The 230,686-nt window shown below is 70.3% G+C and carries 200 protein-coding genes, 6 tRNA genes, 2 pseudogenes and 1 riboswitch (2 of these 209 only partly in view); of the genes and pseudogenes, 111 read left to right on the top strand and 97 right to left on the bottom strand.

The features are described 5' to 3' along the window. Together ACFVWY_RS02055 and ACFVWY_RS02050 are read left to right on the top strand one after the other, a co-directional pair. A protein-coding gene (locus ACFVWY_RS02055) for a YceI family protein (RefSeq protein WP_389866236.1) crosses the window boundary here: on the top strand, positions 1–166 show its final stretch. Its footprint begins 650 nt before the window's first position; 166 of the gene's 816 nt are visible here — the last part of the coding sequence; the start codon falls outside the window, past its left edge; the stop codon is at positions 164–166. Positions 167–237: 71 nt separating this feature from the next. After that, positions 238–708, top strand: coding sequence for a PPOX class F420-dependent oxidoreductase (locus ACFVWY_RS02050; protein WP_389866234.1), 471 nt, complete (start codon positions 238–240; stop codon positions 706–708). A gap of 34 nt (positions 709–742) precedes the next feature. On the opposite strand, the gene ACFVWY_RS02045 is transcribed toward ACFVWY_RS02050, so the two are convergent. Together ACFVWY_RS02045 and ACFVWY_RS02040 are read right to left on the bottom strand one after the other, a co-directional pair. Then, a complete protein-coding gene (locus ACFVWY_RS02045; protein ID WP_389866232.1) occupies positions 743–1,501 on the bottom strand; it encodes a TetR/AcrR family transcriptional regulator in 759 nt (252 codons plus the stop codon). 29 nt (positions 1,502–1,530) lie between these two features. Next, positions 1,531–3,060, bottom strand: coding sequence for an MFS transporter (locus tag ACFVWY_RS02040; RefSeq protein ID WP_389866230.1), 1,530 nt, complete (start codon positions 3,058–3,060; stop codon positions 1,531–1,533). A 160-nt stretch (positions 3,061–3,220) separates the two neighbouring features. On the opposite strand from ACFVWY_RS02040, the gene ACFVWY_RS02035 reads away from it, so the two are divergent. After that, positions 3,221–4,096, top strand: a complete 876-nt coding sequence (locus ACFVWY_RS02035) for an endonuclease/exonuclease/phosphatase family protein (RefSeq protein ID WP_389866228.1) — start codon at positions 3,221–3,223, stop codon at positions 4,094–4,096. Positions 4,097–4,099: 3 nt separating this feature from the next. Here the strand turns inward: ACFVWY_RS02035 and ACFVWY_RS02030 are convergent, their stop codons facing one another. From ACFVWY_RS02030 to ACFVWY_RS02005, 6 genes are all read right to left on the bottom strand, one after another. Continuing rightward, on the bottom strand, positions 4,100–6,232 hold the full coding sequence (locus ACFVWY_RS02030; protein ID WP_389866225.1) for an ArnT family glycosyltransferase: 2,133 nt from the start codon (positions 6,230–6,232) through the stop codon (positions 4,100–4,102). Then, complete coding sequence (locus ACFVWY_RS02025) at positions 6,229–7,665, bottom strand: glycosyltransferase (RefSeq protein WP_389866222.1); 1,437 nt, start codon at positions 7,663–7,665, stop codon at positions 6,229–6,231. The genes ACFVWY_RS02030 and ACFVWY_RS02025 overlap by 4 nt, the downstream gene beginning before the upstream one ends. Before the next feature lie 26 nt (positions 7,666–7,691). Next, the gene (locus ACFVWY_RS02020) at positions 7,692–9,473 is read right to left on the bottom strand and encodes a sensor histidine kinase (RefSeq protein ID WP_389866219.1); all 1,782 of its coding nucleotides are present in this window, start codon (positions 9,471–9,473) and stop codon (positions 7,692–7,694) included. Continuing rightward, the gene (locus tag ACFVWY_RS02015) at positions 9,466–10,206 is read right to left on the bottom strand and encodes a response regulator transcription factor (protein WP_389866216.1); all 741 of its coding nucleotides are present in this window, start codon (positions 10,204–10,206) and stop codon (positions 9,466–9,468) included. The genes ACFVWY_RS02020 and ACFVWY_RS02015 overlap by 8 nt, the downstream gene beginning before the upstream one ends. 157 nt (positions 10,207–10,363) lie before the next feature. Next, positions 10,364–11,266, bottom strand: coding sequence for an amidohydrolase family protein (locus tag ACFVWY_RS02010; RefSeq protein WP_389866213.1), 903 nt, complete (start codon positions 11,264–11,266; stop codon positions 10,364–10,366). Between the two features lie 43 nt (positions 11,267–11,309). Beyond that, the gene (locus ACFVWY_RS02005) at positions 11,310–12,239 is read right to left on the bottom strand and encodes a DUF2797 domain-containing protein (RefSeq protein WP_389866333.1); all 930 of its coding nucleotides are present in this window, start codon (positions 12,237–12,239) and stop codon (positions 11,310–11,312) included. 61 nt (positions 12,240–12,300) lie between these two features. Here ACFVWY_RS02005 and ACFVWY_RS02000 point away from each other — a divergent pair, with 61 nt between their 5' ends. Further along, positions 12,301–12,666 (top strand): hypothetical protein, encoded by a 366-nt coding sequence (locus ACFVWY_RS02000; RefSeq protein WP_389866210.1) that lies wholly within the window; start codon positions 12,301–12,303, stop codon positions 12,664–12,666. A gap of 495 nt (positions 12,667–13,161) precedes the next feature. Further along, the gene (locus tag ACFVWY_RS01995) at positions 13,162–13,863 is read left to right on the top strand and encodes an HNH endonuclease (protein ID WP_389866207.1); all 702 of its coding nucleotides are present in this window, start codon (positions 13,162–13,164) and stop codon (positions 13,861–13,863) included. A 115-nt stretch (positions 13,864–13,978) separates the two neighbouring features. Here ACFVWY_RS01995 and ACFVWY_RS01990 read toward each other — a convergent pair whose 3' ends face one another. Continuing rightward, entirely contained in the window at positions 13,979–14,155 is a 177-nt protein-coding gene (locus ACFVWY_RS01990; protein ID WP_389866205.1) for a hypothetical protein, read from the bottom strand. Positions 14,156–14,509: 354 nt separating this feature from the next. Next, positions 14,510–14,582 (bottom strand) — tRNA-Arg (locus tag ACFVWY_RS01985). A 503-nt stretch (positions 14,583–15,085) separates the two neighbouring features. Between ACFVWY_RS01985 and ACFVWY_RS01980 the strand changes: the two genes are divergently transcribed. Then, positions 15,086–16,483: a hypothetical protein gene (locus tag ACFVWY_RS01980; protein ID WP_389866203.1), complete on the top strand. Its 1,398-nt coding sequence runs from the start codon at positions 15,086–15,088 to the stop codon at positions 16,481–16,483. Between the two features lie 68 nt (positions 16,484–16,551). Here ACFVWY_RS01980 and ACFVWY_RS01975 read toward each other — a convergent pair. Next, positions 16,552–16,642 (bottom strand) — tRNA-Ser (locus ACFVWY_RS01975). A 333-nt stretch (positions 16,643–16,975) separates the two neighbouring features. Here ACFVWY_RS01975 and ACFVWY_RS01970 point away from each other — a divergent pair. Further along, positions 16,976–17,440 carry an SSI family serine proteinase inhibitor gene (locus ACFVWY_RS01970; RefSeq protein ID WP_389866201.1) on the top strand — a complete coding sequence of 155 codons (465 nt, stop codon included), beginning with the start codon at positions 16,976–16,978 and terminating at the stop codon, positions 17,438–17,440. 169 nt (positions 17,441–17,609) lie between these two features. Next, positions 17,610–21,641 (top strand): PAS domain-containing protein, encoded by a 4,032-nt coding sequence (locus ACFVWY_RS01965; RefSeq protein ID WP_389866199.1) that lies wholly within the window; start codon positions 17,610–17,612, stop codon positions 21,639–21,641. A 219-nt stretch (positions 21,642–21,860) separates the two neighbouring features. Here the strand turns inward: ACFVWY_RS01965 and ACFVWY_RS01960 are convergent, their stop codons facing one another. From ACFVWY_RS01960 to ACFVWY_RS01920, 9 genes are all read right to left on the bottom strand, one after another. After that, the gene (locus tag ACFVWY_RS01960; protein WP_389866197.1) at positions 21,861–23,510 is read right to left on the bottom strand and encodes a long-chain fatty acid--CoA ligase; all 1,650 of its coding nucleotides are present in this window, start codon (positions 23,508–23,510) and stop codon (positions 21,861–21,863) included. Between the two features lie 233 nt (positions 23,511–23,743). After that, a complete protein-coding gene (locus ACFVWY_RS01955) occupies positions 23,744–24,358 on the bottom strand; it encodes a SigE family RNA polymerase sigma factor (RefSeq protein WP_389866195.1) in 615 nt (204 codons plus the stop codon). A gap of 436 nt (positions 24,359–24,794) precedes the next feature. Continuing rightward, positions 24,795–25,961: a lipid-transfer protein gene (locus ACFVWY_RS01950; protein WP_389866193.1), complete on the bottom strand. Its 1,167-nt coding sequence runs from the start codon at positions 25,959–25,961 to the stop codon at positions 24,795–24,797. Next, positions 25,958–26,410, bottom strand: coding sequence for a MaoC family dehydratase (locus ACFVWY_RS01945; RefSeq protein WP_389866190.1), 453 nt, complete (start codon positions 26,408–26,410; stop codon positions 25,958–25,960). Before ACFVWY_RS01945 ends, ACFVWY_RS01950 begins: the two co-directional genes overlap by 4 nt. After that, positions 26,407–27,441 carry an acyl-CoA dehydrogenase family protein gene (locus ACFVWY_RS01940; RefSeq protein ID WP_389866187.1) on the bottom strand — a complete coding sequence of 345 codons (1,035 nt, stop codon included), beginning with the start codon at positions 27,439–27,441 and terminating at the stop codon, positions 26,407–26,409. Before ACFVWY_RS01940 ends, ACFVWY_RS01945 begins: the two co-directional genes overlap by 4 nt. Position 27,442: 1 nt before the next feature. Continuing rightward, a complete protein-coding gene (locus ACFVWY_RS01935; RefSeq protein WP_389866330.1) occupies positions 27,443–28,435 on the bottom strand; it encodes a bifunctional MaoC family dehydratase N-terminal/OB-fold nucleic acid binding domain-containing protein in 993 nt (330 codons plus the stop codon). Positions 28,436–28,650: 215 nt separating this feature from the next. Then, positions 28,651–29,862, bottom strand: a complete 1,212-nt coding sequence (locus ACFVWY_RS01930) for an acyl-CoA dehydrogenase family protein (protein ID WP_389866185.1) — start codon at positions 29,860–29,862, stop codon at positions 28,651–28,653. Between the two features lie 275 nt (positions 29,863–30,137). Continuing rightward, a complete protein-coding gene (locus ACFVWY_RS01925) occupies positions 30,138–31,727 on the bottom strand; it encodes an ABC transporter substrate-binding protein (protein WP_389866184.1) in 1,590 nt (529 codons plus the stop codon). 751 nt (positions 31,728–32,478) lie between these two features. Further along, a complete protein-coding gene (locus ACFVWY_RS01920) occupies positions 32,479–33,156 on the bottom strand; it encodes a GAP family protein (RefSeq protein WP_389866182.1) in 678 nt (225 codons plus the stop codon). 491 nt (positions 33,157–33,647) lie between these two features. Here ACFVWY_RS01920 and ACFVWY_RS01915 point away from each other — a divergent pair, with 491 nt between their 5' ends. The 3 genes from ACFVWY_RS01915 (at position 33,648) to ACFVWY_RS01905 (ending at position 36,888) form a co-directional block, all read left to right on the top strand. Beyond that, positions 33,648–34,235, top strand: coding sequence for a hypothetical protein (locus ACFVWY_RS01915; RefSeq protein ID WP_389866179.1), 588 nt, complete (start codon positions 33,648–33,650; stop codon positions 34,233–34,235). Between the two features lie 115 nt (positions 34,236–34,350). Beyond that, positions 34,351–35,703 carry a Dyp-type peroxidase gene (locus ACFVWY_RS01910; protein ID WP_389866177.1) on the top strand — a complete coding sequence of 451 codons (1,353 nt, stop codon included), beginning with the start codon at positions 34,351–34,353 and terminating at the stop codon, positions 35,701–35,703. A 54-nt stretch (positions 35,704–35,757) separates the two neighbouring features. Next, positions 35,758–36,888, top strand: a complete 1,131-nt coding sequence (locus ACFVWY_RS01905; protein ID WP_389866175.1) for a catalase family protein — start codon at positions 35,758–35,760, stop codon at positions 36,886–36,888. Between the two features lie 127 nt (positions 36,889–37,015). On the opposite strand, the gene ACFVWY_RS01900 is transcribed toward ACFVWY_RS01905, so the two are convergent. Together ACFVWY_RS01900 and ACFVWY_RS01895 are read right to left on the bottom strand one after the other, a co-directional pair. Continuing rightward, a tRNA-Ser gene (locus tag ACFVWY_RS01900) sits at positions 37,016–37,102 on the bottom strand. Positions 37,103–37,181: 79 nt separating this feature from the next. Continuing rightward, complete coding sequence (locus ACFVWY_RS01895; protein WP_389866174.1) at positions 37,182–38,648, bottom strand: S1C family serine protease; 1,467 nt, start codon at positions 38,646–38,648, stop codon at positions 37,182–37,184. A 258-nt stretch (positions 38,649–38,906) separates the two neighbouring features. On the opposite strand from ACFVWY_RS01895, the gene ACFVWY_RS01890 reads away from it, so the two are divergent. The 3 genes from ACFVWY_RS01890 (at position 38,907) to ACFVWY_RS01880 (ending at position 41,699) form a co-directional block, all read left to right on the top strand. Continuing rightward, positions 38,907–39,755 (top strand): glycerophosphodiester phosphodiesterase, encoded by an 849-nt coding sequence (locus ACFVWY_RS01890; protein WP_389866172.1) that lies wholly within the window; start codon positions 38,907–38,909, stop codon positions 39,753–39,755. Positions 39,756–39,808: 53 nt separating this feature from the next. Beyond that, a complete protein-coding gene (locus ACFVWY_RS01885; protein ID WP_389866169.1) occupies positions 39,809–40,444 on the top strand; it encodes an ATP-binding protein in 636 nt (211 codons plus the stop codon). Positions 40,445–40,733: 289 nt separating this feature from the next. Then, positions 40,734–41,699, top strand: a complete 966-nt coding sequence (locus ACFVWY_RS01880) for a DUF5926 family protein (protein ID WP_389866167.1) — start codon at positions 40,734–40,736, stop codon at positions 41,697–41,699. An 896-nt stretch (positions 41,700–42,595) separates the two neighbouring features. Here ACFVWY_RS01880 and ACFVWY_RS01875 read toward each other — a convergent pair. After that, complete coding sequence (locus ACFVWY_RS01875) at positions 42,596–43,303, bottom strand: bifunctional DNA primase/polymerase (RefSeq protein WP_389866165.1); 708 nt, start codon at positions 43,301–43,303, stop codon at positions 42,596–42,598. A 621-nt stretch (positions 43,304–43,924) separates the two neighbouring features. Here ACFVWY_RS01875 and ACFVWY_RS01870 point away from each other — a divergent pair. Both ACFVWY_RS01870 and ACFVWY_RS01865 read left to right on the top strand, forming a co-directional pair. Continuing rightward, on the top strand, positions 43,925–45,295 hold the full coding sequence (locus tag ACFVWY_RS01870; RefSeq protein ID WP_389866164.1) for a PP2C family protein-serine/threonine phosphatase: 1,371 nt from the start codon (positions 43,925–43,927) through the stop codon (positions 45,293–45,295). Between the two features lie 130 nt (positions 45,296–45,425). Continuing rightward, positions 45,426–46,889 carry an aminopeptidase P family protein gene (locus ACFVWY_RS01865; protein ID WP_389866163.1) on the top strand — a complete coding sequence of 488 codons (1,464 nt, stop codon included), beginning with the start codon at positions 45,426–45,428 and terminating at the stop codon, positions 46,887–46,889. Positions 46,890–46,923: 34 nt separating this feature from the next. On the opposite strand, the gene ACFVWY_RS01860 is transcribed toward ACFVWY_RS01865, so the two are convergent. Continuing rightward, positions 46,924–47,538, bottom strand: a complete 615-nt coding sequence (locus ACFVWY_RS01860) for an ATP-binding protein (protein ID WP_389866162.1) — start codon at positions 47,536–47,538, stop codon at positions 46,924–46,926. A gap of 264 nt (positions 47,539–47,802) precedes the next feature. On the opposite strand from ACFVWY_RS01860, the gene ACFVWY_RS01855 reads away from it, so the two are divergent. The 9 genes from ACFVWY_RS01855 to ACFVWY_RS01815 all read left to right on the top strand — a co-directional run bounded on the left by ACFVWY_RS01855 (position 47,803) and on the right by ACFVWY_RS01815 (position 57,764). Beyond that, the gene (locus ACFVWY_RS01855) at positions 47,803–48,621 is read left to right on the top strand and encodes a hypothetical protein (protein WP_389866160.1); all 819 of its coding nucleotides are present in this window, start codon (positions 47,803–47,805) and stop codon (positions 48,619–48,621) included. Positions 48,622–48,784: 163 nt separating this feature from the next. Further along, positions 48,785–49,510 (top strand): YcnI family protein, encoded by a 726-nt coding sequence (locus ACFVWY_RS01850; RefSeq protein ID WP_389866159.1) that lies wholly within the window; start codon positions 48,785–48,787, stop codon positions 49,508–49,510. Positions 49,511–49,591: 81 nt separating this feature from the next. Continuing rightward, positions 49,592–50,245, top strand: a complete 654-nt coding sequence (locus ACFVWY_RS01845) for an SCO family protein (RefSeq protein ID WP_389866157.1) — start codon at positions 49,592–49,594, stop codon at positions 50,243–50,245. Beyond that, the gene (locus tag ACFVWY_RS01840; RefSeq protein ID WP_389866154.1) at positions 50,242–50,691 is read left to right on the top strand and encodes a copper chaperone PCu(A)C; all 450 of its coding nucleotides are present in this window, start codon (positions 50,242–50,244) and stop codon (positions 50,689–50,691) included. Before ACFVWY_RS01845 ends, ACFVWY_RS01840 begins: the two co-directional genes overlap by 4 nt. A 14-nt stretch (positions 50,692–50,705) precedes the next feature. Further along, complete coding sequence (locus ACFVWY_RS01835; RefSeq protein WP_389866151.1) at positions 50,706–52,727, top strand: copper resistance CopC/CopD family protein; 2,022 nt, start codon at positions 50,706–50,708, stop codon at positions 52,725–52,727. Positions 52,728–52,852: 125 nt separating this feature from the next. Continuing rightward, complete coding sequence (efeB, locus tag ACFVWY_RS01830; protein ID WP_389866147.1) at positions 52,853–54,133, top strand: iron uptake transporter deferrochelatase/peroxidase subunit; 1,281 nt, start codon at positions 52,853–52,855, stop codon at positions 54,131–54,133. Positions 54,134–54,168: 35 nt separating this feature from the next. After that, entirely contained in the window at positions 54,169–55,104 is a 936-nt protein-coding gene (gene pheA, locus ACFVWY_RS01825; RefSeq protein WP_389866145.1) for a prephenate dehydratase, read from the top strand. Positions 55,105–55,671: 567 nt separating this feature from the next. Continuing rightward, the gene (gene serS, locus ACFVWY_RS01820) at positions 55,672–56,961 is read left to right on the top strand and encodes a serine--tRNA ligase (protein WP_389866143.1); all 1,290 of its coding nucleotides are present in this window, start codon (positions 55,672–55,674) and stop codon (positions 56,959–56,961) included. Beyond that, entirely contained in the window at positions 56,958–57,764 is an 807-nt protein-coding gene (locus ACFVWY_RS01815; protein ID WP_389866140.1) for an HAD family hydrolase, read from the top strand. The genes serS and ACFVWY_RS01815 overlap by 4 nt, the downstream gene beginning before the upstream one ends. 458 nt (positions 57,765–58,222) lie before the next feature. Here ACFVWY_RS01815 and ACFVWY_RS01810 read toward each other — a convergent pair whose 3' ends face one another. The 4 genes and pseudogenes from ACFVWY_RS01810 to ACFVWY_RS01795 all read right to left on the bottom strand — a co-directional run. Beyond that, the gene (locus tag ACFVWY_RS01810) at positions 58,223–58,942 is read right to left on the bottom strand and encodes an ABC transporter permease (RefSeq protein WP_389866137.1); all 720 of its coding nucleotides are present in this window, start codon (positions 58,940–58,942) and stop codon (positions 58,223–58,225) included. 30 nt (positions 58,943–58,972) lie between these two features. Further along, positions 58,973–59,884: an ABC transporter ATP-binding protein gene (locus tag ACFVWY_RS01805; RefSeq protein ID WP_389866135.1), complete on the bottom strand. Its 912-nt coding sequence runs from the start codon at positions 59,882–59,884 to the stop codon at positions 58,973–58,975. After that, on the bottom strand, positions 59,881–60,789 hold the full coding sequence (locus ACFVWY_RS01800) for an ABC transporter permease (protein WP_389866133.1): 909 nt from the start codon (positions 60,787–60,789) through the stop codon (positions 59,881–59,883). The genes ACFVWY_RS01805 and ACFVWY_RS01800 overlap by 4 nt, the downstream gene beginning before the upstream one ends. After that, positions 60,782–61,799: pseudogene (locus tag ACFVWY_RS01795) on the bottom strand (ABC transporter ATP-binding protein); the annotation flags it as partial. The pseudogene ACFVWY_RS01795 and the gene ACFVWY_RS01800, both read right to left, overlap by 8 nt. Positions 61,800–62,083: 284 nt before the next feature. Here ACFVWY_RS01795 and ACFVWY_RS01790 point away from each other — a divergent pair. The 6 genes from ACFVWY_RS01790 to ACFVWY_RS01765 all read left to right on the top strand — a co-directional run bounded on the left by ACFVWY_RS01790 (position 62,084) and on the right by ACFVWY_RS01765 (position 68,459). After that, positions 62,084–62,935, top strand: coding sequence for a M24 family metallopeptidase (locus ACFVWY_RS01790; protein WP_389866130.1), 852 nt, complete (start codon positions 62,084–62,086; stop codon positions 62,933–62,935). Then, positions 62,932–64,701 carry an SDR family oxidoreductase gene (locus ACFVWY_RS01785; RefSeq protein WP_389866128.1) on the top strand — a complete coding sequence of 590 codons (1,770 nt, stop codon included), beginning with the start codon at positions 62,932–62,934 and terminating at the stop codon, positions 64,699–64,701. Before ACFVWY_RS01790 ends, ACFVWY_RS01785 begins: the two co-directional genes overlap by 4 nt. Further along, positions 64,698–65,678 carry a MerR family transcriptional regulator gene (locus ACFVWY_RS01780; protein WP_389866125.1) on the top strand — a complete coding sequence of 327 codons (981 nt, stop codon included), beginning with the start codon at positions 64,698–64,700 and terminating at the stop codon, positions 65,676–65,678. The genes ACFVWY_RS01785 and ACFVWY_RS01780 overlap by 4 nt, the downstream gene beginning before the upstream one ends. A 149-nt stretch (positions 65,679–65,827) precedes the next feature. After that, positions 65,828–66,370, top strand: coding sequence for an RNA 2'-phosphotransferase (locus ACFVWY_RS01775; RefSeq protein ID WP_389866123.1), 543 nt, complete (start codon positions 65,828–65,830; stop codon positions 66,368–66,370). A 125-nt stretch (positions 66,371–66,495) separates the two neighbouring features. Then, positions 66,496–67,395: an LLM class flavin-dependent oxidoreductase gene (locus tag ACFVWY_RS01770; RefSeq protein ID WP_389866121.1), complete on the top strand. Its 900-nt coding sequence runs from the start codon at positions 66,496–66,498 to the stop codon at positions 67,393–67,395. A 197-nt stretch (positions 67,396–67,592) separates the two neighbouring features. Then, positions 67,593–68,459, top strand: coding sequence for an HAD hydrolase family protein (locus tag ACFVWY_RS01765; protein WP_389866118.1), 867 nt, complete (start codon positions 67,593–67,595; stop codon positions 68,457–68,459). Positions 68,460–68,521: 62 nt separating this feature from the next. Here the strand turns inward: ACFVWY_RS01765 and ACFVWY_RS01760 are convergent, their stop codons facing one another. The 5 genes from ACFVWY_RS01760 to hisC all read right to left on the bottom strand — a co-directional run bounded on the left by ACFVWY_RS01760 (position 68,522) and on the right by hisC (position 77,896). Beyond that, complete coding sequence (locus ACFVWY_RS01760; protein WP_389866116.1) at positions 68,522–70,228, bottom strand: GAF domain-containing sensor histidine kinase; 1,707 nt, start codon at positions 70,226–70,228, stop codon at positions 68,522–68,524. A gap of 121 nt (positions 70,229–70,349) precedes the next feature. Further along, positions 70,350–73,883: a thiol reductant ABC exporter subunit CydD gene (gene cydD / locus ACFVWY_RS01755; RefSeq protein WP_389866114.1), complete on the bottom strand. Its 3,534-nt coding sequence runs from the start codon at positions 73,881–73,883 to the stop codon at positions 70,350–70,352. Positions 73,884–74,002: 119 nt separating this feature from the next. Then, complete coding sequence (gene cydB / locus ACFVWY_RS01750; RefSeq protein ID WP_389866112.1) at positions 74,003–75,004, bottom strand: cytochrome d ubiquinol oxidase subunit II; 1,002 nt, start codon at positions 75,002–75,004, stop codon at positions 74,003–74,005. An 18-nt stretch (positions 75,005–75,022) separates the two neighbouring features. Beyond that, positions 75,023–76,531, bottom strand: coding sequence for a cytochrome ubiquinol oxidase subunit I (locus ACFVWY_RS01745; protein ID WP_389866109.1), 1,509 nt, complete (start codon positions 76,529–76,531; stop codon positions 75,023–75,025). 285 nt (positions 76,532–76,816) lie between these two features. Next, positions 76,817–77,896 (bottom strand): histidinol-phosphate transaminase, encoded by a 1,080-nt coding sequence (gene hisC, locus ACFVWY_RS01740; protein ID WP_389866107.1) that lies wholly within the window; start codon positions 77,894–77,896, stop codon positions 76,817–76,819. Positions 77,897–78,266: 370 nt separating this feature from the next. Here hisC and ACFVWY_RS01735 point away from each other — a divergent pair, with 370 nt between their 5' ends. From ACFVWY_RS01735 to ACFVWY_RS01720, 4 genes are all read left to right on the top strand, one after another. Further along, on the top strand, positions 78,267–79,379 hold the full coding sequence (locus tag ACFVWY_RS01735; RefSeq protein ID WP_389866106.1) for a LacI family DNA-binding transcriptional regulator: 1,113 nt from the start codon (positions 78,267–78,269) through the stop codon (positions 79,377–79,379). A gap of 172 nt (positions 79,380–79,551) precedes the next feature. Beyond that, positions 79,552–80,613 carry a metallophosphoesterase gene (locus ACFVWY_RS01730; RefSeq protein ID WP_389866104.1) on the top strand — a complete coding sequence of 354 codons (1,062 nt, stop codon included), beginning with the start codon at positions 79,552–79,554 and terminating at the stop codon, positions 80,611–80,613. A gap of 182 nt (positions 80,614–80,795) precedes the next feature. Further along, complete coding sequence (locus tag ACFVWY_RS01725; protein ID WP_389866101.1) at positions 80,796–81,617, top strand: hypothetical protein; 822 nt, start codon at positions 80,796–80,798, stop codon at positions 81,615–81,617. Positions 81,618–82,208: 591 nt separating this feature from the next. Further along, positions 82,209–83,291: a hypothetical protein gene (locus ACFVWY_RS01720; protein WP_389866099.1), complete on the top strand. Its 1,083-nt coding sequence runs from the start codon at positions 82,209–82,211 to the stop codon at positions 83,289–83,291. A gap of 11 nt (positions 83,292–83,302) precedes the next feature. On the opposite strand, the gene thiC is transcribed toward ACFVWY_RS01720, so the two are convergent. Next, entirely contained in the window at positions 83,303–85,111 is a 1,809-nt protein-coding gene (gene thiC / locus ACFVWY_RS01715) for a phosphomethylpyrimidine synthase ThiC (protein ID WP_389866097.1), read from the bottom strand. Further along, positions 85,104–85,237, bottom strand: a riboswitch (TPP riboswitch). Its footprint overlaps the gene before it by 8 nt. Positions 85,238–85,307: 70 nt before the next feature. Between thiC and ACFVWY_RS01710 the strand changes: the two genes are divergently transcribed. Continuing rightward, positions 85,308–86,693: a YibE/F family protein gene (locus ACFVWY_RS01710; RefSeq protein ID WP_389866094.1), complete on the top strand. Its 1,386-nt coding sequence runs from the start codon at positions 85,308–85,310 to the stop codon at positions 86,691–86,693. 80 nt (positions 86,694–86,773) lie between these two features. Here the strand turns inward: ACFVWY_RS01710 and ACFVWY_RS01705 are convergent, their stop codons facing one another. The 4 genes from ACFVWY_RS01705 to ACFVWY_RS01690 all read right to left on the bottom strand — a co-directional run bounded on the left by ACFVWY_RS01705 (position 86,774) and on the right by ACFVWY_RS01690 (position 89,089). Continuing rightward, positions 86,774–87,211 carry an SsgA family sporulation/cell division regulator gene (locus ACFVWY_RS01705; RefSeq protein ID WP_072488197.1) on the bottom strand — a complete coding sequence of 146 codons (438 nt, stop codon included), beginning with the start codon at positions 87,209–87,211 and terminating at the stop codon, positions 86,774–86,776. Positions 87,212–87,312: 101 nt separating this feature from the next. After that, positions 87,313–88,083, bottom strand: a complete 771-nt coding sequence (locus ACFVWY_RS01700) for an IclR family transcriptional regulator (RefSeq protein ID WP_389866092.1) — start codon at positions 88,081–88,083, stop codon at positions 87,313–87,315. Between the two features lie 245 nt (positions 88,084–88,328). Further along, complete coding sequence (locus ACFVWY_RS01695; protein WP_389866090.1) at positions 88,329–88,547, bottom strand: DUF5326 family protein; 219 nt, start codon at positions 88,545–88,547, stop codon at positions 88,329–88,331. A 224-nt stretch (positions 88,548–88,771) separates the two neighbouring features. Next, positions 88,772–89,089, bottom strand: a complete 318-nt coding sequence (locus ACFVWY_RS01690; protein ID WP_352274014.1) for a cupin domain-containing protein — start codon at positions 89,087–89,089, stop codon at positions 88,772–88,774. A 68-nt stretch (positions 89,090–89,157) separates the two neighbouring features. Between ACFVWY_RS01690 and ACFVWY_RS01685 the strand changes: the two genes are divergently transcribed. After that, a complete protein-coding gene (locus ACFVWY_RS01685) occupies positions 89,158–89,535 on the top strand; it encodes a phage holin family protein (protein WP_389866088.1) in 378 nt (125 codons plus the stop codon). Between the two features lie 75 nt (positions 89,536–89,610). Further along, positions 89,611–90,735, top strand: a complete 1,125-nt coding sequence (locus tag ACFVWY_RS01680; protein ID WP_389866086.1) for a cystathionine gamma-lyase — start codon at positions 89,611–89,613, stop codon at positions 90,733–90,735. 15 nt (positions 90,736–90,750) lie between these two features. Here ACFVWY_RS01680 and ACFVWY_RS01675 read toward each other — a convergent pair whose 3' ends face one another. Further along, positions 90,751–91,362 carry a class I SAM-dependent methyltransferase gene (locus ACFVWY_RS01675; protein WP_389866083.1) on the bottom strand — a complete coding sequence of 204 codons (612 nt, stop codon included), beginning with the start codon at positions 91,360–91,362 and terminating at the stop codon, positions 90,751–90,753. A gap of 220 nt (positions 91,363–91,582) precedes the next feature. On the opposite strand from ACFVWY_RS01675, the pseudogene ACFVWY_RS01670 reads away from it, so the two are divergent. Continuing rightward, positions 91,583–92,475, top strand: a pseudogene (locus tag ACFVWY_RS01670) (LysR family transcriptional regulator). A 63-nt stretch (positions 92,476–92,538) separates the two neighbouring features. After that, entirely contained in the window at positions 92,539–93,018 is a 480-nt protein-coding gene (locus tag ACFVWY_RS01665) for an NUDIX domain-containing protein (RefSeq protein WP_389866080.1), read from the top strand. Between the two features lie 6 nt (positions 93,019–93,024). Here ACFVWY_RS01665 and ACFVWY_RS01660 read toward each other — a convergent pair whose 3' ends face one another. Further along, complete coding sequence (locus tag ACFVWY_RS01660; protein WP_389866078.1) at positions 93,025–94,203, bottom strand: globin domain-containing protein; 1,179 nt, start codon at positions 94,201–94,203, stop codon at positions 93,025–93,027. A gap of 397 nt (positions 94,204–94,600) precedes the next feature. Here ACFVWY_RS01660 and ACFVWY_RS01655 point away from each other — a divergent pair, with 397 nt between their 5' ends. From ACFVWY_RS01655 to ACFVWY_RS01645, 3 genes are all read left to right on the top strand, one after another. Further along, a complete protein-coding gene (locus tag ACFVWY_RS01655; protein WP_389866075.1) occupies positions 94,601–95,473 on the top strand; it encodes a GNAT family N-acetyltransferase in 873 nt (290 codons plus the stop codon). 67 nt (positions 95,474–95,540) lie between these two features. After that, on the top strand, positions 95,541–95,993 hold the full coding sequence (locus ACFVWY_RS01650) for a GNAT family N-acetyltransferase (RefSeq protein ID WP_389866073.1): 453 nt from the start codon (positions 95,541–95,543) through the stop codon (positions 95,991–95,993). A 27-nt stretch (positions 95,994–96,020) separates the two neighbouring features. Then, positions 96,021–97,184, top strand: coding sequence for a winged helix DNA-binding domain-containing protein (locus ACFVWY_RS01645; RefSeq protein WP_389866071.1), 1,164 nt, complete (start codon positions 96,021–96,023; stop codon positions 97,182–97,184). Between the two features lie 77 nt (positions 97,185–97,261). On the opposite strand, the gene ACFVWY_RS01640 is transcribed toward ACFVWY_RS01645, so the two are convergent. Then, positions 97,262–98,650, bottom strand: coding sequence for a serine hydrolase domain-containing protein (locus tag ACFVWY_RS01640; RefSeq protein ID WP_389866069.1), 1,389 nt, complete (start codon positions 98,648–98,650; stop codon positions 97,262–97,264). A 193-nt stretch (positions 98,651–98,843) separates the two neighbouring features. After that, the gene (locus tag ACFVWY_RS01635; protein WP_389866067.1) at positions 98,844–99,884 is read right to left on the bottom strand and encodes a hypothetical protein; all 1,041 of its coding nucleotides are present in this window, start codon (positions 99,882–99,884) and stop codon (positions 98,844–98,846) included. 219 nt (positions 99,885–100,103) lie between these two features. Between ACFVWY_RS01635 and ACFVWY_RS01630 the strand changes: the two genes are divergently transcribed. Continuing rightward, positions 100,104–100,667 (top strand): DUF2087 domain-containing protein, encoded by a 564-nt coding sequence (locus ACFVWY_RS01630; RefSeq protein WP_389866064.1) that lies wholly within the window; start codon positions 100,104–100,106, stop codon positions 100,665–100,667. A 157-nt stretch (positions 100,668–100,824) separates the two neighbouring features. Here ACFVWY_RS01630 and ACFVWY_RS01625 read toward each other — a convergent pair whose 3' ends face one another. Next, on the bottom strand, positions 100,825–101,238 hold the full coding sequence (locus ACFVWY_RS01625) for a DUF4345 domain-containing protein (protein ID WP_389866062.1): 414 nt from the start codon (positions 101,236–101,238) through the stop codon (positions 100,825–100,827). Positions 101,239–101,328: 90 nt separating this feature from the next. Here ACFVWY_RS01625 and ACFVWY_RS01620 point away from each other — a divergent pair, with 90 nt between their 5' ends. Further along, positions 101,329–101,976 (top strand): TetR/AcrR family transcriptional regulator, encoded by a 648-nt coding sequence (locus ACFVWY_RS01620; RefSeq protein WP_389866059.1) that lies wholly within the window; start codon positions 101,329–101,331, stop codon positions 101,974–101,976. A 58-nt stretch (positions 101,977–102,034) separates the two neighbouring features. Here the strand turns inward: ACFVWY_RS01620 and ACFVWY_RS01615 are convergent, their stop codons facing one another. Together ACFVWY_RS01615 and dnaB are read right to left on the bottom strand one after the other, a co-directional pair. Beyond that, positions 102,035–103,237 (bottom strand): NADAR family protein, encoded by a 1,203-nt coding sequence (locus ACFVWY_RS01615; protein WP_389866057.1) that lies wholly within the window; start codon positions 103,235–103,237, stop codon positions 102,035–102,037. A gap of 546 nt (positions 103,238–103,783) precedes the next feature. Then, positions 103,784–105,262, bottom strand: a complete 1,479-nt coding sequence (gene dnaB / locus ACFVWY_RS01610) for a replicative DNA helicase (RefSeq protein WP_389866054.1) — start codon at positions 105,260–105,262, stop codon at positions 103,784–103,786. A 459-nt stretch (positions 105,263–105,721) separates the two neighbouring features. On the opposite strand from dnaB, the gene ACFVWY_RS01605 reads away from it, so the two are divergent. Next, entirely contained in the window at positions 105,722–107,059 is a 1,338-nt protein-coding gene (locus ACFVWY_RS01605) for an MATE family efflux transporter (protein ID WP_389866052.1), read from the top strand. Positions 107,060–107,170: 111 nt separating this feature from the next. Here the strand turns inward: ACFVWY_RS01605 and rplI are convergent, their stop codons facing one another. The 4 genes from rplI to rpsF form a co-directional block, all read right to left on the bottom strand. Beyond that, complete coding sequence (rplI, locus tag ACFVWY_RS01600) at positions 107,171–107,617, bottom strand: 50S ribosomal protein L9 (RefSeq protein ID WP_389866050.1); 447 nt, start codon at positions 107,615–107,617, stop codon at positions 107,171–107,173. A gap of 18 nt (positions 107,618–107,635) precedes the next feature. Then, positions 107,636–107,872 (bottom strand): 30S ribosomal protein S18, encoded by a 237-nt coding sequence (gene rpsR, locus ACFVWY_RS01595; RefSeq protein ID WP_003967857.1) that lies wholly within the window; start codon positions 107,870–107,872, stop codon positions 107,636–107,638. Positions 107,873–107,914: 42 nt separating this feature from the next. After that, complete coding sequence (locus ACFVWY_RS01590) at positions 107,915–108,526, bottom strand: single-stranded DNA-binding protein (protein WP_389866048.1); 612 nt, start codon at positions 108,524–108,526, stop codon at positions 107,915–107,917. Between the two features lie 76 nt (positions 108,527–108,602). Then, entirely contained in the window at positions 108,603–108,893 is a 291-nt protein-coding gene (rpsF, locus tag ACFVWY_RS01585) for a 30S ribosomal protein S6 (protein ID WP_030115097.1), read from the bottom strand. A gap of 275 nt (positions 108,894–109,168) precedes the next feature. Here rpsF and ACFVWY_RS01580 point away from each other — a divergent pair, with 275 nt between their 5' ends. From ACFVWY_RS01580 to ACFVWY_RS01570, 3 genes are all read left to right on the top strand, one after another. Next, positions 109,169–109,483 carry a hypothetical protein gene (locus ACFVWY_RS01580; RefSeq protein ID WP_389866046.1) on the top strand — a complete coding sequence of 105 codons (315 nt, stop codon included), beginning with the start codon at positions 109,169–109,171 and terminating at the stop codon, positions 109,481–109,483. A gap of 159 nt (positions 109,484–109,642) precedes the next feature. Next, entirely contained in the window at positions 109,643–110,761 is a 1,119-nt protein-coding gene (locus ACFVWY_RS01575; RefSeq protein WP_389866043.1) for a lipid II:glycine glycyltransferase FemX, read from the top strand. Between the two features lie 205 nt (positions 110,762–110,966). Beyond that, entirely contained in the window at positions 110,967–111,998 is a 1,032-nt protein-coding gene (locus ACFVWY_RS01570; RefSeq protein ID WP_389866040.1) for an alanine racemase, read from the top strand. A gap of 84 nt (positions 111,999–112,082) precedes the next feature. Here the strand turns inward: ACFVWY_RS01570 and ACFVWY_RS01565 are convergent, their stop codons facing one another. Together ACFVWY_RS01565 and ACFVWY_RS01560 are read right to left on the bottom strand one after the other, a co-directional pair. Next, positions 112,083–113,582 carry a glycosyltransferase family 87 protein gene (locus ACFVWY_RS01565; RefSeq protein WP_389866037.1) on the bottom strand — a complete coding sequence of 500 codons (1,500 nt, stop codon included), beginning with the start codon at positions 113,580–113,582 and terminating at the stop codon, positions 112,083–112,085. A 129-nt stretch (positions 113,583–113,711) separates the two neighbouring features. Then, positions 113,712–116,423 (bottom strand): transglycosylase domain-containing protein, encoded by a 2,712-nt coding sequence (locus tag ACFVWY_RS01560; RefSeq protein ID WP_389866035.1) that lies wholly within the window; start codon positions 116,421–116,423, stop codon positions 113,712–113,714. 410 nt (positions 116,424–116,833) lie between these two features. Between ACFVWY_RS01560 and ACFVWY_RS01555 the strand changes: the two genes are divergently transcribed. From ACFVWY_RS01555 to ACFVWY_RS01545, 3 genes are all read left to right on the top strand, one after another. After that, on the top strand, positions 116,834–117,541 hold the full coding sequence (locus ACFVWY_RS01555) for a helix-turn-helix transcriptional regulator (RefSeq protein WP_389866032.1): 708 nt from the start codon (positions 116,834–116,836) through the stop codon (positions 117,539–117,541). A gap of 61 nt (positions 117,542–117,602) precedes the next feature. Then, positions 117,603–118,685, top strand: coding sequence for an inositol-3-phosphate synthase (locus ACFVWY_RS01550; RefSeq protein ID WP_389866029.1), 1,083 nt, complete (start codon positions 117,603–117,605; stop codon positions 118,683–118,685). 124 nt (positions 118,686–118,809) lie between these two features. Beyond that, the gene (locus tag ACFVWY_RS01545; RefSeq protein WP_389866027.1) at positions 118,810–120,102 is read left to right on the top strand and encodes an MFS transporter; all 1,293 of its coding nucleotides are present in this window, start codon (positions 118,810–118,812) and stop codon (positions 120,100–120,102) included. A gap of 109 nt (positions 120,103–120,211) precedes the next feature. Here the strand turns inward: ACFVWY_RS01545 and ACFVWY_RS01540 are convergent, their stop codons facing one another. Then, on the bottom strand, positions 120,212–121,654 hold the full coding sequence (locus ACFVWY_RS01540; RefSeq protein ID WP_389866024.1) for a CCA tRNA nucleotidyltransferase: 1,443 nt from the start codon (positions 121,652–121,654) through the stop codon (positions 120,212–120,214). Between the two features lie 183 nt (positions 121,655–121,837). On the opposite strand from ACFVWY_RS01540, the gene ACFVWY_RS01535 reads away from it, so the two are divergent. The 7 genes from ACFVWY_RS01535 (at position 121,838) to trxA (ending at position 131,471) form a co-directional block, all read left to right on the top strand. Continuing rightward, a complete protein-coding gene (locus ACFVWY_RS01535; protein ID WP_389866021.1) occupies positions 121,838–124,135 on the top strand; it encodes a DUF6049 family protein in 2,298 nt (765 codons plus the stop codon). A gap of 49 nt (positions 124,136–124,184) precedes the next feature. Continuing rightward, complete coding sequence (murJ, locus tag ACFVWY_RS01530) at positions 124,185–126,368, top strand: murein biosynthesis integral membrane protein MurJ (RefSeq protein ID WP_389866020.1); 2,184 nt, start codon at positions 124,185–124,187, stop codon at positions 126,366–126,368. A gap of 127 nt (positions 126,369–126,495) precedes the next feature. Beyond that, positions 126,496–128,208 (top strand): protein kinase family protein, encoded by a 1,713-nt coding sequence (locus ACFVWY_RS01525; protein ID WP_389866017.1) that lies wholly within the window; start codon positions 126,496–126,498, stop codon positions 128,206–128,208. Between the two features lie 172 nt (positions 128,209–128,380). Further along, positions 128,381–129,085, top strand: a complete 705-nt coding sequence (gene sigM / locus ACFVWY_RS01520) for an RNA polymerase sigma factor SigM (RefSeq protein ID WP_389866015.1) — start codon at positions 128,381–128,383, stop codon at positions 129,083–129,085. Then, on the top strand, positions 129,082–129,996 hold the full coding sequence (locus tag ACFVWY_RS01515) for an anti-sigma factor family protein (protein WP_389866013.1): 915 nt from the start codon (positions 129,082–129,084) through the stop codon (positions 129,994–129,996). Before sigM ends, ACFVWY_RS01515 begins: the two co-directional genes overlap by 4 nt. Positions 129,997–130,129: 133 nt before the next feature. Next, positions 130,130–131,092 carry a thioredoxin-disulfide reductase gene (trxB, locus tag ACFVWY_RS01510; protein WP_389866011.1) on the top strand — a complete coding sequence of 321 codons (963 nt, stop codon included), beginning with the start codon at positions 130,130–130,132 and terminating at the stop codon, positions 131,090–131,092. Positions 131,093–131,138: 46 nt separating this feature from the next. Beyond that, positions 131,139–131,471, top strand: coding sequence for a thioredoxin (gene trxA / locus ACFVWY_RS01505; RefSeq protein ID WP_389866009.1), 333 nt, complete (start codon positions 131,139–131,141; stop codon positions 131,469–131,471). 73 nt (positions 131,472–131,544) lie between these two features. Here the strand turns inward: trxA and ACFVWY_RS01500 are convergent, their stop codons facing one another. From ACFVWY_RS01500 to rpmH, 9 genes are all read right to left on the bottom strand, one after another. Next, on the bottom strand, positions 131,545–132,162 hold the full coding sequence (locus ACFVWY_RS01500; RefSeq protein ID WP_389866007.1) for a GNAT family N-acetyltransferase: 618 nt from the start codon (positions 132,160–132,162) through the stop codon (positions 131,545–131,547). A 226-nt stretch (positions 132,163–132,388) separates the two neighbouring features. Then, complete coding sequence (locus ACFVWY_RS01495) at positions 132,389–133,519, bottom strand: ParB/RepB/Spo0J family partition protein (RefSeq protein ID WP_389866005.1); 1,131 nt, start codon at positions 133,517–133,519, stop codon at positions 132,389–132,391. Continuing rightward, positions 133,516–134,592, bottom strand: a complete 1,077-nt coding sequence (locus ACFVWY_RS01490) for a ParA family protein (RefSeq protein WP_389866327.1) — start codon at positions 134,590–134,592, stop codon at positions 133,516–133,518. Before ACFVWY_RS01490 ends, ACFVWY_RS01495 begins: the two co-directional genes overlap by 4 nt. A gap of 209 nt (positions 134,593–134,801) precedes the next feature. Continuing rightward, entirely contained in the window at positions 134,802–135,518 is a 717-nt protein-coding gene (gene rsmG / locus ACFVWY_RS01485) for a 16S rRNA (guanine(527)-N(7))-methyltransferase RsmG (protein ID WP_389866002.1), read from the bottom strand. 108 nt (positions 135,519–135,626) lie between these two features. Then, a complete protein-coding gene (locus ACFVWY_RS01480; RefSeq protein WP_389866000.1) occupies positions 135,627–136,136 on the bottom strand; it encodes a protein jag in 510 nt (169 codons plus the stop codon). Between the two features lie 14 nt (positions 136,137–136,150). Further along, complete coding sequence (gene yidC / locus ACFVWY_RS01475; protein WP_389865997.1) at positions 136,151–137,413, bottom strand: membrane protein insertase YidC; 1,263 nt, start codon at positions 137,411–137,413, stop codon at positions 136,151–136,153. Positions 137,414–137,416: 3 nt separating this feature from the next. Further along, the gene (yidD, locus tag ACFVWY_RS01470) at positions 137,417–137,776 is read right to left on the bottom strand and encodes a membrane protein insertion efficiency factor YidD (protein WP_389865996.1); all 360 of its coding nucleotides are present in this window, start codon (positions 137,774–137,776) and stop codon (positions 137,417–137,419) included. Beyond that, positions 137,773–138,144, bottom strand: coding sequence for a ribonuclease P protein component (rnpA, locus tag ACFVWY_RS01465; protein ID WP_389865993.1), 372 nt, complete (start codon positions 138,142–138,144; stop codon positions 137,773–137,775). The genes yidD and rnpA overlap by 4 nt, the downstream gene beginning before the upstream one ends. 20 nt (positions 138,145–138,164) lie before the next feature. Continuing rightward, on the bottom strand, positions 138,165–138,302 hold the full coding sequence (gene rpmH / locus ACFVWY_RS01460; protein WP_030930485.1) for a 50S ribosomal protein L34: 138 nt from the start codon (positions 138,300–138,302) through the stop codon (positions 138,165–138,167). Between the two features lie 369 nt (positions 138,303–138,671). Between rpmH and dnaA the strand changes: the two genes are divergently transcribed. The 9 genes from dnaA to ACFVWY_RS01415 all read left to right on the top strand — a co-directional run bounded on the left by dnaA (position 138,672) and on the right by ACFVWY_RS01415 (position 151,569). Beyond that, a complete protein-coding gene (gene dnaA / locus ACFVWY_RS01455) occupies positions 138,672–140,525 on the top strand; it encodes a chromosomal replication initiator protein DnaA (protein ID WP_389865991.1) in 1,854 nt (617 codons plus the stop codon). 1,105 nt (positions 140,526–141,630) lie between these two features. Further along, on the top strand, positions 141,631–142,761 hold the full coding sequence (dnaN, locus tag ACFVWY_RS01450; protein WP_389866324.1) for a DNA polymerase III subunit beta: 1,131 nt from the start codon (positions 141,631–141,633) through the stop codon (positions 142,759–142,761). 152 nt (positions 142,762–142,913) lie between these two features. Beyond that, entirely contained in the window at positions 142,914–143,792 is an 879-nt protein-coding gene (gene gnd / locus ACFVWY_RS01445; protein WP_389865988.1) for a phosphogluconate dehydrogenase (NAD(+)-dependent, decarboxylating), read from the top strand. Between the two features lie 135 nt (positions 143,793–143,927). Continuing rightward, positions 143,928–145,058 (top strand): DNA replication/repair protein RecF, encoded by a 1,131-nt coding sequence (gene recF / locus ACFVWY_RS01440; protein WP_389865985.1) that lies wholly within the window; start codon positions 143,928–143,930, stop codon positions 145,056–145,058. Then, positions 145,055–145,609, top strand: a complete 555-nt coding sequence (locus ACFVWY_RS01435; RefSeq protein WP_389865983.1) for a DUF721 domain-containing protein — start codon at positions 145,055–145,057, stop codon at positions 145,607–145,609. Before recF ends, ACFVWY_RS01435 begins: the two co-directional genes overlap by 4 nt. A gap of 363 nt (positions 145,610–145,972) precedes the next feature. Then, a complete protein-coding gene (gene gyrB / locus ACFVWY_RS01430) occupies positions 145,973–148,033 on the top strand; it encodes a DNA topoisomerase (ATP-hydrolyzing) subunit B (protein ID WP_389865980.1) in 2,061 nt (686 codons plus the stop codon). A gap of 47 nt (positions 148,034–148,080) precedes the next feature. After that, the gene (gene gyrA, locus ACFVWY_RS01425) at positions 148,081–150,711 is read left to right on the top strand and encodes a DNA gyrase subunit A (RefSeq protein ID WP_389865978.1); all 2,631 of its coding nucleotides are present in this window, start codon (positions 148,081–148,083) and stop codon (positions 150,709–150,711) included. Positions 150,712–150,804: 93 nt separating this feature from the next. Beyond that, positions 150,805–151,416 (top strand): DUF3566 domain-containing protein, encoded by a 612-nt coding sequence (locus ACFVWY_RS01420; protein WP_389865977.1) that lies wholly within the window; start codon positions 150,805–150,807, stop codon positions 151,414–151,416. Between the two features lie 76 nt (positions 151,417–151,492). Further along, a tRNA-Ile gene (locus ACFVWY_RS01415) sits at positions 151,493–151,569 on the top strand. Between the two features lie 345 nt (positions 151,570–151,914). Here the strand turns inward: ACFVWY_RS01415 and ACFVWY_RS01410 are convergent. After that, positions 151,915–152,289, bottom strand: a complete 375-nt coding sequence (locus tag ACFVWY_RS01410) for a DUF6344 domain-containing protein (RefSeq protein ID WP_389865974.1) — start codon at positions 152,287–152,289, stop codon at positions 151,915–151,917. 306 nt (positions 152,290–152,595) lie between these two features. Here ACFVWY_RS01410 and ACFVWY_RS01405 point away from each other — a divergent pair, with 306 nt between their 5' ends. Together ACFVWY_RS01405 and ACFVWY_RS01400 are read left to right on the top strand one after the other, a co-directional pair. Then, positions 152,596–152,730 carry a DLW-39 family protein gene (locus tag ACFVWY_RS01405; protein ID WP_003958712.1) on the top strand — a complete coding sequence of 45 codons (135 nt, stop codon included), beginning with the start codon at positions 152,596–152,598 and terminating at the stop codon, positions 152,728–152,730. Between the two features lie 193 nt (positions 152,731–152,923). Beyond that, the gene (locus ACFVWY_RS01400; protein WP_389865972.1) at positions 152,924–154,261 is read left to right on the top strand and encodes a hypothetical protein; all 1,338 of its coding nucleotides are present in this window, start codon (positions 152,924–152,926) and stop codon (positions 154,259–154,261) included. 21 nt (positions 154,262–154,282) lie between these two features. Here ACFVWY_RS01400 and ACFVWY_RS01395 read toward each other — a convergent pair whose 3' ends face one another. Both ACFVWY_RS01395 and ACFVWY_RS01390 read right to left on the bottom strand, forming a co-directional pair. Next, positions 154,283–155,548 (bottom strand): serine/threonine-protein kinase, encoded by a 1,266-nt coding sequence (locus ACFVWY_RS01395; protein ID WP_389865969.1) that lies wholly within the window; start codon positions 155,546–155,548, stop codon positions 154,283–154,285. Positions 155,549–155,608: 60 nt separating this feature from the next. Then, complete coding sequence (locus ACFVWY_RS01390; protein WP_389865967.1) at positions 155,609–156,157, bottom strand: helix-turn-helix domain-containing protein; 549 nt, start codon at positions 156,155–156,157, stop codon at positions 155,609–155,611. 170 nt (positions 156,158–156,327) lie between these two features. Between ACFVWY_RS01390 and ACFVWY_RS01385 the strand changes: the two genes are divergently transcribed. Then, positions 156,328–156,400 (top strand) — tRNA-Ala (locus tag ACFVWY_RS01385). Between the two features lie 275 nt (positions 156,401–156,675). On the opposite strand, the gene ACFVWY_RS01380 is transcribed toward ACFVWY_RS01385, so the two are convergent. Then, positions 156,676–158,076: an NAD(P)-binding domain-containing protein gene (locus tag ACFVWY_RS01380; RefSeq protein WP_389865965.1), complete on the bottom strand. Its 1,401-nt coding sequence runs from the start codon at positions 158,074–158,076 to the stop codon at positions 156,676–156,678. 104 nt (positions 158,077–158,180) lie between these two features. Between ACFVWY_RS01380 and ACFVWY_RS01375 the strand changes: the two genes are divergently transcribed. Continuing rightward, the gene (locus tag ACFVWY_RS01375; protein ID WP_389865962.1) at positions 158,181–158,546 is read left to right on the top strand and encodes an ArsR/SmtB family transcription factor; all 366 of its coding nucleotides are present in this window, start codon (positions 158,181–158,183) and stop codon (positions 158,544–158,546) included. Positions 158,547–158,574: 28 nt separating this feature from the next. Here ACFVWY_RS01375 and ACFVWY_RS01370 read toward each other — a convergent pair whose 3' ends face one another. After that, positions 158,575–158,901: an ArsR/SmtB family transcription factor gene (locus ACFVWY_RS01370; RefSeq protein WP_389865960.1), complete on the bottom strand. Its 327-nt coding sequence runs from the start codon at positions 158,899–158,901 to the stop codon at positions 158,575–158,577. A 63-nt stretch (positions 158,902–158,964) separates the two neighbouring features. Here ACFVWY_RS01370 and ACFVWY_RS01365 point away from each other — a divergent pair, with 63 nt between their 5' ends. Beyond that, complete coding sequence (locus ACFVWY_RS01365) at positions 158,965–160,017, top strand: flavin-containing monooxygenase (protein WP_389865959.1); 1,053 nt, start codon at positions 158,965–158,967, stop codon at positions 160,015–160,017. Positions 160,018–160,024: 7 nt separating this feature from the next. Here the strand turns inward: ACFVWY_RS01365 and ACFVWY_RS01360 are convergent, their stop codons facing one another. The 3 genes from ACFVWY_RS01360 to ACFVWY_RS01350 form a co-directional block, all read right to left on the bottom strand. Continuing rightward, complete coding sequence (locus ACFVWY_RS01360) at positions 160,025–160,387, bottom strand: hypothetical protein (protein ID WP_389865958.1); 363 nt, start codon at positions 160,385–160,387, stop codon at positions 160,025–160,027. A 232-nt stretch (positions 160,388–160,619) separates the two neighbouring features. Next, the gene (arsB, locus tag ACFVWY_RS01355; RefSeq protein ID WP_389865955.1) at positions 160,620–161,732 is read right to left on the bottom strand and encodes an ACR3 family arsenite efflux transporter; all 1,113 of its coding nucleotides are present in this window, start codon (positions 161,730–161,732) and stop codon (positions 160,620–160,622) included. Then, positions 161,729–162,037, bottom strand: coding sequence for an ArsR/SmtB family transcription factor (locus ACFVWY_RS01350; RefSeq protein WP_389865953.1), 309 nt, complete (start codon positions 162,035–162,037; stop codon positions 161,729–161,731). Before ACFVWY_RS01350 ends, arsB begins: the two co-directional genes overlap by 4 nt. A gap of 92 nt (positions 162,038–162,129) precedes the next feature. On the opposite strand from ACFVWY_RS01350, the gene ACFVWY_RS01345 reads away from it, so the two are divergent. The 3 genes from ACFVWY_RS01345 (at position 162,130) to ACFVWY_RS01335 (ending at position 163,572) form a co-directional block, all read left to right on the top strand. Next, positions 162,130–162,552, top strand: a complete 423-nt coding sequence (locus ACFVWY_RS01345; RefSeq protein WP_389865952.1) for an arsenate reductase ArsC — start codon at positions 162,130–162,132, stop codon at positions 162,550–162,552. Further along, positions 162,549–162,695 (top strand): hypothetical protein, encoded by a 147-nt coding sequence (locus ACFVWY_RS01340; protein ID WP_389865950.1) that lies wholly within the window; start codon positions 162,549–162,551, stop codon positions 162,693–162,695. The genes ACFVWY_RS01345 and ACFVWY_RS01340 overlap by 4 nt, the downstream gene beginning before the upstream one ends. Before the next feature lie 661 nt (positions 162,696–163,356). Continuing rightward, positions 163,357–163,572, top strand: a complete 216-nt coding sequence (locus ACFVWY_RS01335; RefSeq protein WP_389865948.1) for a hypothetical protein — start codon at positions 163,357–163,359, stop codon at positions 163,570–163,572. Between the two features lie 55 nt (positions 163,573–163,627). On the opposite strand, the gene ACFVWY_RS01330 is transcribed toward ACFVWY_RS01335, so the two are convergent. Beyond that, on the bottom strand, positions 163,628–164,323 hold the full coding sequence (locus ACFVWY_RS01330; RefSeq protein WP_389865946.1) for a DUF5324 family protein: 696 nt from the start codon (positions 164,321–164,323) through the stop codon (positions 163,628–163,630). A 351-nt stretch (positions 164,324–164,674) separates the two neighbouring features. Between ACFVWY_RS01330 and ACFVWY_RS01325 the strand changes: the two genes are divergently transcribed. Beyond that, positions 164,675–165,202 (top strand): peptidylprolyl isomerase, encoded by a 528-nt coding sequence (locus ACFVWY_RS01325; protein ID WP_389865943.1) that lies wholly within the window; start codon positions 164,675–164,677, stop codon positions 165,200–165,202. 174 nt (positions 165,203–165,376) lie between these two features. After that, the gene (locus ACFVWY_RS01320; protein ID WP_389866322.1) at positions 165,377–166,279 is read left to right on the top strand and encodes a rhomboid family intramembrane serine protease; all 903 of its coding nucleotides are present in this window, start codon (positions 165,377–165,379) and stop codon (positions 166,277–166,279) included. 300 nt (positions 166,280–166,579) lie between these two features. On the opposite strand, the gene crgA is transcribed toward ACFVWY_RS01320, so the two are convergent. After that, positions 166,580–166,834 (bottom strand): cell division protein CrgA, encoded by a 255-nt coding sequence (gene crgA, locus ACFVWY_RS01315; protein WP_093548084.1) that lies wholly within the window; start codon positions 166,832–166,834, stop codon positions 166,580–166,582. Positions 166,835–166,975: 141 nt separating this feature from the next. Between crgA and ACFVWY_RS01310 the strand changes: the two genes are divergently transcribed. The 6 genes from ACFVWY_RS01310 to ACFVWY_RS01285 are packed head-to-tail and all read left to right on the top strand — an operon-like array spanning position 166,976 to position 171,511. Next, the gene (locus ACFVWY_RS01310) at positions 166,976–167,743 is read left to right on the top strand and encodes a DUF881 domain-containing protein (RefSeq protein ID WP_389865940.1); all 768 of its coding nucleotides are present in this window, start codon (positions 166,976–166,978) and stop codon (positions 167,741–167,743) included. Between the two features lie 25 nt (positions 167,744–167,768). After that, positions 167,769–168,473: a class E sortase gene (locus tag ACFVWY_RS01305; RefSeq protein ID WP_389865937.1), complete on the top strand. Its 705-nt coding sequence runs from the start codon at positions 167,769–167,771 to the stop codon at positions 168,471–168,473. 55 nt (positions 168,474–168,528) lie between these two features. Next, entirely contained in the window at positions 168,529–168,711 is a 183-nt protein-coding gene (locus tag ACFVWY_RS01300; RefSeq protein ID WP_389865935.1) for a hypothetical protein, read from the top strand. Beyond that, positions 168,708–169,346: an aminodeoxychorismate/anthranilate synthase component II gene (locus tag ACFVWY_RS01295; protein WP_389865934.1), complete on the top strand. Its 639-nt coding sequence runs from the start codon at positions 168,708–168,710 to the stop codon at positions 169,344–169,346. Before ACFVWY_RS01300 ends, ACFVWY_RS01295 begins: the two co-directional genes overlap by 4 nt. Continuing rightward, on the top strand, positions 169,343–170,749 hold the full coding sequence (locus ACFVWY_RS01290; RefSeq protein ID WP_389865931.1) for a class E sortase: 1,407 nt from the start codon (positions 169,343–169,345) through the stop codon (positions 170,747–170,749). Before ACFVWY_RS01295 ends, ACFVWY_RS01290 begins: the two co-directional genes overlap by 4 nt. A gap of 27 nt (positions 170,750–170,776) precedes the next feature. After that, positions 170,777–171,511 (top strand): class E sortase, encoded by a 735-nt coding sequence (locus tag ACFVWY_RS01285; protein WP_389865929.1) that lies wholly within the window; start codon positions 170,777–170,779, stop codon positions 171,509–171,511. A gap of 138 nt (positions 171,512–171,649) precedes the next feature. On the opposite strand, the gene pknB is transcribed toward ACFVWY_RS01285, so the two are convergent. From pknB to ACFVWY_RS01255, 6 genes are all read right to left on the bottom strand, one after another. After that, on the bottom strand, positions 171,650–173,620 hold the full coding sequence (gene pknB / locus ACFVWY_RS01280) for a Stk1 family PASTA domain-containing Ser/Thr kinase (protein ID WP_389865927.1): 1,971 nt from the start codon (positions 173,618–173,620) through the stop codon (positions 171,650–171,652). Between the two features lie 167 nt (positions 173,621–173,787). Next, complete coding sequence (locus ACFVWY_RS01275; protein WP_389865924.1) at positions 173,788–175,245, bottom strand: peptidoglycan D,D-transpeptidase FtsI family protein; 1,458 nt, start codon at positions 175,243–175,245, stop codon at positions 173,788–173,790. Further along, positions 175,242–176,651: an FtsW/RodA/SpoVE family cell cycle protein gene (locus ACFVWY_RS01270; RefSeq protein WP_389865923.1), complete on the bottom strand. Its 1,410-nt coding sequence runs from the start codon at positions 176,649–176,651 to the stop codon at positions 175,242–175,244. Before ACFVWY_RS01270 ends, ACFVWY_RS01275 begins: the two co-directional genes overlap by 4 nt. Positions 176,652–176,674: 23 nt before the next feature. Next, positions 176,675–178,186, bottom strand: a complete 1,512-nt coding sequence (locus ACFVWY_RS01265; protein WP_389865920.1) for a PP2C family protein-serine/threonine phosphatase — start codon at positions 178,184–178,186, stop codon at positions 176,675–176,677. Positions 178,187–178,315: 129 nt separating this feature from the next. Then, positions 178,316–178,834 carry an FHA domain-containing protein gene (locus ACFVWY_RS01260; RefSeq protein ID WP_389865917.1) on the bottom strand — a complete coding sequence of 173 codons (519 nt, stop codon included), beginning with the start codon at positions 178,832–178,834 and terminating at the stop codon, positions 178,316–178,318. Between the two features lie 10 nt (positions 178,835–178,844). Further along, positions 178,845–179,702 (bottom strand): FhaA domain-containing protein, encoded by an 858-nt coding sequence (locus tag ACFVWY_RS01255; protein WP_389865915.1) that lies wholly within the window; start codon positions 179,700–179,702, stop codon positions 178,845–178,847. Positions 179,703–180,018: 316 nt separating this feature from the next. Between ACFVWY_RS01255 and ACFVWY_RS01250 the strand changes: the two genes are divergently transcribed. Then, positions 180,019–180,101, top strand: a tRNA-Leu gene (locus ACFVWY_RS01250). A gap of 126 nt (positions 180,102–180,227) precedes the next feature. Here the strand turns inward: ACFVWY_RS01250 and ACFVWY_RS01245 are convergent. Then, positions 180,228–180,674 carry a MarR family winged helix-turn-helix transcriptional regulator gene (locus tag ACFVWY_RS01245; protein ID WP_389865913.1) on the bottom strand — a complete coding sequence of 149 codons (447 nt, stop codon included), beginning with the start codon at positions 180,672–180,674 and terminating at the stop codon, positions 180,228–180,230. Positions 180,675–180,760: 86 nt separating this feature from the next. Here ACFVWY_RS01245 and ACFVWY_RS01240 point away from each other — a divergent pair, with 86 nt between their 5' ends. From ACFVWY_RS01240 to ACFVWY_RS01225, 4 genes are all read left to right on the top strand, one after another. Further along, positions 180,761–181,981 (top strand): hypothetical protein, encoded by a 1,221-nt coding sequence (locus tag ACFVWY_RS01240; protein ID WP_389865912.1) that lies wholly within the window; start codon positions 180,761–180,763, stop codon positions 181,979–181,981. 161 nt (positions 181,982–182,142) lie between these two features. Next, positions 182,143–183,594 carry a DUF2252 domain-containing protein gene (locus tag ACFVWY_RS01235; RefSeq protein WP_389865910.1) on the top strand — a complete coding sequence of 484 codons (1,452 nt, stop codon included), beginning with the start codon at positions 182,143–182,145 and terminating at the stop codon, positions 183,592–183,594. A 58-nt stretch (positions 183,595–183,652) separates the two neighbouring features. Then, the gene (locus ACFVWY_RS01230) at positions 183,653–184,615 is read left to right on the top strand and encodes a J domain-containing protein (protein ID WP_389865907.1); all 963 of its coding nucleotides are present in this window, start codon (positions 183,653–183,655) and stop codon (positions 184,613–184,615) included. Positions 184,616–184,661: 46 nt separating this feature from the next. Then, positions 184,662–185,006, top strand: a complete 345-nt coding sequence (locus ACFVWY_RS01225) for a rhodanese-like domain-containing protein (RefSeq protein ID WP_389865904.1) — start codon at positions 184,662–184,664, stop codon at positions 185,004–185,006. A gap of 34 nt (positions 185,007–185,040) precedes the next feature. On the opposite strand, the gene ACFVWY_RS01220 is transcribed toward ACFVWY_RS01225, so the two are convergent. The 6 genes from ACFVWY_RS01220 to paaA all read right to left on the bottom strand — a co-directional run bounded on the left by ACFVWY_RS01220 (position 185,041) and on the right by paaA (position 189,967). Continuing rightward, positions 185,041–186,270, bottom strand: coding sequence for an acyl-CoA dehydrogenase family protein (locus ACFVWY_RS01220; protein ID WP_389865902.1), 1,230 nt, complete (start codon positions 186,268–186,270; stop codon positions 185,041–185,043). Positions 186,271–186,388: 118 nt separating this feature from the next. Then, entirely contained in the window at positions 186,389–187,447 is a 1,059-nt protein-coding gene (locus ACFVWY_RS01215) for a 2Fe-2S iron-sulfur cluster-binding protein (RefSeq protein WP_389865900.1), read from the bottom strand. Continuing rightward, positions 187,448–187,954, bottom strand: coding sequence for a 1,2-phenylacetyl-CoA epoxidase subunit PaaD (gene paaD / locus ACFVWY_RS01210; protein ID WP_389865897.1), 507 nt, complete (start codon positions 187,952–187,954; stop codon positions 187,448–187,450). Continuing rightward, a complete protein-coding gene (gene paaC / locus ACFVWY_RS01205) occupies positions 187,948–188,649 on the bottom strand; it encodes a 1,2-phenylacetyl-CoA epoxidase subunit PaaC (RefSeq protein ID WP_389865894.1) in 702 nt (233 codons plus the stop codon). Before paaC ends, paaD begins: the two co-directional genes overlap by 7 nt. Next, entirely contained in the window at positions 188,646–188,936 is a 291-nt protein-coding gene (gene paaB, locus ACFVWY_RS01200) for a 1,2-phenylacetyl-CoA epoxidase subunit PaaB (protein ID WP_389865891.1), read from the bottom strand. The genes paaC and paaB overlap by 4 nt, the downstream gene beginning before the upstream one ends. Continuing rightward, positions 188,933–189,967, bottom strand: a complete 1,035-nt coding sequence (paaA, locus tag ACFVWY_RS01195; RefSeq protein ID WP_389865889.1) for a 1,2-phenylacetyl-CoA epoxidase subunit PaaA — start codon at positions 189,965–189,967, stop codon at positions 188,933–188,935. The genes paaB and paaA overlap by 4 nt, the downstream gene beginning before the upstream one ends. Before the next feature lie 128 nt (positions 189,968–190,095). Here paaA and ACFVWY_RS01190 point away from each other — a divergent pair, with 128 nt between their 5' ends. The 3 genes from ACFVWY_RS01190 to ACFVWY_RS01180 are packed head-to-tail and all read left to right on the top strand — an operon-like array spanning position 190,096 to position 192,817. Beyond that, positions 190,096–190,857 carry a DUF5819 family protein gene (locus ACFVWY_RS01190; RefSeq protein WP_389865887.1) on the top strand — a complete coding sequence of 254 codons (762 nt, stop codon included), beginning with the start codon at positions 190,096–190,098 and terminating at the stop codon, positions 190,855–190,857. Continuing rightward, positions 190,854–192,104: an HTTM domain-containing protein gene (locus ACFVWY_RS01185; protein WP_389865885.1), complete on the top strand. Its 1,251-nt coding sequence runs from the start codon at positions 190,854–190,856 to the stop codon at positions 192,102–192,104. Before ACFVWY_RS01190 ends, ACFVWY_RS01185 begins: the two co-directional genes overlap by 4 nt. Further along, entirely contained in the window at positions 192,101–192,817 is a 717-nt protein-coding gene (locus ACFVWY_RS01180; RefSeq protein ID WP_389865883.1) for a TrmH family RNA methyltransferase, read from the top strand. Before ACFVWY_RS01185 ends, ACFVWY_RS01180 begins: the two co-directional genes overlap by 4 nt. A 148-nt stretch (positions 192,818–192,965) precedes the next feature. Here the strand turns inward: ACFVWY_RS01180 and paaN are convergent, their stop codons facing one another. After that, complete coding sequence (gene paaN, locus ACFVWY_RS01175; protein ID WP_389865881.1) at positions 192,966–194,666, bottom strand: phenylacetic acid degradation protein PaaN; 1,701 nt, start codon at positions 194,664–194,666, stop codon at positions 192,966–192,968. Positions 194,667–194,789: 123 nt separating this feature from the next. Here paaN and ACFVWY_RS01170 point away from each other — a divergent pair, with 123 nt between their 5' ends. Beyond that, positions 194,790–195,383 carry a TetR/AcrR family transcriptional regulator gene (locus tag ACFVWY_RS01170; RefSeq protein WP_389865878.1) on the top strand — a complete coding sequence of 198 codons (594 nt, stop codon included), beginning with the start codon at positions 194,790–194,792 and terminating at the stop codon, positions 195,381–195,383. 61 nt (positions 195,384–195,444) lie between these two features. Here the strand turns inward: ACFVWY_RS01170 and ACFVWY_RS01165 are convergent, their stop codons facing one another. Further along, positions 195,445–195,951: an Lrp/AsnC family transcriptional regulator gene (locus ACFVWY_RS01165; RefSeq protein ID WP_389865876.1), complete on the bottom strand. Its 507-nt coding sequence runs from the start codon at positions 195,949–195,951 to the stop codon at positions 195,445–195,447. A gap of 262 nt (positions 195,952–196,213) precedes the next feature. On the opposite strand from ACFVWY_RS01165, the gene pdhA (ACFVWY_RS01160) reads away from it, so the two are divergent. The 7 genes from pdhA (ACFVWY_RS01160) to ACFVWY_RS01130 all read left to right on the top strand — a co-directional run bounded on the left by pdhA (ACFVWY_RS01160) (position 196,214) and on the right by ACFVWY_RS01130 (position 204,809). Then, a complete protein-coding gene (pdhA, locus tag ACFVWY_RS01160) occupies positions 196,214–197,362 on the top strand; it encodes a pyruvate dehydrogenase (acetyl-transferring) E1 component subunit alpha (RefSeq protein ID WP_389865874.1) in 1,149 nt (382 codons plus the stop codon). Then, positions 197,359–198,390 (top strand): alpha-ketoacid dehydrogenase subunit beta, encoded by a 1,032-nt coding sequence (locus ACFVWY_RS01155; protein WP_389865871.1) that lies wholly within the window; start codon positions 197,359–197,361, stop codon positions 198,388–198,390. Before pdhA (ACFVWY_RS01160) ends, ACFVWY_RS01155 begins: the two co-directional genes overlap by 4 nt. Further along, positions 198,390–199,838, top strand: a complete 1,449-nt coding sequence (locus ACFVWY_RS01150; protein ID WP_389865869.1) for a dihydrolipoamide acetyltransferase family protein — start codon at positions 198,390–198,392, stop codon at positions 199,836–199,838. Before ACFVWY_RS01155 ends, ACFVWY_RS01150 begins: the two co-directional genes overlap by 1 nt. A 144-nt stretch (positions 199,839–199,982) precedes the next feature. Beyond that, positions 199,983–200,885 carry a DUF6457 domain-containing protein gene (locus ACFVWY_RS01145; protein WP_389865866.1) on the top strand — a complete coding sequence of 301 codons (903 nt, stop codon included), beginning with the start codon at positions 199,983–199,985 and terminating at the stop codon, positions 200,883–200,885. 104 nt (positions 200,886–200,989) lie between these two features. After that, positions 200,990–202,492: a molybdopterin molybdotransferase MoeA gene (locus ACFVWY_RS01140; protein WP_389866319.1), complete on the top strand. Its 1,503-nt coding sequence runs from the start codon at positions 200,990–200,992 to the stop codon at positions 202,490–202,492. Continuing rightward, positions 202,450–203,592: a potassium channel family protein gene (locus tag ACFVWY_RS01135; RefSeq protein ID WP_389865863.1), complete on the top strand. Its 1,143-nt coding sequence runs from the start codon at positions 202,450–202,452 to the stop codon at positions 203,590–203,592. Before ACFVWY_RS01140 ends, ACFVWY_RS01135 begins: the two co-directional genes overlap by 43 nt. A gap of 230 nt (positions 203,593–203,822) precedes the next feature. Further along, a complete protein-coding gene (locus ACFVWY_RS01130; protein ID WP_389865861.1) occupies positions 203,823–204,809 on the top strand; it encodes an NAD(P)H-quinone oxidoreductase in 987 nt (328 codons plus the stop codon). A gap of 374 nt (positions 204,810–205,183) precedes the next feature. On the opposite strand, the gene ACFVWY_RS01125 is transcribed toward ACFVWY_RS01130, so the two are convergent. The 6 genes from ACFVWY_RS01125 to ACFVWY_RS01100 form a co-directional block, all read right to left on the bottom strand. Beyond that, a complete protein-coding gene (locus ACFVWY_RS01125; RefSeq protein WP_389865859.1) occupies positions 205,184–205,732 on the bottom strand; it encodes a bacterial proteasome activator family protein in 549 nt (182 codons plus the stop codon). A gap of 77 nt (positions 205,733–205,809) precedes the next feature. Further along, on the bottom strand, positions 205,810–208,704 hold the full coding sequence (locus ACFVWY_RS01120) for an FtsX-like permease family protein (protein WP_389865856.1): 2,895 nt from the start codon (positions 208,702–208,704) through the stop codon (positions 205,810–205,812). Continuing rightward, entirely contained in the window at positions 208,701–209,480 is a 780-nt protein-coding gene (locus tag ACFVWY_RS01115; RefSeq protein ID WP_389865853.1) for an ABC transporter ATP-binding protein, read from the bottom strand. The genes ACFVWY_RS01120 and ACFVWY_RS01115 overlap by 4 nt, the downstream gene beginning before the upstream one ends. 219 nt (positions 209,481–209,699) lie before the next feature. After that, a complete protein-coding gene (locus ACFVWY_RS01110; protein ID WP_389865850.1) occupies positions 209,700–210,359 on the bottom strand; it encodes a PadR family transcriptional regulator in 660 nt (219 codons plus the stop codon). Positions 210,360–210,442: 83 nt separating this feature from the next. Beyond that, positions 210,443–210,760 carry a hypothetical protein gene (locus ACFVWY_RS01105; protein WP_389865847.1) on the bottom strand — a complete coding sequence of 106 codons (318 nt, stop codon included), beginning with the start codon at positions 210,758–210,760 and terminating at the stop codon, positions 210,443–210,445. 457 nt (positions 210,761–211,217) lie between these two features. Further along, a complete protein-coding gene (locus tag ACFVWY_RS01100; protein ID WP_389865844.1) occupies positions 211,218–212,867 on the bottom strand; it encodes a protein kinase in 1,650 nt (549 codons plus the stop codon). Positions 212,868–213,289: 422 nt separating this feature from the next. Here ACFVWY_RS01100 and ACFVWY_RS01095 point away from each other — a divergent pair, with 422 nt between their 5' ends. Continuing rightward, a complete protein-coding gene (locus ACFVWY_RS01095) occupies positions 213,290–214,933 on the top strand; it encodes a protein kinase (protein ID WP_389865841.1) in 1,644 nt (547 codons plus the stop codon). Positions 214,934–214,977: 44 nt separating this feature from the next. Here ACFVWY_RS01095 and ACFVWY_RS01090 read toward each other — a convergent pair whose 3' ends face one another. From ACFVWY_RS01090 to ACFVWY_RS01080, 3 genes are all read right to left on the bottom strand, one after another. Then, a complete protein-coding gene (locus tag ACFVWY_RS01090; RefSeq protein ID WP_389866317.1) occupies positions 214,978–215,970 on the bottom strand; it encodes a phosphotransferase in 993 nt (330 codons plus the stop codon). 261 nt (positions 215,971–216,231) lie between these two features. Then, positions 216,232–216,660, bottom strand: coding sequence for a pyridoxamine 5'-phosphate oxidase family protein (locus tag ACFVWY_RS01085; RefSeq protein ID WP_389865838.1), 429 nt, complete (start codon positions 216,658–216,660; stop codon positions 216,232–216,234). A gap of 193 nt (positions 216,661–216,853) precedes the next feature. Next, positions 216,854–217,513 carry a response regulator gene (locus ACFVWY_RS01080; RefSeq protein ID WP_389866314.1) on the bottom strand — a complete coding sequence of 220 codons (660 nt, stop codon included), beginning with the start codon at positions 217,511–217,513 and terminating at the stop codon, positions 216,854–216,856. A 340-nt stretch (positions 217,514–217,853) separates the two neighbouring features. On the opposite strand from ACFVWY_RS01080, the gene pdhA (ACFVWY_RS01075) reads away from it, so the two are divergent. The 5 genes from pdhA (ACFVWY_RS01075) (at position 217,854) to ACFVWY_RS01055 (ending at position 225,054) form a co-directional block, all read left to right on the top strand. Next, positions 217,854–219,113, top strand: coding sequence for a pyruvate dehydrogenase (acetyl-transferring) E1 component subunit alpha (gene pdhA, locus ACFVWY_RS01075; RefSeq protein WP_389865835.1), 1,260 nt, complete (start codon positions 217,854–217,856; stop codon positions 219,111–219,113). Between the two features lie 2 nt (positions 219,114–219,115). Then, the gene (locus ACFVWY_RS01070; RefSeq protein ID WP_389865834.1) at positions 219,116–220,096 is read left to right on the top strand and encodes an alpha-ketoacid dehydrogenase subunit beta; all 981 of its coding nucleotides are present in this window, start codon (positions 219,116–219,118) and stop codon (positions 220,094–220,096) included. Between the two features lie 10 nt (positions 220,097–220,106). Next, positions 220,107–221,561 carry a dihydrolipoamide acetyltransferase family protein gene (locus ACFVWY_RS01065; RefSeq protein ID WP_389865831.1) on the top strand — a complete coding sequence of 485 codons (1,455 nt, stop codon included), beginning with the start codon at positions 220,107–220,109 and terminating at the stop codon, positions 221,559–221,561. A 277-nt stretch (positions 221,562–221,838) separates the two neighbouring features. Next, positions 221,839–224,004, top strand: a complete 2,166-nt coding sequence (locus tag ACFVWY_RS01060) for a transporter substrate-binding domain-containing protein (RefSeq protein WP_389865829.1) — start codon at positions 221,839–221,841, stop codon at positions 224,002–224,004. Positions 224,005–224,292: 288 nt separating this feature from the next. Further along, the gene (locus tag ACFVWY_RS01055) at positions 224,293–225,054 is read left to right on the top strand and encodes a hypothetical protein (protein WP_389865827.1); all 762 of its coding nucleotides are present in this window, start codon (positions 224,293–224,295) and stop codon (positions 225,052–225,054) included. 268 nt (positions 225,055–225,322) lie between these two features. Here the strand turns inward: ACFVWY_RS01055 and ACFVWY_RS01050 are convergent, their stop codons facing one another. Beyond that, entirely contained in the window at positions 225,323–225,745 is a 423-nt protein-coding gene (locus ACFVWY_RS01050; RefSeq protein WP_389865824.1) for an ATP-binding protein, read from the bottom strand. Between the two features lie 235 nt (positions 225,746–225,980). Between ACFVWY_RS01050 and ACFVWY_RS01045 the strand changes: the two genes are divergently transcribed. The 3 genes from ACFVWY_RS01045 to ACFVWY_RS01035 all read left to right on the top strand — a co-directional run bounded on the left by ACFVWY_RS01045 (position 225,981) and on the right by ACFVWY_RS01035 (position 228,010). Then, positions 225,981–226,862 (top strand): helix-turn-helix domain-containing protein, encoded by an 882-nt coding sequence (locus ACFVWY_RS01045; protein ID WP_389865822.1) that lies wholly within the window; start codon positions 225,981–225,983, stop codon positions 226,860–226,862. Between the two features lie 5 nt (positions 226,863–226,867). Further along, positions 226,868–227,062: a DUF397 domain-containing protein gene (locus tag ACFVWY_RS01040; RefSeq protein WP_389866311.1), complete on the top strand. Its 195-nt coding sequence runs from the start codon at positions 226,868–226,870 to the stop codon at positions 227,060–227,062. Between the two features lie 114 nt (positions 227,063–227,176). Continuing rightward, entirely contained in the window at positions 227,177–228,010 is an 834-nt protein-coding gene (locus tag ACFVWY_RS01035) for an SDR family oxidoreductase (RefSeq protein ID WP_389865820.1), read from the top strand. Positions 228,011–228,019: 9 nt separating this feature from the next. Here the strand turns inward: ACFVWY_RS01035 and ACFVWY_RS01030 are convergent, their stop codons facing one another. Further along, positions 228,020–228,685, bottom strand: a complete 666-nt coding sequence (locus tag ACFVWY_RS01030; protein ID WP_389865817.1) for a class I SAM-dependent methyltransferase — start codon at positions 228,683–228,685, stop codon at positions 228,020–228,022. Between the two features lie 214 nt (positions 228,686–228,899). Between ACFVWY_RS01030 and ACFVWY_RS01025 the strand changes: the two genes are divergently transcribed. Beyond that, a complete protein-coding gene (locus ACFVWY_RS01025) occupies positions 228,900–229,409 on the top strand; it encodes a DUF1203 domain-containing protein (protein WP_389865815.1) in 510 nt (169 codons plus the stop codon). Between the two features lie 428 nt (positions 229,410–229,837). Continuing rightward, on the top strand, positions 229,838–230,686 hold the 5' portion of the coding sequence (locus tag ACFVWY_RS01020) for an MFS transporter (protein ID WP_389865813.1). The gene runs 444 nt beyond the window's last position; only the first 849 of its 1,293 coding nucleotides appear in the window; its start codon is at positions 229,838–229,840; its stop codon lies beyond the right edge, outside the window.

Here is a 230,686-nt window from a genome sequence, read left to right as displayed (position 1 = left end):
GTGGGGCGGGGTGCGCGCCGCCTTCAGCGCCACGGCGGAGCTGCACCGTGAGGACTTCGCGATGAACTACAACCAGGTGGTGCAGGCGGGCATCGCGGCGATCGGCACGACGCTGCGGGTGGAACTCGACGTCCAGGCCGTGCAGGGCGAGTCGCTGCCGTCGTAGTCGGCGGGGCTCCCGTCGCGGCCGGTGCGCACCGCCTCGTGGTCCGCGGACTCCCGTCGTAGTCTGCGGACATGGCACCCCCTATCGCGACGAACACGGCTGTGGGCCTCGATGAGCTGCTGGCCTTCGTACGCCCCAGGCACCGGGCGGTCCTGCTGACCACCCGGGCCGACGGCCGCCCCCAGGGCTCCCCGCTGACCTGCGGGGTCGACGACGCGGGCCGGATCGTGGTCTCCACGTACCCCGAACGGGCCAAGTCCCGCAACGCCAGGCGGGACGAGCGGGTCAGCGTCATCGTGCTGTCCGACGACTGGAACGGCCCGTGGGTCCAGGTCGACGGTTCGGCCGAGGTGATCGACGTTCCGGAGTCGGTCGAACCGCTCGTCGAGTACTACCGGAACATCTCGGGCGAGCACCCGGACTGGGACGAGTACCGGGCGGCGATGGTGAAGCAGGGCAAGTCGATCATCCGGATCACTCCGGAACGCTGGGGGCCGGTGGCCACGGGCGGCTTCCCGGCCCGGCTGGCGTCCGAGGGCTGAGGACGCGCGGAGAAGCGGGCGGGCGGTGCGGGACTCAGCGGTCCCGCACCGCCTCGATGCCCGCGATCAGCAGCTCCAGGGCGACCTCGAAATCCCGGTCGCGCATCTCCTCGACCGTGCCGCCGCCGCGGGCGTCCATGATCTCCTGCGAGGACTCGACGATCCGGCTGTGCTGCGGCTGGGAACGGATCGTGCTCACCGCCCGCTGGTAGTACTCCTCCTGGCTGAGCCCGGCCGCCGCGCTGCGCTCCGCGAAGTGCCCCTCGACGGTGCCGAACCCGTACACGAACTGGAAGACCGCGGAAAGCGCCCCGGCCTGGTGGTGCGAGGGCAGGCCGGTCGCCCGGATCACGTCCTGGACCGCGTACGACATCAGCATCGCGTGCGGTCCGATGTTGAGGAAGTGCCCGGCGAGCGTCGACACCCAGACGTGCCGCACCAGCAGCGCCCGGTACTCGTCGGCCAGCCCGCGCAGCCGCTCGTGCCAGTGCGCCTCCTCGCGGGGCGGGGTGAACTCGCGGTACACCGCGTCGAGGGCCAGCTCCAGCAGGTCGTCCTTGGTGTCCACGTACCAGTACAGGGACATCGCGGTGACGTCGAGCTCGGCGGCCAGCCTGCGCATGGAGAACTTGGCGAGCCCCTCGGCGTCCAGCAGCCGGACCGAGGTCGTGGTGATCCTCTCCCGGTCCAGCCCGGCCGCCTGATCCGGTTTGCGGGTACGCGACGGGGCCCGCTGCTCCAGCCACACGCTGGTCCTGACGGGCTTCTTCACTCGGTCGGCCGCGGACACCATGACGCACCCTCCTCGTCCTGCCCCTGATGCTATGCCGCCGCCGTCCCACCGGCGGAGTCCGCCCGCACCCGCTCCGTCCGCTGCGCGCGGTGCAGCAGTACGGCGGCGAGCGCCCCGCCGAGCAGCACCGCGACCGCCCCGAAGAGCTGGCTGGTCTCCAGCCCTGAGGCGAAGGCGTCGGTGATCCGTGTCCGCTCCCCGGCGTCGGCGGCCGCGGCGAGCGCGGCGGGCAGCGACGCGGCGCCCACGGCCGTCGGCACCAGCGCCGAGAACCGCGAGCCCAGCACCGCGCCGAGGACCGCGACGCCCAGGCCGTTGCCGAACTCGGCGAGCGTGCCGTTGACCCCGGCGCCCACGCCCGCCTTCTCCGGCGGAATGGCGCTCATGATCGCGTTGGCCATGGCGGGCATGGCGATCGCGATGCCCGCGCCCATCACGACGAGCCCGAGCAGCATGCCCCCGTAACCGTCGCCGCCGAAGAGCGCGATCGCGGCGAGGCCCGCGGCCAGCAGGCTCATCCCGGACACGATGGTGCCCGGCGTGCCCAGCCGGGGCACCAGCCTGGCGCCCAGCCCGGTGAGGTTGAGCGCGACGACGGTCAGTGCCAGTGGCGCGGTACGCAGCCCGGCCTCCAGCGGCCCGTAGCCGAGGACGAACTGGAGCTGCTGGGTGAGCAGGAAGAGCGAGCCGCCCATCCCGAAGGCGACCAGGATCGCGCCCGCGACCGCCCCGACGAACCTCTGGTTCCGGAAGAAGTGCATGTCGAGCATCGGATGCGGGATGCGCAGCTCCCACAGCACGAAGCCGGTGAGAACGGCGGCCCCGGCGACGGCCGTCAGCAGCACCCGGCCGGAGGTCCAGCCGTGCCCGGGTCCGGAGATGATCGCGTACACGACGCAGGTCATGCCGATCGTGGAGAGCAGCGCGCCGAGCAGGTCGGGCCGTTCGCCCGCGGGGTTCTTCGACTCGGGGACGAGCCGGGCCACGGCGACCAGTCCGAGGGCCGCGACCGGGATGTTGATCAGGAAGATCGCGCCCCACCAGAAGTGGTCGAGCATCACGCCGCCGATCAGCGGTCCGACGGCGAAGCCGAGCGAGCTGACGGTCGACCAGATGCCGATCGCCCTGACCCGCTCGCCCTCCTCGAAGATCTGCACGATGACGGCCAGGGTCGTGGTCATCAGCAGCGCCCCGCCGACGCCCATGCCCGCGCGGGCGGCGATCAGCTGCGTGGACGACTGGGCCAGCCCGGCGATCAGCGAGCCGATGCCGAACAGCGCGAGCCCGGCGATCAGCATCTTCTTGCGGCCGTAGCGGTCGGCGGAGCTGCCGGCCGTGAGCAGCAGGCCCGACTGGACCAGCGAGTAGGCGTTGATCATCCACTGCACATCGGCGGTGGAGGCGTCCAGTTCCCGGGTGAGGGAGGGGATCGCCACGTTGAGAACGGTGTTGTCGAGCAGCACGGTGAGCTGGGCGAGGCAGATGACGCCGAGGATCAGCCAGCGCTGCGGATGGCCGGGGGACGAGAGGGTCTTCTGCCCGGCGGCGGTCGCCGTCATACGGTCTCCTGATTCCTGGATTCCCGGCTCCTTATACGGTGTACGAGGAGCAAGCGCTGTACACCGTATAGCTTGCTTCTACGGTGTACAACACCTTTCCGCGCGGTACCGTGCCCGGCACTGATCGACCCTTCCTTCCCTATCCCAGAGCTGGAGTGACATGTCAGTGCGTCGCCGTACGGTGCAAGTGCTCGTCGCGGCCAGCCTGTTGGCGGGGGCGCTCGCGCCCAGCGCGGCGGCCGCCGGAGAGGGGCGCGGGCCGTCTGTTCCGCTCCGCGTGGCCACGTACAACATCCATGCGGGCGCGGGCATGGACAACGTCTTCGATCTCGACCGGCAGGTCGCCGCACTGCGCGCGCTGGACGCCGATGTGATCGGCCTCCAGGAGGTCGACGTGCACTGGGGGGCCCGCAGCGCGTGGCGGGACCTGGCGGCGGAGCTGGCCGGGCGGCTGGGCATGCGGGTGTCGTTCGCGCCGATCTACAGCCTCGGTCCGGCCACCTCCGGGGAGCCCCGGCGGGAGTTCGGGGTCGCGGTGCTGTCGCAGTATCCGATCGTGAGCGCCGAGAACCACGACCTCACCCGGCTCTCCACCCAGGACCCGGATCCGGTCCCGGCGCCCGCGCCCGGCTTCGGCGAGGTGGTCGTACGGGTGCGAGGGCTGCCGGTGCACGTCTACGCGACCCACCTGGACTACCGCGCGGACCCGTCCGTCCGGATCGCCCAGGTCGCCGACACCCGCCGGATCATGGCGCAGGACCGGGTGGAAGGCCGGGGTCCGGAGCGCGGCCCGGTGCGGCAGGTACTGCTCGGCGACTTCAACGCGGCGCCGGACGCACCCGAACTCGCTCCGCTGTGGGAGGAGTTGACGGATGTCGAGCCGGGCGGCCCGACGTTCCCGGCGCAGGACCCGGTGCGGCGGATCGACTACGTGGCGGTGTCGAAGGACACGGTACGGGCGCGCGGCGCGGCGGTGGCCGAGTCGCTCGCCTCGGACCACCGCCCCGTCGTCGCGGATCTGCTGCTGCGGCGCTGAGCGCTACGACCCGCTCTTCGGACTGGTGAGGTCGTAGAAGGTGGCGCCGCCGACGGTGACCTTCTCGAAGTTCTCCGTCACCCAGGAGGAGATCCGCGAGGCGACGCCTTCGCCTCCGTCTCCCCTGCCTCCCATGCCTCCGCCGCCTCCCATGCCGCCCGCGATGAAGTAGTGGACGCGGCCGTCCTCGACGTACTGCCTGAACTGGGCGAGCGTCGGGGACGGGTCGCTTCCGTTGAAGCCGCCGATCGCCATCACCGGCTTCTCGGTGGCGAGTTGGTAGCTCGCGGCGTTCTGGGAACCGATGGCGGCGGCGGCCCAGGTGTAGTCCCCGGCGTCCTTCGTCAGGAGCCGCTCGGCCTCGGCACCGACGGTGGCGCCGTTGAGCAGCCCGCCCATGCCTCCGCCGCCTCCTCCCGGGCCTCGGCCTCCCGCGCCGCCTCCTGCCGGGCCTTCTCCGGAGCTCGCTCCGGGGGCGCCGGGCGGGGTGCCGAACGGCGCCTGGCCCGTGCCGCCGGGCAGGGTGCCCCCCTGCGGCATACCGCCGGGCAGGGTGCCGCCAGGCTGGGTGCCGCCGGGCTGAGTGCCCTGCGTACCACCGCTGGCCTGTCCGGGAGGCCGCGTGCCGTCCCCGCCTCCCGCGAAGCCACCGCGTCCGCCGCGGCCGCCCGGCCCCCCGCCGGGCCCGGACATCCCGCCTCCGGGCGGTCCCGCCGTGACGATCGATCCCTGGTGACCGGTGTTCAGCGTGGTGACGGCGTACGCGGTCGGCCCGGCCAGCGACGCGGCGAGCCCCAGCCCCACCGCGAGGAACGCCGCCCGGCGCCCCAGCAGGGGGACGAGCAGCAGTCCGAGCGCCCCCGCGATGCCCGCGAGAAGCACCGCCCAGCGCAGCCACGGCAGGTAGTCCGGGGTCCGCCCCAGCAGCGCGTACGCCCAGCAGGCCGTCACGGCGACGGCCCCGGCCAGCACGGCCCGCGTCCACCACCGGGCCCGCTCCTCCCACAGCACCGTGGCGCCCATCCCGGCCAGCGCCGCGACGTAGGGCGCCAGGGCGACCGTGTAGTACTGGTGGAAGATGCCCGCCATGAAGCTGAACACGGCCGCGGTCGTCAGCAGCGCCCCGCCCCAGGCGAGGAAGGCCGCGCGGGCGGTGTCCGTCCGGGCCGTCCGCCGGGTCAGCCAGAGGCCCGCGAGCAGCAGGATCAGCGCGGCGGGCAGCAGCCAGGAGATCTGGCCGCCGACCTCGGAGTTGAACATCCGGCCGATGCCCGTCTCGCCCCACTGACCGCCACCGCCCGGTCCGCCCCCGCCGCCGACGCTCCCGGTCTCCTCACCGTTGATCCGGCCCAGCCCGTTGTAGCCGAAGGTCAGCTCCAGGAACGAGTTGTGCTGCGAACCGCCGGTGTACGGACGCGAGGAGGCGGGCCACAGCTCGACGATCGCGACCCACCAGCCACCCGCGACGACGATGACCAGGGCCGACAGCGCGAGCTGACCGAGCCGTCGGCGCACCGGACCGGGCGCGCACACCGCGTACAGCACGGCCAGCGGCGGCAGGACCAGGAACGCCTGGAGGGTCTTGGCCAGGAACGCGAAGCCGACCGCGGCGCCCGCCCACACCAGCCACGTCGTACGCCCGTGCTCCAGCGCGCGCAGCACGCAGTAGACCGTGACGGTCATCAGCAGGGCCAGCAGCGCGTCCGGGTTGTTGAAACGGAACATCAGCGCGGCGACCGGCGTGAGCGCGAGGACGGCCATCGCGATCAGCCCGGCCATCGCGCTGAACCGGCGCCGCACGGCCGCGTAGAGCACTCCGGCGGTGGCGACGCCCATCAGGACCTGAGGGGCCAGGATCGCCCAGGAGTGGAGGCCGAACACCCGCACCGACAGGGCCATCGGCCAGAGGGCGGCCGGGGGCTTGTCGACGGTGATGGCGTTGGCCGCGTCCAGCGATCCGAAGAAGAGGGCCTTCCAGCTGCGGCTGCCGGCCTGCGCGGCGGCGGAGTAGAAGGAGTTGGCGTATCCGGAGGCGCTGAGGTTCCACAGGTACGCCGCCGCGATGACCAGCAGCAGCGCGAGGAAGGCGGGCCGCGCCCAGCGCGGGTCGCCGGGCCGGTGGCCGGTGCGGCTCATCGGTGGGTCTCCCGTTCGTGGTGGAGGGCGTCGGCGGGCGTCCGGCCCCCGGGGGCGGCCCGCCGCTCGGGAAAGACCCAGGCGCGCAGCAGCAGGAACCGCAGCACCGTCGCCGCGAGGTTGGCAGCGATCAGCACGGCGAGCTCCGCCGTGTGCGAGGGCGAGCCGGACGCCGCCCCCAGCGCGGCCAGCGAACCGCTGGTCAGCGCGAGACCGATGGCGAACACGACCAGGCCCTGCGCCTGGTGGCGGACGGCCCCGGCTCTCCCCCGTACGCCGAAGGTGAGCCGCCGGTTGGCCGCCGTATTGGCGACGGCCGACACCAGCAGCGCACCGCCGTTGGCGAGCTGCGGGCCCGCGCCGAGCCGGAAGAGCGAGTACAGGGCGAGGTAGCAGAGGGTGGAGAGCGCGCCGACGACGCAGAAGCCGACGAGCTGCCGGGCCAGTTGGCCGGGCACCCCGCTGACCGCCCGGTCGCGCGGATCGTCGCCGAAGGGCCGCGCCAGCCGGTCCAGCGGCAGCGTGCCGACCGCCAGCGCCCGCCCCACCCGCCACACACCCTTCAGGTCCTCGACGGCCGTCCGCACGATGTGGACGGTGGAGTCGGGGTCGTCGACCCAGTCGACCGGCACTTCGTGGATGCGCAGCCCGGCGCGTTCGGCGAGCACCAGCATCTCGGTGTCGAAGAACCAGCCCGGGTCCTCCACCATCGGCAGCAGCCGCTCCGCGACATCCCGGCGGATCGCCTTGAACCCGCACTGGGCGTCACTGAACCGGGCGGCCAGCGAGGAGCGCAGGATCAGGTTGTAGGAGCGTGAGACGAACTCCCGCTTCGACCCGCGCACCACCCGCGCACCGCGCGACAGCCGCGAGCCGATGGCCAGGTCGGAGTGGCCCGAGATCAGCGGCGCGACCAGGGGCAGCAGCGCGTTGAGGTCGGTGGACAGATCGACGTCCATGTAGGCGAGGACCGGGGCGTCGGAGTCGGACCAGACGGTACGCAGCGCCCGCCCCCGCCCCTTCTGCTCCAGCCGGTACGCACGCACGTGGGGCATCGCCGCCGCGAGCCGGGCCGCCACCCGCGGCGTCCGGTCGGTGCTCGCGTTGTCGGCGACGGTGATCCGGAAGGCGTACGGGAAGGTGCGCGTCAGGTGGTCGTGGAGCCGCCGTACACAGGGTTCGAGGTCCTCCTCCTCGTTGTAGACGGGTATCACCACGTCGAGCACGGGTGCCCCCGCGGCGTCGCGCGCCCGTGCCGCGTCGGCCGCACTGGACGCATCGGCCGCACCGGTCGCACTGGCCGCACCGGTCGCGTCGGCCTTACTGGCCGAACTGGCCGAACTGGCCGAACTGGCCGCATGGGCCGCTCTGGCCGTTCCGAAGAGGAGGTGGTCCCGGGGCGGCAGGGTGCTCCAGGGAGTGTCGGTTCGCATACCGACGACACTCGCCGCCCCCGCTGTCACACCGGTGTGCCGAACCTGTCCCCGGCCTGTGAGTACGGCTCCGGCCGGTGGTCCGCCGCGGACAGGTGGTCCGCCGCGGGCAAGTGGTCCGCCGTGGGCAAGTGGTCCGCCGCGGGCAAGTGGACGGCGAACACCGTGCGCCCCGGCGCCGATTCCACCGCGACCCGCCCGCCGTGCGCGGCGACGACGGCCTGCACGATGGCCAGCCCGAGCCCGGTGGAGGAGCCCGCGCCGCGCGAGCGCGAGGCGTCACCGCGCGCGAACCGTTCGAAGACGTGCGGCAGCAGTCGGGGCGCGATGCCCGGCCCGTCGTCCTCGACCTCCAGGGTCACCCGGGCCCGCGCGGCATCCCGCAGTACCCGGGCGGTGACGGTGGTGCCCGGCGGGGTGTGGGTACGGGCATTCGCCAGCAGGTTGACCAGCACCTGATGGAGGCGGGTGGGATCGCCGTGCACGGTCGCCGGCTCGTCCGGCAGATCGAGCCGCCAGTGATGACGGCCGCCGGACCGCACGGGCAGCGTCCCGGCCCTGGCACCCGCACCGGACTGCACCGGACGCGCTCCGGCATCCGGGCTGCCGGCCCCGGCCGCGGCTCCCGCACCGGCGGCGCGGGCGTCGCTGACGGCGTCGACGACGAGCGGGGACAGATCGGTGTGCTCCCGGCCGAGCGGGCGCCCCGCGTCCAGCCGGGCGAGCAGCAGCAGGTCCTCCACCATGCCCGTCATCCGCTCCGCCTCGGACTCGATCCGCCCCAGCGCGTGCCGGGTGTCGGGCCCGATGTCCTCACCGCCGCGCCGGGTCAGTTCGGCGTAGCCCCGGATCGAGGCGAGCGGGGTGCGCAGCTCGTGGCTGGCGTCCGCGACGAACTGGCGCACCCGCGTCTCGCTCTGCTGCCGTACCGCCAGTGCCGAACCGACGTGGCCCAGCATCCGGTTGAGCGCGGCGCCCACCTGACCCACCTCGGTGCGCGGGTCGGCCAGGGCCTGCGGAACCCGTCCCAGCGGGGCCACCTCGCCGCTGTGCAGCGGGAGTTCGGAGACCACGGTGGCGGTGGCGGCGACGCGGCGGAGCGGCCTCAGGGCGACCCCGACGATCGCCGCGCCCGCGAGACCGGCGGCTACCAGCCCGGCGCCGGTGACGCAGACCTCGACGACGATCAGGGTGGTCAGCGCGGAGCCCACCTCGGCGGCGGGGAGGCCGACGAGCAGGGTGTTGCCCAGCGGGTCCACGACCGCCTCGACCCGGTTGGCGCCGAGCCCTGGCAGGTCGACGCTCCGCGGCCCGGCCCCGTCGCCATCAGGCCCGTCGCCATCGGCCCCGTCGCCGAAGTCCAGCGCTGCGAGGGCGCTCAGCTGGGCGCTGGTCATCGGCTGCCCGCCGCCCTCGTGCCCGGACCCGGTCTCGTCCCCGTCCCCGGACGCCGTGCTGCCCTCCACGACCACCCGCGAGGCGCTGACCGAACCGTCCTCCTCCAGCACCGCCCCGAACGCGCCGACCGGCAGCCCCCGCACGTCGACGAAGGCCAGCGGATCGTGGAGCTGCGGTACGACACCGCCGCCGGGCACCGGCCCCCCGCCCCCGGGCGGCTTCGCGGCCCGTACCGCGACGGTGCGCAGCTGGTCGTCGAGCTTGCCGTACAGATAGCTGCGGTAGGCGATCGTGGTGACCGACCCGATGACCGCGGCGACGACGGCGATCAGCGTGACCGCCGAGACCACCAGCCGGGTCCGCAGCGTCCACGGCCCCCGCCACCGGCGCCCGGCTGCGCGGCTACTCACCGGGCTTGATGAGATACCCCGCCCCGCGCCGGGTGTGGATCATGGGCGACCGGCCCGCGTCGATCTTCTTGCGCAGGTAGGAGATGTACAGCTCGACGACGTTGGCCTGGCCGCCGAAGTCGTAGTTCCACACCCGGTCGAGGATCTGGGCCTTGCTCAGCACCCGGCGCGGATTGCGCATCAGGAAGCGCAGCAGCTCGAATTCGGTCGCGGTGAGGTGGATGGAGACCCCGCCCCGGCCGACCTCGTGGCTGTCCTCGTCGAGGACCAGGTCACCGACGACGAGCGTCGACTCGCCGCGTGCGACCGCCGTGCCGGACCGGCGGATCAGCCCGCGCAGCCGCGCCACGACCTCCTCCAGGCTGAACGGCTTCGTCACGTAGTCGTCGCCGCCCGCCGTGAGCCCCGCGATCCGGTCCTCCACCGCGTCCCGCGCGGTCAGGAACAGCACGGGCACCTCGGCGATCTCCCGCCGCAGCCGGCCCAACACGGCGAGCCCGTCGGTGTCCGGCAGCATCACGTCGAGGATCACCACGTCGGGCCGGAAGTCCCGCGCCATCCGGACCGCGCCCGCGCCGTCCCCGGCGCTGCGCACCTCCCAGCCCTCGTAGCGCAGGGCCATCGACAGCAGCTCGGCGAGCGGTGCCTCGTCATCCACCACCAGCACGCGGACGGGGGTGCGGTCCGCCCTCAGCAGTTCGGTACGCCCCTGGGGCGAGGTCGTCGTCGTCATGCCCCGAGTCTGTGCGGCTCCTCTGAAAGCGCCCTTACCCGTTCCTGTGAATTCCCTGAGAAAACGTTCCTCGGCACAGCCGCCCCGGCCCCAGTCACCTCACCTCACCCCAGCCCGGCCCGGCCCGGCCCGCTCACGCCACCCCAGCCCGGCCCGCTCACGCCACCCCGAACAGCTCCCGCGCGTTCCCGTGACAGACGGCCCGCAGCCAGTCGTCCCCCAGCCCCAGCCGTTCCAGCGCGTGGAGCTGATGCACGTACGGGTACGGGATGTTCGGGAAGTCCGTACCCAGCAGGATCCGGTCCCCGAGTGCCGCGAGCCGCCCCCGCGCGGCCACCGGGAAGGGGCTGAAGTCCTCGGTGAAGTCGGTGAACGCCATCGTCGTGTCGAGCCGCACCTCCGGGTACGTCTCCGCGAGGGCCAGGAACTCCTCGTACTCCGGCATCCCCATGTGCGCCACGATCAGCGGCAGTCGGGGGTGCCGGGCGAGCAGCCGGGCGACCGGCTCGGGGCCGGTGTGCTTGCCGGGCGCCGGGCCCGAACCGCAGTGCATCACCACGGGGATCCCGGCCTCCGCGAGAAGGCCCCAGACCGGTTCGAGGAACGGGTCGTTGGCGTCGTACGCGCCGACCTGGATGTGCGACTTGAAGACCCGCGCCCCCGCCTCGACGGCCTCGCGCACGTACCGCTCGACGCCCTCCTCCGGGAAGAAGGTCGCGGTGTGCAGGCAGTCCGGCACCCGGCGGGCGAAGTCGGCGGCCCAGCCGTTCAGCCAGGCGGCCATCCCGGCCTTGTGCGGGTAGAGCATGGAGGTGAACCGGAGCGCTCCGAACGACCGCAGCAGCGCGAGCCGTTCGTCCTCGTCGCGCCGGTAGGCGATCGGCCACTCCATCCCGGTCAGCGGCCCCGCGGAGTCGAAGTACGCCCAGACCTTGCGCAGCACCCGCTCCGGCATGAAGTGCGTATGGACGTCGATGATCCCGGGCAGTCCCAGCCGCTCCCAGAACCGCACGACGTCACCCGCGTCACCGACATCGCTCACGCCACCGACGTCACTCACGACACCACCCCTTTTCCGGCCGCCCGAATCCACCCCGACGATCTCAGAACAGCCCGCCCTGCACCCCACCACCCCCGAGATCCACGACCGGCACCCCGACCCCGCCCCGCGCGTCCGCCGCCACCAGCTCCCACCCGGTCATCAGCCGGGTGTCCAGCACCACCACTCCGCCCGTCGTCGCCAGGTGCAGATCGGGCCCGGCCGCCGCCACCAGCCGCCCGCCGACCACGCCACCGGCCACCAGCTCGGTGACCGCCCACCGCACCCCACCCGCGCCACCACCGCCACCTGCGCCACCTGCGCCACCGCCCTCCCCCACACCATCTCCGTCACCGAGGCCGAACAGCACGACATGGTCGACCGCCTCGAACGGCAACCGCTCCAACGATTCCGGCCACCCGCCCCCGCCCTCCAGCGCCACCGCCCGCCCGTAGAGCCCGGCGACCTCCCCCGCGCGCTCCGCCGCCCCCGGCAACGCCCCCCGCACCGCCCGCTTCCTCGCGTACGGAATCCGGTCCGGCACCCCGAGCGCCGCCCGCAGCACCTCCTCCGTGCGGCGGCACGCCATCAGCGGCCCCCGCCCCAGCCAGCTGAACACCACGGCCCCCTGCTCCCGCAGCCGCGCCGCGCCCCGCTCCTCCGCGGTGATCCCGACCTTCACCATCCCGGGCCCGAACCAGGCCAGATACACCCGGTATGTCCTCGGGTCGTCCGCGATCGTGTCGGCCGCCACCGAATGCGCCCGGTCCAGCCGCGCGCACTCCGGGCACCGCGCCCCCGTACTGCGCCCCGGCACCACGGCCCCCACCGGACAGACGTTCCCCCGCGCCCCGACACAGCCCCGCTCCCCCACGGCCCGGAACCCGAACTCCGTCCCGTACACCTGCGCGCTCCCCCGCACCTCCCCGCCCCGGCACCAGCCGAGCACGGGCACCCCGTCACCCCACCGCAGCCCGGTGCACCGCCACCCCATACCGAACCCCATATCCCTGAGACCACCGGGCCCTGTCAGCAGCCCCCGCCATCATGGCCCCATGAGCACCCCCGCCCCGACTCCAGGCGATCCGGCCACCACCGGCCCGTCCCCCCGCGCCTGGCACCTCCACCACGGCGACCGCGCCATCGCCCGGCTGGCCGTGACCGGCTCGGACATGCCCTGGACGTACGCGGACGTCGAGGCGCTGCCCGGCTTCGAGGAGTTCCGCCCGCTCTTCGCCGAGCAGGAACGGGCCGTCGACGCGGAGGACTGGGAGCGCGCCGAGTCCGTCTGCCACCAGATACGCGCCGCCCTCACCCTGACGTTCCCGGACGGCGCCCCCGTCCCCGAGTTCCTGCTCAACATCCGCAGCGACGGCACCGCCGACTGGCGCTGGCACCACGAACCCTTCACCGCTCCCTAGGCCGGGCGCCGTAGACCGCGGCGTAGCGCGGGTACGCGCCTTCACAGGGATCCCGGCGGTCGCCTGCGTGACAACCGTCCACCGCGAGGCCGCCACCGACGCGGCCGACCCGCACAGCACGGGACCGGCCCCGGCTTCCGCCGCCTTGCCCCGGGCGGCATGCGGCGCACCCGCCACCAGATCCCGCTACCCGTCCCCGCTGAAGTCGCCCTGCAGGGAAGTGGTGTTGACGGCACCCCGAGAAGGGACACAGGCACGGCACCGGCCCCGGCTGCTCCACGCGACGGAACTCCTGGAGAGCAGAAGCCGGAACCACGAACGAACGACCAGATCCTTCCCCTGAACCCCAGGCACCGCACGACTGCCACGCCGCACGAATGCTGCGCCGAACGCTGCCGCACATCGCGCCGCTGTTGACCGATGATGCGCCACATGCAATCCTTACGTTGCCAGGCGCCCACCACGGGGCATCTGAGCAGGGGAGGAATGAATTAGATGAGCACGGTGCGCAGAACGTCACTGGTGAAGGTGGCCGAGTTCGTGGCTTCCATCGGCATCGATGGCAAGTTCAGCAAACTGGAGTTGTTCCAGGCGGTGCCGGATGTCGCGCAGGCCGATCGCCGCATGCGGGATCTGCGACCGATGGGCTGGAAGATCGACAACTACAAGGTGAACCCGAACCTCAAGCCGGATGAGTACCTCGTCCGGGGCTTCGGAACGCGGGTGGACCTGGGGGAGCTTCCGCCGAAGACAGTCCGGAAGAACGTCACCGGCCCCAAGCGCCGACGCATCCTGGAGCGGGACGGCCACATGTGCCAGGTGTGCGGGATCCGCGCGACACAGGAGTTCCCCGACGCCCCTGGCCGCACCGCGGTTCTGACGATCGGCCACATCATCCCGGTCAACCGCGGCGGCCAGAACAACGACGACAACCTGCGGGTCGAGTGCCAGCGGTGCGGAGATGAGTCCCGCGACATCACGGTGGATCCGCCCACGGGCCAGCAGGTGCTGACCCATGCCACGCGCGGGAGCCTGAAGGACAAGCGGACTCTCTACGGATGGATGCAGGCCGGACGCCGGGCCCCGTCCGACATAGAGAAGGTGTTCCAGGAATGGTCCAGGCTGCCTCACGCGGAGCGCCTGGAGGTCATGACCAAACTCGCCGAGCAGGTCATCAAGGGACTTGAGGGCGAGTAGCGCGTCCGCTCTGGCCCCGGTCGGCACCCGCCGGCCGGGGCCCAGCCGTGCCGGTCGGCCTTCGCGGACCGGCAGCGTCAGCCGTGGCCGCCAGCCCCGCGGCCCGTCAGCGCCGTCACCCCTTCTTCCGGAGCCTCCGCATCTTCGCCTCGGCTTCCTTCTTCTTCCTCTGCTCCACCCCGTACGCGGACCACGCCCCCTGATGCCTGGCACACCGCGAGCTGCCGATGATCGCCTTGCTCTGGCACCGGCCGCCGCTCTGCGTGGGAGCCCCGCACTTCGACTGCGCCATCCCACTCCTCCTGCTCTCCAGCCTGGCTACTGACCGAACGCGGGCATACTCCCAGCACCCACCCCGCGAGGGGAGGCGTAAGCGGAGCGGACAGAAGCACGTGCGCCCCGCGACATCCAGCAGCAGGCGGTACACCTGGCCCCACACCCGGGTACGCCAGAGATCCAGCGTGCGGTTCACGAAACGAGCGAAAGCCAGCGAACCACACCAGAACAACCAAGGCCGCGTCTTCACCACGAAGTGCGCACACCCCTTGAACAGCCGTCACGGACGGCGATCAGCTCAGGCGCCCCGCTTCTCCGCAACCCAATACGGCGAGAGGCCCGGACTTTCGTCCGGGCCTCTCGCTTGCTGTGCACTCGGCAGGATTCGAACCTGCAACCTTCTGATCCGTAGTCAGATGCTCTATCCGTTAAGCTACGAGTGCTTGTGCTTCCCGGTTTTTTTCTTCCCGGTCGGCGTTGCGAGAACAACATTACATGACCTGCGCCGTAGCGCGAAATCCATTAGCCAAACCCGCCCTGACCTGCAGAAATACCGCGATTCGCGCCCGCCTGGCCGAGGGTGTGGGGTGATCGCGGGCGGCGGGGGCGGGCGTCAACTTCGATGGTGATGGTTTCACTCTGCGCAAGGGTGGGGCGCCGGGACGCGGCGGAGCCTTCCGGCCATGACGGGGCAGACGGGAGAGAGTCAGGAGACCCCTGCGGCGCGTGTGGCGCGGGCGGGGCGGCGCGGGCAACAGGGCGGCCGGGGCTGCCCGGAGGCAGGGGATCAAACCTGGCGGGCCAGGTTGGCCGAACCCCGCCTGTCATCACTTTACGTAACCCTTCACCTGCGGTGCGCTACGGGGCGTATCGGCTCCGCCGCGGCGCACGAAGGTGCGGTCGTACGGCGGTGTGCTCCAGCAGCGTCGACGTGAGGGGAAGAACCATGTCCACACCTCCTGCTCCGCTCCGGGTCGCCCTGGCCAACGGCAGCTTCGAACAGCCCGCCGTCAGCGGTGTGGAGATCCTGCCGGACGCCTCACAGACGCAGGCGCCCAAGCGCGTCCCCGGCTGGCTCACCACCGCCACCGACCATCGCATCGAGCTGTGGCGCTCGGGCTTCAACGGCGTGCCGTCGGCCGAGGGCACCCAGTTCGCCGAACTCAACGCCAACCAGGTCTCCACGCTCTACCAGGACCTGCCCACCACGCCCGGTACGAAGCTGTACTGGCGGCTGTACCACCGCGGCCGCCAGGGCGACGACACCATGGCGCTGGACATCGGAGCACCCGGAGCCACGGTGCAGCAGCGACGCTTCACCGACGGCACCACCGCCTGGGGCTACTACACCGGCACGTACACCGTCCCCGCCGGCCAGACGCTGACGCGCTTCGCCTTCCGCTCCGTGTCCGCGGCCGGCGGCAACCAGAGCATCGGCAACTTCCTGGACGGCGTCTTCTTCGGCACCGCCCCCTACGTCGTCCTCACCAAGAACGCCGCCCCGACCGGGCCGCTGGACGTGGGCGACGTCATCACGTACCGGATCAACGCCCGGAACGAAGGCGGCGGTGTGGCCGAGAACCTCGTGCTGAGCGACGCCATTCCGCCGGGGACGACGTACGTGCCCGGTTCGCTGCGCATCGTCGACGGCCCGAACGCCGGGGTGAAGACCGACGCGCGCGACGGCGACCAGGCGTACTACGACGGCCAGGGCGACAAGGCCGTCTTCAGACTCGGCAACACCGCCACCGCCGGGGAGGGAGGAAGTCTGCCCAGCACCGAGACGCTCCCGGCGGGCACCACGGCCGAGTACCGCGTCACCATCGACCGCGCCTCCGGCGGCCGGCAGATCAGGAACACCGCCACCGCCTCCTACGAGAACCGCCTCGGCGACACCCCGGAGCCGCTGACCTCCACGTCCAACGAGCAGGTCACACAGGTCAACCCGGCCGCCGACCTGAGCGTGGCCAAGGCGGCCGACGCCACCACCGTCACCGTGGGCCAGACCGTGACCTACCGGATCACCGTGCACAACGCCGGGCCGAACCGGGCCACCGGCGTCACCGTCGCCGACCGGCTCCCGGACGGCCTCGTCCTCCTGTCCGCCGAGGGCCCCGGCGCCTACGACTCCGCCACCGCGCAGTGGGCCGTGGGCGTCCTGGAGGCGGGCACCCGAGCCACCCTCGTCCTGCGCGCCAAGGCCACCGCGACCGGTTCGGTGACCAACTCCGCCACCGTCCGCGGAAACGAGAAGGACCCCGACCCCGGCAACAACACCGACGCCGTCACCCTCTGCGTCGAACCGGCGCCGACATGCTGCGACCCCTGCGCCACCCGGAAGTAGCCGCGGAAAGGTTCCCGGAAATGACTCAGGGAGTTCGGCCGCAGTGGCCGAACTCCCTGGTCGGAGAGCGGAGGCGGAGGGATTTGAACCCTCGATGGGCTTTAAGACCCAAACCGCATTAGCAGTGCGGCGCCATAGACCGGACTAGGCGACGCCTCCATGCACGCCCCGCGCGAGCGCGAGTGGTGCGTGCAGATGATGACACAGCTAAGCGGTGCGTCACCAATCGGTGCCTACGGTACTAGGCAGACGGGTGCGAGGGCAAAGCGCTTCCGGCCGCGCAACGCCAGGGCGTGCGGAGCGTTAGGGAGGGAGGGCGGGAAAACGGGAGAAACAGGAAGCCTGCTTCCCGCTGCCGCCGCCTCTCTCCCCCGTACGTCCGTCGGCCCGTACGTCCGTCGGACCGGCAGCCCGTACGTCCGGCGGTCCGACGGTCCGCTGGAGTGTCGGATCGCCGGAAGCTCGCCGAAGCTCATGAGCACAGGAGCCCGCATGCCCTCCACGTCACGTAGGCCCAGCGTGAAACGCCTTGCCCCGGCCGCCCTCGTATCCCTCGCCGCCGTCGCCTCCCTCGCCGCGCCGAGCCTCGCCGCGCCGACCGTGGCCGCGCCGACGGACGCGGACGGCGTCCGTACCCGGTTGACGATCATGGTCTCCGGCTCGGGACACGCCGGGGCCGATGGAACTTTCCGGCTGCGATGCGCCCCGGTGGGCGGCGGTCACCCGGCTGCGCGGGCGGCCTGCGGCCGACTGGACGAACTGGCGGACCAGGGCGTGAATCCGTTCGCCCCGGTGCCCGGGGACATGCTGTGCACCCTGCAGTCCGGCGGCCCGGCCACCGCCCGGATCACCGGAATCTGGCGGGGACGGAGCATCGACGCGGCGTTCAACCGGAGCGGCGGCTGCGAAATCTCGCGCTGGAACACGCTGCGCCCGGTGCTCCCCGAAGCGGGATGAAGGGCGGGGTCGTACACCGTATGCACAGAACCTTGGTGAGAGCTCCCCCCTATCCGCAGCCCCTCGCCGCCTCGCTGCCTTTAGACTCCTTCAGTGACAGGCTGCGGCCCGAGGGGCAAGATGGGGCCCGCTGTCAGCAAGGTGCGGTATTCAGGGAGGAAGCGTCGTCGTGAGCAGCAGGCCATCCCGAGGCGCTGCTCGCCTCGCAGCCATACTCGATGCACTCCCTGACGGGCTGCTGCTCGTCAACTGCAACGGCACGGTCGTCAACGCCAACACCATCGCGCTCGAAATGTTCGAGACGCCGGGCACCGCGCTCGTCGGGCGCGGGCTCCTGGATCTGCTGCCGGAGTTCGACTCCAAGCTGATCCCCGGTTCGATGCGGCGGCCCGAGGAGGCGGACGAGCGGGGCCGTACGAAGCCGACCCGGATGACCGCCCGGCGGACCGACGGCGCCGAGTACCCCGCCGAGGTCACCAGCGCCAGCCTGGAGGACGGGCAGGCCGCGTACACCGACTTCCAGAGCGGGTACGGCGGCGGGTACACCGGTGACGAGCTGCTGATGCTCGTCGTGCGGGATCTGTCGGGCACCGTGGACACCGAGGCCGAACTGGCCCGTTCGCAGCGGCAGACCGAGATGATCCTGCGGGCCGCGGCCGAAGGCGTGGTCGGCACGGACACGGACGGCCGGGTCGTGCTGGTCAACCCCGCCGCCGCGCAGATCCTCGGTTTCCGGGCCAGCGACCTGGGCGGCAAGGAACTGCATCCGCTGATCCTGCACTCGCGGGGGGAGGGCGAGCCGTTCCCGTACGAGGAGTCGCCGCTCGCCGACACCTTGCGCTCCGGGCGCAAGCACCGGGTGCGCGGCCAGGTCCTGTGGTCCAAGAGCGGCGCGCAGGTGCCGGTCGACCTGACCACCGCGCCGGTCCGCGACGGCGACCAGCTGGTGGGCGCCGTCATGACGTTCACCGACCGCAGGCCGTACGAGGAGCTCGCCGAGCGCCACGGTGACGAGCTCGCCGAGCTGACCGCGAACCACGCCGCCGAGCTGGCCGAGCTGACGGAGCGGCACAGCGCGGAACTGGCCGACCGGACCGAGCGGTACGCGGCCGAGCTGGAGGCCCAGAGCGACCGGCTGACGGCGCTGACCGCCCGGCACGGCCAGCTCACCGCCGTGCTCGGCGAGTCGCTGCGTGGCCCGCTGGAGGAGTTGCGCGGCGAACTCGCCACGCTCGCCGCGGACCCGGCGGGCCAGCTGTGGCCCGAGGCGAACCAGATCCTGCACCATCTGGCCGCGGGCTACGCCCGGATGACCACCCTGGTCGACAACGTGCTCGGCTACCAGCGCCTCGACGCCGGTTCCGAGCAGCTGGTCAAGACGAACGTGCTGCTCGACTCGGTCGTGACGGCCGGAATTGACGCGGCCGTCGAGCTGATCGGCCCCGGGCGCGCGCAGTTCGCCGTGCACGCGCCGCCGATCGAGGCCGAGGTCGACGCGGGGCGGCTGGTGACCGCGCTCGCCCATCTGGTGGCGGACGTCGCCGGGGTCGACTCGACGGGCAAGGCCCGGGTGGTGCCCGGCGGCGGGTACGTCGACTCCACGGTCGTCGTCGCGGCGGCGCAACGCGGCGAGGTCGTACGCATCGAGGTGCGCGGTCCGTACGCCGGGGGCGACCCGGTGCACGAGCCGATCGTGCGCGGGATCGTGCGGGCGCACGGTGGCGTGCTCCAGACGCATGAGGTGCCAGGGATGAGCGGCAGCGCGTATGTGCTGGAGGTGCCGCTGGGTTCGGGGTCGGGGACCGTGGCAGCCCCCGCGGCCGGACAGCTGCCCGCGGCCGAGCAGTTGCCCGCGGCTGGCTCCGGGGCCGGTCCCGACTCTCTTTCCGAGTTTGTTTCCGGCGCCGTTTCCGAGTCCGCTTCCGAATCTGTTGCCGAGTCCGTTTCCGAGGGCGCGCAGGTGTCCGTTGCCGCGCCCGGCCCGGAGCCGGAGGCCGCGGGGCAGCAGCCGGGAAGCGGGCGGCGGCGGGCGCGCCGGTCGTCCACGGACGCGTTCCTGGAGAGCCCGGTGGGTGGTCCCGCTCCGGGCACCGCGCCGGGGGGCGACCGGGCGGCGGCCGAGCCGACCGGTCGGCGGCGGGCACGTCGCGAGCCCGCCCAGGACGAGCAGGCGCTCCAGACGTCGGCGGGGGCGCAGGACACCCAGGGCGGTTCAGGGCGTCGGCGGGGACGGCCGAGCCCGGCCGAGGCCGGGGCTCAGGCCGGTGCGCCGGTCGGTGCGCCGGTCGGTGCGCAGTCGGCTCCGGGTGCTCAGCACGTGCAGTCGCAGGCAGCCGGGCAGGCGCTGGCGCTGCCCGCCGCCGCCTCGGCACCCGCCCCGTCCGAGGGCTCCGTGGTGACGGCGGCGGAGGGCGCGCAGGGCAATGCCCGGCCGCAGCTCGGTCGGACCGTACCGCCGCAGGGTGTTCCGGTGGACGGACAGGTTCCGGTGCCCGCGGGCGGCCCGCGGGCGCCGCAGGGCGCCGAGGGCCAGCTGGCCCTGCCCGCTGCCCCGTCTGCGCCCTCCTCGGTTCCCACGACCGCCCCCGTTCCGGCGGCCGAGACCGAGACGCCCGCGCGGTTCGCCGACGGCTCCGTACCGCAGGCACCTCAAGCACCCCAGACAGCGCAGGGGCCCCAGGCACCTCAGGGGCGGCGGGCCCGGCGGGCGCTCGCCGCCGACCGGGAGCGGGCTGCCCAGGCCGAGCCCACCGGGCCGCGTACCGCGTTCGCCCTGCCGCCCGCGGAGGCCGACCGGGCCCCCGTCACGGCCGGTGACGCGGACGCCTCGCTGCCCGGCCGCCACGACGCCGCGCGCACCGCGCCCGACGAGGACCACACACCGCCGCAGGCGCACCCCGTGCCGGCCGCGCCGACCGGCCGCCGCCGGGCCCGTACCGCCGCCCCCGCCGAGACGTCCTCCGCACCCGGCAAGGGCGCGGAGCAGCCGTCGTCCGCCGGACCGACCGCGCATGCCACCGGCACCGCGCCCGTCGCGGCCCCCGAGTCCGCGGAGGGCCATCCGCAGGGTGCCGCGCCGGTGCCGGACGCCCGTCGGCAGCCGCTGCCCGCGGAGGCCCTGATGCCGGGCGTGTCCCCGGACTCGACGCAGGGACGCGCGTTCAGCGTGCGGACGCTCGGGCAGGGTGTGCCCTTCGCCCAGCACATCGCGCACCAGCAGAACCAGACGCTCGGCGGTGCCGGGCGGCGCCGCAAGCTCGCCGCCCCGCCCGAGGACGAACGTGCCGGGACGGCCGCCCCGTCGGCGCCCGTGCCGTCCGTCCCGGGGCAGCTGCGTCCCGTGCCGGAGGCCGAGGGGCGGTCGTACGCGATAGGGGCGCCTGACGAGGGCGCCGAGGGTCCGGAGCCGCTGGACGGTCCGGGCGGCGCCGTCGAGGTCGCCAACCGTCCCTCGCCGCAGCCGGTCGACGACGAGCTGCCCCCGGAGCCGCTGGACAACCCGCGTCGGCTGCTGGTCTGGCCCGCGCCCGACGTCTCCACCCAGCAGGCGCTGAGCGACCGCGGCTACCGGCCGGTGATCGTGCACTCGCGCGAGGAGGTGGACGCCCAGATCGCGGCGTTCCCCGCCGCGCTCTTCGTCGATCCGCTGACCGGCCCCATCACCCGCAAGGCCCTCCAGTCGCTGCGCCAGGCGGCGGTGGCGGCGGAGGTCCCCGTGCTGGTGACGGCCGGTCTGGGGCAGGCCTCGCGGGAGGCGGCGTACGGGGCCGACCCGGCCGTGCTCCTCAAGGCGCTCGCCCCGCGCGACAGCGAGCAGCATCCGCCGCGGGTGCTGCTGATCGAGGAGCACGAGGAGATCGCGCTCGCGCTGACGGAGACCCTGGAGCGCCGCGGCATGCAGGTGGCGCGGGCGGCCACGGACAGCGAGGCCGTGTCGCTCGCCGGCCGGACGCGGCCCAACCTGGTGGTGATGGACCTGATGCAGGTGCGCCGCCGCCGGGCCGGGATCATCGACTGGCTGCGCGCGAACGGCCAGTTGAACCGCACTCCGCTGGTCGTCTACACCTCCGCCGACATGACCGGGGCGGAGCTGCCGAAGCTCAGCTCGGGCGAGACGGTCCTCTTCCTGGCCGAGCGGTCCACGAGCGAAGAGGTCCAGTCCCGCATCGTCGATCTGCTCGCGAAGATCGGCACGAACTGACGGGCCGGACGGACTGACCGGACGTACGGACAGGCTGACTGACGGGCTGACTGACGGGCTGGCTGACCGGACGGACTGACTGACGGGCTGACGGGCCGGGCGCACGAACTGCCCGGATGTACGGGCCGGAGGGACAGGCCGGGACGGGCGGGCCCGGAACGAACGGACGCGAGGGCGGTACGGGAGACTCCCGTACCGCCCTCGTCGCTTCAGGACGCGTCAGAGCTGGGTGACGTCCAGCTCACCCTCCGCGTACTGCCTGCGGATCACCTTCTTGTCGAACTTGCCGACGCTGGTCTTGGGCACGGACGGGATGATCGTCCAGCGCTCCGGCAACTGCCACTTGGCGACGCCGGACGCGGCGAGGAAATCTCTCAGCACGGCGTAGTCGACGCCCACGCCGTCCTTGAGGACCACGGTCGCCAGCGGGCGCTCGCCCCACTTCTCGTCCGGGACGGCGACGACCGCCGCCTCGGCCACATCGGGGTGCGCCATCAGCACGTTCTCCAGTTCGACGCTGGAGATCCACTCACCACCGGACTTGATGACGTCCTTGGCCCGGTCGGTGAGCGTGAGGAAGCCGTCCTCGCTGATCACCCCGACATCGCCCGTCTTCAGCCAGCCGTCCGCGCTGAACTTGTCCTCGGGCCGCAGCGGTTCGCCGTCCGGGCCGCCGTGGTAGGCACCGGCGATCCAGTTGCCCCGCACCTCCAGCTCACCGGCCGACGCGTTGTCCCACGGCAGGTGCTCGCCGCCGGGGCCGACCAGCCGCGCCTCGACACCGGCCGGGAAACGGCCCTGGGTGACGCGGTAGGGCCATTCCTCCTCGGCGGTCAGCCCGGCGGGCGGGTGGGCCATCGTGCCGAGCGGCGAGGTCTCCGTCATGCCCCAGGCGTGGCAGAGCCGGACGCCCAGCTTGTCGTACGCCTCCATGAGGGAGGGCGGGCAGGCGGCGCCGCCGATGGTGACACGGGCCATGGAGGTCAGGTCGCGGGGGCGGGCGGTGACCTCGGCGAGCAGCCCCTGCCAGATGGTGGGGACGGCGGCGGCGTGGGTCGGCCGCTCGCGCTCGATCATCTCGGCGAGCGGGGCGGGCTGGAGGAACCGGTCCGGCATGAGCATGTTGACGCCGGACATGAACGTGGCATGCGGCAGACCCCACGCGTTTACGTGGAACTGGGGCACGACCACCAGCGTCGTGTCCTGGTCGGTCAGGCCCATCGACTCGGCCATGTTGACCTGCATGGAGTGCAGGTAGATGGAGCGGTGGGAGTAGACGACGCCCTTGGGGTCGCCGGTGGTGCCGGAGGTGTAGCAGAGCGCGGCGGCCTGGCGTTCGTCCAGCTCGGGCCAGTCGTAGTGGGTGGGACGCCCGGCGATCAGCTCCTCGTAGTCGTGCACCCGGGGCACCGCCCCGTCGAGGAGGGAGCGGTCGCCCGGACCGGCGACGATGACGTGCTCGACCGAGGGCAGCTGGGGCAGGAGCGGGGCGATCAGCGGCAGCAGGGAGCCGTTGACGATGACGACCTTGTCGTCGGCGTGACCGACGATCCAGACCAGCTGCTCGGCCGGGAGCCGGAGGTTGAGCGTGTGCAGCACCGCGCCCATGGAGGGGATCGCGAGGTACGCCTCGACGTGTTCGGCGTTGTTCCACATCAGCGTCGCGACCCGCTGGTCGGCGTCGATGCCGAGCTCGTCGTGGAGCGCGTGTGCGAGCTGGGTCGCCCGTCGGCCGATCTCGGCAAAGCTGCGGCGCTGCGGTTCGGATGCGCCAGTCCAGGTCGTGACCTGGGACTTCCCGTGAATGGTCATCCCGTGGTTGAGAATGCGGGTGACAGTCAGCGGTACGTCCTGCATGGTGCTCAGCACGGCGTCCTCCCGGTGGGCGCTACGCGGCAGTAAGGTTGGCCTGATTCTGCTCACATACCACTCGGTATGTCACTACTTCCGGGAGTACGAATCGGTTTCGTTCGAGTCTTTCGCTCGACGAGACAACCGGTGGGCAACCGGTGGGCGGCCGGTGGGAACAGTGGGACAGCTGGTGGAAACCGTGGGGTATCCGGTGGAAAGCTGCGGACAGCCGGTGGAGCTCCCCGAACGGATCACCGCACCGGAGTCAGCTCCGGGTCCTCCCTGAGCTTGCCGAGCGCCCTGGAGACCGCGCTCTTCACGGTGCCGACGGACACCCCGAGCACCTCGGCCGTCTGGGCCTCGCTCAGGTCCTCGTAGTAGCGCAGCACCACCATCGCGCGCTGCCGGTCCGGCAGCTTGAGCACGGCGCGCCACATCGCGTCGCGCAGCGACTGGTGCTCGGCCGGGTCGGGGCCCTGGGCGGCCTCCTGCTCGGGCAGCTCATCGCAGGCGAACTCGTCGATCTTGCGCTTGCGCCACTGCGAGGTCCGGGTGTTCAGCAGGGCCCGGCGGACGTAGCCGTCGAGCGCCCGGTGGTCCTCGATCCGCTCCCAGGCGACGTAGGTCTTGGTGAGCGCGGTCTGCAGCAGGTCCTCGGCGTCGCTCGGGTTGGCGGTGAGCGAACGCGCGGCGCGCAGCAGCACCGGCCCTCGCGCCCGGACGAAGGAGGTGAACGACGGATACGGGGCGTACGGGGCCCGCGTGGCGTATGCGGCCCGTGCGGTGCGCGGCCCCTGCCCGGGGTACGGCGGGCGCCCGGTGGTGACGGCTCCCCCGGAGCCGCCCGTGCAGACTGGCGTGGTCATGCCTTCCACGCTAGGAGCGGGTGCCGCTACGGGGATCGGCCCCAGGTCCCGAAAGCGCGTCCGCCTCAGGGCGTAGGGGTAGGGCCAGCTCCACCTCCTGTAGGTGGAGTCGTCGTCCGCCCGGCTCAGGGGGCGCGCCAGGCCCGGCGATCCCTCCAGGGGGTGTCCGGCACCAGGCCGGGCACCCCGCCGGAGCGGGCCCGCGGACCACCGGGCGTAGGCCCCGCTGGCCACCGGAGCAGGCGGGGCGATCAGGCCCGAGCCAAGGAGCTGGCTGGGCGATCAGGCCCTCACCGGCAAGCGGGCGAGGCTATCAGCAGCCCGTACCGGCAAGCGGGCGGAGCGACCAGCAACCCGTACCAACGAGCAGGCGGGGCGACCAGCAACCCGTACCGGCAAGCAGGCCGAGCGACCAGCAACCCGTACCCAGTGGCGGTCAGCCGTCCCTGCCGAGGATCAGGCCCGAGGTGGGAACGCCGGTGCCCGCGGTGACCAAGGTCCTCGCGGCGCCCGGCACCTGGTTCACCGACGACCCGCGGATCTGCCGGACCGCCTCCGCGATGCCGTTCATCCCGTGCAGGTACGCCTCCCCCAGCTGCCCCCCGTGCGTGTTCAGGGGCAGCGCGTCGGCCGCGACGAAGTCCGCCGCCTCGCCCGGCCCGCAGAAGCCGAACTCCTCCAGCTGCATCAGGACGAACGGGGTGAAGTGGTCGTAGAGGATGCCCACGTCGATCTCGGAGGGGACGAGACCGGAGGTGCGCCACAGCTGCCGGGCGACCACGCCCATCTCCGGCAGGCCGGTCAGGTCGTCGCGGTAGAAGCTGGTCATCTGCTCCTGCGCCCGCCCGGCGCCCTGTGCGGCCGCCACGATCACGGCGGGCGGGCGGCGCAGGTCCCGGGCCCGTTCGGTGCTGGTGACGACGATCGCCTGCCCGCCGTCGGTCTCCTGGCAGCAGTCCAGCAGCCGCAGCGGTTCGACGATCCACCGCGAGGCGGCGTGGTCGGCCAGGGTGATCGGCTTTCCGTAGAAGTACGCGGCCGGGTTCCGGGCGGCGTGGCGCCGGTCGGTGACCGCGACGTGGCCGAAGACCTCCGGCGTCAGCCCGTAGGCGTGCAGATAGCGCTGGGCGGCCATGGCGACCCAGGAGGCCGGGGTGAGCAGCCCGAAGGGGAGGTTCCAGCCGAGCGCGGCGCCTTCGGCGGTGGGCTCCCGCTGCTGCACGCCGGAGCCGAAACGGCGCCCGGAGCGTTCGTTGAACGCGCGGTAGCAGACCACGACGTCAGCCACCCCGCTCGCCACGGCCATCGCCGCCTGCTGCACGGTGGCGCAGGCCGCGCCACCGCCGTAGTGGACGCGGGAGAAGAACGACAGTTCGCCGATCCCGGCCGCCTGGGCGACGGTGATCTCCGGGCTGGTGTCCATGGTGAAGGTGACCAGCCCGTCCACGTCGGCGGGGGTCAGCCCGGCATCGTCCAGGGCGGCCCGGACCGCCTCGACGGCCAGCTTCAGCTCGCTGCGCCCGGAGTCCTTGGAGAACTCGGTCGCGCCGATCCCCACGACGGCGGCCCGGCCGCCCAGCCGGTCGGCCCCGCGCACGCTCATGCCGCCTCCCGCCCGTCGTCCGCGTGGACGCCGCTCGCGTCCTCCGTCGCGTTCTCCGTTGCGTTCTCCGTCGCGTTCACCGTCACGGTGCCGGTGACATGGCGGCCGATGCCGTTGGTCCCGACGACGGCGATCTCGGCCGTCCCGTCGCCCCCGACCGCGGTGACCGTGCCGCTCAGGACCATGGTGTCGCCGGGATAGTTGGGCGCGCCCAGCCGGATGGCGACCCGGCGGAGCACGGCTCCGGGACCGAGCCGGTCGGTGACGTACCGGCCGACCAGGCCGTTGGTCGTCAGGATGTTCATGAAGATGTCCGGGGAGCCCTTCTCCCGGGCGAGTTCCGCGTCGTGGTGCACGTCCTGGTAGTCGCGGGAGGCGATCGCGCCCGCCACGATCAGGGTGCGGGTCACCGCGATCTCCAGCGGCGCCAGCTCATCACCGGCCTTCACTCCATGCCCTCCTTCACCAGCGACTCACCGAGTTCCTGAAGCACTTCGCCGCCGCAGCCCAGATAGGCGTCGAGCTGCCGGCCCCAGAGGAAGTGGCGGTGCACGGGATGGTCGAGGTCCGCGCCGGTGCCGCCGTGCAGATGCTGTCCGGCGTGCACCACCCGTTTGCCCGCCTCCGACGCCCACCAGGCCGCGGTCAGCGCCCGGTGCGCGTACGGCAGTCCCGCGTCGTGGCGCCAGGCCGCCTCGTACGCGGTGACCCGGATCGCCTCGGTGTCCATATGGGCGTCGGCGGCCCGCAGCAGCACCCCCTGCTTGGTCGCGAGCGGGCGCCCGAACTGCTCCCGGGTGTTCACATGGGCCACGGCACGGGCCAGCGAGCCGGCGCACACCCCCGTCTGCAGCCCGGCGAACGCCGTCCGGCCCACGGCCAGGACCGCCGCGTACGCCCCGGCGCCGCCGAGCCGCTCCCCCACCGCCCCGTCCAGCACCAGCCGCGCCGCCGACCACGGCGCGGTGGTCTCCACCGGCTCGGCCAGCACCCCGGGCCCCCCGGTCCGTACGAGCCACAGCCGCCGCTCCCGGTCCGGTACGAGCACGAGCGACGCGTCCCGCAGCCACGGTACGTACGGCACGCTCCCGCTCAGCCGCCCGTCGCCGTCGGACCGTACGCCGCCGCGCTCCGGGAAGGCCCCGGTGGCGACGGCGGTACCGTCGCGGAGCACGGGCAACAGCCGCTCCCGCTGCTCCGCGCTGCCGTGTCCGGCGACCGCCAGCAGCCCGTAGACGCAGCTCGCCGCGAGCGGCACCTGCGCCGTCGTACGCCCCTGCTCCTCCAGCAGCAGCACCAGGCCGAGCAGCCCGATCTCCTCGACGGCCGCGATCAGTCCGGCCGCGCACAGTTCCTTCCACAGCTCGGCGTCCGTGCCGGTGCCCGCCACCGCCAGCCGTTCGGGCGTCGACAGGTCTCCGAAGATCCGGGCGGCCAGCCTCCGGGCCTCGGCCTGCTCCTCGGTGGGTGCGAAATCCATCTCAGCCCTCGTCTCCCCGGAACACCGGAAGCTCCAGCTCCGGGTCCGTACGCAGGAATGCGAGCCGCACCGGCATGCCGATGCGGACCTTGTCGTACGGCACCCCGACGACGTTGCTGACCATCCGCACCCCTTCGGCCAGCTCGATCAGCGCCACCGCGTACGGACCGCCCTCACCGTCGGGGGCGAAGGCGGGGAACGACGGATGGTGCATCACCACATGGCTGTGGACGGTGCCCTCGCCGCTCGCCTCGACCGTGTCCCACGCCTGGCCGCCACAGGCGTTGCAGCCGGGCAGCCAGGGGAAGCGGAGCGTCCCGCAGTCACCGCACCGCTGGATCAGCAGCCGGTGTTCGGCCACGCCCTGCCAGAAACCGGCGTTGTCCCGGTTGATCACCGGCCGGGGACGCGGATGTACGCGTTCGTCCTGTGGCTGCGCTCGTCGCTTCGGATGCGGACGCGGACGCGGATGGGACGTCGGGTGCGCTTGCGGGCTCGGGCTCAAGCTCGGACTCGGCTTCGGTCTGGCCGCCGGTGCGTACTTGAGGATGCGGAAGCGGTGCGTCCCCGCCAGCTCCCCGTCCGCCCGGACGTCCATGCGCGTGGTGACGAAGTAGCCGGTCCCCAGCCTGGTCGTCTTCCGCTCCGAGACGCCTTCGATGACCGCGTCGAAGGTGATCCGGTCGCCGGGCCGCAGTGGCCTCAGGTACTCCTGCTCGCAGTCGGTCGCGACCACCGAGGTGCACCCGGCCCCGTCGAGCAGCCCGAACAGCTCCTCGTACGCCGCCGACCGGTCGGTGTGCCCCGACAGGCCGCCCATCGTCCACGCCTGGAGCATCGTCGGCGGAGCGACCGCGTCCGGCCCCGCGTACGCCGGGCTGTCATCGCCCATCGCCTCGCACCAGTGCCTGATCATCGGCTCGTTGACCGGGTCCTTGCCGGTTCCCGCGGTCGCCGCGGGCCGCCCCTCGAACGCCTTGAGCCGCCGGTACAGCTCGTCCTGCCCCTGGTTCCCCGTGCCTTTCCCGTTCCCCGCGGCTTCCTGGCTCTCCGGAACGCCCGGATTCCCTCCGGCTTCCTGGTCCCCCGGAGTGCCTGGATTCCCTCCGCCCTCCTGGTCCCCCGGAGTGCCTGGATTCCCTCTGCCTTCCTGGTTCCTCAGGTTCCCCCGGCCCCCCAGGCCCTCCTGGCTTCCTTCCCTCACCACTGTCACCGCCTGCCCCTCGTCAAGCCGAGCCGCATCGTCGCGACGATCTCCCGCTGCACCTCGCTCACCCCGCCGCCGAAGGTGTTGATCTGGGCCGCCCGGTTCATCCGTTCCAGCTCCCCGTCCCCGAACGCCCCCGGCGAACCGCCCCTCAGCAGGCCCGCCTCCCCGGTGATCTCCTGGCACATCCGGTACACCTCCACGGCGCTCTCGGTCCCCGCGAACTTCACCCCGCTCGCCTCGCCCGGGGCCGGTGAACCCGCCCCGACCTCCGCCACCAGCCGCCAGTTGAGCAGCCGGGTCGCCGCCAGCCGGGCGTACGCCTCGGCCAGCCGGGCCCGCACCCACGGCTCGTCGGCCGGGCGCCGACCGGTCCCGGGGTCCGGGGTACGGGCGTGGGCGAGCGCCGCACCGTAGAAGTCCTCGGCCTGCATCCCGATCGCCGCGAGCGCCACCCGCTCGTGGTTCAGCTGGTTGGTGATCAGCCCCCAGCCGCCGTTCTCCGGCCCGACGAGGTGGGTGGCGGGCACCCGGATTCCGTCGTAGTAGGTGGCCGTCGTGGTCAGCCCGCCCACCGTCTCGATGGGGGTCCAGGAGAAGCCCGGGGCGTCGGTCGGCACGAGCACGATCGAGATGCCCCGGTGCTTGGGCGCCTCGGGATCGGTGCGGCAGGCCAGCCAGATCCAGTCGGCGTTCTGGGCGTTGCTGGTGAAGATCTTCTGTCCGTCGATCACCCAGTGACCGCCATCAGCGGGACCGTCGCCGTCGGCGCCGCCCCCTCCCTCACGTACCGCCCTGGTGCGCATCGAGGCGAGGTCCGTACCGGCCTCCGGCTCGCTGTAGCCGATCGCGAAGACCAGCTCACCGCGGAGGATCCTGGGCAGGAAGTACGCCTTCTGCTCCTCGGTCCCGTACTTCATCAGCGTCGGACCGACGGTGTTGAGCGTGACCATCGAGACGGGCGCGCCCGCCCGGTACGCCTCGTCGAAGAAGATGAACTGCTCGTCGGCGCCGCGCCCCTGGCCGCCGTACTCGACCGGCCAGCCGAGCCCGAGCATCCCGTCGGCCCCGATCCTGCGCAGCACCCGCCGCTGTTCGGCGGGGTCCGCGTCCCCCGGGGCCGCGCCCGGGGCCCTCGCGGGCATCACCTCGCTGAAGTACGTGCGGAGTTCGGCGCGCAGCCGCAGCTGGCGCTCCGTCTGGGCGAGGTGCACGGCAGCTGCCTCCCGGACACGGTGCTTGCGGATCAGGGTTTCTGACTGTCCGTCAGATTCACTGCCCCTGTCAAGGTCACCGGCAGCCGCCGGGTCCGGAAACGCGAAACGGCCCGCGCGAGGCGCCGAAGCACCCCGCGCGGGCCGTTACGCACATCCCGGGCCGTTGCGCGCATCCCGGGTCGCTTCACGCACCCCCGGGCCGTTTCACGCACCCCCGGGCCGTTTCACGTTCCCCAGGGCCGGACTATCCGGGCGCGGCGCCCGGACACGGCCTATCCCGCCGTACTGAGCTCCCAGAACCGGAAGACCGTCGATGTATCCAGGCAGTTCTGCAATCCCCGGACGTTGTCCTTGGCGACCGCGTACTGCTTCCCCTGCCAGAGCGGCAGGAGCGGCAGATCCCGGGCCACGGCGTCCTGGAGCTTGATGAACGGCTGCCGCGTGCTGGAACGGTCGGTCATCGACGAGGTCTGCGGGATGATCCGCGCGGTGATGTCAGTGTTGTCGTAATTGTTCGACAGAACGTTGCCGTCGCCGAAGAACGGCTGGGTGAAGTTGTCGGGGTCGGGATAGTCAGGAACCCATCCCTTGACGTAGACACCGTATTTACCCTCGGCGATGCCCTTCTCGTACTCGTCGTACGGAACGGACCTCATATTGGCGTCAAAGAGCCCACTGGCGTTCAGCTGGTCCGCGATGGTCTGGAATTCATCATCGGTGGCCGGACCGTACCGGCTGGGCGTGGACCAGAGGACGAGCCGCACCTTCTCGGTGATTCCGGCGTCCCGCAGGACGTTCTTCGCCTTCTGCGGCTGCGGCTTGTCTCCGTAGGTGTTGAAGAAGGAGTTGCCGTGCCCGGTGATCCCGACCGGGACGATCGAGTAGAGCGGGGTCGCCGTGGACTGATACACCTTGCTGACCAGGGCGTATCGGTCGATGAGGTAGGCGATGGCCTTACGTACGGCGAGCTTGCCGACCACCGGGTCCTCGACGTTGAAGACCATGTGCTGCACTTCCGCACTGCTGCCCTGGACGACGTCGAGGCCGTCCTTCTCGGCGGAGGGCGATGTGTCCAGAGCGGCTATCGTCTTGGCGGTGAGACCGCGGTACGCGATATCGACATCGCCCTTCTCCACGGCCGACTTGAGCGCATTCTGGTCGCCCCGGAAAAGCTTCATCGTGACGCCGGAGTTCTTCACATCGGCGGTACCCTGATACCCCGAGTAGACCGAGAAGTCGGCCTGCGACTTGTCTATGGAATCCAGCTTGTACGGGCCGGAACCCACCATTTTGCCGCCCTTGAGCAGACCGTTCTTGGGATATACCTGGCGGTCCACGATCGACCCGGCTCCCGAGGCTATCTTGCTGGGGAAGGTCGCGTCGGGCACCTTGAGGCGGAATACGACGGTCTTGTCGTCCGGGGTGCTGATCGAGGCGATCGTGGAGAGCAGCGGCGCCGGACCCGCCGGGTCGTTGATCTTGATGGCCCGGTCGAAGGAGTACTTGACGTCTGCCGAGGTGAGGTTGTGGCCGTTGCTGAACTTCAGCCCGTCGCGCAGCGTGCAGGTGTACGTCTTGCTGCCATCGGCGAACCCGCACTCGTCGGCCGCCTCCGGCACCGGGGTGGAGCCCCCGGGCGGGAAGCTCAGCAGGGACTGGAAGACGTTGTTGAAGAGGAGCCAGGAACCAGGGTCGTATCCGGCGGCCGGGTCCGTGGACAGGATGTCGTCGGACATGCCGACCACCATCCGGTCCTTGCTCTCGAACGGCCAGATCTGGTCCTCGGAGCCGCAGCCCGCCAGCAGCACCGCCACCAGTCCACCGGAGATCAACGCGGCCGACCGCCTCGTACGAACCTTCACAGAACGCGCCTCATACTCTCGGCCGGGAGCGTGGGGCCCCGGACAACCGGATCAGGTCAGAACCACTGCGAACGTCGCGACCATCCAGCCCTGTCAGCCCGGCCGGGTGCGGCGGTACGGGTGGACAGCCTGCCCGGACATGGTGTTCACCAGGATTCTTTGCAGTGACCAGCTGCCGAATGACAGCTGATGAACGATGGGATGCAGAACGTGATCGGTCTCGTGGTGCTTTGACAATCTAGTAGGAGGGGGCGTGATCTGATGCCACATCTAGCGACAAGACCGATCACCCTCGGCCGACACCACGACCATAGTTGGCTGATATCGAACGGTCCCCGCCGCACCCCTTGCTCCTCCACGTCCCCCACATCGCTGGTCAGCGAACGGCCCACGATTAAACGTGATATGGGACTCTCCGCAGCAGCGCGACGACGGTCCCCACTCCGTCCGGAATCCTTCCCTCCCGCGCTCCCGCCCGACCCGGCACCACATTCCATGAAACAGCGGGCTATCAGCCCATCCCGCAACCCTCACCAGCGGCAACGCCGCACAGCCACCTCACAGCTCCGGTACGGACGTGGTCATGGCCAGGTTCACCCCGGGACCGGACGGACACGCCTCCGCCAGCCGCACGGGGCCTCCCGGACCGTCCCCGGAGCGAAGGACTGGACCAAGGCCCTCACGGCAATCCGCCCGGCGGGAACCAGACCGGCGCCTCCCCGCCGCAGCGCACCACGCGTGGGATAAACCGTCAGCGGGCGAGGATGGCGATGCCGTCACCGAGCAGTTTCAGCCCGAGGACGAAGAACAGGACCGCCATGATGGCGACGTTGTGCTGAGCTGCCCAGTCCTTCCAGTTGCCGAGGGTGGCCTTCGCTCGCTCGCCCCCGGCCAGGAAGACTCCCAGCGGGGCCAGCAGGCCGAGGGTGGCGATCAGGACGAAGATCGCCAGCGATGCGATCTGCTGCCCGACCGGCAGTCCGGCTGAGCCGATGGAGGCGGCCGCGGCGATGGTGAGAGGGGCGTTCTTGGCGTTGAGCGCGGCCAGGGCCAGTCCGAGCCCGAAGACCTTGACCGGTGCGAGGCGGTCGATCGCACCCATCCACTTCGGCAACTGGGCCTGGGAGGGGTCCTTCGGACGCCGGTGCCACTGCCGGGCGCCGAAGAGGACGAGGAGCACGCCCAGAGCGAGCTTGAGGATTCCCACCCAAGTGGCCGGTTGGTTGTGGGCCGAGGCACCTGCGGGGGAGGCGATGGCCAGCATGACCGCGCCCAGCGCCGAGAGCCCCAGGATCCAGCCGACGGTGAAGAGAGGTCCGTTGAGGCGTCCCCGAGGGGTGGCGAGGATGAGGATGATGGCGATGATCGGGAGCGGGCTTATCGCGACGGCGGCCGCAAAACCCAGCACGTCACCGAGAACTGCGCCCATGGCTGCCTCCAGGTGGGGATCAGGGGCGATCCAGTGGAGCAGAGCGTGCCGCGTTCCGACGCCCCCGCGCCTGGGCGGCGCACCGGGCTGTCGCGTGATCGGCTGCGCCGCTGTCTTCACGGCCACCCGGAAGCGGCTGCCCGGAAGCGGCTGCCCGGCAATGGCGACGCCGACGTACTCGGCATGTCACACCAGTTCCATCCTCCTGCGCCCGGCTGGATCTGTCCTCTGGATCTGTCTTCGGGAGTTTCTCGGGACACGCGAGTCCCCCTGCATGGCCCTGCCCGCACCGGGCTGGCTGGACCCCCGCAGTGCCGGAGCTTCCCGAGAATCGGAGCTTCCCGGGAAGCCGCCCCAGGTGACCACAGTGCCCAGGACCCGGGATGCGAGGCAGCGCGTCCGCGGTGAGGATTGATGTGCGGGGGCGATGGCGCCCCATGTCCGGGGCGCTTGGCGACCCTCGCGTCGATCTGTGGCAGGAGGATCTCGCGATGGCTGCGACAGACGCAACCCAGCCGGCTCACCCTGAGCACCCGGGCATGACGGATGGGGTCAGTAACGAGTTCACCGTTTTCACCAAGATCAAGCCGGGCGAGGCCGATGCGCTGCGTGAGGATCTCACCTGGCTCGGCAACGCGGCGAATGACGAGAATGTCCATGCGGCGCTACGCCAGATCGGCACGCTGCACGACGCACGGCACGTCATTTTCGACAACGACACCAGGTTCATGTTCGCCAGCGTCTTCGACGGCTCGTGGGACACCTACATCGACGACTTCGCCAAGACGGTGGTCGGGGCCCGCTTCGACAAGGTCTTCTCACACAGCGAAGGGTTCCCCGGCATCAAGGATCCGGGGGTCAAGGACTGGTTCCTCGCCCACCAGGAGCCCGCGAAGGTCTTCGTGAGCGCCTATCCCAGCCTGACCGTTCAACAGATCTACAAGGACCAGCGCGTGGACGACGCGTTCCAGGCGGTGCTGGACACCGCCGAATTCCGGGCAATGCTAGACAATCCAGCCAACGCGGAGCTGGTGGGCACGCCAGCCTTCCAGAAGCTGCTGGAGGAAGCCGCGGTCTAGCGGTCGGACGCGGCCAGCCCTCAGGGACTGGCCCGGCATCGGTGGAGGGCGTCGGGCGCGGGTCGGCCTTTGCGGGTCTGCCCACGCAGAGGCCGACAGGGAGGCACAAGCGACCATGAACACGACAGCAGGCGGCAGCGCAGCCGGTGTGCGCGTCGAGATCGACGACGTACAGAGCGGGGCACTGCGTCCACGGCCCGTGCCGTACGAGGGAAAGTTCGTCTTCCTGCGGGTCGATGACCGCCACGCCGGGCGCGCCCTGCTGCGGCGGCTGCTTCCGGTGACGGCGAGCGGTCTGCCCAGCGTGGACCCGGGCCAGGAAGCCTGGGTGGCTGTGGGGCTCACCTACCAGGGACTGAGCGCCCTGGGGGTGCCCCAGGAGTCGCTGGACAGCTTTCCGCGGGCGTTTCGTGAGGGCATGGCCGCTCGGGCGGAGCTGATCGGCGACGTGGGCGAGAGCGCCCCGGCCCACTGGGAGGCACCGTTCGGAACGGGCGACGTTCATATCGCGTTGAGCGCTCTCTCCTCCGATGCGGCGCGGCTGGACGAGGAACTGGAGAGGGCCCGCGTCGCCTACGAGAGCACGCCCGGTGTCCAGGTCATCTGGCAGCAGGACGTTCATCAGCTCCCGACCGGGCGAACCACCTTTGGATTCCGCGACGGCATCAGCCAGCCGAACATCGAGGGCGTCGGGCTGCCCGGCTCGAACCCGCAGGAAGCCCCGGTCAAGGCAGGCGAGTTCATCCTCGGCTACCCCGACGAAACCGGCAGTCTGCCGCCGATGCCCAGCCCTGATGTGCTGGGGCGCAACGGAACCTACGCGGCCGTTCGCAAGATCCACACCAAGGTGGCGGCCTGGCGGCAGCACCTGCGCGCGAACAGCTCCGGTGCCGAGGAGGAGGCACTCCTGGCGGCGAAGATGGTCGGGCGCTGGCCCAGCGGAGCGCCGCTTACGCTGGCGCCGGAGCATGATGATCCGGAACTGGCTGCCGATCCGCTTCGCGTCAACAATTTCCTGTACCGAGAGAACGACGACCGCGGTCTCCGGTGCCCGGCCGGTGCGCACGTCCGGCGCGTCAACCCCCGGGATTCCACCATCATCGGCGACGCGCGGATGCACCGGCTCATCCGCCGCGGCACCACCTACGGCCCGCCGCTGCCCGAGGGTGTGCTGGAGGACGACGGCGCCGACCGGGGCCTGGTCGGAGTCTTCCTGGGGGCCCACCTGGAACGACAGTTCGAATTTATCAAGGCCGAGTGGGTCAACGACGGCAACTTCATCGGATACCCCGGCGAGAAGGACCCGGTGGCCGGGCATCACGGCGGAACCGGCAGCGTCACCATCCCGGAGAGGCCGGTCCGGCGCCGCCTGCGGAATCTGCCGAGCTTCGTGGTCACCCGGGGTGGTGAGTACTGCTTCGTGCCGGGTCTGCGTGCCCTGCGCTGGCTTGCCGAACTGGAGGACTGACGGCAGTTCCTGCCCCCGAGGTCCCACCACGGTCTCCGAGGAAAGGGCGCAGTCATGGCAGCACAGTTCGTCCGCTACACACCTGATGTCGAAGACGACGACCCGGACTTCGACCGCAACCTGCGGACGGTGATCGAGAAGACCGAGCGCTACATCGCCGAGTCGGTCAAGGCCGGTGGCACCGGCCGGGCTCTGCGCGACGCCCATGCCAAGGGCTACGGGCTGGTTCGAGGGGAAGTGGAGATCCTGGACGGGCTTCCGCCCGCGTACGCCCAGGGAATCTACGCGACTCCGGGAACCCACGATGCGCTGATCCGCTTCTCCAACGGCTCACCCCACGCCGGAGCCGACGCGCGACTGGGCGCCGCCACCGGGCTGGCACTGAAGATCTTCGACATCCCCGGTCCGACCCTGCTGGAAGACGAACCGGACACGGGCACCTTCGACTACGCCAACATCAACGGGCCGGTCTTCTTCTGCAACACAGTCGGGCACTACCTGTTCATCCAGGACTTGTTCCTGAACGCACCGGCCTACTTCTCCCAGGGCCGGCCCGGCGCGCATCGTTTCTTCACCGAGTTCGTGACTGGTAAGGGAACGCTGGACCAGGACCACTGGGCGTGGGACGAGTTCCTGGCCTTCCTGCGCCTGTCGAAGACCTCACCGGCACACGTACTGCTGTCGAGCTACTGGACGATGGGCGCGGTCAGGCACGGGGACTACGTGGCCAAGGTACGCATCACCCCCGATCCGTCCTTCGCCGCTGCCGTGGTCCGGCGCGACATCGACCCGTCCTCGGCGGCGGAGGTCTTCCGGCCGGCCCTGGTGGCCGAGCTCCAGGAGCGGCCCTACGCCTTCGACATCCAGGTTCAGCTCTCCACCGACCTGGAGCGCATGCCGGTGGAGGACACCACGGTGGAGTGGCCCGAGCAGCTCTCGCCGCCCGTGACCGTGGCTAGGCTGCGGCTGCCGCAGCAGGACATCTCCGGCCCGGAAAACCTGGAGAAGATGGACGCGCTGTCCTTCACACCCTGGCGGGTCACCGCCGAGCACGCGCCTCTGGGCAACATCATGCGGGCCCGCAAGGAGGTCTACCGGCGATCCTCCATCGAGCGCCACAAGCTCAACCAGCAGCCGCGCACAGAGCCCCGCAGCGCCGACGAAGTACTCGGCCCGGCCCGATGAAGCCGACTGGTGGCCCTGGTCCACGCCTGGTGCACACACCATGGTCCACCGTGAGACAGGACCGCATGCAGAAGGGGTGCCCCTGGCAGGGACACCCCTTCTGTTCAGCGCGTTCGCCGAGCCACTGCGGTGGGTGTGGGATTTGAACCCACGGTGACATCGCTGCCACGACGGTTTTCAAGACCGTTCCCTTAGGCCGCTCGGGCAACCCACCCCTGCTCCCCCACCCGTGGCGGGGGGCCTACAGCGTACCGGCTGATTGAATCCGGTGGGCCATCGCGGCCAGTCGGTCGTCAGCTGTCGCCGCTGCGCTCTCCCAGGGTCACCTGGGCCGTTGCCGTGCGGCCGTCGCGCTTGTAGGTCAGCGTCACGCGGTCGCCGGGCTTGTGGGTCCAGATCTCGCCGATCAGGGTCGGGCCGCTGTCGATCACGGTGTCGTTGAACTTCGTGATGACGTCGCCCGCCTTCAGACCGGCCCGGTCCGCGGGACCGTCCTTCGCCACGGCCTCGGTGCCGCCCGCGCCCCGGTCGGAGATGACCGCGCCGCCGGTCTTCTCGGTCATGGTGACCGTGGCGCCGATCACCGGGTAGACCGGCTTGCCGGTCTTGATCAACTGCCGGGCGACGTTCGTCGCCTGGTTGATCGGGATCGCGAAGCCGAGGCCGATGGAGCCTGCCTGGCTCTGGCCGACGCTGCTGCCGGTCGACTGGATGGCCGAGTTGATCCCGATGACCGCACCGCCCGCGTCGAGCAGCGGGCCACCGGAGTTGCCCGGGTTGATCGAGGCATCGGTCTGCAGGGCGCTCATGTACGAGTTGTTGCCGCTGGAGCCGTCACCGGAGGCGACCGGGCGGTTCTTCGCACTGATGATGCCCGTGGTGACCGTGTTGGACAGGCCGAACGGGGCTCCGATCGCGATCGTGGAATCGCCCACCGCGACATGGTCGGAGTTGCCGAGGGACAGCGGGGCGAGACCCGACGGCGGGTTCTTCAGCTTCAGGACGGCGACGTCGTACCCCTGGGCCCGGCCGATCACCTCGGCGTCGTACTTCCTGCCGTCGGAGAACGTCACCGTGAGCTGGCCGCTGTCCGCGGCGGAGGCCACCACATGGTTGTTGGTGAGGATGTGGCCTTCCTTGTCGTACACGAAGCCGGTGCCCGTGCCTCCCTCGCCGTCACCGCTCTGGGCGTCGATGGTGACCACGCTGGGCAGCGCCTTCGCCGCCACCCCCGCGACCGTGCCGGGGTCGCGCTTCAGGTTCGGGTTGGACGACGCCGACACCGTGGTCGAGCCGGAGGAGTCGCCGTTGCGGTCGGCCGCCCAGAATCCGAGGGCGCCGCCGATGCCACCGGCGATCAGCGCCGCGGCCGCCACCGCCGCCACCAGACCGCTCGCCCCGCGCCGCTTGCGCGGACCCTCCGGGCCGTACGGCTGGGACGGGGCGCCCCAGACCGGGCCGCCGCCACCCGCACCAGGGGCGGCATACGCGGGTACGGCGGGCGGCGGCCAGTTGGCCTCGGCGGCCGACAGGGGAGTGTGCGGCGCCTGGGGCGCCTGGGGCATGTGAGGAGGCGCCGCCGGGGCGGGCGGCGTGTCCTGCGCGCCCGTCGGAGCGGGCGCGGAAACAGGCGCGTGGCCGGGGGCGGGCGCACTCCCGGGCAGTGCCTGAGGAGCGTCGGCCGGCACGGGAGGTGCGGACGGAACGGACGGAACGGCCTCGGCCGCAGTGCCCTCGTTGCCCTCGTTCTCTGTGCTCACAGCTCTTTACTCCTCGGTTCCACATCAATGTTCGGCAAGAGATCCGCTGTGTAGGTGTCAGGTAACAGCTTTTCCCAAGACACGTCAGGCCACTGTAAGCAGGACCTGTGCATCCGCACACCAATCTTTACATCGGGCAAAACGCGCACCAGGCGAAAGACGCACCCCCGCCCCCGCGCGCCGCCCGCCTCGCGGAGTGCGCCCGTCCGCCGTGCGGGGTGCGTACGGACGGCCTCCGCGCGGTGACACGATGACGCGGTGACCCACCCACGGCAGCAATCCACCCACCAGTCCATCCAGGTGATCGCCCATCGGGGCGCCTCCGACGACGCCCCCGAGCACACCCTGGCCGCGTACCGGAAGGCGATCGAGGACGGCGCCGACGCCCTGGAGTGCGATGTACGGCTCACCGCCGACGGCCACCTCGTGTGCGTGCACGACCGTCGGGTGAACCGTACGTCCAACGGCCGCGGCGCCGTCTCCACGCTGGAGCTCGCCGATCTCGCCGCCCTCGACTTCGGGTCCTGGAAGGACCGTGAGGAGTCGGGGGCCCCGGAAGCGGAGTCCCCGGACTGGGATCCGGTGCCCGGGGAGCTCACCTCCGTACTCACCCTGGAACGGCTGCTCGAACTCGTCGTCGAGACCCGGGCCGCCGGGCGCCCGCTCCAGCTGGCCGTCGAGACGAAGCACCCCACCCGCTGGGCGGGCCAGGTGGAGGAGCGGCTGCTGCACCTTCTGAAGCGGTTCGGGCTCGACGACCCGCCGGCCGGCGAACCGTCGCCGGTGCGCGTCATGAGCTTCTCGGCGCGCTCGCTGCACCGCGTCCAGGCCGCGGCCCCCACCCTGCCCACCGTGTACCTGATGCAGTTCGTCTCGCCGCGCATGCGCGACGGCCGGCTGCCCGCCGGGGCGCGGATCGCCGGTCCGGGCGTGCGGATCGTGCGCAACCACCCCGGCTACGTCGAGCGGCTGCACCGCGCGGGTCACCGCGTGCACGTCTGGACGGTGAACGAACCGGAGGACGTCGAACTCTGCGTCAGCCTGGGAGTGGACGCAATCATTACAAACCGCCCGAAACAGGTCCTGTCGCAACTAGGACGCCCTTAGCGTCAGTTACACGGAGTGCACCGGCGCATTCGAACTGTATTCGATCGTTACGAGTGCGTCACCGGCAGACCAATGGCCGGTTTCCGGTCCAGCTCAGGGGGGCATCCACACCGTGGCGTGGGGCAAAGGAGGTCTCGGGGGTGGCGTTGGTGGTGGCACAGAAGGTGCCCACGTCGTCGAGCATGGCCGTACCCCATGGCCCTGCGGGCGTGGGCCAGGCGCGACACCGGATGCGCGAGCAGTTGCGCAGCCACGGGGTGTCGGACGCGGTCGTCGACGATGCGGTACTGATTCTTTCCGAGCTTCTCAGCAATGCCTGTCGGCACGGCAGGCCGCTGGGGCGGCACACGGACGTGGGCGACGGTGACGTGCGTGCCGCCTGGCACGTCGACCGGACCGGCGGGCTGACCGTCGAGGTGACGGACGGCGGTGGCCCGACGCGTCCGGTTCCGGCTACGCCGTCGGTGACGGCGCGTGGCGGCCGGGGGCTCAACATCATCAGCGCGCTCGCCGACGAGTGGGGCGTACGCGACAGCTCGTCCGGCGAAGTGACTGTCTGGGTCCTGGTCAACGAGGAGCACGGGCAGGTGTCCGAAGTGCCGGGCAGATCCGGCGCTCCGGTGCCGTCGGGGCCGGTGCGGTCGCTCGACGTGCTGGGTTTCCCGGACGCCTTCGACGACATGGGCTGAAACGCCTGCGACGACACGGGCTGACGCTCCTGAACGAACGCGGCGCCCGATGAACGTACGCGGTGCCCGGCATCCGGCGCGCCGGGCACGGGGCGGGGGAAGGGGAGCGCGCGTACGGCGGGCGCGGAAGCGGGCGCGTGCGTGGGGCGGCGGCGCGGGCGCGGAGCCCGTACCCGTACGGCGGGTGCGGGGCGGGTGCGGTGGTCGTGGCCGCCTGTGTTCGGCACCCGCCGGGGGCGACTAGGCTCGCGGGCCAGACCGCACTGTCGCAATCGGGAGAAAGCCAACCATGGCCAAGAAGCGCCCCCAGTCCAAGGCCGGGAAGCAGCAGCTCAAGGACGGCGAGATTCCGGTGGTCGGGGCTCGTGAGCCCTGCCCGTGCGGTTCGGGCCGCCGGTACAAGGCATGCCACGGCCGAGCCGCCGCGCAGGCCGTGACCGAGCTCGTCCACCGCCCCTTCGAAGGGCTGGCCGGTGAGTGCGACTGGGTCGCGCTGCGCGAGCTGGTGCCCGCGGCGACGGTCGAGCTGACGCTGAAGGACGGGCTGCCCGAGGGCGTGCCCTCGGTGTCGCTCGCGACCGTGCTGCCGATGGCCTGGCCCGCGCTGCGCCGCGACGACGGCTCGGTGCTGCTCGCCCTGCAGAACGACACCCCCTCCGGCGACCTCAGCCGGGACCTCGCGGACACGCTGCGGCAGGCGCTGGAGGCCGAGCCCGGCTCGCCGGTGGCGGCGCGGCGCGCACCGGCCGACGGGCCGCGACTTCAGGACGTACTCGATACTGACGCGGCGTTCGAGCCCGTCGTCCACGCCGGGTTCGAGTTCTGGGTTCCGGACGCGGAGAACGCCGCCCCCGAGGTGAGCGCCTCCCTGGAGCGCGCGAACGAGGCGGCGATCCCGACGACCCGGCTCACCAGCGTGGACGCGGCGTACTGGTGCGAGACGCCGGAGAAGAACCACCTGCGCTGGGTGATGCCGCACGCCGAGGAGCAGTTGCTCGACGCGCTCGCCCGGCTGCACGCCGCCGGTGCCTCCTCGCTGGGTGAGGGAACCAGGCTGGTCGGCTCCTTCCGGGCGCACGGGCTGATGGTTCCGGTGTGGGACCTGCCGAGCGCGATGGGCGCCGAGGAATGCGAGAAGCCCGCGGCCGAGTTCGCCGAGCGGCTGGCCGGGGCGCTCGCCTCGGACGCGCCGCTCAGCGCCGAGGAGCGCCGGGCCCGTGGCGGTCTCACCAACCGCCAGGTGACACTCAGCTGACGGTGACGGTGCCCCCGGCCTCTCCGGGGGCACCGTCGCGTGACTCGCGTCACAGACCCCCGTACCCACAGGTAAATCCCTGTCCGAATACGCGAGATCGAATTTGCGAACGGCAGATCTCTTGTTACCGTTCTAGAAGCCCGGTCGCTGGTGCATCCCCCGTCGCCAGCGATCGGGCATCCTCATTTCCGGGTACGGCGCACAGCGGCATGACGCAGCGCACGAGCCCGCGCACAAACCCTTACCGCGCACTCCTCCGCCTCGTCGAGCACCGCTCCGAGCGCGCCGGTCGTGGCGACGGCCCCCACCTCACCGCCCGGGGCTCCAGGCACCCCTCTTCCCCCCTCTCCTCCCCTGAACACCCTGTCATCCAGGGGCGATACCGGAACCGCGCACACCGGATCGGCCGTTCCGGACAGCGGATGCGCGTCGGCGAATAACGGACAGCTGTTTTCCGGCACCACTGAGCGGGTCACATACCCGTACCCGGGAGGGGCATTCGGATATCCGGCTCCGGAGTCAATTCACACCCGGAGTTATCGAATGAGCATTCGACAACTCCGGGTGGCGCATTGCGGAAAGATCCACGGAAAGATCCACGGAAAACACATCAGAAGGACTTCTGACACCGGTCTTTGCAGCGGCAGACTTTGCGCGGCGCGATCCAGCCCGGATTCCGGCCAGGATTCCAGCCGTAATCCCCGGTCCAGGGTTCCGGGCCGGAACACGGAGCGGAGAGACGGACCGGGGCTACGGAGCGGAGAGAAGGGCCGGAGGTGCGGACGGGATTACACCCGCCAGCACACCCGCCAGGACACCCGTCAGGTCATCCGTCAGAACACCTGTCGGCACATTTGCTCGGCCTACTTGCTCGGCGCACCTGCTCGGCGCGCCTGTCAGTACGCGAGCCGACTGCCGCCGTCCGGCGCACCGGTGCTCGCCTCGACCAGCGCGTCCAGCACCGTCCCCACGTCCGGCAGCCACGGGGCGGCGGTGACCGCGCTCCTGCTCCGGCTCCAGCCGCGCACCCTCTGCCGGGCCCCCGAGGCCGGAGGCCGCTCCCAGCGCACCTGCCCCGACCCCGCCATGGACGGCGGCAGGAGGATGTAGCCCCCCTCGCCGTGGAAACGCAGCGAGCTGGGCACCCAGTCCTGGGCGTACAACAGCTCGCCCAGGCGTTCGAGGTCGTACGGGGCGACCAGGATCGACCATCGCGTCGGCGTCGCCACCACGGGGCCGAGCCGCACACCCATCCGGTCGAGCGCGGCCAGCGCCCGGACGGCGGCCACGGCCGGCAGGCTCAGCGCGCACGGGGCGCGCCCGCCGGTGGCCAGGATGATCGGGGCGCCCGGCCGGTTGGCCCACCACCAGCGGACCATGCGCTCGTCGGTGGTCGCCGCGAGCAGGCCGGGATCGAAGGGGTGCGCGCCAGGCACGGCGCACTCGGGATCGGGGCAGGCGCAGCCGCGGCCGCCGACCGGCCCTGGCCCCACTCCGGGCAGCACGGGCCACCGCCACACGGTGGCACAGGTCAGGGCCGCGTCGAGCGGGGCGGGCCTTCCCCCGCGCCGGAGCCTGCGTCGCCTTCCGAGGATCTCGCGCATGAGCGCTCGTTCCTTTCCGTTGAACGCCGAGGGTCCACGTCACACCACGTGTGAATCGCTGTACGTGCGCCGTGCTTCACTGTGCGTACGTGCTCTTCAGGTCTGCGGTACGGGTGGTTCGTCGATACCGAGCATGGGCCGAGCAGGTGCGGACGGGCCCGGACGGGACGGTCCGGACACGCAGGGCGAGGAGCGGCGCGTGCATCGCGCCTGCGGTCCCAAGGTACGAACCCCGCCACGTGAGGGTGGGGCATGGCCGTCACCAGAGAGGACGTCAGGGCCGCCTGCTGGGTTCCGGGACGATCAGAACTGTCCCTGGCCTTCATCGATTACGTACCCAGCATGCCCGAAATGACGCTCTCTCCGGGACTTCACCCGAGAACACCTCCTGGTCAAGCACGCCCAGTCGACAGCAAATGGCGAGCGCAAGCTGCGATTTTTAGCCAACTTGATGCTCTCGTGGACACCATATTTCCCGTGGGGACAATGCTGGACATCGCCTCACATGTGCGTGTAGATGTGGTGCTGCGTGTCCATGTGGATGCACAGATAGCGGCGCAGAATGACATGGGGGTTTGCGATGCTATTCGACAGAAAGAACTGGTCGGGAAGCCAGAAGCCATGAGCGCCCCGCATCTTCCGAAAGTGGCTGGAATCGATCCCACTGTTGCGGTTTCGGCACACACTGACGGGCCCCTGGCCGACGTTCCGTCCGCTCCGGGGACCTTCCTCCAGGACCGGCTCGCCGGCTGGATCTCCGATCTCACCACGCTGCACGAGCTCACCGAGCGGCTGGCCAGAACCGGCACCCTCGACGACGCGCTGCACGAACTGCTGGACGCCGGGGCCGCCCTGGTCGGCGCCCGCCGCGGCCTGGCCGTCCTCGAACCCTCCGACCACCGGGGCCCCGTGCGCACCGTCGGCCTCGCGCTCACCCACGCCGAGCTGGGGCTGATCGAGACGGTGCCCCGCGCCGCCACCTCGTACGGCCGCATCCTGGAAGGGCTCCCGGATGCCGAGGCCGCACCGGCCACCCCCGATCTGCTCGGCGACACCGGGCTGGATCCCCGCCGCCGCGAGGTCGCCGCCCTGCTGGGCTACGCCGCGAGCTACGCCGTACCGCTCACCGCCGAGGCGGCCGGGCCGCTCGGTGCCGCGGTCTGGCTGTACGACGAACCCGCCGAACCGCTGGAGCGACGACGGCATCTCGTCGGCCTCTACACGCGGTACGCCGGTGAGCACCTGGCCAGGCTCGTGGAGCTGGAGCGGGCCAGGGCCGATGTCGCCACCGTCACCGAGGAACTGCTGCCCAGCAGGCTGCCCCGGGTCACCGGCGTACAGCTGGCGGCCCGGCACCACCGCGGGCCGCAGGGCGGCGGCGACTGGTACGACGCGCTGGCACTGCCGGAGGGCGCGCTCGGCCTCGCCGTGGGCTCGGTGGAGGGGTCCGGGCCCGGCGCTCTGGCCGCCATGGGACGGCTGCGGGCCGGGCTGCGGGCGTACGCGGTGATGGAGGGCGAGGACCCGGTCGCCGTGCTCTCCGACCTGGAGCTGCTGCTGCGGCTCACCGAACCGGCCCGGACCGCGACCGCGCTGTTCGCCTACTGCGAACCGGCCGGGCGCAAGATCCTGCTGGCGGGCGCGGGCCACACACCACCGCTGGTGATCGGCGACCGGCGCACCGAGTTCGTCGAGACCTCGGTCTCCGCACCGCTGGGCATGCTCGCCTGCTGGGAGGCGCCCAGTGTGGAGATCACCCCGGCACCGGGGGAAACCGTCCTGCTCTGCACGGACGGACTCCTGCGCCGCGGCGGCGAGTCGACGGACCGGGCGTTCGCCCGGTTCCACTCGGCGGGCGCCTCCGTGCCCAAAGCGGTGCGCCACGACGCCGGGGCCGTCGCCGACCACGTGCTGCGCGCCATGCTGCCGGACGGGCTCGACCGCGGCGACGCCACCCAGGACGTGGTCGTCCTGGCCGCCCGCTTCGACTGACCGGCCGGGCAGCCACGGGGCGGGCCGTACGACCGGGCGGAACATGTAACAGGCCCTCCGGCCCTGTGCCCCCTATCTGCACGCCCGTACGATGGTCGGGGTCCAGTGTCGTATCAAGGAGAGACAAATCGTGGCTGAGGAGCTCACCCCGGAGAACCCGGAGACCGAGGAAGAAGAAACGGTCAAGCAGCGGAAGAACGGCCTGTACCCGGGCGTCTCCGACGAACTCGCCGCGAACATGAAGTCGGGATGGGCCGACACCGAGCTGCACGGCCTCGAACCGATCGCCCAGGCCGCGCACACGGCCGACCGCCGCGCCGCGCTCTCCGCGCGGTTCCCCGGTGAGCGGCTGGTCATCCCCGCGGGCAACCTGAAGACCCGTTCCAATGACACCGAGTACGCCTTCCGCGCCTCCACCGAGTACGCGTACCTCACCGGCGACCAGACCCAGGACGGCGTCCTCGTCCTGGAGCCGACCGCGGACGGCCACGAGGCGACCATCCACCTGCTGCCGCGCTCCAACCGCGAGAACGGCGAGTTCTGGCTCGACGGCCAGGGCGAGCTGTGGGTCGGCCGCCGCCACTCGCTGACCGAGGCCGAGCAGCTGCTGGGCATCCCGGCGAAGGACGTGCGCGAGCTGCCCGCCGCGCTGACCGAGGCCACCGGCCCGGTCCGCGCCGTACGCGGCCACGACGCCGGCATCGAGACCGCGCTGGCCGACAAGGTCACCGCGGAGCGCGACGAGGAACTGCGCGTCTACCTCTCCGAGGCCCGGCTGGTGAAGGACGCCTTCGAGATCTCCGAGCTGGAGAAGGCCTGCGACGCCACGGCGCGCGGCTTCGAGGACGTCGTGAAGGTCCTCGACAAGGCCGAGGCGACGAGCGAGCGCTACATCGAGGGCACCTTCTTCCTGCGCGCCCGCATCGAGGGCAACGACATCGGCTACGGCTCGATCTGCGCGGCCGGTCCGCACGCCACCACCCTGCACTGGGTGCGCAACGACGGTCCGGTGCGCTCCGGCGAGCTGCTGCTGCTCGACGCCGGTGTGGAGACCAACGACCTCTACACCGCCGACGTGACCCGCACCCTCCCGGTCAACGGCACGTTCACCCCGCTCCAGCGGAAGATCTACGACGCGGTGTACGAGGCCCAGGAGGCGGGCATCGCCGCCGTGAAGCCCGGCGCCGACTACCGCGACTTCCACGACGCCGCGCAGCGGGTCCTCACCGAGAAGCTCGTCGAGTGGGGCCTGCTGGGCGACCTCTCCGTCGACAAGGTCCTGGAGCTGGGGCTCCAGCGCCGCTGGACGCTGCACGGCACCGGTCACATGCTCGGCATGGACGTCCACGACTGCGCCGCCGCGCGCACCGAGACGTACGTCAACGGCACGCTGGAGCCCGGCGTCTGCCTCACGGTCGAGCCCGGTCTGTACTTCCAGGCCGACGACCTGACCGTGCCCGAGGAGTACCGGGGCATCGGCGTCCGCATCGAGGACGACATCCTCGTCACCGAGGACGGCAACCGGAACCTCTCCGACAAGCTGCCGCGCCGGTCCGACGAGGTCGAGGCCTGGATGGCCAGCCTCAAGGGCTGATCCGGTAAGACCATCACGCGCAGGGGCGCCTTGCTCAGGACACCATGAGCAGGGCGTCCTTCCGCCATTTCAGGATCTTGTCGAAGCTGACGACGGCCCCGCTGCCGGGGCGGTTGCCGAAGTGCACGTGGTCGGCGAGCTGCTCGATCAGGCAGAGTCCCCGCCCGTCCTCGGCGTCGGGCGAGGGGTAGGGGCGGGGGGCGTACGGATCGGTGCCGGGCAGCGGATCGGTGCCGGGCTGCTGGGCGGTGACGGGGAGCGCGCTCCGGGCGGGAAAGCCGGGGCCCGAATCGGCGACCTCGATACGACATCGCTCGCCGTCCAGATAGGCGGTGACCCGGTAGCGGCCGGAGGGGGCCGCCGCCGTTTCTCCCCGGCCCGGACGTTCCTCCTGGAGCCGCTGGTCTCCGATGTCTCCCGGATCGGCCACGGCGCCTTCCGGATCGGCCACGGCTTCCGGGTCCGCCGCGGACCGGTGGGCTCCGCCGTGCTCGACGGCGTTCGCGCAGGCCTCGCTGAGCGCGACCGACAGGTCGAAGGAGATGTCCGGGTCGACCCCCGCGGTCTCCATGGTGCCCAGCAGGAAGCGGCGGGCGAGCGGGACGCTCGCGGCCTCGCGCCGCAGATGGAGGGACCACCAGATGCTCATGCTCCAGCCTCCTGGCTGCGGCTCGACATACCGATACGTATTACCGCGCGGCCTCCTTCGTAAGCGCACCCCGGATGTGAGACCGCTCATTCGGCGGATAGCCAGCTCTCCGTGCGCCCGTGTATGCCGAGGCGGTCGGGCGCGTCGGGCCGAGGGGAGGCGCGTCAGGCACGCGAGGGGCGCGTCGGGGCACGCGGGGGCGGAGACCGGCCCGGCGGACCTGCCGTTCCGGTGGCAGCGGGCCGGTGCGATGATGGCCCCGCCATGTCTATGCCCGTCGCACGCGCCGGAGCCGGTCTGCGGCTCCTGAGGACCGCGGTGTTCGCCGCGGTCTGCGTCGCGCTGTCCGCGGCCGGTCATGCCCTGGCCTCCTGCGCGGCGGTCCCCTGGTGGAGCCTGCTCGCGGGATTCCTGGGGGTGTTCGCGGTGGCGGCTCCGCTCGCCGGGCGCGAGCGGACGTTGCCGTCCATCACGGCCGCGCTGGCGGGCGGACAGATCGCCCTGCACGCCCTGTTCGGCCTGAGCGCCCACGGCACCGCGGCGAACGCCGCGGCGAACGGCGACGACGCGTTGATCCGGTTCGCGGCGCGCCTGGTCTGCGGGGCCGGACCGGCTCAGCTCAACGCGGCCGAGGCGCATCACATCGTCACCACCGCGGGCATCGACCCGGCGTCCGTGATGGCCGACGCACCCTACGACGTGGCCGCCTCGTCCGGGATGGCGGGCATGCCCGGCATGGGCTCCGGCGCCCTCGCTCTGCTGCCCGACCTGCCCATGGTGCTCGGCCATCTGCTGGCCGCCCTGGCCACCGGCTGGCTGCTGCGCCGCGGCGAGATCGCGCTCTTCCGGCTGGTCCGGCTGTCCGCGTACGGTGCGCAGCAGTTCGCGGCCGGGGCCCGGCTGCGTGCGCTGCGCGCGGCGCTCGCCCTCGTCGGCGCCCTGCGGGCCGGGCTGTCCGGCCCGACGGCCGGGCCGCGGTTCGCCCGTACGGCGGTCGATGCCCCGGCACCCGCCACCGGGGATTCCTTGCAGCACCAGGTGATCAGGCGCGGGCCGCCGTCCGCGTACGCGCTCGCAGCCTGACGCGACGCCCTCCGCCCGGCGCCCGGAACGCACCCGTTCCCCAGCGCCCTACCCGCCCGGCGCATGCCTGCCGTCGACGGGGGAGAGGAGAGGTGTCGTGATGCCGCCGCGCATCCGCGCGCCGGACCGCCTTTCCTTCGTGCTCCATGGAGTGATCCCTGTCATGAACGTTTCCCGCATCGCCCTCACCGGCGGCCTCGCCGCGTCCACCGTCCTGCTCCTCGCCGGTACGGCCTCCGCGCACGTCAGCGTGCAGCCGGAGGGCACGGCCGCCAAGGGCGGGTACGCCACCGTCAACGTCAAGGTGCCCAACGAGCGCGACGACGCCGCGACCACCAAGGTCGAGGTCAACTTCCCGACGGACCACCCCCTGGTCTCCGTCATGCCGCAGGCCGTCCCCGGCTGGAGCGCCGAGGTCACCAAGAGCAAGCTGGCGAAGCCGCTGGAGATGCACGGCCAGAAGATCAGCGAGGCCGTCTCGAAGGTGACCTGGACCGCCGAGGGCGCCAAGGACGAGCGCGGTATCCGGCCCGGCTCCTTCCAGCAGTTCCCGCTCTCCCTCGGCCAGCTGCCCGAGAACACCGACCAGCTGGTGCTCAAGGCCATCCAGACCTACGACGACAAGGACGTCGTCCGCTGGATCGAGGAGCAGAAGCCCGGCGCCGAGGAGCCCGAGAGCCCGGCGCCCGTCCTCACGCTGACCGACGCCGAGGGCGGTGCCCACACCGACGACAAGGCCGCCGCGAAGGAGACGAAGGCCGCGTCGGACACCCCGTCGGCCGCCTCGGCCAGTGACACCACGGCCCGGGTCCTCGGCATCGTCGGCATCGTCGTCGGCGTGGCCGGAGTGGCGTTCGGCGTGCTCGCCGGCCGCCGCCGCACCGCCTGATCCACCGCCCCGTCCGCTCCCCTGACCGACCTGCCCGACCTGTCCCACCCCGTCCCACCGATCACCAGGAATCAGCGCTCCATGTACAAGAAGACAGTGCTGGCCGCGGCGTTCGTCGCCGCGGCCGCGCTCACCCTGTCCGCCTGCGGCAGCGGTGACGACAACGCCAAGAAGCCCATCGCCGATGTGTCGGTCCAGCCGAAGACCAAGGCCGCGACCGTCCTGGACCAGCCGTTCACCAAGCCGGATCTCGTCCTCACCGACACCCACGGCAAGAAGTTCGACCTCCGGGAGCGGACCAAGGGCAAGCCGACGCTGATCTACTTCGGCTACACCAACTGCCCGGACGTCTGCCCTCTCATCATGAGCAACATCGCCATCGCCAAGAAGGCGCTGCCCAAGGCCGACCAGGACAAGCTCCAGGTCGTCTTCGTGACCACCGACCCCGAGCGGGACACCCCGTCCTCGCTCGGCAGCTGGCTCAAGGCCCAGGACCCCTCCTTCATCGGCCTCACCGGCTCCTTCCCGGCCATCCAGGCGGGCGCGCGCCAGATCGGCATCGGCATCGACGCGCCGAAGAAGGAGAAGGACGGCACGGTCGTCTCGATGCACGGCTCGCAGGTCGTCGCGTTCTCGCCGAAGACCGACCAGGGCTACCTCATCTACAGCGAGGACACCTCGCCGGACGACTACACCAAGGACCTCCCGAAGATCGTCGCGGGAGCCACCCCGTGAAGCGGCGTGCCGCGCTCGCCGGTGCCGTCGCCCTCACCGCGGGGCTGACGCTGGCGGGCTGCTCGTCCGCGGAGAGCGGACCGGACATCACGGTGAGCGGCGGGTTCATGCCGCAGCCCGTCAGCGACATGGCGGCCGGATTCCTCGTGGTGAAGAACAGCGGCACCACCTCCGACCGGCTCACCTCCGTCACCAGCCCGCTCTCCGACGACGTCACGATCCACGAGACGAAGAACCAGGCCATGCGCATGGTGACGTCCTTCGACGTGCCCGCCGGCGGCGAGCTGAATCTGGAGCGCGGCGGGAACCACATCATGTTCATGAAGCTCAAGCAGCGGCCCAAACAGGGCGAGAAGGTGTCCGTGGAACTGCACTTCGAGAAGGCCGACCCGATAAAGGTCGACCTTCCCGTGAAGGAGACCACCTACAACCCGAAGACGCAGTGAGGGACTGACTCGTCATGACAGCCACCGCCCCGCACTGCGGACCGGTCCGGGCCCAGACCCCGGCCACTCCCGCGACGCGCCGTCCGTTCGCCGTCGCCGCGCTCCTCGCCGTCCTCGCCGGCATGGTGTTCGGCCTGCTGCTGACGGGCGCGGGCCCGGCGTCCGCGCACGCGGCACTGACCGGGAGTGATCCGCAGGACGGGGCGGTGGTCGCCACCGCCCCCGAGCAGGTCACGCTCACCTTCTCCGAGCAGGTCGCCTTCGGCAAGGACTCCATCCGCGTACTGGACCCGGACGGCACACGCGCCGACACCGGCGCCGAACCGCGCGACCTGCAGGACGGCTCCGCCGTGCGGTACGGCGTGGCGCTGCGCACCGGGCTGTCCGACGGGACGTACACGGTCGCCTGGCAGGCCGTGTCCGCGGACAGCCACCCGGTGTCCGGCGCCTTCACCTTCTCCATCGGCGCCCCTTCGCAGACAGCCGCGGCGGTGCCCGGCCAGGAGGCCGGCGGCGGACTCGTCGGCACCCTCTACGGCATCGCGCGCTACGCCGCGTACGCCGGTTTCATCCTGCTCGTCGGCGGCTCCGCCTTCGTACTGGCCTGCTGGCGGGGCGGGGCGGGGGCGCGTCCGCTCCAGCGCCTCGTGGTGCGCGGATGGATGACCCTGACCATCGCCACCCTGGCCATGCTGCTGCTGCGCAGCCCGTACACGGGGTCGGGGAAGCTCGCGGACGCCTTCGACCTCGACGGTCTGAAGGCCGTGCTCGACACCAAGCCCGGTGCCGCACTGGTCTCCAGGCTGCTGCTGCTCGGAGCCTCCGCGCTCTTCATCGCCGTGCTCTTCGGGACCTACGCCCGGCGTGAGGACCAGCGCGAGCAGAAGGACCTCACGTTCGGGCTGGCCATCGGCGGCACGGTGATCGCCGCCGGAATCGCCGGTACGTGGGCGCTCGCCGAGCACGCCTCGGCCGGGCTCCAGCCGGGCATCGCGATGCCGGTCGACGTACTGCACCTCCTGGCCGTCGCCGCCTGGCTCGGCGGTCTCGTGGCCCTGCTGGTCGCGCTGCACCGCACTCCCGGCCTCGACGACGCGGCGGTACGGCGTTTCTCCTCTATGGCGTTCGGCAGCGTGGTCGTACTCGTCGCGACCGGGATCTACCAGTCGTGGCGTCAGGTCGGCACCTGGTCCGCGCTCACCGGCACCGGGTACGGACAGCTGCTGATCGCGAAGGTGGTGCTGGTCGCCGTCATGGTCGCGATCGCCTGGACGTCGCGGCGCTGGACGGCCCGGCTGGGCGGGAGCGAGGGCGGGGGCGCGGAGGACGGCCGTACGACGGCGGCCGAGGCCCCCGAGAGGCCCACGGATCCCGGGCGTCGCGAGACTCCCGGGGCTTTCGGGGAGTCCGGGGTTTCCGGAGCTCGCGAGGCTTCCGGGGGATCCGCGCAGGACGTTGGTCCCGAGCGGGCCGCCCAGCTCGCCCGTCAGCAGGCCGCCGTGGCCACCGCCGAGAAGAAGCGGCGCCGCGACGCCGACCCCGACCGGTCCGGGCTGCGGCGCTCGGTGCTGGCGGAGGCGGGGGTCGCCGTGGTGCTGCTGGCGGTGACGACGGTCCTGACCTCGACCGAGCCCGCGCGTACCGAGGAGGAGGCGTCCCGCGCGTCGACGGCGGCGTCCGCCCCGGTGGCCGAGGGCCCGGTCACCATGAAGGTGCCCTTCGACACCGGCGGTGAGAAGGGCAGCGGAACGGTGCGGCTGGAGATCACCCCGGCCCGTACCGGCGCCAACGAGCTGCACCTGTGGATCGACGGCGCTGACGGGAAGCCCCTGGACGTCCCCGAGGTGAAGGTCTCCCTCACGCTGAAGTCCCAGGACATCGGCCCGCTCCCGGTCGCCTCGGCCCGGCTGGCCGAGGGGCACTGGACCGCCAGCGACGTCCGGATCCCGATGCCGGGCGCCTGGAAGGTCGCGGTGACCGTCCGTACGTCGGACATCGATCAGACGACCGTCGACAAGACCATGAAGATCGGCTGAGCAGGATCGTGAGCACAGACAGCAGCGAGAAGACGCGGAGCGGTACGGCGAACGGCCGTCGCACGGCGGAAGGACGCCGCACGGCGGAAGGGCCTCGCACGCCGGAAGGACGTCGTACGAACGACGTGGACGCGGGCGGGGACGCACGCGTGGGCGGATCCATCTCCCGGCGGCGGCTGATCGGCGGCGCGGGCGCGGCCGGTGCGGCCGGGCTGGTGCTCGGCGCGACGGGCGGTGCGGCCGGTTACGCCGCGACCCGGCCCGACGAGCCCACCGCGCTGACCGCGGTCGGGACCACGCGAGCGATGTTTCACGGGAAACATCAACCGGGGATCACCACTCCGCTTCAGGCCAGCGGCCATCTCATCGCCTTCGACCTGGTGCCCGGCGCCGGGCGCAAGGAGGCCATCGCCCTGATGCGCCGCTGGTCGGAGCTGGCCGGGCGGCTGATGGCCGGGGAGTCCGCCGGGAGCGGCGCGGCGGACGGCCCGGACCACGACACCGGGATCGCGCTGGACGCCGGGCCGTCCTCGCTGACCCTCACCTTCGGTTTCGGCCGGACCTTCTTCGGACGCACCGGGCTGACCGACCGCCGCCCGCCGGGGCTCGACCCGCTGCCGCCGTTCTCCTCCGACCGTCTCGACGCCCGGCGCTCCGAGGGCGACCTCTGGGTCCAGATCGGCGCGGACGACGGGCTCGTGGCCTTCCACGCGCTGCGCGCCGTGCAGCGGGCGTCCGCTCCGGCGGCCAGGGTCCGCTGGCAGATGAACGGCTTCAACCGGTCCCCCGGTGCCACGGCCCGGCCGATGACCGCCCGCAATCTGATGGGCCAGGTCGACGGCACCAACAACCCGAAGCCCGCCGAGAGCGACTTCGACCGCCGCGTCTTCGTCCCCGCCGGGACCGGTACACCGTACGAGTGGCTCGCGGGCGGCTCGTACGCGGTCGTGCGCCGGATCAGGATGCTGCTGGACGACTGGGAGAAACTTCCGGTGGCCCGGCAGGAGCAGGTCATAGGGCGCCGGAAGAAGGACGGTGCCCCGCTCAGCGGCGGCGCCGAGACCACACCGATGGACCTCGACCGGGCGGGCCCGGACGGCAAGCTCCTGATCCCGGACAACGCCCATGCCCGGATCTCCTCGCCCGGGAAGAACAGCGGCGCGGCCATGCTGCGGCGCCCCTTCTCGTACCACGACGGCATCGCGGAGGACGGCACCCCGGACGCCGGTCTGCTGTTCATCTGCTGGCAGGCCGATCCGCTGCGCGGTTTCGTGCCGGTGCAGCGGAAGCTGGACCGGGGCGATGCCCTGTCTCCGTTCATCCGGCACGAGGCGAGCGGCCTGTTCGCGGTGCCGGGCGGTGCGGCGGAGGGCGAATACGTGGGGCAGCGGCTGCTCGAATCCTGAGCCCCCGTGGCCGGAAGGCCCATTAGGGTGACGACATGTCCGCCACGCGCTACGCCTATCTCGGCCCCGAAGGCACCTTCACCGAGGTCGCCCTCCGTACGCTCCCGGAAGCCGCCACCCGCGAGCTCGTCCCGATGGTCTCCGTACCGGCCGCGCTGGACGCGGTACGCAGCGGGGCCGCCGCGGCGGCCCTGGTGCCGATCGAGAACTCGGTCGAGGGCGGCATCAACGCGACGCTCGACGAACTGACCTCCGGCGAGCCGCTGATGATCTACCGCGAGGTGCTGCTCTCCATCAGCTTCGCGCTCCTGGTGCGGCCGGGCACCGAGCTGTCCGACATCAAGTCGGTCACCGCGCACCCGGCCGCACAGCCGCAGGTGCGCAACTGGATGGCCGCCCACCTCCCGGACGCCGTGTGGGAGTCGGCGGCCTCCAACGCGGACGGGGCCCGGCTGGTGCAGGAGGGCCATTACGACGCCGCCTTCGCCGGTGAGTTCGCGGCGGCGACCTACGGTCTCGTACCGCTGGTGACCGAGATCCACGACGCGGAGAACGCGCAGACGCGTTTCGTCCTGGTGGGCCGCCTCGCCCGCCCGGCGGCACCGACGGGCGCGGACAAGACGTCGGTGGCCATCTGGATGGGCGAGGACCGTCCCGGCGCCCTGCTCGAACTGCTCCAGGAGTTCGCGGTGCGCGGGGTGAACCTGATGCTGATCCAGTCGCGGCCGACCGGGGCCGGCATCGGGAACTACTGCTTCGCGGTGGACGCCGAGGGCCACATCGCGGACCGCCGGGTCGGCGAGGCGCTGATGGGTCTGAAGCGGATCTGCCCGAAGGTGCGGTTCCTGGGCTCGTACCCGCGGGCCGGGGTCGACCCGCGGGACGTTCCCCCGCTGCGGACCGGGACCTCGGACGCGGAGTTCACCGAGGCCTCCGACTGGCTGGCCCGGAACCTGGATGGCCGGGGCTGACGACGGCGCGCATCCTAAGATTTTCGTCCGCACAGTTATCCACCGAGTTATCCACAGGGCGGAGTCCCAGCCTGGGGACAAGTCGACAGTCGCTCACGACATCATCGACAAATCACCCTGGTCGCCACAGACGCGTCCACAGTCCGCCGAGCCATCCCAGGCACCCCGCATCCCTCAATTCCATTGATCAACTCATGAAGATGGCCAATTCCCACCCGAACGAGCGTCTGAAGCGGGTTTGAACCGGAAATCCGTGAGCCATCGCGAGGCTTTCGGAATGCCGCCCTCCGGCATCCACAGAACTTCCTCACAGCCTGTGGATAACTCTCAGGAGCCTCGGAACCTGTGGACAAGCGAGGCTCAACTGCCGCCCCGAGCAAGGGCCATACGTCAAGCGAACAAGGCCATCTGCCCCATTCGGGCGAATAGACGCTTACTACTGACGCGCGGAATCCTCTCCGGCCGCGCAATCTCCCCCAGCATCACCAATTCCGGCAATCTGGGCAAAGTGACACGCTCGTCCATATCGGTTCGAGAGGGGGAAGGGCGCACCGGTAGCCTGGAGGGGTGATTGACCTTCGCCTGCTCCGTGAGGACCCCGACCGTGTTCGCGCCTCCCAGCGCGCCCGTGGAGAGGACGTCGGCCTCGTCGACGCCCTGCTCTCCGCCGACGAGCTGCGCAGGTCGTCCGGTGTCCGCTTCGACGAACTCCGCTCCGAGCAGAAAGCGCTCGGCAAACTCATCCCCAAGGCCTCGCCCGAGGAGCGCGCCGAGCTGCTCAAGCGGGCCGAGCAGCTGAAGACCGACGTCAAGGCCGCCGACGCGGCCCAGAACGAGGCGGACGCCGAGGCCAAGAGCCTGATGCTGCAGATCGGCAACATCGTCCACGCGGACGTGCCGGTCGGCGGCGAGGAGGACTTCGTCGTCCTGGAGACGCACGGCACCATCCGTGACTTCGGGGCCGAGGGCTTCGAGCCCAAGGACCACCTGGAGCTCGGCGAGAAGCTCGGCGCCATCGACATGGAGCGGGGTGCCAAGGTCTCCGGCTCGCGCTTCTACTACCTGACGGGCGTCGGCGCCCTGCTGGAGCTGGCCCTGGTCAACGCGGCGATCGCGCAGGCCACCGAGGCCGGCTTCGTCCCGATGCTGACCCCGGCGCTGGTCCGCCCGCGCGCCATGGAGGGCACCGGTTTCCTCGGCCAGGCCGCGGAGAACGTCTACCACCTGGAGAAGGACGACTACTACCTGGTCGGCACCTCCGAGGTCCCGCTCGCCGCGTACCACATGGACGAGATCATCGACGCCGAGCAGCTCCCGCTGCGCTACGCCGGTTTCTCGCCCTGCTTCCGCCGTGAGGCCGGTACGTACGGCAAGGACACCCGTGGCATCTTCCGGGTCCACCAGTTCGACAAGGTCGAGATGTTCTCGTACGTCGACCCGGCCGACGCCGAGGCGGAGCACCGCAGGCTCCTGGACTGGGAGAAGCAGTGGCTCACCTCTCTTGAGCTGCCGTTCCAGGTGATCGACGTGGCCACCGGCGACCTGGGCGCCTCGGCCTCCCGGAAGTTCGACTGCGAGGCGTGGATCCCGACGCAGGGCAAGTACCGCGAGCTCACCTCCGCGTCGAACTGCGACAGTTTCCAGGCCCGCCGCCTGGCCGTCCGGATGCGCGACAGCCACGACGGCAAGAAGGTCCTCCAGCCGCTGGCCACGCTGAACGGCACGCTCTGCGCCGTACCGCGCACCATCGTGGCGATCCTGGAGAACCACCAGCTGGCCGACGGTTCGGTACGGGTGCCCGAGGTACTCCGGCCGTACCTGGGCGGACGCGAGGTCCTGGAGCCGGTCTCCAAGTGACCTTTCCGTACAAGCTCGTCGCGACCGACCTCGACGGCACACTGCTGCGTGACGACGACACGGTCTCCGAGCGCACGCGCGAGGCACTGCTCGCGACCGCCGCGGCCGGTGCCGCGCACATCATCGTCACCGGCCGGTCGGTTCCCTGGACGCGCCACATCCTGGACGACCTGGGCTACGAAGGGCTCGCGGTCTGCGGCCAGGGCGCGCAGGTCTACCACGCGGGTGAGCGCAGGCTGCTGACCTCGCTCACGCTCGACCGGCAGCTCGCCGGTCTCGCGCTGTCCAAGGTCGAGGCCGAGGTCGGCCCGCTGGCCATGGCGGCGAGCCGCGACGGGCTCGACGGCGAGGTGCTGGTCGGCCCCGGCTACCGCGTACAGGAGGGCCCGCTTCCGGCGGTCTTCGTGGAGGACCCGGCCGAGCTGTGGTCCGCGCCGCTGAACAAGGTCTACATCCAGCACCCCGAGCTGGACGACGACGCCCTGGCGACGGCGGCGCGTGCGGCCGTCGGCAATCTCGTGGACGTGGTCATGGCGGGTCCGGGAGTGGTGGAGATCCTTCCGCTGGGGCTGAGCAAGGCGACCGGGCTCTCCCTGGCCGCGCGTCGGCTGGGCGTGAAGGGCGCGGACACCCTGGCCTTCGGCGACATGCCGAACGACATCCCGATGTTCGCCTGGTCGCGGCACGGCGTGGCGATGGCCAACGCGCACAAGCAGCTGAAGAGCGTGGCCCAGGAGATCACGACGTCCAACCAGGACGACGGGATCGCCGTCGTCCTGGAACGGCTCCTCCAGTCGTCGTAGGACTGAGGCGGTGACTGCGCCGGTCACTGAGCGGGTGACTGAGCCGCACGTGACTTCCGTCCGGGAGCATGACAAGGCTCTTCACCCTGCCGAGGGCTCCGGCGCGCCCCATCTGTCCGGCACACGGCGCGCGTGATCCGAGCGGGGCGGCTTCTGTGGGCATGGGCATGCCGTCTGTCCTGCGACGAGGACGGACAGCCCCGTCCCGGGCTCGAAGGGCAGCGGACGCCCACGGATGCCACCCGCTCGATGGCCGGCCCGGCGGGTGCTCCCCACCGGCATCGGCGTTCCCCTGATGCGCGAAGACCACGACGCCACGCAGTCCGGGGCCGCCTCCACGCACCTCGGCCAACGAACCGGTAGACGCACAGTGACGGGGAAAGTCACCTGGAACACATCAACCCCCGCCGGGAGGGCGGGGGTTGACGAAGGCGGAGGGTGCCGGGGAGAGCCCCCTCTCACTCCTCTCCGGCCAGCTTCAGCGTGCGCAGCTTCTGGCCCGCGTACCAGGTCGCCAGCACCGTGACCGCCACCAGCAGGACCGTCGCCGTCGGCAGCCCGACGTCGGAGGTGATCGTGCCCGTCCCGCCGACCTTCTCGGCGACGGCGAGGGACCACTGCTGAACGCTGAGCGTGCGCGCCCCGGGGACCAGCGAGCCGAACAGGGCCTCCCACACCAGCGCGTAGACGAGCCCGAGGACGACCGCGTGCCGGCTGACCGTGCCCAGCAGCAGGAACAGCGCGCTGTACGCGATCGAGGCGACCAGGGCGGCGATGGTGTACGCCACCGCGATCTGCTGGCCGTTGCCGTTGAGGATCAAACCCGCGACCAGCGTCGGCAGCGCCGAGAACACCATGGTCACGGCGATGGCGACGATCAGCTTGGTGAAGATGATCGTCGGCCGCTTCACCGGCTTGGACAGCAGATAGACGATCGATCCGTCATCGATCTCGGGACCGATGGCCCCTGTCCCGGCGATCACGCCGATCAGCGGCACCATCGTGGCGATGGCGAAACCGCCCAGCACGTCCGATGCCACCTGGTCGTCGGTCCCGGTGAACATCCGTACCGCGACGGAGATCAGCACCAGAAGGACCGGCAGGACGAACAGGATGGCGGCCCGGCGCCGTCCGAGCAGGGCCCGGTAGGTGAGCCGGGCGACTGTGGGTTCGTACATGACGCTTCACAGCTCCTTTCAGGCCACTACTCAGGCCGATACGAGATAGGAAAAGACCGATTCGAGGGACTCGTCGGACGGCGATACGGCCAGAAGACGGATTCCGTGCTCGCGTGCGACCTTCGGCAGCAGTTCGGTGAAGCGCGCGAAGTCGACCGCCTGGATACGCAGAGCCCGCTCGCCCAGGTCCACCTCGATGCCCGCCGTCGACGGGTCGGCGATCAGCGCGGCGGCGAGGGCTCGGTCGTCGCTGGAGCGTACGAGATAGCGGTGCGGGCGGTCCGTCATCAGTCGGCGGATCTTGCGGAAGTCGCCGGACGCCGCGTGCCGCCCGGCCACGATCACCTCGATGTGGGAGGCGAGCTGCTCGACCTCTTCGAGGATGTGCGAGGAGAAGAGCACCGTACGGCCCTCCTCCCCCATCCGTCGCAGCAGGTGCATCAGCTGCATCCGCTGCCGGGGGTCCATGCCGTTGAACGGCTCGTCGAGCAGCAGCACCGAGGGCTCGTGGACCAGCGCGGACGCCATCTTCACGCGCTGGCGCATGCCCTTGCTGTACGTCGAGATCTTGCGGTCCTGCGCGTACTCCATCTCGACGGTGGCCAGGGCCCGTCGCGCCTCCGCGTCACCGAGGCCCTGGAGCTCGGCGTTGGCGACGACGAACTCGCGGCCGGTCAGGAAGTCGTACATGGCTTCCCGCTCCGGCACGATGCCGATCTCCCGGTACACGGCCTCGTTGCGCCAGATCGGCTTGCCGCCCAGCGTGACCGTGCCGGTCGACGGGGCGAGGAACCCGGCCATCATGTTGATCAGCGTGGACTTCCCCGCGCCGTTGGGCCCGAGCAGTCCGGTGACGCCCGGCCCCACCGTCATGCTCACGTCGTTGACGGCGACCACGTTGCCGAACCAGCGCGAGGTGTGGTCGATCTCGATGGTGGTCACAGCCCGGCCCTCCGGTAACGGCGCATCAGTACGGCGTAGCAGCCGGAGACGAGCGCGAGAAATACGATCAGATAGACCATCCCGGCTCCGGCTCCCGGGCCTTCCCCTCCGGGGAAGGCCGAGTCAGCGCCGAGGAAGGCGGTCTGCAGGCCGCCGATCAGGGTGATGGGGGAGAACAGCCCCAGCCACTCCACGGCGCCTTCGGAGCCCGTCTGCCAGGTGATGTTCTGGACCGTGGAGACCGCGCCGTACGTGATGGTCAGTACGGCGATCACGGCGGCGACGCCGAAACCGCGGCGCGGCGTCAGCGCCGCCATCACCAGGCCGAGCGCGGCGAAGAGCACGGAGAGCAGCGCGACCGAGACCATGCCCTGTCCGAATCCCTTGGTCTGCTCGGCGAAGTCGAACTTCGCGAGGAGCGCGCCCAGGTAGAGGATGACGAGCGGCGCGCCGGTGAGGATGAGAAGGGCGGATGCCATGGCCGCCAGCTTGGCCACGACGTAGTCCACCCGCTCGATGGGCCGCGAGAAGTACAGCGGCATGCTCCTGAAGCGCAGGTCCCGGGAGACCGACTGCGGTGCCTGGGCCGCGAGGAAGAGGCCGATCACGGCTTGGAGGTAGATCGCGAACGCGGTGTACTTGATCGGCAGCGCCGTCGTGCCGGGGGTGGAGATGGCTACGGCGACGATGATCGACGCGACCAGGCACATCACCCCGGCCATCAGCATCGGCAGCACCTTGGACTTGGCGGAACGGCCCAGTCCGAAGGCTCCGCGCAGTGACTGCGTGTAGAGCGAGCGCCGCGCGTAGCCCCGGCCCAGCCGGGGGCCGTCGTAGGAGCGGTAGCCGATGTTGTGGATGCGGGAGGTCTCGCTCCCGGCCGCGGTGCCGGTCTCGGTACTCATCACGACCGCTCCCCTTCTGCTGTACGGGCGGCTGATGTGTGCGCGTCGGATGTGCCCGGCGTACCCTGCGCCGGAACGGCGGAGGCATGGGCCTCCTCGGCGTGGAAGACCTCGGCGATGTGGTGGCGGCGCTGTTCCATCCGCACGAGGCCGAGTCCGAGCCCGGCGACGCTGTCGCGCACGGTGTCGTACGTCTCCTCGCCGGTCGCCTCGACCAGCAGGATGTGACCGGCGCCGGGCAGCCCCTGGGTGTCGAGCCCGTCGCTGCCGAGCAGCTTCACCCCGGCCTCGGTGAGGGTGCGGCGCAGTGCGTCGGTGCCGTCGGGGTGGGTGTCGCTGTCGGTGACCTCGACCGCGAGGGTGGCGGTGGTCTGGGTGAAGTCGCTGGTGGAACTGGAGCGCAGCAGGGCGCCGCCGTCGATGACGACGACGTGGTCGCTGGTGCGTTCCAGCTCGCCCAGGAGGTGCGAGGTGACCAGGACCGAGATGCCGAAGTCGGTGTGGATGCGGCGGATCAGTCCGAGCATCTCGTCGCGGCCGACCGGGTCCAGACCGTTGGTCGGCTCGTCGAGCAGCACCAGGCGCGGGTCGTGGACGAGCGCCTGGGCCAGCTTCACACGCTGTTTCATGCCGGTGGAATAGCCGCCGATGGGGCGGTAGCGCTCTTCGTAGAGGCCCACGTGCCGCAGGGTGTCGGCGGTGCGCTCGCGCGCCGCGGTCGGGGGCAGCCCGGACATCCGCGCCATGTGGACGACGAACTCGGTGGCCGAGACGTCGGGCGGCAGGCAGTCGTGCTCGGGCATGTAGCCGACCCGTTCCCGAATGGCGGCGCCTTCGGTGGCGACGTCGAGCCCGAGCACAGTCGCCCGGCCCTCGGTGGCGGGGGACAGCCCCAGCAGGATCTTGATCAATGTGGACTTGCCGGCCCCGTTGGAACCCACCAGCCCCGTCACGCCGGGGCCGATGTCCAAGGAGAGCCGGTCAAGCGCGGTCACCCGGGGGAACCGCATAGTCAGGCGCTCAGTCGCGATCACAGTCACCTGTTGAACGTAGTGGCGCGGGCCGCAGCAGTCGTCCACCCTGGCGGCTGGATCGGCATCCGACTCCGGGCGTACGGACCCGTAAGGGGCCACCACGGGGTATGACGTCCGCGGCCCCCGGCGGCCCCCAGCGGCCCACGGGCGGGTTGTCCACAGGTGCGCGCACACCTCTTGACGTAGCCGCCGGGCATTGTCACATTCATCAGTGTCACGTTACGAGCACGTACCGCACACGGCAGGGAACGGACGGTGGCATGCATACGGCGGTGAAGGACGCACAGGCCCCGGAGCTGCGGGGGTTCAGAGAGGTGCAGAGCCTCGCGTACGCCTGCGCGGAAGCGGTCGCGGCACGGCTCAGGCCGGGGGTGACCGAGCGCGAGGCGGCCCGGATGCAGCGCGACTGGCTGCATGAGCGGGGGGTGCGGGACTGGTTCCACCTCCCCTTCGCGTGGTTCGGCGACCGCACGGCGTTCGTCGGTTTCAAGGTGCCGCTGCAGTTCTTCCCGGGCAACCGGAAGCTTGAGCCGGGAATGCCCTTCATCCTCGACATGGCCCCGGTCTACAAGGGCTACACGGCCGACATCGGCTACTCCGGCTGCCTCGGACCCAGCCCCCTGCATGACAAGCTCCTCGCCGACCTGGAGGCCCACCGCGAGCTGATACTGCGCGAGGTGCGCGAGCGGCGCCCGCTGCGCGAGATATACGAGGACGTCGACCGGCTGATGGTCCGGCAGGGGTACGCCAACCGGCACCGCGCCTACCCCTTCGGAGTCATCGCGCACAAGGTCGGCCGGGTCGCCGAACGGCGTTGGTCCCCGCAGGTGTTCGGCTTCGGCACCCAGTCCCTCAAGGGGCTGCTGAGCGACGCCCTGCACGGGCACCGGGACGGCTGGTCGCCGCTGTGGAGTCCGTACCGCTTCTCCGACCACCCGCCGCAGCCGGGGCTGTGGGCGGTCGAGCCCCATCTCGGATTCCGGGGCACGGGTGCCAAGTTCGAGGAGATCCTGGTGGTCACCGACTCCAAGGACCCCGAGCAGAGTGCCTTCTGGCTGGACGACGATCTGCCGCACGTGCGGCGCTGGGCCGAGGAAAGGGTGGCGGCATGAGCCTGCCGGGAGCGCGTGAGCGCCGGGTGCGTACGGGTGGAATCGAGCTGTGCGTCGCGGAAATGGGCGATGCGTCACGGCCGACGGTGGTCCTGGTCCACGGCTATCCGGACAGCAAGGAGGTCTGGGCGGATGTGGCGGAACAGCTGGCCGAGCGATGGCACGTCGTGCTGTACGACGTGCGCGGGCACGGCCGGTCCAGTGCACCGAAGCCGCTGCGCGGCGGCTTCACGCTGGAGAAGCTGACCGACGACTTCCTGGCGGTCGTCGACGCGGTGAGTCCCGGCCGGCCGGTGCATCTCGTCGGGCACGACTGGGGCTCGGTCCAGTCCTGGGAGTTCGCCACGGTCAAGCGGACCGAGGGCCGGATCGCTTCCTTCACCTCGATGTCCGGCCCTTCCCTGGACCACTTCGGGCACTGGATCAAGCAGCGGATGAACAGGCCCACCCCGCGCCGGGTCGGCCAGCTGCTCGGCCAGGGCGCCAAGTCCTGGTACGTGTACATGCTGCATACGCCGGTCCTGCCGGAGCTGGCCTGGCGCGGGCCGCTCGGCAGGCGGTGGCCGCGCATTCTTGAGCGGCTGGAGAAGGTTCCGGCGGGCGACTACCCGACAGCCTCACTGCCCGGCGACGCGGCGCACGGTGCCTGGCTCTACCGGGACAACGTCCGCGCCCGGCTGAGCCGACCGCGGGCCGACGCCTACGCGCATGTGCCGGTCCAGCTGATCACGCCGACCGGCGACGTCTTCCTCTCGGAGAAGCTCTACGACCAACTGGACGCGTGGGTACCGCAACTGGTGCGCCGCTCCCTCGAAGGCAAGCACTGGGTGCCGCGCACCAGGCCGGACCAGCTCGCCGCCTGGATAAGCGAGTTCGTCGCCGCGAACGAAGAGGCCGGGCAGGTCGGTCCGGTCCGGGCCCCCGCACCGACCGGTGCGTACGCGGACCGGTTCGGCGGCCGGCTGGTCCTGGTGACGGGCGCGGCCGGGGGCATCGGCCGGGCCACCGCCTTCGCGTTCGCCGAGGCGGGCGCCCGGGTGGTGGCTGTGGACCGGGACGCGGAGGGGGCGGCCCGGACCGCGGAGATGGCCCGGCTGATCGGCGCTCAGGACGCCTGGGGCGAGGCGGTCGACGTCAGCGACGAACAGGCGATGGAGAAGCTCGCCGAGAAGGTGGCCGCCGAGTACGGCATCGTCGATGTCCTGGTCAACAACGCAGGGATCGGCCTGTCCGGCTCCTTCCTGGACACCACGAGCGAGGACTGGAAGAACGTCCTCGACGTCAATCTGTGGGGGGTCATCCACGGCTGCCGCGCCTTCGGCAGGCAGATGGCCGAGCGCGGCCAGGGCGGCCACATCGTCAACACCGCTTCGGCCGCCGCCTATCAGCCGTCCCGGGCGCTGCCCGCGTACAGCACGTCCAAGGCGGCGGTACTGATGCTCAGCGAGTGCCTGCGGGCCGAGTTCGCCGAGCGGTCGATCGGGGTCAGCGCCATCTGCCCCGGCATCGTCAACACGAACATCACGGCGACGACGCATTTCGCCGGAGCCGACGCCGTCGAGGAGACCCGGCTGCGGAAGCGGACCAGCAGACTGTACGGGCTGCGCAACTACCCGCCGGAGCGGGTCGCCGACGCCGTCCTCAAGGCGGTGGTGCGCAACCAGGCCGTCGTACCGGTGACCCCGGAAGCCCGTGGCGCCCGCTTCCTCTCCCGGTTCGGCCCCGGCGTGCTGCGCGGGATCGCCCGGATGAAGCCGCCGCTGTGAGCCGCACCGCGCGGCCGGTCCCGGCGGCGGACCGGCCGTCCGCCGCCGAGTACCGGATCGAGGACCTCGCACACGCCAGCGGGGCCACGGTCCGCACGATCCGCGCCTACCAGGACCGCGGCCTGCTTCCGACGCCGGAGCGGCGCGGCCGGGCCAATGTGTACCGGGAGACCCATCTCGCCCGGCTCCGGCAGATCGCCGACCTGCTGGACCGGGGCTACACCCTGGCCAGCATCAAGGAGCTGCTGGACGCCTGGGACACCGGTCGCGGGCTGGGCGGAGTGCTCGGGCTCGTCGCCGAGGTGCACGGTCCCTGGACGGATGAGCAGGCCGACCGGATCACCCTGGACGAGCTGATCGACGCGTTCGGTGGTGCTCCGGACGGCGACGCGGTCGCCGAGGCCGTGGAGCTCGGGGTGCTCGAACCGATCCCCGGCAAGCACGACGAGTTTCTGGTGCCCAGCCCCCAGGAACTGGCCGTGGCCGTGGAGTTGCACGCGGCGGGCGTGCCGCTCATCGCCATCTCCGGTCATCTGAGGGAACTTCGCGGCCAGGTCGAGCAGATCGCCTCACGCTTCCTGGAGTTCACCACTGAGCACGTCTTCGCCCGCTATCTCGGCCATCGGCCGCCGACCGACTCGGACGCGGCCGAGGCCGCCGCCATGGTGCGCCGGTTGAGACCGCTCGCCCAGCAGACGGTGGACGCCGAACTGGCCCGTGCCATGCGCATGTTCGCCACCCGGCATCTGCACCACCATCTCGGCGCGGACACCCCGCTCGGCACGGACGCCCCGCGGCTCGCCGCCCTTCCGGTGGAGCTGCCGCCTCATACGATCCAGGCCGTTCAGCGGCTGGTTGGCGTCGAGAACGTTTCCGCGTTCATCACCGCGGCTGCCGAACGTGAGGTACAGACACGCACCTTGGACTCCCTTGCCCCATCTAACAACAAAAGAGACAAAGTTGAGCAAAACACCTAAATCACAGGGGGGTTATCCACATAGCGGCCAACACCTCTGTGGATAAGTCAAACTGACTGTGGATCAAACCTTGGGGTGTCCACTTCCTTCGGAACGTCGCGGACGAAACCCGGATGCGTCGAGGGACCACCGCGGGCACTCTGGCTGACATGGATGAAAGACGCACCGTCAAGGTGTCCAAGTACCTCTCGAAGCATCTGCGTCATCAGCCGGAGCGCATCGGCATCACCCTCGACGCCCAGGGCTGGGTGCCGATCGACACACTGCTGCGTGCCATGGCCCGGCACAACGTCCCCCTCAGCCGGGCCGAGCTGGACCATGTCGTCGCCACGAACGACAAGCGGCGTTTCGCCGTGGAGAACGACCGGATCCGGGCCAGCCAGGGCCACACCATCCCGGTGGACCTCGGTCTGCCGCCCGCCGAACCGCCCGCGTACCTCTACCACGGCACGGTGAACCGGGTGCTGGACTCGATCCGGCGCGAGGGGCTGCGGCCTATGAACCGCACACACGTCCACCTCTCGCCCGACCGCGAGACAGCGACCCGGGTGGGCGCCCGGCGCGGCCGTCCCGTCGTGCTGTCGGTGGACGCGGGGGCGATGCACCGCGCGGGCCACACGTTCCGCGTCAGCGCCAACGGTGTCTGGCTCACCGACGCCGTACCGCCGGAGTTCCTGAGACAGCGCGACTGACCGGCCACGCGGCCGACCGTCCGCACGACTGCACGACCGCGCGACCGCGTCCCGACCGGCGAGGCGTCCGGACGGCGGGACGAACCGCACGACCTTCTGCGACCCGTGACCGTAAGGTCGTGGGCATGCGTCTGAGTACTGTGATCCTGCCGATCCACCGCTGGCGAGAGGGCCGCGAGATCTGGCAGCGCGCCGAGGAACTGGGCTTCCACGCCGCCTACACCTACGACCACCTGGCCTGGCGGAATTTCCGTGACGACACCTGGTTCGGCGCGGTCCCGACCCTCACCGCCGCCGCCGCGGCAACCGAGCACATCCGCCTGGGCACCCTCGTCACCTCCCCCAACTTCCGCCACCCCGTCACCCTCGCCAAGGACCTCATCACGCTGGACGACGTCTCCGGCGGCCGTATCACCCTGGGCATCGGCGCCGGAGGCAACGGATTCGACGCCACGACACTGCGCCGGAGCGGCGAGGAACCGTGGACCCCGCGCGAACGGGCCGACCACTTCGACGAGTTCGTACCGCTGCTCGACCGCTTGCTGAGCGAGCCCTCGGTGACGTACGACGGCACCTTCTACTCGGCGAACGGGGCCCGGAACATCCCCGGCTGCGTCCAGCGCCCCCGGCTGCCGTTCGCGGTGGCCGCCACCGGTCCGCGCGGCATGAGGCTCGCCGCCCGGCACGGCCAGGCCTGGGTCACCACGGGCGACCCCAAGCTGTACGAGACGGGCACCCCCGAGCAGTCCGTGGAGGCCATCCGGAGGCAGATCGCCAAGCTGGACGCGGCCTGCGAGGCCATCGGCCGGGACGCCGCCGAGCTGGACCGGATCCTGCTGACCGGTTTCACCCCGGACCGCCCGCTCGACTCCTTCGACGCCTTCGTCGACTTCGCGGGCACCCACTTCGAGCTGGGGTTCACGGAGATCGTCATCCATACGCCGATCCCCGGCTCCGATTTCGCGGCGGACGAGAAGACCTTCGAGCGCATCGCCACCGAGGGACTGGCCCAGCTCGGCCGCTGAACCTCCCTGCCATGCCGCGGTCACCATGATCACCACGGTGATCGGCATCGCGATCGGCATCGCGATCGGGCCGCGATGGGGCTCGCGATCATCAGCATCGGCATATGCGCGAGGCATGTGTACCTGGTCAGGGGCGTCCATCCTCAGATGTGCGCCCCTGCGCCCGCCCGTGCACACCCGTACGGGAGAATGGGCGGGTGACCTCAGCTTCCGATTCGCCTTCGCCTGCAGCTGTCCGGCTGATCGCCACCGACCTGGACGGAACCCTGCTCCGCGACGACAAGACGGTCTCCGACCGCACGGTCGCCGCGCTCGCCGCCGCCGAGGAGGAGGGCATCGAGGTCTTCTTCGTCACCGGGCGCCCGGCCCGCTGGATGGCGGCCGTCAGTGACCATGTGCACGGACACGGCCTGGCGATCTGCGCCAATGGCGCGGCGGTGGCCGATCTGCACGCGGGTGGGAAGCTGGTCAAGGTCCGCCCGCTGGAGCGCGCCGTCGCCCTGGACGTGGTCCGTTCGCTGCGGGCCGCCGCCCCCGGCACCTCCTTCGCCGTCGAGCTGGCCACCGGCATCCACTACGAACTGGCGTATCCGCCCCTCCACCTGGACCCGCGCGCCACGGTCGCCCCGGTCGAGAAGCTGCTGTACGAAGAGGTGCCCGGCACCGGCTCCCCGATGCTGAAGCTCCTCGCCCACCACACCGACCTGGAACCGGACGCGTTCCTCGCCGTGGCCGTCGAGGCGGCCGGGGACCGGGCGGCCTTCACCCGGTCCAGCCCCACGGCCCTGCTGGAGGTCAGCGCTACCGGGGTCTCCAAGGCCAGCACGCTGGAGCTGTGCTGCGCCGAGCGAGGCATCTCACCCGCCGAGGTCGTCGCCTTCGGGGACATGCCCAACGACGTGGAGATGCTGCGCTGGGCAGGCACCTCGTACGCGATGGGCAACGCCCACCCGGCCGCACTCGCCGCCGCCACGGGCCGTACCGCCACCAACGCCGAGGACGGCGTCGCCGTCGTCATCGAGCAGATCATCGCCGCGCGCCGGGCCCCCGGCCGGGTGCGCTGAGCCTCCCGCTCACGACCTCCCGCTCGGGCGCCGCGCCAAGCCCGGTGCCGCGCCCGGCCGCCTCAGAGCGGCGCCTCCCACACCACCGTCGTACCACCGCCGCCCTCCCCGATGCCGGGCCCGAACCAGCTGGCGCCGCCCAGCGCCTCCGCCCGGCGCGCCAGGTTCCGCAGCCCGCTGCGACGGCCGTCCTCGGGAATGCCCACCCCGTCGTCGGCGACCGACAGCCGCACCGCGGCCCGCCCGTCCGGCAGCGTCGCCGTGGCGTCGACGACGACGTCGATCACTGACGCGTCGGCGTGCCGGAAGGCATTGGACAGGGCCTCCCGCAACGCCGCGATCAGGTTCTTCCCGGTCAGCTCCCCGACCAGCGCGTCGACCGGGCCGAGGAAACGGTACGAGGGCTTGAAGCCCAGCGGAACCGCCGCCGTGTTGATCTCGCGCAGCACGCGGGTGCGCAGCCCCGACGGCGCCTCGGCGGGTTCCTGCTGAAGGGCGAAGATCGCGGTGCGGATCTCCTGGATGGTCACGTCCAGTTCGTCGACCGCCCGGCCGATCCCGTTCTGCTCCTCGGGCACGGCCGACCGGCGCTGGGCGCTCTCCAGCATCATTCCCGTGGCGAACAGCCGCTGGATGACCAGGTCGTGCAGATCGCGGGCGATCCGGTCACGGTCCTCGTAGACCGCCAGCCGCTCCCGGTCCCGCTGCGCCTCGGCCATCATCAGCGCGAGCGCGGCCTGCGAGGCGAACTGGGTGGCGAGGGTCCGCTCCGCCTCGGTGAACGGCCTGCCGCCCCGGGCCCGCGGGGTGGCCAGCGCGCCCAGCACCCGCCCGTCGCTGTGCAGGGGCAGCAGCATGCTCGGGCCGAACCGGGAAGCCAGCCTGGTGACCATCCGGGAGTCGGTGGCCGAGTCGTCCACGAAGACCGGCTCGCCCTCCAGCAGCTTCGCCGCCACCGAGCTCTCTGGCCCGATGATCACCCCGAGCGAGGAGGCCGGGTCGTCGGCGGAGACGGCGACGACCTCGAGCCCGCCGTCCCCGGTGGGCAGCAGCACCACCCCGGCGGCGGCGTCGGCGAGCCGACGGGCCTGTTCGGCGACGACGGAGAGCGCGTCGTCGGCGTCCCCGCCGGAGAGCAGGGCGGTCGTCACGGCCACCGAACCGTCGATCCACCGCTCGCGCTGGCGCGCCGCCTCGTACAGCCGGGCGTTGCCGATGGCGATGCCGGCCTCCGTGGCGAGCACGCGCACCATGTGCAGGTCGTAGTCGTTGAACTCGCCGCCCCCCTCCTTCTCGGCCAGGTACAGGTTTCCGAAGATCTCGCCCTGCACCCGGATCGGGACACCGAGGAACGTCCGCATCGGGGGGTGGCCCGGCGGGAATCCCGCGAACCTCGGATCGGCCGTCAGATCGGCGAGCCGCACCGGGGCCGGGTCGTGGATCAGCGCGCCCAGCAGCCCCCGGTGCCCGTCGGGACGGCGGCCGATCCGGGCCGCCGTCTCGTCCGGCACCCCGTACGTGACGAAGTCGGAGAGGCCCTCGCCCTCCGCGTCGACGACGCCGATCGCGGCGTAGCGGGAGTGGGCCAGCTCGGCGGCCGTCTCACAGATCCGGTCGAGGGTGGAGTGCAGTTCCAGACCCGCGCCGACCGACCGCATGGCCTCCAGCAGCTGGGGGATGCGGGCGGTGATCTCCGTGGACAGGCCCTGGAGACTGCGGGTCGCCCGGGTCGCGGCTTCGAGTGAGTCGTTCGGGTCCTGCTCCGGCATACCCCGAGCGTAGTGAGTACCTATCTGTCGGGAAAGTTGGCTTTTCTCCGCATGTGGTCTCTCCGGTTCGCGTGTCCCTTGAGCCGGCTGCCCCGGTTGCCCTCGTGTTCGCTCGCACGGCTCACGCCGGTACGCCCGCGGCCTCCTCCTCCGCTGCTCCGTCCGTCTCCCGCTCACGGTCCAGCATCCGGCGCAGCGGCCCCTTCACAGCGGCCAGCTCGGCGTACGGGCCGCGCTGCACGATCCGGCCCCCGTCCAGCACCAGTACCTCGTCCACGGCGTCGAGCCCCTTCAGCCGATGGGTGATCAGCACCGTCGTCCGCCCCTCGGTCGCCGCCAGCAGATCCGCGGTCAGCGCGTCCGCCGTCGCCAGGTCGAGGTGCTCGGCCGGTTCGTCCAGGACCAGTACGGGGAAGTCGGCGAGGAGCGCCCTGGCCAGAGCGAGGCGACGGTGCTGCCCGCCGGAGAGGCGGGCGCCGTGTTCACCCACCAGGGTGTCGAGCCCGTCCGGCAGGGCGTCGGCCCAGTCGAGCAGCCGCGCCCGTTCCAGGGCGGCCCGCAGCTCCGCGTCCGTCGCGCCGGTACGGGCCAGCCGCAGGTTCTCCCGGATGGAGCTGTCGAAGACGTGGGCGTCCTGGGCACACAGCCCGACGGACCGCCGCACCGTGTCCCCGTCCAGCGCCCCGGCCTCGACCCCGCCGATCCGGTACGTACCGGCCCTGGCGTCCAGGAAGCGGACCAGGACCTGCGCGAGGGTGGTCTTCCCCGAGCCGGAGGGCCCGACGACCGCGATGCGCCGGCCGGCGGTCAGCGTCAGGTCGACGGTGTCGAGGGCATCGCGGTCCGCACCCGCGTACCGGGCCGACAGTCCGCGCAGCTCCAGCGGGAACGGCGACGCGGGCGCCTCGGCCGGGTGGTCGGGCTCGCACACCGGCAGTGGGGCGTCCAGTACCTCGAACACCCGCTCCGCGCTCCGCTCGACGCGTCGGCGGTACTGCACGGCGAGCGGCAGACCGGCCACCGCTTCGAAGGCGGCGAGCGGGGTCAGCACCAGCACCGCGAGCTCCACACCGGCGAGACGGCCGTCCCGTACGGCGGGCAGGGCGACGAGCGCGGTGGCGACGACGGTGAGCCCGGTGATCAGCGTGCCGAGGCCGCCGCCGAGCGCGGTGGCGGTGGCGGCGCGGGCCGCGATCCGGGTCAGTACGCCGTCGGCTTCCCTGGTCCGTTCCACGCGGGCGGGCAGGGCGCCCGCGACGGTCAGTTCGGCGGTGCCGCCGAGCAGGTCGGTGACCCGGGTCGCCAGTTCGGCGCGGGCCGGGGCGAGGCGGCGTTCCGCCTGCCGGGAGCAGGCGCCGCTGACCAGCGGCACACCCACACCGGCCAGCAGCAGCCCGGCGGCCAGTACCGCGCCCGCCGCCGGGAGCAGCCAGCCGACGAACCCGGCCGTCGCCGTCCCGACGACCACGGCGGTCCCGGCCGGGAGCAGCCAGCGCAGCCAGTAGTCCTGGAGCGCGTCGACGTCGGCGACCAGCCGGGAGAGCAGGTCCCCGCGCCGGGCCCGGCGCAGCCCGGCGGGGGCGACGCGCTCCAGCCCCCGGTAGACGGCGACGCGGAGTTCGCCGAGCATCGCGAGCACCGCGTCGTGCGAGACCAGGCGCTCGGCGTAGCGGAAGACCGCCCGGCCCAGACCGAAGGCCCGGGTCGCCGTGACCGCGACCATCAGATAGAGCACCGGGGGCTGCTCGGAGGCGCGCGCGATCAGCCAGCCGGAGACGGCCATGAGCCCTACGGCGGAGCCCACGGCGAGGCTTCCCAGCAGCAGCGCGAGCGCGAGCCGGCCGCGACGCGCCCCCGCCGCCTCCCGGACCCGGCGCAGCACGTGCCCGGGGCGGGCCGGGGCCCCCTGCGGCGCTCCGCGGTCCGGACCGGCACCAGCGCTCCCCGCCTGCCGCGGCACGGTCCGAAGGGCCCCGGCCCCGAGCTCCTCGGTGCCCCCGGCCCGCTCCGGGCGCGCGGTCACGTCCGGGTCCAGGCGCACCACCCGGTCGGCCACCGCGAGCAGCGCCGGGCGGTGCACGACGAGCAGCACGGTCCGCCCCGCGGACAGCCGCCGTACCGCCTCGACGATCCCCGCCTCCGTCTCGCCGTCCAGGCTCGCGGTCGGCTCGTCGAGCAGCAGCACCGGCCGGTCGGCGAGGAAGGCACGGGCGAGCGCGAGCCGCTGGCGCTGTCCGGCGGAGAGTCCGGTACCGTCCTCGCCGATCCGGGTCAGCGGCCCCTGGGGCAGCGCCGCCACGAAGTCATGGGCCCCGGCGTCCCGCAGCGCGGCCTCCACCGCGCCGTCGTCGGCATCCGGCCGGGCCAGCCGTACGTTCTCCGCGATGGTCCCCGCGAAGAGGTACGGGCGCTGCGGCACCCAGGCGATCCGCTCCCGCCACCGCTCGGGCGCGAGCTCCGCCAGATCGGCGCCGCCGACCCGGACCCGCCCCTCGTCCGGCCGGGTGAAGCCGAGGACCACGTCGAGCAGAGTGGACTTCCCGACGCCGCTGGGACCGACCAGCGCCACGGTCTCCCCCTCGTCCACCACCAGCGAGGCCCGGTCCAGGGAGGGTTCGCCGCGGCCTTCGTGCCGTACGGTCACCTCTTCCAGCTCCAGCCGCAGCGAGCCGGGAACGTCCGCCGTGCCGCTGGCGGGCAGCTCGGTCTCCAGGACCGCGAAGATCTCCTCCGCGGCGGAGAGCCCCTCGGCGGCCGCGTGGTACTGGGCGCCGACCTGGCGGATCGGCAGGTAGGCCTCGGGCGCCAGGATCAGCACCACCAGCCCGGTGTAGAGGTCGAGTTCGCCGTGGACCAGCCGCATGCCGATGGTGACGGCCACCAGGGCCACCGAGAGGGTCGACAGCAGTTCCAGCGCGAAGGACGAGAGGAAGGCGATGCGCAGGGTCCGCAGGGTGGCCCGGCGGTACTGCGTGGTGATGGTGCGGATGGATTCGGCCTGTGCCTTGGCCCGGCCGAAGACCTTCAGGGTCGGCAGCCCGGCGACCACATCGAGGAAGTGGCCGGAGAGCCGGGACAGCAGCTGCCACTGGCGGTCCATCCGCGACTGGGTGGCCCAGCCGATCAGGATCATGAAGAGCGGGATGAGCGGCAGGGTCACCACGATGATCGCCGCGGAGACCCAGTCCTCGGTGACGATCCGGGCGAGGACCGCCACCGGGACGACCACCGCGAGACCGAGCTGCGGCAGATAGCGCGCGAAGTAGTCGTCGAGCGCGTCGACTCCCCGGGTCGCGAGCGCCACCAGGGAACCGGTGCGCTGGCCGGTGAGCCAGCCGGGGCCGAGCACGGCGGCCCGCTCCAGCAGCCGGCCGCGGAGTTCGGACTTGACCGCCGCGCTGGCCCGGTACGCGGCCAGTTCGGTCAGCCAGGAGACCAGCGCCCGGCCCAGCGCGACCCCGGCCAGCAGGATCAGCGGGGTCCGGAGTCCGGCGGCGGCGAGTCCGTCCTCGAAGCCGCCGACCACGATCTCGGCGATGAGCATGGCCTGGGCGATGACCAGCGCCGCCCCGACCACGCCCAGCGCCACCACGGCTGCCAGGAAGAGGCGGGTGGCGCGGGCGTGGTGGAGCAGCCGCGGGTCGATCGGTTTCACGTGAAACAGCCCCTAGCGAGCTCGGTCGGCGGACCCGCGTCCCGCCCGGTGGGCCGGAACCGGTGGCATGCCCGGTCCCGGCCCCGGTCCGCCGGACAGGATGCGGATACGGATGGCGGTCAGTGCGCTTCAGCGATGTGCTGCGTACCGATGCGCTTGCGGAACACCCAGTACGTCCAGCCCTGGTACAGCAGGACGAGCGGGGTGGCGATCCCCGCGCACCAGGTCATGATCTTCAGGGTGTACGGGGTGGACGAGGCGTTGGTGACCGTAAGGCTCCAGGCGTCGTTCAGCGAGGACGGCATGACGTTCGGGAAGAGCGTCAGGAAGAGCATCGCGACCACCGCCGCGACGGTCACCCCGGAGAAGGCGAACGACCAGCCCTCGCGCCCCACCGCGATCAGCGCGATCGCGGCGACGAGCGCCACCACGGCGACGATCATCGCCAGCAGGCTCCAGCCGTCACCGTTGTCGAGCTGGGTCCAGATCAGGAAGCCGAGCCCGAGCACCGCGGTGGCGATCCCCAGCTTCAGCGCCAGTCGGCCCGCCCGCTGCCGGATGTCCCCCACCGTCTTGAGCCCCGCGAACACGGCGCCGTGGAAGGTGAAGAGGAAGAGCGTGACCAGTCCGCCGAGGATGGCGTACGGGTTGAGCAGATCCCAGAAGTTGCCGACGTACTCCAGGTCGGCGTCGATCTTCACCCCGCGCACGATGTTCCCGAAGGCCACGCCCCAGAGCAGGGCCGGGATCAGCGAGGTCCAGAAGATGGCGTGCTCCCAGTTGCTCTGCCACCGCTCGCCGGACCGCTTCGCCCGGTACTCGAAGGCGACCCCGCGCACGATCAGACAGACCAGGATGATCAGCAGCGGCAGGTAGAAGCCGGAGAACAGGGTGGCGTACCACTCGGGGAAGGCGGCGAAGGTCGCCCCGCCCGCGGTGAGCAGCCACACCTCGTTGCCGTCCCAGACGGGCCCGATCGTATTGATCAGGACCCGCCGCTCCTTGCGGTCCCGGGCCAGCAGCTTGGTGAGGATGCCGATCCCGAAGTCAAAGCCCTCCAGGAAGAAGTAGCCGGTCCAGAGGACGGCGATGAGTACGAACCAGACGTCGTGGAGTTCCATCTCTCAGCTCCTCGGCCCTCAGTAGGAGAAGGCCATCGGCCGGTCGGCGTCATCGTGATCGCCGCCGATCCTGGTGGGCGGGTTGAGGTCTGCTTCCGTGAGCTCCGGCGGGCCTGCCTTGATGTACTTCACGAGCAGCTTGACCTCGACCACCGCGAGAATCGCGTAGAGCAGGGTGAAGCCGATCATCGAGGTGAGCACCTCGCCCTGCGAGACCCCGGGCGAGACCGCGTCACGGGTCTGGAGCACGCCGTAGACGACCCAGGGCTGACGGCCCATCTCGGTGAAGATCCAGCCCCAGGAGTTGGCGATCAGCGGGAAGAGCAGCGTCCAGAGCGAGAGGATCCAGTAGCACGAGGCGAACTTCGGGCTGAGCGCCTTGTTCTTGAAGAGGACCAGGTGGGGCACCTCGTTCTCACCGGTCCGCAGCCCCGGCGGAAGCATGAACTTCTTCCGGGTCAGCCACAGCCCCAGGATGCCGAGCGCGAAGGACGCCATCCCGAAGCCGATCATCCAGCGGAAGCTCCAGAACGCGACCGGGATGTTGGGCCGGTAGTCGCCGGGACCGAACTTCTCCTGCTCCGCCTTGTTGATGTCGTTGATGCCGGGGACGTACGAGGTGAAGCTGTCGTCGGCGAGGAAGGACAGTATCCCGGGGATGGAGATCTCCACGGTGTTGTGTCCCTTGGCCACGTCACCGACGGCGAAGAGCGAGAACGGCGCGCCTTCCTCGCCCTCCCAGAGGGCCTCGGCGGCGGCCATCTTCATCGGCTGCTGCTTGAACATCACCTTGCCGAGCTGGTCGCCGCTGATGGCGGTGAGCAGTCCGGCGATGACGATCGTGACCAGACCGAGCCGCAGCGAGGTCCGCATCACCGGGATGTGCTTCTTGCGCGCCAGGTGGAAGGCCGCGATGCCGACCATGAACGCGCCGCCGACCAGGAAGGCCGCGGTGATGGTGTGGAAGAACTGGGCGAGCGCGGTGTTCTGGGTGAGCACGTGCCAGAAGTCGGTCAGCTCGGCCCGGCCGCGCTCCTCGTTGATCCGGTAGCCCACCGGGTGCTGCATCCAGGAGTTGGCCGCCAGGATGAAGTACGCGGACAGGATCGTCCCGATGGAGACCATCCACATGCAGGCGAGGTGGATCTTCTTCGGCAGCTTGTCCCAGCCGAAGATCCACAGACCGATGAAGGTCGACTCGAAGAAGAACGCGATCAGCGCCTCGAACGCGAGCGGAGCACCGAAGATGTCACCGACGAACCGCGAGTAGTCGGACCAGTTCATGCCGAACTGGAACTCCTGGACGATGCCGGTGACCACGCCCATGGCGATGTTGATCAGGAAGAGTTTGCCCCAGAACTTCGTCGCCCTCAGGTACTTCTCATTGTTCGTCCTGACCCATGCGGTCTGCAGGCCCGCGGTGAGCGCGGCGAGCGAGATCGTCAGGGGGACAAAAAGGAAATGGTAGACGGTAGTGATACCGAACTGCCATCGCGCCAGTGTCTCCGGCGCTAGAGCCAGCTCCACGTCGTCACTCCTTACGTCGCCGTCATCACACCGGCAGTTTGCCCTTTAAATCCGACTAATCACGGGAAGAACAGGACACGCTTGTGAACGCGTTCACATTCACAAGCATTATGGCGCACAGACTTTCGGGATGTTCGGGCGGGGTACCCCTTTGCGGACGTTCAGATCAATACCCCCGAATCGACACCTCCGAACCGAACACACACCCCGTCCCTCACGAAGAGGGGCCCCGCACCTCTCGTCGGACGAGATGCGGGGCCCCGGAAACCACTGCGTACGGGAGGACTACAGCTCCTTGCGGTACGAATCCGCCGCCTTCAGGAACAGGTCGTTCGCCTCGTCCTCCCCGATCGTGACCCGCACGCCCTCACCCGCGAACGGCCGGACCACCACCCCGGCCCGCTCGCACACCGCGGCGAAGTCGGCCGTACGGTCCCCGAGCCGCAGCCAGACGAAGTTCGCCTGGGAGTCCGGCACGGTCCACCCCTGACCGGCCAGCGCCCGCTGCACCCGCTGCCGCTCGCCCACCAACGACCCCACCCGCCCCAGGAGTTCGTCCTCGGCGCGCAGCGAGGCGACCGCCGCGTCCTGCGCGAGCTGACTGACCCCGAAGGGCACCGCGGTCTTGCGCAGCGCCGCCGCCACCGGCTCGTGGGCCACCGCGAAACCGACCCGGAGCCCCGCCAGGCCGTACGCCTTGGAGAAGGTCCGCAGCACCGCCACATTGGGCCGGTCCCGGTAGATCTCGATGCCGTCCGGCACCTCGACGTCACGGATGAACTCCCGGTACGCCTCGTCGAGCACCACCAGGACATCGCCCGGCACCCGGTCCAGGAACCGCTCCAGCTGCTCGCGGCGGACCACGGTGCCGGTCGGGTTGTTCGGATTGCACACGAAGATCATCCGCGTGCGGTCCGTGATGGCGTCCGCCATCGCGTCGAGGTCGTGCACATCACCGTCGGTCAGCGGCACCTTCACCGAGGCCGCACCGCTGATCTGCGTGATGATCGGGTACGCCTCGAAGGACCGCCAGGCGTAGATGACCTCGTCACCCGGGCCCGAGGTCGCCTGGAGCAACTGCTGCGCCACCCCGACCGAGCCGGTGCCGGTGGCGAGGTGCGAGAGCGGCACCCCGAACCGCTCGGACAGCTCGTTCATCAGGCCGGTGCAGGCCATGTCCGGGTACCGGTTGAAGTTCGCGGCCGCCGCCAGGGCCGACTCCATCACCCCGGGCAACGGGGGATACGGGTTCTCGTTGGAGGAAAGCTTGAAGGCGACCGGTCCACCGGCCGCGGCCGGCTTGCCCGGTACGTAGGCGGGGACGCCGTCCAGCTCGGCGCGCAGCTTGGGGCTCGTCTCGCTCACCGCAGGTCCTCCTCGACCGTCTGTACACATCAATACTGCTCACCTTATGAGGATTGGGCGCCGCTGCGAATGGCCGAAGTGTCCAATCGTCCGGTGCGACCAGGAATGGGGGGAGCGCTCTTCGTACCGCCGCGCGCCGGTGGCTCACTCCGTGGCGCGCGTCCCCCGAAGTGGTGAGATGAGACCTCGTCGAGACTTCGACCATTTAGTAGGCCCAACGACTTCGGCATATGACACACCATGGCTGTGACCACCAAAGTCCTTGGCTTTCAAGGCATTTGACGCCTGATGATCATGCAGAATCGTGCCTGTCAACGCGTGAATATGCGATCAGGACGACCGCCCGATTGAGCCCTACTATCGGCACGCCATGACAGCAGCAGGGAAGCACCAGGTGAGCCGGACGGACACACCCCGGCGCGGCGGCAGGCAGGGACGAGCGGGAATCCGCGACGTGGCCGCCGCCGCGGGGGTCTCCATCACGACCGTCTCCGACGCGCTCAACGGCAAGGGCAGGCTCCCGGACGCCACCCGACGCCATGTCCGCGAGGTCGCAGAGCGCCTGGGCTACCGCCCTTCCGCCGCGGCCCGCACCCTCCGTACCGGCAAGTCCGGCCTCATCGGCCTGACCGTGACGACCTACGGGGACGAACCCTTCACCTTCACCGAGTTCGCGTACTTCGCGGAGATGGCCAGAGCCGCCACCTCCGCCGCGCTCGCCCGCGGATACGCGCTCGTCATCCTGCCCGCCACCTCGCGCCACGACGTCTGGTCGAACGTCGCGCTCGACGGCACCGTCGTGATCGACCCCTCCGACCAGGATCCGGTCGTCCTGGAGCTCGCCCGCCAGGGGCTGCCCGTCGTCTCGGACGGCCGCCCGGCCGGCACGCTCCCGGTCACCGCCTGGGTCGACAACGACCACCGGGCCGCCGTGCTCGACCTGCTCGACCATCTCGCCGCCGCCGGGGCCCGCCGCATCGGCCTGCTCACCGGCACCACCACCGACACGTACACACGCCTGTCCACCAGCGCGTACCTCCACTGGTGCGAGCGCGTGGGCCAGGACCCGGTGTACGAGTCGTACCCCGCCCACGACCCGTGTGCGGGCGCGGTCGCGGCCGACCGGCTGCTCGCCCGGCCGGACCGCCCCGACGCCGTCTACGGGCTCTTCGACCCCAACGGCACCGACCTGCTCGCGGCGGCACGCCGGTACGGCCTGCGCGTCCCCGAGGACCTGCTGCTGGTCTGCTGCAGCGAGTCCACCGTGTACGCGACGACCGAGCCCCCCATCACCACCCTCTCGCTCAAGCCGCGCAGGATCGGCACGGCGGTCGTCCAGCTCCTGATCGACGCCATCGAGGGCGTGGCCCAGGACGGACCGGTGGAGCAGGTCATACCGACCGAGCTCATCGTGCGGACCTCCTCGCAACGCCGCCCGCCCCGCACGACGGTCAGCGCGCCACGCTCACCGACAAGGGATTGATCAGGAGATTTCGGGCCAATCGGCCGGTGAACCCGACGTGCGTCCGGATTCACCACCCCTGGTGCGTCACAGAGCACGATCCGCATTCCTATGATGGGCGCACGACACCGCGGACCGCCCGACCAGCAGGGCCCGTCAGGTGTACGGCGGTGCGACGGTGGTGGAGGGGTCGATGACACAGGGGGCCGGTCAGGAACCCGTGGTGCGGACTGCGACGTTGCGCGACTTCCGCGTACCGCCTTATGCCCAGGCCCCGGTGCCGTCGCCGACACCGCATCCGGGTGACGTGGTGCCCGGTGACGAGCCGCCGGAGGGGTACACGCCCACCGCGCGCGATCTGCCCGTGATCAACCGCGGGGACACCCTCCAGGTCCCCACCGTGGCCCCCGAGCCGCTCCCCGCCCAGGAGCAGGGGCGCGGACCGCTCTATGTCGTCGGTGACGTCCACGGCTATCTGGATGAGCTGCGCGCCGCCCTCGCCGAGCAGGGCCTCATCGACGCCGACGGCAAGTGGGCAGCGGGCAACGCCCGGCTCTGGTTCCTCGGCGACTTCACCGACCGCGGCCCTGACGGCATCGGGGTCATCGATCTCGTGATGCGTCTGTCCGCCGAGGCCGCGGCCGCGGGCGGCTACTGCAAAGCGCTCATGGGCAACCACGAGCTGCTGCTCCTCGGCGCCAAGCGGTTCAACGACACCCCGGTCAACTCCGGCGCGGGCACCGCCACGTTCCAGGCCGCCTGGCTGCTCAACGGCGGCCAGAAGAACGACATGGAGCGGCTCCAGGACGTCCACCTCCAGTGGATGTCCCGGCTCGACGCGGTCGTCGAGGAGGACGGGCATCTGCTGATGCACTCCGACACGACGGCCTACCTGGAGTACGGCGCCACCATCGAGGACGTCAACGACAACGTCCACGCCGTCCTCACCCGTAATGACGCCGACGAGTGCTGGGACCTCTTCCGGAAGCTCACCAAGCGGTTCGCCTTCCGCGACGAGACGGGCCCGCAGGCGGTCCGGGAGCTGATGGCGGCCTACGGCGGACAGCGCATCGTCCATGGCCACAGCCCCATCCCGTACCTCCTCGGCGAGGTCGGTTCGGAGGACGGCGAGGACAGCTCCGGCCCCGTGGTCGAAGGCCCCCACGTCTACGCGGACGGGCTCGCCATCGCCATGGACGGCGGAGTGACCATGGCCGGAAAGCTACTGGTCGTCCAACTGCCTCTGCATGACTGACGCTCTTCTGGGCAGACGCATCCACGACCTGACCACGCCGACCACCGGGCCTCTTTACGGAAACCCCCTGTCACCCCGTGCCGTAGGCGCTCTACCATCGGCGTATCAGTAGCAGGCTCTCCTCCGTTTCCGCCCAACTGCCCACGTCGCGCAGGCAGTCAGGCCCGACGGAGCATCGGGGGATGCAGATGAGAAGCGCTCCGCACCTGCTGGCCGAGGACCGACCCGAGTACGAGCGGATCCTCGACGACGCACTGCGCCACGCCCATGAACGGCCGGATCTGGCCGAGGTCGGCGAGCGGCTCAACGCCGTACAGCTGCGCACCATGGCGCTGGACGCCACGGAGATGATCACCGCCACCGCCGCCACCGAGTACGCGCACTACGTGCAGGCCCGTGCCGAGCTGCGCGGCGACGACGAGACGGACCAGGAGGCGGCCCCGGGGCCCGGCACCGGCAGCCGTCCCGGCTCGGGCGCCGGTGTGGGCGCCGTCGTGACAGTCCTGGCGCCGGTGCTCGCCGGCACCGCGGCCCTGGTCTTCCTGCTCGTCGGCTATCTGCTGCGGCTGCTCGACGACCCGCCGCGGTTCGCCTCCACCCTGATCACGGCGGGCTGGGTCTTCGCGGTGATCATGGCCGTCGCCATCGTGGCGGCCGCCATCGGGCTGATGTTCACCGCGCTGCGCAACGCGTCCGAACCGCAGCCCGTCGAGGAGCTGGAGGACGAGTTGCCGGAGGACGTGGCGCGGGCCCGGGAGGCCTGGCGCCACGCCCTGCTGGAGCGCGGCATCCTGCCGTTCCTCCGGGACGCGCTCGCCGATCCCGAGGCCGGGCGCGCCCGGCGCACGCCCCGCCGTTCGGCGAACCGCATCCCGAAGGTCGGCCACATCAAGCCAGGCTTCTCCAGTCCGGGCGACGGCTCGTCGGCGAGTCCCCGCCCGAGCTTCACCTCACCGGACTTCACCGGCCCCGACTTCGGCGGACCCGAGCACGAGCTGGACTGATCACCACCTGTCGTACGGTGATCAGTGCTCGCTCCCCCCGCCCCGCCCGCGTACTCGGTCTGGATCGGACGCGGCGGGCTCGCACCGGTCGCACACGGCTCGGCCATGAGCAGCCGCACGGCCCTGCCCGTCCCCGTCCGGTCGTACCCCGTCCGCGCGGAATGTCCGGGCCGCCGCTCCGAGCCCTCTTCCGGAGGGCTCGGAGCCGCTCGCCGCGTCATCGCCGGGATCACCGCACACGGCGACGACATACATACACATCGAGAGCGCCGCGACGGACACCGCTCGTCACGAATCCGGCGGACACCGGCGGCACGTGATCGGCACCCCCTTCGGGGGCGTGCCCTCCCGAAGGGGGCGGGGGCCTGCCCGGTCTCGGGCGCCTCCCGCGGTGGAGCGGTACGAGCGTGGCGGCGTTGAGCGCTCTGACCAGCCTCTCGTGATCCTGTGGCTCGGCCAGATCCTCTCCGAGGGCCAGAAGTGACGGCAACCGCACCAGGCCCTCCACCTGCCGCGTCCGCCTGCGCCATGACGCCCTACGATGCGTCAGTCCTCCGGCGGAACCGGATCATCGTGCGGCAAGGGAAGTCCATGCGCCTGTCCAGCTACATCAGGAAGCCCGCCATGGGCGCGGCGGCGACACTCCTCCTCGCCGGGTGCACGGGGGGACAGGGCGTGGGCCGGGCCGTGGAGCGAGCCGCGAAGAGGCCTGCCTCCTGGACGGACCTGCCGGTGCGGACCGGCGCGCGGGATGTCGTCCACACGGGCACCGACCACCGGTCGTACGACGTCAGGATCACCGTGAAGAGCCTGGTCCGGGGTTCGGAGGAGGACATGCGGGGGGCGCGTGTGGACAAGGGACTGAAGGGCATGGTCCCCCACTACCTCACCTTCGAGGTCACCAACACCGGCCGGAAGAAGATCCCCGCCGCCTACATGGTGGACAGCGACTTCGCCCTGAACGGCACCGACTGGGCACGCGGGGAGGAGGTCTTCGTCAGCGGCGGCGCGCCGGGCGGGGCCGACCTGCCCTGCGCGGACACCGCGCCGAAGACGCTGGCGCCCGGCGACTCGTACAGCACCTGCCTGACCTACGCATTGCCCGAGGGCGTCGGCGTGCTGTCGCTGACGCACAACGCCGACGGCTACCTCGACGAGGGCGGCGCGGTCGCCGCCTGGCCCGTCGAGGGCGGCCTTGAGGCGGCGTCCACCGGGCTGGCGGAGCCGGGCGACATCGTCCGCGTCCGGTGGGACGCCCGCGAGGACGGCATCCTCGAACTGCCCGCCACACTGGTGTCCGTACGCCGGGGCAGCGCGACCGACCTCGCGGGCCTGGACCTCGACCTCAACGAGAACGAGCGGCGTGGCGTCCCGTACTACGTATCGGTCACCTACACCAGCACCGGGCCCAAGGACCTCTACACCAACCAGGCCAGCCACGTCCGCCTGCTCACCGAGGGGGGCCGGCAGATACCGGGGAAGACCCCCTTCGTCCCCGACACGGGGATACCCGGCTGTCCGTCCGACTGGGTCGCCCGGATGATCTCGCCGGGTGACAGCGTGACGGAGTGCAGCATCCACCTGGTGACGGACGACGGCGACAAGCCGTTCGCGGTGGGTTTCGCGGAGGCGGACCGGCCGGGACTGGTGGCCTGGCGGGCCCCCCTCCGCTGAGGCGGGCCGGTTCAGCCAGCCGACCTGCCGTCCGTCTCCGCGAGTGGCAGGTACACACGGTTGCCCGCTGCCGCGAACTCCTTCGACTTCTCCAGCATCCCTGCCTCGATCTCCTCGGCCGTCGAGCCGGTGTCACCGCCGAACTGCTCGGTGATGCTTCTGCTGATCTTCATCGAGCAGAACTTCGGCCCGCACATCGAGCAGAAGTGCGCCGTCTTAGCGGGCTCGGCGGGCAGCGTCTCGTCGTGGAACTCCCGGGCCGTGTCCGGGTCGAGGGCCAGGTTGAACTGGTCCTCCCAGCGGAATTCGAAACGGGCGTCCGAGAGCGCGTCGTCCCAGTCCTGCGCCCCCGGGTGCCCCTTGGCGAGGTCCGCCGCGTGCGCCGCGATCTTGTAGGTGATCACGCCGGTCTTCACATCGTCCCGGTTCGGCAGGCCGAGGTGCTCCTTCGGCGTGACGTAGCAGAGCATCGCCGTCCCCCACCACGCGATCATCGCCGCGCCGATGCCCGAGGTGATGTGGTCGTACGCCGGCGCGACATCGGTGGTCAGCGGGCCGAGTGTGTAGAACGGCGCCTCCTCGCAGATCTCCTGCTGGAGGTCGATGTTCTCCTTGATCTTGTGCATCGGGACGTGGCCCGGCCCTTCGATCATGGTCTGTACGCCGAACCGCTTGGCGATCGTGTTCAGTTCGCCGAGCGTGCGCAGCTCGGCGAACTGCGCCTCGTCGTTGGCATCGGCGATCGAGCCGGGCCGCAGGCCGTCGCCCAGCGAGTACGTCACGTCGTAGCTCGCGAGGATCTCGCAGAGCTCCTCGAAGTGCTCGTACAGGAAGGACTCCTGGTGGTGCGCGAGACACCAGGCCGCCATGATCGAGCCGCCGCGGGAGACGATGCCGGTCTTCCGGCGGGCCGTAAGCGGCACGTACGGGAGGCGTACGCCGGCGTGGACGGTCATGTAGTCGACGCCCTGCTCGGCCTGTTCGATGACGGTGTCCTTGTAGATCTCCCAGGTCAGCTCCTCCGCCCGGCCGTCGACCTTTTCGAGTGCCTGATAAAGCGGGACCGTGCCGATCGGAACGGGTGAATTACGCAGAACCCACTCACGGGTGGTGTGAATGTTGCGGCCAGTGGACAGATCCATGACGGTATCGGCGCCCCAGCGCGTTGCCCACGTCATCTTTTCCACCTCCTCCTCGATGGAGGAAGTCACCGCGGAGTTGCCGATGTTGGCGTTGACCTTCACCAGGAACCGCTTGCCGATGATCATCGGTTCGATCTCGGGGTGGTTGACGTTGGCCGGCAGGACGGCCCGGCCCGCCGCGATCTCCTCGCGCACCACCTCGGGCGCGACGTTCTCCCGGATGGCCACGTACTCCATCTCCGGGGTGATCTCGCCCCGGCGGGCGTACGCGAGCTGGGTGACCGGCTGGCCATCCCGGCTGCGGCGCGGCAGCCTCGGGCGGCCGGGGAAGACCGCGTCGAGGTTGCGCAGCCCACCACGCGGCGAGGTGTGCTTGAGCCCGTCGTCCTCGGGGCGGGACGGGCGGCCGGGGTACTCCTCGGTGTCGCCGCGGGCGATGATCCAGTTCGCCCGCAGCGGCGCGAGTCCGCGACGGACATCGGTGTCGACCGCGGGATCGGTGTACGGACCCGACGTGTCGTACAGCGTCACGTCCTTGCCGTTACTGAGGTGCACCTGACGGACCGGCACCTGGAGGTCCGGGCGCGAGCCCTGGACGTACCCCTTGTGCCAGCCGATGGACTTCCCGGCCTCGACGCTCTGGTTCGAGGCAGGCGTGCGTGCGTCCGATGTGGTCATGAGACCTACTCCCTACGCCGGCATTACCCGGTAACAGGTTCGGCGGTCGGCGCAGCCTGTCCCGTACGGACGTACGGATATCAGCGCCCTCTCAGCCCGGTGCTCCGAGCTCCCGCGTGTGCAAAGGTTCCTCCACGCTAGCGCCCCGTCCGGCGCGATGAACAGAGGGCCCGGCCCTTCTTGCGATGATCGGCCGGTGACCTCTCCCCACACGGACCACGAACCACAGGCCCGGCCACAGGGCGCAGCACACGATCGAACGCATGACCAGCCGCCCGGCTCCGCGTACGACCACTCCCACGGACATTCCCATGGTCACGGTCCCGCGGCACCCGGCTCCCGGCAGCTGCGCAAAGTCATCGCCGCCGTGCTGATCCCCTTCGCCACCGCCGTTCTCGTCGGTCTGGTGGCGCTCTGGCCGGGCGGCGCACCGTCGCACGAGCGGACCGGTGTCGGCTTCGACCGGCAGACCCAGCAGGGAAAGGTGGTGACCGTCGACAAGGTGGACTGCAAGGACGTGAACGCCGTTCAGACGCCTCTCGATGGCTCCACCGCGGCAGCCGGGAAGGACCGGGGGCCGTGCGAGAAGGTGTCGATCGAGGTGACGACCGGCCGGGACAAGGGGCGGACCTTCACCGAGATCGTCCAGCCCGACTCACCTCGCAAACTGCGCGAGGGACAGGGCGTGGTCGCCGCGTACGCCCCCGACGCGCCCCACGACCTCCAGTACTCGGTGACGGATGTGAACCGGGCGTTCCCGATGGCGCTGCTGGCCGGGATCTTCGCCCTGGTGGTGGTCGCGGTGGGGCGCATGCGCGGGGTGATGGCGCTGATCGCGCTGGCCGTGTCGTTCGCCGTACTGACCCTCTTCATCCTCCCGGCGATTCTCGAGGGATCGAACCCGCTGCTCGTCGCGGTGGTCGGGGCCAGCGCGATCATGCTGATCGCGCTCTACATGTGTCACGGCCCGACGGCCCGCACCTCGGTCGCGGTGGTCGGCACGCTGGTCTCGCTGCTGCTGATCGGGCTGCTCGGATCGCTCTTCATCGGCTGGGCGAGCCTGAGCGGCAACACCGATGACAACACCGGCCTCATCCACGGCCTCTATCCGCACATCGACATGAGCGGACTACTGCTGGCCGGTGTGATCATCGGTTCGCTCGGCGTTCTCGACGATGTGACCGTCACCCAGACGTCGGCGGTCTGGGAACTCCACCAGGCGAACCCGACGTTGGGTGTGCGAGGTCTCTACCGGGCAGGCATCAGGATCGGGCGCGACCACATCGCCTCGGTCGTCAACACGCTGGTGCTCGCCTACGCGGGCGCCGCGCTGCCGCTGCTGCTGCTGTTCTCCGTCGCGCAGAGCAGCATGGGGACGGTGGCCAACAGCGAGCTGGTGGCGGAGGAGATCGTACGGACACTGGTCGGCTCGATCGGGCTGGTCGCCTCGGTGCCGGTGACGACGGTGCTCGCCGCGCTGGTCGTCTCCGCGGACCGCACAGGGCCCGGCGCTGAGAGCGGAGCTCCGGCACCCGCGTGGGCCGGGGCAGGCAAGGGCCGTCGCCGAAGGGCGAAGCTGTGACCGCCTCCCGGGCGGGCGGTTCACCCGTCCGGCAGATGCCGGTGTTCGACCGGCGGACCGGTCCGCGGCGGTGCCCTTCGTCAGCCCGCGTTCTGCTCCTCGGCAAGGATCCGGCCCAAGGCGTCCTCCAGATTGCCCTCGAAGTCACCGAGCGTGCACTCCTGCCCGAGCGGCACGAGCTTGTCCGTCCGGTCGAGAAAGGCCACAAGTGGCGCCGTCCCGGCGCGGAAGAGCGCCCGGTCCTCGCCGACCTGAAGACGGATATGCACGTCGGAAAGCCCCTCGGGCTCGGTGGGCCCGATGTGCACATCACCGTCCCCACTGGGGCTGTTGAGGCCGTCGAGCAGCAGCTCACGGCCGAACGCCCAGGTGACGGGGGCGTCACCGGGCAAATGGAAGGTCATGCGGATCGCATAGGGATCGCATACCTCGTACCGGAGCTCCACCGGGATCCGGAAAGAGAGTTCCTCGGAGACGAGGAAGCTCATCATGACCTCCGCTTGAACCGACTCGCGCATCGTTCAACCCCGCAGTAGATGAATCTGGCCAGGAATGATCCCCCGTGGCCCTCTTGACGCCATCGTGGTGCACGCGATAGCAGATCACAAGGAGTGATTTTTCAGATACTGATAGAGAACACGAACGAACGCAAGAGGTTGGCGACTTCGCCACGTAGTTGTTCGACTGCGGGGAGCAACCGGCTCTCCTGGTCCAGCGGTAAGGAAATCGCCATCGCCGCAGCGGTGAATCCCGCCGCGATCGGGATCGCCGCGCAGACCGTCCCCAGCGCGTACTCCTGCCGTTCGATGACGGGTTCCATCCGTTCCAGCGACCGCAGCCGTTCGAGAAAGGACGCGCGGTCCCGCAGCGAGTAGCGGGTCAGCGGACGCACAGGGTGACGATCCAGATGGTCCTCGCGGGCCTTCTCGTCGAGTCGGCTCAGCAGGCACTGGCCGATCGCGTGCGCGTGACCGGTCTCCCGGAAGGACTCCGACGCGGCGACGGCGGGGGCGTCGGGGGAGTCGGCGACCGCGACGAGATCGATCTCGCCCTCGCGGTAGACGGCGCAGTAGACCGGGGCGCCGATGATGTCGCGCCAGCGGCCCAGCGCCTCGGCCATCCTGCCGCGACGGCCCTGCCGCGTCCCTTCGCCGATCAGGCGCTGGGCCGCGGTGCCGATGACGAAGACACCGTTCTCCCGGCGTAAGTAGCCTTCGTGGGTCAGGGTGCGCAACAAGTGGTAGGCGGTGGGGAGGGGCAGCCCCGCCTCCCTGGCCAGCTGCTTCGCGGGCGCCCCGTCGTGGTGGGCGACCACGGCTTCCATCAGCCTCAGCGCTCGCTGCACCGATCCGATCAGCGTCGGGGCAGCAGCCCTCGATGCCGTGGTCAACAGTCACCCCCAGGCATGGTGACGGGGGTCATCCCGCCCGTGGGGGCCGCCCCCACCGGCTGCCGCACGGCTGGATTCCGGAGGCCGAACGTCGTACAAACCCACGGGTCAGCATGGTGACGGGCTGTTAATTCCCCGGCGGCGACAGCGAATTGTCACTGTATAGGCCGGGTCCGTCGGGAACGTTTCTTTCGCCCGGTACTTAGCTCAGCTGGGCTAACGCACCCGGCCGGTCTCCGATCGTCCTACCAGTCGCTGCGCGAGGAGGACGAGGACATGAACTTACGTACGACGAAGACGATCCCGCCGACCAGGATCACGAAGACCAGGACCTTGAAGAGCAGCCCGATCACGAACGCGATCACGCTGGCGATCAGACCGCCGAACACGACGAGCGCGACGACCGGCACCGCGATCCACCTCACCCACCAGGGCATTCCCGTGAATATCTCCCGTACGGCCATCGTCCCTACCTCATCTCCTTGAGTTCCTGCTGTCGATGCTAGAGGCGCGGAGGGGGTCGTCAGGGGGGCCGCGTCCCTTGAAGTCCCCTGATCGACCCCTGAGGGATCCCTGAGACCGGACCCCGGCCCGGGGCTCCCCGGCTCCGCTCTCGCTCTCCGCTCTCGCTTCTCGCCTCTCAGCTCTCGGCTCTCGGCTGTCGCCTCCGCTCAGCTGTCGCCCCGGCTCAGCTCTCGGGCGGGGAGAAGACCACCATCACGCGAAGATCCTCGGTGATGTGGTGGAACTTGTGGGCGACTCCGGCCGGTACGTAGACCACGCTGCCACGTCCCACCTGCGTGGTCTCCATGCCCACCGTGATCGAGGCGCGGCCGCTGACGACGAGGTACACCTCGTCCTGCTGGTGCGGCAGCTGCGGATCGATCTCACCGGCGTTCAGCGCGTACAGGCCGACTGACATGTTGCGTTCCTTCACGAACTGCAGATACGCGCCGTCGTTCGCGGCTCGCTCCGCCTCCAGCTCGTCCAGTCTGAATGCCTTCATGGCCGCTGTGCCCCTTGCCTCTGTACTGCCGGTGTCCGCCACCGACCTCGTCTGCCACGATCAGACACATGAAGAATTTCGTAGTCAAGACGATCGCCAACGCAGGTGCGCTGGCCGTGGCCATCTGGCTGCTCCAGGACATCACGCTGTCCGGGGGCAGCACCGGGCGCAAGGCGCTGACCCTGATCCTGGTCGCGCTGATCTTCGGCCTGGTGAACTTCGTGGTCAAACCGATCGTGAAGCTGCTCACCCTGCCGCTCTTCATCCTTACCCTCGGGCTGATCACCCTGGTGGTCAACGCGGTCATGCTGCTGCTGACCTCCTGGCTGGCCGGACTGTTCGACCTGAGCTTCCACGTCTCGGGCTTCTGGACCGCTGTGCTCGGCGGCCTGATCATCTCGATCGTGTCGTGGGCGCTGAACGTGGTCCTGCCGGACGACGACTGAGCGGACACCCGCCGGACCACGACAGGCGGCGACGGGGCCATCGGAGAGCAGCAGGGAAAGAAGCGAGGAAGCGGAATGAACAGCACAGGTGACGGAACCAGGGCCGTACGGGCCGGACTGCCCGAACCGGAACAGTTCGAGCCCACCCTGCCCGGCCCGGTCTTCGCCGCGCACTTCCACCTCTCCGGTGAGCCCACCGGCCCGTACACCTACGGCCGGGACACCAACCCGACCTGGACCCTTCTGGAACGGGCCATCGGTGAGCTGGAGGCACCGGGGGAACCCGTTGAGACGACGGTCTTCGCTTCCGGGATGGCGGCGATCTCGGCCGTGCTGCTGTCCCAGGCGCGCACCGGCGATGTGGTCGTGCTGCCGGACGACGGCTACCAGGCCCTCCCGCTGGTGCGGGAGCAGCTGGAGGCGTACGGCGTCGAGGTGCGGACCGCGCCGACCGGCGGCGATGCCCAGCTGGGTGTCCTCGAAGGCGCGAAGCTGCTGTGGATCGAAACCCCGTCCAATCCGGGTCTCGATGTCTGTGACGTGCGCCGACTCGTCGACGTGGCGCACGCGGCCGGCACGCTGGTGGCCGTCGACAACACGCTCGCCACCCCGCTCGGCCAGCGCCCGCTGGAGCTGGGGGCGGACTTCTCGGTCGCCAGCGACACCAAGGGGCTGACCGGGCACGGGGACATCCTGCTCGGCCATGTGACCTGCCGCGATCCCGGGCTGGCGGCGGGGGTGCGGCGCTGGCGCAAGGTGGTCGGCGCGATCCCGGGCCCCATGGAGGCCTGGCTCGCGCACCGGTCGCTGGCCACACTGGAGCTGCGCATCGACCGCCAGTGCGCCACCGCGCTGACGCTGGCGAAGGCGCTGGGGGACCGGCCGGGAGTGACCGGGCTGCGGTATCCCGGGCTGCCCACCGACCCCTCGTATCCGAACGCGGTACGGCAGATGCGGCGCTTCGGCTCCGTGGTGTCGTTCGTCCTGCCCGACCGCGAACGGGCCGAGCGGTTCCTGGCCGAGCTGCGGCTGGTCGACGACGCGACGAGCTTCGGCGGCCTGCGCTCCACCGCCGAGCGCCGCGCCCGCTGGGGCGGTGACGCCGTACCCGAGGGCTTCATCCGCTTCTCGGTCGGCGCGGAGAACGCCCCTGACCTGATCGCGGACGTGCGTCAAGCCCTGGACGCCGCCCTGCGCTGAGGGGTGTCGTCCGGATCAGGCCTGCTCCTTCCGCAGTGCTACGGAAGTCCAGTGCACCGCTTCCCGGCCCAGGTGGTCCGCCTCCTCGTGCACGGCCCGGAGCACCGACAGCCCTGTCTCCGCTCCGTGGCGGGCAACCTCCTCCGGCGGAATGTCGAACATGCGCCGGTCCGCAGGCGGTTCACCGTGCCGCAACGTGATCAGCAGCATGCCGCCCGGGGCCAGCAGCGAGGCCAGACGCCGCATCGCGACCGGACGGTCCTGCGGCAGCAGATGCATCCACACCGCGGAGAGCAGGATGACGTCGTACGGCCCCTGGATCCCGTCGAGGTCCGGGAGGGCGCCCGCTCTCCAGGTCACCCCGCTGTCAGGGTGGAGCCGGGCCGCCACCTCACGCAGCTCGGCCACCGGCTCCACCGCGTCGACCGAGAGACCGCGCCCGGCCAGGGCTGTCGCGTCCCGCCCGGTCCCCGCGCCGATGTCCAGCACGCGCGCGGGCGGGTCCGGGATCAGGTCGAGCAGCGGCTCGTGCACCGACTCGAAGGAAACGCTCTCGTAGACCTGGCCCAACCGCTGCGCCGACTCGGCGTAGTAAGGCTGTGCCCCCGCATCCGCAGTTCGTCTCATGTCCGGCAGCCTACGGGCCACCACGGACAACGAGCAGGGGAGACGGGTGGTCCGAGCCTCCCCCTCTCGCGGCTCGGACCATCCCGGTTCCTCCTGTGAAGATCCGCTCGGACACGGCTCATTGACTCCCTGTCAGTGTCCAGTCACGGAAGCGGCGGCGGCCTATCGCCATATTTATAGCTGTACGGGTTCGAAGCGTCGCGGGGTGGAAGGACGGGACATGGACCTGGCCTTGCTGCGCACGTTCGTCACGGTGCACCGGGCCGGCTCCTTCACCAGGACCGCCGCTCTGCGCGGCCTTTCCCAGCCCGCGGTGACCTCACAGATCCGGACTCTGGAACGGCTGCTGGGCCGCCCGCTCTTCCTGCGCAGGGTGCGCGGCGTCACCCCGACGACCGTCGGCGACGAACCCGCGCACCGGGCGGCGCCCCCTCTGGACGCGCTGGTCGGGATCACCGAGGCGGAGCCGGACGAGAAATCAGGCGTACGGACCCTGCGCCTGGCCGGGCCGCCCGAGTTCACAGCCCTCCGGGCGCTGCCCGCGCTCACCCCGTTCGTGGCCCAGGGCCTGGCCCCGCGCAGCTCCTTCTTCGCCCGTGCCGAGGAAGCCTGAAAGGGCTGGCCGCCGGTCATCACGACATGGCCATCACTACGGCCCGGCCGCGTGGCGGGATGCTCACCTCGGCGCCGCTCTGCGACGAGGAGCACATGCTGGTCGCCGCGCCGCGCTGGGCCGCCTCGGCCCCGGGAGCTCTGCGGCACGACGGCCCTCTGGTGCTGGACCAGCTGCCGGTCGTGGAGGTCCACGAAAGCCTGCCGCTCGTCGCGCGCTACTGGTCCGCCGTCTTCGACAGCCCTCCCGCCGCCGCGGGAACCGTCGTCGTTCCGGGTCTCCGGGCGGTTCTGGCATGCACGGCGGCGGGCGCCGGGCTCACGGTACTGCCGCGCTATCTGTGCGTGGGAGCGCCGGAGAGGGGTGAGGTGGTGACACTGCTGGATCCGCCCGTGCCGCCGCCACGCGCCTACTTCCTGGCGGTACGGACCGGCACGCTCACGCTGCCGCACATCGCGCGGGCACACGAAGGGCGGCCGTGGGCCGCGGCCGACTGGTGAGCGCAGGGCCGCACGGCAGGGCCCCGGTGTTTCAGAACCGGTCCGGCGGGCCACTCTCTTGCCATGACCGAACGTCCTGTGGTCAAGCGCACCGCACGTGCCATCCTGCTCGACGGCAACGACCTGATCCTCATCAAACGCACCAAACCAGGTGTCGATCCGTACTGGGTCACCCCTGGCGGCGGCGTCGAGCCCGAGGACGCCACCGTGGTCGACGCCCTGCACCGCGAGGTGGACGAGGAACTCGGCGCCAAGATCACCGATGTGGTCCCCTGCTTCGTCGACACGGTGGAGCACATCGAGGGCGGCGGGGTGAAAGGCGTCAAGGTCCAGCACTTCTTCGTCTGCCGACTGGAGTCGATGGCCCCGTCCCGGCGGCACGGCCCTGAGATCGACGATCCCTGCGGGGAGTACGACATCGTCCGGGTGCCGTTCAGCCGGATGGGGATCGCCGCCGTCCACCTGGTGCCGCTGTCGCTGCGGCACTACCTGGACGGCAACATCGAGGGCGTACGCGCGATGCACGCGCCCGACCTGGACTGATACCTCTCAAGGGCCAGTGGGGGCCGGTTCGTCGAAGCGGTCGTGCCGGATGCGCCCGGCCGGGACGCCAAGGCCCCGGAGCACGTCCACACCGCTGCGGATCATGCCAGGCGGGCCCGAGAGATAGGCGTCGTACTGATGCCACGGGCCGCGCCCCCGCACCGCGTCGGGCAGCGGGCCGCGAATCGGGCCGCCCGCCGCTCCCGCCCCGGTGTCGACCACCGGATGCACCGTGAGCCAGGGAAAGGTGTTCTGGAGCCGCGTCATCGTGTCGATGTCGTACAGGCCGTGATCGCTGCGCGCCCCGTAGAAGACCGCCACGGGTCGCCGGTCGCCGTGCGCCGCGACATCCTCGACGAGTGCCCTGATGGGGGCGATTCCGGTGCCCCCTCCCAGGCAGAGAAGGCCGTTGTGGGTGGAGTGGTCGACCGTCATCGATCCCGTGGGCCTGCCGAGGTACAGAACGTCCCCGGGCCGGGCCCGGTGCACCAGGGCGTTGGAGACCCAGCCGGCCGGGACCGCCTTCACGTGGAAGGTGAGCAGCCCGTCCGGACGGGGCGCCGAGGCGAAGGAGTAGTGCCGCCAGACCCGGGGCCACCAAGGAGTCTCCACGGCCGTGTACTGACCGGCGACAAAGGGGTACGCGTACTCGGCGCGGAGCGTGAGCACCGCTATGTCGCGGGTCCTGAGCTCGTGGGAGACCACTTCGGCGCGCCACAGGGCCGGGGCCCACCGCTCTTCCTCGGCTGCCGCGTCGATCATGATCTGCGACATCGCGGTGTAGGCGCGTACCCAGGCCGCTTCGGTCTCCGCGTTCCACGTGGTGGCCGCGTAGCGGCTCAGGGCGCCCATGAGGGCTTCCCCCACCGCGGGATAGTGCGCGGGCAGCGTGCCGTACTTGCGGTGTCCCCGGCCCAGTTCACCGAGGTAGTCGGTGAGCGCGCGCGCATCGTCCAGCCGGTCGGCCGCGGCGAGGATCGCGCGCAGCAGCCGGTCGCGCTGGACATCCATCGCGACCGGGAAGAGGTCACGCAGCTCGGGGTGGCGCACGAAGAGCAGCGCGTAGAAATACGACGTCGCCTGATCCGCGACGGGTGACAGCTCGGTCAGGGTGCGATGGATCAGGGTCGCGTCGGACGATCTGCCCGTTCCGCCCTCGGTCCACCCGGTGGCCGGAGCATCCATACTCTGCCTCGCCTTATACGTCGTGGTCGCTTGTGCACCGGCACCGGCCACGGCTCCATGACCGCGGGCACGATCGGCCCACCGATCGCTTTCGGTCACTCACCGCAGTGCCTCGGCCAAAGCATGCCGTGCACCCAGCTCTCCGGGCCATGAGCCAGCGGTACTCGTCCACGATCTCCTCACGACAACGCCCCCGGCGAGAAGAGCGGCAGAACCTGCGGCGTACGACGGCGTGCGCGCCCGGCGGCGTCTACTGGCCGCGGAATACCAGTCACCCCGTTCCGGATACTCCGGATGGTTCGACCGTTCCGAGCAGTGTGTTTCACGTGAAACAACTCAAACCAGGAACAGGTAAAGGGGTGGACGCGCGGCTCTCTCGTCGGAGAGCCTGACGCTCATGCCCAGCTCACTGCCCCGTTCGCTCGCCGAACTGCCTGTCCGGCGCCTGACCCCGAGCGACCTGGTCGCCTGTGCCGACCTCTGCGAGGACCGTGGCTGGCCACGCGACGAGCAGAGGTGGGGACTGCTCCTCACCGCCGGAACCGGCTACGGCATGGACGACCCCGGGGGCAAGGGACTGATGGCCAGTTGCGTGGTGACCTCCTACGGACCGGACCTGGCCGCCGTCGGCATGCTGCTCGTCGCGGAGCGGTACGCACGGCAGGGCATCGCCCGGCACCTGATGGAGCGAGTACTGGAAGAGCACGGGAGCACCCCGCTCAGTCTCTACGCGACGGCCGCAGGACAACCGCTCTACGATCGGCTGGGCTTCACGGTCGTGGGCCGCACCCAGCGGGTGACCGGCCACTACCGGCCGGGCGACGAGAAACCTCGCGGCGTCGCGACCATCCACCCGGCCACGGCGGAGGACCTTCGAGCGATCATCCGGCTGGACACGGGCGCCTTCGGCACCGACCGGACCCACGTCCTCGCCCGGCTTCCCGCTTTCGCCGACCACATCCGGGTCGCACGGGCCCAGGACGAGATCGTCGGGTACGCGGCCCTCTGGCCGAGCGACCGGACCCATGTGGTCGGCCCGCTGATCGCGCCTGACACCGACACCGCCGAGGCGCTCGTCGCCGCTCTCTCGGCAGCGACGGATCTACCGTTGCGCGCGGACATCGACGCACGTCACACCGATCTGCTGGACCGCCTGGAACAGCGCGGGCTGCTGCCCTCGTCCGCGACCACGGTGATGACGCTCGGGGCCTCGGACCTGCCCGGTGACTGGAGGCGTCGCTACGCCCCGCTGACCGTGGCGACAGGCTGACGTTGCCGGCATCCGCGCGGGCGGCGCGAACCAGCGCCGCCCGCGTGACCTGCGTACCCTGCCGATCATGACCGATCTCGATATACGGCCTGCGACTCCCGACGACATCCCTGCAATCGTGGCCATGCTCGCCGACGATCCGCTGGGCGCACAGCGCGAGTCACCGGACGACCTCGATCTGTATCTCACCGCGTTCCAGCGGCTGGCGGACGACCCGAACCAGCGGCTCGTCGTCGCTGTGCACAAGGGCCGCGTTGCAGGAACCCTGCAACTGAGTCTGATCCCCGGGCTCTCCCGGCGCGGCGCGAGCCGCACGATCATCGAGGCCGTACGCGTTCACACCGAGGAGCGCGGCAGTGGCCTCGGTACCCTGATGATCGAATGGGCGGTAGAGGAATCCCGGCGCCTGGGCTGTCAGTTGGTCCAGCTGACGTCCGACGCGACCCGGACCGATGCCCACCGTTTCTACGAACGGCTCGGCTTCACCGCCAGTCATGTGGGGTTCAAGCTCACCCTCTGACCTGACCGCAAGCCCAGGAGGCCGGCCGTGTACCGCATCAGCGATGAACAGCGCAGAATTCGGCTCGGCCGGCGCCACCTCCTGGCCCCGTCCGCGCGGGCCGCCTCCCCCGTGTCCGTGGCGGAGGCCGTTGTCGCACTGCACGCCACCGATGCCGCCACCGTCTTCCTCTCCGCCTGCGCGCGTATGACCGAGGCAGACATCGCCCCGGTGGAACAGGCCCTCTACGGGGACGTCTCGCTGGTCCGCCAGCTCTCCATGCGGAACACCCTCTTCGTCGTACCCCGGGAACTCGCCCCTTGCGTCGACGCGGCGAACGCCCGGGCGGTGGCTGCCAAGGAGCGCCGTACCTTCCTCAAGCACCTGGCGGAGGACGGCAACGGGCTGGACGAACGCTGGCTGGCCGACACCGAGCAGCAGACCCTCACCGCGCTCACCGACCGGGGCACCGCCACCGGCACCGAGCTCTCCGCCGTCGTCGCGGCGCTGCGCACGAAGATCACGGTCTTCCCCGGCAAGAGGGCCGAGGGTGTGCAGGGCGTCGCCTCCCGCGTCATCCGCATCCTGGCGGCCGAAGGCCGCATCCGCCGGGACCGTCCGCGAGGTTCCTGGACCTCCAGCCAGTTCCGCTGGACGATCTCCGACCCCTGGCCCGTCGAGGAGCCCGAGCAGGCACGGGCGGATCTGGCCCGGCGCTGGCTCGGCTCCTACGGACCGGCGACCGAGGCCGACCTCAAGTGGTGGACGGGCTGGAGCCTGGGCCAGGCCCGCAAGGCCCTGGCAGCCATCGGTGCCGAGCAGGTCCTGCTGGACGGCGGCGCCACCGGGTGGGTACTGCCCCAGGACCTGGACCCGGAACCCGCTCCCGAGCCCTGGGCCGCTCTGCTCCCGGCTCTCGACCCCAGCGCCATGGGGTGGGCCGATCGCGGATTCCACTTGCCGATCGCGCATCGTGAAGCCCTCTTCGACCGATCCGGCAATATCGGCCCGTCCGTGTGGTGGAACGGCCGGATCGTAGGCGGCTGGGCCCAGCGGGCTGACGGCGAGCCGGTCTGGCGGCTGCTGTCCGATGTCGGGCGGGATGCTTCCGCCGCGATCGAGGCAGAAGCATCCCGGTTCTCCCGGTGGGTGGGTCCGGCACGGATCACACCACGTTTCCGTACCCCGCTGGAGCGGGAACTGACCGCCTGAACCAGACACAGAGCTGGTGTTTCACGTGAAACAGAGCCGTTCACATGAAATGAGGCCGTTTCACGTGAAACATGGGGTCAGTCACCCAGCCCGCGCCATCCGCCCTCGTCCACACCACCGGGAACGGCCGCGGCCGGGTCGTACGGTTCGCGTGTGAAGACGAAGGACCCCAGGTCGAGGTGGTTCACGCTGCCGTCGTCGTTCCGGACCACCCGCAGCACTTCCCCCGCGTAGTAGCCGTCCAGACCGGTCCAGGTGCCGTCGTCCCCGGCAACGAACCGGGCGCCGCGACCGGCACCGTGCATCGGCGCGAGTTCCAGCCCGCCGCCCGGGGCCAGTCTCAGCACATTCGCGCGCGTGCCCCAGTACCAGGGGCCGGTCAGCGCGAGGAGGCCAGCATCCACCTCAGACTCGGGCAGCGGGCGCCAGGGCTCCGGGATACGGGGCTCGGCCTCGGCCACGATGCCGACGAGTCCGGCGGCCACCTCACCGATCGCCAGCCCAGCCGTCGTGTTGGCGAGAGCGACGGCCGCCACATCGTCCTCCACGCTGATCCACAGGGCGGCAAGGAAGCCGGGCAGCGATCCGGTGTGCCCGAAGAGCGTGCGGTCACCGTCCCGGACCACCTGAAGCCCCAGGCCGTAGCCGGACTGCCAGTCGCCGGACCCGGCCGGAGCGGCCGGTACACGCATCTCCTCCACGGAGTCGGCGCAGAGGATCCGGTCGTCTCCCTCCACCAGGAAGGCCGCGAAACGCAGGAGGTCGTCCGTTGTGGACCAGAGCTGGCCGGCCGGGGCCATCAGCCCGAGGTCCTCGGCCGGTTCCGGCAGCATCACGTCGGCCCAGGGGTGCACGGCCCAGCCGCCCGCGTGCGGCGCCTCCGGCTGGGAGCCTGTACGGCGCATGCCGAGCGGTTCCAGGATCTCGCTCCGCAACGCCTGCTCCCAGCTCGTCCCGCGTGCCCGCTCGACCAGTGAGCCCAGCAGTGTGTAGCCGGGGTTCGAGTAGTGGTGGCGGTGGCCCGGGATATGCATCCGCGTCTGCTCGCCGAGCACATCGGTCAGCTCGGGCCGCAGTGTGCCCGGCGTCCGCTCCCACCAGGGACCGGGGGACTCGGCGGCGAGCCCCGCACTGTGGCCCAGCAGTTGGTGGACCGTGACGTCACCTACGCCGGTGCCCGGAAGGTGCTTCTCCAACGGGTCGTCCAGGTTCAGCAGCCCTTCGTCGCGCAGCCGCAGCACCAGCACCGCGGTGAAGGTCTTGGTGAGAGAACCGATCCGGAACTGCGTATCGCCGTCCGGGGCATGTCCGTCCACGCAGCTGCGGGAGCCGCTCCAGAGGATCTCTCCCTCTCTCTGCACGGCGGCGACCAGCGAGGGGGCGCGGCCCTCCGACTGCGCGGTGGCGATGCGGTGCATCAGAGCGCGCCGCGTACTGGGAAGCAACTGTTCGGGTTCGGAGGTCATGGTCAAGAACTACCCGGAGAACCGGGCGGTAGCGACCTCATTTCCCCGTCTGAGACCGGGCCGCGGCCAAGGCTGGACAGGGGCCGCGGCCGAGGTGGGGCAGGGGCCGCGGCCGAGGCCGGGCCAGAGCTGATTCCCCGGACCAAGGCCAGAGCTGATTCCCCGAGCCGGGGCCGGGGCCGGACAGGGCCGTTCAGTCCTCCCAGTCCTCCCCCTCGCCACCGCGCATGACCCGCCAGCCCTTGAGGTCCGCCAGCGCTCTGCGTGCCAACTCCGCGTACTGCACCGGGCATTCCCACAGCTCACGGTCCGACAGCTCGGCAGGTACGGGAGTGTCCGAGTGCTCCTCCGGCGCGTACAGGTGGACCACCGCGCGGTACCGGCTCCGGGTGGTGGCATCCGCGGTGTCCCAGGGGTGCTTCGGGTGGTCGCAACTGACGTCAAGGTCAATGGTGGCGAGGGCCGCGGCCAGGTCCCGCGCGTAGGAGGGCGGCAGCCCCTCGTACGTCTGGGCGACGCCCATCCAGAGGCACAGGAACAGGCCGAGCCGCTCCGTGTCCCGCAGCTGTCCGGAGAGCATGCGCCGGGCCGCCCACAACGCGACCGGGCCGGTGTTCTGCTCCCAGGTGCGCTGGATCGCCTCCTGCATGGCGACGATGTCGATCCCGCCGTCCTCCCGGAGGAACCGCGCGTCGAGAGAGGAGACGTCGATGCCGCCGAAGACCTCCTGGCGCCCCTCGCGCACCCGGCCCGCCGCCTGGCCGACGAGCTCCGCGAGGAAGCCCTCGCAGTCGAACGCCGCCAGCTCCGCGTCCTCAAGGTCGTAGTCCTCGGCGAACACCGCACGCCCGGCCTCGCTCAGCAGACAGACACCGGCCTCGATCCCGTACTCCGAGTCCAGATCGGCTGGGTGGGCCCCGGCAGGGCAGGCGCAGGCGGCGGGGTCGAGCAGGGCCTGAAGCCCCTCCAGGGCTTCCGCGTACGCCGTGAACAGGGACTTGTTGAAAACACGTGCCGAGACGTACCAGCAGGTGGCGTACAGGAGGATCGCGTACCCGGTCCGTTCCCGGCGCCCCGCCAGGCCGCCGCCGCGGCCGACGGCCTCCGCCGCGTCGTCGGCGAGCACGACGAGAGTCGTCTCCGGGTCCACGGAGGGATAGTCATTGACGATGCCGGACAGGTCGGAGATCAGTTGGCGGTGGTCATCGGTCAGCACGGGCGTCGCTTCAGTCACATCTGGATCTGACGATCATGCTGTACGGAGCGGTTCCCCGCCGCTGTGGCAGATAGGAAGGCGGGCTCGGCGGCAGGCCGACTCGGGACACGAAAAGGACTATCTGTGTGCGCCCCGTGTCGATGACACTGCATCCGACGGACGGCGGACGACGATCCACTAGCGACGCACGACGGACGACGCATGACGCGCACATCGAACGAATCGAGGAACCGCTCAGTGACAGCACAGGCTTTGGCAGGTCTGCTCGCGGACGAGACACGGCTGCGGGTGTTCTCTGCGGTCGTGCTGGGCGCGGTGACGCCCGCCGAGATCACGTCCGCCACCGGCGTGAAGGCCAAGGACGTGACTCTCGCCCTGCGCAAGCTCACCAGCGGCGGCCTCGTGGCCGACGACAAGGGCCAGCTCACCGCCGCCAGCGGCACGTTCAAGGAGGTTCTGCGCTCCCCCGCCAGGGCCAAACGGACCGCTGCCGCCGCCGAACCCGGCACCGGCGACGAGAGCACGGACTCTCTGCTGCGGACCTTCGTCGACGGCGACCGCCTGCTCGGCGTCCCTTCCCGCCTCGGCCGCCGCCGCACCGTCCTGGCCCACCTCGCCCACCGGTCCTTCCGCTCCGGCGAGCGCTACCCCGAGCGGGCCGTCAACGACATCCTGCGCGTCTGGAGCGAGGGTTCCGGCACCGACCATGTGGCCCTCCGCCGCTACCTCATCGAGCTGGACGTCCTCGACCGGGCGGACGGCGTCTACTGGCTCCGCGCCGAAGCGGCGACCGGCTCCTGAAGCCCGCCCCGGCCCCTCTTCGGCAGCGGGCCGCGCCGGACCGGGTGTCGCACCTCCTCCCGGCTCCCAGGGCTGCGCCCAGGCTCCTGACCACCTCGTGCCCGGCGGGCGGAGCCGCGTGTGGGGCGGCGGGCCCGGCCCGCCGCCCACGGCACCTTCACGGCCTGGCGGCCACGGCCTTCGCGTCGCCGCTCCGGGCGCGCTCGTCCGCGTCGGCCAGCCAGAAGAAGAGCGGGGGCAGGCCGAGTTCGATCACGGCCAGCGCCACCTGGAAGCCGTGCGGCCAGCCGTGCACGGCGAGCGAGAGCAACCGCCCCACGCCGCCGAGCAGGAAGACACCTGCCAGCCACCGCACGGAACGGGCCGGGACGGGCCGCTGCCGCGCGGTCCAGAGCCACGCCAGCCCATAGCCGACGAAACTGGCTCCCATGAACCGGCCCCAACTGTCGATCGTCGGTCCGGCGGAACCAGCTCCAGGGATCGCCGCGTTGCCGAGGAGCACGTGGTAGAGGCCGATCGCCACGCTGGACCAGCCCATCAACCGTGTGAGTACGCGCAGAGTTCTTGCCATGACCCCTCCGAGCTGTGCCGGTCCAGACTGGTTGACATGTGTCTACTAGGCTGGATGCACTAGTAGACACATGTCAAGTAGCCTTCTTCCGTGCCTCCCCGCCAACGACTCAGCCCCGCCGACCGCCGCGCCCAGCTCCTCGGCGTCGGAGCGCGGCTCTTTGCCGCACGTCCCTACGACGAGGTCCTGATGGAGGAGGTCGCCGAAGCAGCTGGCGTATCCCGCGCTCTGCTCTACCGTCATTTCCCCAGCAAGCACGCCCTTTTCGCGGCCGTCTACCAGCAGGCCGCGGACCAGTTGCTCGCCGAGACCCGGATCGACCCCGCAGACTCCTTGGTGGAGCAGCTCATCCAGGGCATGGAGGTCCATCTCGACTACTTCGTGGCGAACCGCCACGCTGTCCTCGCCGCGAACCGGGTCCTCGCGGGTGATCCCGTGATCCACACGATCATGGCGAACGAGCTGGACGCGCTCCGCACACGGCTGCTGGCCGTGCTCCCCCTCGCGGACGAGGGTGCGCGCGTGGCCGTGTCCGGCGTCCTGAGAAGCTGGCTGGTCTTCGTCCAGGTCCTCTGCGTCGACTGGCTCACCCACGCGACCTGTACCCGCACCCAGTTGCGCGATATCTGCGTCGGCGCGGCTCTCGGCGCTCTCCGGCCGCTGCTCACCGAGGACCCGGCCGCCGACTGGCCGCCGCAGGTCAGCCAGCTCCGGAACAGCCGGTCCCGGAACAGCTGAGCCCTGAACAGCTGAGCCCGCCCAGCCCCCTGTAGGGAGCGGATGGAGTCCGGCACACCTACTCGCGATGTACGCGCAGGCGAGCGCTCTCACCGCTCAGCAACTCTTCCTGGTTCAGCGCACCGGGTTTCTCGGGCCAGAGCACCTGCTGGGCGACAAGCTCGGAGCGGGTCAGCTCGAGCAACCGCCCCATCCAGTTTCGTCCCCGGTCGTCGGGGACATCTCGCCAGAAGGGTGAGTCCGAGAGGCCCGTGTAGCTGATCCTGGCGTCCCCTGTGGAAACGAGGACCTGGGCGAGTTCTGGGTGCTGCGTGAACTTCGCGCGCAGGAGAGCTGCCATGACCGCGAGCCGAACGTCGGGCCAGTCACTCCGGCGCGTTGCCCGGCCACCCAGGTCATGCGCCTCTCTGCCGGAGGCCGCATCCCGGATTCTGCTTCCGTCAGAAGCGTCGGCCGCCGACAACGCCCAGTACCCATGCAGTACGGACGCATAGGAGTCACCGGCGAACACGATCTGCGCAGGGAAGTCGTTGCGGAGCATGAACAGGCCCGGCTCCTCGGGCCACCCCTGCGGGTACACGGTTTCGTGCGAGACCAGAGCCGGTCGGCCGGGTTGCGAAGGGTCGTCGGCATGCTGGACGGCTCGCCGCTCCTGCTCACTCTGGACTCCCCGGTCTCCGCGGCCGAAGTAGTCCAGGACGTCCTGATGCATCTCCGCTGTCACTACCGGGCCGTCGCCGTCGACGGCCTCGCCCATATGCGTGAGCAGGATCCGCAAGGGACGGTCCTGGCAGTCCATGTCTCCGAGGACGTAGATCCGAAGATGCGGCGGAACCGCGAGATACGCCGCCCGGAGAAGTGCCCGGTTGGACTCGGTCGGCTCCTGCTGAAAGCGTCGGATCGCAGCCCGGCAACGCTGCCCGGCAGTTGGTCGCCCGTTGAGCGCTTCGATGCGATCAGCGACTTCCAGAAGAAACCCCTCTGGTGTCAGCGGTTCGCCGTGACGGGAGGCCCACTTCGATGATTCGTCGGGAAGAGGCGGAGTCTCAGGGTTGGCGACCGCCAGTCGGCCCGTTGCCAGCATCTCCTCAAGGCCGGCCAGGTCCGTACGTGCTCCGCAGGTGATCGCTCCATCCGCGAAGACCATCAGGTCGTCGAGGTAGTACTCACTGCCTGGTCGATAACGCCGCCAGATGTGGCACCAGGCCCCATCGACTCTCTCCCCGTCCACCATCCGGTACATCGGTCCCCGCCAGGCCATGGGCGCACGCTATCGCCTGCGAGACGCTCACGGGAGTGGCACGGAAGCCCCCCAGGTCGCTGCGTCCTGCCCCCGGCCGGGGACTGAGGGGGAACGTTCGAGGAGGGACCGCAGCCACCTGGGGGGGCGAAGCCAGCCAGCGTCAGCCGCGCGAGCTCCAGGCGGCGCTGGTGGAGAACGTGACCGCCGACCGTGGCGCACCAGCGGGAGCCGCAGTGGTGTCTCTGTCTCTGCCGGCCTGCGGAACGTACGCCACCGCTTCGCCCGCCCCACCTGGGCCGGGCGACACTGCCTCATCAGCTTCTCGACAGCGCTGTCGCCCCTCCCCGCAGCGAGACCGCGCGCCCCTGGCACCGCCAAGCGCCGCCCGCGCTCGCCGAGGCAGAGCACAGTCCACCCCGATCGTCCGGGTACCCACAACGTCCCCTCTCCGCAGAAAAGCTCTGGAACTTCCGCGTCAGGAGAACTGGGGCACAAGGACCGTGTGCTGATGTATCGCCGAGGTCCGGACTCGACCGCTGGACTAAGTCGGCCCCTCCCCCCTGATCAGGTCTGCGCCATGTCCACGAAGCGGGAGTAGTGGCCCTGGAAGGCGACGGTGATGGTGGCCGTGGGGCCGTTTCGGTGCTTGCCGACGATGATGTCCGCCTCACCGGCCCGCGGAGACTCCTTCTCGTACGCGTCCTCGCGGTGCAGCAGGATCACCATGTCCGCGTCCTGCTCGATGGAGCCGGATTCACGCAGGTCGGACACCATCGGCTTCTTGTCGGTGCGCTGCTCGGGGCCACGGTTCAGCTGCGAGAGCGCGATCACCGGGACCTCCAGCTCCTTGGCCAGGAGCTTGAGGTTTCGCGACATGTCCGAGACCTCCTGCTGGCGGCTCTCGGAACGCTTGGAGCCACCGGCCTGCATCAGCTGGAGGTAGTCGATGATCACGAGCTTGATGTCGTTGCGCTGCTTGAGCCGACGGCACTTCGCCCGGATCTCCATCATCGACAGGTTGGGGGAGTCGTCGATGTAGAGCGGCGCGGTCGACACCTCCGGCATCCGGCGGGCCAGCCGTGTCCAGTCCTCGTCCGTCATCGTGCCGGACCGCATGTGGTGCAGGGCGACCCGCGCCTCGGCGGACAGCAGACGCATGGCGATCTCGTTGCGTCCCATTTCGAGGGAGAAGATGACGCTCGGCAGATTGTTCTTGATGGACGCGGCCCGTGCGAAGTCCAGGGCGAGCGTGGACTTACCCATGGCCGGACGGGCCGCGATGACGATCATCTGGCCGGGGTGCAGTCCGTTGGTGAGGGCGTCGAGGTCGGTGAAGCCCGTGGGCACACCCGTCATCTCGCCGCTGCGCGAGCCGATCGCCTCGATCTCGTCGAGCGCGCCCTCCATGATGTCGCCCAGCGGCAGGTAGTCCTCGCTGGTGCGCTGCTCGGTGACGGCGTAGATCTCGGCCTGCGCCGAGTTCACGATGTCGTCGACATCGCCGTCGGCCGCGTATCCCATCTGCGTGATCTTCGTACCGGCCTCGACGAGCCGTCTCAGCACCGCCCGCTCGTGGACGATCTCGGCGTAGTACGAGGCGTTGGCCGCGGTCGGCACGGACTGGACCAGGGTGTGCAGGTACGGAGCCCCGCCCACCTTGGTGATCTCACCGCGCTTGACCAGTTCGGCCGCGACCGTGATCGGGTCGGCCGGCTCGCCCTTGGCGTAGAGGTCGAGGATGGCCTGGAAGATGGTCTCGTGCGCGGGACGGTAGAAGTCGTGGCCCTTGATGACCTCGACGACTTCCGCGATGGCGTCCTTGGACAGGAGCATGCCACCGAGGACCGACTGCTCGGCGTCGAGGTCCTGGGGGGGCACCCGCTCGAAACCGGAGGAGCCGCTGTCCCAGCCGCCGCTCTCCCTGCCGCGCTCGTGCTGCTCGCTGCGGCCCTGGCCCTCGGCACGGCGCTGCCGGGAAACGGGCAGGCGATCGCTGGGACCGGACTCGGCCCAGGGGTCGTCCAAGGGCTCGGGGATACTCACCGGGCCTCCTCCTCCCGTCCGCTCCGCGGACCTCGCCATGCCACTCCTTCTTACGGCACAGCACCGACAAACAAGACGCCCGACTCCGGTTCCGGCGCGTCGAGTTCTGCGTGGTTCCAAGTCCGGAACGGAGTGCGGGCGTCGGTCCACGGTAGGCCGCTCGGCACCGTCAGCCAATCTGGTTATCCACAGGCCATGTGGACGACGGACCAGATGCTGTGGAGAACCCCTCAGAACCTGTGTACGGAGCGGGGGACAGCACTGTGGACAAACTCATAGCACCCCCTCCATCACCGCGCTGACCTGCGCTTTCCCCGTCCACGGGCTGTGGGGGAGAAAAACTTTCCTGCTCGACACAAGATCACGACAAACACCGCGGGGGAGAACACGGGACCTCAACAAATGTAAGGACTAGAAGCGCATTGCATCCATTACCTGTGGAAGATTAGATTGGCCCTCATGACCCAGGTCCCGGCACCCCCGCCGCCCAGCCGCCGTCGCCACGATCGCGAGATCATCTCACTCGCCGTTCCGGCCTTCGGCGCACTCGTGGCAGAGCCGCTCTTCGTGATGGTCGACAGTGCCATCGTCGGCCATCTCGGCACCCCGCAACTGGCCGGTCTGGCCGTCGCCGCCGCTCTGCTGACCACCGCCGTCAGCATCTTCGTCTTCCTCGCCTACGCCACCACCGCGGCCGTGGCACGACGGGTCGGCGCGGGCGATCTCGCCTCGGCGATCCGGCAGGGCATGGATGGCATCTGGCTGGCGCTACTGCTGGGCGCCGCCGTCATCGCCGTCACCCTTCCCACCGCACCGTGGCTGGTGGGCGTCTTCGGAGCCTCCGACACGGCGGCCCCCTATGCGACGACGTATCTGAGAATCTCCAGCCTCGGCATCCCGGCCATGCTCGTGGTGCTGGCCGCGACCGGGGTGCTCCGCGGCCTCCAGGACACCAGGACCCCGCTGTACGTCGCCATCGGAGGCTTCGCCGCCAACGGCGCCCTCAACGCGGGTCTGGTCTACGGCGCCGGTCTCGGGATCGCCGGATCCGCCTGGGGCACCGTGATCGCACAGGTCGCGATGGCCACCGCCTATCTGATCGTGGTGGTACGAGGAGCACGACGCCACGGCGCCTCACTGCGCCCGGACGCCGCCGGAATCCGGGCCAGCGCCCAGGCGGGCGTTCCGCTGCTGGTCCGTACGCTCTCGCTGCGTGCCGTCCTGATGATCGCCACAGCCGTCGCCGCCCGCCTCGGCGACACCGAGATAGCGGCCCACCAGATCATCCTCTCGCTCTGGAGCCTGATGGCCTTCGCCCTTGACGCCATCGCCATCGCCGGTCAGGCGATCATCGGCCGGTATCTGGGCGCTGACGATGCCAAGGGCGCACGTGAGGCCTGTCGCCGCATGGTGCAGTGGGGTGTCGTCTCCGGAGTGGTGTTCGGGGCCTTGATCGTGCTGGCCCGCCCCTTGTTCGTTCCCCTGTTCACCAGCGACAGCTCCGTCCAGGACGCCCTGGTCCCGGCGCTGCTGGTGGTGGCGCTCTCCCAGCCGATCGCCGGCGTGGTCTTCGTGCTTGACGGAGTGCTGATGGGAGCCGGTGACGGCCGATACCTCGCCTGGGCCATGCTCGTTACTCTCGCCGTCTTCGCCCCGGTCGCCCTGCTGGTTCCGGTAGCCGGTGGCGGCCTGACAGCCCTGTGGTGGGCAATGACGCTGATGATGACGGTCCGCCTGGTGACGCTCTGGCTCCGCACACGCTCTGGCAAGTGGGTGGTCACCGGAGCTGCCCGCTGATCCGCCGTTTCACGTGAAACCGTTCCCGCGAAGCTCACCGTTTCACGTGAAACGGTGAAGGGCCGCACCCCGAGGGGTGCGGCCCTTCACCTGCTCAAGTGAGCCGTGCCCTTAGGCAGCGACGACCTCGATGCCGAGGTTCGCAGCGACCTCGGGGTGCAGACGCACGGACACCTGGTGTCCGCCGAGCGTCTTGATCGGCGAGCCGAGCTCGACGCGACGCTTGTCGACGTCGGGGCCACCGGCGGCCTTGATCGCCGAGGCGACGTCAGCCGGGGTCACGGAGCCGAAGAGACGGCCGGCCTCGCCGGAGCGAACGGCCAGACGGACCTTCACGCCCTCGAGCTTGGCCTTGATCTCGTTGGCCTGCTCGATCGTGGCGATCTCGTGGATCTTGCGGGCGCGGCGGATCTGCGCCACGTCCTTCTCGCCACCCTTGGTCCAGCGGATGGCAAAGCCACGCGGAACCAGGTAGTTACGGGCGTACCCGTCCTTGACGTCCACGACGTCGCCCGCAGCACCGAGGCCGGAGACCTCGTGGGTGAGGATGATCTTCATGATTCGGTCACCCTTCCCTTATCGCGCGGTGGACGTGTAGGGCAGCAGCGCCATCTCACGGCTGTTCTTAACGGCCGTGGCGACGTCACGCTGGTGCTGCGTGCAGTTGCCGGTCACGCGGCGGGCACGGATCTTGCCGCGGTCGGAAATGAACTTCCGCAGCATGTTCGTGTCCTTGTAGTCCACGTACTGGGTCTTGTCCTTGCAGAACGCGCAGACCTTCTTCTTAGGCTTGCGCACAGGCGGCTTCGCCATGATGTTTCTCCTGTGTGATCAAGAAGTGGGGATCGAGCCGCCCTAGAAGGGGGGCTCGTCCGAGTAGCCGCCGCCGGAGCCACCAGAGCCGCCGGAACCGCCGGAGCTTCCGCCCCAGCCGCCTCCGCCGCCGCCCTGCTGGCCGCCGGACGGACCGCTCGTGGCCCACGGGTCGTCGGCGGGAGCGCCGCCGCCACCCTGCTGGCCACCGCCACCGGGACCGCCGCCCCAGTTGCCGCCGCCCTGCTGGCCACCGCCGTATCCACCCTGGCCGCCCTGGCCGCCGCGACCGGTGGTCTTGGTGACCTTGGCCGTGGCGTTCTTCAGGCTGGGGCCGACTTCCTCGACGTCCAGCTCGTAGACCGTGCGCTTGATGCCCTCGCGGTCTTCGTACGACCGCTGCTTCAGCCGGCCCTGCACGACGACACGCATGCCGCGCTGGAGCGACTCGGCGACGTTCTCCGCCGCCTGCCGCCAGACCGAGCAGGTGAGGAACAGGCCTTCGCCGTCCTTCCACTCGTTGGTCTGCCGGTCGAAGATGCGGGGAGTGGACGCGACACGGAACTTCGCGACCGCCGCACCGGACGGGGTGAAGCGCAGCTCGGGGTCGTCGACGAGATTGCCGACGACCGTGATGACGGTCTCGCCTGCCATGGGTGAACCTCTCGGCGGGATTGCTTCTGGCTGCTTGCTGCTGCTACTCGGACCCGATGACCGCTGAGCGGAAAGCTCAGTGGGCCTCGGGGCGGAGGACCTTGGTCCGGAGGACCGACTCGTTCAGGTTCATCTGGCGGTCGAGCTCCTTGACGACCGCAGGCTCGGCCTGCAGGTCGATGACCGAGTAGATGCCCTCGGGCTTCTTCTTGATCTCGTAAGCGAGACGACGACGGCCCCAGGTGTCGACCTTCTCAACCTTTCCGTTGCCCTCACGGACGACGGAGAGGAAGTTCTCGATCAGCGGGGAGACAGCGCGCTCCTCGAGATCGGGGTCGAGGATGACCATCACCTCGTAGTGACGCATGTGGAACCCACCTCCTTTGGACTCAGCGGCCACGGTCGTTCCGTGGCAGGAGGGTCGTGATGCGTAAGCACCAGTGTCGCCGGATCGAACGGCCGCCGCCGACAACACCCTCCATGGAGAGGGGCCGCCGGGCTGGCCTGGGCAGACACCGGTGCAGACCGTACAGAGTACCCGCTGACCCGCTTCCGGTTGAAATCCGGTGGTCAGGAGACGCAATCTGGACACATCGGGTGTGAGCGGCGCCACCACGCGCCCCGTTCAGCCAGGAGGTACTCATGGCACAGGCAATAGGACCCCGTCCCCCCGTCTCGCTCCTCGCCACGGACGGCAGGAGCCATCCGCTCCAGCAGGCCCTGGTGGCGGTGACGGTGGTGCTCGGCGTGCTCGCCTTCGTGACGGCGATGTTCCACAACCTGCATCTGCTCAGTTCGTGGGCTGGACTCGTCGGAATCCTCACGGGCGCGTACGGGCAGTACATCTCGGTGACTACGCGTGAACGGTTCCTGCTGGTCATCGGCATGGGCGCGGCCGCCATCGGCTTCTTCCTGGGCATGGCCCACGGCGGCCTCTTCGGCGGCATCGTGGGCTGACCCGCGAGCGTCGGCCGGAACGGCGCGAGGATCCGCCCAGGGACCTCGCGCCGTTCCCGTACATGGGGCCAGACGGCGCGCTCGGCGGTCACAGTAGGCTTCGGCGCGAGAGCCGGAGCCCCTGACCGATGGGGACACACCTGCCGAGGAGCGCCCCGCATGAGCCTGACCCTGAGGACCATCAGCCGAGAGCAGCATCTGGCGTACATCCAGAACCTGCCCGCGGCGAGTCACATGCAGGTCCCGGCCTGGGCGGACGTGAAGGCGGAGTGGCGCTCGGAGAGCCTCGGCTGGTTCGACAAGAGCGGGCAGCTCGTCGGGGTGGGCCTGGTGCTCTACCGCCAGCTCCCCAAGATCAAGCGGTACCTCGCCTATATGCCCGAGGGCCCGGTCATCAACTGGTACGCGCCGAACCTGGACGACTGGCTGCGGCCGATGCTGGCGCACCTCAAGCAGCAGGGCGCCTTCTCCGTGAAGATGGGCCCGCCGGTCATCATCCGCCGCTGGGACGCGCCCGCCATCAAGGCGGGCATCCAGGACCCCGAGGTCAAGCGGCTGCGCGATGTCGAGGCCACCCACATCGAGCCGCGCGCCTTCGAGGTGGCGGACCGGCTGCGGAAGATGGGCTGGCAGCAGGGCGAGGACGGCGGCGCCGGGTTCGGTGACGTACAGCCCCGCTACGTCTACCAGGTGCCGCTGGCGAACCGCTCGCTCGAAGACGTCCACAAGGGCTTCAACCAGCTGTGGCGGCGCAACATCAAGAAGGCCGAGAAGGCCGGTGTCGAGGTCGTCCAGGGCGGCTACACCGAGCTCGCCGAGTGGCAGCGGCTGTACGAGATCACGGCGGAGCGCGACCGCTTCCGGCCGCGTCCGCTGAGCTACTTCCAGCGCATGTGGACGGCTCTCAACACCGAGGACCCCAACCGGATGCGGCTCTACTTCGCCCGGCACGAGGGCGAGAACGTCGCGGCCGCGACGATGCTGATCGTCGGCGGGCACGTCTGGTACTCGTACGGCGCCTCCGCGAACCACAAGCGCGAGGTCCGGCCGTCGAACGCGATGCAGTGGCGGATGCTGCGCGACGCGTACGCCATGGGCGCCACCGTCTACGACCTGCGCGGGATCTCCGACTCGCTGGACGAGACCGACCACCTCTTCGGCCTGATCCAGTTCAAGGTCGGCACCGGCGGGCAGGCGGCCGAGTACCTCGGCGAGTGGGACTTCCCGCTCAACAAGCTGCTGCACAAGGCGCTCGACATCTATATGTCGCGCCGCTGACGCGTGTCCGGCACGTGTCCAGCGGCGTCCGGACAGGCCTATGCGCCGCCCGTACGCCACTGATACACCCCTGATCCGCTTCCGCCGACACCTCCCGCCCCGCTGACGAAACCGGCTTCATTGGTTTCAATGGGGCTTCGGCACCACACACCTCCCGCACCACACACCTCCCACACCGCCGCACCAGAAGGGTTCCGGACCGGCCATGGCGCTCTCCCTCTACGTCGACACCGCGCGCTGGCGGGCGCACCAGAAATCCGTCCTCGACCAGTTCCCCGGCCTCGTCCCGGTCTGCAAGGGCAACGGGTACGGCTTCGGCCACGAGCGGCTGGCCGACGAGGCCATCCGTTTCGGCTCCGACATGCTCGCCGTCGGAACCACCTACGAGGCCGCCCGTATCAAGGACTGGTTCAGCGGCGACCTCCTGGTCCTCACCCCGTTCCGCCGGGGAGAGGAGCCGGTGCCGCTGCCCGACCGCGTCGTGCGGTCCGTGTCCTCCGTGGACGGCGTACACGCCCTGGTGGGCGCCCGGGTCGTCATCGAGTGCATGAGCTCGATGAAGCGCCACGGCGTCAAGGAGGAGGAGCTCGGGCAGCTGCACGCCGCCATCGAGGACGTACGGCTCGAAGGCTTCGCCCTGCACCTGCCGCTGGACCGCACGGACGGCTCGGACGCGGTCGAGGAGGTCATCGCCTGGATGGACCGCCTCCGCGCGGCCCGGCTGCCGCTGCACACCATGTTCGTCAGCCATCTGCGCGCCGAGGAGCTGGGGCGGCTCCAGCAGCAGTTCCCGCAGACCCGCTTCCGCGCCCGTATCGGCACCCGCCTGTGGCTGGGCGACCACGAGGCGACGGAATACCGCGGCTCCGTGCTGGACGTGACGCGCGTGGCCAAGGGCGACCGCTTCGGCTACCGCCAGCAGAAGGCCGCGTCGGACGGCTGGCTGGTGGTCGTCGCGGGCGGTACGTCGCACGGGGTCGGCCTGGAGGCTCCGAAGGCCCTGCACGGCGTGATGCCGCGCGCCAAGGGGGTCGCGCGCGCGGGACTGGCCACCGTCAACCGCAACCTGTCGCCGTTCGTCTGGGCGGGCAAGCAGCGCTGGTTCGCCGAGCCGCCGCACATGCAGGTGTCGATCCTGTTCGTCCCGGCGGACGCCCAGGAGCCGAAGGTGGGCGACGAGCTGGTCGCCCACCTGCGCCACACGACCACCCAGTTCGACCGTCTCGTCGAACACTGAGACGGACCGGTGAGGCGTACGCGCACGACGTACGCCTGCCGGGGGCCGGGCCGCCGCTCCGTACGGGGTGGCGGCCCGGCCTTCTCAGTCGGTGGCCGGTTCCCGCTCCACGCCCCAGTCCACCCGCGGCCCCTCGACCGCGGGGTGCTCCTCCCGCGCCGGACGCGCCGCCCGGCCCAGCACGAACACGTCCGGGGCCCCGTCGAGCACCCCGCCGGACGGATCGTCCGAGCCGTCGCGCCGCACCGGATCCCGCTCCGGCAGGAGGATGTCCCGTACGACCATGGCGCAGAGGTAGAGCGTGCCCAGCAGGTGCAGGGCGATCACCAGCTGGTACCCCTCCGCGGGCAGCCCCTGGTGCTTCTCGCCGCTCGTCGTGTAAGCGAGGTACAGCCAGATCCCCAGGAAGTACATGACCTCGCAGGCCTGCCAGATCAGGAAGTCCCGCCAGCGCGGCCTGGCCAGCACGGCCAGCGGGATCAGCCACAGCACGTACTGCGGTGAGTAGACCTTGTTGACCAGGATGAACACCGCGACGACGAGGAAGGCGAGCTGCGCGAAACGCGGCCTGCGCGGTGCCATCAGGGTCAGCGCGCCGATGGCCGCGCACAGGGCGACGGTCGTCAGGGTCGAGACGGTGTTGACGGTCGCGACCTCGATGCCCTCGCCGGTGCGCTGGGTGATGACCAGCCAGAAGGAGCCGAAGTCGATGCCCCGCTCCTGGCTGAACGTGTAGAACTTCTTCCAGCCCTCCGGGGCCAGCACCATCACCGGCAGGTTCACCACCAGCCAGGACGCCACCGCCCCGAGCGTGGCCGTGCCGAACTCCCGCCATTTGCCCGCCCGCCAGCACAGGACGAACACCGGCCCCAGCAGGAACACGGGGTAGAGCTTGGCGGCCGTGGCGAGCCCGATGAGCACGCCGAAGGCCAGTACCCGGCCGCGGGACCACATGAGCATCGCCGCGGCCGTCAGCGCGACGGCCAGCAGGTCCCAGTTGATCGTCGCGGTGAGCGCGAAGGCCGGGGCGAGGGCCACCAGCAGCCCGTCCCAGGGACGGAGCCGGTGCGTACGCGCGACACAGACGACGATGATCACCGCGCAGATCATCAGCATGCCCGCGTTGACCATCCAGTACATCTGCTCGCGGTACTGAAGCGACCCGCCCGGCGTCAGCCAGGACGCGACCTGCATGAACAGCCCCGTCAGAACGGGGTACTCCAGGTACTGCATGTCTCCGGGCAGCCGGTCGAAGTACGGCACCAGACCGTCGGAGAAGCCGCGCGCGGCGAACAGATGCGGGATATCCGAATAGCAGGCGTGTGTGTACTGCGAGCCCGCGCCTCTGAACCACGCCCAGTTGTAGCAGGGCAGCTTCTGCACCATGCCCAGCGCGAAGGTCCCGAGGGCCACCAGAGCGACGACGGCCGCTGGCGGGAGCGCCGCGCTGCCCATCCGGGCCCAGCGCCCCGACGGCCCGCCGATCAGCTCGCTGCCCGCCGCGGCGACCTCGTCCTGGTGCGTGGGCCGCACGACGGACCGTTCCTGGTGCTGGTGCACGCTGGTGTCTTCTGCGCTTGGCATGCCGCACATCCTGCCGTACGGGGCGCAGGGGACGACGAGGGCCGCCGCACCCCGGGGGGTGCGGCGGCCCTCGTGTCTTCCTGGCCTTGCGGACATCGGCCGGCCGGACGTCATCCGGCCGACGCGGTGCTAGCCGGCCGGTCCGCCGAAGATGTTGCCGGTGGTGGTGTTGCCGTTTCCGTTGCCGTTGCCGCCGTTTCCGTTGCCGCCGTTCCAGTTCCCGTTGGTCGATGGCGGGGGAGTCGTCGACGGGTCGCCGCCGCCGGTGGTATCCCCGCCGGTGGCTCCGTTGCTGGTCCCGCCGTCGTTGTGCTGGCAGTCCCAGTCGAACCGGCCGCAGCTCTCGCCGGGGTCGGGGGACGCCGGAGGCGTGGTCTCCGGCGGCGTCTCGGTCTCCGAGGTGGTCGGTGACGGATCAGTCGTGTGCTCGGGCGTGGGCGTGGGGCTCTGTGCGCCACCGCCGTAGACCTTGTCGCCGATCGGCTCCGCCTCGGGGAAGTTCTCGATCTTCTCGCCCTCGAGTGCGCCCGCCATGTAGTCGTGCCAGATCTGGGCCGGGAACGACGCACCGTGGATGGTCCTCTCACCACCCGTGCCGTACATCTTCTCGAACTTACGGCCCTTGTTCTTCTCGTTGTCATCGAGCCGGTACATGCTGATGGCGGTGGAAAGCTGCGGCGTGTAGCCGACGAACCAGGCGGACTTGTTGTCGTCCGTCGTACCCGTCTTGCCCGCCACGTCCCGGCCCGGGAGCCGCGCGGGGGTACCCGTTCCCTTCTCGACGACGTTCTTCAGGACGTCGGTGACGTTGTCGGCGATCGCGGCGTCGAAGGCGCGCTTGTTGGCGACCTCGTGCCGGTAGACCACCTTGCCGCCCTGCTTCACCTCGGAGACCGAGAAGGGCTCACGCTGCTGGCCGCTGGCCGCGAAGGTCGCGTACGCGCCGGCCATCCGGATCGCGCTGGGCGAGGACGTACCGATGGAGAACGACGGCACGGTCGCGTTCGCCAGGCTGCCATCGTCCTTCAGCCCCGTGGCCATGGCGATGTCCTTGACCTTGTCGGTGCCGACGTCCATGCCGAGCTGTACGTACGGGGAGTTGGCGGACCACTGCATCGCCTCGCGCAGGGTGATGTCGCCCCGCGACTCGTGGCCGTCGTTGGCCTGACGCCACTCCTTGCCGTTCTCGTCGGCCCAGATCTGGCCGTTGTACTTCTTGATCCTCAGCAGGTCGTCGGCGTTGTAGATGCTGAGCGGCGAGATCTTCGTACGCTCCCCCGGCCCCTGCTCCGGCCCGAGTGCCGGGTTGCGCTTGCCGTACTCCATCGCCGCCGCCAGTACGAACGGCTTGAAGGTCGAACCGACCTGGGCACCGGTCGGGTTGGCGTTGTTGGTGAAGTGCTTGGTCGCGTCCTGACCGCCGTAGATCGCCACGATGGCACCGGTCTTGGGGTCGACCGAGCCGCCGCCGAACTGGACGTGGGTGTCCGTCTTCGGGCGCGCCTTCGGGTCGATCTTGTTCTTGTAGACCTTGTTGACCGCGGCTTCGAGTTCCTCGACCTTGTCCTTGTTGAAGGTCGTCTGGATCTGGTAGCCGCCCCGGGCCAGCATCTCCGCCGTGATGCCCTTGGTGTTGTTGCTGAGGAAGTACTTGCGGGCCAGTTCGACCAGATAGCCGGTCTGACCGCCCAGCTGGGCGTTCTGCTTCGGCGGATCGGGCATCGGGAACTTGGTGTACTTGGCGCGCTCCGCCTGCGAGAGGCGGCCGTCCTTCACCTCTTCGTCGAGGATCCACTTCCAGCGCTTCTTGGCCCGCTCGGTGTTCAGCTCCTTGGTCGCCTGCTTGGAGTCGACTTCGGGGGCGCCCGCCGGGTCGTAGTACGAGGCGCCCTTGAGCAGCGAGGCCATGAACGCGCACTCGCTCGGGTTCAGATCCACGGCGTCCTTGCCGTAGTACGCACGGGCCGCCGCCTGGAGCCCCGAGGCGCCGCGGCCGTAGTACGCGACATTGAGGTAGCCCCTGATGATCTCGCTCTTCTTCATGTCGTTGTTGACCTTGAGCGTGATGAAGAGTTCCTGGAACTTCCGGCTCAGGGTCTGTTCCTGCGACAGGCGCGAGTTCTTCACGTACTGCTGGGTGATCGTCGAACCACCCTGGGTCTCACCGCCGGTGGCCATGTTGAACAGGGCGCGGGCGATACCCATGGGGTCGATGCCCTGGTCGTGCTCGAAGGACTTGTTCTCGGCCGAGATGACGGCGTTCCGCATCGCCACGGGGATCTGCTCGTACTCGATGATCTGGCGGTTGGCCGCACCGCCGGTGGCGATCATCTGCGTGCCGTCGTCCCAGAGGTAGACGTTGTTCTGTGCCTTCGCCGCTTCGTTGATATTGGGCTTCCCGACCATCGCGTACGCGATGGTGGCGACCCCCATGAGCATCCCGAGGAAGCCGATGCACAGGCCGGTGACCAGCTTCCACGACGGCATCCAGCGCCACAGGCCGTCCTTCTCGGCGCGCGGGTAATCGATGAAGCGCTTCTTGGCGGGGCGCCGGGCCTTGCGGCCGCGTCCCCTGCCGGGCTCTTCGTGCGCTCCGTCGCCACCGCCGCGGCGACGGCCGCCGCCCCCGCCACCGCGGCCCGCGCCCCCGCGCTGAGCCGCCCGGCGGGCTTCGGCGCGTCCGCCGTGCGGACCGCCTCCGCTGTGCGAACCTGAAGGTGACTCGGAGGTTACTCCACGTGACGGAGCGGCGCGGCGTCCTGAGGACTGCTGGGCAGCTCGTCTGGCCGCTGCGCGCCCGCCACCTTGCGGCTCGGGCGTTTTGCGACGGTGCTCGCTCATCGAACGACTACTCCTCGGGCAGGCGAGAGCGCCTGGAAGCGGCAGTTGAGATCCGGTCCCCCGAATTGCGGACCAGCCTTCCGGCAGGCTCGTCCGCCATGCGTCCGGCTGGTCCGCGAAGACTGACGCGTGAGCGCGTCTCGCGGTTCCCGGTGGTCTGCATGCCGCACAGACTACGCACGGTCAAAACCCTCCTAGGGCCGAACTTCACCCCAAACAACGCAAGTCGGTGCCTACGAATTCACGATGTGACGCCGTTCACGATGACCCCTCTTGTCGCATCGCGGGTACCGATCTATCGTCGGGATGTATCGAGTCGATACATCCGCTCGGCACATCAGCTCGATACACGCACTCGGCATGGGGCTTCGCAGGAGCGCCAGCAGCACTCGGAGAAGGAGGAGGCGAAGGTGAGCAGACGCTCAGGCATCCTCGAATTCGCCGTTCTCGGTCTGCTCCGCGAGTCTCCGATGCACGGCTACGAGCTGCGCAAGCGCCTCAACACCTCGTTGGGCATCTTCCGCGCCTTCAGTTACGGCACCCTCTACCCCTGCCTCAAGGCGCTGGTCGCCAACGGGTGGCTGGCTGAGGAGCCGGGGGCCGTCCCCTCCGAGGCCCCGCCCGCCACCGCCCGCGCGGTCGCTCCCGCATCCTCACTGGCCGGACGCCGCGCCAAGATCGTCTACCGGCTGACGGCGCAAGGTAAGGAGCACTTCGAGGAGCTGCTCTCGCACACCGGCCCCGACTCCTGGGAGGACGAGCACTTCGCAGCCCGCTTCGCCTTCTTCGGCCAGACGGAGCGCGAGGTGCGGATGCGGGTGCTGGAAGGCCGGCGCAGCCGGCTGGAGGAGCGGCTGGAGAAGATGCGGGCCTCTCTGGCCCGCACCCGCGAGCGCCTCGACGACTACACGCTTGAGCTGCAGCGGCACGGCATGGAATCCGTGGAGCGCGAAGTGCGCTGGCTGAACGAGCTCATCGAGAGCGAGCGCTCCGGGCGGGACCAGCGACGGTCCTCGCCCGGGGGCGAAGCTCAGCAGAACACCGCAGGAGAGACGGACGGCCTGCCCCGGCGCCGGGGTGACACCCCGCCGGATCCGTCCGACGACACCTCAAAGTGAGGCCCCCGCAGTTCCGCGGGTCCTCATCGGGAACATCCAAAACACACAGGGAGCAACCGGAATGGGTTCGGTTCGCGTAGCCATCGTCGGCGTGGGCAACTGCGCCGCCTCGCTGGTCCAGGGCGTCGAGTACTACAAGGACGCCGATCCGGCCGGCAAGGTGCCCGGTCTGATGCACGTCCAGTTCGGCGACTACCACGTGCGTGACGTCGAGTTCGTCGCCGCCTTCGACGTCGACGCGAAGAAGGTCGGTCTCGACCTCGCGGACGCCATCGGTGCCAGCGAGAACAACACCATCAAGCTCTGCGACGTGCCGAACTCCGGCGTCACCGTCCAGCGCGGCCACACCCACGACGGTCTCGGCAAGTACTACCGCGAGACCATCGAGGAGTCCGCCGAGGCGCCGGTCGACATCGTCCAGATCCTCAAGGACCGCAAGGTCGACGTTCTCGTCTGCTACCTGCCCGTGGGTTCCGAGGTCGCCGCGAAGTTCTACGCGCAGTGCGCCATCGACGCCAAGGTCGCGTTCGTCAACGCCCTCCCGGTCTTCATCGCCGGTACCAAGGAGTGGGCGGACAAGTTCACCGAGGCCGGTGTCCCGATCGTCGGTGACGACATCAAGTCGCAGGTCGGCGCGACCATCACGCACCGCGTGATGGCGAAGCTGTTCGAGGACCGCGGTGTCATCCTGGACCGCACGATGCAGCTGAACGTCGGCGGCAACATGGACTTCAAGAACATGCTCGAGCGCGAGCGCCTGGAGTCCAAGAAGATCTCCAAGACGCAGGCCGTCACCTCCCAGATCCCCGACCGGGACCTCGGCGAGAAGAACGTCCACATCGGCCCGTCCGACTACGTGGCCTGGCTGGACGACCGCAAGTGGGCCTACGTCCGCCTGGAGGGCCGCGCGTTCGGCGACGTCCCGCTGAACCTGGAGTACAAGCTCGAGGTCTGGGACTCCCCGAACTCGGCCGGTGTCATCATCGACGCCCTGCGCGCCGCGAAGATCGCCAAGGACCGCGGCATCGGTGGCCCGATCCTCTCCGCGTCCTCCTACTTCATGAAGTCCCCGCCGGTTCAGTACTTCGACGACCAGGCCCGCGAGAACGTCGAGAAGTTCATCCGCGGCGAGGTCGACAACTGACGCAGCCGCACATGGAGCGGGCGCACGGTGTTCTGCCGGGCCCCATGCTCCCTGAGGCTCCGTACCGTTGAGGGGCCCCGGGCAATCTGCCCGGGGCCCCTCAACGTATGTGACTCTTGACCGCATGGCCGTCGTCGGTGATCTGCGCGTTCTTCTGCGCCTTCGGGACTTCCGCCGCCTGCTGACGGTGCGTGTCCTCTCCCAGTCCGCTGACGGTGTCTTCCAGGTGGCCCTGGCGGCCCATGTCGTCTTCTCGCCGGAGAAACAGGCCTCGGCGGGTGCCATCGCCTCCGCGATGGCGGTGCTGTTGCTGCCCTACTCGGTCGTCGGCCCCTTCGCCGGTGTCCTGCTGGACCGCTGGCCGCGCCGCCAGGTCTTCCTGTACGGGAATCTGCTGCGGGCCGCGCTCGCCTGCTGCACCGCGCTCCTCATACTCGGCGCCGTGCCTGACTGGCTCTTCTATGTCTCGGCGCTGTGCGTCACCGCGGTCAACCGCTTCGTCCTGGCCGGTCTCTCTGCCGCGCTGCCGCGTGTCGTCGACCGCGACCGGCTGGTGCTGGCCAACTCGCTCTCGCCGACCGCCGGTACGCTCGCGGCCACCGCGGGCGGCGGCCTCGCCTTCGCCGTACGGCTGCTGCTCGCCGACTCCGACGCCGCGGTGGTACTGCTGGGCGCGGCGCTCTACCTCGCTTCGGCGCTGGCGTCCCTGACCCTGGCGACCGGGCTGCTCGGGCCGGACCGGCACGGGACGCGGGCCGGGCTGAGTGAAGCACTGGCCATCACCGCACGGGGGCTGGCCGACGGCTTGCGCCATCTGGCGGCGCGGAAGCAGGCGGCCCGGGTGCTGGCCGCCATGACCGCGATGCGCTTCTGCTACGGAGCACTGACCGTGACGGTGCTGATGCTGTGCCGGTACGCCTGGACCGAGAGTGAATCCGAGGGGCTGGCCCTCCTCGGGCTGGCCGTGGGGGTCTCCGGCGCGGGATTCTTCGCGGCGGCCGTGCTGACGCCCTGGGCGGCAGGGCGGCTCGGCCGCCTCCGCTGGATGACGGTGTGCGCGGCCGTGGCCGCCGTACTCGAACCGGCGCTGGGGCTCTGGTTCGTTCCGCTGCCGATGCTGGTCGCAGCGTTCGTCCTCGGACTGGTCACCCAGGGCGCGAAGATCGCGACGGACACCGTGGTGCAGACCTCGGTGGCGGACTCCTTCCGCGGGCGCGTCTTCTCCCTCTACGACGTGCTGTTCAACGTCGCCTTCGTGGGCGCCGCCGCGGTGGCCGCACTGCTGCTGCCGCCCGACGGTCGCTCGGTCGCTGTGGTGGGCGGGGTGGCGGTCATCTACGCGGCCGTCGCCATGCTGCTGTTCCGGTGGGGGCGGACCGAACAGGCCCCCACCGGGGAGGGCCGCTGTTTCACGTGAAACAGCGGCCCTCCCACCCGGAGCGCGGCCATGTTTCACGTGAAACATGGCCCGCCCGGCACTCCCTCACCACGGCAAACCGCACCTTGATCCGCCTCAGTGACCGGCCTCAGTCCTGGGCGGCCCACCACTCCTTGAGCTTCTCGACCGCCGCGTCGTGCCCCAGCGGCCCGTGCTCCAGTCGCAGCTCCAGCAGGAACGCGTAGGCCTTGCCGATCACCGGACCGGGGCCGACGCCCAGGGTCTTCATGATCTCGTTGCCGTCCAGGTCAGGACGGATCGCGTCCAGCTCCTCCTGCTCCTGCAGCTGCGCGATGCGCTCCTCCAGCCCGTCGTAGGTCCGGGAGAGCGCGGCGGCCTTGCGCTTGTTCCGCGTCGTGCAGTCCGAGCGGGTCAGCTTGTGCAGCCGCTCCAGCAGCGGACCAGCGTCCCGTACGTACCGGCGGACCGCGGAGTCCGTCCACTCACCGTCGCCGTAACCGTGGAAGCGCAGATGCAGCTCCACCAGCTTCGAGACGTCCTTGACCAGGTCGTTGGAGTACTTGAGCGCGGTCATCCGCTTCTTGACCATCTTGGCCCCCACCACCTCATGGTGGTGGAACGAGACGCGCCCGTCCTTCTCGAAGCGGCGGGTCCGCGGCTTGCCGATGTCATGAAGGAGGGCGGCCAGGCGCAGCGTCAGGTCGGGGCCGTCCTTCTCCAGGTCGATCGCCTGCTCCAGAACGGTCAGCGAGTGCTCGTAGACGTCCTTGTGACGGTGATGCTCGTCACTTTCCAGTCGCAGGGCAGGAAGCTCCGGCAGCACCTGCTGTGCCAGCCCCGTGTCGACGAGCAGGGACAGACCCTTGCGCGGATGCGAGGAGAGCAGCAGCTTGTTCAGCTCCTCCCGCACCCGCTCGGCGGAGACGATCTCGATGCGGCTGGCCATCTCCGTCATCGCGGTGACCACGTCGGGAGCGACGTCAAAGTCCAGCTGCGCCGCGAAACGGGCGGCGCGCAGCATCCGCAGCGGGTCGTCGGAGAACGACTCCTCGGGTGTTCCGGGGGTACGCAGGACGCGCGCCGCCAGGTCGTCGAGGCCGCCGTACGGATCGACGAACTCCTTCTGCGGGAGCGCCACGGCCATCGCGTTGACCGTGAAGTCCCGGCGGACGAGATCTTCCTCGATGGAGTCGCCGTAGGAGACCTCGGGTTTGCGCGAGGTCCGGTCGTACGCCTCCGAGCGGTACGTGGTGACCTCGATCTGGTAGCCGTCCTTCTGGACACCCACGGTGCCGAAGGCGATCCCGACCTCCCAGACCGCGTCGGCCCACGGCCGGACGATCTTCAGTACGGCCTCGGGGCGGGCATCGGTCGTGAAGTCCAGGTCGTTCCCGAGCCTGCCGAGAAGCGCGTCCCGGACCGAGCCGCCGACCAGCGCGAGACCGAAACCGGCGTCCTGGAAACGGCGGGCGAGGTCGTCGGCGACCGGGGACACGCGCAGCAGTTCGCTGACTGCGCGGTGCTGCACCTGGGTCAGGGCACGGGAGCTGTCTTCATTGGCGTTCGACACAACAGAAAAGGGTACGTGCCCGGACCGGCCCGGTCGCCCTGGATATCGTCCGCCCTGCGAGACTCTTCCGATCATGTAGCGAACTCCCCAGCACTTGGCGCCCTCGTACATCGTTACCATGCGTGGACGCAACAACCGACAAGCATCGACACCAGCTGACGACGACGAGGGACGGGTAGGCGCGTGGCCGAGGCGGCAGACACTCAGGGGATCGATCCCTCTCCTGCCCGCCGGTGGCTGCGGCGCACAGCCGCCCTGGTCACCGGGGCACCTCTCATCGCGGCACTCCTGGCCGGACCGACCGCGTCCGCCACTCCTGCCGACGCCACCGCCAAGGCCCCCTCCGGGTCCAGAACGGTGGACGTGTCCCTGAACACCCTGGCTCCGAGCGCCCCGGTCAAGGGGGACACCCTGACCATCTCCGGCACCGTGACCAACCGGGGCAAGGACACCGTCACGGACGCCGAGGTCGACCTGCGGGTAGGCCCGAAGGGTCTCGGCCGGACGCAGATCGACGACGTCGCCGGGCGCACCGGCTTCGCGTTCGGCAGCGATCCCGCTCCGCTCGGTGGCAAGTACACGGTGAAGTTCGCGAAACTCCGCTCCGGGATCAGCCAGGACTTCACGCTGTCCGTCCCGGTCGGCAAGCTCGGGCTGAGTGACGACGGGGTCTACCAGCTCGGCGTCTCCCTGTCGGGACAGACCGCCCGTGCGCCGTACCAGCAGGTGCTGGGAATCGAGCGCACCTTCCTGCCCTGGCAGGAGGAGGAGCGCGACACCAGGACGAAGCTCACCTATCTCTGGCCGCTCATCGCGTCGGCCCATGTCACCGCCGAGACGGGCACCGACGATCAGCAGACGCCGGTGTTCGCGGACGACGGCCTGGCCGACGAGCTGGCCCCGGGCGGGCGGCTGGAGCAGCTGGTGTCCCTGGGCAGCGGCCTGCCGGTGACCTGGGTGATCGACCCGGACCTGCTGGCCAGTGTCGACGCGATGACGGGGAACTACCGCGTCAAGTCCGGCGACACCACCGTGGCCGGGACCAACCAGGCCGTCGCCAAGAGGTGGCTCACCGCCCTCGAATCCGCGGTGTCGGACGGACGGGTCGTCGCGCTGCCGTTCGCCGACCCCGACCTGGCCTCCATCGCACACCGCGGGAAGACCGTCTCCGGCACCCTCAGCCATCTGCAGACCGCCACCGAAGTGGCCGGGACGACGGTGCAGACCATCCTCCACGTGAAGCCGTCGACCGACTTCGCCTGGCCCGTCGACGGAGCGATCGACCCGTCGATCGTCGATGTCGCCACCTCGGCCGGGGCCCATAAGGTGATCGCCCGCAGCGACAGCCTCCAGGAGACCGGCAACCTGCGGTACACCCCCACGGCCGCCCGGCCGATCGGCAACGGCACCACCGCGGTCGTCGCCGACGCCCGGCTCTCCACGGCCTTTCAGGGCGACATGTCGAAGGCCGGGAAGTCCACCCTCGCCGTCCAGAAGTTCCTCGCCCAGACGCTCGCACTGACCGCGCAGGACACGGATGAGGAGCGGAGCATCGTCGTCGCGCCCCAGCGCACGCCCTCCGTGGCCCAGGCGCAGTCGATGGCCCGCGCCCTTCAGGCACTCGACGACGGGCGCTGGACTCAGCCGGTCGGCCTGGTCGACGCGGCCGACGCGACGCCCGACGCCGAGGCGACGACGGACGTCCCGCGCGGCTCGCAGTACCCGAAGAAGCTCCGCCGCCAGGAGCTGCCCACCCAGGCCTTCCAGGACATCAAGTCCACGCAGACCTCGCTGAACAACTTCCAGGTCATCCTGACCCAGCCCGAGCGGGTGGTGACCCCCTTCGGCAACGCGCTCAACCGCTCCATGTCGACGTCCTGGCGGGGCCGCCCACTGGAGGCCCAGCTGTACCGGGACTCGGTACGCGGCTACCTCCAGGACCTCATCAACGAGGTCCAGCTCATCTCCAAGTCGGACGTCACCCTGTCCGGCCGCAGCGCCACGATCCCGGTGACCGTGCAGAACAGGCTGCTGCAGGGCGTGGACCATCTCGTCCTCCGGCTCAAGTCGGAGAACGCGACGCGGCTCAAGCTGAACGACGGCGGAGCGGTGGCGGAACAGCCGATCCGGATCGGCGCCGGTCACAGCCAGTCCGTGAAGTTCGACGCGGCGGCGAACGTCAACGGCCAGGTACAGATGACGGCGCAGCTCTACACCGAGGACGGCACACCGTACGGCGGTGAGATGACCTTCACCGTGAAGGTCTCCGAGCTCACCCCGACCGTGCTGCTCGTCATCGCGGGCGGGCTGCTGCTCCTGGTCCTCGCGGGCATCAGGATGTACACCCACCGCAAGCGTGCCAACGCGGGAGGCGCCGCCGGGGACGACGGCGGCGAACCCGGGCAGCCGAGTGACCCGACTCCGGACACCGGTCCGGAAAACGGGGAGCCGTCGTCCTCGGGTGAGAAAGTGGAACGTTGAGCGATGTCTGTCGTGGCCGGTCGGCCGGGGACGATGAGGTGGGGTTTCGATGAACGCGCCGTACGACGGTGACCGCGGTCAGGGTGCGGGCGGCGGCGGGCCGTCCGGCGGGCCCCCGCCGCCTCCGGGCCCCGGCCAGGTCCCGCCGCCTCCCGGCCCCGGCCAGGTCCCGCCGCCCGACCCGTACCTGCAGGACGCCTACGACCGCGACCCCTACCGCGCGCAGGACCTGTCGGTCCAGGACCCGGTGAGCGAGGCGCTGTACGACCGGGCAGCGCACCCGCCGCCGCCCCCCGGCACGTACCAGCAGCCCCATCCGCTCTACCAGCAGCCGCCCGCGGCCCAGTACCCGCCCGACCCCCGGATCTGGGCCCAGACGCCTCCGCCCGAGCCGGACGGCCCCTCGCGGCATCTTCCGTACGGCGACCACGCGGCGACCACCGAGTTCGTCGGGGTGGACGACCTCGTCAGCGAGGCCTCGCGCAACGGTGAGCAGCCGGACGCCTTCGCGCACCTCTTCCGCGACCAGGAGAGGCCGGCCGGGTCCGCTCCCGTTCCCCCGGAGCCCGAGCCCGCTCCGGCGCCCGCTCCGGCCAAGTCCGGCGGCCGGGCCTCCGGCCTGCTGAAGTCCAGCGCGCTGATGGCGGCGGGCACGCTCGTCTCCCGTCTCACCGGTTTCGTCCGCAGCCTGGTGATCACCGCGGCGCTCGGTGCGGCGCTGCTCGGCGACAGCTTCACCATCGCGTACACGCTGCCGACGATGATCTACATCCTCACCGTGGGCGGCGGCCTGAACTCGGTCTTCGTACCTCAGCTCGTCCGCTCCATGAAGGACGACGAGGACGGCGGCGAGGCCTATGCCAACCGGCTGCTGACCCTCGTCATGGTGGCGCTCGGAGTGATCGTCGGGATCGCGGTCCTCGCCGCTCCGTGGCTGATTCACATGATGTCGCCGACGATCGCCCAGGACGCGGCGGCCAACAGCGTCGCCGTGACCTTCGCCCGGTACTGCCTGCCGACCATCTTCTTCATGGGCGTGCACGTCGTCATGGGCCAGATCCTCAACGCCCGAGGCAAGTTCGGCGCGATGATGTGGACCCCGGTCCTCAACAACATCGTGATGATCTTCACGTTCGGCATGTTCATCTGGGTCTACGGCACGTCCGCCGAGTCCAAGATGGGTGTGCAGACCATTCCGCCGGAGGGCATCCGGCTGCTGGGCATCGGCACGCTGCTCGGACTGGTCGTCCAGGCCCTGGCCATGATTCCGTACCTGCGCGAGGCCGGTTTCCGGTTCCGTCCCCGGTTCGACTGGAAGGGCCACGGGCTCGGCAAGACGATCAAGCTGGCCAAGTGGACCGTCCTGTTCGTGCTGGCCAACCAGGCGGGCGTGATCGTCGTCACGCAGCTGGCGACAGCGGCTGGCAAGCTGTCCGGCAAGGACGGCACCGGCTTCCTCGCCTACTCCAACGCCCAGCTGATCTGGGGCATGCCGCAGGCGATCATCACCGTCTCGGTCATGGCCGCCCTGCTGCCCCGGATCTCCCGCGCCGCCCATGACGACGATCCGGGTGCCGTCCGGGACGACATCTCCCAGGGGCTGCGCAACTCCGCCGTCGCGATCGTGCCGGTGGCCTTCTCCTTCCTCGCGCTCGGCCTGCCGATGTGCACGCTGCTGTACGCCTCCGCCGGTACCGAAGCCGCCCGCTCCATGGGCTTCATCCTCATGGCCTTCGGTCTCGGCCTGATCCCGTACTCCGTGCAGTACGTGGTGCTGCGCGGCTTCTACGCGTACGAGGACACCCGCACGCCCTTCTACAACACGGTGATCGTCGCCGCGGTCAACGCGGCCGTCTCGGCCCTCTGCTACGTGGTCCTGCCCGCCCGCTGGGCGGTGGTCGGGATGGCCGGCGCGTACGGGCTCGCCTACGCCGTCGGCGTGGGGGTGGCCTGGCGGCGGCTGCGCAATCGCCTGGGCGGTGACCTGGACGGTGCCCATGTCGTACGGACCTACGCCCGGCTGTGCCTGGCGGCGGTCCCGGCAGCGATTCTCGGCGGCGGCGTGGGCTTCGCCGTCCTGTCGGGGCTCGGTGAAGGTGCCGTCGGTTCACTGGCCGCGCTGATCTGCGGCGGAGTCGTGCTGCTCGGAGTCTTCTTCGTCGCCGCCAAGCGGATGCGGATCGAGGAGATCAACGGCATGGTCGGCATGGTCCGGGGACGGCTCGGCCGCTGAGGAACACCGGCCGCACAACCATCAGCGCCCCTGGCGTGTCGTGGATAGCGCCGGAGTGTGGGCACAATTGGCGTAACTGTGCAGAGCTGGCTGGCATCGCGCAACGGATGGGGAGGCAGGAACGACGGTGGCGGAACGTAGCACGGCTGCCGTCGACGTGGCCGACAACAGCGGCGATGAGCCGCTGGCCGCCAAGGCGGACGAGACCACGACCGACGGGACGACGGAAGCCCAGGACACCGCAGGCAAGAAGCCGCAGGACACGGATGGTGAACACGTCGGTTCCGAGATCTCCCTGGACGCCCCCGATCTGCACAGCGGGCACAAGCTCGCCAAGCGCTACCGGTTGGAGGAGTGCGTCACCCGGCTGGACGGCTTCAGCAGCTGGCGCGCTGTCGACGAGAAGCTGCGTCGCGCGGTGGGCGTCCATCTGCTCCCCGCCGATCACCCGCGCGCCCGCTCGGTGCTGGCCGCGGCCCGCTCCGCCGCACTGCTCGGTGACCCGCGCTTCGTGCAGGTTCTCGACGCGGTGGAGGAGGGCGACCTCGTCTACGTCGTCCACGAATGGCTGCCCGACGCCACCGAGCTGACCTCGCTGCTGGCCTCGGGTCCGATGGACGCGCACGACGCGTACCAGCTCGTCAGCCAGGTCTCCCAGGCCATGGCGGCGGCGCACCGGGAGGGCCTCGCCCATCTGAGGCTCACCCCCGGGGCTGTGCTGCGGAGCTCGACCGGGCAGTACCGGATCCGCGGCCTCGCGGTGAACGCCGCTCTGCGCGGGATCACCGCCGAGGGCCCCCAGCGGACCGATACCGAGGCGATCGGCGCGCTGCTCTACGCCGCGCTGACCCACCGCTGGCCGTACGAGAACGATGCGTACGGACTGACCGGGCTGCCCAAGGGCGTCGGGCTGATCGCCCCTGACCAGGTGCGGGCCGGTGTCCACCGCGGCCTCTCCGAACTGGCGATGCGCGCCCTCGCCAATGACGGTGCCACCGCCTCCCGGCAGGAGCAGCCGTGCACCACGCCGGATGAGCTGGCCAAGGCCGTGGCGGCGATGCCCCGCATCCGTCCTCCGGAGCCCGTCTTCACAGCGCCTCCGGAGTATCAGCGCACCAGTTACCAGCAGGGTTCCTACGGCCGTCCGGCGACCGGTCCCGTCGTCGCGCCGCAGCCCGTCGCCGTGCCACCCCCGCCGCTCCAGAGCCGCACCGGCAAGGCCCTCAAGTGGGCCGTGTCCGCTCTGCTCATCGCCGCGCTGGGCCTCGGCAGCTGGCAGCTGGCCGAGACGCTCATCAATCGCATCAAGGACTCGGGGTCCGAAGAGACCACACAGACTCCGCCCAAGGACGGAAGCGACAAGGCCCCGGCCCCGCCCAAGCCGTTGAGGATCGCCGGCGCGACGGAGTTCATGCCCAGCGGCTCGGGCATCAAGCCGGAGGACGCCTCGAAGGCCGTCGACGGCGACGCGAGCACCTCGTGGGTCACCCTCCGCTACCAGGGGTACGCGAACTTCGGGAACCTCCCGGCCCGCAGGGACGGCAGCGGCATAGTCGTCGACCTGGGCAGCGTCCAGGACGTCTCCGCCATCGAGGTCGGCTTGTACCGCAGTGGGCAGAAGGTGGAGGTGCTCGCGGCCGGTGCCGACGCCGCCGCCCCTTCGTCCCTCGCGGACTTCCCGCAGCACCTCACCCAGCTCGCGGTCACAGGGAACAAGCTGAAGCAGACCCTGGCCAAGCCGGTGCGGACCCGCTACGTCCTGATCCACGTCACCGAACTGCCGTCCGACGGCACGGGCGGTTACCGTGGCGGGATCTCGGAGATCTCCGTGCTCAAGTGACACGAAAGGCCGGTGAGGGTGCGCCTCACCGGCCTTTCGCACGTCCACGGCCCCGCATACACCGGAAGCCCGCCTTCCTCCGTATCGGCCCGAGCACTTCCGCCCCCTGCCCCGCCCCCACGAATCGTGATAGACAGGCGCACCGTGACGCAGTGAAAGGGAGGGAGGGGAGGTGGCCTCCGAGCCGTCGGAACCACTCAGCGACTCAGACCTCCTCGCTCGCCACGTGGCCGGAGAACCGGACGCCTTCGGCGAGCTCGTACGGCGCCATCGTGACCGGCTGTGGGCCGTGGCGATACGGACCCTGGGCGACCGTGAGGAAGCCGCGGACGCCGTCCAGGACGCGCTGGTCTCCGCCTTTCGGTCCGCCCACACCTTTCAGGGCCGGTCCGCCGTCACCACCTGGCTGCACCGCATCACCGTCAACGCCTGTCTCGACCGGGTCCGCAAGGCGGCCACCCGCAGGACCGCACCGGTCGACGATGCCCAGCGGTTCGAGCAGCTCCTCGAACCGCACGAATCCGCGGAGGCCCCGGCGGAGCGCCAGGATCTCCACCGTGAGCTGCTGGCCGCGCTCGCCACTCTTCCCGCCGATCAGCGGGCCGCTCTCGTCCTGGTGGACATGCAGGGCTATCCGGTGGCCGAGGCCGCGCACATCCTCGACGTTCCGACAGGCACTGTGAAGAGCCGCTGCGCACGTGGGCGAGCCCGGCTGGCCCCACTCCTGGCTCACCTGCGCAGTGAGGTGTCGGGAACCGACGGGACCACGGCAAGAAGGAACCGGACGGCACGTGCGGCCGTCCCACCGGCATCGGGGCCGAGAGACGCGGGGACAAGCGATCCCGCTTCAGTGAAGGGCGGAGGTGGGCGCACATGACATCAACGACCGGCACGACCCAGCATCCGGATGTCACGGAGATCTCCGACCTGGCGGAGGGACTGCTCCCGCCGCCGCGCGAGGCGGAGGTACGCGAGCACCTCGACGGCTGTGAACCCTGCGGTGACGTCCATGCGTCCCTCATCGAGATCCGCGAGCTGCTCGGCTCGGTGCCCGCGCCGCACCCCATGCCGGATGATGTCGCCGCCCGCATCGATGCCGCGCTCGCCGCCGAGGCACCGCATGTTTCACGTGAAACGGAGCCGTCGGCCTCTGAGGCGGAGACATCGGCAGCGCAGAAGCCGAAGGGAGAGACCGGCTCCCCGAGCCGCCCCTCCGGACGCCCCCGGGCCACCACCGGTCCCGGCCGTCGGCCCGTACGGCGCCGTCGCCGGGCCGTGCTCGGTGCCGCTCTCGGAGCGGCGGTGGTCGGGGTGAGCGTCCTGATACTGCAGAGCGTCCAGTCGTCCCCCGACTCCTCGGCCGTCAAGGCAGCGGACCACCGGACCGAGCCGGGAGCGACCAGCGAAGGAGACTTCGCGGAGTCCACGCTCGAAAGCCGGGTGCAGTCCCTTCTGCGGAGCGCCGATACGAAGCAACCGAAGGCGGTGGAGGGAACGGAGTCCGAGAAGCAGGCGCCGTCCGCCGACTCGCGCACGACGGCCCAGACACCGCTGCGTACTCCCACCATCTCTGTCCCGCCCTGTGTGGAGCGCGGCACCGGACGCAATGCCCCGGCTCTGGCCCTGGAGGAGGGCACCTACGAAGGGACAGCGGCCTTCCTCGTCGTCCTTCCTCATCCCTCCGATGCGAGCCGTGTGCAGGCGTACGTGGTCGACGCCTCCTGTGTCCGCGACGAGCCCACACGCATGGGTGAACTCCTGCTCACGCATACGTACGCGCGCCCCTGAACCTCGCGCCGTACGCCGCCTCGGCACGGTGGGAATGCATCCCCCGTAGGATCCGTTGGGTGGGGTGAGAGTCGTTGAACCGACCCCAGTAGGCGTGGACAGTAGGCAGTCTGCAGAGACGAGGAAGAAACCCGTGAGCGACGTCCGTAACGTGATCATCATCGGCTCCGGCCCTGCGGGCTATACGGCCGCCCTTTACACCGCACGTGCCTCGCTGAAGCCGCTGGTCTTCGAGGGCGCCGTCACCGCCGGTGGTGCGCTGATGAACACCACCGACGTGGAGAACTTCCCGGGCTTCCAGGACGGGATCATGGGCCCCGAGCTCATGGACAACATGCGCGCCCAGGCCGAGCGCTTCGGCGCCGAGCTCGTCCCCGACGATGTCGTCGCCGTGGACCTCACGGGTGACATCAAGACGGTTACCGACACGGCCGGTACGGTGCACCGCGCCAAGGCCGTCATCGTGACGACCGGCTCCCAGCACCGCAAGCTCGGCCTGCCCAACGAGGACGCTCTCTCCGGGCGCGGTGTCTCCTGGTGCGCCACTTGCGACGGGTTCTTCTTCAAGGACCAGGACATCGCCGTGGTCGGCGGCGGGGACACGGCGATGGAGGAGGCTACGTTCCTCTCCCGCTTCGCCAAGTCGGTCACGATCGTCCACCGCCGCGACACGCTGCGCGCCTCGAAGGCGATGCAGGAGCGCGCCTTCGCCGACCCGAAGATCAAGTTCGCCTGGGACAGCGAGGTGGCCGAGGTCCATGGCGACCAGAAGCTGTCCGGCCTGACCCTTCGGAACACCAAGACCGGCGAGACCTCCGAGCTCGCGGTGACCGGCCTGTTCATCGCGGTGGGCCACGACCCGCGCACCGAGCTCTTCAAGGGGCAGCTCGACCTGGACGAAGAGGGCTACCTGAAGGTCGAAGCCCCCTCGACGCGCACCAACCTGACCGGTGTCTTCGGCGCCGGTGACGTTGTCGACCACACCTACCGGCAGGCGATCACCGCCGCTGGCACCGGCTGCTCCGCCGCACTCGACGCCGAGCGTTTCCTCGCTGCGCTCGCCGACGACGAGAAGGCCGCCGCGGCCGCCGTCTGAACCACGCCTCGTACCCCACACACCCCAAGCAGTTAAGGAGGCCGCCGTGGCCGGCGCCCTGAAGAACGTGACCGACGACTCCTTCGAGGAGGATGTCCTCAACAGCAAGAAGCCCGTGCTGGTGGACTTCTGGGCCGCGTGGTGCGGGCCGTGCCGTCAGATCGCGCCGTCCCTGGAGGCCATCGCCGCCGAGCACGGCGACAAGATCGAGATCGTCAAGCTCAACATCGACGAGAACCCGGAAACAGCCGCCAAGTACGGCGTCATGTCCATCCCGACGCTGAACGTCTACCAGGGCGGCGAGGTCGCGAAGACCATCGTCGGTGCCAAGCCGAAGGCCGCGATCCTCCGCGACCTCGAGAACTTCATCGCCGAATAAAGGCAATGTTTCACGTGAAACGGGTCCGGCCCTGAGGGGGCGGACCCGTTTCACGTTGTTCCGTTCTCCGGGATCACAGCGGCCGCAACGCCGGTTCCTTCTGCACCGCGCCCAGCAGCCGGTCCAGGGCCAGCTCGACGTCTTCCTTCCAGGACAGCGTGGTCCGCAGTTCCAGTCTCAGCCGCGGATGAACAGGGTGCGGCCGTACGGTCTTGAACCCGACCGCCAGCAGATGGTCTGCAGGAAGCAGACAGGCGGGCCCTTTCCAGCGGGCGTCACCGAAGGCCTCAATCGCCTTGAATCCCCGCCGCAGCACATCCTTGGCGACGGCCTGCACCATGACCCGGCCCAGCCCCTGCCCCTGGTAGCCGGGGAGAATCCAAGCGGTCATCAACTGAACCGCGTCGGGAGAGACCGGGCTGGTGGGAAACGCGGTCGACCGCGGTACATAGGCCGGTGGCGCGTAGAGGGCGAAGCCCACCGGCACATCATCGACGTAGACCACCCGGCCGCACGACCCCCACTCCAGGAGAACGGCCGAGATCCAGGCTTCCTTCGCCAGCTCGGGGGTACCCGCCTTCACCGCGGCTTCCCCGCTGACCGGATCGAGTTCCCAGAAGACACAGGAGCGGCAGCGCCTGGGGAGGTCGGAAAGATTGTCCAGTGTGAGCGGTACGAGTCGGCGCCCCATGAAGGCTGTTCCTCGCTTCCTTCGCCCGCCGCGTCGCGTGCGACCGTCCGTACACTCCGTTCGCTGCGCGCACGGCCCTTCCTGCCGAGGTGTCTCAACCTGGATGTGCCGTACCAGAACGCATCGTATCCACCCAGGGTTGCCGCGGACACCGAGACAGAGCAAAGGGCGGGCCGCGATCCGGCAACCGCCGGTACGCAGCCCGCCCTCCTGTCTGTCGGCCGGATCAGCCCTCGTTCTCCGTGGCGGAACCCTTGAGGGTCTCCGCGGCTGCTTCTTCGGCGGGCTCCTCCGAGAGGCTCCGTTCCAGCACACGCCCTTCGCCCGGTGCGAGGCTGCCGAGGATGCGCTCCAGATCCTCCATGGAGGCGAACTCGACGACGATCTTCCCCTTCTTCTGACCGAGGTCGACCTTCACCCGGGTCTCGAAGCGGTCCGACAGTCGCGTGGCGAGTTCGGAGAGTGCGGGCGACACCCGGCCACCGGCCCTTGGTCCCTTCGGCTTGCCCGGGGACTTGCTGGGGCTGGAGTCCATGACCGTCACGATCTCCTCGACCGCGCGCACTGAGAGCCCCTCGGCCACAATGCGACCGGCCAGACGGTCCTGCTCCTCAGGATCGGTCACGGACAGCAGCGCCCGCGCATGACCGGCCGACAGCACCCCGGCCGCGACCCTGCTCTGTACCCGTCCCGACAGTCTCAGCAGACGCAGCGTGTTCGACACCTGCGGGCGAGAACGCCCGATCCGGTCGGCCAGCTGGTCATGGGTGCACTTGAAGTCCTTGAGCAGCTGGTCGTACGCGGCCGCTTCCTCCAGGGGGTTCAGCTGAGCACGGTGGAGGTTTTCCAGCAGCGCGTCCAGGAGAAGCTTCTCGTCGTCGGTGGACCGGACGATCGCCGGGATCCGCTCCAGTTCAGCCGCCTGGTGGGCCCGCCAGCGCCGCTCGCCCATGATGAGCTCATAGCTCTCCGGACCCACCTTCCGCACGACGACGGGCTGGAGGAGACCGACCTCCTTGATGGAGGTCACCAGCTCCGCCAGAGCGTCCTCGTCGAACGCCTTGCGGGGCTGCTGGGGATTCGGGCTGATGGAATCGACCGGAATCTCAGCGAAGTACGCCCCGGCAGGCCCGACCGTGTCGGCAGCCGTCATCGACCCCGAAACCGGCGCACTCGGCTCCGGCACAGTGCCGAGCGTGGCCAGCTTCGCCGCGGCCACCCCCCGCTCCTCCGCGAACATGGAACCGATCCCCGCAGAGGCCGGTCCCCTCCCCGTGGACGATGCCTGGTTCTCCTGCGGAGCGGCGGGGATCAGGGCACCCAGCCCACGCCCCAACCCTCTTCGACGCTCGCTCACTGAATCCCCTCCGAAATACTCTGCTGGCCGTTTCCGCTGCCCGGCTGGGCATGCTGGGCCTCGTAATGGATGCCGACTCCCCGCAGGGCGATCTCACGTGCCGCTTCGAGGTACGACAGTGATCCGCTGGAACCCGGATCGTAGGTCAGCACGGTCTGCCCGTAGCTGGGTGCCTCCGAGATGCGCACCGACCGCGGAATGTTCGTCCGCAGCACCTCCTTGCCGAAGTGGCTGCGCACCTCCTCCGCGACCTGCGAGGCGAGTCTGGTCCTGCCGTCGTACATGGTGAGCAGGATCGTCGAGACATGGAGGTCGGGGTTGAGATGGCCCCGCACCAGGTCCACATTGCGCAGCAGCTGCCCCAGCCCCTCCAGCGCGTAGTACTCGCACTGGATGGGGATCAGCACCTCGGCGCCAGCGACCAGGGCGTTGACGGTGAGCAGCCCGAGCGACGGCGGGCAGTCGATGAGGATGTAGTCCAGCGGCTGCTCGTACGCCTGGATCGCTCGCTGAAGTCGGCTCTCCCGCGCCACCAGGGACACCAGCTCGATCTCCGCACCGGCGAGATCGATGGTGGCAGGGGCGCAGAAGAGTCCCTCGACGTCCGGGACAGGCTGGACCACTTCGGAGAGCGGCCTGCTGTCCACCAGCACGTCATAGATGGAGGGGACGTCGGCGTGGTGATCGATACCCAGAGCCGTAGAGGCATTCCCCTGCGGATCGAGGTCGACCACCAGCACGCGTGCGCCGTGCAGCGCGAGCGAAGCAGCAAGGTTGACCGTCGTGGTCGTCTTGCCGACTCCGCCCTTCTGGTTGGCCACCACCATGACCCGCGTCCGGCCAGGGCGGGGCAGCCCCTCACCGGCGCGGCCAAGGGCCTCGACAGCCAGCTGGGCCGCGCGACCGATGGGTGTGTCGTCCATCGGCGGCGGTGTTTCACGTGAAACACCCTCCCCCGCCGATTCGGTTCGGGGACCGGGGACCGGATCGGTCATCGGTCCCGCGATGTTGGCGTCGGACCGCAAGGATTCACTCTCCTCGACTTCAGGCTCGCAATGAACAGAGCCTGCCATGCTTTCAGGGTCGTGAACCAGCGAGGCCCGCTCTTCTGTGGATGAATCCGCTTCTGTGGACAACTCCATAGCCCTAACGGGTCTGCGATGCCTCGGCGCGGCGGACTCGCCACCGCGGCTGATGATCCCTTGCAGCAGAGAGCGACGTTTCACGTGAAACACGATGCCCCTGCGGCCAGGCCGCAGGGGCACGACACTCCGCAGCCGGTTCAGCGACGGCGCCTCGAACGGCTCGCCCTGGCGGCCTTGGCCCGCTTTGCCGCGAACCTCACACCGCCGGGGCTCTCACCGACGACCACCCGCACCACCGTGGACATCGGGTCGACGACGCCCTCCCCGACGTGCAGAACCTCGGTCTCCACCACGCCGAGCTTGCTCAGGGCGGCGCGTGCCCCGTTGATCTCCTCCTCCGCGGTGTCCCCCTTGAGCGCCAGCATCTCCCCGTACGGGCGGAGCAGCGGAACGCCCCAGCCGGCCAGCCGATCGAGCGGCGCGACGGCACGGGCGGTCACCACGTGCACCGGCTGGAGCGAGCCCAGGACTTCCTCGGCCCGGCCGCGTACCACCGTGACGTGATCCAGGCCCAGGAGCTCCACGACTTCCTGCAGGAAGTTGGTGCGCCGGAGCAGGGGCTCCAGCAGGGTGATCTTGAGATCGGGGCGCACCAGTGCGAGCGGAATGCCGGGCAGGCCCGCGCCCGAACCCACGTCGCAGACGGTGACGCCCTCAGGCACGACCTCGGAGAGGACCGCACAGTTCAGGAGGTGCCGCTCCCACAGCCTCGGCACCTCGCGCGGGCCGATCAGCCCACGCTTCACTCCAGCATCGGCCAGCAGCTCGGCGTACCGGACAGCCTCCGGGAAGAAATCACCGAATACCGCCCGCGCCCCTGGGGGTGCCTCGGGAAGCTCTACTTCCGTCGTCACGGGGACCGTCCTTCCATACGCACTTCTGCGCTGTGGGTGGATGACTATCAGGCTGACAAAGATCGGCCCCGCCTGCGAACAGACGGGGCCGACAGAACTGGGGTCCGGTCAGGCCGGGAGGACGACGACGAAGCGCTCCGGCTCCTCGCCCTCGGACTCGCTGCGCAGACCGGCGGCCGCGACGGCGTCGTGCACGACCTTGCGCTCGAACGGCGTCATCGGATCCATCTTCACCGGCTGACCGGTGCTCTTGACCTCGTCCGCGGCCTTGGCGCCCAGAGCGGCGAGCTCCGCGCGCTTCTTGGCCCGGAAGCCCGCGATGTCCAGCATCAGTCGGCTGCGATCCCCGGTCTCCCGGTGAACGGCCAGCCGCGTCAGCTCCTGGAGCGCCTCCAGCACCTCACCGTCGCGGCCCACGAGCTTCTGCAGATCACGTGCCGAATCGCTGATGATCGAGACCGCGGCCCGGTCCGCCTCGACGTCCATGTCGATGTCGCCGTCCAGGTCGGCGATGTCGAGCAGGCCCTCGAGGTAGTCCGCTGCGATCTCACCCTCCTGCTCAAGGCGGGTCAGAGTGTCGCTGCCCTCAGCGGCCGTGGAGGTGGTGCCTTCCGTCACGGATGGACTCCTTCTTACTTCTTGGACGGGTGCTTGGGCCGCTGCGGGCCCTTGCGCTGTCCGGACTTGGCTTGGCGTGAGGAGCCGGACGAGTCCTTGCTCGACGACTTGTTCTTCTCGTCCTGCTCGGACTTGTCGTCCTGCTTCTGGAGGGAGGTCTTGGACGTGGTGGAACCGGCGTCCTTGGCCCCCGGCTGCGTGGCAGCGCTCTGGCGCTTGGCCTTGGTCTGGCGCTTGGGCTGCTGGCGTCGCTGCGCGGCTCCGCTCTCCGCCTCGGCGGCAGCGGAATCGCTCTTGCTGACCGAGCCGTCCTCCTGGGCGGCGAGGCCCAGCTTGGCCAGCCCAGTGACGAACTTCCGCTCGATGTCGTTGCGGTCCGGTCCCTTGGCCACGATCCGCTTGACGGTGTTGCGCCGGGTCCGGCCGCGGACCTCGCCGTGCGTGGTGATGCTCTTCAGCAGACGGGTCAGGTACTGGTCCTGTGCCTTGCTGCCCGGGGTCGGGTTCTGGTTGATCACGTACATCTGCTGGCCCATGGTCCAGACGTTCGTGGTCAGCCAGTAGACGAGGACACCGACGGGGAAGTTGATGCCCATGCCGGCGAAGATCAGCGGGAAGATGTACATCAGCATCTTCTGCTGGCTCATGTACGGCGTCTTGACGGTCAGGTCGACGTTCTTCGTCATCAGCTGGCGCTGGGTGAAGAACTGCGAGGCCGACATCATCACGATCATGATCGCGGTGACGACCCGGACGTCGGTCAGGGAGGCACCGAGAGCGGTGACCTCTTCCGCGCTGTTCATGAACTTCGCGGCGAGAGGAGCACCGAAGATGTGGGCCTGACGGGCGCTGTCGAGCAGCGTCTGGTCGATGACGCCGATCTTCTTGTTCGAGGCGATGGCCGACAGCACGTGGTACAGGGCGAAGAAGAACGGCGACTGCGCCAGGATGGGAAGGCACGAGGAGAGCGGGTTGGTACCCGTCTCCTTGTACAGCTTCATCATCTCTTCGGACTGACGCTGCTTGTCGCTCTTGTAGCGCTCCTGGATCGCCTTCATCTTCGGCTGGAGCACCTGCATATTGCGGGTCGACTTGATCTGCTTGACGAACAGCGGGATCAGGCAGATCCGGATCAGCACCACCAGGGACACGATGGACAGGCCCCAGGCCCATCCGGTGTCGTCACCGAAGATCGCCCCGTACAACTTGTGGAACTGGACGATGACCCATGAAACGGGCCAGGTGATAAAGCTGAACAGACTGGCAATCGTGTCCACTAATCAGGCTCCTTGAGCATTGGGCGAAGTCTCTGCGGCCTTGCTCGGGGTCTCGGAGACCGATTCCCGGACAGGCGCCTCAGCGGCGGAGTCCCCGCCCTTGCCACCGCGCATGGCATTACGCAGGAGTTCATGCCAACGCGGACGTTTGCGTGGTGGAACGTAGTCCACGCCACCGGGTGACCACGGATTGCATCGCAGGATGCGCCAGGCTGTCAGCGCGGTTCCCTTGATCGCTCCGTGACGGTCGATTGCCGTAAATCCGTAGTGGGAACACGACGGGTAGTAACGGCACACAGGCCCGAGAAGCGGGCTGATCGTCCACTGATACAGCTTGATCAGAGCCAGCAGCGGGTACTTCATCGCGCGCCCCCTCCCAGCAGCCGCTGAAGCGCGGCGTCCAGGTCTCGGGCCAGCTGTTCATGGTCGGCGTCGCCCGCTCCGGGCAGCGCTCGTACGACAACCAGGCTACCGGGGGGCAGCAGGGCGAGCCGTTCGCGGACCAGATGGCGAAGCTTCCGCTTCACCGCTGTGCGTACGACCGCTCCACCCACTGCTTTGCTGACAACGAAACCCGCACGCGGCGGGGGAGCGATCTCCCCAGTCGCGTGCGGGTCCGTTGCACCGCTGCGTAGATGGACGACGAGAAGCGGGCGGCCAGCCCTGCGTCCTCGGCGTACTGCGGTCGCGAAGTCCTCGCGCCGCCTCAGCCGATTCTCGGTAGGCAGCACGTCATGACCTGTTAAAGCGATCAGGCGGACAGGTTGGCGCGACCCTTGCCACGGCGGGACGCGAGAATCGCGCGGCCGGCACGGGTACGCATGCGCAGCCGGAACCCGTGGGTCTTCGCGCGACGACGGTTGTTCGGCTGGAAGGTGCGCTTGCTCACTAGGGGGCTCCAGAAATGACTCGTGTGTTGGCGGGACATCGCCTGGCTGTCACCGTGCGCCCACGAGAGACTCGCGTAAACGCTCTAGTGCACCGCTTCACGATCACAGATCGTGATCTTTGCCCATCGGAGGCAGGCGGCAGCAGCCATCGACAACTCGACCTGGTCACGGTACGCGCGGCTGCGCCATCCGGTCAAACCGGCTCCCCAGCACCCCCCGCCGTACACAGGCTGTGGACAACAACTTGAACCACGCGGGTCGCCCTGACTACCGTGGCTGAGTTCCGGTCTTTTCTTCCTGCCTGCCGGTCCCCACCCGTCCCGTCCCGAGAAGCACATATTCGTGGGACCAGCGAGAGAGCGTGCCCTGTGGCTGACGTACCTGCCGATCTTGCCGCAGTGTGGCCACGCGTGCTCGAGCATCTTCTCGGGGAAGGCCAACCGGGCATCGAGCCGAAGGACAAGCAGTGGATCGAGCGCTGCCAGCCGCTCGCGCTAGTCGCCGACACCGCGCTGCTCGCCGTCCCCAATGAATGGGGCAAGCGCGTCCTGGAGGGGCGGCTCGCGCCGCTCATCAGCGAGACGCTGAGCCGCGAATGCGGCCGTCCGATCCGTATCGCGATCACCGTCGACGACTCCGCGGGCGAGCCGCCGAGCCCGCCCGCGCCCCCGATGCACCAGCCCCAGCAGCACCGCTACCAGGGGCCGCAGCACGACGAACGCCAGCACGGCGACGCGTACGACGGCTACGGGCACCGGCCCTCCGACGACGGAATGCCGACCGCCCGTCCCGCCTACCCGGACTACCAGCAGCAGCGCCCCGAACCCGGAGCGTGGCCGCGCACCGGGGAGGACCTCTCCTGGCAGCAGCCCCGGCTCGGCGGATTCCAGGACCGCGAGGCCCCCGCGGAGCAGTGGCGCGAGCCGTACGGCGGCGGTCGCCCCCAGCAGCCGCAGCACGACTACCGCCCGCAGCCGCCGGAGCGCCAGGGGTACGAACAGCAGCCCGAGCGCCAGGGCTACGAGCCGCAGCAGCCCGAGCGCCAGGGGTACGAACAGCAGCGTTCCGACGCCCGTGACCTGGCGGAACCCCAGCCGCAGCACCGGCCGGGTGCCGGAACCGGCCGCCCCGCGGGCGTACCCGGGCCGATGGGTTCGCAGTCCGGACCCACGCCGGGCGCGGGCGAGCCGGCGGCCCGGCTGAATCCGAAGTACCTCTTCGACACCTTCGTCATCGGCGCGTCCAACCGGTTCGCGCACGCCGCGGCGGTCGCCGTCGCCGAGGCCCCCGCCAAGGCGTACAACCCGCTCTTCATCTACGGGGAGTCCGGGCTCGGCAAGACCCACCTGCTGCACGCGATCGGTCATTACGCCCGCAGCCTCTACCCGGGCACCCGGGTGCGGTACGTGAGCTCCGAGGAGTTCACCAACGAGTTCATCAACTCGATCCGCGACGGCAAGGGCGACACCTTCCGCAAGCGCTATCGCGATGTGGACATCCTGCTCGTCGACGACATCCAGTTCCTGGCGAGCAAGGAGTCGACGCAGGAGGAGTTCTTCCACACCTTCAACACGCTCCACAACGCCAACAAGCAGATCGTGCTCTCCTCCGACCGGCCGCCCAAGCAGCTGGTGACCCTGGAGGACCGGCTGCGCAACCGGTTCGAGTGGGGCCTGACCACCGATGTGCAGCCGCCCGAGCTGGAGACCCGCATCGCGATCCTCCGTAAGAAGGCGGTGCAGGAGCAGCTCAACGCCCCGCCGGAGGTACTGGAGTTCATCGCCTCCCGTATCTCCCGGAACATCAGGGAGCTGGAGGGGGCACTGATCCGGGTCACGGCCTTCGCCAGCCTCAACCGCCAGCCGGTGGACCTCGGGCTGACCGAGCACGTGCTGAAGGACCTGATCCCGGGCGGTGAGGACGCGGCGCCGGAGATCACAGCGGCGGCCATCATGGCCTCGACCGCGGACTACTTCGGTCTCACGGTGGACGATCTCTGCGGAACCTCGCGCAGTCGCGTACTGGTGACGGCCCGCCAGATCGCGATGTACCTCTGCCGGGAGCTGACCGACCTCTCACTGCCCAAGATCGGTGCGCAGTTCGGGGGCCGGGACCATACGACGGTGATGCACGCGGACCGGAAGATCCGCGCGCTGATGGCGGAGCGCCGTTCCATCTACAACCAGGTCACCGAGCTCACCAACCGCATCAAGAACGGCTGACGGGCCGCCACCACCGCTTGCCCGAAGGGCGTCTGAAGGATCCGAGAGGGTGCTTCAGACGCCCTTTTCGTCGTCCGGAACCTTCCGGGGAGCGCCCAGGGGCGGCCGCCTGGGGACCGCCCGGGGACCTTCCGGGCGCCATCCGTGCGCCTGCCCGCGCGTCTGCCCGGGAACCTGCCCGAGAGGCTTCGGACGCCATCCGGACGCTCCCTGAACACTCCTCGGGGCCGTCTGCGGGCCGTCTGCGGGCCGTCTGCGGCCGTCCGAGGGCTCTCGTAGCCCGCCGCGGAACCGCCTTGGGGATGCCCCGGACCGCTCGGACACGCCGACTTTGTTCGAATACCCGCGGCTGACCAGCGGTTCTCCACAGATCTGGGGAGTTTTCCCCTTCCACAGCCTGGGGACCGGGAAGTTGTCCATATTGCTTCCACAGGGGCGACTGCCGATACTCCATCAGGCCAGGTCAAGCCCCTGGGGATTTGTGGTCAACAATGATCCACAGCCTGTGGACAAAATATTCGTCCACAGGGCGTGGATGATGTTGTCCACTGCCGACCCACAGGTGCAGCCTCGTTGTCCCCAGCTTCGCGCTGCTTCTCCACACCTCTGTCCACTGTTCGGCAACATGAGGGCCTCTTTCACCGTGCCGAGTGAAAGGCGTCACACCAGCGACGTGGGTTGGGCTGTGGGGAACCTGGGTAAAGCTGGGGACAGCCCTGGGGAGAAACCCTCCTCCCCTGTGCATGGGGTGTGCAGAACTTTCCTGTGTCCACAGAAGCACCGTGTTGTCCACCGGTGCCGCCCACAGGACCGGTGGACAAAAAACCGGCACTGACCTGCGCAAACGACGTTATCCACGGTTTCCACAGGCCCTACTACTACTGCCACCTAGAGTTAGCCCGGAATCCGCTTCGAAGTGGGGCCTGTGCACAACTCGGCGCCGGAGCGCTCCGAGCCGCTTGTCGCGACTTGACCCCGAGCAGCACCGAGTGTCGGTGCCGTACGTCAGACTGGTCTCCGGCGTCCTCACCGTCCCGTCGGCGGAGGACCCGATCCGATGACGAAGGCCAGCAGGGCGAGCGAGCAACAGCAGGAGGCGGTTCCGGTGAAGATCCGGGTGGAGCGCGATGTACTCGCGGAGGCGGTGGCCTGGGTGGCCCGTAGCCTCCCGGCCCGTCCGCCCGCGCCCGTTCTCGCGGGCCTACTGCTGAAGGCCGAGGACGGAGCCCTCAGCTTCTCCAGCTTCGACTACGAGGTGTCGGCCCGGGTCTCGGTGGATGCCGAGGTCGAGGAGGACGGCACGGTTCTGGTCTCCGGCCGGCTGCTCGCCGACATCTGCCGCGCCCTGCCCAACCGCCCGGTGGAGATTTCCACAGACGGTGTACGGGCGACCGTGGTCTGCGGCTCCTCGCGGTTCACCCTCCACACCCTTCCGGTGGAGGAGTACCCGTCGCTTCCCGAGATGCCGACCGCGACGGGCACGGTCCCCGGTGAGGTCTTCGCCTCGGCCGCCGCCCAGGTCGCCATCGCCGCTGGCCGCGACGACACGCTGCCGGTGCTGACCGGTGTACGGATCGAGATCGAGGGCGAGACCGTCACCCTGGCCTCGACCGACCGCTACCGCTTCGCGGTCCGCGAGTTCCTCTGGAAGCCGGAGAACCCGGACGCCTCCGCGGTCGCCCTGGTGCCCGCCAAGACGCTGCTGGACACGGCCAAGGCCCTGACCAGCGGTGACACGGTGACGCTGGCGCTCTCCGGCTCCGGTGCCGGTGAGGGCCTGATCGGTTTCGAGGGCGCTGGCCGCCGTACGACCACGCGGCTCCTCGAAGGCGATCTGCCGAAGTACCGCACGCTCTTCCCCACCGAGTTCAACTCGGTCGCGGTGATCGAGACCGCCCCGTTCGTCGAGGCTGTCAAGCGTGTGGCCCTGGTCGCCGAGCGGAACACCCCGGTGCGGCTGAGCTTCGAGCAGGGCGTGCTGATCCTGGAGGCCGGTTCCAGCGACGACGCACAGGCTGTGGAGCGGGTCGACGCGGTGCTGGAGGGCGACGACATCTCGATCGCCTTCAACCCGACCTTCCTGCTGGACGGACTGAGCGCGATCGACTCCCCGGTCGCCCAGCTCTCGTTCACGACGTCCACCAAGCCCGCGCTGCTCAGCGGCCGCCCGGCCGTGGACGCCGAGGCGGACGACGCGTACAAGTACCTGATCATGCCGGTGCGGCTCTCCGGCTGATCCGGCCGCCGGTCTCCCGACCCGGACGAACGCGGACGGGACAACGGTCCGTACGGGCGTGCTCGCCCCTTGAGCACGCCCGGCGCGCCCTCCTCCTCCGGGCGTAGGCTCGACCGTGGGTACGAATCGGCACAACGCTTAAGGAATCTCTGATGGAGCTCGGTCTCGTCGGCCTCGGCAAGATGGGCGGCAACATGCGCGAGCGCATCCGCCGCGCAGGCCACACCGTCATCGGTTACGACCGCAACCCGGACGTCTCCGATGTCCACAGTCTCGAAGAGCTTGTGGGCAAGCTGGAGGGCCCCCGGGTCGTCTGGGTGATGGTTCCCGCGGGTGCCCCGACCCAGGCCACCATCGACGAGCTCGCCGGTCTCCTCTCGCCCGGCGACATCGTCGTGGACGGTGGCAACTCCCGCTGGACCGACGACGAGAAGCACGCCGTCGAGCTGGGCATCAAGGGCATCGGCTTCGTGGACTGCGGCGTCTCCGGCGGTGTCTGGGGCCTGGAGAACGGCTACGCCCTGATGTACGGCGGCGACGCCGAGCACGTGGCGAAGGTCCAGCCGGTCTTCGACGCCCTGAAGCCCGTGGGCGAGTTCGGTTCCGTGCACGCTGGCAAGGTGGGCGCCGGCCACTTCGCCAAGATGGTCCACAACGGCATCGAGTACGCCATGATGCAGGCCTACGCCGAGGGCTGGGAGCTGCTGGAGAAGGTCGACTCCGTCACCGACGTGCGCGAGGTCTTCCGCTCCTGGCAGGAGGGCACGGTCATCCGTTCCTGGCTGCTCGACCTGGCGGTCAACGCGCTGGACGAGGACGAGCACCTCGACGAGCTCCGGGGCTACGCCGCCGACTCCGGCGAGGGCAGGTGGACGGTGGAGGCCGCGATCGACAACGCGGTGCCGCTGCCCGCGATCACCGCGTCGCTCTTCGCGCGCTTCGCCTCGCGCCAGGACGACTCCCCGCAGATGAAGATGATCGCCGCACTGCGCAACCAGTTCGGTGGCCACGCGGTCGAGAACAAGAAGTAGCGGACAAAAAGAAGCCAGCGGTCAGTACGCGGTGGTGGAGGACACCACGCGGAAGTAGCAGGAAGCGGGCCGGCCCACCCGGCCGGTCCGCTTCACGAGGCACGGAGCAGGAAGCCGGGAAGGTCGGCGTACACCATGCATGTCACGCATCTCTCGCTGGCCGACTTCCGTTCGTACGCCCGGGTCGAGGTGGGTCTCGAACCGGGCGTCACCGCTTTTGTGGGGGCCAACGGCCAGGGCAAGACGAATCTGGTGGAAGCGATCGGCTATCTCGCCACGCTCGGCAGTCACCGGGTCTCCTCCGACGCCCCGCTGGTGCGGATGGGAGCGGAGCGGGCCGTCGTCCGCGCCGCGGTGACGCAGGGCGAGCGGGCTCAGCTGGTCGAGCTGGAGCTCAATCCCGGCCGGGCGAACCGGGCCCGTATCAACAGGTCCTCGCAGGTCAGACCGCGTGACGTGCTGGGCATCGTGCGTACGGTGCTGTTCGCGCCGGAGGACCTGGCGCTGGTCAAGGGCGATCCCGGGGAGCGTCGGCGTTTCCTCGACGAGCTGATCACGGCGCGGGCTCCGCGGATGGCGGGAGTGCGGTCGGACTACGAGCGGGTGCTAAAGCAGCGCAACACCCTGCTGAAGTCGGCGGCGATGGCGCGGCGGCACGGTGGCCGGTCGATGGACCTGTCCACCCTCGACGTGTGGGACCAGCATCTGGCCCGGACGGGCGCGGAGCTGCTGGCCCAGCGGCTGGATCTGATCGCCACCCTGCAGCCGCTCGCGGACAAGGCGTACGCGGATGTCGCACCAGGCGGCGGTCCGCTGTCCCTGGAGTACCGGAGTTCGGCCGGGGCGGACGTGGGGGCCGTGCGGACCCGCGAGGAGCTGTACGAGCTGCTGATCGCGGCCCTGGCGGAGGTCCGCAAGCAGGAGATCGAGCGGGGTGTGACGCTGGTCGGACCGCACCGTGACGAGCTGCTGCTGGGGCTGCGCGGGATGCCCGCCAAGGGGTACGCGAGCCATGGCGAGTCCTGGTCGTACGCGCTGGCGCTGCGGCTGGCCTCGTACGAGCTGCTGCGCGGCGAGGGCAACGAGCCGGTGCTGGTGCTGGACGACGTCTTCGCGGAGCTGGACTCCCGGCGCCGCGAGCGGCTGGCGGAGCTGGTGGCGCCGGGTGAGCAGGTGCTGGTGACAGCTGCGGTGGACGACGACGTTCCGGGTGTGCTGGCGGGAACGCGGTACGAGGTTTCCGCGGGCCGGGTGGAGCGGTTGTGAGCGGCCGCGGTGCGGGCGCCGACCAGGGCGGGAGCAAGGCCCCGGAACCCTCGGGCGTCGACCTGGCCCGGGTGGCCCTGCGCGCGGCCAAGGAGCAGGCGCGGGCGCGGGGTGCCGCCGCGCAGCAGCGGAAGCAGGCCCGGCGGGGTGGCGGGCTGCGTTCGGGTGCGCGGGCGGACGGACGCGATCCGCAGCCGCTGGGCTCCGCGATCACCCGGCTGATCACCGAGCGGGGCTGGGAGACCCCGGCCGCGGTCGGCGGGGTGATGGGGCGCTGGCCGCAGATCGTCGGCGAGGACCTGGCGAAGCACTGTGTGCCGCTGCGGTACGACGAGGATCCGGATCAGCGGGTGCTGACGGTGCAGTGCGATTCGACGGCGTGGGCGACGCAGCTGCGGCTGCTGGCCCCGCAGCTGGTGGCCCGGCTGAACGCGGACCTGGGACACGGCACGGTGCGGCTGATCAAGGTGCTGGGGCCCGGTGGCCCGCAGCGCAGGTTCGGTCCGCTGCGGGCGCCGGGGAGCACCGGTCCGGGCGACACCTACGGCTGACGGCTGACCTGGCCTTCTGCCATTTCGCGACGGCTGTCTGGCCGCTTTTCGGGTACCCGGGAGCAGTCGTCTCGTACGCGTGTCCAGTGATCGAAACCACGCGCTGGGGAGGGGGCGTCCCTCACCGTAGCGGGAGGTTGACAGGCCGAAGCGCTCAAGGCCCGCGTGAGCCTCCTGAGGGCCCTCCCTGAATATGGGGAGTCGTCAGCCGCTCATTCAGGGCGGCACATGCGTACTCAGGTACCCGCAAACCCCCATTCATGTCAGTGCTACCGGTAGACTGGTGGACAATCCCGTGTCCTGCGGGAGTCGTCGATACAAGCCGAACGACGCAGCCGCTCCCGTTTGCCCGGAGAACGGCCTGTGCTGTGCCAGAGAGGGCGCTTCGTGGCCGATTCCGGCAACCCCAACGAGAACATTCCGTCTACACCCGGTGGGAGCGGCGAGGGCTCCGCGTCGTACGACGCCAGTGCGATCACCGTCCTCGAAGGTCTGGACGCGGTCCGCAAGCGCCCCGGCATGTACATCGGCTCGACCGGTGAGCGCGGTCTGCACCACCTGGTGCAGGAAGTCGTCGACAACTCCGTCGACGAGGCCCTCGCAGGTCACGCGGACACGATCGACGTGACGATCCTGGCCGACGGCGGCGTGCGCGTGGTCGACAACGGCCGGGGCATCCCCGTCGACATGCACCCGGTGGAGAAGAAGCCGGCCGTCGAGGTCGTGCTGACCGTGCTGCACGCGGGCGGCAAGTTCGGCGGCGGCGGCTACGCCGTCTCCGGCGGCCTGCACGGTGTGGGTGTCTCCGTGGTGAACGCCCTGTCGACCAAGGTCTCGGTCGAGATCAAGCGCGACGGCTACCGCTGGACGCAGGAGTACAAGACCGGTGTCCCCACGGCCCCGCTCGCCAAGCACGAGCAGGTCGACGACAGCGGCACGACGGTCACCTTCTGGGCCGACCCGGACGTCTTCGAGACCACCGAGTACTCCTTCGAGACGCTCGCGCGCCGCTTCCAGGAGATGGCGTTCCTCAACAAGGGCCTGACGATCCGGCTCACCGACGAGCGCGAGTCGGCGAAGGCGACCAGCGGTGCGGACGAGGCGGGTGCGGACGAGAAGGCCGAGGTCAAGACCGTCACGTACCACTACGAGGGCGGCATCGTCGACTTCGTGAAGTACCTCAACTCCCGCAAGGGCGACGTCATTCACCAGTCGGTGATCGACATCGAGGCCGAGGACAAGGAGCGCCTCCTCTCGGCCGAGATCGCCATGCAGTGGAACACGCAGTACACCGAGGGCGTCTACTCCTTCGCGAACACGATCCACACGCATGAGGGCGGTACCCACGAGGAGGGCTTCCGCGCCGCGCTGACCACGCTGGTCAACAAGTACGCGCGTGACAAGAAGCTGCTGCGCGAGAAGGACGACAACCTCACCGGTGACGACATCCGTGAGGGTCTGACCGCGATCATCTCGGTGAAGCTCGGCGAACCGCAGTTCGAGGGCCAGACCAAGACCAAGCTGGGCAACACGGAGGCGAAGACCTTCGTGCAGAAGGTCGTCCACGAGCACCTGACGGACTGGTTCGACCGCAATCCGAACGAGGCCGCCGACATCGTCCGCAAGGGCATCGCGGCGGCCACCGCCCGTGTGGCGGCCCGCAAGGCGCGCGATCTGACCCGCCGCAAGGGCCTCCTGGAGAGCGCCTCGCTGCCGGGCAAGCTGAGCGACTGCCAGTCCAACGACCCGACGAAGTGCGAGATCTTCATCGTCGAGGGTGACTCCGCCGGTGGTTCGGCGAAGTCCGGCCGTAACCCGATGTACCAGGCGATCCTGCCGATCCGCGGCAAGATCCTGAACGTCGAGAAGGCCCGGGTCGACAAGATCCTCCAGAACACCGAGGTCCAGGCGCTGATCTCGGCCTTCGGTACCGGGGTCCACGAGGACTTCGACATCGAGAAGCTCCGCTATCACAAGATCATCCTGATGGCGGACGCCGACGTCGACGGCCAGCACATCAACACCCTGCTGCTCACGTTCCTCTTCCGCTTCATGCGTCCGCTGGTCGAGGCCGGGCACGTCTACCTCTCCCGTCCGCCGCTCTACAAGATCAAGTGGGGCCGGGACGACTTCGAGTACGCCTACTCGGACCGGGAGCGCGACGCCCTGGTCGAGCTGGGCAAGCAGAACGGCAAGCGGATCAGGGAAGACTCGATCCAGCGCTTCAAGGGTCTCGGCGAGATGAACGCCGAGGAGCTGCGCGTCACCACGATGGACGTCGACCACCGGGTCCTCGGCCAGGTCACGCTGGACGACGCGGCGCAGGCCGACGACCTCTTCTCGGTGCTGATGGGCGAGGACGTCGAGGCGCGGCGCTCGTTCATCCAGCGCAACGCCAAGGACGTCCGCTTCCTCGACATCTGAGTCGGCCGTACCAGCCAAGCCGCCGCTCGAAAGGACTTTGACCAGCAATGGCCGACGAGAACACCCCTGTGACACCCGAAGAGGAGCCCGCCGCCGGCGTGGGCATGCGCGTCGAGCCCGTCGGGCTCGAAACGGAGATGCAGCGCTCCTACCTCGACTACGCGATGTCCGTCATCGTCTCGCGTGCGCTGCCGGACGTGCGGGACGGCCTCAAGCCCGTCCACCGCCGTGTGCTGTACGCGATGTACGACGGCGGCTACCGCCCCGAGAAGGGCTTCTACAAGTGCGCCCGCGTCGTCGGTGACGTCATGGGCACGTACCACCCGCACGGCGACTCCTCGATCTACGACGCGCTGGTCCGCCTGGCGCAGCCGTGGTCGATGCGGATGCCGCTGGTGGACTCCAACGGCAACTTCGGTTCCCCGGGCAACGACCCGGCCGCCGCCATGCGGTACACCGAGTGCAAGATGATGCCGCTGTCCATGGAGATGGTCCGGGACATCGACGAGGAGACCGTCGACTTCCAGGACAACTACGACGGCCGCAACCAGGAGCCGACGGTCCTCCCGGCCCGGTTCCCGAACCTGCTGGTCAACGGGTCCGCGGGCATCGCGGTCGGTATGGCGACCAACATCCCGCCGCACAACCTGCGCGAGGTCGCGGACGGCGCCCAGTGGTACCTGGAGCACCCGGAGGCCTCGCAGGAGGAGCTCCAGGAAGCCCTGATCGAGCGGATCAAGGGCCCGGACTTCCCGACCGGCGCGCTGGTCGTGGGCCGCAAGGGCATCGAGGAGGCGTACCGCACCGGCCGTGGCTCGATCACGATGCGCGCGGTGGTCGCGGTCGAGGAGATCCAGAACCGGCAGTGCCTGGTCGTCACGGAGCTCCCGTACCAGACCAACCCGGACAACCTGGCGCAGAAGATCGCCGACCTGGTGAAGGACGGCAAGATCGGCGGGATCGCCGACGTCCGTGACGAGACCTCCTCGCGCACCGGTCAGCGCCTGGTCGTGGTGCTGAAGCGGGACGCGGTCGCCAAGGTCGTCCTGAACAACCTGTACAAGCACACCGACCTGCAGACCAACTTCGGCGCCAACATGCTGGCACTGGTCGACGGTGTGCCGCGGACCCTCTCCATCGACGCGTTCATCCGCCACTGGGTGACGCACCAGATCGAGGTCATCGTCCGGCGTACGCGCTTCCGGCTGCGCAAGGCCGAGGAGCGGGCGCACATCCTGCGCGGCCTGCTGAAGGCACTGGACGCGATCGACGAGGTCATCGCCCTCATCCGGCGCAGCCAGACGGTCGAGGTGGCGCGCGAGGGCCTGATGGGCCTGCTGGAGATCGACGAGCTCCAGGCGAACGCGATCCTGGAGATGCAGCTGCGGCGGCTGGCCGCGCTGGAGCACCAGAAGATCACCGCCGAGCACGACGAGCTCCAGGCGAAGATCAACGAGTACAACGCGATCCTGGCTTCGCCGGAGCGGCAGCGCCGGATCGTCAGCGAGGAGCTGGCGGCGATCGTCGACAAGTTCGGCGACGACCGGCGCTCCAAGCTGGTGCCCTTCGAGGGCGACATGTCCATCGAGGACCTGATCGCCGAGGAGGACATCGTCGTCACGATCACGCGTGGCGGCTATGTGAAGCGTACGAAGACGGACGACTACCGCTCGCAGAAGCGCGGCGGCAAGGGCGTGCGCGGGACGAAGCTCAAGGAAGACGACATCGTCGACCACTTCTTCGTCTCGACGACGCACCACTGGCTGCTGTTCTTCACCAACAAGGGCCGGGTGTACCGGGCGAAGGCGTACGAGCTTCCCGACGCCGGCCGGGACGCCCGTGGTCAGCACGTCGCCAACCTGCTGGCCTTCCAGCCGGACGAGCGGATCGCGCAGATCCTGGCGATCCGCGACTACGAGGCCGCGCCCTACCTCATCCTGGCCACCAAGGGCGGCCTGGTGAAGAAGACCGCGCTGAAGGACTACGACTCGCCCCGCTCCGGCGGCGTCATCGCGATCAACCTCCGGGAGATGGACAACGGCGCCGAGGGAACGGCTGACGAGCTGATCGGCGCGGAGCTGGTGTCGGCCGAGGACGACCTGCTGCTCATCAGCAAGAAGGCCCAGTCGATCAGGTTCACCGCGACGGACGACGCGCTGCGCCCGATGGGCCGTGCGACCTCCGGCGTGAAGGGCATGAGCTTCCGCGAGGGCGACGAGCTGCTCTCGATGAATGTTGTCCGGCCGGGTACGTTCGTGTTCACTGCCACCGACGGCGGTTACGCGAAGCGGACCCCCGTCGACGAGTACCGGGTCCAGGGCCGTGGCGGTCTCGGCATCAAGGCTGCCAAGATCGTGGAGGACCGTGGCTCGCTGGTCGGCGCGCTGGTGGTGGAGGAGTCGGACGAGATCCTCGCCATCACGCTCGGCGGCGGCGTGATCCGTACGCGAGTCAATGAAGTCAGGGAGACGGGCCGTGACACCATGGGCGTCCAACTGATCAATCTGGGCAAGCGCGATGCCGTTGTCGGTATTGCCCGTAACGCCGAAGCCGGCCATGAGGCCGAAGAGGTCGAGGGGTCCGAGGACGCCGCGGCCGCTGAGGCGGAGGGTGCCGAGAGCACGGTCGAAGGCAATGTCGAAGGCACGTCGCCTTCGGCCGGGGAGCACGAGGAGTAGAGCGTGAGTGGAGCCACGGGCGCCGGTTCGGCCGCTTCCGGAACAGGAGCGAACGGTGCCCGTGGCCCCGCCACGGACTCCCAAGGGGGCACTGTGACGGACACCCGGGGGCCTCAGCCCCAGTACGAGGGCTACGCGAGCGGGCCATTGCCCGGCGAGCGCGAGCCCGCACCGGGGCAGAGCGGGCCGTACCACCCGCCGCAGGCGTATCCCTCGCCTGCGGGCGGGACTCAGGGCGGAGGCCGCCAGCAGCACGGTACGCACGGCGGTGCGCAGGGCGCGGGCGCCGCGCAGGCGGCGCGCAAGCCGCGTACGGGCGCGCGGACGACTCCGCGTACCCGCAAGGCACGGCTGCGGGTGGCCAAGGCCGACCCGTGGTCGGTGATGAAGGTGAGCTTCCTGCTCTCCATCGCGCTCGGCATCTGCACGGTGGTGGCGTCCGCGGTGCTGTGGATGGTCATGGACGCCATGGGCGTCTTCGAGGCCGTCGGCGGCACGATAAGCGAGGCCACCGGTTCCAGCGACAGCAACGGTTTCGATCTGCAGTCGTTCCTTTCGCTGCCGCGGGTCCTCATCTTCACCTCGGTCATCGCCGTGATCGATGTGGTGCTGGCGACCGCGCTGGCGACGCTGGGCGCGTTCATCTACAACCTGTCGGCCGGTTTCGTGGGCGGTGTCGAGCTCACCCTGGCCGAGGACGAGTAGGCCACCGGATACCGATTTTGGGACTGGCCCCGACGTGCGCTAATCTTCAGAGGTCAGCGCGACACAACAGCGCGGCGGGGCTATAGCTCAGTTGGTTAGAGCGCATCCCTGATAAGGATGAGGCCACAGGTTCAAATCCTGTTAGCCCCACCAGTACGAAGGCCCCTCACCGGTAACGGTGGGGGGCCTTCGTCGTATGCGGTCCGGGGTGCCGGAGTGCCGGAGTGCGGCGGTACCGGCGCGCGCCGGGAGTGCGCCAGCACGGGCGGACGGGGGCGGGAGCGTGTGCCTCGGACGCGGGTGGGGGCGTACGCCGGGGAGCTGATCCCCCGCCATGGGGGCGGGTCATCCGCCGTGTTCGCCGGGTGCGGCGCCGGAGTGGGGCCCCGGGAGGCGGCCCGGTTCGGGCAGGACGGGACGGGAAGGCTGCTGAGCGCACGGAGAAGCCCCCGTCCGGTGTGAACCGGTCCGGGGGCTCAGGTGTCGGTCGTGCGGCCGTCAGGGCGGCAGCAGGGAGGCGTCCCCGGCCGGGGCCCCGTGCGAGGTGCGGGCGGCGCTCCTGGTCTCCGCGGTGTCCGTGCCGTCATAGGAGGACAGATGGCGGGTGGCGGGCGAGGAGCCGTGGGCCTCGGCGCGGATGCGCTGCTTCATCGTGGGTGGCAGGGCCCGGTCGCGGGGGAGGGTCCATCGCACGCTGGGGGCGGCCGCGGTCGCCGTGGTCTCGGCCATGTGCTCGTGGGTCGTGGTGGCCGGTCCCGCGGCGCTCTGCTGCGCGGCCGTGGCCGGGGCGCTCATGAAGCCCAGTGCGGCGAGCAGGGCGAAGAGGGCGGTGACGAAGGAGGTCCAGAGGGTCCTGGGCTGGAAGGAGTTCATGACCCCTCGCTTTCGGGTGGTCCGGTTTGCTTACCTTTCTGATGATGTGGATCCGGGCGCCGATTTCCGTGACCGACGCCACTGATTCGCCGATCTTCGGATGAACACCACTCGTATGGTTCAACCGGCTCCGGTGGGTGCGCCGCAGGTCACGGACCGGAGCGGGCTCCGCCGCTTCCGCCGCCCCGGAGGATCGCTTTTCCCCGGGCGCCAGTTGGGCCGCAGGCAGGTCACCGGTTGATATCGGCCGGTGTGTATAGTCGGGCGGCAGAAGTCCCCTACGTCAAGGAAAGACGAGGTCGCGCGGTGAAGAAGCTTCTCCTGGTCGCACTGGCCGCCATCGGCGGGCTCCTCGTGTACCGCCAGATCCAGGCGGATCGCGCCGAGCAGGATCTGTGGACGGAGGCGACTGACTCCGTGCCCGCAGGTTCGGGTGTGTGAGACAGAAAAGCCTGATTGCGGGCCCCGGTCGCCGAGCGGCCGGGGCTTCGTGCTGTTGCGGGACCGTGACGGCCGTGCTCTTGAGTTCACCGGAGCACATCAATACGTTGCCTGAGCAAAATGGCCGGGCCCCGGGGCCGACGGCGCGGGCGTCGCGGGGCGGGGTGGACGGGACGACGAGGGGAAGCGCGTGATGAGGCGGCGCAACAGGGGCCGGGTGACGCTGGCCGCGGTCGCGGCGATGGGGGCGGTGGCGCTTCCGGGGCAGGCGTACGCGGCCGGGGAGAGTGCCGCGTACGCCTTTGATCCGGGGGCGGAGCGGGTCGCGGGCGCGGAGTTCAGCACCCAGGCCCCGGCCCTGAAGGACAAAGCGGTCTACCGGAGCTCGATCAAGCCGGGGGAGAAGCTCTACTACCGCCTCGACCTCGATGCCCGGACGAACGCGTACGTCTCGGCGGTGGCCGTGCCCAGGGGCGGCGGCCAGGTCGCGTACGGGGACGGGATCACGGTCAGCGTCCGCGACAGCACGGACCTGCGGTGCGGTTCGCAGGACGCGCGGTTCCAGTCGGCGGAGTTCCCGCGTCCGATCGCCGCGTACGCCTACCGGATCATGGAGAAGGACAGCAGCACCTGCCAGGAGGCCGGGACGTACAACGTCCTGATCGAGCGGGAGAGCAAGGGGACCTCCTCGCAGGACGCGTGGGACCTGGAGCTGCGCTACGTCGCGGAGCCGCAGCCGAAGGCGGGCGTTCCGCTGCCGACCGAGGCGCCGGAGAACTGGCCGTCCGCCTCGCCGGTACCGCCCACCACCGCCCCGCAGAAGCGGTCCGGCGGCAGCGGCTACTACGACGCGACCGGTCTGGTGACGGGCGAATGGCAGGCGGAGGGCGGCATCCGGCCGGGGCAGACCCTCTTCTACCGGGTGCCGGTCGACTGGGACCAGCAGCTCTTCGTCACCGCGGACCTGAGCAACAGCACCACCTCGGACACGTACGTCGGCAACGCGCTCGCGCTCTCCCTGGACAATCCGGCGTACGGGCACGTCGACTCGGCGACCCCGCTCTCGTACTCCGGCACGTCCGCGTCCGTCTCGCTGGACCCGCTGCCGCCGGTGGCGTACGAGAACCGCTACGACTCGTCCAGCGACGTCAGCGCGATGCGGTTCGCCGGCTGGTACTACCTGTCGGTGACGCTCAGCCCGTCCGTCGCGAAGTCCTACGGGGACAAGGCGATTCCGCTGACCCTGAAGGTCAAGGTCGAGGGGGAGGCGGGCAGTTCGCCGTACGCGGAGGACGCCGCTCCCTTCTCGGTCACGCAGGACGACAAGGACATGGCGCGGGACGGGAAGAGCGGCCCGCAGGCCGTCCGCAGCGACACCATGACGGCGGTCGGCGTGGCCGGGATCGGCACCGGCTCGGTGCTGGTGGTCGGGCTCGGGGCGTGGACCCTGCTGGCGCGGCGCCGCGCGGCCACCGCCCCGGCGGGCGCTTCCGGCGGCGAACCGTACGGAAACCCGCCGCAGGCCTGGTGATCCCGCCGGTCCTCGGGGCGGTCAGTTCTGGGTCAGCGCCCAGATGCCCACCGCGAAGCAGACCAGCGCCAGCAGCAGCACCGGGACCGCCACCTTCGGGGACGGTCCCGGACGCCGTTGCGGGGCGTGCGCCGCGGCGGGGGCGTGCGCCGGGCTCTGCGGCTGTCCGGCGGTGTACGCCCGGGTGAGCGGGGGCTCGTTTCGTACGGCGGCCGTGGGCGCCTGCGCGACGTCCTGGGCGTGCGCCGGAGCGGCGTACGGGGGCGCGGGCAGCGGCGGGGCCGGGGAGTGCGCTGCGGCGGGCCGGGGCGTGGGCTGCTGCGGGGGCGGCGGCAGGTGGAAGCTGCCCGTCTCCGACATCGAGACCGGCGGCTGGGCGTAAGGCTGCTGGACGGGCTCGGGGGCCTTGACCGGTCCGTCTGGGCCGAAGCCCGGGGGAAGCGGCCCGAGTTGGTCGAACACCTCGACCGGTTCGTCCTCCGGTCCCGGCTCCGGGAGCATCTCGACCGCGGCCGTCAGCGCCTTGCGGGCACCCGTGGCCGTACGGAACCGGGCCTGCGGGTCCGGCTGGAGGAGTCCCGCGAGGACCTGCCACAGCGGCTCCGGGATGCCCTCCGGGGCGGCGGGCGTGCCGTACGCGGCGAAGTGCTCGACGATCGCCTGTGCGTCGGGCTTCTGGCCCTGGAGGAGGTAGAGCGCGACCAGGCCGACCGCGAACAGGTCCGCGGGGAAGTCGGGCTCCGCGCCCATCATCTGCTCGGGTGCGAAATAACCCGGCGTCCCCACCACGTAGTTGGTCTCGGTGAGGCGCGGCTCCCCCTTGCGCATGGAGATACCGAAGTCGGACAGCCGCAGATGCGGGCGGCCCGTACCGGTGGCCTCCATCAGGATGTTGGCCGGTTTTATGTCCCGGTGCACCACACCCTCGGCGTGCACCGTGGACAGTCCGGACAGCAGCTGGTCCAGGAGCGTGCAGACGAAGCGGTGCGGCAACGGGCCGTAGTCGCCGATGACATGGGCCAGCGAACCGCCGCTCACCAGGTCCATGGTGAACAGCACCTTGTCGTCGTCCGCGGCCCAGCTGGCGGGCGCGAGCACGTGCGGGTGCTCGATCCGCAGCGCCTGCTCGCGGACGAAGCGCAGCAGCGTGTGCGCGTCGCTCTGCTGGAGGACCTTGGCCGCCACATAACGGCGGCGCCGGTGGTCCCAGGCCCGCCAGACCGCGCCGACCCCTCCACGCCCGATCGGATCGATCAGCTCGTACCGACCGGCGAAGACCTCACCCATTGTGCTGCGCCCGCTCCCTGATCCGCCCTGACCCCAACGAAACGACAGCCCCTGGGGCCCCTAGCCCTGGTGTCCCTCGTAGTGCGCCACCGCTTCCGCGGTGCGCCCCGCGCCGTACACCTTGAGGAACTCTGCCAGTTCCGGGTGGGTCGGGGCGAGGGAGTCGGCCGCTTCGATGATGTCGCCGGCCGCCGAGACGGACCTCAGCAGCGACTGGATCTCACGGACCACGCGCCGGACGGTGGGGGCGCCGCCGGTGGTCGTGGTCTGGCCGGTGCCGGTGAGGACGGATCCGCCCTGGGACTTCTTGATCTCCTCCATGCGCCCCGCGGCCTCGCCCGCGCTGAGGCTGCCGTCCGCGACCTGCCCGGCCAACTCCTGGAGGGCCTGGACGCGCTGGACGACCGCGGGGTTGCCGATCTTCGCCCGCTGGCCGCTCATCAGCTGGGAGAGCATGGGAGCGGACAGCCCGAGCACGGCGGCGAGCCGGGCCTGGTTCAGGCCGAGGTCGTCGATCAGCCGACGGAACAGCGCGCCGAGAGGTTCCCCGTACCAACTGCGCTGGAGCTCCCTGGCTCTTGCCGTTGCCTCTTGCTGCGCTGCGTCCATGGCGTCTCCCCTTCGCTGCGGCTTCGCTGCTGCGAACCTCGCCGAGCATCTTACGGAGCGTGGTCGCGGACCGGGAGACCCCATATTGTTTGCAGGATTCCGGGGGGTACCCGGTATTCTGGTGCGCAGCGGTGGCCAGGACATGGAAGTGTCTACAGCTGTCCGTTTTCGGGGCCTTAGCTCAGTTGGTAGAGCGCTGCCTTTGCAAGGCAGATGTCAGGAGTTCGAATCTCCTAGGCTCCACCCCCGAAATGCCCTCTGACCTGCTGAAAAGCAGTCTCAGGGGGCATTTTTCGTGCCCATCAGTGGCCGCGTCGGTGCTCGCGGGGCCCGGGGCGTCCAGTTCCTGCAAAGGGTCGCTCACACGCGTCTCTTCTCTGGGTCTCCCAGGCCCGGACCGTTGGGGACGCGTTCCTGAGGGGTGTGAGAGGAGCCCTTCGGGGCTGGAACATGACGTTCCAGCCCCCTGATACGAGGGAGCGAGTGCCCCGGATCGTGTCGGCCAGGACGCGGTGTCCTCAGGCTCCGCAGCAGCCGCCGGACGACGGTTCGTCGGCAGGGGCCGCGACCGGCAGAGGGGTGGCGGCGCCGATCTGCACGAGTGCGGGTGCCGGGGTGGTGCAGCAGCCTCCGGCGTCGGCCTGGTCTGGTGCCGGGCTGTCGAAGAGTCCGGCGCCGCCGCAGACTCCGGTTTCGGGGAGGGTGAGTTCGACGCGGTCGGCGGATTCCAGGTCGCCCGCGATGGCGGCGGTGACGGAGCGGACCTGCTCGTAGCCGGTCATGGCGAGGAAGGTCGGAGCGCGGCCGTAGGACTTCATGCCGACCAGGTAGATGCCGGGTTCGGGGTGGGAGAGTTCGCGGTGGCCGTGGGGGTAGACGGTGCCGCAGGAGTGCTGGTTGGGGTCGATCAGCGGGGCCAGTGCGGTGGGGGCCTGGAGGCGCTCGTCGAGGCCGAGGCGGATCTCGGAGAGGAAGGACAGGTCGGGGCGGAGACCGGTCAGGACGATCGCCTCGTCCACCGGGTCGAGGCGGCGTCCGTCCTCGCCCGTCAGGATCAGGCGGCCGTCCTCGTCGCGCTCGATGGCCTCGGTGCGGAAGCCGGTGACCGCGTCGGCGTGGCCGTTGTCGACGGCGGCCTTCGCGGCCAGGCCGAGGGCGCCGCGGGCGGGGAGCTGGTCGGCGCTGCCGCCGCCGAAGGTGGAGCCGCTGATGCCACGGCGCAGGATCCACACCGCGTGCGTGCCGGGCTCGTCCTCCGCGAGGTCGGCGAGCATGGCCAGGGCGGTGAACGCGGAGGCGCCGGAGCCGATGACGGCGGTGCGCCGACCGGCGTAGCGGTCGCGGACGGCCGGGTCCTTGAGGTCGGGGACGCGGTAGGTGACGCGGTCGGCCGCCGCCTTCTCGCCGAGGGCGGGCAGGCCGCTGGCCCCGGCCGGGCTGGGCGTGGTCCAGGTGCCGGAGGCGTCGATGACCGCGCGGGCGAAGACGCGCTCCTCATGGCCGTCGGCGGTGGTGAAGTGGACGACGAAGGGCTGGGTTTCGCGGTCGGCGTCGACGATGCGGTCGCGGCCGGTGCGTGAGACGCCGGTCACCCGGGCGCTGGTGCGGACACGGTCGCCGAGTACGTCGGCGAGGGGCTGGAGGTACTGCCCGGCCCAGTCTCCGCCGGTCGGGTAGGTGGCCGCGTCGGGCCTGGTCCAGCCGGTCGGGGCCAGGAGCTTCTCGGCGGCCGGGTCGGTGACCTCGCCCCAGGTGGAGAACAGCCGTACGTGGGACCACTCGCGCACCGTCGCTCCGGCGGCGTCTCCGGCTTCGAGCACCAGCGGTTCGATGCCGCGCCCGACCAGGTGGGCGGCGGCGGCCAGCCCGGCGGGGCCGGCACCGATGACGACGACCGGCAGGTCTGCAGTGGTGGTCATGACGGTGATGTCCTCCGAGGTAGGCGGCCACTCCGACCGCTGTTTCGATTGCTGTCGATATCTGGAGCTTGCCACTGCGTATCGATGAGTGTCAATGTAGACGCATGTCGAAGTCAGAGATTGCGGAGCTGCCGGTCCTGGACGCGGAGGCCGTGGTGCCGTGCTGCCCGCCGATCACCGCCGGGGAGCTGTCGCAGGGTGACGCGGAGGAGATGGCCGTCATGTTCAAGGCGCTGTCGGACCCGGTGCGGCTGCGGCTGTTCTCCAAGGTCGCCTCGCACCCGGGCGGTGAGGCGTGCGTATGCGACATCTCCGACGTCGGGGTCTCCCAGCCGACCGTCTCCCACCACCTGAAGAAGCTGCGCGAGGCCGGTCTGCTGACCTCCGAGCGGCGCGGGACCTGGGTGTACTACCAGGTCGCGCCGTCCGTCGTGGCGGCCATGTCCGCCATGCTCGACCTGCGCACCTGATCTCCGCCCGGCGGCCCGCGCCGACGGGTCAGCCGGTGCGGTCGGGCGGGCAGCATCGCGCCAGGTACGCCTGGAGCGCGGAGAGGTGCTCGGTCGTGGTGGCACCGTCGGCCCGGTAGAAGACCTGCTTGCCCTCCTTGCGGGAGGTCACCAGGCCGCCGCGGCGCAGCAGGCTCAGGTGTTCTGAGGCGGTCGACGGTTTCAGTGCGCACCGTTCGGCGATCTCGCCGACCGTCAGTTCGATGCCGCCGGTGAACTGCTGCATCACTCTCTGACGGGTTTCGCTGGCCAGGGCCTTGAGGAAGCCGGCCGTCGCCGGATCCACCGCGGACGTCTCAGCGCTGTTCTCTCTCATCGCACCCCGCTCAACATTTCGTCACTTCCCGAAACGACGACTCACGTGAAGGGGCACGTTCTCATGGAGCATGCCGATCTCCTCGTCATCGGTGCCGGGCAGTCCGGTCTGGCCACCGCGGCCCTCGCCCCGCGCCACGGCTTCACCCGCATTCTGGTGCTGGAGGCCACGGCGGAGCCGGGCGGGTCCTGGCCGCGCTACTACGACAGCCTCACCCTGTTCTCCCCGGCCCGGTACTCGTCCCTGCCCGGTATGCGCTTCCCCGGCGCCCCGGACCGCTATCCACGGCGGGACGACGTGGTGCACTACCTGCGCGACTACGCCCGCCGCCTGCCCGCCGGGATCCGCACCTCGACCACCGTCACCTCCGTGACACGCCACAACGGCACCTGGTCCGTGCGGGCCGAGGACGGGCGGGAGTTCACCGCGCGGGCGGTCATCGCCGCGACCGGTGACTACGGCACACCCTTCGTTCCGGACGTTCCCGGGCGGGCGGACTTCGGCGGCCGGGTGCTGCACGCCGCGGGCTACCGGAGCCCGGACGCGTTCGCCGGGCAGCGGGTCGTCGTGGTCGGCGGGGGCAATTCCGCGATCCAGATCGCCGCCGAGCTCGGCCCGCTCGCCGACGTCACCCTGGCCACCCGGCGCCCGGTCGGATGGACACCCCAGCGCCCGCTGGGCCGGGACCTGCACGGGTGGCTCAGGCACACCCGCCTCGACATCGCGCCGATCCGGCGGCTCCTGGCAAAGGTGCCCGTCTCCGTGCTCGATGACGGCCACTACCGCACCGCCCTGGACCAGCACGGCGTCGACCGGCGCGACATGTTCAGCCGCTTCACCGCCGACGGCGTCGTGTGGGCCGACGGAACGAAGGAGGAGGCCGACGCGGTCCTGCTCGCCACCGGATACCGCCTTGCCTTCCCCTACCTGACCGAATCGGGCGCCCTGGACGGTGAAGGCGCCCCCCAGCACCGGGGCGGCCTCTCCACCGTGGCCCCGGGGCTCGGCTTCGTCGGCATGGAGTTCCAGCGCAGTTTCTCCTCCAAGACCCTGCGCGGGGTGGGCCGCGACGCCGCGCACGTCCTGAAGGGAATGCGTGCCGCGGTGGCCGGGTGAACCGGGATCAGGCGCGGTGGGAGGCAGCCGAAGGCGCCTGCCGCGACTGGCTGATGCCGGGGGCGCCGTCCAGGCCCTCGGGCGTGCGGCAGAGCCTGCGTCCCTCTTCCACGAACGGGTCTTCTCCGTTGACGAGGGTGGCCGGGGAGCCGGTGAAGCCGCCGCGTTCGGCCTCGGACCGGTCGCTGACCACCCGTGTGACGGCATCGGCCGCGTCCAGCCCGGACGCCTCCAACGCCTGCCGCAACCGGCCGGCAGACAGCTCTCGGTCATGAGGGAAGTCCTCGGCCAGCTCGTGCGGCTGGCGGTAGCCGACGGCGAGTCCTGCCTGCCCGCTGCCGATCACCACGAGGTCCACCGTGCCGGTCACGGTGCGGCCAGGGCCAGTGCGGCCAGGGCCAGTGCGGCTGGCGCCTCGGCCGCGGCGCACACGGGGCACAGCACCGTCCGCGCTTCGGCCCCGCAGGGGGTGCCGATCAGACTGCCGCGCCGTACGCTCCGGGTCGCGACGCGGGCGTGCGCCGCGCGGACTCCGGCTCAGCCCTGGCGGACGCCGACGGTGGGACTGCCCGCTCCCGTGGCGCGGACGTCGGGGCAGTGCGTCAGTCGTCCCTTCCCGGGGTGGTGAGTGCTGCGGGGCTGAACTTCCTGCGCCAGGCCAGCGCGACGTACACGAGCCCGATCAGGACGGGTACCTCGATGAGCGGGCCGACGACTCCGGACAGGGCCTGGCCGGAGGTGACGCCGAAGGTCGCGATGGCGACGGCGATGGCCAGCTCGAAGTTGTTGCCCGCCGCGGTGAACGCCAGGGTCGCGGTGCGGTCGTAGGCGAGGCCGAGGGCCTTTCCGAGGAGGAAGGTGCCGAAGAACATGATCGCGAAGTACACGAGCAGTGGCAGCGCGATCCGGACCACGTCCAGGGGCTGCGAGGTGATCGTCTTCCCCTGGAGGGCGAACAGGACGACGATCGTGAAGAGCAGCCCGTACAGGGCCCAGGGTCCGATCCTCGGCAGGAACGTGGTCTCGTAGTTCTCGCGGCCCATCTTCCGCTCGCCGATGCGGCGGGTGAGGAAGCCGGCCAGCAGCGGGATGCCGAGGAAGACGATGACGTTGACAGCGATGTGCCAGACGGAGACGTCCAGGCCCTGTCCGTCGCCGAGGTTCAGCCACCGGGGCAGCAGGTCCAGGTAGAACCAGCCGAGCAGGCCGAACGCGATGACCTGGAACACCGAGTTCAGGGCGACCAGAACGGCGGCGGCCTCCCGGTCACCGCAGGCGAGGTCGTTCCAGATGATGACCATGGCGATGCACCGGGCGAGGCCGACGATGATCAGTCCGGTGCGGTACTCGGGCAGGTCCGGCAGGAAGACCCACGCCAGCGCGAACATGACGGCCGGGCCGACGATCCAGTTGACGACCAGTGAGGACACCATCAGCTTGCGGTCGCCGGTGACGGTGTCGAGCCTGTCGTAGCGGACCTTGGCCAGCACCGGGTACATCATCACGAGCAGGCCGAGCGCGATCGGCAGGGAGATCCCGCCGACCTCGATCTTCGCGAGTGCGTCGTTCATGCCCGGGATCAGCCGCCCCAGCCCCAGGCCGATCGCCATGGCGAGCAGGATCCACACCGCGAGGTAGCGGTCGAGGGTGGAGAGCTTCCTGACGACCGAGTCGTCACCGGCCGCCGTGGCGGTGGTGGGTTCGGTGGAGGTCACGGGCAGGCCCGCTTGTTCCCGGCCGCGGTACGGGCGGACTCGGCCAGCGCGGCGAACTGCTCGGACAGACCGGCCAGGACCTCGGGACGCAGTGCGTAGTAGGTGAAGCGGCCGCACGGCTCCGTCTCCACCACTCCGGCCTCGCGAAGGACCTTCAGGTGATTGGACAGGTTGGTCTGCTTCGCGCCGGTCTCCTCGACCAGGTGCGTCGTACACAGTGTCTCGCGGGCCAGCAGGGTCACGATCTGGAGGCGGAGCGGATCGCCCAGCACCCGGATCAGATCAGGGTCGACTGAAGTCAGCATGTACTGATACTTTCACATCATTCCCCGCTGATACCAGTGGGAGCTGAAGTCATGGGCGGCGTGCCGTCCTGCGGCGAGAGAGAACGATCAACATGGCCGAGTCGTCCGGCAAGCCGTCCGTCCTGTTCGTCTGCGTCCACAACGCCGGCCGCTCCCAGATGGCCGCCGCCTGGCTGACCCACCTGGCCGGGGACCGCGTCGAGGTCCGCTCCGCAGGCTCCAGCCCCGGGAAGACGGTGAACTCCGCCGCCGTTGAAGCGATGGCCGAGGCCGGCATCGACATCTCCGCCGAAGCCCCGAAGATCCTCACGATCGACGCCGTCCGCGAGTCCGACGTGTGCGTCACCATGGGCTGCGGCGACACCTGCCCGGTCTTCCCCGGCAAGCGCTACCTGGACTGGAAGCTCGACGACCCGGCCGGACAAGGTGTCGAAGCCGTCCGCCCCATACGCGACGAGATCAAGACCCTCGTCCAGGGCCTGATCGCCGAGATCGCTCCGGAGGCCACGGCGTGAGCGCCCTGCGCGATGTCGTCGTCATCGGCCCCGGTCCCGCCGGACACCCCGCCGTTCTCGACGCCGCGGCAGGGCTCGACGCCGCGCGCTGCCACGCCGCCCTTGGCGACACCGCCCTGTTCGCCGGTCCGCCGGTCCGCTGACTCAAGGACCGGAGAAGGACCGCTGCGTGAACGTCACCGGCGGCACTGGCCCGCAGCACCGGCGCGGTCCACGGGTCCGCACCGCGGGAGGAGTGTTCCGTGACCGTCCGGTCCGTGGGGGCCGTCGGCTTCCGGGGGTTCCGGTTCGGCCAGACCTTCTCCCAGTGAGGCACCCGCGTCGGCACGCTGGGTCTGTCCGTGACCGCCGTGGAACTGCCGCACGCCGACAGTGGGCAGGCCGGCGTCCTGAACGCGGCGTCGACCGTCTGCCACTTGCTGAGCGGCCTGCCCGCGGGCGCGTGGGTGGACCGCATGCTCAGGCGCCGGACCATGATGGCCGCCGCCCTCGTGTGCTGCCTGGCCGTTCTCGCCGTCCCCGCCCTGTGGTCCGTCGGCGGGCTGAGGATGGGGGCCCTGTACGCCGTCGCGCTCGTCGTCGGGGGTGGTGTCCGTCTTCTTCGACGTCGCCTGCCAGTCGTACGTACCGGTGCTGGTGCCCCCAAGGACGACCGTACCGGTGCTGGTGCTCCCAGGGACCACATCGCCACCGCCCACGCCCGCCTGGAGGTCACCTCCCAGGTCTCCGCGCTCGGCGGTCCGGCGCTGGCCGGGCTGCTGATGCGGATCGTCAGCACGCCCGTGGTGCTGCTGGTCGACGCGGATGAACGCCTCGATCCGCTTCGTGGTCTGGGGCGGCATGCCGCTCGCGTCGCTGCTCGCGGACTGGCTCGGGACGGCGATCGGCGTGGTGCCGACGCTGTGGACCGGGGTGGTCGGCAGCGTCGTGACGGTACTGCCGGTCCTCGCCATCGACCGTGTCATGGCGAGGTCCGGCACCACCCCGCACTCTTCATCCCGGACACCGCTGACCGGCTGACCGACTGACCGGCTGACTGGCGGCGCCGCGTGGCGCCGACCGCGTGGTGCTGTGGTCAGCGCCCGCCGTCCGTGTCCTCAGGACCCTCCGCCCCGTCGGCCGCTCCGGGGCCGGACTCGGCCGGTCCGCTGCCGTCGACCGAGGTCAGCGGCGTATGGTCGGAGACCTCCGTGGCGGCGGGCGGTTCGACCAGCCAGTCGGGGTTGGACTGCCGGTCCCACCAGCGCCAGACGGCGTAGGCACCGCCCGCCACGAGGCCGATCGCGATGAAGCCCCGGCACAGCCGCCCGGCCTTCGCCCGGCACGCGTGCCTCCTGTCCAGCCGCCGGATCTCGTCCGCGGTGACGTGCCCGCGCAGGGCGGCCAGCGCGGCGGCACCGCGCGCCGAGGCCTCCTCGGCCACCGGCTGGGCCGCGGCCATCGCCTGCTCGACCCGCGGCACCGTGTACTCCGCGGCGGAGCGGGCCGCCAGGCGGGTACGGTGCGCGGCGCGGCGACCGGCCTCGTCGATCCGGGGCGGCACATGGGCGAGGGCCAGCTCGATGCGCGGCGCCAGATGGGAGTCGTACTGGTCACGAGCCTGCTGGGCCGCCTTGGACACCTTCGGCGCCAGCCGCGTGCGGGCCTCGCACGCGAGGTGCGCGGCCTGCTCCCTGGCCGTGTCGGCGTACGGTGCCACCACGTCCGCGGCGTGCTGCACGCTTTCCTTCGCCGAGTCGGTTGCGGCGCGCACGCTGTCGATGCGGGTCACGGGATCCTCCTCCTTGGGGGCGGGTGGACTCTCCGCCTTTCCACCCATTTCGAGATCATGCCCGCCGGATTCCGGTACGGCATGCGGGGCGGGCATCCGGGGTACCCGGGATGTCCGGGCGCATCCGGAGAGCCGGTGTGATGGGAGCTTTCACTCGACAATGCCATGCTTTGTACCGCAATGCGGCAGGAAGGTGAGCGCCACGCACCCCCGGCGGTGATCGGACGCGGAGGCATGCGGTCCGTGCGAGGATCGATGGAGCGTCACTGACGATGGACAATCGGTGAACGACCCCCGAGGACCCGACGTTCCGGCGGGCCGACGTCACGCAAGACTCACGGAAGGCAGATCGTGGCTGAGCAGCTTTACGCCACCCTGAAGACCAACCAGGGCGACATCGAGATCCGGCTCCTGCCGAACCATGCGCCCAAGACCGTCAAGAACTTCGTCGAACTCGCCCAGGGCGAGCGGGAGTGGGTGGACCCGAACACCGGCCAGCCGACGACGGCCCGGCTGTACGACGGCACCGTCTTCCACCGTGTCATCAGCGGTTTCATGCTTCAGGGCGGCGACCCGCTCGGCAACGGCACTGGTGGGCCGGGGTACAAGTTCGCCGACGAGTTCCACCCCGACCTCGCCTTCAACAAGCCGTACCTGCTGGCCATGGCCAACGCGGGTCCGGGCACCAACGGCTCACAGTTCTTCGTGACCGTGGCGCCGACCGCCTGGCTCACCGGCAAGCACACCATCTTCGGCGAGGTCACCAACGAGGCCAGCAAGAAGGTCGTGGACGCGATCGCCGGGGCCCAGACCAATCCGCGCACCGACCGCCCGGTGCAGGACATCGTGATCGAGTCGGTCGTCATCGAGACCCGATGATCACTCAAGGTCGCCACCTGGTCACGGATTGATCCCCGGTCCGGGAACCAACCGCCCTGTTCGTCCGTATTCATACAGAGCGGATGAGCGGGGCGGCATGGTGTGTGCCGTGCCTGCCACGGCGCCGTGCCCGCCATGACCAGGACCGGAAGGGGCCGGGAAGCGATGGGACCGATGGACCAGCAGCAGCCGCCGAGCGGCGGCGAGCCGCCCGCGGCGGACGGCTCGCTCGGCTGCTACCGCCACCCCGGCCGCGAGGCGAACGTCCGGTGTACCCGCTGCGAGCGCCCGATCTGCCCCGAGTGCATGGTCAGTGCCGCGGTCGGATTCCAGTGCCCCGACTGCGTCCGGGAGGGGGCGGGTACGGGACAGGGCCCCGTCGTCGGAGCGCCGCGTACGGCCGCGGGCGGCTCTCTCGCCGCCGATCCCCGTCTGATCACCAAGATCCTGCTCGGAATCAACATCGCCGTGTATCTGGCGGTGCTGGCCCAGGGCATGGAGCTGGTCGTCCGGCTGATGCTGTTCGGCCGCAACGAGATCTACCACGGCGGCCCGCTCGAAGGCGTCGCGGAGGGGCAGTGGTACCGGCTGGTGACGTCGATGTTCCTGCACCAGGAGGTGTGGCACATCGCGTTCAACATGCTGGGGCTGTGGTGGCTCGGAGGCCCGCTGGAAGCGGCGCTCGGCCGGGCCCGCTACCTCGCGCTGTACCTGCTCTCCGGCCTGGCCGGCAGCGCTCTCACCTACTGGCTCGCCGCGCCCGACCAGGGCTCACTCGGCGCCTCCGGGGCGATCTTCGGGCTGCTGGGCGCCACCATCGTGCTGATGCGCCGTCTCAACTACGACATGCGCCCGGTGCTCGTGCTGCTCGCGGTGAACCTGGTCATCACGTTCAACCCCTGGGGCGGAATCGCCTGGCAGGCCCATGTCGGCGGCCTCATCGCGGGCGCGCTGATCGCCACCGGCATGGTGTACGCCCCCCGGGAGCGGCGCGCGCTGGTGCAGTACGGCACCTGCGCCCTGGTCCTGGTGGCGGTGCTTCTCATGGTCGTCGCGAGAACGGCCGCGCTGACCTGAGCGGATCTTCCGTCCCGTGCGGCCCTGCCGCGCTGAGCGGCTTTTCCGGCTGGGTCGGCCCGTTCACAGGCGTACTTGTCCACAGTGCGTGCCGGATCTTGTGCATTCGGTGGGTACAACTGTGCCCCTTGTCGCTGAGCTGGGTTTTCCAGTCAGGACAAGGGGCGTGCCGTCTCCCGGTGAGAGAGACTGCGGGTAGGGCGACGCCTACTCCCAGAGAGTTATCCACAGATCGTCGAACCTTTTCCCCCACCTGTGGATAACGATGTGGACAACGTCGAGGTAACGGGGCTGAGGGCGCTACTTCCACTGCGTGGAGACGCCGAAGCCGCCGGCGATGAAGCCGAAGCCGACCACGATGTTCCAGTTCCCCAGGTCCTTGATCGGCAGGTCGCCGTCGGTTACGTAGAAGACGACGATCCAGGCCAGCCCGATCAGGAAGAGCGCCAGCATCACCGGCGCCACCCAGCTGCGGCTGGTCAGTTTTATGTTGGTTGCCTGCTTCGCCGGGGGCGGCGTGAAGTCGGCCTTCTTGCGGATACGTGACTTCGGCACGAGGAACTCTCCTGTCGATGCGCTGCGTGACCGCGCAGGGAACTGTGTCGGGCGCCGGGGTGGGGCTCAAGGGGGAATACTGCCTCCCCCGGGCGTCCGTTAGCGTAGTGCTTCCCTGGTGCCTAAGGAGATAAGGGTACGTTGAGCAATTCTGCCGACTCCCGCCACGGCCCGGTCCGGCGCACGCTCCGGCACCCGGCCCGGGTGCTCACCGCTGCCGTCTTCGCCCTCGCCGGACTGATCTTCGTCACCAGCGCCAACACGGCCAAGGGCACCAATATCCGCACCGACTCCTCGCTGCTGAAGCTCTCCGACCTCATCCAGCAGCGCAGCAACAAGAACGCCCAGCTGGACGAGACCAACGCGGTCGTGCGTGACGACATCGACACCCTCGTCCGGCAGGACGACGGCAGTACCGAGGCGGAGGCCGCCCGTCTCGGTGAGCTGGAGCGGGCCGCCGGAACGAAGAGGCTCACCGGCCGCTCGGTGTCCGTCACGCTCAACGACGCCCCGCCCAACGCCACCGCCAACCCCGGCTACCCCGATCCGCAGCCCAATGACCTGGTCATCCACCAGCAGGACCTGCAAGCCGTGGTCAACGCCCTCTGGCAGGGCGGCGCCCGGGGCGTCCAGGTCATGGACCAGCGGCTGATCTCCACCAGCGCGGTCCGCTGTGTCGGCAACACCCTGATCCTCCAGGGCCGGGTCTACTCCCCGCCGTACAAGATCACCGCGGTCGGCGACCCAGGACGGCTCAGGCAGGCGCTCAACGACTCCCCGGCGATCAGCAACTACCTGCTGTACGTGAAGGCCTACGGGCTCGGCTGGAAAGTCGATGAGCACGAGGCGGTGACTCTTCCCGGCTACTCGGGCACAGTGGACCTCCACTACGCGGAGCCCGTGAAGTAGCCAGCGCCTGTGGGGAGGCCGGCCGGTGTCGGTGCGACTGATCGTCAGGACGCTCAGCGAATTCTGCCTCACCGTCGGCGCTCTGATCGTGCTCTTCGTGGTGTACGTGCTGTTCTGGACGGGCGTGCGTGCGGCCGACGCGAGCGAGGGGCAGATCGAGTCCCTGCGCGACCGGTGGGCGCAGGAGTCCGCCTCGGCCCCGGCGTCCGCCCCGTCCCCCGCACCGGCCGCGCCGAAGCGGCCCGCCGCGCCCGCGTACCGGGACGGCAAGCCGTTCGCGATGATGTACATCCCCCGCTTCGGCAAGGGCTGGGAATGGCCGGTCCTGGAGAACACCGGGGTCAGGACGCTGCAGAAGGGCCTCGGCCACTACGCGGGCACGGCCCGCCTCGGCGCGAGCGGCAATTTCGCGGTGGCCGGTCACCGGCGCACCTACGGGGATCCGTTCAAGGACTTCCCGAAGCTGCGTCCGGGCGACGCGGTGCTGCTGACGGACGGGACGACGTGGTTCACGTACCGCATCGGCCGTACGCCGTACCGGACGGTGCCGAGCGACATCGGGGTCATCGACCCCGTCCCCCGGAAGTCCGGCTTCGACGGGCCGGGCCGCTATCTGACGCTGACCACCTGCGAACCCGAGTGGGGCAGCAGCCACCGGCTGATCGTCTGGGCCCATCTGGACGCCACCCAGCCTGTGGCGGACGGCAGACCGGCAGCTTTCCACAGCTGACCCACGCCGATGCCGCGGCCCTTTAGTCTGGTCCCGTACCGAATGGAGGGACGACATGTACGGCTGGATCTGGCGGCATCTGCCGGGCAACTCATGGGTCCGTGCGCTCATCTCGCTCGTGCTGGTGCTGGCCGTCGTCTACGTGCTCTTCCAGTACGTCTTCCCCTGGGCGGAGCCGCTGCTTCCGTTCGGTGACGTGACGGTCGACGGCTCGACCGGGACAGGAGGCGGCCCGTGAGCGCCCGCATTCTCGTCGTGGACAACTACGACAGCTTCGTCTTCAACCTCGTGCAGTACCTCTACCAGCTCGGCGCCGAGTGCGAGGTGCTGCGCAACGACGAGGTGACCACGGCACACGCCCAGGACGGCTTCGACGGCGTCCTCCTGTCGCCCGGCCCCGGCACTCCGGAGGAGGCGGGCGTCTGCGTCGAGATGGTGCGCCACTGCGCGGCGACGGGCGTCCCGGTCTTCGGGGTCTGCCTGGGGATGCAGTCGATGGCGGTGGCCTACGGCGGTGTGGTGGACCGCGCCCCGGAGCTGCTGCACGGCAAGACCTCGCCGGTGACCCACCAGGGAGCGGGGGTCTTCGCGGGCCTGCCGTCCCCCTTCACCGCGACGCGCTACCACTCGCTCGCCGCCGAACCGGACACCGTCCCGGCGGAGCTGGAAGTGACGGCGCGGACGGCCGACGGCATCATCATGGGGCTGCGCCACCGCGAACTGCCGGTGGAGGGTGTGCAGTTCCACCCGGAGTCCGTGCTGACCGAGCACGGCCATCTGATGCTGGCCAACTGGCTGGCGCAGTGCGGTGACACAGGGGCCGTCGCGCGGTCGGCGGGGCTCGCGCCGGTGGTGGGCAAGGCCGCCGCGTGACCTCACTCCGCCCCGAACCCGACGCCGGACAGGACGGCCCGTACGAGCAGGGAACGTACGGTGCCACGGGCGCGTTCGAGGCGGCGGTCGACGGGCTGGCGGATCCGCTGACCGACCCGCTGCCGGGTCGGCACACCTCGCCGTGGTTCAGGGCGGACACCCGCCCGGACCGGGCTGAGGAGGCGGAGGCGGCGCCGGGGACGGGCCAGCACCGGGCCCCCGAGCCGCAGCCACGGGCTCCGTACGGGGCGCAGGGCGCCGAGGAGACCCCGCGGGAGTGGTACGACCCGGAGGGCTTCGAGAGGGACTGGTACGGGCGGCAGGCGCCCGCTCCGGACCCGCCTGCTCCGGACCTGGGCGCTCCGGTGACCGAAGTACTGTCTCCGGTCACCGAAGTGCTGCCCCCGGTCACTGAAGCCCTTCCCCCGGTCCGAATTCCGGATGTCGAGGCTCCGCTTCCGCTCCGCGTTCCGGACTCGGCGGTCCCGCTTCCGCTCCGCGTTCCGGACTCGGCGGTCCCGCGTCCGCTCCCCGGGCCGGACGACCTGGAGGCGGCGTCCCCGCTCCCCGGTTCCGAGCCGCGTACCGGGGGCCGTGCCGAGCGTCGTCGCGCCGCCAAGGGACGGGGGCGGCGCCGCGCCGATCCGCGCCCGGAGGCCGCACCGGCCGCCGCGGCGCCCGGCCGCCCGATGTCACGCGTCGAGGCACGGCGTGCGGCGCGCGCGGCCAAGGACAGCCCCGCGGTGGTGGCCAGCCGGGTCACCGGCGAGCTGTTCATCACCCTCGGTGTGCTGATGCTGCTGTTCGTCACCTACCAGCTGTGGTGGACGAACGTCCGCGCCAACCAGTACGCGGGCAAGGAGACGCACAAGATCCAGGACGACTGGGCGAAGGGCGACCGCAGCCCCGGCGTCTTCGAGGCGGGCCAGGGCTTCGCCATCATCCACATACCCAAGCTGGACGTGGTCGCCCCGATCGCCGAGGGAATCAGCAAGGAGAAGGTCCTCGACCGGGGCATGGTCGGTCATTACAGCGAGGGCTCGCTCCGCACCGCGATGCCCTCGGCCAAGAAGGGCAACTTCGCGCTGGCCGGCCATCGCAACACCCACGGCGAGCCGTTCCGCTACATCAACCAGCTGAACCCCGGAGACCCGATCGTGGTCGAGACGCAGGACGCGTACTACACGTACGAGATGACGAGGATGCTGCCGCAGACGGCGCCGTCCAACGTCTCGGTGATCGATCCCGTCCCGCGCGGTTCCGGCTTCACCGAGACGGGTCGGTACATCACGCTGACGACCTGTACACCGGAATTCACGAGTACGTACCGTTTGATCGTCTGGGGCAAGATGATCGACGAACGACCGCGCAGCAAGGGGAAGCCCGACGCGCTCGTGGGCTGAATCAACATCACGACAGGGATGGGTGCGGTGACGGCTAGGACCGAGCATGACGAGCAGACCGGCGAGTCGGCGTCGTTGGCCCCGCCCCGGAGCAGGGGACGCCATCCCGTCGCGACCGCGGTCAGTGTCTTCGGCGAGCTGCTGATCACCGCCGGTCTGGTGCTGGGCCTCTTCGTCGCCTACTCCCTCTGGTGGACGAACGTCCTCGCCGACCGCGAGGCCACCAAGCAGGGCGACACCGTCCGCGACCGCTGGGCGGGCGGGCCGGGGGCCCTGGACACGAAGGACGGCATCGGGTTCCTGCACGTCCCGGCGATGAAGAACGGCGAGGTGCTGGTCAAGAAGGGCACCGACACCGAGAACTTGAACGACGGCATCGCCGGTTACTACACCGACCCGGTGAAGTCGGCCCTCCCATGGGACCGGAAGGGCAACTTCACCCTGGCCGCCCACCGCGACGGGCACGGCGCCAAGTTCCACAACATCCACAAGCTGAGGACCGGCGACCCGATCGTCTTCGAAACCCGGGACACCTGGTACGTCTACAAGGTCTTCAAGGAGCTTCCCGAGACGTCGAAGTACAACGTCGACGTCCTGCAGCCGGTGCCGAAGGGCTCGGGCGCGAAGAAGCCCGGCCGCTACATCACGCTCACGACCTGCACCCCGGTCTACACCTCGAAGTACCGCTACATCGTCTGGGGCGAGCTGGTGCGCACCGAGAAGGTGGACAAGGACCGCACGAAGCCGACGGAGCTGCGCTGAGCGCAGAGCCGACGGAGCTGCGCTGAGCACGAAGCCGACGGAGCTGCGCGGAGCGCACACCCGCCCCGCTGCCCGGGTACGGCGAAGGGCCCTGGTCACCAGACGGTGACCAGGGCCCTTCTCAGTGATGCACCCGGCTCAGCGGCGTGAGCCGGACGGGCCGCCGAAGAGGGTGCCGTCTCCGCCGCCCGGCATGGTCTTGACGCTGACCGCGCTGTTCTTGTCGACCTGCTGGCCCGCGGCGGGCTGGAAGTCGATGACCCTCGCGTTGTCGTCGCTCGGTCCCTGGACCTGGCCGAGCTGGAGGCCCACCCCGGCGAGCAGCCCCTTCACCTCGCCGAGGGTCTTGCCGCGCAGGTCCGGCACGGTGGCCTTCTCCGGCTGCTGCGGGCCCTTGGAGACCTTCAGGACGATCTGCACGTCCTTGGCCTGCTTGCCGAAGCCCGGGGTCTGCTCGACCACCGTGTTCGCCGGCTGCTCCGAGTCGATGTCGGTGCGCGAGATGTTGGTGAACCCGATGCCCCTGAGCTGCGCCTCGGCCGCCTCGTACGTACGGGTGCGGACGTCCGGGAGGTCCAATGCGGCTTCCTTGGCGACGGTGATCGTCACCTCGGAGTTCTTCTCCGCCTTTGAGCCCCCCTCGGGGTTCTGCCTGATGACGGTGTCCGGAGCCTTGCTGGACTCCTCCGTGGCGACCTTGACCGTGAAGCCCTTCTCCTCAAGGTACTTCCGGGCGCTGTCCTCGGACTTCTCCGTGACGTCCGGAACCTCGATCTTGGGAGCACCGGTGGAGACGACGACCGTGACGGTGTCCTTCTTCTCCATCGGGTCGCCAGCCTCCGGCGTCTGGCTGCAGATCTTGCCCTTCGGCTGGTTCTCGCACGGTTCGCGGGAGCCGACCTTCAGGACGACTTCGGCGTTCTCCGCGTTCAGCTCCGCCTTGTCGAGGGTCATACCGACCACGTCGGGCGCGTCGACCTGGGTTTCCTTCTTGGTGTCGCTGAAGACCGACTGGCCGATCAGGATCGCGCCGATCAGCACCAGGACACCCGCGACGACGAGCAGGATCGTCGAGGTGTTGCTCTTCTTCTGGCGACGGCGGTCCGGACGGTCGTCGAAGCTGCCGTCCTCCGGGTTGACCGGGGGCAGCATAGAGGTGGGGGCGCCGTTCTGGTCCGTGGCGCGCAGCGCGGTGGTCGGCTGGTCGTTGCCGTACCCGTCGTAGCCGCCGTACCCGGGCACGCCCATGGACGCGGTGGCGGCGACCGGCTGGCCATCGAGGCAGGCCTCGATGTCCGCCCGCATCTCGTCGGCCGACTGGTAGCGGTAGTCGGGGTCCTTGACCAGCGCCTTCATCACGATCGCGTCCATCTCGGGCGTGATCTCGGGATCGAAGGTGCTCGGCGGCTGCGCCTCTTCTCGTACGTGCTGGTAGGCGACCGCGACCGGGGAGTCCCCGATGAAGGGCGGCCGGACGGTCAGCAGTTCGTACAGCAGGCAGCCGGTCGAGTAGAGGTCGGAGCGCGCGTCGACCTGTTCGCCCTTGGCCTGCTCGGGGGAGAGGTACTGGGCGGTGCCGATGACGGCGGCGGTCTGGGTCATCGTCATCCCGGAGTCGCCCATGGCGCGGGCGATGCCGAAGTCCATGACCTTGACCTGGCCGGTGCGCGTCAGCATGACGTTCGCCGGTTTGATGTCGCGGTGGACGATTCCGGCGCGGTGCGAGTACTCCAGCGCCTGGAGGATCCCGACGGTCATCTCCAGGGTGCGCTCGGGCAGCAGCCTGCGGCCGGAGTGCAGAAGCTCCCTGAGGGTCGATCCGTCGACGTACTCCATCACGATGTACGGGATGGAGACCCCGTCGACGTAGTCCTCGCCGGTGTCGTAGACGGCGACGATCGCCGGATGGTTGAGAGAGGCGGCGGACTGGGCCTCACGGCGGAACCGGGCTTGGAACGACGGGTCACGGGCCATGTCGGTCCGGAGCGTCTTCACGGCTACGGTGCGGCCGAGCCGGGTGTCGTGTGCGAGGTAGACCTCGGCCATGCCACCACGGCCGAGCACGGAGCCCAGCTCGTACCGGCCGCCGAGGCGACGCGGCTCTTCCATAACTGTTCCAGCCCTCTCCGTCAGTCCCGACCGCACCGGTGTGTGGTCCGGCGGTGTGCTGCTCGCGCATACGCTACCGGCCGCGCACTGCCCGATCGGCCCGGAGTCCGGACCTGATACCCGACCGGTATCCCCATGTGCAGATATGGCACCCGATGTGATGGGCGTCACTTCTTGCTGTCGATGACCGCCTTCATGACGTCCCGGGCGATCGGGGCGGCCAGACCGCCACCGGAGATGTCGTCACGGACGGCCTGGCCGTCCTCGACGACGACGGCGACGGCGACCGGAGAGCCGCTGTCGGTCTTGGCGTAGGAGATGAACCAGGCGTACGGCTTCTCACTGTTGTTCAGACCGTGCTGGGCCGTACCGGTCTTGCCGCCGACTGTGACGCCGTCGATGAGGGCGTTGGTTCCCGTGCCGTTCTTGACGACGGTCTCCATCATCTGCTGGAGCTTCTGCGCGTTCTCACCGGAGAGGGGCTGGCTGAACTGTTCCTTCTCATGGGTGTAGATCGAGTCGAGGCTGGGTGTCTGGCGCTCGGCGACCATGTACGGCTGCATCAGCTTGCCGTCGTTGGCGACGGCTGCGGCGACCATCGCCATCTGGAGCGGGGTGGCGCGGTTGGAGGCCTGGCCGATTCCGGCCATGGCGTTCTGCGGACGGTTGTCCTTGGGGTAGGCGCTGGCGTCGGCGCGGACCGGGGAGAAGATCTCCTCGTTGAAGCCGAACTTCTCGGCCTCGTCGATCATCTTCTCGTTGCCGAGGTCGTCGCTGATCTTGCCGAAGACGGTGTTGCAGGACCACCGCAGCGCTTCCCGGAGCGTGGCGTTCTCGCAGGGGATGGTGCCCTCGTTGTCGAGGTTGCGGGTGCTCAGCGGGAGGCGCCAGGGCAGCGGGGAGTTCGTCTTGTCGTCGATGCCGGTGTACAGCCCGTTCTCCAGGGCCGCGGCGGCGGTGACGACCTTGAAGGTCGAGCCGGGCGGGTAGGTCTCGCGCAATGCCCGGTTGAGCATCGGCTTGTCCTTGTCCTTCAGGAGCTTCTGCCGGGCCGCCGAGTCCTTGTCGGAGTTACCGGCGAAGACCGACGGGTCGTACGACGGGGTGCTCACCAGGGCCAGGATGGCGCCGGTCTGCGGGTCGAGCGCGGCGACGGCGCCCTTCTTGTCGCCCAGCCCCTTGAAGGCGGCTTTCTGGGCGGCGCCGTTCAGGGTGGTGACGATGTTGCCGCCCTGCTTCTTCCCGCCGGTGAACATCGACAGCGTGCGGTTGAAGAAGAGCTGGTCGTCGTTGCCGGTGAGGATGCCGTCCTCGAGCTTCTCCAGCTGCGAGGCGTCGAAGGCCTGCGAGGCGTATCCGGTGACGGGGGCCCACATGGGGCCGTCCTTCCAGACCCGCTTGTACTTGAAGTCGCTGCCCTTGGTCTCGACGGACCCGGTGACGGACTTGCCGTCGACGATGATGTTGCCGCGTTCGTGCGCGTAGCGCTCGATCCTCACGCGGCGGTTCTCGTCGCGGCTGTTCAGCTCGTCGGCGCGGACGTACTGGAGGTAGTTGGTGCGGACGAGCAGGGCGAGGATGAGGACGCCGCAGAAGATCGCGATCCGGCGCAGGGGCTTGTTCACGGTCGGACCACCTGGGTCATCTCGGCGTCGGGTGAGGGGGCGGGGGCCGGAGCGGGGCGGCGGGCGGTGTCGCTGATCCGGATCAGGATGGCGATCAGCGCCCAGTTGGCCAGCACGGACGAACCGCCGTACGCGAGGAACGGCATGGTCATACCGCTGAGCGGGATGAGGCCCATGACGCCGCCGGCGACCACGAAGATCTGGATGGCGAAGGCGCCCGAGAGGCCGATGGCGAGCAGCTTGCCGAAGGGGTCGCGGGCCGCAAGGGCCGTGCGGACACCCCGCTCGATGATCAGGCCGTAGATCAGGAAGACGGCCATCATCCCGGCCAGGCCCAGCTCCTCGCCTACGGTCGCGAGGATGAAGTCGGCGTTGGCGGCGAACATGATCAGGTCGGAGTGGCCCTGGCCCAGTCCGGTGCCGAGCGTGCCACCGGACCCGAAGGCCATCAGCGACTGGGCGAGCTGGTCGCTTTGTTCCCAGACCTTCTGGGAGAACGGGTCGAGCCAGGCGTTCACACGCTGCTGCACGTGGGACTCGAAGGACGCGACACCCACCGCACCGGCCGCGGACATCAGCAGACCGAAGACGATCCAGCTGGTCCGCTCGGTGGCGACGTACAGCATGACGACGAAGAGGCCGAAGAACAGCAGGGACGTACCGAGGTCGGTCTCGAAGACCAGGATCAGGATCGACAGGGCCCAGATCGTGATGATCGGTCCGAGGTCGCGGCCGCGCGGCAGGTACATCCCCATGAAGCGGCGGCTGGCCAGCGCCAACGCGTCACGCTTCACCATGAGGTAGCCCGAGAAGAACACCGCGATCAGGATCTTGGCGAACTCTCCCGGCTGGATGGTGAACGGGCCGAGGCTGATCCAGATCTTCGCGCCGTTCACCGCCGGGAAGAACATCGGCAGGACCAGCAGGACCAGCGCCACGGCCATCGAGATGTAGGTGTAGCGCTGAAGGATGCGATGGTCCTTGAGGAGCATCAGTACGGCGACGAAGAGGGCGACGCCGATCGCCGAGTACAGCAGCTGCTTGGGCGCGTCGGGGCTGTACTTCCCGTAGGCGAACTCCGCGCGCTGGATCAGGCGCTGCGACTGGTCGAGCCGCCAGATCAGCACCAGCCCGAGGCCGTTGAGCAGGGTCGCCAGAGGCAGCAGCAGCGGGTCGGCGTACGGGGCGAACTTGCGCACCACGAGGTGGGCGACGCCGCCGAGCAGGAGGATCCCCGCTCCGTAACCGAACATGCCGGACGGGAGCTTGCCGTCGATGGCGAGCCCGACGTTGGCGTAGGCGAACACCGAGATGGCGATGGCGAAGCCCATCATCATCAGTTCGGTGTTGCGGCGACTCGGCGCGTCGATCGCGCCGATCGTGGTCGTATTGGTGACAACGCTCATGGTGCTGAAGGCCCCCTACGGCTTTACTGCTTACCGCACTGCGGGACCAGCTTTTTCTCTTCCTCCGAGAGGCTGGGACCAGGAGTGGCAGTCGCTGCTGTCGGCTTGGTCTTGGTGTCCTTGGACGTGGACGATGTCTTGGGGGCGTCCGCGTCGGGACCGCTGGCCTTGCCCGCGTCCGGGCGGGCGTTGCTCTCGGCCGCCGCGCGTCGCTGGATGTCCTTCTTGCAGGCGGACGCCTGGACCGCGAGCTCGCCGATCTTCTTGCGGGCCGCGGCGAGGTCCCCCTCCGGGATGGTCGCCTCGACCTGCTTGCGCTGGTAGGGCGGGAGGTACTTGAGTTCGACCTCGGGGTGGTCCTTCTCGACCTTCGAGAGCGAGAGCCACGCCAGGTCCTGGCTGATGCCGCGGAACAGCGCGACGTGCTCGTTCTTCGCGCCCACGTAGAACTGGTTCTGCGTCCAGCGGTAGCCGCCGTAGAGGCCGCCGCCGACGACGGCGAGCGCCAGCACGGTGTAGAACGACCGCTTCAGCCATGTGCGGCCGCCACCGGGCTTGACGAAGTCGTCGTCGGTGTACGAGTCGAAGGAGCCTTCCGGCACCCCTCCGTACGCGGCGCCGTCACCGCTGCCGGGCGGGCCGAAGCCCCCCGCGGGCGGCGGTACGGGGCGGCCGAGGCCGGCCGCGCGTCCGGCGGGGGTCTGCATGGCGGCCGTGCTCTCGGCGGCGGCCATCTGCGCGGCCTGGTTCTCGGCGACCGCGCCGACGACGACGGGGGTGTCGTTGAACTGCGAGGCCAGGGTGTCGTTGCTGTCGACGTCGAGGACGTCGGCGACGATGCAGGTGATGTTGTCGGGTCCGCCGCCGCGCAGGGCGAGCTGGATCAGCTCCTGGATGGTCTCCTGGGGGCCCTGGTAGCTGGCGAGCGTCTCCTCCATGGTCTGGTGGGAGACGACGCCGGACAGCCCGTCGGAGCAGATCAGATAGCGGTCGCCGACCCGGACCTCGCGGATGGAGAGATCGGGCTCGACACGGTCGCCACTGCCGAGCGCGCGCATCAGCAGGGCGCGCTGCGGGTGCGTGGTGGCCTCTTCCTCGGTGATCCGTCCCTCGTCGACCAGCCGCTGCACCCAGGTGTGGTCCTGGGTGATCTGGGTGAGGACGCCGTCGCGCAGCAGGTACGCGCGGGAGTCGCCGACGTGGACCAGGCCGAGGCGCTGGCCGGTCCAGAGCAGGGCGGTGAGCGTGGTGCCCATGCCTTCGAGCTGGGGGTCCTCTTCGACCATCACGCGCAACTGGTCGTTGGCCCGCTGGACCGCCGTGCCGAGCGAAGTGAGGATGTCCGAGCCCGGGACGTCGTCGTCGAGCTGGACGAGCGTGGAGATCACTTCGGAGCTGGCGACCTCACCGGCCGCCTGCCCGCCCATGCCGTCGGCGATGGCGAGGAGACGGGGACCGGCGTAGCCGGAATCCTCGTTGCCCTCCCGGATCATGCCCTTGTGCGATCCGGCGGCGAAGCGCAGCGAAAGACTCATGCGCACCTCGCCCGTCGGCTCCGGGTACAGCCGGTCTCGAGCCACACTGCCCACCCTCCGGTCGGGAGCCGGACGGAGTCCGTTGCCCGGACTGCCGCGGCTCGCTCGCTCCGCTCGCTCATTGTCGTACTACTTCCGCAGCTCGATGACGGTCTTGCCGATCCGGATCGGCGCGCCCAGCGGAACAGGCGTCGGGGTGGTGAGGCGGGTCCGGTCGAGATACGTGCCGTTGGTGGACCCGAGATCCTCGACGATCCACTGGCCGTCACGGTCGGGGTAGATCCTGGCATGCCTGCTGGACGCGTAGTCGTCGTCCAGCACGATCGTCGAATCGTGCGCCCGGCCAAGCGTGATCGTCTGGCCTTGGAGCGCCACCGTGGTGCCGGTGAGGCTGCCTTCGGAGACGACCAGCTTTGTGGGCGCCCCCCGCCGCTGGCGACCGCCGGGCTGCTGGCGCTGCTGCGGCGGCGCGGCGGCGTTCTGGCGCGTCTGTGGCGGCCGTGCGTCGTTCGCGGTGCGGCGTGAGCCGCGCTGCGTGACACGCGTTCCGAACAGATCGCTGCGGATGACCTGTACGGCCACGATCACGAATAGCCACAGAACGGCCAGGAAACCTAGCCGCATGACCGTCAGGGTCAGCTCTGACATTGCCCCCGCTTCACCCTTCGGCTTGCCGGTAAACGATGGTGGTGCTGCCCACGACGATCCGCGAGCCGTCGCGGAGCGTAGCGCGGGTGGTGTGCTGCCCGTCTACCACGATGCCGTTGGTAGACCCGAGATCCTGGATCGTCGAGGGCGTTCCGGTCCGGATCTCACAGTGCCGACGCGATACGCCGGGGTCGTCGATCCGCACGTCGGCGTCGGTGCTGCGTCCCAGCACCAGCGTCGGGCGGGAGATCTGATGACGGGTGCCATTGATCTCGATCCAGCGTCGCACCTGCGCGTTGGGCAGGGGGCTGGGCCCGGCCGGCGGGTGCCGGTCGGCGCTGGGTGCTCCGGGCCTGGCGCCCGGAGGCGGGCTCGGAGGCATGGGCGGGGGGGAACTGGGCGGATAGCCGTAGCCGCCGGTGGGCGACTGCGGGCGGCCCGGTGCCGGATGGGGTGGCTGGCCCTGCCCGCCCTGGTGGGCCTGCTGCGACGAACTCGACGCCAGAGTGCGGCTGCGCACGCGGTAGAGCCCGGTGTCGAGGTCGTCGGCCTTCTCCAGATGGACCTTGATGGGGCCCATGAAGGTGTACCGCTGCTGCTTCGCGTAGTCGCGGACCAGTCCGGAGAGTTCGTCGCCCAGCTGGCCGGAATACGGGCTGAGCCGCTCGTAGTCGGGCGTGCTGAGCTCGACGATGAAGTCGTTGGGGACGACGGTCCGCTCGCGGTTCCAGATCGTCGCGTTGTTGTCGCACTCGCGCTGGAGGGCGCCGGCGATCTCGACCGGCTGGACCTCGGACTTGAAGACCTTGGCGAAGGTGCCGTTGACCAGACCTTCGAGACGCTGCTCGAAACGCTTCATGACTCCCATGGGGCACCTCCTCCGTTGTGGTCGTCCCTGTACTGCTTACTGATCGTATCCACGCGTCGGGAAATCGGCTGGTTCCCCTTGTCTGCCCTGTGGATGAGTGTCACCTCTCACATGGATCGTAGAGGCGGCCTCCTCACAGTGTCCCGCACGCGGGGTGCACACAGGAGGAGTGGGGGCGGCCGCCCGGCGTTCCCGCTTCCCTTCAGTCGACCGGTGAAACAACGGATGTGAATCCACCCTGCCCAGCGTGCTAATCTTCCGGATGTCGCCAGGCAATCGCACCGAAACGGTGGGAGAGCTTGGAAACACCACTCTTGCGCGAGTGGCGGAACGGCAGACGCGCTGGCTTCAGGTGCCAGTGTCCTTAGGGACGTGGGGGTTCAAATCCCCCCTCGCGCACAAGAAGGAAGCCCCACAGGCCCAACGGCCTGTGGGGCTTCTTCGTTCCCGGGTTGAATTTGTTTCACGTGAAACGCCGGATTCGCCGGCTTCAGGTGCCCTGTGGAGGTTGGCGGCTTCTGGGGTCTATGTAGTGGTGTCGCCGACCGAGTTGTAGCGCAGCAGGTACTCCGCGAAGCGGGCGAGATCTTCTTCCGTCCAGTCCGCGAGCCGTTCGCGGTAGGCGCTGCGGCGGCTTGCCTGGGTGGAGGCAAGGGCCTGGGTGCCCGCCTCGGTGGGGTGCAGTACCTGGATCCGGTGATCGTCCGGATCTGGATGGCGTTCGACGAGTCCCAGGTTCTCCAGAGTTCCGATCTGCCGGCTGACCGTCGATTTGTCCAGCATGTAGTGCGCGGCCAGATCGGTCGCACGGCAGCCGTTCCGGTCCTCGATGTGAGCCAGCAGCGTGTACGAGACCAGGGGGAGCTCCGGGTGGAGGCGGGCCGCCGTGGCCCGTGCGCGGCGGGCGAAGGCCGTCAGCTCGCGCTGGATGACGTCCAGCGACGCTTCGCGTTCCTCGGGTGTGCCTGGCACTCTCCGGCCTCCGTCTCGTGATCGGCAATGTCAGTTGTATAGTACAACGAGTTGAGAGTTGTAAAAGGCAACTATTGGAGTTCCGTATGTCCGCACGTCCGGGTGCCGCCCCTGGCTCCACCGCCCCCGGCTCCACGGCCGCCGCCCTTCGTCATGTGCTGAGGCATTTCGTCACGCCGCTGCTGATGTGTATCGGTATGGGGCTCGCCTACCTCGGGGCCTTCCACGCCCCGGAGCCGCACGATCTCCGGGTGGACGTGGTCGGGTCGGGGCCGCGCGCCCAGGTGCTCGCACAGACGCTCCAGGACACGAGCGACGGGGCACTGAGCGTGCGGACCGTTCCGGACCGGGCCGCCGCCGTGGACCACCTGAGGACCCAGGCGAGTTACGGCGCCTATCTGCCGGGCAAGCACCCCGAGCTGCTGGTGGCCAGCGCGTCCTCCGACACCAGCGCCACGGTGGTGGAGAAGGTCTTCACCAAGGTCGCGGCGGAGCAGGGCGACCCGCTGAAGGTGACGGACACGGCGCCGACCGCGGACGGCGACCCGACCGGGCAGGGCATCTTCTTCCTGCTGGTCGCGCTGAGCATCGGCTCGTACGCCTCGGTCGCGGTCATCGGAGGCGCGGGCGCCGTGCTGGCGCTGCGGATCAGGGCCGCTCTGGCCGTTGCCGCGTCGCTGGTGGTGAGCGTGATCGGTGTGGTGTTCGCGGGACCGCTGTTCGGTCTCGTGGACCAGGGGCTCGGCGGCCTGTGGGCGATGTCCTGGCTCTACTCCGCGGGCATCCTGCTGGTCGGCGTCGGTCTGCACACCTTCCTCAAGCGCTGGACGACACTTGGCCTGATGGTGCTGTTCGTGATGCTCAACTTCACGAGTTCCGGCGGCATCTTCCGGCCTGAACTGCAGCCGGGATTCTTCGCTTCGCTGCACTCCTTCTGGAATGGCGCGGGCTTCGTCGAGGGCGTGCGCAGCCATGTGTACTTCGGCGGGTACGCGCTGGGCGGGCATGTGCTGGTGCTCGTGTTCTGGCTCGTGGCGGGCCTGGTGCTGATGGGGCTGGCGGGAATGGCCGAATCGAGGCGACGGAAGGCCGTGGCCGGTGCTTCGGCCGGTGCGTGGGGAGCCGCCGCGGTGGTGGCCGAATCCGGTGCTGGTGGAGTGGGCGGGGCGCATGCGCCGAAGCACGCCGCCCGGTCTGGCGCTCGCGTCGAGGATGGTCCGGTGAAGACAGACGGGACCGCGGAGGCCCCGGATACCGCAGAGGCAGCGGAGATCGAGGAGGAGCTGGAGGAGGCCGTTGGTGTCTGACAGTGGTGATCCTGACCGGTACGGGCTCTTGTCCACAGGGGTGGGACAGGTTTTCCACAGGAGTGAGCGGCTTTCGGCGGGCGGCGGTACCTTCGTCGGCATTGATCTGCGCCAAGGCGTCGGGCCGGGAGCGCAGGAGAGTGCGGGGGAGGCTGCGCGCCATGGGTGACAGCGGAGTGGCAGTGCCGGTTCAGCGTGCGGGGGCGGGGGATTCGCGCATTCCCGCCGTGCCCGGATTCGCGCGGCGGGCAGGGGCGGAGGACGCAGGCGCGGCGCGGCCGCCGAAGGACGCGGGCAAGGTGCTGCGTCGGCAGGTTCCCCGGGCCTCGCACGCGCGCCTGGACCTCCCGGCCGGACGGCCCGACGCGGTGCGGGCGGTGGAGGAGTCCAGCCGGGGGAGGGTGGCCGATCTCGCCCCGATCCGGGTGGGGCGGATGGCGGCCACGCCCTTCGCCTTTCTGCGCGGCTCGGCCGGTCTGATGGCCCATGATCTGGTGGGCACGCCGGTCAGCGGGGTGGGCGCGCAGCTCTGCGGTGATGCGCACGCGGCCAATTTCGGGCTGTACGGCGATGCGCGGGGCAGTCTGGTCATCGACCTGAACGACTTCGACGAGACCGTGTTCGGCCCGTGGGAGTGGGACCTGAAGCGTCTGGCCACCTCGCTGGTGCTCGCGGGGCGCGAGGCCGGGGCGGACGAGGAGACCTGCCGACGGGGTGCGTACGACACGGTGGGGGCGTACCGGCGGACGATGCGGCTGCTGGCCAAGCTGCCCGCGCTCGACTCCTGGAACGCCATCGCGGACGAGGAACTGGTCTCGCACACGGACGCGCGGGACCTGCTCGGCACTCTGGAGAGGGTCTCGGAGAAGGCCCGGAAGAACACCAGTGCCCGCTTCGCGGCGAAGTCCACCGAGGACGCCGCGGACGGTGGACGCCGTTTCATCGACGCGCCGCCGGTGCTGCGGAGGGTGCCGGACGGCGAGGCGGCGGCGGTCGCGGCGGCGCTCGGCGACTATCTGGGCACGGTCTCGGAGGACCTGGTCCCGCTGCTCGCCCGGTACGCGATACACGACGTGGCGTTCCGGGTGGTCGGCACGGGGAGCGTCGGCACCCGGTCGTACGTGGTGCTTCTGCTCGATCACCGGGGTGAGCCGCTGGTGCTCCAGGTGAAGGAGGCGCGGCCGTCCGTGCTCGCCCCGTACTTGCCCACTATCGGCTTCGACGTGCCGCGGGCGGAGCACGAAGGGCGCCGGGTGGTGCTCGGGCAGAAGCGGATGCAGGTCGTCAGCGACATCCTGCTGGGCTGGGCGACGGTGGACGGGCGCCCGTTCCAGGTACGGCAGTTCAGAAACCGCAAGGGGAGCGTGGACCCGGCGGCGCTGGCGGCCGACCAGGTCGACGACTACGGCCGCATGACAGGGGCGCTGCTGGCGCGGGCCCACGCGCACAGTGCCGATCCGCGGCTGATCGCGGGCTACTGCGGCAAGAACGACGAGCTGGACGAGGCGGTGGCGGCGTTCGCGGTGACCTACGCGGACCGTACGGAGGCGGACCACGCGGAGTTGGTACGGGCGATAGGTTCCGGGCGGATAGCCGCCGAGCTGGACGTCTGAGCGGCGCCGGACCGACGGGGTGTGCTCGGGACGCGGACCGGGGCCATACGCTGGACGGGTGACCCACGAAGCCGCCGGGGTGCCGACCACCCGGAACGACGATGACCGGAACGACGACGACCGGCAGGACGAGCCGTTCGAGCGGGGCGGTGAGCCGGCCGTTGCCGGTCCCCGGTCCGGCGACGAGGCCGGGAGTGCCGACGCCGGAAGCGTGGACGCCGGGAGCGCGGGTGGCCGGGCCGAGGGGGAGCGGCCAGAGGCCCGTCTGGCGAGGGCGGTGCGGGCGGCGGAGCAGGCGCTGATCGAGTTCGAGATCGCGGTGGAGACCTTCCGGGTCGAGGTCGAGAACTTCTCGCGCCTGCACCACCAGAAGCTCGGGCCCATGTACACCCGGCTCGACGAGCTCGATGCGCAGATCGCGGAGGCCAGGGCGGCCATGACGGGTGACCCGGAGGACATCCGCAAGGCGCAGGAGGCCCGTGCGGTCGTCATGCCGATGCCCGGCGTCGATGAGCTGTTCCACGACTGGATGGACTCCGACGGGCTGTCCCCCGAGGCCGCGGCGATGCTGACGGAGCAGCCGGTCCGGCCGCCCAAGCGGGTCAGGCCGACCGAGGAGGCGCGCAGGCTCTACCGCGATCTGGCCCGCAAGGCTCACCCGGACCTGGCGCAGGACGAGACGGAGCGGGCCCGCCGGGACGAGTTCATCGCGCGGGTGAACGCCGCGTACGGGCGGGGCGACGAGAAGCTTCTGACCGAGCTGGCGAAGGAGTGGGAGGCGGGTCCGGCGGTTTTGGAGGCCGAGCTCGGCGAGGCCGAGGAGCTCTACGCGCGGCTGAACTGGCTGACTCAGCGCAAGGAGCTGCTGACGGTGCTCGCCAAGGAGCTGGAGGAGAGCGCCATCGGGGCCATGCTGCGGATGGCGCCGGACGACCCCGACCGGCTGCTCGACGAGATCGCCGAACAACTGCTGGGCGAGGTCGCGCAGCGCGAGGCGGAGCTGGCGGGCATGGTGCAGTAGCGTTCCGGGTGACTCAGGCGTGTACGTACGAGAGAAGGCATGACCCATGAATTTCGCCCCGCTGCCCTCGGTGGACGTCGCGGCGGTTCCGTCGGACGGCTTCGTGCTGGATGTCCGGGAGGACAACGAGTGGGCGGCCGGGCATGCCGAGGGTGCTCTGCACATCCCGATGAGTGACTTCGTGGCCCGCTTCGGTGAGCTGACGGAGGCCACCGACGACGGTCGGCGCGTGCATGTGATGTGCCGGGTCGGTGGCCGGTCGGCGCAGGTCACCCAGTACCTGGTGCAGCAGGGCATCGACGCCGTGAACGTCGACGGCGGGATGCTCGCCTGGGAGGGTGCCGGGCGCCCGATGGTCACGGACAACGGCACCCCGGCCTTCGTGCTCTGAGCCGGGCGGCAGTGCTGCGGGGCATCCCTTCCCGTCAGTCGAGGAGGTGTGCGGCCAGTAGGTCGCCCAGCGCCTCCTCGTGCGCCGCTGCCGGGCCGAGGGACAGCTCGATCTGCTTCGCCCAGGCGTGGAAGCGGTGCAGCGGGTAGTCGGTGTCCGCGCCGAACCCGCCGTGAAGATGCTGCGCGGTCTGCACGACCCGGCGGACGCCGTCCGACGCCCAGATCTTCGCCACCGAGATATCGCCCTCGACGGGGAGCGTTCCGGCGGCGCCGGTGGAGATCCGCCAGGCTGCCTGCCAGAGCGTCACTTCCATGGCCTGCAGGTCGATGTACCGGTCCGCCGCCTGTACCGCGACGGACTGGAACGTCGCCACCGGGAAACCGAACTGCTCGCGCTTTCCCGTGTACGCGCTCGTCATGGCCAGCACGGCCTCGCCCAGGCCCAGCGCGAGTGCGCAGGTCCCGGTGGTGAGAAGGGCGCGCAGCCACTCCCAGGCCCCGGGGCGGCCGATGAGAGCGCGACTGGCGACCCGTACGGACTCCAGGCGGACCTCGGCGAACCGTTCACCGCTGGTGGAGACCTGCTCGGCCAGGGTGACGCCGTCCTGGCCGGGCCGGACCAGGGCCACGACGGCCCGCCCCTCGGCGGTGCGGGCCGGAACGGCTATCCAGTCCGCCACCTGCGCCCACGGCACCGCCGTCTGCGTCCCGTCGAGTACCCAGTCGGTCGCGGCACCGTCTGTACCGGCGTCTGCGGGCTCGGCTCCGCCCGGCGGGTTCGCCCCTGCCGGGGCGGGCTCCGGCGCCGTTCCCGCCCCGGCCACGGTCTCCGGGCGGGCCGTGACAGCGCGTTCGGCCGGGTCGTGGCCGGAACGGCCGTTGGCTCCGACGGTGAGCACCAGCTCGCCCCGGCCGACCCGGGGCAGCAGCTCGGCTGCCAGCGACGGATCCCCGTACCTCTGGAGCACCGTCGCGACCGCGCAGGTCTCCAGCAGCGGCACCCGCGCCAGCACCTTGGCGGACTCGCGCAGCACCAGGCAGAGCGCGACGGGATCGAGCCCCGCCCCGCCGTGTTCCGGCGACAGCGTGAGGCTCAGCAGGTCGCTGGAGGCGAGCCGGGACCACAGCGGACGGTCGATGTCCTCGGCCACCGCCCCCGGTAGGAGAGCGGGGCTGGGAACCCCGTCCGGTGCGACCCCCGCGAAGACCGCTCGCGCTGCCTCCGTGGCCGCCTGCTGTTCCTCGGTGAAGGTGAAGTCCACTGCCCTGGCCTCCCGCTGCCCGATGCCCCTGCCCAGATCTGACGGACCGTCAAGATAGAACAGGTTCTACGAGAAGGGAACATGCGGCGGGGCGGTTAGGGAACATGCGGCGGGGCGGTCAGCGGTCGAAGTCCAGCTCCACCTCCGGGGTGGCGGGATGCGACTGGCAGGCCAGCACATAGCCCGCGTCCGTCTCCTCGGGCTCCAGCGCGAAGTTGCGGTCCATCCGCACCTCGCCCGAGACCAGGAAGGCCCGGCAGGTCCCGCACACCCCTCCCTTGCAGGCATACGGTGCGTCGGCCCGGCTGCGCAGCACGGTCTCCAGCAGCGATTCGCCGTCCTCCACCGGCCAGGTACCGGAGCGGCCGTCCAGGGTGGCGGTGAGTCTGCTGTGCGCGGGCGACGCGGCCCGGGGGCGGGCGCCCGTGCTCGGGCCGTCGTCCACATGGAAGATCTCCTGGTGGACGCGGGTCCGGTCGGCGCCCAGGCCGCGCAGTGCCCGGTCCGCCGCCTGGACCAGCCCGAAGGGGCCGCACAGATACCAGCCGTCCACCTCGGTCACGGGAAGCAGGGCGGGCAGCAGCGCGGTGAGGCGGTCCTCGTCCAGCCGGCCGGAGGGCAGGCCCGCCTGCTGCTCCTCCCGGGAGAGCACCGTGACCAGCTGGAAGCGGTCGGGGTAGCGGTCCTTCAGCTCGGCGACCTCGTCGAGGAACATCGTCGAGAGCGCTGTCCGGTCGCTGCGGATCAGGCAGAAACGGGCTTCGGGCTCCCGCGCCAGCAGTGTGGTGGCGATGGACAGGACCGGGGTGATTCCGCTGCCCCCGACGATCGCCGCGAAGTATCCGGGGCGGGGCGTCAGCACGAAGCGGCCCATCGGGGGCATCGCCTCGACCAGGTCGCCGACGGCGAGTTCCTTCAGGGCGTACGTGGAGAACCTGCCGCCGTCGACCAGCCTGATGCCCACCCGCAGTACCGGCTCTTCCGGCCCCTCGGCGGCCGGGGAGCAGATCGAGTACGAACGGCGGATCTCCTCGCCGTCGGCGGTGTACCGCACATTGAGGTGCTGGCCCGGCTTGTGGCGGAAGATCTCGCGCGACTCGGGCGGCACGGCGAGGGTGACGGCCACCGAGTCGTCCGTGAGCCGTTCGATCGTGCGGACCCGGAGCGGATGGAACATCTACAACTCCTTGAAATGGTCGAACGGCTCGCGGCACGACACGCAGCGGCGCAGCGCCTTGCAGGCGGTGGAGGAGAACCGGCTCAGCAGCTCCGTGTCGGTCGAGCCGCAGTGCGGGCAGCGGACCGCGAGGGTGAGCGGCACCGGGCCGCCCGCACCAGGTGCGGCGTCGTGCGGGCGCGGGGGCGCGATGCCGAACTCGGCGAGCTTGCGCCGCCCTTCCGCGCTGATGTCGTCCGTGGACCAGGCCGGTGAGAGCACGGTGACCACGGAGACCTCCGGTATGCCGTGGTCGTGCAGTACTCGCTCGATGTCGGACGACATGGTCTCGATGGCGGGGCAGCCGGTGTAGGTCGGGGTGAGGCGCACGGTGACCTTGCCCGGGGCGAGGACCTCCACGCCCCGGAGCACCCCCAGCTCGTCCAGGGTCAGCACGGGCAGCTCGGGGTCGGGGACGGAGCCCGCGAGGCGGTGCAGCTCCTCCTCCAGGAGCGTCTCGGTCACCATGACGCCCCCGGGTGGCTGCGGTGCAGGTGCTGCATCTCGGCGAGCATGCGGCCGAAGGGCTCGGTGTGGATGCCCTGGCGCCCCGCGCCCGCCGCCCACGCCCCGGACCGCGGGCCGGTGGGCAGCGCCAGGGTCGCCCGCTCCAGCACCGCGGAGACGGACTCCATCCAGTCGCGGTCCAGCGACTGCCAGTCGATGTCGATTCCCTCGACCGGCTCGAACAGCTCGCCGGTGTACCGCCACAGGGCATCCACGGCGCGCTGCATCCGGTCGTGGCTCTCGCCCGTGCCGTCGCCGAGCCGAAGCGCCCAGTGCTCCGCGTGGTCCTGGTGGTAGGCGACCTCCTTGACGGCCTTCGCCGCCAGGGCGGCGAACTCGTTGTCGCCCGATGCCAGCCGCTCGTACAGCAGCCGCTGGTAGGCGGAGAAGTAGAGCTGGCGGGCGATGGTGTGGGCGAAGTCGCCGTTGGGCTGCTCGACCAGCTGGACGTTGCGGAAGGCCCGTTCCTCGCGCAGATACGCCAGCTCGTCCTCGTCCCCGGCCAGGGAGAGGAGTACCCGGGCCTGGCCCAGCAGGTCCAGGGCGATGTTGGCCAGGGCCACTTCCTCCTCCAGCACGGGGGCGTGGCCCGCCCACTCCCCCAGCCGGTGCGAGAGCACCAGCGCGTCGTCGCCCAGGGCGAGGGCCGCGGTCACAGGTGCTTCACCCCTTCCGGGATCTCGTAGAACGTCGGGTGCCGGTAGGGCTTGTCGCCGGACGGTTCGAAGAAGGAGTCCTTCTCGTCCGGCGAGGAGGCGGTGATCTGCGCGGACGGCACCACCCAGAGGGAGACGCCCTCGGAGCGCCGGGTGTACAGATCGCGTGCGTTGCGCAGGGCCATCTCGGCGTCCGGCGCGTGAAGACTGCCCGCGTGGGTGTGGGAGAGGCCGCGGCGAGAGCGCACGAACACCTCCCACAGGGGCCAATCGGTCGAGCTGCTCATGCTGTCGCCTCCCCGTTCTCGATGGGACTTCCGGTCCTCACCGCTGTCCGTTGCGGTGCGTGCTTCTCGGCGTAGGCGGCTGCCGCCTCCCGTACCCACGCACCTTCCTCGTGCGCCCGGCGGCGCTGGCCGAGACGCTGCTCGTTGCACGGGCCGTTGCCCTTGAGGACCTCCTGGAACTCCGTCCAGTCGATCGCGCCGAAGTCGTGGTGCCCGCGCTCCTCGTTCCACCGGAGGTCCGGGTCGGGGAGCGCGAGGCCGAGTGATTCGGCCTGCGGGACGCATATGTCCACGAAGCGCTGGCGGAGCTCGTCGTTGGAATGGCGCTTGATCTTCCAGGCCATCGACTGTGCCGAATGGGCCGACGCGTCGTCCGGCGGGCCGAACATCATCAGGGACGGCCACCACCAGCGGTTCACCGCGTCCTGCGCCATCTCGTGCTGGGCCGGGGTGCCCCGGCTGAGGGCGAGCAGCAGCTCGTACCCCTGGCGCTGGTGGAAGGACTCCTCCTTGCAGACGCGGACCATCGCCCGTGCGTACGGGCCGTAGGAGCATCGGCACAGCGGCACCTGGTTGGTGATCGCGGCGCCGTCCACGAGCCAACCGATCGCGCCGACATCCGCCCAGGTCAGCGTTGGGTAATTGAAGATCGACGAATACCTCTGGCGGCCCGCGTGGAGCTTGTCGAGCATCTCCTCGCGGCCCATGCCGAGCGTTTCGGCCGCGCTGTAGAGATACAGGCCGTGACCCGCCTCGTCCTGCACCTTGGCCATCAGGATCGCCTTGCGGCGCAGCGAGGGCGCACGCGTGATCCAGTTGGCCTCCGGCTGCATGCCGATGATCTCGGAGTGGGCATGCTGGGCCATTTGCCTGACCAGCGAGGCCCGGTACGCGTCGGGCATCCAGTCGCGTGGCTCGATGCGTTCGTCCGCCGCCACCGCGGCGTCGAACGCCGCCTCCAGGGCCTCATCCGCCCCAGCGGGTTTGCCCGCTCCCGCCTGCGCTGTCTGGTCCGCAGCCACTGCCGCCATCCCGGGCTCCCTACCGACCGATCGTTCGGTTCAATGTCTTCAATGGTGAGTCGGTGGCCCGTAGGGTGTCAACCCTGTGGATAACTGACCGGGGATCGACGGGGATCGTCGACGGGGATCGGGGCGGGATGGATTCGTACGACGGCTTGGGCGCCGAGAACGGGAACGGGGCTTCCGACCCGGGGGCGGAGCAGTGCGAGGAGGACGCCTCCGACGCAGGTCAGGAGCCAGAACCAGGTTCGCGGAGCGGCATGGCCGGCCTGTCGCTCCCTTACCAGATCGTCGCCGCGCTCGCACTGTCCGTGATCGGGCTGGTCGCCTGTGGACAGCTGGCGATGGTCTTCCTGCACGTCGCCCCGTCCAACACCCTGACCAAGCGGCACGGCGAGGCGGTCGACGAGTGGATCTACCCCGAGTTCGAGCAGAACTGGAAGCTCTTCGCCCCCAATCCGCTCCAGCAGAACGTCGCGCTGCACGTGAGGGCTGAGATAGCCGGTCCCGACGGTGTCCGCACGACCCGTTGGATGAGCCTTTCGGCCGAGGACGGCAAGGCGATACGCGGGAATCCCCTTCCCAGCCATGTTCATCAGAACCAGCTCCGCCGCGGCTGGGACTTCTACCTCAACTCCCACGACGACGAGAACCGGGCCAACGGCCTGCGCGGCGAGCTCTCCGAGCGCTACATCCGCCGCATGGTGATGCTCCGCCTCGGTGAGCACGATTACGGGGGCACCGTCCAGCGCATCCAGGTCCGCTCGGAGGTCCGGTCGGTCGCGGCGCCCCCGTGGAGCACCGAGAAGATCAGCACCGGGCCGTCCTACCGGGTCCTGCCGTGGTGGACGGTGACCGACGCGGACCTGCCCGCGAACGCCGAGGGGGCCGACCAGTGAGTACACCCGCCCTCGGCCGCCGGGTCGACCACAAGATCGCACGCGGCATCCAGCGCGTCACGTCCACGGCCTTCGGCCCGTACCAGAGCGCCGTCATCCGGATCGGATTCTCGGCCACCTATCTCTTCTTCCTGCTGCGCGAACTGCCGAACCGGCACGAGATGTACGGCCCCGACGCCCCGTGGCGCTGGGACATGGCGCAGCAGCTGATCTCCGGCAACCAGGCGTTCTCCGTACTCATGTGGTCGGACAGCACCGTCTGGTTCGAGACCGTGTACGCGGTCGTGCTGATCTCCGCGGCGCTGCTGATGGTCGGCTGGCACACCCGGGCGATGTCGGTCCTGTTCATGGTGGGGGTGCTCTCCGTCCAGAACCGCAGCATCTTCATGGGCGACGGCGGCGACAACGTCATCCACATCATGGCGATCTACCTGGTGCTCACGCGCTGCGCGCAGGTCTGGTCGCTGGACGCCCGGCGAATGGCTCGTCGGGAGCGAGCGGCGGCGGACGACCCGGGGCGCCCGGTGCGGGGGAACGTGGCCGGTCCGGTCCTCTGGGCCGTACTCGGCGTGGTGCTGATCGTCGCGGGGGTGACGAACGGGCTCGGCGGCACCTGGTGGCTGCCGGCCCTTCTGTGGATCCTGTGGGTCGGCGAGGGCGCCTGGTGGTTCGTGAACCGTTACGCGCCGCACAGCCAGTCGCGCACCCTGCTCGACGTGATCGCCAACCTCGCGCACAACGCGACCCTCGTCGTGATCATGGCCGAGGTCTGCCTGATCTACGCCACGGCGGGGTGGTACAAGATCCAGGGCTCGCGGTGGCAGGACGGTACGGCGCTGTACTACCCGCTCAAGCTCGACTCCTTCACGCCCTGGCCCGGACTGTCGGACATCCTCGCCTCCAACGGCGTCATGGTGATGCTGATCACGTACGGCACGGTCGCCGTCCAGGTCGCGTTCCCGTTCACCCTGTTCAACCGGCGGGTCAAGAACGTGCTGCTCGTCGCCATGATGTGTGAGCACGCCGGGATCGCCCTGTTGCTCGGACTGCCCTTCTTCTCCATGGCGATGATCGCCGCGGACTCCGTCTTCCTGCCGACCGCCTTCCTGCTCTGGCTGGGCTCCCGGACGACCCTTGCCCGGGAGCGGCTCTTTCCCGGCCGGGCCGACGTCCCCCGCCCGCGGCGGGACAGCGTGGCCGAGGAGGTTCCGCAACGTGACGACAAGGGCCATACGCTCGTCGGGTGAGCAGGAACGAGAGCGGTAGCACGGGCAGCGGGAACGTCAGCGGTAGCACCGACAGCGGCGGTGACGCGGAGCCGGCGCAGTACGACGAGGGCTTCGGGCCGGAGATCGGCGTCGGCCCGCACCCGCTGCCGTGGCCCGAGGGCGAGCGGTACGACCCCGAACTGCTCGCCCACGGTGACCGGCGCAATGTGGGCGATGCCTACCGGTACTGGACCCGTGAGGCGATCGTCGCCGATCTGGATCTGCGGCGGCACGGTTTTCATGTCGCCGTCGAGAACTGGGGCCACGACTTCAACATCGGCTCCGTGGTGCGCACGGCGAACGCCTTCCTCGCCAAGGAGATCCACATCGTGGGGCGGCGGCGCTGGAACCGGCGCGGTGCGATGGTCACCGACCGGTACCAGCATGTGCGTCACCACCCCGACACCCAGTCGCTGACCGCGTGGGCGCGGGCCGAGGGCCTGCCGATCATCGGCATCGACAATCTGCCGGGGGCGGTACCGCTGGAGCGGACCGAGCTGCCGCGCCGCTGTGTGCTGCTCTTCGGGCAGGAGGGGCCGGGGCTGACCGAGGAGGCCCGTGAGCACGCGGCGATGGTGTGCTCCATCGCGCAGTTCGGTTCGACGCGGTCGATCAACGCGGGGGCCGCGGCGGCCATCGCCATGCACGCGTGGGTGCAGCGGTACGCGGAGATCCCCGGGGCGGGCGCATAAGGCTGTCCGGCCGGTCACGGCCGGGGCATGGCACACACGGGGCATGGCGCCAGGGGCAGGGCCACCCGGGGCGCGGCATGCGGGGCATGGGCATCCGGGGCGCGGCCGATGTCGAACGGCCGCGCCCCGGGTCGTCTGCCGGGTGTGGTCAGGCCTGGCGGCGGACCTCCACCACACGGAAGCGGTTGGAGACGAACGCTCCGTCGCACAGGGCGGCGTTCGCCGCAGGGTTCCCGCCCGAGCCGTGGAAGTCGGAGAAGGCCGCGGTCTGGTTGACGTACACCCCGCCGGTCAGGTTCAGCGACAGCTGGGCCGACTCGTCCAGGCAGACGTCCTCCACCGCGCGTTCCACCTCTGGTGAGGTGGTGTACGCGCCGACCGTCATCGCGCCCCGGTCGCGCACCGTGCGGCGCAGCAGCTCGATCGCGTCGGCCGTCGAGTCGACCGCGACCGCGAAGGCGACCGGGCCGAAGCACTCCGACAGGTAGTGCTTCTCGTCATCGGGCTTGGCGGCGTCCAGCTTGATGACGACGGGGGTGCGGACCACGGCGTCGGGGAACTCCGGGTGGGCGACCTCGCGGGAGGGCAGGGCCACCTCGCCCAGCTCCGGGGCCGCCTCCAGGCGAGTCTTCACGTCGGGGTTGACCAGGGCGCCGAGCAGCGCGTTCGCCCGGGTGTCGTCCCCCAGCAGGCCGGTGACCGCGGCGGCGATGTCGGTGACCACCTCGTCGTACGTCTTGTCGCCGGTGTCGGTGGTGATGCCGTCCCGGGGGATCAGCAGGTTCTGCGGGGTCGTGCACATCTGACCGCTGTAGAGGGAGAGGGAGAACGCCAGGTTGGACAGCATGCCCCGGTAGTCGTCCGTGGAGTCGACGACGATCGTGTTGACCCCGGCCTTCTCCGTGTAGACCTGGGCCTGGCGGGCGTGGTCCTCCAGCCAGTCGCCGAAGGCGGTGGAACCGGTGTAGTCGATGATCCTGACTTCCGGGCGGAGCGCCAGGGTCTTCGCGATGCCCTCGCCGGGCCGTTCGGCGGCCAGGGCGACGAGGTTGGGATCGAAGCCCGCCTCGGCGAGCACCTCGCGGGCCACGCGCACGGTGAGCGCGAGCGGAAGCACCGCGCGCGGGTGCGGCTTGACCAGGACGGGGTTGCCGGTCGCCAGGGAGGCGAAGAGGCCGGGATAGCCGTTCCACGTGGGGAAGGTGTTGCAGCCGATCAGGAGCGAGATGCCCCTCGGCGCCGCGGTGAACGCCTTCCGCAGATGGAGCGGGTCGCGCTTGCCCTGCGGCTTGGACCAGTCGGCGCTGCGCGGGGTGCGGGTCTGCTCCTCGTACGCGTACGTCACCGCCTCCAGGCCGCGGTCCTGGGCGTGCGGGCCGCCCGCCTGGAACGCCATCAGGAAGGCCTGGCCGCTGGTGTGCATCACGGCATGAGCGAATTCGTGGGTCCGGGCGCTGATCCGGGCGAGGATCTCCAGGCAGACCAGTGCCCTGGTCTCGGGGCCCGCCGCACGCCATGCGGGCATACCGGCCCGCATGGCGGGAAGCAGGACGTCCGCGTCGGCGTGGGGGTACTCGACGCCGAGCTCCGGTCCGTACGGGGAGACCTCGCCGCTCACCCAGCCATCGGTGCCGGGCTGGCCGAGGTCGATCCGGGTGTTCAGCACGGCGTCGAACGCGGCCTTGCCGTCGGCGGCACTCAGACTGCCGGGCGCGCCCCCCTCCCCGTACGCCTTCGGATGCTCGGGGTGCGGGGACCAGTAGCCGCGCGTACGGATCGCGTCGAGGGCCTGGTCGAGCGTGGGGCGGTGCTTCTCGGACAGCAGGTTCGGGGAGAGCTCGGCGGCCATGACGGACCAACTCCTCGTCGAGCTGGGCAGGAACGGGCGGACAGAGTTAGAGTAACCGAACGATCGGTCGGGACAAGGGGGCCCGCCAAACCTGTGGACAACTCGTAGGGGAGGATCGCGGACATGACCACGGCCAAGCGGGACACGTACACCCCGGAGACCCTGCTCACCGTTGCTGTCCGTGTCTTCAACGAGCGCGGCTACGACGGGACGTCCATGGAGCACCTGTCCCGGGCGGCGGGGATCTCCAAGTCGTCCATCTACCACCATGTCGCGGGCAAGGAAGAGCTGCTGCGCCGCGCGGTCAGCCGGGCGCTCGACGGGCTCTTCGCGATTCTCGACGAGCCGGGGGCCGTGCAGGGGCGGGCGATCAAGCGGGTCGAGTACGTCACCCGTCGCACCGTCGACGTGCTGATAGGCGAACTGCCCTACGTCACGCTGCTGCTGCGGGTGCGGGGCAACACGAAGACGGAGCGCTGGGCCATGGAGCGGCGGCGCGAGTTCGACCAGCGGGTGGCCGATCTGCTCAAGGCCGCCGTCGCGGACGGTGACCTCCGCTCCGACGTGGACATACGGCTGGTGACGCGGCTGCTCTTCGGCATGGTCAACTCGCTGGTGGAGTGGTACCGGCCGCTGCCCGACGGCGGGGTCGACGGGGAAATGGTCGCGGACACGCTCGTGCGGGTGGCCTTCGAAGGGGTGCGGGCCAGCCGCTGAGCCGCCGGACGATGGTGGTGGTCCGGGCGGCTGATGCGGCTGGTGCGGGCCGGTGCGGTTCTCAGTCGAGTTCGGCGCGCCTGGCCGGGCCCGGGGTCAGGTCCGTCTCCTCGAACACCAGGATCGTCCGGGTGGAGAGCACCTCCGGGATGGCCTGGATCTTCGTCAGGACCAGTTCGCGCAGGGTCCTGTTGTCCGGGGTGTGCACCAGCAGCAGGACATCGAAGTCGCCGCTGACCAATGCGATATGTGTGGCCCCGGGCAGCGCCTGGAGCTCCTCGCGCACCGTGCGCCAGGAGTTCTGGACGATCTTGAGCGTGATGTACGCGGACGCCCCCTGTCCGGCCCGCTCGTGGTCCACCCGCGCGCCGAAGCCGCGGATCACCCCGTCGTCGATGAGCCGGTTGATCCGGGCGTAGGCGTTGGCCCGGGAGACATGGACGCGGTCGGCCACCGACCGTATCGAGGCGCGGCCATCCGTCTGGAGCAATCGCAGGATGTCGCGGTCGATGGCGTCGAGCGGGCGCGCGGGCGGCATCCGGTCCGGGGGCTCACTCCCCTCAGCCATTTGTTCAGCTGACATGTACTCCCGCCTCCCTGTCCTGGACGACCTGCCTCTATCCCAGGCTGCGGAGAACCGTTTGTCCACAGGCTGAGGGTGCCTGTAGCCAAAATGCGTTCACGACCGAACAATCGGTAGGTGAGGCGGGCCACAGCCGTGCCTCGGACAGCGCTCGACATTTCGGTGCTTTTCGACACCCCAGGCATCGGACGATCCCTGATGCCGACCGATGCCGCTCGAAACCCCTCGATGCCAGGAGGTGCTTGTCATGACGGTCCAAGAGCTGCCCGGCGCGGCCGCGTACCGGCCCACGCCGCCCCCGGCCTGGAAGCCGCTCACCGATCCCGCGCCGCTGCTCCCGGACCCCGAGCCGTACCGCGTGCTCGGTACGGACGCCGCGGCCGACGCCGATCCGGAGCTGCTGCTGCGGCTGTACGCGGAGCTGGTCCGAGGCCGGAGGTACAACGCGCAGGCCACTGCCCTCACGAAGCAGGGGCGGCTTGCCGTCTACCCGTCGAGCACTGGGCAGGAGGCCTGCGAGATAGCGGCCGCGCTGGTGCTGGAGGAGCGGGACTGGCTCTTCCCCAGTTACCGGGACACGCTCGCGGCGGTGGCGCGCGGAATGGATCCGGTCGAGGCGCTGACGCTGCTGCGCGGTGACCGGCACACCGGTTACGACCCGCGTGAGCATCGTGTCGCACCACTCTGCACCCCGCTCGCCACCCAGTTGCCGCACGCCGTCGGGCTGGCGCACGCGGCGCGTCTGAAGGGCGACGACGTGGTGGCGCTCGCCATGGTCGGGGACGGCGGGACCAGCGAGGGCGATTTCCACGAAGCGCTGAATTTCGCGGCCGTCTGGCGTGCCCCGGTCGTCTTCCTCGTACAGAACAACGGCTTCGCGATCTCCGTCCCGCTGGCGAAGCAGACCGCCGCACCGTCCCTGGCGCACAAGGCCGTGGGGTACGGGATGCCGGGGCGGCTGGTCGACGGGAACGACGCGGCCGCGGTGCACCAGGTCCTCGCCGAGGCGGTGGCGCGGGCCCGCCGCGGCGGCGGGCCGACGCTGGTGGAGGCGGTGACCTATCGCATGGACGCCCACACGAACGCCGACGACGCGACCCGTTACCGCGCCGACAGCGACGTGGAGATCTGGCGGGCGCACGACCCGATCCGGCTGCTGGAGCGGGAGCTGACCGGGCGCGGGCTGCTCGGCGACGACGTGATCGAGGAGGCGCGCGAGGCCGCCGAGCGGATGGCGGCGGCGCTGCGTGAGCGGATGAACGCTGATCCGGTGCTGGAGCCGATGGATCTGTTCGCCCATGTCTACGCGGAGCGGACCAGCCAGCTCCGCGAGCAGGCGGACCTGTTGCGGGCCGAACTGGAAGCCGGGCAGGACGATGTGGAGGAGAGGCGATGACCACCGCAGCGGTGACGGCCGGGCAGCGGACCGCCAGGGCCAAGCCCGCCACGATGGCGCAGGCGCTCGGGCGGGCGCTGCGCGACTCGATGGCCGAGGACCCGACGGTGCACGTCCTCGGTGAGGACGTCGGCACGCTGGGCGGGGTATTCCGGATCACCGACGGCCTGGCGAAGGAGTTCGGCGAGGACCGGTGCACGGACACCCCGCTGGCCGAGTCGGGCATTCTCGGGGCGGCCGTGGGCATGGCGATGTACGGGCTGCGTCCCGTGGTGGAGATGCAGTTCGACGCCTTCGCCTATCCGTCGTTCGAGCAGTTGGTGAGCCATGTCGCGAAGATGCGGAACCGGACGGCCGGCGCGATGCCGCTGCCGATCACGATCCGGGTGCCGTACGGCGGCGGGATCGGTGGGGTCGAGCACCACAGTGACTCCTCGGAGGCGTACTACATGGCGACGCCCGGCCTCCATGTCGTCACCCCGGCCACGGTCGAGGACGCGTACGGGCTGCTGAGGGCCTCGATCGCGTCCGATGATCCGGTGGTGTTCCTGGAGCCGAAGCGGCTCTACTGGGCGAAGGCGGACTGGTCTCCCGAAGCGCCGGCGTCCGTGGAGCCGATCGGCCGTGCCGTGGTCCGCAGGCCGGGGCGCGGTGCCACGCTGATCACATACGGTCCGTCGTTGCCGGTCTGCATGGAGGCGGCGGAGGCGGCCGTCGAGGAGGGCTGGGATCTGGAGGTCGTGGACCTGCGCTCGCTGGTGCCGTTCGACGACGAGACCGTCACGGCGTCCGTGCGGCGTACGGGGCGGGCGGTCGTCGTGCACGAGTCCTCCGCCTTCGGCGGACCGGGCGGCGAGATCGCGGCCCGGATCACGGAGCGGTGCTTCCACCACCTGGAGGCGCCGGTGCTGCGGGTCGCCGGGTTCGACATCCCCTATCCGCCGCCGATGCAGGAGAAGCACCATCTTCCGGGTGTGGACCGGGTACTGGACGCGGTCGCCCGCTTGCAGTGGGAGGCGGAGAGCTGATGGCCCAGGTATGCGAATTCAGGCTGCCGGACCTCGGTGAGGGGCTCACCGAGGCGGAGATCGTGCGCTGGCTGGTGGAGGTCGGCGATGTCGTCGCCATCGATCAGCCGGTCGTCGAGGTCGAGACGGCCAAGGCGATGGTGGAGGTGCCGTGCCCGTACGGGGGCGTGGTGACCGCGCGGTTCGGCGAGGAGGGATCGGAACTCCCGGTCGGCGCGCCGCTGCTGACGGTCGCGGTGGGGGAGGACGCGGGGCCGGGCGTGGCGCCGGGGGCTGCGGGCGGTGCCGGTGCTCGTGCCGGGGCAGGTTCCGGTTCTGGTGCTGGGGGCGGGGCAGGGGACGGTTCCGGGGCGGAGACGTCCGGGAACGTTCTGGTCGGGTACGGGACGGGTGCGCCGGTGGCGCGGCGTCGCCGGGTCCGCCCCGCCGCCGTGTCGGTGGCGGCCGCTTCCGCAGGGAAGCCTGGGGCCGCGGTGCCGGAGCCGGTCCTTGCTCCTGTGCCGGATGTGGTGCCGGGGCCGGTGGCGGTTGTCTCGCCGTTGGTGCGCAAGCAGGCCCGGCAGCACGGTCTGGATCTGCGGCAGCTGACGGGTTCCGGTCCGGACGGGCTGATCCTGCGGGCCGATGTCGATGCCGCGATCAGGGCCCGGGGCGAGGCGGCGGCCGCGTCGGCGGACCGGTCGGCGGTCACGTCCCCGGCGGCCGTGGCTGCCCCGGCGAGGGTGGCCGGGGCGGGGGCCGGGCAGGAGGCGCAGCGGATCGCGCTGCGCGGGGTGCGGGGAGCGGTCGCCGACAAGCTGGCGCGCAGCCGACGGGAGATCCCCGATGCCACGTGCTGGGTCGATGCCGATGCCACCGAGCTGATGGCGGTCCGGGCGGCGATGAACGGCGCGGTTGGTCCGGCCGCCGGTCCCAAGGTGTCGGTGCTGGCCCTGCTGGCCCGTATCTGTACGGCCGCGCTGGCCCGGTTCCCCGAGCTCAACTCCACGGTGGACCTGGAGGCGCGGGAGATCGTGTGCCTGCCCGAAGTCCATCTCGGGTTCGCGGCGCAGACCGAGCGCGGCCTGGTCGTCCCCGTCGTGCGGGACGCGCACGCCAGAAACGCCGAGTCGATCGGTGCGGAGATCGCCCGGTTGACCGAGGCGGCGCGGGCCGGGCGGCTGACCCCGGCCGAGCTGACGGGCGGCACGTTCACGCTGAACAACTACGGGGTGTTCGGTGTCGACGGGTCGACCCCGATCATCAATCACCCCGAGGCGGCGATGCTGGGCGTCGGCCGGATCATGCCGAAGCCCTGGGTGCACCAGGGGGAGCTGGCCGTGCGCCAGGTGGTCCAGCTCTCGCTGACCTTCGACCACCGGGTCTGCGACGGGGGCACGGCGGGCGGCTTCCTGCGGTACGTGGCCGACTGTGTGGAGCAACCGGCGGTGCTGCTGCGCACGTTGTAGCCGAGCCGCGGCCGAGCGGGGCCGTGGGCGGCGGAGCGGGCCGAGCGGGGCCGTGGGCGGCGGAGCGTGGCGATCGTGGCCGTGGCCCCGTCTTCCGGACGACCGGGAGGAGTCGCGGGGCCCACGGCCCGCATACTCGGAGGCATGACCGCGTATGACGCCATCGTCCTGGCCGGTGGGGCCGCCAAGCGGCTCGGCGGCGCCGACAAGCCCGGAATCCGGGTCGGCGGCCGTGCCCTGCTCGACCGGGTGCTCACGGCCTGCGCCGACGCCTCGACGACCGTGGTGGTGGGCGGGCGTCGGCCCACTGTGCGGCCGGTGGACTGGGCGTACGAAGAGCCCCGTGGCGGCGGGCCGTTGGCGGCGCTCGGCGCGGGGGTCCGGCGGACCACGGCGGACCGGCTCCTGGTGCTCTCCGCCGACCTGCCGTTTATCGGGCCGGGCGCGGTCGGGGCGCTTCTCTCGGCCGTACAGAACGGGCTGGGAGACGGGCTGCGGGAGGAGCGGTGGGAGGAGCGGAGGGAAGGGGCTCTGTGCGTGGATCAGCAGGGCCGGGACCAGCCGCTCGTCGCGGTCTACCGATCCGAACCGCTCCGCCGTGAACTCGCGTTGCTCGCCGCCGAGCACGGTGGCCTGTACGGACTTCCCCTGCGCCTGCTGACGCGGGAGCTGGACCTTGCCCGGGTGGTGGTCGACCCTCTCGCCTCCTTCGACTGCGACACCTGGGACGACATCGCGGCGGCCCGGAGCCGTATCAGAGAGCATGGGTCCGTGCTGGATGAATGGATCACCGCAGTCAAGAACGAACTCGGTATCGAACTCGACGTCGACACTGACCTCCTGCTCGACCTGGCCCGGGACGCCGCCCACGGTGTCGCCCGCCCCGCCGCGCCGCTGACGACCTTCCTGGTCGGGTACGCGGCGGCCAAGGCGGCCGGGGAGGCCGTCGGTGCGGGCGCCGGCGATGGCGCCACGGCGGTGGCCGAGGCCGCCCGGAAGGCCGCCGCGCTCGCCCTTCGCTGGGCGGACGAGAACGAGCCGCGGTGACCGGCTCCGGCGGTGCGGCTGATGTGTGCTCGGGCGGCGGCTCGTCCTGCGTCGGCAAGGCGGGTTCGGACCCCGGTACGCGGGAGGCCGAGACGGAGCGGGCCGTGGAGCAGGCCCTCGCGCTGGTCGGCCGTCGGCCGTCCGACGAGCCCCGCCCTGGGGACCAGCCCCCTGCCGCCGGACAGTCGCAGGGCCGTAGGGCCGGGTCCTGGCCGCAGGCCCGTGCGCTCGCGGCGCGGGCGGGGCGTGCCACCAAGGCCCGGTCCGTGCGGGTGCCGCTCGACCGGTCACTCGGCCACGTACTCGCCGAGCCGCTCATCGCGCTCACGGACCTGCCGTCCTTCGACACCTCCGCCATGGACGGGTGGGTCGTCTCGGGACCGGGGCCCTGGCATATCCACGAGACCAGGCGCGAGGCCGGGCGCGAGGCCGGTTACGAGGCCGCGGCTGGACGCGAGGCCGGGACCACGGCCGGGACGAAGGCCGGGACGAAGGCCGGGACGAAGAGCGACGCCGGGCGCAGGAACAACGGCGCGGGCATCCTCGCCGGGCAAGGCGCGTCCCCCGAGCTGCCCGACGGGGCCGCTGTTCGGATCGCCACGGGTGCCCGTATCCCGCCCAACGCCAACGCCGTGATCCGCAGCGAACACGCCCGCGTCGACGGGGCCGCGGGTCTGCTCCACGCGGAGCGGCGAGTGCTGCCCGGCCAGGACATCAGACCCCGAGGCCAGGAATGCCGGTCGAGCGACCTGCTCATGCCCGCCGGAGCGCTGATGACGCCCGCCGTGCTCGGCCTGGCCGCAGCGGCCGGGTACGACACGCTCGCGGTGGTGCCGCGTCCGCGCGTCGACGTCCTGGTGCTCGGCGACGAACTGCTGACCGGTGGCCTGCCGCACGACGGGCTGATCCGTGACGCGCTCGGCCCGATGCTCGGCCCCTGGCTGCGTGCCCTGGGCGCCGAGGTATCGGCTCCGCAGCGCCTCGGGGACGATGCGGCAGCCCTGCGCCATGCCCTCACGACGTCCGACGCTGATCTGGTGATCACCACGGGCGGTACGGCCGCGGGGCCCGTCGACCATGTCCACCCCGTCCTTGCCGAGGTCGGCGCCGAGCTGCTGGTGGACGGGGTCGCGGTACGGCCGGGCCACCCGATGCTGCTGGCCCGGCTGGGGAGGGAAGACGCGGCGGACCGGGCCGGGGGCGGGTATGTCGTCGGGCTGCCGGGCAACCCCCTGGCCGCTGTCTCCGGGCTCCTCACCCTGGCCGAGCCCCTGCTGCGCGGGCTGGCGGGCCGGGCGCCGGAGCCGCCATACCGGATCGCCCTCAGCGAGGACGTGCAGGGGCACCCGCACGACACTCGCCTGGTGCCCGTCGTCCACCGCACGGGCGGCCCGGGAGCAAGGGCAGGAACAGACGCTGGAACCGGGGGCGGTGTCGAGTACGTCGTACCGCTGCGCTACAACGGTCCGGCGATGCTTCGTGGTATCGCCGCGGCCGATGGACTGGCCGTCGTACCGCCGGGCGGGGTACGGTCCGGCACCGAAGTGGAGATCCTCGATCTCCCGTGGGCCTCGGCGATGCCGTGGACGGAAGGGTGTTTCACGTGAAACTTCCCGGCCACGATGCGATGGCCAGGCACGCGGACGAGCATGTCGTACCCACTCGGGTGCTGCTCCCGCGCAGAGTGGTGGACGGACCGGCGCGGCAGGTCGCCAAGCGGCTGCTGATGGCGCTTATGGTCCTTGCTGCCACGGTGCTGATCGTCTGGCTGGACCGGGGCGGGTACCACGATGCCGCCGACGACAACGTGGACCTGCTGGACGCGGTGTACTACGCCACGGTCACCCTCTCCACCACCGGCTACGGTGACATCACCCCGTACGGGGACGGCGCCCGGTTCACCAACGTGGTGCTCGTGACGCCACTGCGGGTGCTCTTCCTGATCATCCTGGTCGGCACCACCCTTGAGGTCCTCACGGAACGGACCCGGGAGGACTTCCGGCTGAAGCGTTGGAGAACCAACTTGCGTGAGCACACCGTCGTCGTCGGGTTCGGCACGAAGGGCCGCTCGGCCATCCAGACCCTGCGTGCCACCGGCCTGAAGAAGGAACAGATCGTCGTCGTCGACCCGGCGACCAAGGTGATCGAGATGGCCAACGCCGAAGGGTTCGTCGGTGTGGTCGGGGACGCGACGCGCAGCGAGGTGCTCCTGCGGGCCGAGCTCCAGAAGGCGCGTCAGATCATCATCGCGACACAGCGCGACGACACCGCGGTGCTGGTGGCGCTGACGGCCCGGCAGCTCAACCGCGGGGCGAAGATCGTCGCGGCGGTGCGCGAGGAGGAGAACGCCCCGTTGCTCCGGCAGTCGGGCGCCGACGCGGTGATCACCAGTGCCAGTGCGGCGGGCCGGCTGCTGGGCCTGTCCGTGCTCAGCCCGAGTGCGGGCACGGTGATGGAAGACCTGATCCAGCAGGGCAGTGGGCTCGATCTCGTCGAACGGCCGGTGATAAAGGCCGAGGTGGGCAAGAGCGTGCGGGAGACCGACGATCTCGTGGTCAGTGTTCTGCGCGGGCACCGGCTGCTGGGTTACGACGATCCGACGGCCAGCCCCCTCCAGCTGACGGACCGCTTGATCACCATCGTCCGCGCCTCGAACGATACGCCGCCGGGCCCCCTTCCCAAGGTCGCACCGCGCCCGCTCGACTGACCTGCTGACCAGCGAGGCTTGCTGATCCGCTGGCTTCGCTGACCTGTTGACCTGCGAGGCTTGCTGTCTGCTGTCTGCTGTCTGCTGACCTGCTGACCTGCTGACCTGCTGGTTTCGCTGGCCCGCTGGCTTCGCTGGTCGGCTGGTCTACCGACTTCACCGACTTCGCCAGCCCTGCCGACTCCACCGACTCCACCGACTCGGCAGGGGCACGGAGTAGCCTCGCCGCCATGTATGCGATCACGATCCCTGAACCCGGTGGCCCCGAGGCGCTCGTCTGGACCGAGGTGCCCGATCCGGTGGCTGGTGAGGGCGAGGTCCTTGTCGATGTGGCCGCCAGCGCGGTCAACCGCGCGGACGTGCTGCAGCGGCAGGGGTTCTACAACCCGCCGCCCGGTGCCTCCCCGTACCCCGGACTGGAATGCGCGGGGCGCATCTCGGCGGTCGGTCCCGGCGTCACCGGCTGGGCGGTCGGCGACGAGGTGTGCGCGCTCCTCGCGGGTGGCGGATACGCGGAGAAGGTCGCCGTGCCCACCGGGCAGTTGCTCCCGGTGCCGGACGGTATCGAACCGGCTCTGGCGGCGGCGCTGCCCGAGGTGACGGCCACGGTCTGGTCCAACGTCTTCATGGTGGCCCATCTGCGTCCCGGCGAGACGCTGCTGGTGCACGGCGGGTCCAGCGGCATCGGCACGATGGCGATCCAGCTCGCCAAGGCCGTGGGCGCGCGGGTCGCGGTCACGGCCGGGGGGCCCGAGAAGCTGGCGCGCTGCGCCGAGCTGGGGGCCGACATCCTGATCGACTACCGGCAGCAGGACTTCGTCGAGGAGATCCGCCGGGCGACCGACGGCGCCGGGGCGGACGTCATCCTCGACATCGTCGGCGCGAAGTATCTGGACCGGAACGTGCAGGCGCTCGCCGTCAACGGCAGGCTGGCCGTCATCGGCCTCCAGGGCGGCGTCAAGGGCGAGCTGAATCTGGGCGTGCTGCTGAACAAGCGGGCCGCCGTCACCGCGACCTCGCTGCGCGGCCGTCCGCTCGCCGAGAAGACGGCCATCATCGCCGCGGTGCGTGAGCATGTCTGGCCGCTGATCGCGAGCGGTGTCGTACGGCCGGTCGTGGACCGTACGCTGCCGATGCCCGACGCCGCCGAGGCGCATCGGGTGCTGGAGTCCAGCGCGCACATCGGGAAGGTCCTGCTCCAGGTCCCGACGCGTTGAGGCTGCCGTTGCGGTGAGGACGCCGATGTGTCGAGGGCGTCGGCGTGCCGACGTGCCGAAGACGTCGACGTGCCAACGTGCTGAGGAGTCGATGCGTTGAGGCTCCGAGGGGCTGGGGGCTCCGAGGGCTGAGGGCTCTGGCGGAACGGGGACTTCGCCGGGATGAGAACGCCGAGGGGCTGACGGAGCTCCGTAGCCCGGTAGCCCGGTAGCCCGGTAGCCCGGAAGTCCGGTAGCCCCGTGAGCCCCGTGGCCCCGTGGCCCCGTGGCCCTCATGCGCGAAGGCCCGGCACACCGGTCGTGGACCAGGTGTGCCGGGCCTCATGCGGTTCCGTTCCGTGGGTACGGACGGACGAAGCGGCTCGACGGTCGGATCAGAGGTACGGGCCCGTCCGGACCGGCCCGTGCGGGTCGGGGCCGCCGTCCTCGTCCTCGTGGATGCTCCCCGGCGGAAGGGCGCGTCGCATCTGCTCCAGCTGGGCACGGGCCGCCATCTGCTGGGCGAACAGGGTCGTCTGGATGCCGTGGAAGAGGCCCTCCAGCCAGCCCACCAACTGGGCCTGCGCGATCCGCAGTTCCGCCTCGGAGGGAACCGAGTCGTCGGTGAACGGCAGGGAGAGCCGCTCCAGCTCCTCCACCAGTTCCGGTGCGAGGCCGTCCTCCAGCTCCTTCACGGAACCGGCGTGGATCTCCTTCAGCCTGACCCGGCTCGCCTCGTCGAGAGGAGCCGCCCTGACCTCTTCGAGGAGCTGCTTGATCATGCTGCCGATGCGCATGACCTTCGCGGGCTGTTCGACCATCTCCGTCACCGGGACCTCGCGCGATTCGTCGTTCGTGCCACCGCCGCCGATCGCCATGCCGTCCTGCCCCACCACGAGGACTTGGGGGTGCTCCTGCGACCGTTCATTCCTCGGCATCTCCATGGCGCCATTGTCTCGCACACCTCCTGTACGACACTGTGGTGCCCCCGCAAACGGCTGATCCACCCTTTCCCCTACGGTCATCCGGCCCGCCGGGCCGATGTGAGGCGCGAACGGGTGAACGCCGCGGCGAGCAGCCCGGCCAGCAGCGGAACCACGACGACGATCACGCCGAGGGTGCCCCAGGGCAGCACGATCGGTGTGTACGCCGACTCCATGGGGAACTGGCGCATCGCAGCCAGCGCGTCGCCCAGATCGACCAGCCGCAGTGCCACCGCGGGCACCACACCCGCCAGCGTGCCGAGCACCACCCCGGTGAGCGCCACCACGAGGCACTGGAAGCCGGACAGCCGCCGCCGTACGCCGGGGGGCGCGCCCACCGCGCTGAGCGTGCTGAGGTCGGCTTCCGCGTCCGCCTTCGCGAGTCCGGTGGCGATCGCCGCCGCACCCAGGGTCACCACCCCGGCGAACAACGTGAGGATCAGCAGCTTGGCGTCGGCCGTACGGAGCGGGCCCGATTCGGCCTGGACCCAGATGCCGCCGCCCGCCTGGTCGATCACGGCGCGCGTCCGCTGGTTCTCGGCGGATGTCGGGGCGTGGGCGGCGGTGTAGACGCTTCCGGCGGGCGCGGAGTGCAGACCGAGCCGGTCCGCGGTGCGCTGCGGCATGATCATGGTGACACCGGGGGTGGCCGCGTACTTCGCGGGCGCCACGTACACCTTGATCCGGTCCGTGGTGGTCCGGGGCTTGCCCGGATGCAGGGCCCGGTTCTCCTTGTCCCGGTCGCTGTACTGGTGCACGGCCTTGAGGGTGACCTCGCCGCTCTTCGCGTACGCCTGGTTGAGCAGCACCGGAGTGCCCGCTGCCAGGGCCTTGGCGGCGGCGGGGTCGTCGAGCTTCGCGTGGACGCCGAGCAGGGCCGCGTCCCCGACGACGATGCTGCTGGTGTTGGAGCTGAACAGGGTCACCGGCGAACGAAGCGCCAGGCAGGCCGGGGACCGCATCAGTTTCTTGTGCGCGTCGGCGGAGAGGCGGGCGGCGAGTTCCGCGGAACCCTTGCCGGTGAGCGGGCAGGCGTGGCCCTTGCCGGAGGGCGTGACCAGTTCCAGTGAGCCGCAGCCGGCTTCCTCGTCGCCGTAGAGGTTGCAGTCGCTGCCCGCCCAGACGCGCTGGTAGTCGGCGCGCCTGCCGGTGACGGCCAGGTTCCGTTCGACGGCTGTCCGTGCCTGCGGAAGCCGGTCGATGATGTCGGCCTCGGTGGAGTAGGCGGCGGAGAGGACGATGGTGCCCTCTGCCATCGTGGGGACGTAGTCGAACTCCTGCTCGGCCGCGGAGCTGGACATGTACGTCGCGATGGCCACCGAACCCGCGACGGCCGCCATCACGGCCGCGACCGCCGGAGCCGTTCGGCCCCGGTTGCGGGCCGCGTCGCGCAGCGCCATCCGGGGCGAGAGCGGCAGCCTGCGGCCGAGTCGGCCGAGGAGGCCGACGAGCACCGGGATGCAGGCGAGCAGCCCGAGTTCGGCGGTCACCGAACCGCCGGCGATCAGCGTCGCATTGCCGCTGGTGCCGCCGTAGAGGGCGACAGCGGTGCCGAGGACCAGGACGCAGCAGCCCAGCACCGGCAGGACCCGGGAGGAACGGCGGACTCCGCGGCGGCCGGTGAGCGATTCGAGTACGGGCCTCCGGCTGGCCGCGATCGCCGGGGCGCATGCCGCGAGAAGGCCGGTGACCAGGCCGAGCGCCGCGATCGCCAGCAGCTCCGTCGGCCGCAGGTCGAGGGAGACGAAGCGGCGTCCGGCCCACTCCTCGATCATCGGGCGGAACACGGTGGTGAGCCCGATCCCGGCCACCACACCGGACACCGCCCCGGCCCCGCCGAGCACCAGACCGCCACTGAGCACGACGGCCCGGACATGGCGCCGGTCCCCGCCGCAGGTGCCGAGGAGCCCGAGCTGGCGGCGCGAGCGACGTGCGCCGACCGCGAAGGCGGGCCCGGCGAGCAGCACGACCTCCAGGACCGTCATGGCGAGCACGGTGACGAGCGCGATGCTCAGTTCTTCGGAGGGGTCGCCGTACGAGGGCCTGCCCTTCCGGGCCAGCGGGACCTCGGAGTCCGGCGGCGGGTCGAGCACGACCTGGCGGGACGTGACGAGGATGCCCGACTCATTGGCCCGCAGGATGTCCGGCCAGGTCACCCCCGCCCCTTCGGGGCTCTTGACCAGCCAGTCCTTGGGGCGCGTGTTCGGCGGCAGCACCTTCTTGTCGCGCGCGGCCGCGGCCTGCCAGGGGGCGATGACCGCTCCGGGATCGGCGTACAGCACCTCGGTCCCCAGCGCTGCCGGTTCCTCGACCACCCCGGTGATCCGGTACGTCCGGCCGGAGTTGCGGACGGTGGTGCTTGAGCCGATGTCCAGGCCGGTCGCCTTCAGGAACGGCTCGGTGGCGGCCATCTCGCCCGTACCGTGCGGGTAGTCGCCGCGTACGAGGTCGATCATGCCGCGGACCAGCGCGTCGGAGGTCCGGATCTCGCGGATGTCGGTGCTGGTGACGCCGTACTTGGTGGTGACGTCCGCGGGAGCGGACTGCATGCTGATGGCCCGCGCGTCCTTGGGCAGTGAGGCGCTGATGTCGGCTGCCGGTTCCGGCTCCGGTTCCTGGCCCGGTTCCGGCCTCGACCCCGATCCCGTTTCCGGGGGGTCTTCCTCGACCCGCTCGTACATGTTGCCGTCCGGCAACTGCTCGATGGCGCCGCCGATCTGCTGGTCGCTGAAGCGGGCGTCGGCGGCGCCCATGTCCGCCGTCAGCTTCTCGGCCGTGGTCGGTTCCGTGCTGCGGTACGTCACGTCGAGCGCGGTGACGCCCAGTACCGGCAGGGCGATCATCGCGATCACCAGCGCACTGCGGCCCTTGGCGCGCAGAGCGTCGCGCCGGGCTATCCGGAGGGCCGCGGGCCAGCCCGCGAAGACGTTCACCCGGCGGCCCCGGCGCGCAGCAGCGAGTCGGCGCCGGTGGTGCGTGACTGGTCGACGATCATGCCGTCCCGGAGGAACACGACCCGGTCGGCCCAGGCCGCGTACCGGGGCTCGTGCGTCACCATCACCCCGGCCGCGCCCTGGTCACAGCGGTTGCGGAGCAGCGCGAGCACCGCCTCGCCGGTCTCGGAGTCGAGGGCTCCGGTCGGTTCGTCGGCGAGTACCAGCCGCCGGTCCCCCACCAGCGCGCGGGCGATCGCGACGCGTTGCTGCTGCCCGCCGGACATCTCGTCGGGGAACCGGTCGGCGATCTCCAGCAGCCGCATCTCCTCCAGCGTCGCCCGCGCCTCCTTACGGGCCTTGCGCACGGGGACGCCGTCGAGCTCACGCGGCAGGGCGACGTTCTCGGCGGCCGTGAGGGCGGGGATGAGGTTGTAGTCCTGGAAGACGTAGCCGACGCTGCGGCGGCGCAGGGCGGCGACGCCCTTGCGGCCGAGGGCGGCGATGTCCTGGCCCTCGATGACGACCTGGCCGCTGGTCGCGGTGTCGAGGCCGCCCGCGATGGTCAGCAGGGTCGACTTGCCGGAGCCCGAGGGGCCCATCACGGCGACGAGTTCACCGGCGTGGACGCGGAGGTCGATGCCGCGCAGGGCGTGCACCTCGGCGATGCCGGAGCCGTGGACGCGGGTGAGCGCCCGGAGTTCGAGCACCGGATCTTCGGCCGGTGGCGGCGGCCCGGCGGGCGTCGCGGCCTGGGACGGGACGTGCGAGGACATGGTGAGCGGTTCCCCCCTAGGAACGGGTGAGGCGTGTGGTGTGTGGTGTGCGTGGTGCGTGCTTGTGCACGGCGATACGGCGATGTGGCGTTACGGCGCTACCGGGACACGGGCGCACCGAGAACGGCCCTGCCGAGGCACGGGCGCGCCGACGACGGACTTACCGGGCCCTGCCGGTACGGGCCTTGCCAGGAAACGGGTTCTGTCGGGATACGGGCCCTACCGGGATACGGAGTCACCGGGCCGCGTGACGTCCGGAGCGCGGCGCACGGCGCGGCCCGGCGTACGCGTCCCGGGCGTACGGGTTTCGGACCTGCGGGTTTCGGGCTCCGGCATCCTGGCGGCGGCCTCGGCGAAGCGGACGAGCCGGGTCTCGCAGTGGTCGAGCCAGCGGGCCTCGGCCTCCGCCTGGAAGATCAGCTGGTCCAGTACGAGCAGCCAGGCGACCTCGTCGCGGTCGGCCGGTACGTCGCCGAGCGACCGGGCCTTGAGACGGGTGTAGTCCTGCATCGCCTTCAGGGTGTGGTGGCGCTGGGACTGGATGACGGCGCGGATGTCGACACCGGGCACGCCGACCGCCATGGCCAGCTTGATGGCCAGCTCGTCACGGGGCGGGCTGCCGCGGTCGACCGGCGTCTCGAACCAGCTCCGCAGCTCGCCGCGCCCGTCGTCGGTGATCGCGTAGAGGGTGTGTCCCTGCTCGTCCTCGTCGTCCTGGACGACCAGGCCGTCGCGCTCCAGGCGGCCCAGCGTCGTGTAGACCTGGCCGACGTTGAGCGGCCAGGTGGAGCCGGTGCGGGACTCGAATTCGGTACGGAGCTGGGAGCCGTACCGAGGCCCCCGTTCCAGAAGGGCCAGCAGCCCGTGACGGATCGACATACTCAGTATGTATACCGAGTATGCTCAGCGATGCAAGCGTCGCCGGGGCGGAGGGGTGGAACGGCGTGCCTCCGGCACCCGGCTCAGTCGACGCGTCGCATCCGGTACGCCAGGAAGCCCAGACCCAGCCCGATCAGCGCGATACCCCCGCCCAGCGACACCTGCTTCACCTGGTGCGCGGTCGCGGGGTCCATGGCCTGCCGTGGGTAGGGCTCGGTGCCGGGGAGGGCGCTGGCGGCGGGTGGCGTTCCCGGGGTGCTCGCCGTGGGCCGGGCCGACGGCTGGTCGAAGAGGCTGTCCGCGTGCGCGAGTTCCTCCGGGGAGAGCTGCCGCCCGGGTCGCGGTCGCCCCGCCCCGGCCTCCCGTCCGGCCAGCGGGGTCTGCGCACCGGCGGCGGGCACCGCGGGAGGAGCCTCGGCGGGGGACGCTTCGAGGGGGGCTGGGTCCGGAGTGCCGGACGGCGGGCCCGGTGCCGCGGCGGTGGCGGACGCCCTGGAGGCCAAAGGGGCCAGAGAGGCCAGAGAGGCCGAAGGGGAGGGTGAGAGCGTGGCGACGGGCTCGGCCGAAGGGGCGGCCGTGGCCGCTGCCTCACCGGCGATGCCCCCCAGTGCCGTACCCGCCGTCAGCACCAGGCAGGCCACGCACCGTGTGGGTTGTGAGAGGAGAAGTCCTGGAGGCATGGCGCCAGCGTCACATGTGCCGATATGTCCGGCATCTTCGGAATCGCCGCGCTACGCCACTCGGGCCTGGCCACCACGCCCACGCCCACACCCCAGGCCCACGCCTCAGGCCCACGCCCACACACCCCAGGCTCAACCAGGCCCAGGCTCACACCCAGACCTGAGCCGAGGACCGGGCTCAGGCCGGATCCCCCGTCGCGACGCGCAGCTCGAAGTGGGCGCCGACCTTGTCCACGGCGGTGCCGGCCGACGGGAACTGGTCGATGATCTGGTCCTCCGCGTACGCGTTCCCCGGCACCTTGATCTTCTTGATCGTCCAGCCGGCCGCATCGGCGCACGCCTTCGCGGAGAGGTAGTCCTTGTACAGGAACTTCGGGGCGTCGACCTTGTCCGGGTCGTCGCTGTTCTCGTACGCGTCCGTGCACCGCTCGGCGTCCATGGTCCGATTGCGCTCCGGCGGCCGGTGCTCGCCCGCGGCCGGGGACTCGTTCGCGCTCGTGCCGCCGCTCTCGTCGTCGTTCCCCATCGACTGCAGCGCGAAGAACCCGCCGGTCCCGACCAGCGCGACCGCGATCACGCCGAGGACCACGCGCGTGGCCGACGACTTCTGCCGCTGGGCGCCGCCCCGGCCCGAGGTCTGGGCGGTCTGGGGCTGCGGCGACATCCCGTACGGCGGCGGGGTCTGCTGCGGCACCGGGCTCTGGGGCTGGTACGGGCCCGACTGCGGGTAGCCGTACGACGGCGCCGGGGTCGGGGCCGGGGCCGGGGTGGCCGGACCGTACGGGCCCGACTGGTACGGCCCCGGCTGGTACGGCATCTGGACGCCCTGCGCCACCGACCCGGACTGGTCGAGCGGCGGGAAGACCGCCGAGCCGACCCCCGAGCCGCTGTTCGCCGGAGCTGCGCCGCCCGCGATGATCACCGGCGCACCCGTGGCACCGCCCGAGGCGAGCACCCGGGCTATCTCGTCCTGCATCGCGGCCGCGCTGGGGAAACGTTCGTTCGGGTTCTTCTTCAGCGCGCGGGCGACCAGCGCGTCCATCGCCGGGGTGACCGAGCGGTTGATGCTGGAGGGCGCGACCGGCTCCTCCTGGACGTGCGCGTACGCGATGGCCAGCGGGGAGTCCGCGTCGAAGGGGATGCGCCCGGTCAGCAGCTGGAACAGCATGATGCCGACCGAATACAGGTCGGAGCGGGCGTCCACGCCGCGGCCCAGGGCCTGCTCGGGAGAGAGGTACTGCGGGGTGCCGACGACCATGCCGGTCTGGGTCATCGACGTGACCCCCGACTGCATGGCGCGGGCGATGCCGAAGTCCATGACCTTCACGACGCCGCGCTTGGTCACCATCACGTTGCCCGGCTTGATGTCGCGGTGCACCAGGCCCATCTCGTGGCTGGTGTCCAGCGCGGCCAGCACGTCGTTCGTGACCTTCAGCGCCTTGTCGCCGGGCATCGCGCCGTGCGCCTGGATATCGGCGTGGAGCACGGAGCCGAGCGGCTGCCCCTCCACGTACTCCATGACGATGTACGGCATCAGCGCGCCGCCGAGCTCGTCCTCGCCGGTGTCGAAGACCGAGACGATGTTGGTGTGCTGGAGCTTGGCGACGGCCTGCGCCTCGCGGCGGAACCGCTCGCGGAAGGACTGCTCGCGGCCCAGCTCGGTGTGCAATGTCTTGATGGCGACTTGACGATCGAGCGCGGTGTCGTATGCCAGGTATACCGAGGCCATGCCGCCCTCGCCGAGCAGGTCACGCAGTTGGTACCGCCCACCGGCGACCGAACCGCCCGCGTAGCGCCCCTGCGCGCCGTGTGCGCCGTCCTGGCTCATGACTTGCTTCCCCCTCGGCGCGACTGCCGCGATCATCCCTTATTACGCGCCAAGTCTGCCCGAGGGGTACGACACGTCAAGCCAGGTGCCCGTTCCGTGACCGTACGCACAAGAAGAGTCCCGGAAGCGTTACAGGAACCGCATGGAATTTGCCTGGGCGGCCTGCCGGGCGGTTGCATGACCGGTCTGTCTCGGCGACGGGGTGTCCGCAGGAGCCTGTAGCGTGACGTGGCAATGCAGTGGGGTCTTCCGGCTCGCACCGTCCGGCTCGCAGCGTGGCGAGCCGGCCCGGCACGGGCCGGCACGGTCCGGCGCGGCCCGACGACAGGGCACGGGCCGGGCACGTGGGGCACGTAGGACACGGAAGACCCTGACACCGTGAGAACCCGCGGACGCGCGGACAGATACGACGGCGAGGACTGATGGCACCCGAATCCGAAGCAAACGGCGGCGGAGTTTCGGATGGCACCGACTCCTGGGGCATCGACGGTGTCGTGGGCGACGGACGTTACCGGATGACCCATCGCCTCGGCCGGGGCGGAATGGCGGAGGTCTTCGCGGCCGAGGACGTACGGCTGGGCCGGACGGTCGCGGTGAAGCTCCTGCGGTCCGATCTCGCCGAGGACCCGGTGTCCAAGGCCCGGTTCACGCGCGAGGCGCAGTCGGTGGCCGGGCTCAACCACCACGCGATCGTCGCCGTGTACGACTCCGGCGAGGACGTCGTGGGCGGGCAGACCGTCCCCTACATCGTGATGGAGCTGGTCGAGGGCCGCACCATCCGCGATCTGCTGATCAGCGCCGAGGCCCCGCCGCCCGAGCAGGCGCTGATCATCGTCTCCGGGGTGCTGGAAGCGCTCGCGTACTCGCACCAGCACGGCATCGTGCACCGCGACATCAAACCGGCCAACGTGATCATCACCAACTCCGGTGCGGTCAAGGTGATGGACTTCGGCATCGCCCGTGCGCTGCACGGCGCGCAGTCGACGATGACCCAGACCGGCATGGTCATGGGCACGCCGCAGTACCTCTCCCCCGAGCAGGCCCTCGGCAAGGCGGTCGACCACCGCTCCGACCTCTACGCGACCGGCTGTCTGCTGTACGAACTCCTGGCACTGCGGCCCCCGTTCACCGGCGAGACGCCGCTGTCCGTGGTCTACCAGCACGTCCAGGACACCCCCGTTCCGCCGTCCGAGGTGCTGGGTTCGGTGCCGCCGGAGCTCGACGGGCTGGTCATGCGCTCCCTCGCGAAGGACCCGGACGACCGGTTCCAGAGCGCTGAGGAGATGCGCGGCCTGGTCCAGTACGGCCTCCAGATGCTCCAGATGCAGGGCAGCCACACGGGGACGTGGAACACCGGCCCGGTCGCGATGCACGACGGCGGGAACACCCCGGCCATGGGCATCAACGGCAGCACGATGGCGATGGGTCACCCGCCGCACGGAGACACCTCCCAGGGCCCGATCCTGCCGCCGATGAACCCCGACGACGGCGGTTACGACGGCGGCGGCCAGCCCGGCGGAGGCAACGGCCGCCGCGGCAAGCTGTGGCTCTTCGTGGTGCTCGCGCTGATCGCCATCGGGGCGGGGGTGGCCATCGCGGTCAACGCCGCGCAGAACGACGACTCCAACCGCCGGAAGCAGCCGGAGCAGACCTCCACTTCGCCGTCTCCGACGCGCGGTTCGTCCGAGCCGAGCGACGAGAAGAGCGAGGACACCCAGGTTCCGGAGAACTCCACCGGCAACCAGCAGAACACGACTCCGCAGCAGACGTACGAGCCGCCGACGACCCCGACCCAGCCGTCGGAACCGGAGACGGACCAGCCGACCACCCCGCCCACCGGCACGGACAACGGCGGCAGCACCGGCACGGACAACGGTGGCAGTACCGGTACCGACAACGGCGGCACCGGCAACGACGGCGGTACCGGCAACGACGGCGGTACCGGCAACGACAGCGGCAGCACCGGGGCCGACAGCGGCAGCACCGGGGCCGAAAGCGGCAGCACCACCACCGGTACGACCGCGGCGGGCGGAGGGGGAGGGCCGAACCCCCGCCCCGGCACGTGAGCCACCCGCCGCCCCGGCCGCTCACCGACCGGTGAGCCGTCGGCTCACCCCGTGAACGCCTCGCGCACCGTCTCGTACTCGCGCGTCCACCACACCGCCAGGGCCGACACCGCAGGGAACTGCGGGTCGGCCCTTCGGTCGTGCCGGCAGTACCTCCAGCGCAGTATCCAGAAGTCGTTGAGCCGCTCCCACCACACCCGGTGGACCGCCGCCGCCAGTTCCGCGGGCTCCGCCCCGGCCGCCCGGCGGTAGGCCCGCGCGTACGCCCGGACCTTCTCCAGCTCCAGCTTCCCGGCCGGCTGTACGAAGAAGATCGCGGCGGCCCGTACCGTCTCCTCGGCCCTCGGCTGGACCCCCAGCCGGTCCCAGTCGAGGATGGCGACCGGTTCCGAGTCCCGGTACAGGACGTTCAGCGGGTGGAAGTCGCCGTGCACCCAGCCGATGGCCGGGGCGTCCGGCGTCGGGGGTCTGCGGTCGGCGTGCTGCTCCAGCAGGGTGCGCCGCTCCAGGAGGCGGTGCTCGGCCAGTTCGTCGAAGGCGTCCCGGGGGCGGCGCCGTCGCGCGGCTGCCAGCAGTTCGTCGATCAGCGCGAAGGTGTCGGCCGGATCGGCGCTCCGGAGGCCGCTGGCCCGCTGGGCGGTTCCGGTGCCCGCCCCCATCACCTGTTCGAGCCCGGTGTGCACCGTCCCGAGCAGTCCGCCCAGCCGTTCCGACTGGGCGGTGCTGAGCTGGGCGCCCGCCCGGTGGAGCCCGTCCACCCAGGGGTGCAGGGCGTAGCACCGGCCGCCGATCTCGGTGACCGTGCCGCCTTCGGTGTCCCGCACGGGCGGGGCGACGGGAACGCCCAGTAACTGCAGGCGCTGGGTCGCGCGGTGCTGGCGGACGATCGTGGCGCGGTCGCCGGTGGAGTCGTCGAGGTGGTGTTTGAGGAAGTAGCGGCCACGGGTGGTGGAGACGCGGTAGCCGTGGTTGAGCAGGCCCTGCGTGATCGGCTTGCAGCTCAGCGGTTCACCGGCGTCCGGGTAGCGGCGCAGCACCTCGTCCACCGGTGGTACGGGCGGTGCCGGGGCCACTGGCTGCACCGGGGGCGTGGCCCGCACCGGTCGCACCGGTCGCACCGGTGGTGCGGTCGGCCGTGGCACGAGGGGAAGCCGCACCTGGTCCACCGGGGACACGGGTGGGGTGGGGGCGGACGGGAACGGGAACAGCATCTCGTCCGCCGAAGGAACGGCCGAGGAAACAGCCGAAGGAACAGGCGGAAGAGCGACAGATGAGCGCGGCACTCACCAGATGTTAGATCACGCTGTGTGCCCGATCGGTTGAGTTGCGTGGAAGTCAAGAGTGTGCACAGAGGCGAAGTGCGGTTCGAGCCGGAGGTACGCCGCGTCGAACAGTTCCCCGTTCACCCGCGCCGGAGCGTCGCCGAACAGCTCGCGCTGGGCGGCCGACGGACGCATGACCTCGGCGGTGCCGGTGAACTGTACGGCCCACAGGCCGCGGTCGCCGCCCGGGGCGGCGATGCTGAAGTTGTCCGCGCCGTACGCCACGACCGTGCCGTCGCAGGCGGTGTGGTAGCCGAAACCGCTGTGCATCCGCAGGACCACGCGGCCGTCGACCACAACGTGGCGGGCCACCGACAGAAACGGGAGGGCGCGCATGCTCGTCGCCAGCCGTCCGTAGCGGACGCGGCCGAGCAGTTCGATCGCCTGGAGTTCCTCGGGGGACATGAGTTCCACTCTCCGTGTCGCACGAGGGCACGGACAGAGGCCCCGGCCCCGGTTGGGCCGGGACCAAAGTCCCGAGGCGGACACACAGCGCGACGGGCACCCCGCGCGACGGGCATACGGCGCGGTGGATGCGCGGCGTGACGGGCGCACCGCGCGGTGGACGCACCGCGCGACGGGCGCGCACGGCGCCCGTTCAGCGCTTCTCCGCCTGGAGCCGGGCCACGTACGCGGCGGCCTGCGAGCGCCGTTCCATGCCCAGTTTGGAGAGCAGGCTGGAGACGTAGTTCTTGATCGTCTTCTCGGCCAGGTGCAGCCGCTCACCGATCACCCGGTTCGTCAGCCCCTCGCCGATCAGGTCGAGGATCTTGCGCTCCTGCTCGGTGAGCCCGGCGAGCTTGTCCTCGCCCCGCTCCTTCTTCCCGGCGCGCAGTCGCTCCAGCACCCGGGTGGTCGCCACCGGGTCCAGCAGCGACTTCCCGGCCGCCACGTCACGGACCGCGTTCAGCAGTTCGTTGCCCCGGATCGCTTTGAGTACGTAGCCCGAGGCACCCGCCATGATCGCGTCGAAAAGGGCCTCGTCGTCGGCGTAGGAGGTGAGCATCAGGCACTTGATGTTCTCGTCCTGGGAGCGGACCTCCCGGCAGACCTCCACCCCGCTGCCGTCCGGCAGCCGCACGTCGAGCACCGCCACGTCGGGCCGGGTCGCCGGAATCCGGACCAGGGCGTCGGCCGCCGTGCCCGCCTCGCCCACCACCTCGATGTCGTCCTCCGACGACAGCAATTCGTGGACCCCGCGCCGGACCACTTCGTGGTCGTCCAGCAGAAAAACGGTGATTTTTCCTTGTTCGCGCACAAAACGCAGTCTCACACACTCGCCTCTTCCCTGCCGCCGAACGGCGGGATAACGTGCGCTTGTTCCGGTGGCCTGCGAGGCCGTTCCCGGCGCTGTGACCAGCGAGAGTTCCCGACTTTTTCGATTTACTTGGAAATCCAAGCAAAATCGCAGGTCAGATGGGGTTTCGCAGTTATGCGGCGTACTGGGTAACGTGCTTGTGACAGGGCGCTCGCCGGGGCACCTGTCACGCCTGTTCCCGGACCGAGCGGCACCCACCCCGTGCACGGGTACGGACCCAGGCGAGCCGCACTGGTTTCCCGGCAGACCCCGGGGGCCGGACCGACGGAGGAGCACGCACGTGACCGTGGAGAGCACTGCCGCGCGCAAACCGCGACGCAGCAGCACCAGCAGGACCAGCGCCGCGAAGACGCCCGCGCAGACGTCCGCTGAGACGCCCGCGAAGACGACCGCGAAGAAGTCCGCGAGGACGACTCCCGCGAAGAAGTCCGCGAAGGCGGCGGTCAAGCCGCCGCAGAGCACCGAGCCCGAGCTCGTACAGCTGCTGACGCCCGAGGGCGAGCGCGTCGAGCACCCGGACTACGCGATCGACCTGACCGCCGAGGAGCTGCGCGGTCTGTACCGGGACATGGTCCTGACCCGCCGCTTCGACGCCGAGGCCACCGCCCTCCAGCGCCAGGGCGAGCTGGGCTTGTGGGCCTCGCTGCTCGGCCAGGAGGCCGCGCAGATCGGCAGCGGCCGGGCCCTGCGGGACGACGACTACGTCTTCCCGACCTACCGGGAGCACGGCGTCGCCTGGTGCCGTGGGGTCGACCCGACCAACCTGCTCGGGATGTTCCGCGGGGTGAACCACGGCGGATGGGATCCCAACAGCAACAACTTCCACCTGTACACGATCGTCATCGGCTCGCAGACCCTGCACGCCACCGGTTACGCCATGGGCGTGGCCAAGGACGGTGCGGACTCCGCCGTGATCGCGTACTTCGGCGACGGCGCCTCCAGCCAGGGTGACGTGGCCGAGTCCTTCACGTTCTCCGCGGTCTACAACGCCCCGGTCGTCTTCTTCTGCCAGAACAACCAGTGGGCGATCTCCGAGCCCACCGAGAAGCAGACCCGCGTCCCGCTCTACCAGCGCGCGCAGGGCTTCGGCTTCCCCGGCGTCCGGGTCGACGGCAACGACGTACTGGCCTGCCTGGCGGTCACCAAGGCGGCGCTGGAGCGCGCCCGCCGGGGCGAGGGCCCCATGCTCGTCGAGGCGTTCACGTACCGCATGGGCGCGCACACCACCTCCGACGACCCGACCAAGTACCGGGCCGACGAGGAGCGGGCGGCCTGGGAGGCCAAGGACCCGATCCTGCGGCTGCGCACGTACCTGGAGAAGGCGGGCGCCGCCGACGAGGCGTTCTTCACCGCGCTGGACGAGGAGAGCGAGGCCCTCGGCAAGCGGGTCCGCGAGGCGGTACGGGCGATGCCCGACCCCGACCCGATCGCGATCTTCGACAACGTCTACGCCGACGGCAGTCCGCTCGTCGACGAGGAGCGCGCCCAGTTCGCCGCCTACCAGGCATCGTTCGCAGACACCGCCGAGGAGAGCAAGTAGCCATGGCCATGGAAAAGATGTCCATCGCGAAGGCTCTGAACGAGTCGCTGCGCCGGGCCCTCGACACCGACCCCAAGGTCCTCATCATGGGTGAGGACGTCGGCAAGCTCGGCGGGGTCTTCCGGATCACCGACGGGCTCCAGAAGGACTTCGGTGAGGAGCGGGTGATCGATACCCCGCTCGCCGAGTCCGGCATCGTCGGTACGGCGATCGGCCTCGCCCTGCGCGGCTACCGCCCCATCGTGGAGATCCAGTTCGACGGCTTCGTCTTCCCCGCGTACGACCAGATCGTCACGCAGCTCGCGAAGATGCACGCCCGCGCGCTCGGCAAGATCAAGATGCCGGTCGTCGTCCGCATCCCGTACGGCGGCGGCATCGGTGCGGTGGAGCACCACAGCGAGTCGCCCGAGGCGCTGTTCGCGCACGTCGCGGGGTTGAAGGTGGTCTCGCCGTCGAACGCGAGCGACGCCTACTGGATGATGCAGCAGGCCGTCCAGAGCGATGACCCGGTGATCTTCTTCGAGCCGAAGCGGCGCTACTGGGACAAGGGCGAGGTCGAGACCGACGCCATTCCCGGCCCGCTGCACCGGGCCTCGGTGGCCCGCACCGGCACGGACGTCACGCTCGCCGCGTACGGCCCGATGGTGAAGGTGTGCCTGGAGGCCGCCGCGGCGGCCGAGGAGGAGGGCAAGTCGATCGAGGTCCTGGACCTGCGCTCGATGGCTCCGATCGACTTCGACACGATCCAGACCTCGGTCGAGAAGACCGGCCGGCTCGTGGTGGTCCACGAGGCGCCGGTGTTCTACGGCTCCGGGGCCGAGATCGCCGCCCGGATCACGGAGCGCTGCTTCTACCACCTGGAAGCACCGGTGCTGCGCGTCGGCGGCTACCACGCCCCGTACCCGCCGGCGCGTCTTGAGGACGAGTACCTGCCGGGGCTCGACCGGGTGCTCGACGCCGTCGACCGCTCGCTGGCGTACTGAGGACTGGGACGTGACAACGATGACCGACACTTCCAACGCCGCTCGCTTCCGTGAGTTCAAGATGCCCGACGTGGGCGAGGGACTGACCGAGGCCGAGATCCTCAAGTGGTACGTCCAGCCCGGCGACACCGTCGCCGACGGCCAGGTCGTCTGCGAGGTCGAGACGGCGAAGGCGGCTGTGGAGCTGCCGATCCCGTTCGACGGGGTGGTGCACGAGCTGCGCTTCCCCGAGGGCACGACCGTCGACGTCGGCCAGGTGATCATCGCGGTGGACGTGGCCCCGGGCAGCGGTGACGCGCCGTCGGCCCCGGCCGCCGCCCCGGTCGCCGAACCGGCTCCCGCCGCCGAACCGGAGCCCGAGGCCCCGAAGGGCCGCCAGCCGGTCCTGGTGGGCTACGGCGTGTCCGAGAGCTCGACCAAGCGCCGGGCCCGCAAGACCGCGCCCGCGATCCAGGCCGAGCTGAACGGCCACGGCGCGGCGCCCGTCGCCGCACCCGCCGCCCCGCCTGTCGCCACGCCGCCTGTCGCCGCGCCCGTCGGCGTGGCTCCCCAGGGCCGTCCGCTGGCCAAGCCCCCGGTCCGCAAGCTGGCCAAGGACCTGGGCATCGACCTGGCGAGCGTCGTCCCGACCGGCAAGGACGGGGTCATCACCCGCGAGGACGTCCACGCGGCGGCCACGCCCGTGGCCACCCCCGTACCGGCGCAGGTCCAGGCCCCCGCTCCCGCGGCCGAGGCACCGGCCGAGACCGTGGCCGCGGCGGATGCCCGCGAGACCCGCATTCCGGTCAAGGGCGTACGCAAGGCCATCGCTCAGGCGATGGTGGGCAGCGCCTTCACGGCCCCGCATGTCACCGAGTTCGTCACCGTGGACGTGACGCGCACGATGAAGCTGGTCGCGGAGCTCAAGGAGGACAAGGACATGGCGGGGGTGCGGGTCAACCCGCTCCTCCTCATCGCCAAGGCCCTCCTGGTCGCGATCAAGCGGAACCCGGGGATCAACGCCGCCTGGGACGAGCCCAACCAGGAGATCGTCCAGAAGCACTACGTGAACCTGGGCATCGCCGCGGCCACCCCGCGCGGACTGATCGTGCCGAACATCAAGGACGCGCACGGCATGACGCTCCCGCAGCTCGCCGCCGCACTGGGCGAGCTGGTCTCCACGGCCCGGGACGGCAAGACGTCCCCCGCGGCCATGGCGGGCGGCACGGTGACGATCACCAACGTCGGCGTCTTCGGCGTCGACACGGGCACCCCGATCCTGAACCCGGGCGAGTCCGCGATCCTCGCGGTCGGCGCGATCAAGCTCCAGCCGTGGGTCCACAAGGGCAAGGTGAAGCCCCGTCAGGTCACCACCCTGGCCCTGTCGTTCGACCACCGCCTGGTCGACGGCGAACTCGGCTCCAAGGTCCTGGCCGACGTGGCCGCCATCCTGGAGAACCCGAAGCGCCTGATCACCTGGGCGTAGGTGGTTGTCGAGACACATGTACGACGGTGGGCCCGCACGGAATTCCGTGCGGGCCCACCGTCGTGCGGGGAGCCGGGTCTTTTGAGCGTCATCAGGACGATGTGCGCGACACGGTCATTCGCTTCTGCTGAACGGGTGGAAGAACAGGGCGCGTTGATGGTGAGATGGCCATTTCAGCTCGTTGGCGTCCGTTCGTACCCGCGCAGCCCACCACAGTGAAATATGGCTGGAAACCACGGACGCGAGGCCGGATGCGGCCCCTACGAAGGTGGTGCCAGTGCACGACGAAGACCGGCCGACTCACAGGCTGAAGGGGCGGCGCAGCGCGCCGACGGGGGACACGCCGGAGGCGAACGACCTAGCGGAGTGGCTACGGGCCCGCGTGGACGGGCTGGGCGCAGGGCAGTTGGAGGGCCTCTTCCCTTTCGGGCGTACCCGGTGGAACGAATTCCTCAACGGCCGCAAACTGATTCCTTCGTGGCTCCTGGACGATGTGGTCAGGAAGCTGGTGGGGGCAGAAGGGCAGGAGAATCAGCTCAGGGTCGGCCGTGAGCTGCTGAGAGCGGCCGAAGAGGCGGACGCGGCCCGTCTGGTGGCCGGTTCCCATGATGTTCTCCCGGGCGCGGAGCACAATTACGAGATCGGTCTGGTCGACGCGCGCAGCAACCACGATGTGGCGCTGCGGACCGTAAAGGACCTCACCCATCTCATCTTCATCTTCAGCAGCGCGGTGGAGGACTTGAAACAGCGCTGCGCGGCTCTGAAAGCCGAACGGGACCAGGCGCATCAGCGGCTGGAACAGCAGGCGACGGAATCGACCGTCAACCAGCAGCGGGCGGCCGAGGCCAGGCAGCGCGCGGACGCGAGCCAACGGCTCCTCGCCGAGGCCGAGCGGCGGATCGCGGAAATCGAGAAGAGGCGGAACCGTGCCTACGGGCAACGGGACGACGCCGAGGAACTGCGCATCGAGGCGTTCCAGCAGGCCGAACTGCACCGCCGCTCTCTCCTTCAGCTCACCGGGCGCGACACCCCCGCCGCTCTCGGCAGCGGGGACTCGGGCGCGGTGCCCTCGTTGCAGCCGTGGTACAACGACCGCTTCATCGAGGTCGCTGACACCTATCTCGACCGCTGCGACGACCAAGTGGACGCCGTCCGCGAGCAGAGGGACAGCTATCTGCCGCCCGCCTTCCAGGGCTACGTCGTTCACCCGCCGCCCATGGCCCGCGAGGACGGCCCCACCGCCCGTGGTGGCCCCACGCACGGCTCGTTGAGGGAAACCCCGGAATACGATTCAGGCAACGCCTCTGGCGGTTTTGCCGCCACGCCCGAGGACCACAACCAGCAGAGGAGTCCCGCCCCTTCGCCGAGGGGAGCCGAGGCCCGGAAGAACCCTGGCACGCGCGTCGCGCTGATCGGTGTCACCTGTCTCGCCCTGCTCGCCGGAGGCGGCTACCTCGCCTGGGACCAGCTGCACGACTCCTCCGCGTCCAAGGGAGCCTCCGCTGCGCCCAGGGGCGAATCCGCTGCGTCCAAGAGTGATGCGCCAGAGCCCGAGGACGAAGCCCTGGACAGGCTTAACAAAGCGAGGGAGAGCCACGGGGATTTCAAGTTCGTAGTGGGAGTGAAAAACAACCAGCCTGGTGTGAGTAACAAAGAGAGAGGAAAATGGGTTGGCGTGGAAATTGATTACGCGAAGAAGGTACTTGACGAGCTGGGCCTCGTTTCAGGCCAATATGAGTTCAAATCTGTGCCGACGGTGGATCGCGAGATAAGGTTGAATGAAGGGGGAGGAGGGGGTGGGGCGGGAGAGCAGGGGGTCGATATCTTCGTCGGTACTTACGGAATCACGGATGAGAGAAAGGATGGCAGTGCGGACAGACCTGCTGTCATTTTCGCCGGACCGTACCTTCGGGCACCCCAGAAGATTCTGATGCAGAAGGACCGTCAGAGGGGAGGGAACGTTTTGATCCAGGGAAGGTCGGAAACGGTGAACCTGCCAATCGATCTGCCTGAAGACGCTCAGGTGTGTGTCGTGAGCGGGTCCACTGCGGAGGTGTACGTTAATGAGCTCAAGAAAAAGAATAAAAAATTCCCGAGTGAAATCACTTCGCGGAGTGAATATAAGCTCTGCACTGATAAGCTCACTAAATATAAGGGTCAGGATGCGGTGCTGACGGACGGCATGATCCTGAGAGGGATTCAGTTGAGTTACAGGAATCCGGAGGATTATTTCCTTACGTCTTTCTCCTTTAAGGTCGAAGAGGGGTATGGGATTGGGTTGAGTGAGCATAGCCTTGCGCTCAAAGGTGAGGTCTGTAGTGCCATGAGCAGGGTGAAGTCGCAGAGAGGTGATATTTACAAGAATTTCAAAAAGGATGTAATTTTTGAGGGGCAATGGGAAATGAAGGAATGCTCCCGGAAGTTTTGGACTAAGAAGCAATGACGGAAAGCTTCGCTGGAGTCATGTCTCCTTCTCTTTCCGGGGGCGCCCCTGCGGGTCTGGTCAAGCCGAGCAGGCGGGTCGGGGCTCGTGGAAGGTGCCGTCGCGGAGCTTCGCGCGGGCGGCGTCCGCGGGGATGAACGCGTCGCGAGCCACCGGTGGTCGGGCAGCCACAAGTGCGATGCCGACGAACAGAGTTCGGCGGCATCACCTGGAGGGCCCTCGAAACGGCCCCTATCATCCGGGGGTATGGGTAGATCGCGATTTCTCAGAGCAGTCGCCATAGCCTCCGTGGCCGGTTCCATCCTCCTTACGGGATGCTCGTCCGACGGAGCAGATACCAAAGAGCTGCCGTCGTCCTCGCCCGACGCAGCCACCGACGCCGCCTCCCCTGCGGCGCAGGACGATTCGGCCTCTGCCTACACCACTCCAGCCACGTGCGAGGCCCTCACGCTGAAGGCGGGCGCAACGATTCCGGGCAAGGGCCTGGCCGCCTGCGTGGTCGACGCGATGGAGGCGTACGGAACCGGAACCGAGTACGTGCTTTCCAACGACCAGTCGGGCACCGCGCGTTTCCGGTTCGGGGACGACCCCGCGATGGCTGGCGAGAACGACGGTACGGGCGGGAAGAAGACTTCGTACGTGTTCCTCGGTGACGAGGAGTGGATCAAGAACGACGGTTCCTGGGTCAAGGGCGACCCTGAAGGGGACTCCAAGGCGGTGATGGTCGCCTCGATCGCCAAGCTCTACCGGGCCCTCGCCGATCCGAAGGTCACGGCCGACGTCATCGGCTCGTCGCCGACGTGGAAGGTCGAGCCCGAGAAGGACGTCATCGCCCTGGAGAACGGCGAGAACGCGAACGCCCTGCGCATCGTCAGCGCGGAGCCGTTCCAGTGGAACGGCGCGAAGATGTCCGAGTACATCCTGTGGATGAAGGACGACGCCACCCCGGTCGGTGCCCAGGGCACCTCTACCGTCGGCGGTGTGCAGAGCACCACGTCGCAGCACTTCTATGACCTCGGGAAGCCGGTCACCATCGAACCGCCGGAGTAGTACGGCCCTGGCTTGCGCGCGGCCTCCCGCTCCCGAGGGGCCGCGCGTCGGGCCTGTGCGGCAAGCGGACTGTTCCCTCCTGTGTGCGGCTGTGGCCGGAGCCGTACGGCCCGGGACGGGGTAATGAGTCCGCGGCGCGACGACGCGACGCCCCGGTCCGTGAGCCGGCCGGGCGGGGCCCGGTTCCGGTGGCCTGTGACGACGCGGTGCACAGGAGCCGATGGAGGGGCCGGAGGGTGGTGAGGGTTTCGTGCGAGTGCTCCGGCCCTTACGGCAGGGCGAGTTCGGCGAAGACGGTCTTGCCCACGGTGCGTGGCTCGACGCCCCACCGGTCGGCGATCCGCGCCACGATCAGGAGCCCCCGCCCGTAGCACTCCTCGTCCGTCGCCTCGCGGAGGTCCGGTAGCCGCTCACTCTTCGGATCACTCACCGCGACCCGTAGCGCGGTGGCGGTGAGCGTGAGCCGCACCCGGAACAGCCTCCCCTCCACGGCCCCGTGCACCAGTGCGTTGGTCGCCAACTCGCTGACCAGAACGGCCGCGTCGCCCGCCAGCCCCGGATACCCCCACTCCCGCACGAGCCGCGCGGCGCGCCGCCGCGAGAACGACACGCTCTCGGCGGTCGGCGCGTAGTCCAGCCGGTCCTCGCGGAGGGTGGGTTCGGGGACGGAGATCTGTTCGGCTGCGGTCATGGCGCGGGCCTCCGTGGGTGTGGGCGGTGGCGATGCCGTGTCTACGGGGCGCCGTGGTGGCGCAGGCAGGACGGTGCACTTCCGCCGAGTGATTCCACTGTGCAATCGGTGGAGTACTGACGGTAGTGGTGCGATTGCTCGCGCAGCAACAAGTTCGGGCAGAGAATTTTCTGCCCTAGTTGGTGTTCGAGGAGAATGAGTCACAGACTTGGGCGACTCGACGGAGGGACATGACGTGGCAGGCAACAGCCCCGACCGAGGCCGGACGGTCTCGACTGTGCTCGGGCGACGTCTTGGTGGCGATCTGCTGCGCATGCGCGAGGCATGTGCTTTGCGACAGGCTCATGCTGCAGATGCCTTGACTGCGTCGGTCGCCAAAGTCGCGAAGATCGAGAGGGGGCTTGTACCGATACGGGATCCCGACATCAGGGCTCTGTGCCACCTGTACGGGGAGAGCGATGAGGCGATCATCGACAGGCTACTTGCCCTTGCCAAGACTGATCGCGAACGTCGCAAGGCAAGCGGCTGGTGGAACCAGTACCCGGGGCTGCAGTCCATGGTCGAGTACGTGGCTTTGGAGGACATTGCCACGACCCTTCGCACGTGGCAGGCGTCCATCGTGCCTGGGCTGCTGCAGACTCCGGACTACGCCAGAGCCCTCGCTGTGGGGAACGGCTCCTGGGACGACCCTGATGAGATCGAACTTTTCGTCGAAGCCAGGATGACGCGGCAAACCCGGTTGAGTGGCGACCATCCGCTCGAACTGAGGGCGGTCGTCCACGAAGGCGCTCTGCGCCAGTTGGTGGGAGGGCGAGAGGTGATGAGGGAGCAGTTGTCCAAGCTGCTGAGTGTGGCTCGACAGCCGAACGTGAAGCTTCAGGTGATGCCGTACAACGCAGGCGCTCACCCTGGCATGACAAGCGCCTTCACCATCGTTTCCTTTGCTGAGCCTGGGGCGCTGGACGTAGTTCACATGGATACGACCTCGACCACTCTCTGGCTGGAGAGCGATACTGATGCTCAGCGTCACGTCGCCCTTTTCGACCGCATCTCGCGCCTGGGGCTTGCGCAACAGACCTCGGTCAGACTCATCAATGACATCCGCAGGGAGCTGTGAACCCCGTGCCCGGGTACGAGTTCGTTAAGTCCAGCTACAGCGGAGGTAACGCGGGCCAGGAGTGCGTCGAGGTGGCCCGCAACGTCCCGCGTACCGTCGCCGTGCGCGACTCCAAGAACCTTGCTGGTCCCGTGCTGATCATCGGCCCCACCGCCTGGGAGTCCTTCCGCGCCGGGCTCGTCCAGCCACAGTCGGACTGACGCGTCGTAGCCCGTCTCCGAGGGGGCCATCCTCTCCTTCCTTGACCTCAACCGGAGTTGGGGTCCTAGCGTGCCGTGCAGGCGAACATCGGCGGACGACAGGAAGAGATGGCGATGATCCTCGTGACCGGCGCGACCGGGAACATTGGAAGTGCTCTGCTGGGGGAGCTGCACCGGGCCGGTGCGGGGCCGGTACGAGGTCTGACGCGTGACGTCGGGCGGGTCTCGTTCCCGGAGGGCGTCGAAGCCGTTGAGGGCGACCTCGCGCGGGCGGATTCCCTGAAGGCCGCGCTGGACGGGGCGCGCTCGCTGTTCCTTCCGGCGGGCAGGGGCGCGGACGCGGAGGTGCTGGCGGCGGCCCGGCGGGCGGGTGTGGAGCACGTGGTGCTCGTGTCGTCGATCACGGTGCAGACCCATCCGCATCTTCCGGCGGCGGGCGAGAACCTGGCTGTCGAGCGGCTGCTCCAGGACAGCGGGATGGCCTGGACGATCCTGCGGCCGACGCAGTTCGCTTCGAACACCCTGTGGTGGGCGCGGTCGATCCGCGATCAGGGGGCGGTGCGGGTGCCGTACGGCGACATCGGCCTGCCCGCCATCCACCCCGCGGACATCGCGGCGGTGGCCCGCGTGGCGCTGACCGAGCCGGGGCACCGGGGGCGGACGTACGCGCTGACCGGGCCGGAGCGCGTGACGCCCCGGCAGCAGGTCGCGGCCATGGCCGCAGCGCTCGGGCGGGAGATCTCCTTCGACGAGATCAGCCGCGAGGAGGCCCACCGGCAGATGGCCTCGTTCATGGGCGACGAGACCGCGAGCGCCGTCCTCGACCTGATGGGCGGGGACACCAACGACGAACTGCTGAAGGTGCGCGACACCGTCTCCCAGGTCACGGGCGCCGAGGCCAGGCCGTTTGGGCAGTGGGCGACGGAGCACAGCGCCGCCTTCCGGTGAACGTGAACCTCAGCTGCTCGGGCCCGCGACCGCGCGTACCAGCAAGGTGCCGATGTGTCCCGGCTGCGGGGCGTCCAGGACCCGGGCGTGGGCCGTGGCGAACCCGGCGCGGGTGAGCAGACGTTCCCACACGGCGGGGCGGTAGCTGTAGCGGTACGTGAACAGCGCCCGGCCCGCGAAGCCGCCCTTGTACATGCCCTGGGGTCCGTACGCGCCCGGGATCGCCGGTGGCTGGGAGAAGGCGAGGACGCCCCCCGGGTTGAGCCGCTTCCGTACGAGCGGGAAGAGGCGGCCCGGGTCGGTGAACCAGGCGGCTCCGAAGACGGAGTAGACGGCGTCGTACGTGTCCGGGGCCGTGCTCAGGTGGTCCAGGACCTCGGCACACACGAACTCCGCCCCGCTGTCCGACCACGTCGCGGCGGCCTTCTCGACCATGACCGGGGACAGATCGACGCCCCGGGCGGTGATGCCGTGCCCGGCGAGGTGGGCGAGAGCGCGGCCGGTTCCGCAGCCGATCTCCAGCACCGAACGCGGGTGGCCGAGCAGCTCCGGCCCGGGGCCGTGCCCGGCGTACTGGGTCCAGCGGAAGACCGGCTCCATCCCGTCCTCGAAGGCGGAGGCGGCGTAGGCGTTCCACAGCTCGGTTTCGGCGGCGATGTCGTGGTGCGCGGGCAAGGCGGTTCCTTCGGTGGAGGGGGCCGTCTGCCCGGGGCCTTCGGAGAACCGGGGCAGGGGCCGGGGAGGGATCGTCAGTGGGTGCCGGGGACCTCTCGCTGATCTGAGCTCACCGTATAGGCGGAGAAGGGGTGTTGGGGCCTCGCGTCGCAGGGCGCAGCGCGAGGTCCGTTTTCCGCCAGTACGCGCAGGTGCGCCGATTCAGCATGGACACATGACCAAGTACACCGTGCTCCCCCTCGACGCCGTCGTCCTCAAGGAACTCCAGAAGACCGACGACGCGGGCCGTCCCTGTGCGCCGTACACCGCGACCGACGACGACGCGGGTTCCCCGCTGCGCTGCTGCCTGCGTCCCCTCGCGCCCGGTGAGCGGATCGCCCTCGTCTCGTACGCCCCGCTGCGGCGCTGGGCCGCCGCGACCGGTGCGCGGCCGGGCGCGTACGACGAGCAGGGCCCGATCTTCATCCACGCCGACGACTGCCCCGGGTTCACGCCCGGCGTGGACTACCCCTTCGACCGGCCGGGCGCCCTGCGGACCGTGCGCCGCTACGACTCCCGGGGCCGCATCGCGGGTGGCCGCCTTCTGGACATTCCGGCGGACGCCACGGCCGGTTTCGACGCGGTCTTCGACGACGCGTTCGGCGACCCGGAGGTGGCGCTCGTGCACGTCAGGGCGCTGGAGTACGGGTGCTTCCACTTCGAGGTGCGGCGGCCCGCCGCGTAGGGCCTGTTCCCGGAGTCGAAGGCCGCCAGGAACCGGTGGCGCTCCGGCCTGAAAGTCGATGGGGCCCGTGATGTCCCACTGGACGTCCGCACACAGCGGGTTTGCCGTACCGGGTGGCGACGGCATGGCGTGGCCACGCGCAAAAGCGTTGGTGTACCGCCGGGTGTTGCGGAAGACTTCTGCCTTCACCGAAGTGAGCGTATTCATAGGCGAGTTGGGCCAGCCGAGGGAGCGCGGGGCACAGTTCGCGCGCTGCCGGGTTCCGGTGACTCCGGTGCCGCGTCGTCGGCCTTCCGCGGCTGTGCGGCCGGGGTACCGGGGCCGGAACCGGCAGGGACGCACGGTGGCCGCATCCCCTGGGGCAGCGACCGCGCCCCCGGGGCGGAAGGCCGTAGCCCCGCTTTCCTCCGGAACGGGTGAGAAGGACCATGCCGCAACCTGAGATACGCGCCCTGTTACGCAGCCGGAGGTATCTGGCTTTCTGGCTGGGGCAGGTGACCAGCACGGTGGGCAACCAGCTCACCGTGGTGGTGCTCGCCGCCCTGGTCGTGCCGGACCGCGGGCCGGGCGTCTTCGGTCTGGTGCTGGCCGTGGAGTCCGCCGTCATGGGCGTGCTGCTGCTGGCCGGCGGGGTGGTCGCCGACCGGTACTCCCGCAGCACCGTGATGGCCGTCGCCGATGTGCTCCGGCTGGCCGGGATCGTCGGCTTCTTCCTCTTCGCCTCGGATGGGCCGCTCGCTCCGCTGCTCGTGGCCGCGGCGTCCACCGGGGCGGGCGCGGCACTGTACGAGCCTGCCCACCGCGCGGCCCTCGCTCAGGTGGTGCCGGAAGACCTGCGGCAGCAGGCGTACGCCCTGGACGTGTCCACCAAGCGGATCGGCTCGATGGCCGGGGCCCTGCTGGCGGGCGTCATGCTTGCCGGGATCTCACCGCCGAAGACCCTGCTGGTGGACATCGCCACGTTCGTGGTGAGCCTGATCACGCTGGTCTGGCTGCGTCTGCCGCCTGTCCGTGCCGCGGCCGATCCGCGGGCCGGTGGCCCGGAGGCCGACGAGCCCGGCGGGCTGCGGGGGATGCTGGCCGAGGCGCGGGAGGGGCTGGCCGAGGTCCGGCGGAGGCCCTGGGTGTCGGTCCTGATGCTTCAGGGAACCGTGCAGGTGTTCTTCCTCTTCGCCCCGAACTACATCCTGGTGCCGATGGTCAGCCAGACCAGGTACGGACTCTCCGCCTTCGGCTGGGTCAGCGCCGCCACGCTCGCGGGCTCGGTGGTCGGCTCG

Source organism: Streptomyces sp. NPDC058195, assembly GCF_042883525.1.
In the GTDB taxonomy this organism is placed as follows: Bacteria; Actinomycetota; Actinomycetes; order Streptomycetales; family Streptomycetaceae; genus Streptomyces.
This window is presented reverse-complemented; position numbering and strand designations above follow the sequence as displayed.

Coding starts and splice junctions, on each gene's coding strand:
- ACFVWY_RS02050 (WP_389866234.1), top strand. CDS start 238: ATGGCACCCCCTATCGCGACGAACACGGCTGTGGGCCTCGATGAGCTG.
- ACFVWY_RS02045 (WP_389866232.1), bottom strand. CDS start 1,501: ATGGTGTCCGCGGCCGACCGAGTGAAGAAGCCCGTCAGGACCAGCGTG.
- ACFVWY_RS02040 (WP_389866230.1), bottom strand. CDS start 3,060: ATGACGGCGACCGCCGCCGGGCAGAAGACCCTCTCGTCCCCCGGCCAT.
- ACFVWY_RS02035 (WP_389866228.1), top strand. CDS start 3,221: ATGTCAGTGCGTCGCCGTACGGTGCAAGTGCTCGTCGCGGCCAGCCTG.
- ACFVWY_RS02030 (WP_389866225.1), bottom strand. CDS start 6,232: ATGAGCCGCACCGGCCACCGGCCCGGCGACCCGCGCTGGGCGCGGCCC.
- ACFVWY_RS02025 (WP_389866222.1), bottom strand. CDS start 7,665: ATGCGAACCGACACTCCCTGGAGCACCCTGCCGCCCCGGGACCACCTC.
- ACFVWY_RS02015 (WP_389866216.1), bottom strand. CDS start 10,206: ATGACGACGACGACCTCGCCCCAGGGGCGTACCGAACTGCTGAGGGCG.
- ACFVWY_RS02005 (WP_389866333.1), bottom strand. CDS start 12,239: ATGGGGTGGCGGTGCACCGGGCTGCGGTGGGGTGACGGGGTGCCCGTG.
- ACFVWY_RS02000 (WP_389866210.1), top strand. CDS start 12,301: ATGAGCACCCCCGCCCCGACTCCAGGCGATCCGGCCACCACCGGCCCG.
- ACFVWY_RS01995 (WP_389866207.1), top strand. CDS start 13,162: ATGAGCACGGTGCGCAGAACGTCACTGGTGAAGGTGGCCGAGTTCGTG.
- ACFVWY_RS01990 (WP_389866205.1), bottom strand. CDS start 14,155: ATGGCGCAGTCGAAGTGCGGGGCTCCCACGCAGAGCGGCGGCCGGTGC.
- ACFVWY_RS01980 (WP_389866203.1), top strand. CDS start 15,086: ATGTCCACACCTCCTGCTCCGCTCCGGGTCGCCCTGGCCAACGGCAGC.
- ACFVWY_RS01970 (WP_389866201.1), top strand. CDS start 16,976: ATGCCCTCCACGTCACGTAGGCCCAGCGTGAAACGCCTTGCCCCGGCC.
- ACFVWY_RS01955 (WP_389866195.1), bottom strand. CDS start 24,358: ATGACCACGCCAGTCTGCACGGGCGGCTCCGGGGGAGCCGTCACCACC.
- ACFVWY_RS01950 (WP_389866193.1), bottom strand. CDS start 25,961: ATGAGCGTGCGCGGGGCCGACCGGCTGGGCGGCCGGGCCGCCGTCGTG.
- ACFVWY_RS01940 (WP_389866187.1), bottom strand. CDS start 27,441: ATGGATTTCGCACCCACCGAGGAGCAGGCCGAGGCCCGGAGGCTGGCC.
- ACFVWY_RS01920 (WP_389866182.1), bottom strand. CDS start 33,156: ATGGGCGCAGTTCTCGGTGACGTGCTGGGTTTTGCGGCCGCCGTCGCG.
- ACFVWY_RS01915 (WP_389866179.1), top strand. CDS start 33,648: ATGGCTGCGACAGACGCAACCCAGCCGGCTCACCCTGAGCACCCGGGC.
- ACFVWY_RS01910 (WP_389866177.1), top strand. CDS start 34,351: ATGAACACGACAGCAGGCGGCAGCGCAGCCGGTGTGCGCGTCGAGATC.
- ACFVWY_RS01905 (WP_389866175.1), top strand. CDS start 35,758: ATGGCAGCACAGTTCGTCCGCTACACACCTGATGTCGAAGACGACGAC.
- ACFVWY_RS01880 (WP_389866167.1), top strand. CDS start 40,734: ATGGCCAAGAAGCGCCCCCAGTCCAAGGCCGGGAAGCAGCAGCTCAAG.
- ACFVWY_RS01875 (WP_389866165.1), bottom strand. CDS start 43,303: ATGCGCGAGATCCTCGGAAGGCGACGCAGGCTCCGGCGCGGGGGAAGG.
- ACFVWY_RS01870 (WP_389866164.1), top strand. CDS start 43,925: ATGAGCGCCCCGCATCTTCCGAAAGTGGCTGGAATCGATCCCACTGTT.
- ACFVWY_RS01860 (WP_389866162.1), bottom strand. CDS start 47,538: ATGAGCATCTGGTGGTCCCTCCATCTGCGGCGCGAGGCCGCGAGCGTC.
- ACFVWY_RS01855 (WP_389866160.1), top strand. CDS start 47,803: ATGTCTATGCCCGTCGCACGCGCCGGAGCCGGTCTGCGGCTCCTGAGG.
- ACFVWY_RS01850 (WP_389866159.1), top strand. CDS start 48,785: ATGAACGTTTCCCGCATCGCCCTCACCGGCGGCCTCGCCGCGTCCACC.
- ACFVWY_RS01845 (WP_389866157.1), top strand. CDS start 49,592: ATGTACAAGAAGACAGTGCTGGCCGCGGCGTTCGTCGCCGCGGCCGCG.
- ACFVWY_RS01835 (WP_389866151.1), top strand. CDS start 50,706: ATGACAGCCACCGCCCCGCACTGCGGACCGGTCCGGGCCCAGACCCCG.
- pheA (WP_389866145.1), top strand. CDS start 54,169: ATGTCCGCCACGCGCTACGCCTATCTCGGCCCCGAAGGCACCTTCACC.
- ACFVWY_RS01810 (WP_389866137.1), bottom strand. CDS start 58,942: ATGTACGAACCCACAGTCGCCCGGCTCACCTACCGGGCCCTGCTCGGA.
- ACFVWY_RS01800 (WP_389866133.1), bottom strand. CDS start 60,789: ATGAGTACCGAGACCGGCACCGCGGCCGGGAGCGAGACCTCCCGCATC.
- ACFVWY_RS01790 (WP_389866130.1), top strand. CDS start 62,084: ATGCATACGGCGGTGAAGGACGCACAGGCCCCGGAGCTGCGGGGGTTC.
- ACFVWY_RS01785 (WP_389866128.1), top strand. CDS start 62,932: ATGAGCCTGCCGGGAGCGCGTGAGCGCCGGGTGCGTACGGGTGGAATC.
- ACFVWY_RS01775 (WP_389866123.1), top strand. CDS start 65,828: ATGGATGAAAGACGCACCGTCAAGGTGTCCAAGTACCTCTCGAAGCAT.
- ACFVWY_RS01770 (WP_389866121.1), top strand. CDS start 66,496: ATGCGTCTGAGTACTGTGATCCTGCCGATCCACCGCTGGCGAGAGGGC.
- ACFVWY_RS01760 (WP_389866116.1), bottom strand. CDS start 70,228: ATGCCGGAGCAGGACCCGAACGACTCACTCGAAGCCGCGACCCGGGCG.
- cydB (WP_389866112.1), bottom strand. CDS start 75,004: ATGGAACTCCACGACGTCTGGTTCGTACTCATCGCCGTCCTCTGGACC.
- ACFVWY_RS01735 (WP_389866106.1), top strand. CDS start 78,267: ATGACAGCAGCAGGGAAGCACCAGGTGAGCCGGACGGACACACCCCGG.
- ACFVWY_RS01730 (WP_389866104.1), top strand. CDS start 79,552: ATGACACAGGGGGCCGGTCAGGAACCCGTGGTGCGGACTGCGACGTTG.
- ACFVWY_RS01725 (WP_389866101.1), top strand. CDS start 80,796: ATGCAGATGAGAAGCGCTCCGCACCTGCTGGCCGAGGACCGACCCGAG.
- ACFVWY_RS01720 (WP_389866099.1), top strand. CDS start 82,209: ATGCGCCTGTCCAGCTACATCAGGAAGCCCGCCATGGGCGCGGCGGCG.
- thiC (WP_389866097.1), bottom strand. CDS start 85,111: ATGACCACATCGGACGCACGCACGCCTGCCTCGAACCAGAGCGTCGAG.
- ACFVWY_RS01705 (WP_072488197.1), bottom strand. CDS start 87,211: ATGCGCGAGTCGGTTCAAGCGGAGGTCATGATGAGCTTCCTCGTCTCC.
- ACFVWY_RS01695 (WP_389866090.1), bottom strand. CDS start 88,547: ATGGCCGTACGGGAGATATTCACGGGAATGCCCTGGTGGGTGAGGTGG.
- ACFVWY_RS01690 (WP_352274014.1), bottom strand. CDS start 89,089: ATGAAGGCATTCAGACTGGACGAGCTGGAGGCGGAGCGAGCCGCGAAC.
- ACFVWY_RS01685 (WP_389866088.1), top strand. CDS start 89,158: ATGAAGAATTTCGTAGTCAAGACGATCGCCAACGCAGGTGCGCTGGCC.
- ACFVWY_RS01680 (WP_389866086.1), top strand. CDS start 89,611: ATGAACAGCACAGGTGACGGAACCAGGGCCGTACGGGCCGGACTGCCC.
- ACFVWY_RS01675 (WP_389866083.1), bottom strand. CDS start 91,362: ATGAGACGAACTGCGGATGCGGGGGCACAGCCTTACTACGCCGAGTCG.
- ACFVWY_RS01665 (WP_389866080.1), top strand. CDS start 92,539: ATGACCGAACGTCCTGTGGTCAAGCGCACCGCACGTGCCATCCTGCTC.
- ACFVWY_RS01660 (WP_389866078.1), bottom strand. CDS start 94,203: ATGGATGCTCCGGCCACCGGGTGGACCGAGGGCGGAACGGGCAGATCG.
- ACFVWY_RS01655 (WP_389866075.1), top strand. CDS start 94,601: ATGCCCAGCTCACTGCCCCGTTCGCTCGCCGAACTGCCTGTCCGGCGC.
- ACFVWY_RS01650 (WP_389866073.1), top strand. CDS start 95,541: ATGACCGATCTCGATATACGGCCTGCGACTCCCGACGACATCCCTGCA.
- ACFVWY_RS01640 (WP_389866069.1), bottom strand. CDS start 98,650: ATGACCTCCGAACCCGAACAGTTGCTTCCCAGTACGCGGCGCGCTCTG.
- ACFVWY_RS01625 (WP_389866062.1), bottom strand. CDS start 101,238: ATGGCAAGAACTCTGCGCGTACTCACACGGTTGATGGGCTGGTCCAGC.
- ACFVWY_RS01615 (WP_389866057.1), bottom strand. CDS start 103,237: ATGGCCTGGCGGGGACCGATGTACCGGATGGTGGACGGGGAGAGAGTC.
- ACFVWY_RS01605 (WP_389866052.1), top strand. CDS start 105,722: ATGACCCAGGTCCCGGCACCCCCGCCGCCCAGCCGCCGTCGCCACGAT.
- rplI (WP_389866050.1), bottom strand. CDS start 107,617: ATGAAGATCATCCTCACCCACGAGGTCTCCGGCCTCGGTGCTGCGGGC.
- rpsR (WP_003967857.1), bottom strand. CDS start 107,872: ATGGCGAAGCCGCCTGTGCGCAAGCCTAAGAAGAAGGTCTGCGCGTTC.
- ACFVWY_RS01590 (WP_389866048.1), bottom strand. CDS start 108,526: ATGGCAGGCGAGACCGTCATCACGGTCGTCGGCAATCTCGTCGACGAC.
- rpsF (WP_030115097.1), bottom strand. CDS start 108,893: ATGCGTCACTACGAGGTGATGGTCATCCTCGACCCCGATCTCGAGGAG.
- ACFVWY_RS01580 (WP_389866046.1), top strand. CDS start 109,169: ATGGCACAGGCAATAGGACCCCGTCCCCCCGTCTCGCTCCTCGCCACG.
- ACFVWY_RS01575 (WP_389866043.1), top strand. CDS start 109,643: ATGAGCCTGACCCTGAGGACCATCAGCCGAGAGCAGCATCTGGCGTAC.
- ACFVWY_RS01570 (WP_389866040.1), top strand. CDS start 110,967: ATGGCGCTCTCCCTCTACGTCGACACCGCGCGCTGGCGGGCGCACCAG.
- ACFVWY_RS01565 (WP_389866037.1), bottom strand. CDS start 113,582: ATGCCAAGCGCAGAAGACACCAGCGTGCACCAGCACCAGGAACGGTCC.
- ACFVWY_RS01560 (WP_389866035.1), bottom strand. CDS start 116,423: ATGAGCGAGCACCGTCGCAAAACGCCCGAGCCGCAAGGTGGCGGGCGC.
- ACFVWY_RS01550 (WP_389866029.1), top strand. CDS start 117,603: ATGGGTTCGGTTCGCGTAGCCATCGTCGGCGTGGGCAACTGCGCCGCC.
- ACFVWY_RS01545 (WP_389866027.1), top strand. CDS start 118,810: ATGGCCGTCGTCGGTGATCTGCGCGTTCTTCTGCGCCTTCGGGACTTC.
- murJ (WP_389866020.1), top strand. CDS start 124,185: ATGAACGCGCCGTACGACGGTGACCGCGGTCAGGGTGCGGGCGGCGGC.
- ACFVWY_RS01515 (WP_389866013.1), top strand. CDS start 129,082: ATGACATCAACGACCGGCACGACCCAGCATCCGGATGTCACGGAGATC.
- ACFVWY_RS01500 (WP_389866007.1), bottom strand. CDS start 132,162: ATGGGGCGCCGACTCGTACCGCTCACACTGGACAATCTTTCCGACCTC.
- ACFVWY_RS01490 (WP_389866327.1), bottom strand. CDS start 134,592: ATGGCAGGCTCTGTTCATTGCGAGCCTGAAGTCGAGGAGAGTGAATCC.
- yidD (WP_389865996.1), bottom strand. CDS start 137,776: ATGAAGTACCCGCTGCTGGCTCTGATCAAGCTGTATCAGTGGACGATC.
- gnd (WP_389865988.1), top strand. CDS start 142,914: ATGGAGCTCGGTCTCGTCGGCCTCGGCAAGATGGGCGGCAACATGCGC.
- recF (WP_389865985.1), top strand. CDS start 143,928: ATGCATGTCACGCATCTCTCGCTGGCCGACTTCCGTTCGTACGCCCGG.
- gyrA (WP_389865978.1), top strand. CDS start 148,081: ATGGCCGACGAGAACACCCCTGTGACACCCGAAGAGGAGCCCGCCGCC.
- ACFVWY_RS01410 (WP_389865974.1), bottom strand. CDS start 152,289: ATGAACTCCTTCCAGCCCAGGACCCTCTGGACCTCCTTCGTCACCGCC.
- ACFVWY_RS01400 (WP_389865972.1), top strand. CDS start 152,924: ATGAGGCGGCGCAACAGGGGCCGGGTGACGCTGGCCGCGGTCGCGGCG.
- ACFVWY_RS01395 (WP_389865969.1), bottom strand. CDS start 155,548: ATGGGTGAGGTCTTCGCCGGTCGGTACGAGCTGATCGATCCGATCGGG.
- ACFVWY_RS01390 (WP_389865967.1), bottom strand. CDS start 156,157: ATGGACGCAGCGCAGCAAGAGGCAACGGCAAGAGCCAGGGAGCTCCAG.
- ACFVWY_RS01380 (WP_389865965.1), bottom strand. CDS start 158,076: ATGACCACCACTGCAGACCTGCCGGTCGTCGTCATCGGTGCCGGCCCC.
- ACFVWY_RS01375 (WP_389865962.1), top strand. CDS start 158,181: ATGTCGAAGTCAGAGATTGCGGAGCTGCCGGTCCTGGACGCGGAGGCC.
- ACFVWY_RS01370 (WP_389865960.1), bottom strand. CDS start 158,901: ATGAGAGAGAACAGCGCTGAGACGTCCGCGGTGGATCCGGCGACGGCC.
- ACFVWY_RS01365 (WP_389865959.1), top strand. CDS start 158,965: ATGGAGCATGCCGATCTCCTCGTCATCGGTGCCGGGCAGTCCGGTCTG.
- ACFVWY_RS01350 (WP_389865953.1), bottom strand. CDS start 162,037: ATGCTGACTTCAGTCGACCCTGATCTGATCCGGGTGCTGGGCGATCCG.
- ACFVWY_RS01345 (WP_389865952.1), top strand. CDS start 162,130: ATGGCCGAGTCGTCCGGCAAGCCGTCCGTCCTGTTCGTCTGCGTCCAC.
- ACFVWY_RS01335 (WP_389865948.1), top strand. CDS start 163,357: ATGAACGCCTCGATCCGCTTCGTGGTCTGGGGCGGCATGCCGCTCGCG.
- ACFVWY_RS01320 (WP_389866322.1), top strand. CDS start 165,377: ATGGACCAGCAGCAGCCGCCGAGCGGCGGCGAGCCGCCCGCGGCGGAC.
- ACFVWY_RS01300 (WP_389865935.1), top strand. CDS start 168,529: ATGTACGGCTGGATCTGGCGGCATCTGCCGGGCAACTCATGGGTCCGT.
- pknB (WP_389865927.1), bottom strand. CDS start 173,620: ATGGAAGAGCCGCGTCGCCTCGGCGGCCGGTACGAGCTGGGCTCCGTG.
- ACFVWY_RS01270 (WP_389865923.1), bottom strand. CDS start 176,651: ATGAGCGTTGTCACCAATACGACCACGATCGGCGCGATCGACGCGCCG.
- ACFVWY_RS01265 (WP_389865920.1), bottom strand. CDS start 178,186: ATGAGTCTTTCGCTGCGCTTCGCCGCCGGATCGCACAAGGGCATGATC.
- ACFVWY_RS01260 (WP_389865917.1), bottom strand. CDS start 178,834: ATGTCAGAGCTGACCCTGACGGTCATGCGGCTAGGTTTCCTGGCCGTT.
- ACFVWY_RS01255 (WP_389865915.1), bottom strand. CDS start 179,702: ATGGGAGTCATGAAGCGTTTCGAGCAGCGTCTCGAAGGTCTGGTCAAC.
- ACFVWY_RS01240 (WP_389865912.1), top strand. CDS start 180,761: ATGTCCGCACGTCCGGGTGCCGCCCCTGGCTCCACCGCCCCCGGCTCC.
- ACFVWY_RS01235 (WP_389865910.1), top strand. CDS start 182,143: ATGGGTGACAGCGGAGTGGCAGTGCCGGTTCAGCGTGCGGGGGCGGGG.
- ACFVWY_RS01225 (WP_389865904.1), top strand. CDS start 184,662: ATGAATTTCGCCCCGCTGCCCTCGGTGGACGTCGCGGCGGTTCCGTCG.
- ACFVWY_RS01215 (WP_389865900.1), bottom strand. CDS start 187,447: ATGTTCCATCCGCTCCGGGTCCGCACGATCGAACGGCTCACGGACGAC.
- paaD (WP_389865897.1), bottom strand. CDS start 187,954: ATGGTGACCGAGACGCTCCTGGAGGAGGAGCTGCACCGCCTCGCGGGC.
- paaB (WP_389865891.1), bottom strand. CDS start 188,936: ATGAGCAGCTCGACCGATTGGCCCCTGTGGGAGGTGTTCGTGCGCTCT.
- paaA (WP_389865889.1), bottom strand. CDS start 189,967: ATGGCGGCAGTGGCTGCGGACCAGACAGCGCAGGCGGGAGCGGGCAAA.
- ACFVWY_RS01190 (WP_389865887.1), top strand. CDS start 190,096: ATGGATTCGTACGACGGCTTGGGCGCCGAGAACGGGAACGGGGCTTCC.
- paaN (WP_389865881.1), bottom strand. CDS start 194,666: ATGGCCGCCGAGCTCTCCCCGAACCTGCTGTCCGAGAAGCACCGCCCC.
- ACFVWY_RS01170 (WP_389865878.1), top strand. CDS start 194,790: ATGACCACGGCCAAGCGGGACACGTACACCCCGGAGACCCTGCTCACC.
- ACFVWY_RS01165 (WP_389865876.1), bottom strand. CDS start 195,951: ATGGCTGAGGGGAGTGAGCCCCCGGACCGGATGCCGCCCGCGCGCCCG.
- pdhA (WP_389865874.1), top strand. CDS start 196,214: ATGACGGTCCAAGAGCTGCCCGGCGCGGCCGCGTACCGGCCCACGCCG.
- ACFVWY_RS01155 (WP_389865871.1), top strand. CDS start 197,359: ATGACCACCGCAGCGGTGACGGCCGGGCAGCGGACCGCCAGGGCCAAG.
- ACFVWY_RS01150 (WP_389865869.1), top strand. CDS start 198,390: ATGGCCCAGGTATGCGAATTCAGGCTGCCGGACCTCGGTGAGGGGCTC.
- ACFVWY_RS01145 (WP_389865866.1), top strand. CDS start 199,983: ATGACCGCGTATGACGCCATCGTCCTGGCCGGTGGGGCCGCCAAGCGG.
- ACFVWY_RS01130 (WP_389865861.1), top strand. CDS start 203,823: ATGTATGCGATCACGATCCCTGAACCCGGTGGCCCCGAGGCGCTCGTC.
- ACFVWY_RS01125 (WP_389865859.1), bottom strand. CDS start 205,732: ATGGAGATGCCGAGGAATGAACGGTCGCAGGAGCACCCCCAAGTCCTC.
- ACFVWY_RS01115 (WP_389865853.1), bottom strand. CDS start 209,480: ATGTCCTCGCACGTCCCGTCCCAGGCCGCGACGCCCGCCGGGCCGCCG.
- ACFVWY_RS01110 (WP_389865850.1), bottom strand. CDS start 210,359: ATGTCGATCCGTCACGGGCTGCTGGCCCTTCTGGAACGGGGGCCTCGG.
- ACFVWY_RS01100 (WP_389865844.1), bottom strand. CDS start 212,867: ATGAGCCAGGACGGCGCACACGGCGCGCAGGGGCGCTACGCGGGCGGT.
- ACFVWY_RS01095 (WP_389865841.1), top strand. CDS start 213,290: ATGGCACCCGAATCCGAAGCAAACGGCGGCGGAGTTTCGGATGGCACC.
- ACFVWY_RS01085 (WP_389865838.1), bottom strand. CDS start 216,660: ATGTCCCCCGAGGAACTCCAGGCGATCGAACTGCTCGGCCGCGTCCGC.
- ACFVWY_RS01070 (WP_389865834.1), top strand. CDS start 219,116: ATGGCCATGGAAAAGATGTCCATCGCGAAGGCTCTGAACGAGTCGCTG.
- ACFVWY_RS01050 (WP_389865824.1), bottom strand. CDS start 225,745: ATGACCGCAGCCGAACAGATCTCCGTCCCCGAACCCACCCTCCGCGAG.
- ACFVWY_RS01035 (WP_389865820.1), top strand. CDS start 227,177: ATGATCCTCGTGACCGGCGCGACCGGGAACATTGGAAGTGCTCTGCTG.
- ACFVWY_RS01025 (WP_389865815.1), top strand. CDS start 228,900: ATGACCAAGTACACCGTGCTCCCCCTCGACGCCGTCGTCCTCAAGGAA.